The following is a 230,686-nucleotide window of genomic DNA, read 5'->3' as shown; positions in this document are numbered from 1 at the left end:
ACCACCACCGAGTACACGGGCAAACTCCTCGGCGTAGACGGGCAGCCGCTGAAAGTCGGTCAGGGGAACATCGCGCAGTCGGATCGGTTGATTCTGGCCGACAGTAGCAGCCCGCTGACCGCCTGTGCCACGGGCAGGCGTAACAATCTGCTCAACCAGACTGTCCCACGCGCCGCATTCAGGACACTTCCCCATCCAGCGACTCTGCTGAGCACCACATTGTTGACAAACGAAGACAGTACGTGTTTTCGCCATAGCTGCATTATACCACCGCATACGCAGGCAACGAATCGGTGCGAGGTGTTGCTGTTGAGAAGTATCATACAGTCAGATGAGGCTCAACAGTCTGAAGCAACATCTGAACTGGCGGGTTTGTATGCTAGACGGCGGGAAGAAACCGCGCGTTGCACCCGTGAACGACGGGTTAATTGCTACTCTCTCAAGCATTGAGCATGCACTTGACGATTATGCCGCGCGTTGCACCCGTGAACGACGGGTTAATTGCTACCTCAGCCGTCGGGCAGCGAGTACGGTGGGCGCGGAAGCAGAGCTGCCGCACTCCACACTACGCGACAAGCGGATTGGCAAACGGGGAAGGGAGCGATCCGGCGGGTGCAGGACAGAACCACACGTCGTTCTCGTGGTTAGCAGGATGCCCGATATGACATACGCCGGACAGCGAGCGCAGTGGGTGCGGAAGCATGGCTTCCGCACTCCACACTGCGTGACACGTGGATTAGTGAATGGAGAAGGGGCCGGTTTAGGACGTGATTATGCCGTGGATAGATGACAACACTGTTTCCATCGTTTCGGTCACACCAGAAGCAGGATATGACGTCTCAGAAGTGTTGTAAACGGCTATCAGCCGGTGTTATCGGTAAATATCACAATGGTACAGATTTATGAGATAAGTTCTCGCCTCTATCTCCCCGGTCAGCGGCTCAAGCAGGCTTTCGGGGTGCTCATCGTTGTGATGACGCTGTATAAACTCTTTCAAATTTTAGGATAAATGTCGTGACCGGGTTGTGACTGGCAACAATCAGATACAGGTTGCCACCACCACTCGCACGTGTTATCATGTAAATGGGCATATTGAAAAGGCAGCAATCTGACGAAATGTATAACAGTACCCCTGTCCTGTTACAGGATAGGGGTGTTTGTATCACGAACGAGCTTATCTCATGCGCGAATGGTTACTTTCGACGACCTACCAGTTTCTGATAAATATGCGGTTTGTTGCCTGGCGTGTCCTTCGTCCGCGTGCAATTGGTGTGCGGGTGATTGTACAGCAGGGTGATTCATTTTTGCTAGTGCGGCATCGCGGAGGAGCAGCGCCGTGGGGATTGCCCGGCGGTGCTATTGACCGGGGTGAGACGCCTGCCGATGCTGCCCGTCGTGAAGCGCTGGAAGAGAGTGGCTGCCCGGTCACCATCACGGCGCTGCATGGGGTCTTTCATTATCTGGCAGACGGTCTGAGCGATTATATTATTGTATTTACGGCAGCAGCCGAGGGGCCGCCGGTGCCGCCAACCGGCGATCTGGAGATTTGTGATGCGCGCTTCTTTCATCCCGATCAGTTGCCCGCAGGCGTGGAAGCCGGTAGTGCGCGGCGGATTGCCGAGGCGCGGCGTGGCGAACGTGGAATCTTTGCATCCTGGTAGTTGTTGTTGAGGTGGTTATGCCCTACACACCAATTCTGGCCACACTTGGTTATGTGCTATCGCCCGACCGGCAATCGGTCTTGATGGTTCATCGCAATGCCCGTCCCGGTGATCAACATTTAGGTAAGTATAACGGCCTGGGTGGTAAGCTCGAACGCGATGAAGAGATTGTTGCCGGTATCCAGCGCGAATTGTTTGAAGAAGCCGGCATTACTGCGCTCGAATTGACATTGCGAGGTACAGTAAGCTGGCCGGGGTTCGGCAAACATGGTGAAGACTGGTTTGCGTTTATCTTCTTAATCACTCGTTTCGCCGGCGAGCCGCCACCATCTAATGAAGAAGGCACTCTTGAATGGGTACCGCTCCAGCGTGTCATGCACCTTCCCCTGTGGCCGGGTGATCGATTTTTTCTCCCGCTGGTCTTCGATGACGATCCGCGTCCATTCCATGGCGTGATGCCTTATGCGAACGGTCAACCGGTGGCCTGGAACTTCTCCCGGATCGGTACGGGCTAACGCATCGTGGTATAATTGCTCTCATCCTATTGTGGTGCGCTGTTGTGCGACAGCGTCGTGGATTGCGGCAGAAACCTATGCTTGACATTAAACTCATTCGTGAACAACCCGATGAAGTAAAACGCCGGCTCGCTCGTTGTGGGGTTGATGGGGCAGTCGTCGATCAGGTGCTGGCTTTTGATGAACAACGCCGACGCCTGATTTATGAGGTGGAGACGCGCAAAGCTGAGCGTAATACCGTCTCGAAGCAGATTGGTGCGATGAAAGACCCGGCTGAGCGGCAGGCAAAGATAGATGCGATGCGCCAGTTGGGTGATGAAATCGCCGCGCTCGACCGGCAACTGGCCGAGGTGGAAGAGCAGCAGCGGGCAGTGATGCTCGAAATTCGCAATCTGCCCCATCCTGATGTTCCCGATGGGGTTGATGATCGCGACAATGTGGTGATCTATCAGGAGGGTGAAGAGCGGCAGTTGCCCTTCCCGGCCCGTCCGCACTGGGAATTGGGTGAAGCGTTAGGCATCATCGATTTTGAACGCGGGGTGAAGCTGGCCGGTTCCCGTTTCTACGTGATGCGTGGGGCAGGCGCCCGCCTTCAGCGCGCTGTTATTCAGTGGTTGATCGATCTGCACCTGGAACAGGGTTACCAGGAAGTGTACACACCCTTTGTGGTCAAAGAGTCGGTGTTGTGGGCATCAGGTCAGTTGCCGAAGTTCCGCGATAACCTCTACCGCGACGAAGAGTCGGGTTTATGGCTGGTGCCAACGGCAGAAGTTCCGTTGACCAGTCTCTACGCCGATGAAATCCTCGACGCGAGTCAGTTGCCGATCTATCACGTTGCCTATACGCCCTGTTTCCGCAAAGAGCAGCTTAGCGCCGGGCGTGATGTGCGTGGTATCAAGCGCGGCCATCAGTTCGACAAGGTTGAGATGTATATGTTCGTGACGCCTGATCAGAGCTATCAGGCGCTCGAAAAACTGCGCCGCGATGCTGAAGAGTGTGCCCGCCGGTTAGGATTGCCGTTCCGCACTAAACTGCTCTGTACCGGCGATCTCGGTTTTGGTTCAACCAAGACCTACGACATTGAAGTTTGGGCGCCGGGTGTGGGCGAATGGCTTGAAGTCAGTTCGTGCTCGAATGTGGAAGCATTTCAGGCCCGACGCGCCAATTTGCGCTACCGACCTGAACCGGGAGCAAAGCCTGAGTTTTTACACACGCTGAACGGTTCAGGATTGGGGTTACCGCGCACAATCATCGCGATTATGGAGAATTATCAGCAGGAAGACGGAAGTATCCTGATACCTGAGGTGTTACGGCCATATATGGGTGGTATGGAACGGATCGGGCCATAAGCTGCGATCCGCATCAAGCAGGAAACGACGCCTATGCCGGTTGTGATTCAGCTCACCAGCGCAATGCACGGTGGTACCAGTCCGAGTTGTGGTACCGGTGATCATAGCAGTTGTGGGCCAGATTGTGGGTGTGGTTGCCCATACACCGGGATGGTCGAACGAGGTCGGGTGGAGCCGGTAGCGCTGATCGAACAGCGCTACCCCGGCCAGTGGCTGGCATTGGTGATTCCTCCCGGCGAAGACGAAGAACATCCTGAGCAGGCGATGCTGGTTGCCTACAGCACCGATCCCGATGAGGTCTGGGATGCGGTGAGTCGAATTACCTTCAACCAGGTTGTCCACGTCTATTTTAATGGGTCGCTGGCCGATTATCTGGCCTGGGCTGAAGCTGAATGATCATGCTGACAGTAAGCGATTATCTGGCGCAACCGGTTGTTTCGCCTGACGTTAGTATTCGCTACGGAGATCACCCCGATCAGTTTGGCGATCTGTATTTGCCTGCACAGGTACACCCGGCGCCGGTCGTGATGATGATTCATGGCGGCTGCTGGCAGGCCGCTTACCCCCTCACCCCGCTTGGTGAGTGTTGTGCAGCGTTACGCGCACGCGGTTATGCCGTGTGGAATCTGGAGTACCGTCGGCTGGGGAATGGTGGCGGGTGGCCGTCCACGTTTCTTGACGTTGCTGCCGGTGCCGATCATCTGCGGGTATTGGCGGAACACTATCCGCTCGACCTGAATCGGGTCGTGGTTGTTGGCCATTCAGCCGGCGGACATCTGGCACTCTGGCTGGCTACGCGGCCAAAACTTCCTCCCACCAGCCCATTGTACATCCCCCATCCGTTACCGGTACACGGTGTGGTGGCACTGGCGGCAGTTGCCGATCTACGCCGGGGTGTCACCGCTACGGCCTGTGGCACTGCCTGTCTGGAACTGATCGACAACGAAGAATCACGCTGCGCTGAAGCATCACCTCACGCACGTCTACCACTCGACATACCACACTATCACCTCGTGGGTGGTGATGACCCGATTGTACCGGCCTCGTATGTGGCGGCTTTTGTTGACGCCGCCCGTCAGGCTGGCGATCTGGCACACCTGACTATCGTGCCCAAATGTGGCCACTTTGAACTCACGACACCCCATAGTCAGGCATGGCAAACCGTCGTGCAGACGATTGACAAGGCATGTTCCCTAAATCGGTCTTAAGGCGGATAGACGCCTGTATCTTGATTTGCTATACTTTTCACAGGTCGAGCGATGGAGCAACAGACATCGCCCGACATGTATCCTCCCAATCCTCACTGTTGCTCCCCATAATCCCCTTACGGCCACCAGAAAGTGGCCGTTGCCACATGTGTAATGGGTCGCGGCGGCAATGCCCCGCGACCCGCACCGCTTTTTATGCGGTATAATAAAAAAGTCATGCCGGTCGTTCCAAGGTGCGTTATACTAGATACAATAAGAGTACGGTAGAGGAGTGACGTGTGTTAACCTCGGATGAGTTAACGCCAACCAGCGACAGTTACGCTCAACGGGAGATGGAGATACTGCGCCGTGAACTGAGTGAAGCTCAGGCGCTGATCCGAACGTTGCGTCGTCAATTGGAGAAGGCGATAGCCGCGGCGCAAGAAGCCCAACGTGCTCATGCCAAGATGGTTGAGACGCTCACCGAGACGATGCGCGAAAACACTGTGCTCTGTCACGAGCGAGATATGTGGCGTGCCCGCGCCCAACGTCTCGAATCTTCGTTGCACGAAGAGATTCGACCAGGGGCGGCAATTGACATTAGTTCGCTGGTTGGTCAGATCAGTGAAGATGAAGCAAACGCCATTCGCAAAGCGATGGCACGCCTGCATCATCCAGATGTTGGTGGCGACCCGGAGCGGATGAAGGCGTGGAACGCAGCGCTCGACCGGCTGTTTCGACAGTAGAGGCTGCCATATCCGTTGCCCACACCTGATGAACGCACGGTATGCTGTTGAATATTCCTCGTTACTGCAAGGTACCTCCTCATTCGTTGCGGTGTAGTCATTAGCTTTGTAATATCAAGTCTTGTTCATCCCTGGCGGGCACCCGATATGGGGTGATCCGCGATTAACCATCCCCTCCGCGACGATCCATGGGGATGCACCTGCATCATACGGATGGGCGGGTTCGGTAGGGGCGGGTTCTCAACCCGCCCCTACGGATGTGGCATTATCCCATTCACGGTGCCATACACGGGATGCGGTGAAAGCGAGAGTACGGCCTGGTGCGTGCCGTGCAGATGTGAGACGCGCTGTGACGTTCGGTGCGTGTGGCGGTAGGGCGGGTTCCGCGCCTGCCCCTGCTGCCCGTCTTCTTTGTGACGAGACGATCCGTGGGGTGCACCTGCATCATACGGATGGGCGGGTTCGGTAGGGGCGGGTTCTCAACCCGCCCCTACGGATGTGGCATTATCCCATTCACGGTGCCATACGCGGGATGCGACGAAAGCGAGAGTACGGTCTGGTGCGTGCCGTGCAGATGTGAGATGCGCTGTGACGTTCGGTGCGTGTGGCGGTAGGGCGGGTTCCGCGCCTGCCCCTGCTGCCCGTCCTCTCCGTGACGAGACGATCCGTGGGATGCACCTGCATCATACGGATGGGCGGGTTCGGTAGGGGCGGGTTCTGAAACCGCCCCTACGGATGTTGCATTATCCCATTCACGGTGCCATACGCGGGATGCAACGAAAGCGAGAGTACGGCCTGGTGCGTGCCATACGGATTTACGATGTAGCGATGACCTTCTGGCTGAATTGATGTTATGATGAATCATAGCACGTATCCGTTATGCCCCTGGAATAACGCACCATGACTCTTGCGCACGAATCGGTCTGGATACTCGGTGATCAACTCAGCCCCCACCATCCCGGTCTGGTAGCCGGAAGGCGGGTCGTGATGATCGAGTCGCTGGCCCGTCTCAATCAGCGACCGTATCACCGCCGCAAACTTGTGCTCATCATCAGTGCAATGCGTCATTATGCCGGCGAGTTACGCGCCGCCGGGTATGAGGTTGATCTGCGCTCTGCGCCGGATTTTCTCAGCGGGTTGCGCGATCATGTTGCGACCTTCGGGGTGCGCCATTTGATCTGCATGGCTGCCGCCGAGTACGACACCCGCCAGTTTCAACAACGCCTGGAACACGATCTGGGCATTCCCGTCACCATGCTACCCAATACCCTCTTCCTGGTGGAACGCCACCCGCCGACCCGTTCACCGGCACTGATGGAGCCATTCTACCGGGCAATGCGTCGACAGACCGGTCTGTTGATCGAGCCAGATGGCGAACCGACCGGCGGTGTCTGGAATCTCGATCACGAAAACCGGCGGCGCTACGATGGTCGTCCGGTTCCAGCACCGGTACGTTTTCCGGCAGATACGATCACGCAGCAGGTGATTGCCGATCTGGCGCGCAGTTGTCCGAATGCCATCGGTTCAGCGGATGATTTTGATCTGCCGGTAACGCGAGCGCAGGCGCTGGTTGCACTTGACGATTTTATCGCGCATCGGCTCGCCGACTTTGGCCCGTTTGAAGATGCGATGAGTGCCGATCACGACCTGCTCTTCCACTCCCAGCTCTCGCCGCTGCTCAACATTGGCCTGCTCGATCCGCTGGAGACAGCAACTGCCGCTGTAGCGGCGTATCACGCGGGCAAAGCTCCGCTGGCGTCGGTCGAAGGTTTTGTACGGCAGATTATCGGCTGGCGTGAATACATCTACTACCGTTACTGGGAATTGATGCCCGATTTGTTGTCGGCTAATGCATGGCAGGCAGAACGACCGTTGCCGGGCTGGTACTGGCATGGCGAAACACGGATGCACTGTTTAAGCTGCGTAATCAAGAAGGTATTACGCAGCGGTTATTGCCATCATATCGAGCGGCTGATGGTGCTGTGCAACTTTGCGCTGCTGGCCGGAATCCGTCCCCAAGAGGTAAACGCCTGGTTTCTCGAATGCTACATTGATGCGTATGAGTGGGTTGTCACGCCCAACGTGATCGGCATGGGCTTGAATGCCGATGGCGGACGGACTGCGACCAAGCCTTACCTTGCCAGTGCAGCGTATATTGACAAGATGAGTGACTACTGTCGGGGATGTTTTTATGACCGTAAAGCGCGTATCGGGCCACGCGCATGCCCATTCAATACGCTGTACTGGCATTTTCTGATTGTGCATGAAGCCACACTTCGTGCCAATCCACGGCTGGGGCCGGCAGTACTCGGCCTGCGCCGGATCACTGAAGCGGAGCGCCAGGCGATTATGGCTCAAGCGGCGACCATTCTGGCGCAGATCGAAGCACTGTGAGGGGGCTGGCATCAGCTTAAAGGAGATACCTGTTGACAAGTGGCGAACTAATGACGGAACATACTTATGCCCAACAACTGCACCGCGCTGGCGTGCGTTGCCGGTGAGCTGAAGTTGTTAGCTTAATCCAAGTTGCCACCTTTATCAACACAGAGGCACAGAGGACACAGAGGATGGGCATAATCCGAGTGGCTACATCAAAGCGCGAAGTCGTGCGGCTATGGGAATTGGCTACTACCCACATGGTTCATACGTTTACGCCTCACGGTGTTGTGTGCAGCGTCGTGCTGTTCATTATAGCAGTCAGCTTACGTGGCCTGCTCACAGCGTAGGCGGCAACTTGGGTTAGCTCAACTGACCGAAGCGTAGACATCGGCTAAGGAAACACTGAATAATAACAGCACGATTTTTTGATAACACGATACATCATTTGCGAGGATGCAGTTGAACATTCCAACCTTTGAGAAGGCAGATAGTAGAATGGCTGTGAGGATTTAACAAAATGACAACAAACACTCAGCAGACACAAGCGGATTTGATAAAAGCTATTACTGACATCGCTACTACCCTACCGATGGCGCAGGTCATGCAACTGTACCAATTTGCGCTATTCCTGAAGATGCATCCACTACCTGAAGAGATGTTTTCAGAAATACTGGCAGATGAAGCTTTATGGGAGTCTCAGTTCGCATCGACTGACGATAGCAAGCTGGCTGAATTGATAGATGTGATTGAAACCGAAATCAATGAAGGAAGAACTCGGCCAATGTTCGATGAGCATGGCGAATTTCTGGAATATCAATGAAGTCGCAAACAACGACATTGTTTTGACCAAACCAGAACCTGTTTCAAAAAATATCTACATATGAAGGTATCTCATTCATTGCCGACCGATTCCATGAAGCACACCCGACATCTGCGTGACCAGCCGGGTCAACGGCGTACCATGCACCGGATCGTAAGCACGGCTGCTGCGGCAGCCATGCTGCCGTACTCCAAACGATGCAACACGCGGGTGATGGGCGCACAAGGCAACCAATTCAGCGCGTGATGGTACTGGAGATGGTTATTAGAGTGCGATAGCACAGCTTTTTATGAAAGAAGTTCTAACCCTTGCTCGCCGTTGCTTCAGGCGACTACATTCCACGGGAACACATTTGCAGGCGAAGTGTGGCAAAAATCTGCCCGGCAGCTTCCTGATGAGGCAGAAAGCGCATTAGATCAAACATTCTATCCGCCCCTGAACTGGCGCCAACACGGCTTCCACCCTCTCCATATGGACGGGCAGCGCTGGCTATGTACGCGCATGCTATAGCGAGTTGCTCTATTGGGGCCTGGATGGGGTCGGCTCCGATCATTATGAGTAACATCCGTCCGTAGAAGGTTAACATCGGGTTCGGCGGATGCTATATTGAGATTGTTGCACCAGGGCCAGGTGCGGATCGGCTGCCGCCGGGGGAGGAATGCCGACCGCAGGTCTTGAAGATGCAAACCAAACAGTGCTATAATCCAGGTAACAGTTATATCGTCATATTTAGTCAAAGGAGACAGCTATTAACGAGTTGCGCACCCACGACGGAAAACGCTTATACCCAACGGCTGTACCACGCCGACGCGCATTGCTGGTGGGGGCTGAAATTGCCAGCATGCGCAGTCCCTGGCCGGTCGAAGACTCGCTCGATGAGCTGGCGTTGCTCGCGCAGACGGCGGAGCTAGAGGTGGTCGGTCGTATTTTCCAACGTCTGCCCGAACCACAACCAAAGTTTTTCATCGGCCCCGGTAAGGTCAAAGAGGTGGCTGCGTTGCGCGAGCAGACGCAGGCCGACCTGATCGTGTTCGATGATGAACTCAGTCCGGCGCAGACCCGTAACCTCGAAGAAGAGCTTCAGACCCAGGTCATTGATCGCACGGGGTTGATTCTGGATATCTTTGCCCGCCATGCGCGTACTCACGAAGGGCGGCTTCAGGTTGAGCTGGCGCAGTACCAGTATCTGCTGCCGCGTCTGCGTCGTCAGTGGACGCACCTTGAACGTCAGGCCGGTACCGGTGGTACGGCGGCAGGTGGTGTGGTTGGTCTCCGTGGCCCTGGTGAGACGCAGCTTGAAATTGACCGCCGGTTGATCGAGCGGCGGATTGCGTGGTTGAAAGATCAGTTGGCCGATGTTCACCGCCACCGGGAATTGTACCGCCAGCGCCGGCGGCAAACCGGTATTCCGGTGATTGCCCTTGTTGGCTATACCAACGCCGGCAAGAGCACGCTGCTTAATGCAATGACCGGGGCTGACGTGCTGGCAGAGGATAAGCTGTTCGCCACGCTCGACCCAACCACCCGCCAGGTGCTGTTGCCCGGCAATATTGTGGCGTTGATGACCGATACGGTCGGTTTCATCCAGAAGCTCCCGCCGCAGCTCGTGGCTGCGTTTCGGGCTACGCTGGAGGAGATCGAGGAGGCGGATCTCCTGCTGCACGTGGTTGATGTCACGCATCGCAATGCCCAGGAACACGCCCAAACGGTTGAGCAGACGCTGCGGGAGTTGGGGGTGGATCACAAGCCGGTTTTGACCGTGCTCAATAAGATTGACTTGCTCGAAGGGGCGACGGCGGAGGATGTCGGGCAGATTGCGGCTGAGATGGGTTTGCCAACCGATATTGTCGCTGTTTCGGCCCAACGAGGGTGGGGGCTGCAAACGTTGGGTGAGCGCATTGTGGCGATGCTGGCCCAGCGTATGGTGCGGGTTGATGCCTATATTCCCTACCAGCGGAACGATCTGGTTGCGCTCTGGCGGCAGCGCGGCGTTATTGAGGTGGAGGAGTTTGAGGGTGATGGTGCCCATATCGTCGGGCGCTTGCCTCCGGCGCTCGCTCCCCAGTTTGCCCGCTTTGCCCGTAGCTCGTTGTGAGTGGAAAAACGGTCTGTACCCGCTCTGGGTAATGAAGCAGAATGCACGTCAATTGTGGGATGTGGTTCGACGATTGACGTGCGTTCTGCGTTATCGTGATGTGTACCGATTAGACAATCTGGCCGGTTATGCTGCGCTATCTCCGCCTGTTTGTTCTCTTTGTGCATAACAGTTTACAAATCGCGCTAGAGTATCGGGTCAACTTTTTGACCTCGCTCTTCCAAAGTGTGCTCTGGTTGTTGTGGGGTGTGCTGGGCACGCTGGTCTTTTTTCAATTTACCGGTACCCTCGGTGGCTGGACGCTGCCCCAGGCGCTGCTGGTGGTCGGCATGTTCCGCATTTTTGAGGGTTTGATTGACGGGATCATGCGGCCCAACATCACCCGGATCGTAGAACACATTCAAAAGGGAACGCTGGATTTTGTGCTGGTGAAGCCGGTTGATAGCCAGTTTATGGCGTCCCTGCGCCAGATCAATCTGATGGTGTTGCCTGATTTTCTGGTCGGCTTCGGTCTGATTATCTACGGTCTCTGGCTTGGTCAAATCTGGCCGACGCCATTCCAGCTCCTTGCCTTCCTCTTCTTGCTGGCCTGCGGTATGGTGATCGCGTATGCGATCTGGATGTTGCTGGTCACCACCGCCTTCTGGCTGGTACAGGTCGAGAATGTCACCGAGCTGCTCACTGCGATCTATGAAACCGGTCGTTTTCCGGTGACAGCGTACAGCCAGTGGTTGCGTCTGGTGCTGACCTTCGTGATTCCGATTGCCTTTTTGACCACCTTTCCGGCGGCAGCCTTAATCGGCTTACTCGATCCCTTCTATCTGTTACTGGCGCCGATTATCGCCGGTATCCTCTTGCTGGCGTCACGCGCTTTCTGGCGGGTTGGTCTGCGCTCGTATACCAGCGCTTCGTCGTAGCGCTGCTGCGTCACCGCTGAACAACCCGCCGCTACCAACCGCTTACCCTCAGTCTGCGACCGCCAGGCCCAGGGCTTCACGGGCTGCGCCGACGACGAACAGCGAGCCGGTGACACAAATCAGATCGTCCTGTTCCGCCAGCGCCTGCGCGGTCGCCAGCGCTTCAGCCACGACCGGCACAATCTGCATTGGTGCGTTGGTAAAGGGGGCAACCTCGGCGGCAATCCGGTCGAGATCCATCGCTTTGGGGTGGTTCGAGCGGGTGATAATCACGTGGGCTGCCTGCGGTGCCAGGGCAGCGGCGATAGCCGCAATGTCTTTATCGCGCGAGGTACCGAGCACGAGAATAAACTGCCGATGCGGTAGCTCGTCGCTAATGGCCTGCCACAATTTCTGCGCCGAGTCGCCGTTGTGGGCGCCGTCGATAAGGATACGGGGCGGGCCGGCAATCAACTCGAAACGTCCCGGCCACCAGGCTTCGGCGAGACCACGCCGGATGGCCTGGTCATCAATCGGCACTCCCTGATCACGCAACAGCAGGGCAGTCCCCATTGCCAGACGAGCATTTTCGCGCTGGAAGCCACCGCGCAAGCGCCCCGGTTGCGGTGGGGCCGGATAGGTGAGCGGTTGACCAGACGCCAGCCACGGTTCAACCGTGTGTTCAGCGGCCAGCCAGAGCGGGGCACCGACCGTCTGGGCTTCGGCGGCGAAGACAGCGGCTGCTTCCGGGTGTTGTGGTACGGTAATCGCCGGTCGGCCTGGCCGCATAATACCCGCTTTGTTGTAGGCAATGTCGTGCAGCGTTGGCCCCAGAATCGCCATGTGGTCGTAGCTGATCGACGAGATCACCGCGATGAGTGGAGTAATGGTCGCCGCAGCATCGAAACGACCCCCCAGACCGACCTCAACGACCGCCAGATCGACGTGAGCTGCTACAAAATGGCGCATCGCCATCACAAACCCAATGTCAAACGTACTGGGACGACCGTAGGTAGCGGTGTCAAAGGCGTCAACAATCGGTTGCACATCCCGCACAAGCTGAATCAGCGTCGCCTGAGAGATCGGTTCGCGATCAATCTGGATGCGTTCGCGATACGAGCTAAGGTGGGGCGATGTCCATAAACCCACCCGTAAACCGGCGGCGCGAGCCATAGCTTCAATCAAGGCGCAGGTACTCCCCTTCCCTTTGGTACCGGCAACGACAACCGCCGCCAGTTGTTGATGTGGATTCCCGGCAATGTCTAGTAATGCCCTGAGCCGGGCCAGCGATCGCGCCGCAATCGCCGGATCGGGTGACCCCTGACGAGTAGGATCGATAAAACTGTAGATGTAATCGAGAGCTTCCTGATAGGTTGTAATCTGCATATCCTGCTTTTCCTGCCCTGTGCTTGCCCGGAACCAGCCGGTAACCGCAACAATTTATTGATCCATCATACCATTGACCGGAAGGTGGTGGTGGTCTGAGATGGCATTGCTCGCGATCCGTCAGTGACATCAGCCGTAGGGTGCGCCGGGGCAAACCTTCGCCCTGTGCCAGGGAGCAGAGCACAACTGGCGCTGAATATTGCTCCTGCACGTGCAGGCACATCCAGAGAGGGGCGGAACGAGATTGACAAGCTGCGTCATATCGTCTATGCTGAACGACACGAACAGGTGAGCGGAGGAGAGCGATGACACTCAATCTGGCTGCGCTGAGTGAACAATTGCGGGCAATGGGGCAAAATGCCGCCCGTTCGGTTGCACAACGAGAGACGCGGATGGCACAGATTGCCACACGCTATCTGAACGAGGTGGGGTATGAGCAGCGTTGGGCGGATGCTGTGCGCCTCAGTGCAACCTCGGCGCACTGGTTGCTGGCCGAACCGGTTGAACCGCTCGATACCATCGGTCGGATAGAGACCCTTCCTACCGATTATGCGGTCGTGGCCACTGACGGCTCGCATATTGATGTGGATCGGCATGGCGAGGTCAGTTGCTACCTGATCAACATCGGCCAGGTCTACCTGCGCTACGGTGCGCACCCGGAAGCGTACCTGGAGTCGTCACCACGGCTCTATTTCAGCGAGGACGACCTGTACCTTCACGAGGATACTCGTCGTATCCCGGTAGAGGGGGCTGTGTTAAGCGTGCGTCGTGATGTCGAAGAGGGCGTGGCATTAGGCCGGTTTGCGGCAATGTACCTCAACGATACAACCATTCCCCGGCTGGCGCTCCAGGATGGCACATTAATCCGTTGGGCACTGGCAAATGCCGACGAGTTCATCCGTGATCATTTTTTAGGTCAGTACCTTAATTACCTGGAGCAGATGCGGAAGATCGGTATCCCGGTAGCATCGTATATCAGTCGCACCCGCTCGCCGGAGGTGATGGGACTAATGCGACTGATGTTCTGCCCGGATGTGAATGTGCCCGCGCAGCGCGGGGCAAATTGTGCGCAGTGTAGTGATGCGAAACAAGGCAAGACGCCATCGTGCATGATTTGCCAGGATGTAATCGATGCCGATCTCTTTGCCACCAGATTGCAAGAAGGTGAGCGCAGCCCGATCTTTCGCTCGTGGAGTCGGATCAGCATCGAAGGGTATGGCGATCATCAAATACATTTCTTCTTCCTGCGGATTGGGCGCGAGCTGGCGCGGATCGAAATACCGGCGTGGGTTGCCGGCCAACCAGATATGGTTGCACAGGTGCATGCTCTGGTGTACGATCAGGCAATGCGCGGTCAGGGCTATCCGGTCGTATTGCAACGTGCCCACGAACAGGCTGTCATTCGCAGTGCCGAGCGGCGGGTCTTCGAGCAGATGGTAGCCGGGGTTTTGCGCCAGGCTGAGGTACCAACCGGTGTTTCGGCAAAGCGTGAGCGTAAGCAGTTTATTCAGGGATAACCTATGCAATCAGAAGCACAGAATGGTCGGATCGGCGAGGTCATCGAGTCGTCAACCATCCATTTCGTGGCTGCGACGTATGAACTCCTCGCCTCGCCACCGTTTGGATCACTGGTACGGGCAACCACGACCGATCAGGGATTGCACGTCTACGGATTGATCTACGATATTCATACCGGCAGTCGCGAGCCGGGTGGTCGGGCAATCGTGCGCGGGCGAACGTACACCGGGCGTTATTTGTACGACGACGAGATTTATCGCGCCCATCCCGATCTGAGTGTCGTGTTGCAAACCGAATTTACGGCGTTGATTGTCGGCTATACCCTGCATGGGCGCTTGATCCAGCGCCTGCCACCACAACCGCCACCCGTCCACTACTCGGTGTATCCTTGTCCGAACGAGGAATTAGCGGCGTTTGGTGATCATCTGGACTTCTTGCGAACTGTGTTGCTGGCACCTGGCCTACCCGCCGACGAGTTGTTGACAGCGGCGGTACGGACGATTGCTCTGGCCCGACGTGATGGCCCGACCTACCTGGTGCGGGTCGGTCGTGAACTTGCCCGGTTGCTGAAAGATGACTATGATCGGTTGACAGCACTACTGCACCGTTTGCGTCCCTGATGTGATAAGACACTTCCTTAACAGAGTTGTGATCGCCTTGCAAGAGAATGAATGGAAAAAGCCATGCTCCTCCTCGATGCTGCCTTTCAGGTTGATGCCAATCCACTGCCCGGTGCTGCGGAGGTCGCAAAAGCTGCGGAAGCACTCGGTTTTGCCGCACTCTGGGCACCAGAAACAGCGCACAATCCGTTTCTGGCTCTGACCATCGCTGCCGAGCATACGCAACAGTTAACCATTGGCACGGCAGTGGCAATCGCATTCCCGCGTAGCCCAATGGTCACGGCGCAGATTGCGTGGGACCTGGCCGGGTTCAGTGGTGGGCGTTTTGTTCTCGGCCTGGGCACCCAGGTCAAAGCCCATATCGAACGCCGCTTCAGTAGCGTATGGGATTCGCCCGTCGGACGGCTGCGCGATTATATCGGTGCGCTACGCGCCATCTGGCACTGCTGGCAGACCGGGGGGAAGCTCGATTACCGTGGCCAGTACTACCAGCATACACTTATGACGCCGTTCTTCAGCCCTGGCCCTATCGCCCATCCCGACATCCCGATCTATATCGCCGGTGTGAATACCGGGCTGGCGCATCTGGCCGGTGAGGTGTGCGATGGCTTTCACGCCCATCCCCTGACCAGTGCCCGCTACCTGCGCGAGGTGTTGCGTCCGCAAATCGCCGCCGGCGCGACGGCTGCCGGTCGCGATCCCTCAGCCTGTGCGATAGCCGGCAGCGCACTCGTCATCACCGGGAACGACAAGACCGAACGCGAGCGGATGCGGGCAATGGTGCGGCAGCAGATTGCCTTCTACGCTTCAACCCCAACCTACCGGGCCGTTTTATCCTGTCATGGATGGGATGCGGTAGGTGAAGAATTATCGCGTCTGGCAGCCCAACAGCGCTGGGCCGAGATGACCGGTCTGATCGATGACACCATGGTAGCAACCTTTGCCGTCGAAGCCGATCCTGCCGATCTGCCGGCGGCCCTCAAGGAACGCTACGAAGGGCTGCTTGATCGAGTCGCTCTCTACATACCGTTTATTCCTGGGGAACGAGATGACTTCTGGCGTCATCTGACAACGTCACTGAATGGTCGGTAGGCGATGGCTGGTGTCTTCTCACAACTCGATCTGACCCCGACTCGGCTCGAACTGGCACGGCGCGCTCGGATGGCGCGTGGCGATCTGATCGATTTGACCAGCAGCAACCCGACGACGCAGGGATTGATCTTCCCTGCCGACATCCTCGCGAATGCAGCCACGCCCTACTGGTCAACCCGCCGCTACCATCCCGATCCACGGGGCGATCTGGCAGCGCGCACGGCCATCGTAACGTACTACGCCCGCCGCTCGCCGCCCCTGATCCTGACGCCCGACGATGTCTTTCTCACGGCCAGCACCAGCGAAGCCTACAGCCTGCTCTTCGCATTGCTGGCCGACCCCGGCGACAACCTGCTGGTGCCGAATGTCACCTATCCACTGTTCGAGTACCTCGCTGCCATGCGCAACCTCGAATTGCGTTCCTACCAGCTTGATGAAGAACGAAACTGGCGGATCAATGCCCGTTCGCTTCGTCGGCTGGCCGATGAGCGAACACGGGCGATTTTGATTGTGTCGCCCCACAATCCAACCGGTGCCATCATCGATGCGTCAATAGCGACGCTCGATCTCCTGGGTATTCCAGTTATTTGTGACGAGGTCTTTGCGCCGTTTACCTATGCTGCACCGACCACGCCACCCCTGGCGGCGCTCCATCCAGAGCTACCGGTCTTCACCCTCAACGGCATCTCGAAACTCTTTGCCCTACCCGACCTGAAATTGGGTTGGATCGCACTCAACCAGCCGGCTCGCCAGTTTGCCGCCCGGCTGGAACTGTTAAACGATACCCTGCTGGGCGCGAATGCGCTGAGTCAATATCTCTTGCCAACCCTGTTTGCTCAAGGCGAACCGTTCGTACAGGCGATGGTCGAACGGGTACGGGCAAACCTGACTCTGGCACTGCAACGGTTTGCCGATCATCCGCGCCTCCGTGCCCGACCGCCTGCCGGCGGCTACTATCTCTTCCCGGCCATTGACGGGTGGGAAGACGAAGAGGCACTGGTGCTCTTCCTGCTCGACCACGGGGTCTTTGTCCATCCCGGCTACTTCTACGGTGACGTGCCGGGTTGCCATGTCATGCTGTCGGCACTCTGCGAACCTGAACGCTTTGCGTTGGGGGTCGAACGGCTCTGTGCGGCGTTGGCGTAAACACTTTCTTTTACACTTGACGACGATTGATCGTAGAGAATCGCTCATTCTATCGGTCAGACTATTGCAGATGATCCTATCGTCGTGTATAATGCTTCCAATCGACTTGCCGGTACTGGCTTCAGAGACAGTAAAACAATGACCACTTTTTCGCAGCGCCGATCTGCCAGTCAACGGTCGTCAACCTCGTCCTCGCCGGTACAGCGTACCGGTGACAATGATCTGCTGCAACATTTGCTCTTGAACGATCTCCCTGCCCGGCGCGATCCGTTTCGTCCGCTGCGCCTGCGTTCGCGGGATGCATATCGCGAAGAAGCCTTACGCGGCTTCCTGTTGCGCAATTGGGTGGATCGCGCATTGCTCATCGCCGAAATCTTGCTCTTCGCCACAATGGTGATCGTCTTTGCCTACTGGTTCATCGACGGCTATGGCCGCGACTGGTGGCGAGCCTGGCAGGGCAAGAGCCAGCCGGCAGAGGTGATCATGCCACCGCCAGCCCCGGTTGCACCGCCGGCAGAGGAGATCACATCACCACCACCAGCCCCGGTTGCACCGCCGGCAGCCGCACCGCACCTGCCGGCACTACCCTTCACCGACCCTGGTCTGGCGGTTGAGCCGGCTGATTACCTTGCCCCGCAGACCAGTGTCAAACCGCTGCCGAAAACCGATCCGCGACCGCAGCGACTGCGTATTCCCAGCATCCAGCTTGACACGCCGGTGTACGAGGTCTTTGTCGTTGATGGCGCGTGGCAGGTCGCTGAATATGCCGCCGGCTATCATCACGGCACGGCCCTACCGGGCACGACGGGCAATACCGTGCTGGCCGGACATGCCGGCTTGCGTGGCGCTGTGTTTCGTGATCTGCCGGCACTGCGTCCTGGTGATGAGATATTGCTGGAGGCGGGCGGTTGGGTATACCGCTACCGAGTGCGCGAGATGCGTAACGTCTGGCCGACCCAGGTTGAAGTGATGGATCCGACACCGACCCCTGTTTTGACCCTGATAACCTGTACCAACTGGGACACGCAGCGCCTGGTCGTCATTGCCGATCTGGTCGATTCGCGTCCACTCAGTTGAGATTGAGGAGATCGTATGCCACCAAAGCCGTCACCTGCAACCAGACTCCCTCCCGGTCGTGGACGCGCACCGGCACCATGGACAATCTGGGAGATCATGGCGATTACGGTGAGTGTGTTGATGATCGTGGTGCCGCTCACACTGGAAGGGCTGAACTGGATCAGGCCACCGGTTGCTCCTGCTCAGGAACTAATGGCTGCGACCGAAACGCCAGTCAGCCTCGAACAACGACCACCGACATTTACTCCACTGGCGACGGCTACACCGGGTTCGCCGGTGCCGACCAATACACTCACACCGACCAATATCCCGACCGGGGTGACGGTCACCCCGACCGGGGAAACGGTCACCCCCACCGGGGTGACGGTCACCCCGACCAATACATCACTCCCAACACTTACCCCTTCGCCAACACCGGGTACGACCCGTGTAAACAAATTTGCTTCATTGAGCACTGTCAATATCGGGCAATCATTCAGCTACAGTCTGGCGGTTACAACGCAGAGTGATAGCCCGATTACGCTCACCTTACGCGATGTACTGGATGCAAATCTGGAACTAATAGAGGCGTCCGCTTTTGGGGGAACATGTTTTCCAGGCCAGACCGTACTCTGCACCCTGACGGTAAGTCGATTCAACCCGGCGTCGGTGACGTTACAGGTGCGGGTACGTGCATCGGCAACGGAAGGGTCAATTATTCCCAACCAGGCTGTGTTGGAACAGGGTAGCTTGCAGGTCGGGGTTTCCAATGTGGTGAATGTAACTGTTGCCGGGGGGACTGTCCCTACCAGTTCTCCAACTGAAACACCGACAGTAACGGCTACTAGTACTGCCACCAACACCCCAACTGCCACATCGGTGACGCCAACACCTGTCTCTACGACATCGACCCCAACGGCCACGAACACACCGGTCGTTCAGCCAACATCACCACCGCGTCCGACATCACCACCGCCACCGCCGCGTCCGACCGAACCACTACCGGCGCCAACATCACCGCCGACACCAACTGCACCACCGCCGCCGGTAGTCTTACCCACCGAGCCACCACCACCGGCACCGGTAGCAACAGTTGCGCCACGGCCAACGGCGACACCACGGCCACGTCCGCCGGCACCGCCAACGAACACGCCAACCCCGGCTGCTTCACCAACACCAACCGAGCCGCCGGCGCCGGCTGCGTTCGCTGAGAGTGATCTGCTCCTACGGCTCGCCAGCGATTGGGGAAGTGCTTACGCCGGGCAAGACATTGTGTTTACCATTGTGCTCGGTAACACCCACCCGGCGCAGACGGTGAGTGCCGTAAGCCTGCGCAGCGTCATGCCCTCGAATCTCCAGGTGCTGGGCGCAAACGCGAGCCGGGGCGCCGATCCGACGATCAACGGTCAGACGGTAACATACCTTGCGCCAGACTTAGCACCCGGTGAACGGGTTGAGGTGACCATCGCTACCCGCATTCGCTCAGATGTGGCTGCCGGTACCCTCCTCGTCGTACAGGCGCAGGCCAACCAACGCGACCTCAGCCGACCGGTCTTCTCGAACATCAGTACGGTGCTGGTGGTTGGTGGACAACAGGTAGCAACGGCAACCGCAACCGCAACCCGTGCACCGGCCACACTCACCGCGACGGTCGTTTCGCCGACAGCTGGCACAACCGCAACCTCTGCACCGGCCACGGCTACGGCAACCGCAACACCTGATATTGTGCTGGGTGGAGGTGCGCCGCCAGCCGTGACAACCACGCCGACCACAACACCGCCGGCGGCAGGGGGCGCAAGTGGCGGTCAGGCACCGCTGCCAAACACCAGCGCCGGCATTCCGTTCCTGGGTGTGCTGTTGCTCGGCGCAACCCTGCTAACCCGCACCATCCGACTGCACCGTGCTCGCGAGCGGCTTTGACAGCGGGGGAAGGTAGGGGGTAGAGTAAGGGCGCACGGCTGTGCGCCCTGTCTGTTGAACTGATCAGATGATCAGGATGAAATAATCATAATAACCAAGTAGCTCAAATACTTGCCTCCTACCCCTATCTACTCTGGTGGTCGGCGCTCTACCATAATCCGCACCTGCACGTCTCCGGCAAGGTATTGCAGGGTCGTGCTGACGATAGCGATGACCAGGCCGCCGAAGAATGCCGGCCAGAACCCATCAACCGTGAAGGCGATACCGAGCTGATCGGCCAGGGCTGAGGTCAGGCCAAGTAACAGGGCGTTAATCACCAGACCAAACAGACCGAGCGTGAGAATAACGAGCGGACAGGTCAGCAGGTAGAGCAGTGGACGCAGCAAGGCATTGAGTAGCCCAAACAGCAGAGCGACAATGCCAATCTGCCACCCCGGCCCGCTGAACTCGATCCCCGGCACGATCCAGACCGCGGCAAAGATGGCCAGCGAATAGATGAGCCAGCGCAAGAAGAGCCGGCTATAGTCAATGCGTGATGGTTGTGAGGATGGAGGTGATGAATTCACGACTTGCTCCTTCCATCTCTGTACAAATCGGTACGACTCGCTCATCTGCCGTGAGTATGATACTATACGGCGCGGCGTTACGTGTGGTGACAACCGCTATGATGATTGACGAACAGACAATGACAAAAGTTGACCAGTCCGCATTATTTGCCCGTGTCGAACAGAGTGCGCGGGCTGATGGTAAAGAGGCGTATTTTCGGCTGCACCGCTATCGGTTTGCCGCAATGTTGCAGGCGATGGGTCCGGCCAATGGTGCGCGTGTGCTTGAGGTAGGGGTCACACCCGGCCATTTCACCGAGCTGCTGGTGGGTGCCGGCTTTCAGGTCAGCGGTGCCGATCTCGACCCCTTTACCCGCAAAGCGCTCTGGGATCGGTTGGGGGTCGAGGTGCGCCAGGTGAACCTGGAACGGGAGCCGCTCCCTTACCCTGATACCAGCTTCGATTGGGTTGTTTTCTCGGAAGTCATCGAGCACATGGTCTATTCACCGCTGCCGATCTTGCGCGAGTTTTATCGCGTGCTCCGTCCCGGTGGTCGGGTGTTGATCACTACCCCGAACGAGCTGTATCTGAAAAGCCGGGCGCGGGCAATCCTGCGCATGCTGCTCTGGCAGAGTCTGAGTACTCGTGAGGAGTTTCGTCATCAGATGCTGTTAGAGGGTGAGGCGCGCTATACCACCCACAGCCGCACCTACACGATGGAAGAGTTGACCTGGCTGGTTGAGCAGGCCGGTTTTCGGATTGAGTCGCGCCGGTTCGAGGCGCCGTGGGAGCGGGTCGGTCTTGAAGCAGGCCGATTGCTGCGTGCCCCCCATCGCGTGCTGGCAAAAGCACTCTTCTTCGCCCTCACCGCAGCGATTCCGCCGACACGTTCGATGTTACTGGTAGTTGGCCGGCGTCCGCTGAATTGACGACAGGGCCGATCTCTGGCTATAATAGGGCTGACGGGCCGCTAGCTCAACGGCAGAGCAATCGGCTCATAACCGACAGGTTCTCGGTTCGAATCCGAGGCGGCCCACCAAAGGCGACCGATAGTGCGGTCGCCTGTTTTTTTACTCTCTACCCCCGCAGCACCGCGCCAGCCGGGCGCTGGCTGCTACCGTTCGTGCATACCGGGCCGCAACACAATCCCAGCCTATCACCAACTCATAACCCCTCTCCCCTACCTCCCACCTCCTCTCTCCTATTTCCTCTCTCCTCTACCCTATCTCCTATCTTCTATCTTCTATCTTCTATCCCCTATTTCCTCCGCTTGACATCCGTACCACTTCCTTCTATCATTCCTCTCAAACTGCAAAAGCGCATACGCGCTGCCAGGGGAGCCGGGTAAGCCCGGCTGAGAGTGCGGCCCGATTGATGCCGCTGACCCTTTGAACCTGATCTGGGTTATGCCAGCGGAGGGAAGGCGTATTGATGATACCCCGTCATTCCTCAGCGCTGGAATGGCGGTTTTTGTTTGTACGTGGTTTGGTTGGTTGTGAGATGGGAAAGGAGTTCAGCGATGGCGTCGGTAACGGTAAGTTTTGAAGTGTTGCCCGGCGGATTACCTGATAAGGCGACGACGTATGCTGCCGTGGATGCCGCGATTGCGGTCGTTGCCGCCAGCGGTCTGACCTACCGTGTCTGCCCGATGGAAACGACGATTGAAGGCGATTACGATGCAATTATGGCGGTGATCAAACAGGCGCAAGAGGCGGTGCTGGCAGCCGGCGCCAGTCGCGTCTTTACCCTCATCAAGGTGGATTACGACCCCAATGGATCATCAATCGCCGAAAAGCTGGCTAAGTATGAGTGACGATGTCTCGCAATCGATGCCTGCGACGCCGGTCACGGTAGCAGTGCGTCCTTCGTGGCGGGCCGGTCTGTTCGAGTATGGCCCGCCGACATTGCTCGTCATCAGCCTGCTGCTTCTGTGGGAGGGACTGGTCTGGTTTTTCGCGATCCCCGACTGGCTGCTGCCGCCACCCTCGCGGATCGTCCGCACGTTGTTCGCCAGTCTGCCGGTGCTGGCCGGTCACACGCTGGCGACGTTGACGGTGACCATCCCTGGCTTCGCGCTGGCACTGGTTGCCGGCTTTAGCCTGGGGATTGCCCTCGACGCCTCGCCCGTCCTGCGGCGAGCGATCTATCCGCTGCTCGTCACCTCGCAGACGGTACCGATTGTCGCGATTGCGCCGCTGCTGGTGGTCGGCTTCGGCTTTGGACTATTGCCGAAAGTGCTGGTCGTAGCGCTGATTACCTTCTTTCCGATTGTGGTCAATACGATTGATGGCCTGCAAAGTGCCGACCGTGATCAGCGCCGCCTGCTAGAGGCGATGGGAGCCAGCTACTGGCAACTACTCCGCCTCTTGCGATTACGGGCTGCGCTACCGGCCATCTTCACCGGGATCAAAGTCTCCATTACCTACAGCGTGATCGGGGCAGTCCTCGCCGAATGGATCGGCGCCAGTGCCGGATTGGGGGTCTACATCGCTCGCTCACTGCGTGCGTTTCGTACCGATCAGGTCTTCGTGGCTGCGCTGGTCACGTCACTGCTCACAATTGCCCTGTTTACGCTGGTTAGTCTCCTCGAACGTTGGATTGTCTTCTGGAAAGGAGAACGTTGATGCGCAGATGGTTACTCTTAGGTTTGATCGTCATCCTGACGGCCTGTGGTGCGGCGACGACACCGGCAGTTTCTGAGCCGCCGTTGACCACTGTGCGGGTTGGTTTGGACTGGACGCCGAACACGAACCATACCGGCCTGTACGTGGCGCAGGCGCAAGGTTATTACAGGGATCAGGGGTTGCAGGTCGAGATTCTCGGTGCGCAAGAGGGTGGTACAGTCGAGCAGCTTGTGGCCGCCGGTCGCCTCGATTTTGGCATCTCGTATCAGGAAGGCGTCACCCAGGCGCGGGTAGAAGGAGTGCCGATTGTCTCGATTGCCGCGATCATTCAGCACAACACCAGCGGATTCGCCAGCCGGGTGGAAGAGGGCATCACCAGTCCTCGCGATTTTATCGGCAAAAAATATGGTGCATTCGGCTCGCCAATTGAAGAGGCAGTGATTCGCGGTCTGCTCGAATGCGCAGGTGTGGGCGATCAGTTTGATCAGGTGCAATTCGTAGACATCGGTAGCTCCGACTTTTTTGTCGCAACCGAACGCGATGAAGTCGATTTTGTCTGGATTTTCAAGGGCTGGACCGGCATCGAAGCCGAGGTGCGCGGCGTACCGCTCAACATTGTGATGATGAACGACGTGCAGTGCATCCCCGACTACTACACCCCGGTGATCATCACCAGCGAAAAGATGATTGCCGAACAACCCGATCTGGTGCGTCGCTTCCTGGCTGCGACGAGTGCCGGTTATCGCTTTGCCATTGATCGACCCGCCGAAGCAGCCGAGATTCTGTTGCAGGCCGCGCCTGAGCTTGATGCCGAACTGGTGCGCCGCAGTCAGCAATATCTGGCTACCCAGTATCAGGCCGATGCTCCCCGCTGGGGTGAACAGAAGCTCGAAGTCTGGCGAGCGTATGCCCAATGGATGGCCGAGCGTAACCTGATTGCCCGCATGATCGAACCGGAAAAGGCGTTTACCAATGAGTTTCTGCCCTAGTTAGGTGACGAGGTGGTATGTGGTGCGGTAGTAGAGCTTCCGCACCACTGCCCTCTGTCCAGGTGTGACATTTTTTACAAGAGCTGGGCTGTCGTGCTACCCGACCATCGCATAGGCTTATGAATGGTTTGTCAATCACCAGAGACAGTATACCCTGCTCCCAGTATGCTGCCATCACGCGCTGGATTGGTTGCCTTACCCGTTCGTTATCCACGTGTCGTGGGGTTTGGAGTGCGGTAGCCATGCTCACGATCCGGCGCGGGTCACGCTGATTACTCTGTTGGTCGCGGGGACGACATACGTTCTTGTCACGATTATCTGGCTCATTGTATCAGACAGCATATGCCGGTCATACCGGCACCAGGTACACATATGGCAACGCTTGAGATACGGGCGATCCGCAAAACGTTTACAACCCCTACCGGCCCGGTCGTCGTGCTGGATGGCCTGAATATGCAGGTTGCGGCAGGAGAATTTGTGGCGGTAATTGGGCCAAGCGGCAGCGGCAAAACGACCCTCTTCAACATCATCGCGGGACTGGAAACCCCTGATGCCGGGGCAGTGGTGATTGATGGGAATGATGTTACCGGTTGCCGTGGTCAGGTTGCCTACATGCCACAGCGCGATGCCCTGCTACCCTGGCTGTCGGTGGTAGAGAATGCGGTCCTGGCGACCGTCGTGCAGGGCGGCGATGTTGCAGCCGCACGCCGGGAAGCGCGGGCGCTCCTGGCCGATTTCGGCTTACAAGGGTGGGGCGATGCCCGACCGGCAATGTTGTCTGGTGGCATGCGGCAACGGGCGGCATTTCTGCGTACAGTGCTCTGGCATCGGCCAGTCATGCTCCTCGATGAGCCATTTGGTGCTCTCGATGCGCTTACCCGTGCTCAATTACAGCAGTGGTTACTGTCATTGTGGGATCGCCTCGACCGTACCGTGCTTCTGGTGACGCATGACATTGATGAAGCGATCATTCTGGCAGATCGCATCTATGTGCTCACGCCCCGGCCAGCCCGGATTGCCCTCGAAGTCCGGGTCGAACTCCCCCGACCACGCTCGTATGCGTTGGTGACAGATCAAGCGTTTGCGCGATTGAAACGCCAGTTGCAGGCCGTTTTGATGGAGGGCGAACGCTATGCGTAGCACCGCATTCGAGCATCTCCGTCAGGATGCCTTCGCGGTTTAGCGGCAGAATGCCGTCAACCTGGCGTGCGACTGCTCTGCTGCCGCACGCCTGAACTCGCTGCCGCACCCTCACCGGTAGCGTTAGCCAATGCATCACCGTTCGTATGGCGTACAGCAGCCATACTGCCGCACGCCTGACCTCACTGCCGCACCCTCACCGGTAGCGTTAGCCAATGTATCACCGTTCGTATGGCGTACAGCAGCCCTGCTGCCGCGCTGCCCGACCTCACAACCTTTACGGTGCGCGGACGTTATCCTCGCCGGTGCCAGAAAGCCAGGCGCTCACAGGCAGCACCGGGCAATGACACACCCGACCATCTGGTATGGTCTGTAGCAATAACGAAGGGGCGACATATGTGTCACCCCTCCCTGTTCCTCTAGTGTCTGTTTGTACGTGGGTTCTACTCTTCTGGTGGCAAAGAAGTCGTAATATCGTACACCAGCACCTGCACCTCAAGCCCTTCATTCGTCAAGAGCGATAGCGTGAACTCGTTGGTTGCATTCTTAATCGCTTGCTCATCGGCAGCAGGGGCGTAAGCGCGGATGCTGGCCTCTTCTGCTGAAACCCGGGTGACGCGCGTGACTGCGCTGGGACTAACCTCGGCAATCCGGCGCTTGATCTCGGCAATTGCTTCATCGAGTGTCATTGGAAATCACCTCGCTAAATCACATTAAATTCGGATGCCAGATGACCACTGCGGAATCGGTCGATCCGCAATTCGTCGATGTTGATCGTATGTGCTCGACCGTCGATCACCTCTTCAGCGATGAGTAAGCCCGTAGCCGGTGCGTGCATAATGCCGTGACCGCTAAACCCACTGGCATCAATGTAACCGGCCAGATCGGGGTGACGACCGAGAATCGGGTTATGATCAGGCGTAATCTCGTACAACCCGGCCCAGCACTGCTGCTCGGCCAGCCCGGCTGTTTCGAGAATGGGGAAGCGGTGGATACCGGCCTCGATCACTGCCTCCAACCAGTCCCAGTCCACATTTGTGTTGGTACTGCTTGGCTCATTGGGGTTTGACCGCCCCATCAGAATGCTCTGCCCCTCGCGCCGCATATAGAAACCGCTGCCTACATCTATCGTCAGTGGAATTGGGGCACTGATCGCCGGGAAGGGTGTCGTCATATACACATTCCGTCGGTATGGTCGTACCGGCAGATCAAGACCTGCCAGGGCGGCGACTTCACCGGCCCACGGTCCAGCGCAGTTGATCACGAACTCACAACCCACCGTACCGGCTGGTGTTTCAACTGCCGTCACCCGACCACCCTGGATGTGAAAGCCGGTGACCGGTCTCCCCCGGTACAATCGCACGCCGTGGCGCTGCGCAGCACGCAGATAACCCAGGGCGATACCGTAAGGATCGCAGTATCCGTCATCGGGGCCAAACGTGGCACCGATCAGATCGTCAGTCCGCATCTGCGGGATGAAGCGGGCTGCTTCAGCGGGGGTTAAAACCTCGACCCGCACCCCCAACTCGCGCTGCATCGCCACGTTGCGCATGTATTGCGCCCAGGTCTGCTCGTCGTTGATCAAAAACAGGTAGCCAACTTGACGTAATTCGGCGTGACCACCAACTTCTTCCTCGAAATGGCGTAAACGCTCGATGCTATAGCGTGACAACAGCACATTGGTACGCGATGAAAATTGATGGCGCACTCCCGCCGCCGAGCGGGCCGTACTACCGCTGATTTCGGTCTCTTCACGCTCCAGGATGATCACGTCGCGCAGGCCACGTTCGGCCAGATGAAAAGCAATACTGGCGCCGATTACACCTGCACCAATAATAACCACTTGTGCCCGCTCAATCATACATCTCACCTCGCCTGATGTGCGCCGCCATTGGCGCGTCCTTTGTTTTTACGTTTTTCAATGCATCGTTCACGTGCTATACCTTACCCCGCTTTTCACGCCGCCGTGATGCAGAAGCAGCAGGTGGCAGTTGCGGCTCTTCACCGGGTGCCAGCTCGTCGGGTGGTAATTGCGACTCTTCGCCGGGTGCCGGCTCTGATACTGGTGGTGGGGTCGGTGGCGTTTGCAGGCGTCGCTTTTCACGCCAGGCCAATCGCTCACGCGCCTCAGCTTCAAACCCTCGCCCGGTCGGCTCGTAATAGATGCGTCCGGCCAGATTGGGCGGGAGATGCTCCTGATCCGAACGCCCCTCCGGCAGGTCGTGAGCGTATTCATACCCCTTACCGTAGCCTAACCGTTTCATCAACTGCGTTGGCGCGTTTCGTAAATGGAGCGGTACCGGTTCGTTCCGCGTCTCGGCAACGTCGCGTTGCACCGCACCATAAGCCCGGTAGAGCGCATTACTCTTCGGTGCCAGACAAAGATAAACCACGGCCTGCGCCAGCGCCAGTTCACCTTCCGGTTGACCGAGAAAGTGAACCGCTTGTTGGGCAGCGATTGTTTGCGGGAGTGCCTGCGGATCGGCCAGCCCAATGTCTTCGACGGCGATCCGCACCAGGCGTCGCGCAATATAGAGAGGGTCTTCACCGCCATCGAGCATCCGCCCCAACCAGTAGAGTGCGCCGTCGGGATCGCTATCGCGGACACTCTTGTGCAACGCCGAAATTGCATCGTAATGCAGTTCACCGTGCTTGTCGTAGCGCACAGCCCGGCTTTGCAGCGCATCACGAATATCATCGACGGTGATCAACCGGGTTTCGCCAATCGCCGGCGGTTTCGAGCGCGCCGCTGCTTCGAGGGCATTCAGCGCCGTCCGCGCATCACCGTTTGCCATATTGACCAGGTAGTCACGCGCATCACGAGCCAGCATAATTTTCAAATCCCCCAAACCGCGTTCCCGGTCGGTGAGTGCCCGGTCAATCAGAACCCCGATCTCTTCATCGGTAAGGGCTTCGAGTTTGAAGACCCTGGCCCGCGAGAGGAGCGCTGAATTGACCTCGAAGGATGGATTTTCAGTCGTTGCCCCGATCAAAATGATGGTGCCATCTTCGACGTAGGGCAAGATTGCGTCTTGCTGGCTCTTGTTAAAGCGATGAATCTCGTCGATAAAGACTACCGTGCGCTGCTGGAACATACCGAGCCGGTCTTGCGCCTCTTGCACCACTCGCCGCAAATCGTTTACTCCGGCACTAACTGCACTTATCGGCTCGAAGTGGGCTTTCGTGCTGTGCGCAATAATTTGCGCCAGCGTCGTCTTCCCGCTGCCGGGTGGCCCCCACAGAATCAGCGAAAAGAGCTGATCATTCGCAATCGCTCGCCGGAGCAGTTTGCCTTCACCGACAAGATGATGCTGTCCAACGAACTCTTCGAGTGTGCGCGGGCGCATACGGGCAGCCAGTGGCGCCTGTTGTTGCAGCGCCTGCTGTCGTTGGGCATCGAACAGAGTTGTTCCTCGTGGTTTAGGTGGCATAGCCAACGCTTCGGTAAGTCCCTGGTTGTACTATCCTTGATTGTAGCATATTCGGCGAACTGGCCGGTGCTGGTTTGAGCGAATATGTTAATACCAGTATATGCAAACCACATGGGTCATAGAAGGGGGGAGTAAAGAACTATTGTCTGGCGTAACTCTGTGTCGTATGCTATAGGTGTGTAGAGAAGGCAACACCCGTCGTTGGGGGGGCAACTGTAGCGAACCTCAAAAAACAACTGTACATTACCTCTGTTGTTCCCCGCTAGCCCTCTTCCGCCTTCCTCATAATCCCTCGGCGGCGGGTTGCCGAATACACGACACCGGTAGCCGGATGCGGTTACCGGTGTTGTTACTTCAGGTGTCATTTAACGAGAGTTCTACCCTATTATGGTGTGCAAGCGCTGGCATACCCTGGAGCGCGAACATCCTGCCGCACGACAACCTGCCCCCGCTGCCAGACCAGTCCCGCCGGGTCTTGTGGGCTGAAGCCCTACCTGAAGCGTGTAAGTCACGGTGGAGCTTGGCTAAAGCGAGCAGGCAACCGCTCCCGCCGACTCCTGAAACCCTCCCTCACGACCTGCACGCCTCTTCGGGGCTGAAGGCACCCCTTCCCGTCGCCTATGCATTACCCACAACTATTGTATGGTGTTAACCACGCACTTATCAGTGAGTATGATCGCCACATGTGCTGTTTTGGGCGACTGGCCCGGTGGCAGTGCGCGCTCCAGCCGTGCCAGCATGTGCTGGATGGGTTGTCTTACCCGCTCGTCGTGCACGTGTCGCACGGTTTGGAGTGTGGCAGCCACGCTGCCGCTCCAGTCGTGCTCACAATCAGGCGCGGGTCGTAGCGGTTTCTCTCGCCGGTACGTGACTCTGGTGAAAGGGAAGTATGAACGCAGGCTGGAAGTCAGCCCCACGGGGAATTGCACCGGTGCATTGCTAACAACGCAACAAAACACGGTGAAAGGGATGATCGATGACGATTGATGTTGCAGCGATGATGTACAGTATTGGTTGAGACTTGATATTATCCCCTACTCGAAGAGGACGTGCTTATACACAAATGTGGGGCGACCCGCGTCGCCCCATCACCTTATACTCTCGATACTCTCGGCGCGACATCGCGGCTGTGCGGTACACGCCAGCTCAGATGGTGTATGCCGGTTTGATGATGTCAGCTCCAGGAACCTGCTTCTACAGTGTTAACCCTCCTCACTGGCTGCAATCACCGCGTTGGCGATCTGATCACCTCGTCCGTTAGGCAGGTAGACATAACGTCCACCCAGCCAGGCCGCCAGTTGTTGTGCTTCACCACGCGACACAAAGCTGCGCTGGGTGTCGATCACAACCGCGCCAACACCGGCGGCACGCAGCCGACCGGCCAGTTGTTGCACTTCTTGCCGGGCCTGTTCGAGTCGCCGTGCTTTGTCCATCGTCGGATCGGCTTTGAGCGGGACGTTTGGCCGTCCATCGGTGATCAAGACGATAGTTGTGCGGAAGATGCCTCGTGAGCGGGCCTGTTCGCTAATCTGGTACGCAGCGAGGAGGGCTGCGGCCAGGGGGGTACCACCACCGGTTGGCAAGACATCGAGGGCGCGTTTGGCCAGCTCGACGCTTTGTGATGGGGGGAGTAGCAGGTCGGCGCGTTCGCCACGGAATGCCAGTAACGCTACCTGGTCGCGGTGAACGTAGGCCTGTTGCAAGAGCGCATTAACCGCTCCCTTGGCCTGGCGCATCCGGTGCAGCGCCATCGAACCGCTGGCATCAACCAGAAAGCAGAAGAGCGTTCCTGCCTTCGAGCGATATTTCTTGATATGCAAATCATCAGCACGCAGATGGATACGTCCGCGTCGGTGGGGATGGTATTCCGCTGCCCGAATCCGTTGCCATGGCGCGGCTGCCCGCAGCGTGGCAATGACATCGAGCCGTCCCTGAGCCGGTTTCCCCGGCACCGAGCGGATATGTCGCCCGCGCTGACCCGAAATTGTGCCGCGTGAGCCGCTCCGTCCGCGTCGCCGCACGGTAAACGGTGTTTCGAGAATGTCTGGCGGCACATCAGTCTCCATCGCTGCCAGAATCAGCTCTTCGATGGTCAGCTCGTCTTCAGGCGGCTGCGGTGGTTTTTCCTCTTCATCGTCGCGCTGCTCATCGTCACTATTCTCTGGTGATGGCGGAGGTGGCGCCGGTTCCGGTGGTGGCGGCGGCCCGGCCTCTTCCGGCGTCATTTCGGGGAGGCGGGTTGCGCGTGGCAGCATGACCAATCGTACTGCCAGTTCGAGATCGTCGTTATTCACCTCTTCCCGTCCGGCCAGTGCAGCGGCGGCGCGGGCTGCACGTACTGCAAACAGGTCGGCACGATGACCTTCAATACCGAGTGCCATCGCTGTCAGGCTCAACTGCTGGACCTGCTCATCACTGATGGTGACTGAAGGCAATAGCTCACGTGCAGCCAGGATGCCGGCCAATACCAGCGCTTCGTCATCTTCGTAATCGGTGCCGGGTTGCAAGTTACGACGCACCACTTCAGCTCTGGTCGTTACCGGCGCTTTCCCAATTGGCGCCACAATCAATCCCAGGCGGTCGAGTAAGTGGCGACGAGGTGGCCCTTCTGCCGGATCGTAAGTTACCAGCAACACGAAGCGGGCCGGTTCAACGACCGAAATTCCCTCCCGTTCGACCCGCACAACACCGCTATCGAGTGCGCTCAAAATATGGTTGATCGTGCTGTCATCGAGCAGATTCACACTATCCACATAGAGCATGCCGCCATTGGCGCGGGCCAGCAGACCGCTGCGATGGACACGCTCACCCGTCGCCAGGGTTGCTTCAATATCTATCCCCCCCAGCAGTCGATCTTCGCTCACGCCGACCGGCATCTCGACCAACTGCCAGGGGATGGTCGGATCAAATTCACGACCACCGGCCAGCATACGGGCAAAAGCCCGTACCAGTGCGCTTTTGCCGGTGCCGGCGCCGGCCCCAATCGCAACCCCGGCCAGTGATGGATCAACCGCCAGCAACAGCAGCGCCTGCCGGGCCGTATCCAGGCCAACAATTGCCGTGAATGGCAGAGGCGCTGCCGGTAATGCAATGGCTTTTTGCACCATATCAGGTTCCTTCAACAGCGACTGTGATGATAATGTTGTCAGGCTCACGTCGCGTTACGGTACCAACACCTCTTCAACGGCGCGCTCAATCCGTACTGCATCGTCCTGGGTTTCGAGCGGGTCTTTGCGCAACCGATGGCGCAATGCCAGTACTGCGATTCGGCGCACGTCCTGTACGGTGACCTCATTCCGGCCTTCGAGCGCGGCCAGGGCGGTTGCTGCTCTGGCCAGGGTGAGTTCACCGCGGTGACCATCAACCTCAAGTTTGACGCACAGTTCGGCAATCTTGTAGAGTACCGGATCGGGCAAGATTACCTCTGGTAAACGCCGTTGGGCTTGCTTGATTTTGCGTTGTAGTTTCTGGGTCTCTTTGGCCCATTTTTCGACAAACGCAAACGGATCGGCGTCGTATTCACGTCGTCGCTTGACAATCTCGACCCGCTCGCTCACATCGGTAATGGTGGTGATGCGGGCATGCAGACCGAACCGGTCGAGAAGCTGGGGCCGCAGATCACCCTCTTCAGGGTTTCCCGATCCCACCAGTACGAAGCGGGCCGGGTGGCGCACGCTGACACCCTCTCGTTCAACCACGTTGACACCTGATGCCGCTACGTCGAGTAACACGTCAACCAGATGGTCTTCGAGCAGATTCACTTCATCAATATAGAGAAAGCCGCGATTGGCGCGGGCCAGCAGGCCAGGGGCGAATGCCTGTACACCCTGAGTCAACGCTCGTTCGATGTCGAGAGTACCGCAGACGCGATCTTCGGTGGCACCGAGGGGCAGGTCTACCACCGGCACCGGAATATTTATCACCGCAGGCTTTTTCGTTTTACCGGATTGCTGTTCTAACGCCCGACACTGATCGCACAGCCCGGCCGTGCGGTCGGGCGCGCACGAATACGGACAGCCGGCAACCGCTTTGATCGGCGGCAACATAGCTGCCAGTGCCCGTACCGCGGTTGATTTGGCCGTCCCGCGATGCCCCATCACCATCACGCCGCCGATAGTTGGGTTGACCACACACAGCAAAAGAGCCAGCTTCAGTTCAGCCTGACCAACAATCGCCACAAACGGGTAGGGGGGTGTTGAGGCGTTTGTCGGTGGGGTATGACCATTCTTCGATACGTCGTCGGTTGCGATTGTTTGCACGTGTTCTTTGCTCATCTGACGTTACCTTTGTACGCAATAAAACGGCAGGCGTGGAGCCGCCTGCCTGCAACGAACCTGACCAGGCAGGACAGACAGAGCTATGCTGTGCTTCCTTCCTGGCGACGGTATTCCGTTATCCTGTGTGAAGCCGGTCTAACGCTGTGATTTAATCACGGAGCCGGCCGTCGGCTTGCGTCCGGTGCGAGTACGACGTGCGTAGGCAGTGATATTCGTCCACAAGAACGTCAGACCAAGACCCAGAACGGTCAAAATCAAACTGGCCCAACACAGGATTGCCGGCGTCAACGGACCAATCATTTGGGTGGCTTCTCCGAGTCCGCTTGGCATAGTGTTCACTCCTCTCGCGACTGTTGAGCTTTTGCAGCATACGACGGCATAATGACTTCACGCATTTTCTGCGGATCGATACGGAAGTTCTCTATTAATTCTACCACGTAGCGCAAATGTGATCGCGGGATGGAAACGAACATTTCACTCGGATCGAGCCGATTATGCATTCGTCCGCCGCCGTCACCAATGGCAAACACTGAATTTTTGGTGTGCCAGGGTGCAGCAAAAATTGAGGCACACGCACTGGCACCCAACTCACCGACCGGAAATGTCCCGATGCGCACACTGGCTGCACCGGCGATCTGCATTGCCCGTTGTGGATCAACCACACAGACCATCAGATCAACCGGTACTCCATCTGGTACGTCGTCAAGTGGTGCCGCCGCCAGTGCCTTGATCATCCCTGCCGGTAACGAGTAGCTTTGCTGTTTATTGCACGCCGCGGCTTCCGGTGTATAAAAGCCCTGCGCATCGGTCAGATAGATACCCTGGGTAATGTACGGCCCCGGATCAGGATTGAAACCGAGGTGGTACTGCCCTACCCAACAGTCGTGGTGGTTTGCATCAACATACACGCGCCGCCCCTGTTCGGCTTCGCGGACAATCGCACACGCCACCACATTGACCGGCTCGTATCCCGGTGGTGGCCCATCGTAACAATAGGTGATCGCGACCGGTCGCCGTTTGACCCGCATCCGTTCCACCAGGAGGCGATTGAGCAGTTTCAGATCGGGGATTTCGTCGTTTTCACTCATCAGCGCCTCCACCACGGGTTTTGTAAATCGGGGCTTTCCGCGTTCAGTGCCGCCGCAGTTTGGCCCCAGCGCCATATCCATCCCTCGATCCACCAGCGTATCCGTAACCTGAGCGGCGCGACCCGATACTCAGTGGTTTGTCTGGCAAGGCGTAGCCACATTGCCCACCTCCATCATCCAACCTGCGGTTACAATGCTGCGCCCGCTTACCGGTAGAACGGGCTGGCCGGTCGGCGCAGATCAACGTAGCGGAACGGCTCTCCTGAACGCTGCAAGGCCGCCAGGATGGCAATCTTGCTGTCCAGATCGTCGGTGTTACCTATGCACACCGTCGTATGCCCATCAATCGTTAGCGTCATGCCCTTCTTCGGATCGTGGTTGGCTTCGGTGACGTACATACCCAATTCTTTGAGCAACCGGGTGACAACCAGCCGGGTTGGGGCATCCATCTCTGGCTTCTCGCCGACCGCTCGCTCCATCAGGCCAAGCGTGATCACCGGTGCCGGCTGGCGTACCTGGTGGTCACCGAACAATTCTTCAGCGGTCGCTCCGGTCGGCGTAATATCTGGCTCTTCGGCTCCAAAGACGCTGAGAAATTCTTTGTATGGAAGAGGTTGTACCTCTTCCATCTTGACCGTCGGCAACGTGCGGTCGATGATCTGACGCGCCAGTCGGTCAAAGAGAGCATCAAAACGCGGCTCTTGCAAAGCTAACTGACAGGCATCGGCCAATTCGCGCACTTTGCGATCCAGGGGAATGCTGGCCAGTACCGGCAGATTGATCTTTTCGGCGAAGCGGGCCGCCACACCGCTACCGTCGTCGCGATTGACCACCAGCCCCAGCAGTTTGGTGCGCCCACCCATGCTGGCGAAGTATTTGGCCGCGCTGGCAATGTTGTTGGCAGCGTAGAGGCTTTGCCGGTCGTTCCCGCAGAGAATGATGACCTCTTCAGCCAGTGAACGTGAGAGGGGTGTTGCAAACCCACCACAGACCACATCGCCGAGAAAATCCATCACCACATAGTCAAGCGCCCATTGGCTGAGGCCGAACTTTTCGAGCATATCAAAGCCGAACGTGATTCCACGTCCACCACAGCCACGTCCTACTTCCGGCCCGCCAATCTCACAGCCATAGACAGTTGCCGCACCATTCATGATGGTGGTCTTAAAGATGACGTGATGGGCGGCCAGCTCCTCTTCGCGCCCGGCTTCTTTGAACTCGCGCCAGACATCACCGAGTGTTGGCAGACTGATACCGCCGAACAGGGCATTGCAACTATCGTGTTTGGGATCGCAACCGAGCTGAAGCACGCGATTTCCCAACAGGGCCAGCTTGCTTACCAGATTGGTGGTGAAGAATGATTTTCCCATGCCGCCTTTGCCGTAGACGGCGAGCATTCGTGCTGTTGAACCTGGTTGTTTCGTTTTTGGATGGGCGGGCATAAAGCCATCTCTCTTTCCAGGCTGATGCGCATTGCTCCTTGGCGAGTGAGTACTACGCTGCGTCGGTACCGTTTTGCGGCCACGTGACAACAACCTTCAAACAGGCCGGGTCTTCCAGGGCCAGGCGATAAGCAGCCTGAATGCGGTCGAGCGGGACGTGATGGGTTAACAGACCATCAACCTTCAAGTCGCCATTAGCCAGCAAATCGCGTACCCGCGGCAGATCACCATCAGGGCCGAATTCCCACTCGCGCGCAACCAGAATCTGCGCCTCACGCATAAATACCGGTGCGTAGGGAATGTTGATGTGGTCGTAGTAGCCCAATAACACGACTCGCCCGTGGTTAGCCAGGAGCGGTAATGCTCCCGACAAGGCACCCATCGAGCCGGTGGCCTCGATCAGCACATCAACCTTGGCTTCGCCGATAGCTTCGTCAAGCGACTCACGGGTAACATCGATAACCTGGTCGGCCTGACTGGCTTGCAAGCGTACTGCCACCCGGTCGGCGACGGCCACGTGCTGAGCACCGGCATATTTTGCCAGGCGGGCTGCCAGTTGACCGACAATGCCCTGCCCCAAAACCAGCACCCGATCACTGCGGCGAATCTGGCCGATTTTGATACCGTGCAGTGCTGTGGCGGCCAGAGCCAGCAACACCCCGGTGGCCGGGTCGAGCGAACCAAGCGGCACAACTCGTTCGTGTTCGGCGGTAATGTACTCACTCTGTCCACCCCAGGCCGCATTGACGCCGCGGAAGCAGCGGGCACCGCCGATATACACCCATTGACCGAGCAATTCTTTCGGTGCTTTACTACCAACCTGCACCACCTGCCCAACCGTCTCGTAGCCGGGCACAACCGGGAAGAGCAGTTGTGGTTGGGGCAGCCGGCCATCAAGCAACATCCGTTCGGTACCGGCGCTAATCGACGTAAAGGCAGTCTTGATCAGCACATCACCGGCTTTTGGTTCATTAACCTGCACCGTGCGAATCTCAATCGTGTTTCGCTTTGGAATAACTACTGCTCGTGACTTGATCGGCATACAGTCGATCCGCTTTCTAGTACGCCGCAGCGTAATCTTCACCCAGAGAACCGGTTGGTGTTATGATGGTTTGGCCATACCTGCTGATTGAGCCTGCAATTGCGCCTGTAATAAACGCCGTTCCTTTGCCGAACGGATGCCACGCCAGAGAAATTGACCGGCGTTGAAGAGGTATGTGACGTAGGCGAAGACCATCACCCACATGATCGTGCGGCTATCGAGGTGCAGCCACACGGCAACGAAATAGGCATTGTGGGTCAGAATAGCAATCAGATTACCCAAATCTTCCCAGAAGAACTCACGGGCCATGAAATACTTACCGTAGATGTCGTGTTCCCACAGCATACCGGTGATGGTCAAGGCCCAGATCAGCGCAATCTTGATCCACACGCTCACTGTCGCAACCCAATACCCTTCACCAGTTGCCAGATAGCGGATAACCAGGGCAAAGCTGATGATGAACACGATGAACTGGATTGGGGCCAGGATGAACTGGGCTTTTGTCCAGGGTGATCGGTTGCGGCGTTCCAGTTGTTCGGGTGTATACATCATCTTCCTCCACGTTGATCGTTTGCCGGTGCTGTGCTGACGCGACTCACGGTGAGCAGAAATCGATGTTCGACTTCTTGCCTCTCGTTGAGATCAGGCCATTGCTGCGCAGCCCAACCTTGCACACGCTCAATGGCTGTCTGCAACACCTCATCACTTAATGCCCATGTTTCTGCATCGCTGCGTGCGGCCATACCGGCAATCACCTCTGCCGGACTCAGCGTGCGGTGCCAGCGCGCCGCAACAATCCCTTCTTCCACCACCGGTGCTCCCAGCTTCGCCAGGTGCTGGCTTACTGCTGCACCTGCGCCCGGTGGGCGAGCACCAGGAAGCAAATCCATCACCGTCTGCCGTAATTGCCCGCGCAGCAAGCCAACGCATGATGCCGGATCACGCCAGTCAACACCCTGAATGATCACACCGCCTGGGCGAGTCACGCGCACCATCTCAGCCAGTCCGGCGCGCCAGTTCGGGAGCAGATGAAGCACGTGTACAGCCAGCACCGCATCAAAGGTTGCCGTGGCAAAGGGAAGGTATTGCGCATCGGCCTGCACGAGATGAAGTGGTGTGCCGGTCTCTTCGGCCCGTCGGTGGGCAACGTGCAACATACCTGCCGAGATGTCAATCCCGATGACAGTGGCACCGGCAGCGGCGACCGGCAGGGCAATACGCCCACTCCCGATCCCGATTTCAAGCACTCGTGCCCCACTGCCGGCCTGATCGACGATGGCCTGCCCAATCGCGGTCGATACCTCGGCGGGATGCGCACGTTGCGCATCGTACACATCGGCAATTTGATCAAATGTGATCGGTAACGGCATGCCGGGTCTCTTCTCTCCAGGCGCTGCAAGCTATGATGCCGCATCCATTGCCAGCGCAGTTGTAATCTCCTGCCGGGTCAGGCCCTTGAATTCCTGCACCGAAATACCGCGCAAAATGCCGATAGCCAGCACCATCAGCAGAGCTTCCAACCCGAACACCAGTCCATAACCAACCGATGGCGTGACCAGACCACCTTCGATCATCACCGTATGGCCAAGACCACTGATCACATTGGCAAACCCATTGCCGAGGCCTTGTGCCATACCCCACATCCCCATATACAGACCGGTCTGCCCTTCGACGGTCATCTCCATCATCATCGCTAGTGCGCCGACGTTGAAGAGACCGATGCCCAACCCCATAATGAGCAGTGCCGGGCTGATAATCTCGCGGTGCAGGGTAAGAGCCGAAATCATCAACATTGCCAGCCCACCGGCTACCCCCAGGCCACCGAGAGTAGCGATAGTCTTCTTCTGGATGGGGAAGATGCTGGAGAGAATACCAATGCCGAGCATACCGAGCAATGCACCGGCACCCCAGGCCTGCTGGAATGCAGCCGTGTCTTTTTGCGGCATGCCGAACACCTCAGCCCCGAACGGTTCGAGGATTGCATCTTGCAGGAAGATACCGAGAATTGCCAGCAGTACGAAGGCGAAAAAGCCACGCACCTGGGGATTCCGCTTCATCAGACCGGTCGCAACTCGCCACGTCTCCAGCGGCCCGGCTTCGCCCTTCTCAGGAGCCTGCTCCAGCAGCTTGCGATGCTCTTCCTTCGAGATCGGCTTCTCCAGCCCGATCACACCCAGCAACACGGTGACCGTCACGATAATTGGGGTCAGGTTATAAAGCTGCTGCATAGCCTCCGGTGAGTAGACCGGCATAATCACGCGCGAGATACCAGCCGAGACGATACCGCTGATAATCACCGTGGCCCAGATAAAGGCGACGACGGCCCCGCGCTCTTTCGGTGTGGTGACCTCGGCAATGAGCGCATTCGACGAGCTACCGTTCATTGCCATCAGCACACCGAACAAAAAGATGAGGGCGAAGGCTTCAATAGTTGCAATAATGGAACGCTCACCCAGGCCAACCGCAATACTTGGCAAGGCGAGGAAGATAAGGGCAGCGCCTACGTTCGACAGAATAACGTAAGGTGTGCGGCGTAAACCGAAGATCGGATAACGGTCGGTGAATCGCCCCCAGTACACCTGAAAGAACGAGATGAAGTGGTGCAGACCAATCAGGGTGGTAACAATCACTGCCATTGCGCCGAGGTCTGAAATTGACACCCGGTTGAAGTTGAACGTGAGCAGGGCAAACATCCATCCGGCGCCTACCCGCATCAGCGAGAGGCGAAAGGTCTTGACGGCGAAACGGAGCAGACCCATTGCGCACACCTTTCTAGTTCTTTGTCAAAGGCGAACCAACGTGTAGCACAGAGTTTGCACTACATTTTTTCAGGGCGTCTTACCCATTGCTTCTGGCAGACTCGGCGACCCTTCCTGGATATTTTGAGGCGTTCGGGATGTTTCGTTCAGCGTGAGTATAGCATATAGAACAGACATATGCAATATTTGCAAAATTTGTGCAATCGCTTGTCAACCTCAAAAATTTGCATATATGTCTTAAATAATGGTATAGAGTGGGTTGATTGTATTGATTTTCTCTTTATGATGCGGTGTCAGATGACTGAAACTTCAATTGACAATGTATGATTGTCAATTGCATAGTACATGGAAGTATTGCAATAAGTAATTGATGGCCGGCATGGTTATGAATTCTCTACCTGAAACGCCTGATTTTTGCACAGGGTGACAATACCTGTAGAGTTCCCCTGGGAGCGCACGCCTCCGGCGCGTACTGACCGAGATACCTGGGAGCGCACGCCTCCGGCGCGTACTGACCGAGATACCTGGGAGCGCACGCCTCCAGCGCGCACCGACCGAGATACCTGGGAACGCGCGCCTCCGGCGTGCACCGACCGAGATACCTGGGAGCGCACGCCTCCGGCGCACACCGACTGAATTCCCCTGGAAACGCGCACCTCCAGCGCGCACCGACCGAGATACCTGGGAGCGCACGCCTCCGGCGCGCACCGACTGAGATACCTGGGAGCGCACGCCTCCAGCGCGCACCGACTGAGATACCTGGGAGCGCACGCCTCCAGCGCGCACCGACTGAGATACCTGGGAGCGCACGCCTCCAGCGCGCACCGACTGAGATACCTGGGAGCGCGCGCCTCCGGCGCGTACTGACCGAGATACCTGGGAACGCGCGCCTCCGGCGTGCACCGACCGAGATACCTGGGAGCGCACGCCTCCGGCGCACACCGACTGAATTCCCCTGGAAACGCGCACCTCCAGCGCGCACCGACCGAGATACCTGGGAGCGCACGCCTCCGGCGCACACCGACCGAGATACCTGGGAACGCGCATCTCCAGTGCGCACCGACCGAGATACCTGGGAGCGCACGCCTCCGGCGCGCACCGACTGAGATACCTGGGAGCGCGCGCCTCCGGCGCGTACCGACTGAGATACCTGGGAGCGCACGCCTCCGGCGCACACCGACCGAGATACCTGGGAACGCGCGCCTCCAGCGCGCACCGCCCGAGATACCTGGGAACGCACGCCTCCGGCACGCATCAACCCTGTGATTGTTTTGAGCACGAATGGGCAGAACCAGCGTTTCCGCTCTGCACACTGCGGCAGCCACGCTGCCGCGCCAGCCGCGCTGCTGATCAGACGCGGGTTGTAGCGGTTTTCCTGCTGGTCACGGGGATGACGGTGTGCAGAGCACGTCTGTCAAGCTCAACTGAATGCGATTGATCGGTGGTGCGGATCGTCGAGCTGGCTTCCAGCCTGCCCCGACGTGGCCCAGGCGATGGACAAGCGTGGGCGGGAGTCTACCCCTGGAGCGAGCTATTCCATCACCAGGCTGAAGAACACTGGTGGGTGACATCAGCAGTGATGCACGGCAAAGACTGAAGATAAATTGCCTCTGTGCCCTCCGTGCCTCTGTGGTGATACTCCATCCAGGCTACCAGATACAAACCGTTTTCCCCACAAAAGAGAGACGCTGTGCTTCAGACCACATCAAATGGTAATGCTCTGGTTCGTGCTGCCGATATACTTCGTTACGGCTTTTCGGTCGCACTTCGGTGTTGCCGGGTCATGCACGTATTATTACTTGAGGTTGAACCTATGTTGCGCCAGAACATCGTTGCCGCTCGTCGCACGCTGCTTAGCCTGTTGCTGATCCTTACCGTGGTGTTGGCAGGGCTGCGCCCGGATGTCGCTTTGGCTAATGCCACGACTGATGTAACGCTCAGTACCAATTTTCCCGTTGTTAACAGCGGTGACTGGTCGGTCATCAATGTTGACTATAGCTGTTCGAGTGTGCTGAACACACCCTGTGAGAATGCCACGGTGACGGTGGTGTTGCCGCCAACCCTGGCCGGTGGTGTCGGTGACGTGCAGGCGCTGGGTGCCGGAACGTCGCCGTCGTACAACCCTGCCACCCGTACCGTCACCTGGACGTTCAATGCACCATTAGCCGCCGGTGACAGTGGTCGGCTGGAATTACGGGTGCGTTTCCCTGCCGGCAGCACGCCCGATGGTACTACGGCTACGCTCCGGGCCGAGATGCGCTCGACAACCGCGCCACCCGATCTCTCGAACCCGCTGACGATAACCGCCCGTGCTGAACCGAACGCGGTCGCCACCAAGACCTTTGTCTCCGGTGGTGCTCCTGATGTGCCAACAACCTATCAACTTCAGGTATGTATCCCCAATAACGGTTCTGGTGCATTGAACCTGACTAATGTCCAGATTACCGATACTCTGCCGACCGGCGTTACGTTTGTCAGTGCTTCCGATGGTGGTACCTTCAACGGTGCCACCAACACCGTTACCTGGCCGCCGACCAGTCTGACAGTGCCGGGTAGCCTGTGTGCAACGCGCACGGTGACGGTGATCTTTCCGTCTGCTACCTTCACCGTCGGCACGGAAGTGCGGAACGTGATGGATGTGACAGCCCAGGCCGGTTCGGTGACGATCACGCTTACCGATGACGATGTGCGCCGAATCCAACCGCCCACGCCCGGTTATGGTTTCACCAAGAATGGCCCTACCACGGCATTGGTTGGCGATACGGTGACCTACACCTTCAACACGATCAATACGGGTACTACGCCATTAAATGATGTCGTGGTGACCGATCCGGTACCACCAGAGTTGCAGGTGACCCGGATAACCGCTGCCGGTGGCAATATTGCCGGGGTACGGGTTGAGCTGGAGTACACTACGAATCTCAATCCTACCTTCACTGCTGTACCCGGAAGCCCATTCACGACCACAAGCTGTGTGAATATCGCGCCCAATACCGGTGGTGGCTGTACGACTCTGACGCTGGGGGCAGGTGAGCAGATTACGGCGATCCGCTGGCGCTACCTCGATCCATTGCCGTTTGGTTTTAGTGCAACTGGACATAACTTCAGTGCTGTGGTCACTGCCAGTCCGATCAACGGGGTGGTCGTTAATCAGGCTACCAGTACCTTTACCTACAATGGGTTTACAGCGACTCGTACCGATGAGGCACGCACGCGCATCATCGAACCGGGTGCTCGCGCCGAAGTCGCCAAGTCGGTGAGTCCGGCGGTGGCGTATGCGGGTGATACCGTCATCTATACGATTACGCTGGCGAATACCGCAGTTGGTAGTCCGGCTGCCGCTCTGATCAATCCGATGCTGGCCGATCTGCTGGTGCCGGCTCTGATCTATGTGCCGGGGAGTGCAACGGTCGTTTCTCGTCCGGCGGGTGCCCCCGATCCGGTACTCGAAGTGATCGAGGATTTTAATGGTACCGGTCGTACTTTGCTGCGCTGGCGCTGGGATAGCTACAGTCTGCCGCCGAATGCGTCGTTTACGTTAAGATTCGAGGCCCGGATCGATCCGGCAACTCAGGCCGGTACCATCAACAATACGGCATCGCTGGCCAGTTTTGCCAATCCTGCCGGTGAAATCTTTATTGATCGGTGCAGTCAGCAAAACCCCGATAGCAACGATTTTGATGGCGATGGCAATATTACCGAGCTGCTCTGTTCATCATCAATTACCAGCCTGAGCCTGGCGGCGGCTGCGAATGCCAGTTCGGCGAAGTGGGTGCTCGGTCAGCTCGATACTGAGTGGACGCGCGATCCCGATACCGGTTTGACCACACCCGGTGGCATGGCTGACTATCGACTCATTATCACCAATACCAATTCAGTGCCGTTGACCAATCTGGTGCTCATCGATATTCTGCCGTGGGTCGGTGATGTCGGTGTCGTCCGCTTCAACGATCCGCGTGATAGCCAGTGGCAACCCTATCTGGCCGGCCCGATTGTGGTGCCCGACGGCGCAACCGTCTATTACAGCACGACCAACAACCCCTGCCGTAATCCCGATCTCGGTCTCACCGATGCGAATGGTGATCCAATTGATGCACCGGGGTGTGTCGATCCTCAGTGGTCAACTGTGCTACCATCGGACATAACGACCGTGCGGTCGGTGCGGATTGATTTCGGCAGTCGTGTACTCTATCCGCAAGACTCAATTGTCATCACCTGGCCGATGCGCGCACCGCTGGGCGGTACGCCGGGCGAGATTGCCTGGAATACGTTCGGCTATCGCGCTTTTGACATCAATGGGAATCCGTTGCTGGCGGCTGAACCGCCACGGGTGGGTATTGAGCGAGGGCCGGTTATTCCGCCATCGTATGGGAACTACGTCTGGCTGGACGCGAATCTGAATGGTGTGCAGGACACCGGCGAGGTCGGGGTCAACGGGGCACGGATTGACTTCTACCAGGATTCCGACGGCGTTGCCGGGCCGAGCACTGGTGATCGCTGGGTAGGCTTTACCATCTCTGGCCCGGATAATGATGGAAACCCCGGTTATTATCTCTTCTCTGATCCCACAGACATTCCACCCGGTGATTACTATATTCGCGTCACTCCTCCGGCTGGATACAGCTTGACCACTCCTGATCAGGGTGGCGATGATAGCCGCGATTCAGATATTAACCTGACAACGCGCTATAGCGCAGTGACAACCCTTATCTCCGGTGAAAATGATGACACCTGGGATGTCGGTTTGATCAACGACACGGCAGTCGGGAATTATGTCTGGATTGATCGCAACGGCAACGGTGTGCAAGACGAGCCGTCTGGCGATGGTGTGAATGGGATTACGGTACGGCTCTACACAGCGAGTGGTACGTTGGTTGATACAACTGTCACGGCTGACGACCTGCTCGGTAATCCCGGCTACTATCTCTTCAGTGGCTTAAGCGCCGGCAATTATTACGTTGAGTTTGTATTGCCTGCCGGTCTGAACTTTACGACTGCCGATAGTGGCAGTAATGATCAACTCGACTCTGATGCGAATCCGACGACTGGACGTACAGATGTCTTTACCCTGGTGACCAATCAGTTCGACCGTAGCCGCGATGCCGGTTTGCTCGTGCCGGCGGGTACGCTCGCGTTGGGCAATCGGGTCTGGCATGACCGCGATAATGATGGTCGCTACGAGCCTTTGAACGGTGAAGCCGGCATCAACGGGGTTCGTCTGAGTCTCTTCCGTGATGTCAACAGCAATGGTCAGCCCGATGCCGGTGAGTATGTCGGTAGCTCAACCACGGCAACAGTTAGCGGTGAAGCCGGTTATTATCAGTTCACGAATCTGGTGGCCGGCGACTATATTGTGGTGATTGACGATGACAACTTTGCACCGGGTGGCGCTCTCTTCGGCATGCGTTCGAGCAGTGGGAATGATCCGGCCCCTGATCCCGATACCAATGTCGATCACGATGACAATGGTGCGCTGTTTGGTGCAACCGTTCGCTCACAGCCGATTACCCTCACGATCAACGGCGAGCCGACCGATGATGGCGATGGTACCAACGGTAACCAGACCCTCGATTTTGGTTTTGTGAATGGCGCTGCACTCGGTGATCGGGTCTGGTTTGATACGAATAGCAATGGTATCCAGGATGCCGGTGAACCAGGGGTTGCCGGTGTGACGGTTGAGCTACTCGATGGCAGTGGCAATCCTATTGATAGCGATCCGACAACATCCGGTGTGCAACCAACCATCACGGTGACCGATGGCGTCGGTCGGTACGGCTTCAGCGGGTTGGCTGCCGGTACCTATCAGGTGCGCTTCAGCAATCTGCCTGCCGGATACAGCTTCACGACTGCCGATCAGGGTGCGAATAATGATCTGGACAGTGACGTTAACAATGCCGGTTTGACGCCGGTCATTACGCTTGCTGCAAACCAGACCGATCTGAGCTGGGATGCCGGTCTGGTCGCGACACCGGCCAGTCTGGGTGATCGGGTCTGGAATGATCTTGATTACGACGGTATTCAGGACGCCGGCGAGCCGGGTGTGAGTGGGGTGCAGGTACAGCTCTATCGGCCCGGTTACGATAACGTGGCGGGTACTACCGACGATGAGCTGGTTGCTACCACAACGACTGACAGCAATGGCAATTATGGCTTCACCAATCTGCCGCCCGGTCGCTACTTTGTCGCGTTTGGGTCGCCACCAGCCGGTTTTGCCGTATCGCCTACCGATCAGGGCAGCGATGATACAGTTGACAGCGATGCCGATCTCACCACCCGTCGCACCGCTATCATTGAGCTGACGCCGGGTGAGAACGATCCCAACTGGGATATGGGGCTGTTTGTCTTCGCATCCATCGGTGATCGCGTCTGGAGTGATACCAATAACAATGGTATTCAGGACACCGGTGAGCCGGGTGTAGGTGGGGTGCAGGTTCGGCTCTACCGTCCGGGCAGCAGTGTACCGGTAGCCACCACCACCACGAATAGCAGTGGCTTCTACAGCTTTACCAATCTGATCCCTGCCGACTACTACGTGGAGTTCAGCCTGCCTGGCGGTTATCGGGCCAGTCCACAGAATCAGGGGAGCGATGATACGCTTGACAGCGATGCCGATCCCATTACACGCCAGACGGCAACTACGACCCTCGATCCAGGCGAGAATGATCCAACCTGGGACTTCGGTATTGTGCCGACGGCCAGTATCGGTGATCGGGTCTGGCTCGATCTGAATGCCAACGGTATTCAAGATGCGAGTGAAACAACCGGTGTTCCGGGGGTGCAGGTTGTGCTTTACGACAGCGCAGGCAACCCGCTCAATACCACGGTGACCGATGTTGATGGCTTCTACCGCTTTGAGAACTTGCTTGCTGGCGACTATTACCTGCGGTTTGTGGTACCGGCCAGCTTTATCATCAGCCCCCAGGATCAGGGCGGGAATGATAATGCCGACTCCGATGCCGATCCGACGACGTTCCTGACCGTAGCGACGACGTTGAGCGCCGGTGAGAACGATCTGCGCTGGGATCTCGGCCTCTATCAGTTGGCCAGTATCGGTGATCGGGTCTGGCACGATATAAATGGCAATGGCCGTCAGGATGGTGGCGAGCCGGGAGTAGCCAACGTGCCGGTAGAGTTGTACCAGCCGGGCAATGATGGACAGGCCGGCACAGCCGATGATGTGCTGGTTGCTTCAGCCACAACCGATGGCATCGGCGAATACCTCTTCAGTAATCTCCAACCCGGACGGTATTTCGTCGCCTTCGGTGCGGCTTCCGGTTACAGCCTGCTCAGCCCGCGCGATGCCGTGGTTGCCACCGACGAGACCGACAGCGATGTTGATGCCAACCGGCGCACGCCAATTGTCGAACTGCTCTCCAGCACATCCAACCGCACGCTGGATATGGGTGTGTTGAACCCGGCCAGCCTGGGTAATCGGGTCTGGTTTGATGCCGATGTTGACGGAGTGCAAGACCCAGGCGAGAGTGGTGTAAGCGGAGTGACCGTGCGGCTCTTTGCGCTCGACGGGACACTGGTTGCTACGCAGACGACCGATGCCAATGGCGAATATCTCTTCACCAATCTGTCACCCGGCGAATACTATGTCGTCTTCAGCAATCTACCGGCCAATCGATCATTTACCCGCGTCGATCAGGGTGGTGACGATACTGCTGATAGCGATGCCAATCCGCTCGATGGGCGCACAGGAATTGTGCGTTTGAATTCGGGCGATGCGAATCTCACCGTTGATGCCGGTATCTTCGAGACCATCACCGTCGGTGATCGCGTCTGGCTTGATCGTGATGCCGATGGGGTACAGGATATTGATGAAACCACCGGTATCCCTGGGGTGCGCGTCGAATTGCTGCGTGATAGCGATGGCACCGTACTCGATTACACCTTCACCGATAGCAATGGTCTCTACCAGTTCACCAATCTCTTCCCTGGGACGTACCGTATTCGCTTTAGCGAGATTCCAACCGGTTATCTGCGCAGTCCACAAGACCAGGGTAGCGATGATCAGCTCGATAGTGATGCCAACAGTAGTTTCGAGACGGCACCGTTCACGCCGGTTTCGGGTAACAATCCGCAATACGATTTAGGTCTGTATCAACCGGCTGAAATCGGCAATTTTGTCTGGGAAGATCGCAATGGGAACGGTCGCCAGGATGCCGGTGAGCCGGTACTGGCGAATGTGACCGTGACCCTAAACGGTACCACCGGTGCAGGTGACCCCGTCTCGTTGACGACACAAACCGATAGCAACGGCATTTATCTGTTCGCCAATCTCGTGCCCGGTACCTACACGGTGAGTGTCAGCGCACCGGCCGGGTATGTTTTTACTGCTGCCAATCAGGGTGATGATACAGGTGACTCTGATACCAACGCATCAGGCGTCATGGCTACAACCACGCTCGAATCGGGTGAGAGCGATCTGAGCTGGGATGCCGGTCTCTACCGTCCCGCCAGCATCGGCAACTTTGTCTGGCGCGATACCAACGGCAATGGCGTGCAGGATAGTGGTGAGAGTGGGATTGATGGTGTAACCGTAACTCTCACCGGTACGACCGGCAGTGGTAGCCCGGTGAGCCTGACGATCACGACAGGCGGCGGTGGTATCTACAGCTTCACCAATCTGGCACCGGGGAGCTATCAGATAACGGTTACTGCGCCAACCGGCGAACGGTTCACGTATCGCGATATTACGGCGACCGAGGTGGCCGGCGCAACGGACAACAACGATAGCGATGCCGATAACGCCGGCGCAATGATCGCCACTACCCTCGATTCGGGTGAAAGCGATCTGAGTTGGGATGCCGGCCTGGTGATTCCGGCCAGTTTGGGTGATTTCGTCTGGGAAGACCTGGATGGTGATGGCGTCCAGGAGACAGGTGAGCCAGGCTTTGCGAATGTCACCGTTGAGTTGATCGGTGCCGGACGTGACCGTACCTTCGGAACTGCCGACGATACACTGGCAACAACGACCACCAATGGGAGCAGTGGCTACGGCTTTACCGATCTGCAACCCGGTCTCTATCGTGTGCGCTTCACTCGCCCGAACGGATATGGCTTCACGGTTGGGGATGCCACGGCAGCAACCGACGCCACCGATTCGGACGTGCCGACAGGAACTGCGGCAACGGCTACGACAACAACCATTGATCTCGAATCTGGTGAGAATGATCCGACCTGGGACGCCGGTCTCTACCAGCTCCTCTCGTTGGGCAACCGGGTTTGGGAAGATACCGATAACAACGGTCAGATCAACGGCAGCGAGACCGGGATCAATGGCGTGACCGTGCGCCTCTACCGTGACCTCAATGGTGATGGTGATGTCAGTGATAGCGGTGAAACGACGCCGGTTGCTACTACGACAACCGCAAATGGTGGTTACTATCTCTTCAGCGGTCTGGTGCAGGGTAACTACCTGGTAGAAGTCGTTCTGCCGGCAGGCTATGTGTCGAGCACGGGTACGAACGGCAGTGCGACCGGGGCTTATGAACCGGCACCTGACGCCGATACCAACACTACCGACAGCGATGATAACGGTACCCGCAGCGGCGGTGTTGTGCGCAGCACCATTGTGCGGCTGGCCCCCAATAGTGAACCAACCGCCGAGAGCGATCCGTTGCCGGGCAGCATCACCGATCCGGCGCGTAACGAAAACAGCAATCTGACGGTTGACTTCGGCCTTTTCCGTCCGGCAAGCATCGGTAATCTGGTCTGGTTCGACCGCGATGCCGACGGTGTGCAGGATGGTGGTGATGAGACAGGCATCGGTGGCGTGACGGTACGGCTCTACGATGCCAGCAACACGCTCATTGCGACCACAACCACGGCTGCTGATGGCAGTTACGGATTTGATTATCTCATTCCTGGCAACTACTATCTCGTCTTTGACCTGCCGACCGACTATGTCCGTAGTCCGCAGGATCAAGGTGGCAATGATACCGCCGATAGCGATCCTGATCGCACCAGCGGTCAGACCATCGTGACAAACCTGGTCGCCGGCGAGAGTGATCTAAGCTGGGATGCTGGTTTGTACCAGCGAGTGAACCTGGGCAATCAGGTCTGGAACGACGTCAACAATAACGGTCTGCTCGATAGTGGCGAGAGTGGCATTGATGGGGTGGTTGTCGATCTCTACTACGACGCAGATCGAAACGGGATCATTGACGGTAGTGAAGAAACCCCAATTGCCACAACGACCTCTGCCGGTGGTGGCTTCTACAACTTCACCGATCTCGATCCGGGGAATTATCTGGTTGAGATTCCGGCCAGTAATTTCGCAGGTGGCACTGCGCTTGGGCCGAGTGGTAATCAGCCGGCCTTCCGTTCCAGCACCGGCACCAACGGCTCTGCGACCGGTCCTTACGAGGCAGCACCTGATCCTGACAACAACGTTGATAACGATGACAACGGTACCACCGATGGCAGTGGGGCTGTTCGCTCGGCCTTGATCACCCTGCGCTCACAAGATGAGCCAACAGGCGATGGCGATGGCAATAACGGCAATCTGACCGTTGACTTCGGCTTCTTCCGCCCGCTGACGCTGGGCAATCTGGTCTGGCACGATGTGAACAACAACGGCCAACGCGATAGCGGCGAGGCCGGGATTGATGGTGTAACCGTCCAGCTCTACCGTGATACGAATGCGAACGGTAGCTACGATGCCGGCACCGATACGCTGGTTGCGACCACCACGACCGGTGGTGGTGGAGACTATCGCTTCACCGACCTTGTCCCCGGCGATTATCTGGTGGTCATTCCGGCAAGCAATTTTGGTACCGGTGGCGCACTGCGCTTCTACCGCAGCAGTGATAATGGCAATGCGACCGATACTGCTAACGATCCCGATGGCGATATCGATAACGATGATAACGGGATCGGGCCAAATGTGGGTGTAGTGACCGGTGCGGCGACGGATCTGGTACGCAGCACCGCAGTCACCCTTGGTCTTGACGGTGAACCAACCGGTGAAGATGGCGATAGCAATACCAATTTGACCGTCGATTTCGGCTTCTACAGCCTGACCATCGGTAACCGGGTCTGGATCGATCTCAATAACAACGGTGTCTTTGATGCTGGAGATATCAATGGTGGCTATGCTAATGGTAGAACGGTAAACTTGCTCTACGATGCTAATAATGACGGTGTAATCAGTGGCAGTGAAACAACTGCGGTCGCCACCATCACAACCAGCAACGGTGGACGTTACCTGTTTGGTGGTCTGCGCGATGGTGGTAATTACGCCGTAGAAGTTGTCTCGGATGCAAGTAACGTCTCAAGTACTGGGGTCAATGGTAGTGCCAGTGGTCCCTACGAACCGGGACTTGATCCTGATAGCAGCACGGTGGATAACGATGATAACGGTACTGCGACCGGCAATAATGAGCGTAGTCCGGTCTTCACCGTGCGTGTCGGCTTAATGCCTACCGGCGAACCGGATGCAGTGATGCCGGCTGGAGTAACCAATCCGGCTGCTGATGCCAACAGCAATCTCACGATTGACTTCGGCCTGTTTGATGATGCCCGGATTGGCGATCAGGTCTGGCTCGATGTCAATGGGAATGGAATACGCGAAACGGGCGAAACAACCTATATTGCGGGTGTTACGATCACCATCTACAATGCCACAACCGGTCAGCCGCTTGACGGTGATCCAAACACGCCCGGCATCCAGCCTATTACGCGCACGTCGGTAGCAGCCGCGACCAGCTACCTCTTCGACCGTCTAATTGCTGGTACCTACTACCTGGCCTTTAGCGACATACCGGCGCAGTACGCAATCAGTCCGCTGGGTCAGGGTGGTGATAATACCGTCGACTCGGATGTTGATCCATCCTCGCTGCGAACTGCCAACATCGTGCTCACGAACAATAACGATTTGAGCTGGGATTTGGGATTGTACCCCCGCCTGACGTTGGGGAGTCTGGTCTGGTACGACAGCAACGATAACGGTCTGGTTGATGGAGGTGAGAGTGGGATCAGTGGTGTTCAGGTTGATCTCTACCGCGATAGCAACAATAACGGTCAACCTGATGCGGGTGAGTTTGTGGCATCAACCACAACTGATGCAACCGGTAACTACTCCTTTACCGGTTTAGAGCAGGGGAACTACATCGTCGTCATCCCGGATAGCAATTTTGCCATTGGACAACCGCTCTACCGCCATCGCTCGAGCACCGGCAGCAATGGTGCTGCGACCGGGCCGTATGAACCGGCTGGTGATCCGGACAACAACAGTGACAACGATGATAACGGTACCGACACCAGTAACGGTGTGGTCAGCGGGGTCATCTCGCTCAATCCGTCGGTCGAGCCAACCACTGATGGTGATGGTGCGAACGGCAATCTGACGCTCGATTTCGGTTTCTTCGAGCCACTCACGCTGGGCAATCTGGTCTGGCACGATGTGAACAACAACGGCCAACGCGATAGCGGCGAGGCCGGGATTGATGGTGTGCGCATCGAACTCTACCTGGACAGCAACGGCAATAACCAGGTTGATGCAGGTGAATTTGTTGCATTCACTACAACAGCGAGTGGCGGTCTCTACACCTTCAGCGATTTGATTGAGGGGAACTACATTGTGCGCATTCCGGCCAGCCAGTTTGGTGCTGGTCAGCCGCTGGCCGGTTTTGTGTCGAGCACCGGTACCAATGGATCGGCTACCGGCTCCTACGAACCGGCCCCCGATCCCGATAGCAACATCGACAACGATGACAACGGTACTACCAGTGGTAGCGGCAACGTTGACAGCGCACCGGTCACGCTCGCACGCAGTACTGAACCAACCACTGACGGCGATGGCGATAACGGCAATCTGACGGTTGATTTCGGCTTCTTCCGTCATGCCCGCCTTGGTGATCGGGTCTGGCACGATCAGGATGCCGATGGTATTCAGGATACCGGCGAATCGGGCATCGGTGGGGTAAGTGTGCAGTTGTTCAGTGCCGGCCCTGACAATGCTATTGGCGGTGGCGACGATGCACTGGTGGCGACAACCAGCACTGATGGGAGTGGGGTGTATGGCTTCAGCCATCTTCTGCCCGGCAATTACTACCTGATCTTCGCCCAACCCACCGGGTACAGCGATGTCAGTCCGCAAGATCAGGGCAGCGATAACGCTGCTGACAGCGATGTTGACCCGGTAACCCGCCAGACGCCGCTGATCACGCTCGCTGCGGGTGATAATGACCCGTCCTGGGATATGGGGGTCTTCAACCGCGTCAGCATCGGCAACTTCGTGTGGGAAGACACGGATGGGGATGGAGTGCAGGATAGTGGCGAGCCAGGTGTGGCGAATGTCACTGTGCTGTTGAATGGCACGACCGGCGCTGGTACGGTTGTGAACCTGACCACTACCACCGACAGCAATGGCTTCTACCGGTTTAACAACCTCGCACCGGGCACGTATACGGTGACAGTGCAATTGCCGACTGGGTATGCCTTTACTGCCGCCAACCAGGGTAGTGACGATGGACTCGACTCGGACGCCGATCCGACGACCGGTGCGATGAGCGCTACCGTGCTAACGTCGGGCGAAGTCGATCTGACCTGGGACGCCGGTCTCTACCGTCCGGCCAGTGTTGGTGATCGGGTCTGGCTCGACTCCAACGGCAACGGGTTGCAAGATACTGGCGAGTCGGGCATTCAGAGTGTTGCTGTCGCAATCTACAGTGTTGGACCGGATGGTGTTATCGGTGGTGGTGATGATGTCTTCGTCGCGGCGACATCCACTGACAGCAGTGGTAATTACAGCTTCAGCGGCTTAAGACCGGGGAGCTATTACCTGCTCTTCAACCTGCCGGCCGGTTACAACATCAGCCCACAGGATCAGGGCAGCGACAACACTATCGATAGCGATGTGAATCCGATCTCACGGCAGACGACGGTTATCACGCTCGCGTCGGGTGATAATGATCCGACCTGGGATATGGGTCTCTACCAGCCGGCCAGCGTTGGCAACGTCGTCTGGCACGATGTCAACGGCAATGGCGTGCAGGATACGGGTGAGAGCGGGATCGGCAACGTGACGGTCACGCTCTACCGGGCCGATGGCTCAATGGTCGGTTCGACCACGACGGCGGCAGACGGCTCGTACAGCTTCACCAACCTGCCGCCCGGTGAGTACTACCTGGTCTTCAGCAACCTGCCGTCTGGCTACGTCTTCACCGCTGCCGATCAGGGTGGTGATGACGCGGCGGACTCGGATGCCAGCCAAAGCACCGGTCAAACCGCCACCTTCACCCTGGTCAGCGGGCAGGTTGATGAACGCTGGGATGCCGGGGCGTATCAGCCGGCCAGCATCGGCAACTTCGTCTGGGAAGATACCGATGGCGACGGGGTACAGGATGGCACAGAGTCGGGTGTGGCGAACGTCACCGTGCGGTTGAACGGGACGACCGGCGCTGGTGCCGCTGTGACCCTGACCGCTATCACTGACAGCGATGGCTTCTACCGGTTTGACAACCTCGCACCGGGCACGTACACAGTGATGGTGCAGGCATCGGCTGGGTATGCTGTTACTGCCACCGACCAGGGTGGTGACGATGCCCGCGACTCGGACGCTGACCCGAATACTGGCGTTATGAGCGCCACGGAGCTGGAGTCGGGTGAGGTCGACCTGACCTGGGATGCCGGTCTTTACCGACCGGCCAGCATCGGTGACCGGGTCTGGCGCGATACCAACGGCAATGGTATCCAGGATAGCGGTGAGCCGGGTGTGGCGAACGTCACCGTGCAGTTGAGCGGTACGACCGGTGCTGGCGCGGTTGTGGCCCAAACCACCACGACCGATGGCGATGGTCTCTACCGCTTTACCAACCTCGCACCGGGCACGTACACGATTACGGTCACCGCACCGGCAGGCGATGGCTTTACTGCTGCTGATCAGGGTGGTGATGACAGCCGCGACTCTGATGCAAATAGCAGTGGCGTGATGTCGGCCACGACGCTTGTCTCCGGCGAGGAGGACGTAAGCTGGGACGCCGGCCTCTTCGGTGCAGCCAGCATCGGCAACTTCGTGTGGGAAGACATCAACGGGAACGGCGTGCAGGATGCGGGTGAGCCAGGTATTGAAGGCGTCGAGGTGCAACTGACGGGTACCACCGGTATCGGGACGGTGGTGAACCTGACCACGACTACTGACAGCGATGGCTTCTACCGGTTTGACAACCTTGCACCGGGCACGTACACAGTGGCGGTGCAGTCGCCGGGTGGGTATGTCTTCACTACTGACAACCAGGGCAGTGACGATGCCCGCGACTCCGACGCCAATCCAGCTACCGGTGAGATGAGCGCCACAGTGCTAGAGTCGGGCGAAGTTGACCTGATCTGGGACGCCGGTCTCTACCGGCCAGCCAGCATCGGCAACTTCGTGTGGGAAGACACGGATGGCGACGGCGTGCAGGATACGGGTGAGAGCGGGATCGGCAACGTGACGGTCACGCTCTACCGGGCCGATGGCTCGCCGGTCGGTTCGACCACGACGGCGGCAGACGGCTCGTACAGCTTCACCAACCTGCCGCCCGGTGAGTACTACCTGGTCTTCAGCAACCTGCCGTCCGGCTACGTCTTCACCGCTGCCGATCAGGGTGGGGATGACGCGGCGGACTCGGATGCCAGCCAAAGCACCGGTCAAACCACCACCTTCACCCTGGTCAGCGGGCAGGTTGATGAGCGCTGGGATGCGGGGGTGTATCAGTTAACCAGCGTGGGTGATCTCGTCTGGCTTGATCGCAACGGCAACGGCGTGCAGGATGTGGGTGAGAGCGGAATTGAGAACGTGACGGTTACGCTCTACCGGGCCGATGGCTCAACGGTCGGTTCGACCACGACGGCGGCAGACGGCTCGTACAGCTTCACCAACTTGCCGCCCGGTGAGTATCGCTTGCGCTTCACGGACATTCCGTCTGGGTTGACATTCAGTCCGGCAGATAGCAGCGGTGATGACACCACTGATAGCGATGTGACCGCAACCAACGGTGAGACAGATGTCTTCGCCCTGCTCAGTGGTCAGTCCGATACAAACCGTGATGCCGGTGTTTACCCGCTGCTCAGTCTGGGCAATCTGGTTTGGGAAGATACCAACAACAATGGGGTTGTTGATAGTGGCGAGAGCGGTGTTGGTGGTGTGCAAGTCCGCCTCTACCGCGATAGTAACAGCAACGGGACGTGGGATGCATCTGATCAAGAGGTGGCATCCACCGTCACCGATGGCAATGGGGTGTATCGCTTCACCAATCTGCCCCAGGGTGACTACATTGTCGTGTTACCGGGCCGGCAATTTGAGGCCGACTCGCCGTGGTTCAACTATCGCAGCAGTACCGGCGCACGTTCGCTGAGCGGTGGGCCGTATGAGCCGGGCGTAGCGGCGAACGGTGATCTCGATAATGACGACAATGGCACGCGGCAGAGCGATGTTGACTCCAGCTTCAACATCGTGAGTAGCCTGATCACGCTCCGACCTGATGGCGAACCAGATACGGCGGTTGATGGTGATGACCGCAACAGCAACCTGACGGTCGATTTCGGTATCTTCCGTCCGGCAACGGTTGGCGATCTGGTCTGGAATGATTTGAACGGGAACGGCATCTATGAGAGCACCGAACCGGGCGTTGCCAACGTTCTGGTCACGCTCTACGACGTCGGGGATGATGGTATTGCCGGTACGTCCGACGATGTAATGGTCGCAACCCAGCGTACAGACGACGACGGCTTCTACCTGTTCGAGAATGTGCCGCCGGGTGATTACTACCTGGTCTTCAGTGATCTGTCAGGTGGTGCTCGCTTCACCTATCCGGATCGAGGTGGTGATGATGCATCAGACTCGGATGCTGATCCAGGAAATGGGGCTACCACCACCTTCACCCTGCAGAGCGGCAGCGAGAACCTGGACTGGGATACCGGTCTCATACTGCCGGCCAGCATCGGGAATCTGGTATGGGAAGATCGTAACGGTAACGGGGTGCAGGATGGTGGCGAATCAGGGATCGCAGGCGTCACCGTGCGGCTGACCGGTACGGATAGCGATGGCAATAGCGTAGATGTGTCGGTCGTAACGGATATTGATGGTGTGTACCGGTTCGAGAACTTGCTGCCGGGGAACTATACGATCACGGTAGCTCCACCCGCCGGTTACGTCTTCACTGCCGCCGATCAGGGCAGCAACGACGCGCTCGACTCGGATGCTGACCCGAACACCGGTGCGATGAACGCTACGGTGCTGGAGTCGGGCGAAGTCGATCTGAGCTGGGACGCCGGTCTCTATCGTCCGGCCAGCATCGGCAACTTCGTCTGGGAAGACACCGATGGCGACGGGGTACAGGACGGCACAGAGTCGGGAGTGGCGAATGTTACCGTGTTGTTGAACGGCACGACCGGCGCTGGTACAGTGGTGAACCTGACCGCTACTACCGACAGCAATGGCTTCTACCGGTTTGACGATCTCGCGCCGGGCACGTACACGGTGACGGTGCAGGTGCCGGCTGGGTATGTCGTCACTGTTGCCAACCAGGGTAGCAACAACGCACTCGACTCTGATGCTGACCCGGATACCGGTGCGATGAACGCCACTGTGCTGGAGTCAGGTGAGGTTGACCTGACCTGGGACGCCGGTATCTTCCTGCCGGCTACGTTGGGTAATCGGGTCTGGCATGACATCAATGCGAATGGGATTGCCGATTCGGGAGAGACCGGCGTAAGTGGCATTACGGTCAGTCTCTACCGGGCTGATGGTACGCTAGTGCAGACGGTCGTGACTGACAGCAATGGTGCGTATCTATTCACCAATCTGCCGCCGGGTGACTACTACCTGACGTTCAGTTTGCCGAACGGATGGGTGTTTAGCCCGTCGGGCCAGGGTGGTGATAGCGGTCGCGACAGTGATGTCGATCCAGATACCCAGCGCACGCAGGTCTTCACGCTCGGTTATGGGCAGACCGATCTGAGCTGGTGGGCTGGCATTCACCAGCCGGCACCGCCAACGGCAATCACGCTCCTCAGCTTCACCGCTGAGCGTCAGGCGAATGGCGTATTACTGCGTTGGGTCACGGGTAGCGAGCGTGATACGCTTGGTTTCCTGCTGCTGCGGAGCAGCACCGGAAATCGCGCTGATGCAACACCCATTCTGAGCACACCAATCCCGGCCCAGGGCAGTGCTGGTAGTGGGGCGAGCTATCAGTGGTTTGATCGCACAGCACAGCCCAACGTGAGCTACCACTACTGGCTGGTCGAAGTAGAAGTCGACGGTGACCGCCACGAGTTTATGCTGAGCAGTCCGGCAGTGCAGTTTACCTATCGGGTACTGGTGCCAATTATTCAGCGCTAGCCGGTAGCCTTGCCGGCATTGTTCGTTGGAACCAAATGCCTTGCCGCACAATGGCGTGGGGCGAGGCATTTGGTTTTTGGGTGTCAGGCGAGGAAATGTCTGCGGAGTACGTATAGTGCAAATCTGATACCATCCAATGCGTAGTACACGATCCAGGGCATATTCCTTTCGCCATCCCCTCGTTTGTTGTATCCCGCGTATGGCAATGTGAGCGGGCATATGCACCGTCCGTAGGGGCGGGTTCAAAACCCGCCCCTACGGAACCCGCCCATCTGTATTGTGGCAGAGATCTCCACGGATTGCGTCTTTTCATTACCAATATGTTGCCAGGTAGTCAGTATGATGCATCGGTCATGTCATAGGCCAGCAGGGATCAACCTGACCGCACCCGGTAGGGGCGCACGGCCGTGCGCCCCTACCAATGCCGGTACGGGATGCTACCGTTATCCACAGGATGACAATCGTAGCCGACTGGCAGCCGGTGATACCTGATCAGGGTGCAGCAGCGCCCATGACGGGGATGAGCGCCTGCCTGGAAAGCGTCTGGTCCTGCCCTACCTGGCAAGCCATCCCCGTCTGTCACCACTGTGTCATTCTGACTACCCTCGTTGATCCTTGTAGTAATGGGCGTATAACTGGATAGCTTCGGCATCACGATAGGGCTGGTGCCATGCGGTGGTGCCAGGGGGAGCGCACGCTGGGATAGTCCCTGATGAAGAGCGCAGCGGGTGACTACAGGATTGTGGGTAATGAAAGGCCCCCGCTGAGATCGGGAACCGGCGGTACCGGGCAGCAATGCCCAGATTCGTCAGATTTGCCGGTATGACCGTTCAGCGCAATATATGGGCACGTACCCAACGTTTACATCGAAACATAGCCTGTGGGCTGGGGTGCAGAGGAAGATCATCCGGCGGCTTAACCAATGTCTGGTGGTTGCAAGATGTGCTTCTCCTGCCACGGAAGGCAAGCGTTTTTCAGGCAATTTTTTGACTATCAAGCAAAAAGTCATGACAAAACAGGTTCAATATGTTATAATAGGCAAAACAAATTGAAATCTATCCTTATTAGCAATGGCCCGACGGGTGACGACAGGCTACTGCGTTTGTTGCAACTCATAGCGGAATCGACAAAACGGTTATTTATCAAATGGAACAGCCAGTGCACCCTGGCTTTCCTAATCATCCCTACAGGAGGCGCGCCATGTATATCCGGTGGGTGGTGCGCAAGCATAAGAACGCCGAAATTGCCAATACCAACTTTTACGATGCCTACCTTGTTGAGAGTTACCGTGATGAACGTGGGCAACCACGGCAACGTACTGTGGCCTATCTTGGCAACATTCGTCAGATCAACAATGAATTTCCAACCATTGAGCGTGAACTCTTTCTGTTGCGTGCTGATCGGATTCTTGACACACTACCTGAATTAACGGAAAGTGATCGTCAGGAAATTCGCGAAGCGCTGCGACGTAAAATACCGCCGCTCAATCGGGATGAGGTGATTCGGGCGTTTACAGCCAATCTTACCTGGTATCGCCAGTGGTGGGAACAAAATGGATGTCCGCTGACTGATGATGAGCTGCTCAGTATTATTCGGGCTACTCGCGGTGGAATGGAAGCGGTCTAAACATCTGTCTGAACAATCGTAGCCAGGCGAGTGAGGTTCTGCAGATAGGCTCTGGTGTAGTTTATCCTGACAACAGTGTGCAGCGCAGCGTGGTATGCTCTTCCTGGTCTGGTGCTACTCCGCTGTCTGATAGGATGCCCCAATTGTTGCGAACCTATCCGTAATCTCGTTGCCAAAGTGAACAATTTTGTCACATCATTCGTAATAGCTCCATGGTAGGATATTATCATGGAGCAAAATACCATCTTGATCGTTGATGACGATGAGCTGATGCGTTCATTGCTCATCGAAATAATAACCCCCTTCAATCTCCGCCTGATCACTGCGCAGCGCGGTGATCAGGCGCTGCAACTTGCACAGCAGCATCTGCCCGATCTTATCCTGCTTGATGTTATGCTGCCGGATATGAATGGCTTCGAGGTGTGCCAGCGCTTACGTGACGATCCGGCAACAGCTCAGATACCGATTGTCATGATTACCGCGCTGAATGATCGTGAAGCGAAAATTCATGGCTTCGAGGCCGGTGCTGATGAATTTATCACCAAGCCGTTCGATCCGGGAGAGTTACAGGCCCGGATTAACACGGTCTTACGCCTCAATCGCTATCGGCGTCTGCTGCAGGAGCAGGCCAAAGTGAACGTCGAACGGGCGCGTTTCGAGTGGGTGATCGAGACATCCGATAACGCTTATGTCATTATTGATCACGATGATCAGATCCGTTACGCCAACCGCCGTGCACGCACGTATCTTGGTCTAACCGCCAATGAACAGCCGGTCAGGCCATTCCGTGAACTGGTTACGCAGCGCTACCGTCTGGTTCCCCCTGAAGCATGGGAGCAATGGCCGATAGGGGCGCCTGAACTACTCTATCTCGTGCATCCTGAAACATCACGCAGCCCGGAACAGTGGCTTCAGGTTGAAGCTGCGCGTATTCATCCCTCTGATGATCAAATTGTGGTCACTTTGTGCGATGTTACACAGCAGATTACGTTACAACGCGATATGTGGACGTTCCACACGGCAATTTCACATAAATTGCGCACCCCGCTCGTTAGCTATTTGGGTGGACTAAACCTTTTGTACGACAATATTGAGCATATGGATCGTACCATGGCGCGTAATATTGCGGCGATTGCGCTTAGTGCTGCTAAACGCTTACAGCAGGTGATTGATGATATTTTTCTGTACGTTCGCAGTCCGGGTGATATACATTATGATAACTGTACCGTGTTTGATTTACCGGCCATGGTGAGCACGCTCAATCAGGAACTTGAGATTCCAGCGATTAGTTTGAGTATCGATCCGGTGCTGGATGCACGTCGGCTGCGTATATCGCGGCGCAGCCTGGAGATGGTGCTGCGTGAGCTATGCGAAAATGCACGGAAGTTTCATCCCCAACAGCGGCCAATGGTGACTATTCGGGTTGATGCCGATCTGGCGCAAAATCAGGTGCGCCTGGTAGTGTGTGACGATGGTGTGCATTTACCCCCGGCTCACTTACAAAAAATCAGGCAGCCGTATTATCAGGCTGAGCGTAACTTTACCGGCCAGGTTGAGGGTATGGGTTTGGGGCTGGCACAGGTGGCACGCATTATTCTGGCGGTTGGTGGGAGCTACCAGATGCGGAATCGTTCGGATCGCCCTGGGATTTGTGTCGAATTGCGCATTCCTTTTGTCGAGGAAGACTCTTCTGATCGGGTTATCGGTTAGCAGGTTCAGGTTAGATTAGCCTGGATGCACATACGAACATCGGCAGAGGCTTCTTCGTCAACGGCTGGAACCGCTCATTGTTGGTGGCTGTAACCCGGCACTGGTAATACGCTTGCAGGTAAGCTGCTACATGTACTTGCCGGCTCTACGTGCTCCCTTATAGCAGTCGTATCGGTTGACGCCGGTGTGCTCTTCTGCTACTCTGTGTAGCCGGTAATTGATTAAGTCGAGGAGACGCCTTGTGCGGATTGCTATTACCGGAGCTAATGGGCAGTTAGGACGGGCACTGATCGCTACATTGGCCGATCAGCATACGCTGGTGCCGCTAGGGCACGATCAGTTGGAGTTGACCGATCCGGTAACTGTTGAGCAGATTGCGGCGACTGATGCTGATGTGGTAATTCACGCCGCAGCGTATACCAATGTCGATGGATGTGCACGTGATCCGGGATTAGCGTATCGGGTGAATGGCCTGGGCACGCGCTATGTGGCACTCGGTTGTCGGCGAATCGATGCGGCGCTGGTCTACATCAGTACCAACGAGGTGTTTGCCGGTGATGCCCGCCGGCCCTACTTTGAAGACGATCCCCCTCGTGCGATTAATCCGTATGGGCAGAGTAAACTGGCCGGTGAACAGGCGGTTCGTTCGCTTGTCGCCCGGCATTTCATTGTGCGGGTAGCCTGGCTGTTTGGCGGTGAACGTAATTTTGTTCGTACTGTCTTACGGCTGGCAGCCAATCCGCCCGCTCATGGTTTACGTATGGTAGCCGACGAGATCGGTAGTCCGACCTACACCTTTGATGTTGCGGCGGGGCTGGCCCGGTTGATCACAACCGACTACTACGGCACCTATCATTTTGTGAACGATGGTATCTGCTCGCGGTATGAATTTGCGGCGGAGATTCTTCGTCGTGTTGGGTTGAATATTCCGCTCCAGCCGATCCGTCTGTGTGATTTTCAGCGTGACAGTACGCCACCTCCATACACGCCCCTGGCTAATCTTGCTGGTGCCAGCCTGGGCATCACCTTTCGTCCATGGCAGGATGCACTCGCCGACTATTTGGGACGCCTGCCAAATGAAGTGTTGCCGACATGATTGACGTTGTTGTGCCTAATTACAACGGTAGTGCACTGTTGCCGACCTGTCTTGACTCGTTACGTGCCCAGACCCGGCGTGATTTTACGGTGACGGTGGTTGATGATGCGAGTACCGATGATTCGGTCGCGCTGATAACTACCCGTTACCCGGAGGTGCGCGTGCTGCGTTTGCCGCAGAATCGTGGGTTTGCCGCAGCAGTCAATGCAGCATTCGCGGCAACGCGAGAGCCGTTTTTCGTGTTGCTCAACAATGATACGGAAGCCGATCCAAACTGGCTGGCAGCGTTGATTGGTGCGCTCGAACGCTGGCCGCAGTTTGCCTTTGCTGCCGCTAAATTGCGACTGTTTGATCGCCGCAATATCATCCATTCAGCCGGGGATTTCTACCGTCCAAACGGTGAACCGGGTAATCGTGGAGTATGGGAAGAGGATCGCGGCCAGTATGACGCATTCCATGAGGTGTTTGGGCCGTGTGCCGGTGCAGCCGCCTACCGACGTTGTGCGCTGGAGCAACTGGCAGAAGATGGTCGCGTGTTTGATGAAGCCCTGGTTATGTATTGTGAAGATGTTGATTTGAACTTACGGGCACGGCGCAAAGGGCTGCGCACAATCTTTGTCCCGACTGCGGTGGTGTATCATCGCCTGAGTGCCAGTGGCGGTGGTGTGCTGGCCAGTTATTACTGTGGGCGTAATTTTCCACTGGTATGGGTCAAGAATATGCCGCCGGTTGTACAGCGGCGGTACTGGCCGGCGCTCCTGGTGTCGCAATTGCGTTTTGCGCTTCACAGTCTGCGTCACTTCCGCGAACCTGCAGCACGGGCGCGTCTCCGCGGTCAACTGGCCGGTCTACGCGCATTGCCGCACTTTTGGTCGCGTCGTGCATTCACGCCAGAAGAGGAAGCAGCCCTTGTCGCTGCATTTGAACTTTCGCAACCACCAGCACAGAGATTCGTATGACGACGAACAATGAGCCATTCCTATCCATTGTGATTCCTGCCTACAATGAAGAGCGGCGCTTGCCGGCCACTCTGGCAGCTATCAAGGCGTTTCTGGTCAACGAACCGTACACTGCCGAAGTGATTGTGGTTGACGACGGCAGTGAGGATCGCACGGCAGAGGTAGCAGAAGCAGCCGGTGCCACGGTGTTGCGCTGTGAGCATCGTGGCAAGGGATTTGCGGTACGCACCGGTGCTCTGGCAGCGCGGGGTGACATTATCCTGCTCTGTGATGCTGATCTGGCAACCCCAATCGAAGAATGGCCGCGCTTGCGAGCGGCAATTGAACGTGGCTATCCCATTGCCATCGGTTCGCGTGAGGGGATAGGGGCATCGCGTGAGGGCGAACCCTGGTATCGTCACGTGATGGGCCGGGTCTTCAACTGGATTATTCGGCTGGTAGCACTGCGGGGGATTAACGATACCCAGTGTGGTTTTAAAGCATTACGGCGAGCGGTTGCCCGTGATCTCTTTCAGCGTGTGCGCATTTATGGCGATGATGCGCCGATAGTGCGTGGGGCAGCAGTGACTGCCTACGATGTTGAACTGCTCTTTTTAGCTCAGCGTCGAGGCTATGCCATTTGCGAAATTCCGGTGAAATGGCGTTATGGCACCGAGACAAAAGTGAATCCGCTCCGTGACTCTTGGCGGAATCTGCGGGATGTGCTGCGGGTGCGGATCAACGATTTGTGTGGAAAGTATGATGTGACATCGACCCCAATTGAGGAGGTTGCTCCACGATGAAACCTGCGCAACGTGCATATTTGCGTCGGCTGGCCCATCCGTTGCCGGTCACGGTGATGATTGGCAAGAATGGCTTGACGGAGGGTATCCTGGCCAAGATTGAGCAAGAGTTGAATGCCCATGAATTGATCAAGGTGCGGTTTCTTGATCATAAGGACATGAAACAATCGCTAACCGAGACGATTGTTAGCGAAACCGGGGCTGATCTGGTAGCGATCATCGGCCATACAGCGATCCTGTTCCGTCAGCATGCCGATCCGACGCAGAGGAAGATACAGGTATGAACGTCAAAGCCTTGCAACGCGGTTTCTGGCTCTCTTTTTGGTCGGTTGTGATATATATGATCGTGCGCGGGGCATTGATTCCGGCCCGGCTCCGCCATCCACGGATCACCAGCCTTAGTGGTATTGAGCCAATGTATGCAATGTTGAGCTGGGGGTATGGGCCTGGTAGCCGACCGGTCAATGTGATTTTTGATGTGCAATTCGCCGGGGGGGCGCAGGGCAGCGTTACCGTCGATGGCGAGGCGCTGGAAGCCGAGGTGCCACTGATTGGTAAGGCTCAGCCCGGTGAATCCTACACCATCACGGCAACGCTGGTATACCGCCAGTTGGGGCGAGCGTTTACCCGCCAGATGCAGGTGTCGGCTCAGATTGAGTAGCCTGTTGCTCTAACTCGGCGATGCGGGCGCGAACTTCGGCGGCCAGGCGCTGAAGTTCGCGATTGACGACATATTGCCACTCGGCAGCCTCGTGATCTTCAAGTGCTCCACCACCGTATTTCAATTCCATCGCCAGATGCCAGCCGCGCCGCTCGGCAAATTTCTCTAGTTCGGTGCAGCGGCTGGGTGGCCAGCGCCGGCGAATGAACTGGCGAAACGCACGTTCCATACGCCCCGAACCGTCTGGATTGAGTGATGGGAGCGGGAAAAACGGCTCCTGATCGCGTGGATCGGGTGCAGCGGCTTTGCTGAAGTAGATAGTACGCTGAGTGATTGAGTAGCGCCATTCACCATCGCCATGGTAATTGCCGGGATTGTTGGCGATAGCGCCGGTTAGCATGCGATCGGTGATCGTCATAGTTGCACCTGCTCTCCCAAAAACCGATCTTACGACAGTATACCGTTTTGTACAGCATAGCACAGAGCGGCTTGAGATACAAATGGTTTTGACCAACGGTTATATCACATCTGGTCTCATCGCGGTCATGGGACGCTTGATTACGTCGGCAGTGCATCTGATCGTGGATGCGCACAACCGGTGTTCCTCCTGCACACACCCTGGTATCACAAACCGGCGTGGATACCATTCCCCGTTATAGTTGTGCGGGCCGCATGGTTTGGCGTGCAGAAGCCACGCTTCTGCATCAGCCGTACTCACGATCAGGTGTGTTGTGCAGCGGTACCCCTGGCAGTCCGTGGGTGCTGAGTGCGTGTAAATCCCATGTTGCCGCACGCTATGCAGTACCTGACTGTATGGCTGTGGGAAGTGAACAGTGCGTTTTGTGTTGAGTTTTCCTGGATAGCAGCGGAGATAGTTGCGAATCATCACCAAATCGGGTGTATACTTATAAAAGGAAAAGGTTTTGAAAATGATTGAGACGCATTATGTCCATTGATCCACGCGAGTATCGCTCTACGATAGGACTGTTCGCTACTGGGGTTACCGTCATTACTGCAAGCGATGGTGATCATATCCGTGGGATGACTGCGAACTCCCTCACGTCAGTATCGCTCGATCCGCTGTTGCTGCTGGTGTGTGTTGATCGGAAAGCTCGGATGGCTCCGGTCATTAGTGCTGCCAGTCATTTCGCCGTCAATATTCTGCGGGCTGACCAGGAAGCGATTGCCCGTCATTTTGCCGGTCGGCCACAGCCGGATATTGAGGTGGCATTAGAGGAGCTGGCCGGCGCACCGGTCTTGTCTGCTAGCCTCGCGACGCTGGTCTGTTCCCGTGAGCGAATTTTGGATGGTGGCGATCATCTCATCGTGCTGGGTCGGGTGATTGCCCTCCGGCGAGCAGCAGAAGGCGATCCCTTGCTCTATTTTGCCGGCGCATACCGTCAGTTGGCTGAGATGTCAACCACGCTAGCATAAACAGTTGCACCATGCTACGATACATGCTGGTAGGGTTTGTTGTTTCTCACGCTACCAGGATGGATACGCATGGCTCAGTGGTCGCGCAGGGCGCTCATCAGTTTTGGGGTAGTATATGCCGTCTTGATTTGGGTGGGTGCTCAACCACTGCTGGCTAATCGTGGCATTCCTTTGTTATGGGTAGCCGGCGGATTTGCGGCAGGGGGGGTCTTGCTGGCCGGCAAGCGCCTCTTGCCGATTATTTTCATTGGAGCATTCATTGCCTACACGGTGGTTTTCCGGCAACTAGGGCTGTCGTCCGAGCGCCTGCTTGCTGCGGCCCTCGTCTTTGGTCTGAGCGCGATCATCCAGGCCTGGCTGGTGAATTGGCTGGTGCGTCGCTTCGGGAGAACCTTACCCCCTTCCTCTATCCGCTATACGCTGGTGGTGTGTGGTTTACTGGCACTGGCTGTATTACCGGCACCGTTTCTAGCTGTGATGGTGCTGGTGGTTGTGCAGCAACCCCTGGTAAGCAGTCCGCCAATAGTTGCTCTGCAATGGTGGCTCAATCTGGTCGCCGGAGTCTGGCTCGTCACGCCGTGGATGGTGCTCGGCGAGTACTACCGGCAACGACGGCCAATGCGTGAACCATGGTTGTGGCCGGTGAGTAGTCTTTTACTGGCGCTCATGCTGTTCAGTCTGCAACTCATCTGGCGTGATGCCAACCGTCAGTTTACGACACAACTGCAAGCAGATGTCAACGAGGTGGTGAGTCTGATTAATGATCGGCTGACGATCTATGAGCAGGCGCTGCTAAGTCAGAGTGCGCTGTTTCTTGCTTCACAACGGGTTGATCAGCATGAATTTAGCGTCTTTAGTCGTACCCAACTGGCGCGTTTGCCGGCATTACGGGCGGTTAGTTGGATACCACGGATTCCATTGCAGCAACGAACAGCGTTTGAACATGCAATGCAGGAGACCGGACTGCCTGATTTCAGGATTCGCGAACCCGATGCAACTGCCAGACCAGCCGATACCCGTGATGAATACTATCCAATCACCTACCTGGAACCGTTTGCCCGTCGGCGGGCTGTGCTAGGGCTTGATCTGGCAGCCGATCCGGTGCGGCGAGCAGCTATCGAACAGGCGCGTGATAGTGGTCAGGTGGTGATAACAGCACCGTTGCAATCGTATCTGGCCAGTGATCCGGCCCCTGCGGTCTTGTTGTTTGCACCGGTGTACAGTGGCAGCCTGCCACCACAATCGGTGGAAGAACGACGACAACGCATTCGCGGGATGGTTGCCTTCTTGATTGTACCGGGGGAGGTGATCGAGCAGGCGTTAAGACCGGTGACAACACCTGATCTCGAATTTGTCCTGGTTGATGCAACAGAGGAGTCACTACGGCCATTAGCCGTCTTTACCGGTGGCAGAGCTGTTCCTTCACCCTACATTTCCGATCTGGATATCGTCATCCGTGATGCAGTGGCAATATCTGATATTCCCCGCTACGGTAGGGTCTGGTCAATCGCCTTCTGTCTGGGAACAAACTACCTACCGTTCTGGTGGTCGGCGGATGCCATCAGCCGAACGGTACTGGCTATTGCCAGTGTTGCTATCTTCTTTCTGTTTGTAGCGATTCGGCAGCGCCACGAAGCGCGGCAGCGTCGTTTGACCCGTACCTATGCGTTGCTGAGTGCGATCAATCAGATGATTATTCGTGAACGTGATCCACAACGCATCTTTCAAGAGGTGTGTCAGGTCGGGATTGGCGAGGGTGGCTTTCGGTTGGTGTGGATTGGTCGTCATAACCTGGTAACAAGCCGATTCGAGACCATCGCTATACATAGTGCGAAGGAACTCGATCAGTCACTTGTACACCTGCTCACCGGCGAGCAGTTGGCAATGACACTTTCACCGGTATGTCAGGGTGATCGGGTCGTTATCAATGACCTCGCTACCGATCCGCGTTGTGCAGCGTGGCGTTCGCAGGCTGTAGCGTATGGTCTACGGGCAATGGCCGGTTTCCCGCTGGTAGTGCCTGATGAGCCGCCTGCGGTGTTGTGTTTCTATGCCGGTCAACCCGCGGCTTTTGACCATGATGAAATACAGTTGCTGGACGAGCTGGTGCGTGACATCATCTTTGGCCTGCTGGTGAGTCAACAAGAGGCACAACTGCGCACCAGTGAGCAGCGTAATCATCTGATCGTGAGTGCTTTGCCTGATCTGGTATTGCGGTTACGGCCTGATGGGCAGGTCGTTGATGTGGTGGCTGCCGAGTCGATGGTATTGCCGATGGCCCCGACAGCGATGATTAACAGCACACTCGAACAGCTCTTTCCAGCCGCAATTGCAACGCAGTATCGGCAGGCGCTAAGCGCTGCGTTCGCCTCTGGCGAACTCCAGACATTGGCGTATCAGTTGATCGTTGAAGCCAAAGAATATTTCTTCGAGGCGCGCATCAAAGCTGCTTTGCCGGCAGAGGAAGCGATTGCAATTGTGCGTGATGTAACGGCGTGGCGCAACGCTGAACTGGCCTTGCAGGTAGAGCGCGATCTCCTGGCGCAGCGGGTTGCTGAACGTACCGCTGAGTTGCACCGGGCCAATGCGGAACTTCTCCGGGCTGCCCGCACCAAAGATGAATTTCTCGCCAACATGAGCCACGAGCTGCGCACACCACTCAATTCAATCCTGGCTTTGAGCGAGAGTCTGCTGGAAGAATTGTATGGCCCGTTGCGCGACCAGCAACAGAAGGCAATCCGGGCCATTGAGGCGAGTGGACGGCATCTGCTGGCGCTGATTAATGATGTCCTTGATCTGGCGAAGATTGAAGCCAACCGGATTGAACTGGTGAAAGAGGTAGTCGCCGCCAGCGATGTCTGTGAAGCAAGTATGGCCCTCGTCAAAGAGCAGGCGACAAAGAAACAGATTCACCTTTCTATTCAGCTTGACGATCCCCATGCCCGGTTCGTTGCCGATCCACGTCGCCTGAAGCAGATTCTGGTCAATTTGCTGAGTAATGCCGTGAAATTTACGCCGGCAGGTGGTGCGGTGAGCTTGCAGGTGACAACAGATACTACGCAGGGAACGATTGCGTTCACGGTGAGCGATACCGGTATTGGGATTGCGGAAGAGGATTTGTCGCGTCTGTTTCAGCCGTTTGTCCAGCTTGATAGCGGTTTGAGTCGGCAGCATGAAGGTACTGGGTTGGGGTTAGTGCTGGTGCGTCGCCTTGTCGAACTGCACGGTGGCAAGGTGGAAGTTGAGAGTATGCCCGGTGTGGGTAGCAGGTTTACGGTCACGCTGCCGTACCAGCCCGTGACGCACATCGCAGCATCCTCGTCTGCTGATGAACTTCCTCCGGTGCAATTAGCCCTGATCATCGAAGACTCGGCAACGACTGCCGATCAACTGGCCCGTTATCTCGAAGAATTGCAGATTCAACCTGTTATATGCTCGTATGGCAAAGGTGCGGTTGAGCAGGTACAGGCGTTACGTCCCGATCTGATTTTGCTCGATGTGCAGATGCCAGATCGTTCAGGATGGGAGATACTGGCCGACCTGCGCCGCGACCCCGATCTGCGACAGGTTCCGGTGATCATTGTGTCGGTAGTTGATGAACCAGAGCGTGGATTGGCTGCTGGAGCCGCAGCGTATCTGGTGAAGCCAATCAATCGACTTATGCTTCGGCGTGCGCTAAGTCAGATTACTGTCACAAAAACGACATCCTCAACCGCTCCGCGGCGCCCGCTCAGCCGACGAATATTACTGGCGGAAGATAATGAGGTCAATCGGGTCACCCTTAGCGATTACCTGGTTGCCCAGGGGTACGAGGTAAGAGTGGCGTGTCAAGGGAAAGAAGCATTGCAGATTGCTGCTGAGTGGCGCCCTGATCTGATCATCATGGATATTCAAATGCCGGGACTCGATGGCCTGGAAGTGATACAACGGCTGCGTGCCGACGCGGCATTTGCTGCTACGCCTATCATTGCGGTGACGGCACTGGCGATGCCGGGTGATCGTGAACGGTGCCTGTCGGCTGGAGCAAATGACTATTTTGCGAAGCCGATCCGTCTGCGTCAATTGGTCGAACGGATTGAGCAGTTTCTGGCGTCTTCACAACATGCCATATAATTCCGTTCATGTTGGTACGCACGGTGTGCTACAATCTGACATCATACAGAGATCGGTGCTGTGCGCCAATCGCTGCCCCATGTCTCCACTGCCGTAGATCATGACCGATCTCATTACCGGAAACCCACACCACACGGCGCAAGGAGCGCACTATGCTGGCTCGAATCGCTCTCAGTCTGTTGTTAGGTTTTATTTGTGGCACAACTGGACTGGTTTTCATGCCTGATTTGGCCCGTGTCATTGGGCCACTGGTCTGTACTGGTAACCTGGAACCTGACCGGAGTGAAGGTGTTCTGCATTTTCGTTGTCGAACAATTAATGGCGACGAACAACGCATTAAACTTGGTCAGATGCTTCCCTACGCGATTATCAGCACGTCGCTGCTGTTGATTCCACCAGTGCATTCGGCAATTCGTCGTTTTGAGCGGCGACGAGCGGTCATTCAACAGGCGATAGAACGCGATCTGGCTACGGCCTTGCCCGCACGGGCCGAGGTATTGCGTGTCGCCATTGTTGGATCATACAAGCGTGCGATTCTGGTGCGAGCAGTAGAGGTTGAACTCACGCTGTGGGTCTATCCTCCGGCCAATCGTCCTTACGAGGCCAGGGTTATCTGGCTGGTGGAAGAGACCGGTTTATCGCATCTACGTCGCGGAACGATGCTGAATACACGCATCAATCCACTCCGTCCGCAGCGGGTCTATCCAGCGGAAAGTTGGGCCAGTTATATCTGGAGTGAACCGGTTCCGACTGTGTAAACGTTCAGCGCCAGGGTTTGCACATTACGGACGTGCGGATGGGCACAGACGTGACAGATGTTCACAGATGGCTTACGGTGATCCGTGTTCATCGGTCTAATAGTACATCCTGCTCTAATGTGCATTGTTCGGGTGCGATCCTCGTGCTGAAGCGTTAGCAGGTATGCCACCGGCGAGGCGCTGGTGGATCATTATCGGCGTAGCAGTAGGGGCGACGCATGCGTCGCCCCTACCGGTGGTATATCGTTCAGGTGAAGGATCATGGTGATAGCTGGCTGGCGTGTCCTGAATGCCAGGTTATCAGGTTGACATAATCGGTGAATGCTTGCTTCGCTTAATCACCATCAATTCGAGCCGTACCGGTAGCAAAGCAACCTTATTCGTACGTCCAGCACTCACACCCGTGTTCTGCACGAAGCGACTGCTCTTACTTACTCTCCTGATGAACCAGTCGCCTTTCAGGTTGCCAGTTATCGAGAATAATCCAGAGCACAAGTGCAACGAGTAGCCAGTGCAACTGATCGCGGATCAGCGCAATGATACTGACTAATTCGCGGGCAAATGGCATCGTCTCGTAGAAGGTTTGCAGTAGCCGGGCCGGCAATGCCTCAAGTTGCGCAATGAATTGCGCAAACCCCCATTGGAACCAGACGAGCTGATAGAGGTACGATGCACTAGGTATCGAGACCAGGATCAGCAGTGACATCAAAGCTATCGCAACATAAAGGCGCCAACGGGGAAGGGGAGAGATTTCTGCCGTGGCCATCGGAACTGCACCAGGCACCAGGTGCAGTAAGCGATTGGTCAGTTCGGGCGGAGCCTCCCAACGTAATTCGTGGCGAAGCGCCGCATCGAGCAGATCATCTGGAGGTGGTGTAGGCAATTGCGTGCTCATAGATTACCTCCTTCCCCATCCCGGCAACAGACGTAGGGGGGTGATTTGTACCACGTGATCGTCCGTTGCCGAACGTTTGGGTTGATTAACGGCGCGGGTTGCCGGTGGTTCGTTGGTTTGCAAGAGTTGGGCCAGTCGTTCTTTGCCGCGCCGGATATGGCTTTTGACCGTATTGAGCGGAAGGTCAAGTATCTCGGCGATGTCGGTGTACTTCAAGTCTTCAAAATAGTACAACGTCAACACAAGGCGGTAGTGTGGTTCAAGCTGTTCAAGCGCACGCCGGACTTCGAGACGTAACTGATTCAGATCGAGCGATTGGGCCGGATCGACCCAACGGTCGTTATCGGCGACAGTATGAAGTGCGTCAAGCTCCTCATCGTCGGTTGCGGGAGGAACGATGGGTGCCTGACGACCTCGTCGGCGCAGCTCATCGCGACAGAGATTGATAACCAGCCGGTACAACCAGGTGGTGAAACGGCTTTCGCCGCTATACTGGGGGAGTGCCCGAAACAGGCGAATAAACGCTTCCTGGGTCAAATCAGCCGCATCATCAGCGTTTTTGAGCACGCTCATCGCGATGCTATAGACATAATGTTGCTGACCGATGATTAATTCGGTCAGGGCCTGCTGATCGCCCTGTTGAGCGCGTACAATCGTCTCACGAGATGGTTCAGCCACTGTTTGTACTCCCGATGTCGTAATCCGACATCTCTTAGACGCTGCGTTCTCATCGCAGCAAACTGGCTGATAGTATTGACGATTCTGCGAATGCAAAAGTTGCATGTTGCGTACCGGGTATTTTAACAATCCAAGTTGCTATCTTACGTCACTACAGCGGTGCTGGTCGTTGAGTGCTACGGGGGATGGGTGGAACACGGATGGACGCGGGTTTGGCGGATGCACGCGGATAGCACCCAAGGTGTCACCGTATAGCAGGTAGTCTTTCGTGGCCTGCTCACAGCGTAGGTGGCAACTTGGATTATTTTAATACCAATGATAATGGGCGTGTAGGGGCGGGTTCACAACCCGCCCCTGCACAACCCGCCCCTACAGACGGGGCATTCGCTCGTTCACGTTGCCATACGCGGCTCGTGTGCATATAACAAGAAAAAGGGGCACTGGCAGCGTGCCCCAATGATCTGCACACGAAGTTAGAGGACAGCGATTACTACGGCACCGGATCGTAACCACCACGAGCAAAGGGGTGACAACGGGCAATTCGCTTTACCGTCATCCAGCCACCGCGTAACGCACCGTATTTCTTGATCGCCTCATAACCGTAGTGCGAGCAAGTTGGTGTATAGATACAGCTCGGCGGCGTCCAGGGCGAGATCGCGACCTGATAGAAACGGATCAATTTTAGCAATAGCCAGCGCAGCATTGCGCTACTCCAACGGGTCTTTGCCGATTGCAAAGGCGCACGACGAGCAATTACCCTGTCCCATACACGACAACTGCTCAACTGCAAACCGTCGGCCACCACTGACCCAGGCGGTAGCCTCTTCGAGGATACCGCGGGCGATATAAAACACCGGGCCGGGTTCGGGACGGGTAATACAGTTAGAGCAGCGGGTAATGTGATACACGAACCGTCCGCGCTCTTCTTCCACGTGGCTCGACTGGTCGGAGAAACGATCAAACGTTTGGGCAGTGGCGTTCAGCACGATCTTGAGCTTCATGGTGATCGGCATCAGTTTCAATGCCAGGTCAGCCATGCCAAGCAACGGCCCGAACTCCTTCAGACCAAGCGAGAAGGCAACCCGCCCGGCGCGCAACTCAAGACCGCGCGCTCCACGCGGCCCATACATCGTGCCGAGTGCCACCGAGTATTTCGAGATTGCCTCGAAGGGGAACTCACGCTTCAGGTCATTCGGCGGGTAGGCGTCGATGTACTGTTGCAGATCGGCAAGCCGGAGCAAGGCCTTCACGCCGTTCTGACCCATGACTTCCTCCAGCGACAGGAAGCAGAGTCGGCCGATCTTGTTAGGATAGTACAGGCCGCGGAAGGCTTCTACTGACGTCATGGGTTCTCTGGCTCCTTCTCACAGCTACGAAGAGAACAACTCTTTACGACAACACACATACTATAACAGAAAATAGCAATTAGCGCACAGTTTCCCAAACCAGATGCGCCAGTTCGGGCAAGATGAGGCGGTCGATACCAAGCTGAACGGCGTTGGGCGAACCTGGCAGGCAAAAGATTAATGTTCCGCCAAAAACACCGGCTGTCGCTCGTGACAGCATTGCCGCCGGCCCAATCTCGGCGAATGAGAGCATGCGAAAAAGTTCGCCGAAACCCGGTAATCGTTTTTCGAGCAAGGCATCAATCGCTTCAAAGGTGCTGTCCCGGCGGGAGATACCGGTGCCGCCATTCGTGATGATGACTTTACATCCTTCGGCGGCAAAACGACGCACCATTTCCACAATTTGCGCCGGCTCATCTCGCACCACGGCATATTGTACCACATTGTGGCCGGCTTGCGTCAACGCAGTGCAGATATATCGCCCGCTATCGTCGGTCGCTTCACTGCGACTGTCGCTGATGGTCAGTACGGCACAGGGAATAGCCGTCGTCTGTGTTTCCGCCAGGCGGCGGTGTTCCTGGTGGCTCATACAACGATATCCTTACCATTGTTTCACCTGCTGTATCCTACCACATTTTGGGGCAATGTGTCCAATGGTATGTTGATGTGTGTCGCGATACCGGTGGTATATTGTTTTTTTTGATTTGACATAATATTTCCTGGTGAGGCCCTCTCTTGGGCTGGTAGGCTATGCTCAGGAATACGGCGCGACTTTCTGCGCCGTTACGTTGCAACCCTCTTGAAAGATATTCTGGATATATGATATATTCATTTTAGTTATCACTCTGCCCTCAATCTCTCTCCGCGGCGTGGCGCATCTTCCCCGCATTGCTCTCCGCAAATGCTGCGAGAGCTTTCTAGTGTTTCTTGCAAACAGGAGGTGCCAATGAATGAGACCACGACGGTCGGTGTTGGTCACGACGATGTGATGGCCGTGCTGCAACGGTGTTATGACCCATGCTGCAAGGAACGGCAGGTGAGTGTGGTTGATATGGGGCTGGTCGAGCGGGTGAATGTTGATGGGCAACGTGTGGCGATTGACATTATTCTCACCACCGGCTGGTGCCCCTTCGCCCTGCACCTGTTGCAGATGATGGAAGAGGAGGTTAAGACGCTGCCGGGTATCGAACAGGTTCAGGTGAATATCACGTGGGATACGCCATGGTCGCCAGAACGGATGTCGGCACAGGCGCGTGAACGGTTGCGTTTGCCACTCGAACAACTTCTGCCGTTACGCGAGGCACGGTTGCGCAGGACGCAGAAGGAGGAGGCACCATGATTGATGATGCATTTGTGTTCGATGGGGTGTGTCACGTTTTCAATTTTGATAAGTCGAATGCGTTTGGGAAGCCGGGTGAGATGTTTATCGAGCATCTCTATGCGTTCCATCAAGTCTTGAATGCCCCCGGTGAGAAGACGTTGAGCCGCGAAGAGTATATGCGCGAGTGGCATGTTGATGAAATTGCGCGCATGATCTTCGATGAAAGCCCCACCGATATGATTATCGCCCAGCCTCTACCGCTGACCGATCTGTTTAAGGATGGGTTGTCGAGCTGGGAGCGGTGTGCTGAGATGGCCCGGCGCTATCCTGACCGGGCTGTCTTTTGGGGATCGGTTAATCCGCTAGAGGGTAAAAAGGCGCTTGATCTGATGGAAATTCAGGTCAAAGAGTACGGTGCGCGCGGCTTTAAGCTCTACAATGTTCGCTACGATTATGGTCAGCCGTTCCCCTGGCGGATGGATGACCCACGGGTGGCATTCCCCATTTTCGAGAAGGCGCTGGAGCTGGGTGTGAATATTATCGGTGTCCACAAGGGTGTGCCGCTTGGCCCGCAGCCGGTTGAGCACACGCAGGCGTGGGATATGGATGGTGCAGCGGCCAATTTCCCGGAGATTAACTTTATCATTTTCCACGTCGGTCTGCCGTTTATCGATGAGATTTGCTGGCAACTGGTGCGCTATCCGAACCTCTATGCCTCAATTGCCGCGACGGTGAATTTCGTTGTGCGCTCGCCACGGGTCTTCGCCGAGACGATGGCTAAGTTGCTGTTCTGGTGTGGTGAGGACAAGATTATTTACGGCGGTGAGACGCCAATCTGGCATCCCCGTGGTGCGCTGAAGGCGTTCTGGGAGTTTGAGCTGCCGGAAGATATTGTGCAGGGCTATGGCTGTGGTCAGTTGACGAAGGAGGCGAAGAAGAAGATTCTGGGTCTGAATCTGGCCCGGTTGCACGGGTTTGATGTCGAGGAGAAGAAGCGGAGTTTGGGAATCGCTGCCTGACAGGGGGAGTCTATTCAGGTAACCTCTCGTGCGTGCAATTGTGGCTGATAAGCAGCTTCGCGTTATGAGACGTGCGGAACGTAGCTTCCGCACGTCGCTTTTGTTACTGACAGCAGGGGTGATGTGTCAGTTCGTATACTCGCACGCTCAGGAAGGTGGGCAGATCACCTCCACTCCAGCCGCCCCGCTGGGTTCGGGAGCAAGGTGAACGGGCGCAACATAGAGCACGCCCGTCACCATTCGTTAACGAGCGCTACGCTACAGCTCGGCGAGTAACCACTCCAGGGCCAGCAGGTAACCGCGCCAGCCCAGACCTGTGATCTGACCACGGGCAATCGGGGCTACCACTGAGGTATGGCGAAATGCTTCCCGCTGGTAGACGTTGGAGAGATGAACTTCAATAATCGGCGCAGATACCATCGCCAGTGCATCACGCAGGGAAAGGCCGTAGTGGGTGAGTGCGCCGGGATTAATAATGATCCCACTTGCCGTCCAGCCGTGGGTTTGCACGGCGTCGACCAGCACTCCCTCGTGGTTCGACTGAATGCAGATAACCTCTACTCCCGCAGCTTTCCCGCGCTGTTCAAGTGCCTCGTTGATTTCAGCCAGTGTGGTGGCGCCGTAGATGTGTGGTTCGCGCCGGCCCAACATGTTGAGGTTGGGGCCATGTAAGACGAGAATGGTCTTGGTCATAGTGTTCACAATTCGCTCGTTGTCGCTGCTTAACGACTGATGATCGGAATGAATACCGGCTCGCCGAAGATTGCCTGGCGGGTGAGATAGATCATCGAGAGCCGAATGCTACTGCGTTGGTCTGGATCACGGCGTGATGTGGCCGTTAGGGTGACGTCGTGTCTGAGAGCAAATGGCTGAATTGGCGGTAGATCAACGGTCACCACAATCCCAACATCGATTGCACCACCGTTTAGGGTGACGCTGGTCGGTACGACGCTGGCCCTGAACTTGCTGTCGAGACCGCTGACGGTCAGATCGAAGGTGTCGGTCGCATTACCCAGATTTTCGAGCACGATACCGCTAAATATTACCCGGTTGGAACCATCTGGGATGCCCTGCAAGCGGTCACTGCTGAGCGCAACACCGGTAACCAATCCGACACGCACGCTGTCGAAGATGCTGTCGGTAATGCTCGAATCGCTGCGCGATGTTGCCGTTACCCGGATGCTGCTGAGCACCGTATCGGCGGCCAGTCCCGCCGGTAGGGTGAGGAGGACGGCAATCTCGCGACTCTCGCCTGGCCCCAGATCGACTTGATTTGGTGTGGCAATCGCACTGTGACCATCACCCTGGAGAGCGGTGATGGTGTAGGAATCGGCAGTGAAGCCGAGATTGCGTACCGTATGGGTAATCACGGTTGTCGTGTTGGGAAGGGCAATGACGGTTCGTGCCGGGGTAATCTCGACATCGCGCAGGGCACCGACTTGAACGACGTTTTCGGCACTGGCAAGGAGTGTGCTGTCACCGGTTGCCCGTGCCTCAACCGTGATCGTGTTGCTGGTTCCGGCAGCGGCACCGGTTGGAATGGTGACGGTGACTGTCACGATGGTGCTGCTTCCCGGTGACAGGATTGGGCTGGTAGCCGGATTGACACTCAAAGCCGACCAGCCTGCATCCCCACTCCGAACGCTGAGGTCGTAGGTAATTGTGGTTGAGCCACTGTTGCGCAGGGTGTGGGTGAAGATGGCTGTTGCTCCTGGTAAGCTGTTGATGGTCGTCCCCGGTGAGAGTTCGGCACCGTTCACAGCATTAACGGTGATGCTGTCAAGCACCTCGGCGCTTACCGCCGGGTTACCTTGTGACGTGGCACGGATCGTCGCCGTAACTGTCGTACCGGCGCTGATGCCGGTTGGCACGGTGATCTGTACCGTGACAGTCAGGCTGGCATTACGGGCCAGAGTTGTGGTTGTGGTTGGCACCACCGTGGCAGTCCAACCTGTCGGTAATCCGCTCAGATTGAGCGTAAACGCATCAGGTGCGTTACCGGTGTTGGTCAGGGTATGGCTGAAGGTGATCACGGCCCCCGGATCGGCACTAGCGTTCAGCGGTGTGGGATCGAAACGTAGATTACGGATCGTCGCAACGGTCACTGTTGCATTCACACTAGCGGTGCTATCCGGTGCGGGCGGTATTTGACCACCGTTACGGGCAATTGCCTGTATAGTTACTGTCGCCGCACCGCCATCGGCTGTGGCCGGGACAGCTACCTCTACCACATACGTGCAGGTCGTAGTGTCGGCGGGCACCGGCGATGGGCAGGTACTGCTGTTGCTGATCAGATTCCATCCAGATGGCAGTGTTTGCGTAAAGTCAAACGGTGCTGCGGCGTTACCACCATTGCGCACGGTAACCGTTATGGTTGCTGTGCCGCCGGGCAAGACAGGATCGGGCGTTACCAGCGGTGTGCCGACAAAGACCGGTGTGCCACCCCCGATGACCTGAACGGTTCCACTCGCGGTTTGGTTGGCAGGTGGGTTACTGCCACCGGTGACGCCGGCCTGGACGGTGAAATTGTACGTTCCGACCGGCTCGCTGGCGCTGGCAGTTACGGTGACTGTGATCGGGCGTGATTGACCGGCAGCCAGCGTAAAGGCCGTTGCCGGTGTGGCACTGAACGAGAGGCTGGATGCAGGTGTTGTGCCGGTCGGGGGTGTGATGATGAACGTATCGGTGATATTACCGGTATTGGTCAAAATGTAGCTAAAGTTCACCGTTGCTGCCGGGGTGAGCTGTTGGCTGGTAGGCGGCTGTGCGGTAAAGCTGAAGCTACGTGCAACCGGTACTCGTACCGTGTCGGTTGTTGCCGGATCACTCTGTTCGGTGAAGGTTTGACTTCCCTGCTGGCTGATTGCCCGTACCCGGAACGAGAAGGGATAGTCGCCGGCGAGTAGTGTTGTGCTCGCCGGGGTGTTGGCGACAATGGTCAGGGTGGCTGTTGCTCCAGGGCTGAGCGTTGAGCTGGACAGGGTGGCGGATTGGATATTCCAGCCGGTTGGTGGGGTGCCGCTGAAGACAGGTAAGCCACTGCTGCCATCGGGGCGAATGACGCTGAAGGTACCGACAAGCTGGCCGGTATTGGTGATGGTATGGACAAAGGTGACTGTGTTGCCCGTTCGTTCGACGATCTGACCGGGAGAGACTTCGGGGCGGGCTGGAATGATTGTGATCGCCTGCGCTGTGGTGGTCAGTGTGATTGGGTTCGAGACAGTTTGATCACTGCGGGCCGTAACCGTGGTCGTATCCGTATCGCCGGCAGTTGCGGTAAAGGGGACTGCCACGCTGATGATGAGCTGCGTGTTGCCATTGGGTGGCAGTTCAACCAGCGTCGGTCCACTGGTCCAGCCACGGGTGCTATCGAGTGTCAGTGTGTAGGTGCGGGTGACGAAAGAGGTATGGCTGAGCGTCAGCGTGTACGTCGAGGTACTGCCAATACTGACCGCACGACTGCTCCCGCCGGTAACGGTGAGTGTTGCCGTTGGCGTGCTACAGGCATCGGTTGCGTTAACATCAAGCGCATTTGAGAAGGGTGAGCTGTTGCCCGTCGTTGGATTATGGACGGTAGCGGTGATATAGCCGAGACAGCCGGTGACATTGACGCTGAACGCACCACCAACACCGGTCGTTGTGCTGGTAAGAAAGACTGGCCCCTCGCGGTTGCGGTCGCTGACGCTGGCGCTGGTGGTGAAGATTTCGACCACACAACCGGCACCGCAGCCGGTCGTACCGGTAACAGTAGGCGAGCCAGGGGTTACCGCATTAAATGATGGTGCGGCGAGATCACCATTTGCACCACTACCAAGCCCAATGCCATCCTGAGCATTATCCTGGGTCGTGTTTTGCGAGATCAGAACCCCGGTTACATTATCGGCGACGAAGATACCGTGACCGAAGCCAAGCCGACCGTTACGCACCAGCCGATTGCCGAACAATTGATTATTACTGCTCCTGACCACAATACCGTGGGCAGCGTTGAATGCAGAGGTGTTATTCTGGCCGGTAAAGGCGATCAGATTGAACTCAATGCGGTTGTTTGTTCCGCTATTGAGTTGAATACCGTCCCGACGGGTTGTCGTACCACTACCTGGAGTATCGCTACTTGAAGCGCGTACTCCAATCCGATTACCGCTAATGAGATTATTGCTGGCATTCATGCGCACATTGATACCGCGATCCACCCCGCCGATCAGATTATTGCGGACGGTGTTGTTGTTGGCGTTTGTGATCCGCAAGCCTTCGCTATCGGCGACAATGGTGCTTCCCACCAGGATACCATTACCGTCAGCCCGTACACCAAGATAATTCCCCTGTACTGTATTGCCATTTGCACTACAGCCACTGGCACAAGGCTCGATCAACACCGCAGCACCTGAACCGGTGACAGCAAAATTGCCGGCGGCAATGACATTGCGGTCAGACAGGTTCGCTCCACCAATGACTGAACTACTCCCGTTCTCGATCCAGACGCCGGCATCTCCCGTGCCGTAGCCAACGGTAGGGCTGTTGATTGTAGTGGTTGTGGTTTGTGTACCGGTGGGGTCAACCCCGATATAATTGCCACGCACGACAGTGTTGCCAGAACGAATCCGAATGCCATTGGTGCGAGCGCCGGCAATCACGTTTCCCGGCCCAATGATTGTTGAGACGGCGTTGCGACCGACAAAGATACCTTCACCACCACTCGTCTGGTTGATCGTACCGTTACCAACCGGAAAAGGGTTGCCGCTAGCGTTCAGGGCAACGCCGATGTAGTTGCCGGCGATAGTCGTGGGGCCGCTCGCGAATGTCGTGTCAGCAATAACGATCCCACCATTCGTGTTACCGCCGATATAGTTGCGTCCGGCAATGGGGTTGAGTGGATCACCAATCTCGGTATTGATTGCGCCGTAAGTTCCACCGCCACTTACCAGGATGCCGATGCGGTTGGCGATTACAGTGCCGGTGGGATTGACACCGATCCAGTTGCCGGTGATACGTGTGCCGCGTGGAATGGATGGCGAGCCGCTGCTAGTAGAGTCGCTGAACAAAACAATACCGGCGGCATTTGCACCGGTATAGCCACCGATCAGATTACCACTGATCAGCGTGTTGTAGGCATAGTTCTCAATCGAGATACCACCAAGATTTCCTGGATCGGAAGTAGTATCCTGATCGGCATCGCCGCTGACTGTGGTGCCGATATAGTTGCCAACGATCTGGTTCCCGTTAAGCGGGGTTGTGTTGAGATTATTGCTCACACCAATATCGGCGACAGTGTTCCCGCTGATTACGTTACGGTCGGTCGGATTGCCGGTGCCGATGCGGTTATTACTGGCACCACCATCAATCAAAATACCATACCCGGTGTTTGGTTCAGGCGAACCGTTCAGGTGCCCAATCCAGGTATTGACAATCAGGTTATTCTGCGCATTGTTACGCAGGTAGATACCGGAACCACCGCCGGTAAAACCAATCCCTCGACTAAAGCGGATGATGACCAGTCCACGGATAACATTATCGTTCGAGGCAATAACGATGCCGTGGGCCGGAATAACGTTATTGCTTGCATCCCGCAACTGCTCACCGCTCACGATGATCGTATGGTTATCACCCGCATCAATCGTGGTACCGCCTTCGCTGAGGGGAGGCAAGCCGCTATTCTGCACATAAATCGTGCCGCTCACACTAAAGGTGATTGTGTCAGGCACACCGTTGCTGTTCGCAGTCAGAATTGCCTCACGTAGCGTGCAGCCGTCGGGTGCAGTTGTGCAGGCGCCATCATTCGTATCGGCAAGGGAATTGACAACCAGTGACGCTGCGCTGGCCGGTTGCGCAAATGGCAACAGGCTCACCAGGATGAGAAAGAGCAAGGCAAGGCGAAAACGGCGGTGCATAGCGCCACTCCTAGTTCATGACCAGCGGTACCCAGATGGCCGGCACCAGAACACCTGATGAATCGCGAACGACCGCAACATCCTGCACTTCTGCACCACTCAGTGGCTCAGTTGTGTCGGGAATCGAAACCCAGATGCGCAGGGTTTCACGACTGCCCGGCAAGATCAGTTCGCTAATCTGCACTCTGACCCGCAGCACGATCTGATTGATCTTGCCGCTATCGGCGATGTTATCGAGAGTCACCCGATTGCCGCTGATGGTGACACCGCTGGTTGCCGACTCGAACGCGATCAGGGTACTGCCACGGCTGGCGGCAAAATTGAGCTGGAAGGTGGCGCGGCCATTGCTTGTATTGCGCAAGGTGTGCAGGAAGACAACCTCGCGCCCGGCACGGACATCTTGCTCGTAGCTGCTGCGCAGTTCAGCAGCATAGCGTAAGCCAACAGTAGTGGTATCGGTCATCGTGATCGCCTGGGAGCCGAATCCGCGCGGCGTGGCGGTAATAACGGTTGTCGCACGTACCGGATTACCGCTGGGGGTTGTCGTCTGAGCACCCGTAGGCACAGTAATGCGCACGGCAATCTCGGTACTGGCTCCCGGTGCCAGGGTGACCGATGGGGTGAGTACCGTCGTGTTGTAGGTGTCGAGACCAACCAGATCGGCAGTCGTCGCGCTAATATCAATCGGTACGGTGACGTTGCCGTTATTGGTGATTTGGTGGCGATAGATGTAGGAGTCTGAAGGGAGAACGGTGGCAGCACCGGTAAGTGGGCTGGCAGCCAAAACCGGTAATGCCTGTACTTCCGTCCTGAGCGTTTGTGTGATTGCGCTCATTGCCGGTGCAGTGAGTGAGAGCGTCGTGGTGTCGGTAATTGGTACCTGGATCGAGGGATGGGTACCGGTGGGCAGAGTCAGGGTTATAGTGATCTGGCGAGTGCCACCGGGTGGTAATGAAAAGCGCTCAGCCGGGTCGGTAGCAACAGTCCAGCCGCTCAGGGTGCCAGAGGTACTCAGTCGAATGCGATTGATCTGAAGCGTACCGTGATTCTCAAGTTGCAGCCGATAACTGATGCTGCTGCCGGGTGCTGCGCTTTGCTGCACCGGATCGAGCGGGATCAGGCGTAAATCGACCGTTGGTGTAAAGATGTGAAATGGTGAGGTATTGCCAAACTGATCGGTTGCGGCAAAGATTAGTTGACGATAGGTGGCCGGCGCGTCAAGCATTTGGGCATTGAAGACCCCACTCGCGCTGACCTGATTAATGTCGGCGCGGGTGTTGCCGTTGACCACCACCTGAAGCTGTTGCCATCCCTGACCGTCGGCGCTGGGCAGGTCGGGATTGGGGCTATAGACCTGGATCGTGCAGCCGGCGCAGGCCGAAACAGGGACAAGGTCTTCTTCTCGTTCGGCGGTGCTGGTGAAGACACGACCGGTGATGATGCCATCCTGGGAAACTTGAATATCAAAAGGTGGATCAATGCTGTGGTTGGGCCGATTGAGACTCTGGTCTGGATCGGCGCCTGTGCCACTGTACAGGGTTGTATTGGCGAGATGGATGCCACCTGCGCTGTTGGCCGCCATCTGATTTTGGGTGATACCCACTCGTTGGGCGGTATCGGTCACCAACACCGCATAGCCGGTATTGGCGCGAATGCGGTTGCCGGTAATCCGCACATTCCGACTATTGCCACCAACCTGCACCCCATCGCCACCGTTCTCTTCAATTGCGTTCGCGTTGTCAATGATCACGGCGCTTGAGTCGGTCAGGCGAACACCGTCGTCCGTATTCAGCCGCAGCAGATTGCCGCTGAGGGTTGCAGTTGTTACGTTCGTTAAGGCAATACCAACCCCTGCCGGGCGGGCAAGCGGTGTGGTACCGCCACCCGGATCATTGATCCAGCCGATCTGGTTTTGGGTAAGCGTCGCCGATTGGACATTGGTCAGCTCAATGCCGGCGGCGCTACCATTGCCGCCGATCACATTGCCGGCAACGCTGATCTGCGCAGCATCGGTGATGCGGATGGCCGGGCCGGCATGGGCGGCAGCGACGCTGTAGGCGTCACCGGTCGTATCACGGCGCAGACCAAGAATGTTGGCGCGCACGGTAATGCTCACACTGCTACTACCACTGATGTCGATGCCGGGGCCGTTTGCTGCCGCAATGACATTGCCGGTGGTGTTACCGATGGTCACATTCGTGCTATTCGTCACCGAAATACCGGCGGTGACACTCCCGGCAACACTCCGCCCGTCGGCGTGGAGACCGATGAGATTGCCATCGAGCGAGACATTACTGGCGTTCGCGATCTGGAGATCGTAAGCGGTGTTTGCGGCTACGGTAGAAGCGGTCATCGTGACATTGGTGGCACCGTTGATCGCCACGCCGCCATTGTTGGCAGCCAGAATACCGCCGGGCAGCGCACCGACAAAGGCGTTGGTAATAGTGACGTCACTTATTCCCGGCCCTATCCAGATACCCGGCCCACCATTCCAGCCGATACGCAGGGTAGTCGCACTGCTACCAATTGTCGTGGTACCGGCACTCTCAGTGAGATAGATGCCGCCCTGTGTGTTTGGTCGAGCATTGATACCGCTCCGACTCAAGCCAACAACAACGTAGCCATCAATCGTGGTGTTGGATGGTGCCGCACCACCGTTGGCGTGGATTCTAATGCCGGCCCCGCTATTGCCACCGATCACCAGGGGTTGGGTCTGGTTCGTACTACCGATGCGGGTGGCCTGAGCACCATCTTCAATCCGCACGCCGTCGCCGTTGTTGCCGAGACCGGTTTCGGCTTCCAGATTCACCCCGATCAAATTACTGGCAATGGTTGTCGTCAGGGTTCGGGAGCCGCTAATCAACACCCCACTCAGGCCATTACCACCGATAATATTACGTTCAGAGTTCTCTGTACCACCGATAAGATTGCGTTCGGCGCGTCCGTTGGGGTCAATCGTTGTATCGCTCAGAATCTGGACACCGAAGCCACCGTTTGGACGAACGACAGTGGCAGTGGTAAAGAGGACACCGATCCGGTTACCCTGGATACGGTTGTCTGAGGCATTGCTAATGACAATCCCGTTTACCGTATTACCGGCAATCGTGTTTGGTTGATTGGCCGCGCCGATCTGATTATTACCGGCAGCACTACCGCTAATCACAATCCCATTGCGGTTACGCAAGGTGTCTGGTGGCACAGAACCGTCGAGTGTTAACCCGATGCTGCAATTACGCACCGTATTGCCGCTACTGCTGATGTAGATACCACTGCCGCGGTTACGTGCCGGCATCGTTACTGGCCCCGTAAATAACCAGACCCTCAATGATGGCACCACCACCACTGAGTACCAGGCCGGCATCATTATTGTTTGCATTGATGGCAACCTGTGGAGCGCCATTAAGAAGATCGGCACTGATGGTCACATTCGCTCTGGTGATTGGTGGTAAGCGCTGGCCGGTTGTGATTGTGATAATGTAGGGCGCTGATGCGACTGAACCTTCCGTAACAAGATCAAAGTTGATCGTAATGCGATTGCTGCCGGCAACGGCGTTGGCTTTCGCGATAGCCTGGCGGAGGCTGCAATTTGCGTTTGGCAGTGCATCTGTACAGTGCGTGTTGAGATCGGCTACTGGATTATCAGCCAATGTATCAACGAAAAACTGATCGATCCCTGCCTGACTAAAACTACGCTGAGGCCAGATCAGCGTGCCGGCAACGAATAACAGGCCAACAACGAACCACCAGATTCTGCGCGCAGACATGCGATCTCCTTGCGCCGACGTTACGGCGCGCAGCAGGAAGGTGCCGCAGCACCCTTTGAACAGCTTCTCAACCAGTTGTCATTGATTGTAGCATGCCTGTATGTCGGTCAAAATGGGGGGTGAGACAGGAATTTAGTACTGTTTTTCTCACAGGCGAGGAAGAATGCCTATTGTACGCAGATACGCAATCGAGGTGGCATACTGCTGATCTTCGTAGAGACTGATCTGCTCTTCACCGGCACCACGCTCCCACGGAGTACGCCAGTCGTCATCGCGCAGGCGCATTGTCTGCGCGAAGAGTCGTAACACCGGCAAGACTTCTCGCACATCGCACGGTGGATACCCCTGCCACCAGTCATCGTCGAGAATGCGCACATGACGGGCGCTATGGCTGACCAGTTCGATCTGGCAGGCAACATCAGGGGCATAGTGCTCGATTAAATGAAAGAGACGACGAATATCGAGATCACCTTCACCCAGTGCGCAGCGTACCAATCGCCAGCCCTGCGTCGTCGGGTAGGTCTCGTAGTCGGCGAGATGGACATTGCGGATCAGCGGTCCCAGGCGTTCAAGGGCTGCATACGGCGTTTCACCCACTACCAGACAATTCACAGCATCAAAGCAGACCCCAATGTGCGGGCTATCTACCGCTGCGCATATAGCGGCCAGATCGGCGCTGGTCGCGTCCTGGTGATTTTCAACGGCCAATATAATATTGTGTTCGGCAGCCAGATCGATAACTGCCCGTAACCGATCTGTCACATCGGCCAGATGGGCAGGCCAGTCGGTGGTAAAGGGTCGTCGGTACCCTTCCAGCACCGGGCTGATCAGCACGCGCAAGACGTGAGCGCCGATCATGGCTGCCGCCGGAATATGGGCACGCAGCGTATCAACATCAACAATATCGCTATCGGCGACCGGGGTCAGACCGCATAGCGTGAGCCGTTCGCGCAGAGCGCTGAGTCGACCTGGCGACAGATCGGGAAGCAGACTGAGAGGAAATTCAACGCTCTGCAGACCGGCACGGCTGGCCAGGGCCATCACACCCTCAATATCGAGCGGATGGCTAACCGCACGGGGCGTGCCGCGCCCGATCAAACCACAACGATAGCTAAAACTCAAAGCGGAAAGACCGATCAACACGGCCAAACCTCATCTCACTTCAAGGTCTTCTATCATACCACATGTGTTGCTGACCGTGAGTTACGCAGTCTGATTCTCGGCAGTCTGTCGGGCAGTGCTTTCCGGAGCCTGCTGTTCGGCGATAGAAGCGATCACAATCCCGACGAGCAACAGGGCAATTCCGACAAACTGTAAGAAGGCAACGGTCTCACCGAAGAGAAGAAACGCGAGTAGCGACGATCCGATTGGCTCACCGAGAATGGCGACGGCGACATACGTGGCCGATAAACCGCTGAGCGCATAGTTAAAAGCAGTGTGCCCAAGGAGTTGTGGGCCGAGTGCCAGACCGAGTACAAAGAGATATGCCTGCGGGGGAAAGCCGAGAAACTGCTGTCCACTGATCAATGTCCAGATCACCAACACGACGGCAGCACTGGTGTATACCAGCCAGATGTAGGCCATCGTCGAAAGGCGGCGACGGAGATCGCGCCCAATCAACAGATAACCGCTGGCCGTCATCGCACCGATCAACGCGAGTGTATTGCCGAGCAAGGGATTGCTCTGCGTCGAACTGCTGCTATCGCTAATGCCGATCACAATGGTGCCAATCAGGGTGAGGGCAATCCCAACCAGGATTGTCCAGGGCAACCGTTCGCGAAACAAAAAGAGTGAGGCCAGCCCAACCCAGAGTGGATTGGTTGAGACGAGTGCCGCACTGCTTGCTACCGACGTATATTCGAGTGAGCTAATCCAACTGGCGAAGTGGATCGCCAGAAAGACACCTGCTGCTGCGCCAAAGATCACATCGCGGCGCGATAGGTGGCGAATTTCCTGACTAGAACGGTGCAACGCCAGTGGCGTCAGAATCAGGGCGGCCAATCCCAATCGTCCGGCAGCGATGCTCAGCGACGACATGCCGGTGCCCTGAGCGTAACGAATCAGGATTGATGCCGTTGACGCGATCAGAACCCCGGCGAAGAGCACGGTGTACAGCCACAAGCGGTGTCGATTCATACAGTTACTTTCGTCCAGCGCACCAGAGGAGCGGCTACCCACGTAGGTGGCGGCGATTGATAGAGTTGGGTGGCATCACTGGCCACCAGATCGAGAATCTCACCCTGGAGAGGGCCGCGTAAAAAGCGGAAGACCTGACCGGCATCGCGGGCATCACTCTTGGCGCGCACGCAGTGTTGATTGTACCCCCAATAATCGCCGTTCGCCAGGAGTTGCATGCCCTCTTCAATCGTTTGGCGTGCCAGTTCCAGACCACCTTCGGCGGGAGCGAATGACTGTTCAGGTGGGTCGCCGTAGCCAATACCGTGGTGGAATGGATCGGCGGTAGAGACAATCACTGCATCCTGAGCCAGTTCGATCAACTCTTCAATGCCGGGCAGTAATTCTGGATGCCCACCGGCCAGGTAGGGATAACGTTCGATCACCTGCGGGCCACGAATCCCGCGCCGACGGGTTTCCAGTTCCCAGAAGAAACGAAAGCTGTAGAGCGCGTGATCGAGTTGCCATTCATTTCCGCGTTGAAGCCCTGGCCCCTGGATACCCCAATAACGCTCGGCAGAAGGAGAGCCACCGGCAGCCACGCGCCGGCGAGCCTGCTCCATCTCGTCATTCCAGGCGTGCAGCACGCTGATAACCAGCACTCGATCTGCGCCGCTATCGAGGCAGGCGTGAACGGCAGCAGCAATCTGGTGACCGCAATCGGCGACCCCGGCATGGGGAAAGACAATCACGCCACCGGCAGCCAGGGTGGGGGCGAGATTCCACTGGCGAGCGCGTTCCAGCAACTCGTAGCCACCGCGCTCGCCAAGGGCTTCGTGTTCAGCGCGGTAGAGATCGTGGATGGCCCGGTTCAATTCATCTCTACGCATACCTTATCCGAACTGTTCAACAAAGCGTTGGTCGCCGCTATAGAACCAGCGAATATCGTCGATACCGTATTTGAGCATCGCTACTCGTTCGGGGCCAAACCCACCCGCGAAACCACTGAACTCTGCCGGATCATACCCGCCGTTGCGCAGCACGTTTGGATGTACCATCCCGCACCCGCCAATTTCGAGCCAGCCGGCATATTTGCAAATCCGACAGCCCTTCCCACCGCAGAGGAAGCAGGTCACATCCATCTCGGCACTGGGTTCGGTGAAGGGGAAGAAACTGGGGCGCAGGCGAACCCGGGTGCCTGGACCAAACATGCGTTCGGCGAAAAAGCTGAGCGTGCCCTTCAAATCAGCCATCGTGACATTCCGCCCAACCGCGAGAAACTCGAACTGGTGGAACATCATCTCGCTGCGTACCGTTACCTGTTCGTTGCGGTAGACCTTGCCGGGGATGAGTACGCGCAGCGGATTGGGCGCATTGCGGCGCATAGCATGGATCTGACCGGGTGAGGTGTGGGTGCGCAAGAGTACGGAAGGTGCGCCAGCCGGCATCTCGACATAAAACGTGTCCTGCATATCGCGGGCCGGATGGTCATCGGGGAAGTTTAGCAAACTGAAATTGAATGCGTCGTACTCAACTTCAGGGCTTTCCCAAACCTGAAACCCCATCTCGGCAAAGATATGCTGAACCTGGCGCAGAATCTGGTTGGTCAGATGGACATAACCGACGGCAGGGCGACGACCGGGCATTGTAACGTCGATGCGCTCGGCGGCCAGCTCAGCAGCAACGGCCTGTGCTTCCAGGCGCTCTTTCGCAGCGCTGAACGCTGCTTCGAGTTGCTCGCGCAAGGCATTGACCCGCTGACCGACCAGTGGGCGTTCGGAGGCCGGCAATGCACCAAGCCCCCGGCTGAGACGCGACAGACGACCCTGTTTGCCGATAAAGCGGCTCTTCCATTCGGTGAGTGCAGACAAGTCGGCAACAGTCTCAAGCGCGGTCAGGGCTTCTTGTTCGAGAGTTGTCAATTCATCGAGCAGTGTGGTCATGTGACACCATAGATTATTAGCGGCAAGTGGTATCTCTCTGCTATTATAATCCGAGTTCGGGTTAGTGTAACAAACAATGGTGGGCTACACCAGCAGGTGTCCCGGTACCACGTTTATTCTGAGTCTAATGAGCAACCGTCTGTTGCCGGAGCGCTTCAAACAGGATGATGCTGCCGGCCACCCCTGCGTTGAGCGACTCGATAGAACCGCTCATCGGGATGGTAATCGTCTGATGCGCCAGCGCACGTGCAGGTTCGCTCAAGCCATGGGCTTCGTTGCCAACAATGAGCGCCGCCGGTTGACGCCAATCGACGGCATAGTAGGGCTGTTGACCGGCGCTGTCGGCAGCATACACAGTGTATGACTGCAACTCAGCACGTATCGTCTCCCAGGGCGAGACCCGCAATGGTACTAAAAAATGGGCTCCCATTGCGGCGCGGGCCACCTTGGGATTGAAGGGATCGACGGTACCGGGGGCACACATCACAAGCCCGACTCCAGCCGCGGCTGCGGAACGGAGCAGCGTCCCAACATTGCCAGGGTCTTGAATGGCATCCAGGACCAGCCGAAGACCAGGGCGGGGCGGTAATTCTGGCCAGGTCACTGCGGCAACAACGCCTTGTGGTTGTTCAGTATCGGCGGCGGCGACAATAACAGCGGGAGTGGCCGGAAAGCAATGAGGCAGGTGACGGAGGCGATTGAGCAGTGCAGTGCCGGCGGTCGTCGTTGCCAGTTGGTCGGGAGCGTAGAGCACAAGGCGCACCTCAGCACCGGCAGTAAGGGCATCGGTAACGAGGCGCACACCTTCAATAACGAAGCTACGCTCGCGTCGCCGGTGGCGGGCCGATTCGGCGAGCGAGCGCAGCCATTTAACGTGGTGATTTGCAGGGCTGGAAATCAACGCCACAGCAGATCAGGGGATCGTTATGCAGTAACCGCAGCCTGTGCCTGCTCGACAATGCGGGCAAACGCCTGCGGATCGCGAACTGCCAGATCGGCGAGCATCTTGCGGTCGATCTCAATATTTGCCTGCTTCAAGCTATTGATCAGGCGGCTATAGGTCGTACCGTGCAGTCGGGCAGCCGCGTTGATGCGCATAATCCACAGCCGGCGAAAATCGCGCTTGCGGCGGCGGCGGTCGCGATACGCATCGGCGAGTGCGTGCATCACCGCCTCATGGGCAACCTTATAGTGACGGCTACGAGCGCCGCGGTACCCTTTTGCCTGCTCTAACAACTTCTTGTGGCGCTTGCGCACCATAATGCCACGCTTTACACGAGCCATGATCATTCTCCTCTCGCGGATCGGTCAGGAGGTGGCGTACCGAACCCTGAACTTCATCCGCACTACACATGTTCACCTTTAAATACCCGGTGCCATACAGTGCACCAGTTATATGACATCAACTTCACATCGAACGGACTGATCAACCCTACTCCAGGCCGTAGGGCAGAGCGGTTTGCAGCATACGGCGGTTGGTGGGAGAAATCGGCTGATCTTTACCCCAGGCTCGCTGCGAGCGGCTAGGGCGGTTGCGCTTATTCCCACGGACACCACGCTGTTGCAGAAACTTACCTGACGCAGTAACTTTGAAGCGCTTTTTCGCGCCCTTGTGCGTCTTCATTTTCATCTTAGGCATCGACAATCTCCTCTAGTGCCACTGAACAGCGGCTAGCCGTCCGGCATCGTATCACTTAGCGTCGTCTCCGGCGATTTCGCTCGTCGTCCTCGTCATCATCATCGTCATCTTCAAAATCGTCGTCTTCGTCGTCGTAATCTGCAACGAAGGTGTCGTCGTCGTCCTCATCTTCTTCGACGACATCGCCATCATCAATCAGCTCTTCCTCTTCTTCATCTGCCGGTTCTGCCGTAGCAGGAGTAGATGCCGCACTTGTCGCTGGCTTTGCTGACTCGGCGGTTGTTGTGCGCTGAGCTGCTGCCTTTTGGGCCTGTTGTGCTGCCTTCAACACCTTGGCGGTTGGGGCAAGCAGCATTGACAAAACCCGTCCTTCCATGAGCGGTTTCTGCTCGATGACAGCAATATCGCTCAATTGCTCGGCGATTTGATCGAGCATTTGACGCCCGATTTCGGGATGAGCCATTTCGCGACCACGGAAGCGCAGATTAAACTTAACCTTATCGCCCGCCAGTAAGAAACGTCGTGCTTGATTTGCCTTCACTGCGACGTCGTGGTCATCAGTTTTCGGCATCAGTCGAATCTGCTTCAGTTCCGACTGTTTCTGATTACGGCGTGCTTCACGCTCTTTTTTGCTCTGCTCGTAGCGGAATTTGCCATAATCGAGCAGACGGCATACCGGTGGAACCGCATTAGGCGCAACTTCGACGAGATCAAACCCTCGTTCTTCAGCCATTGCCAGCGCCTCACGCAGGGGAACAATGCCAACCTGGGTGCCGTTCTCGTCGATGAGACGCACTTCACGGGCGCGAATGCGATTGTTGATGCGAAACCGGTCTCTAATGGCACGACTCCTTCGTCTTGCAACAGGTGACAGTCGTGGCAAAGATGAAGACGACCTGTTGTCACCCTTACGGCTAACTGCAACAATAAGATGACACCGCTCTACAGCGATGTCTGGTCAATTGGGCATTATACCAGTCAGTGGAATGATCGTCAAACATGGAGCAGCCTGCTCACGGTGGATGTTCCACGACCAATCATCAAACGCAGGTGTGCAATCGTGCCAGTGCACGTGCAGGTTCCGGGCTGCGTGCATGGTGGTTATGTCTGACGGTCATTCGTTGAGCGGGGTGCGATTGGAAAACCCTGGCGAATTATTCACAACTCGCTTGACAAAATCTCTTCTGCATACTATTGTAATAGCAGATTGCAATCGATTGCAAAATCTGATTACGCATGAGCAAAAAATCTGTTCAAACACTTGAAGATATTGCACGGCTGGCCAACGTCTCGCGTTCGACCGTTTCACGGGCTTTGAACAATAGCCCTCTAATTAGCAAGCAGACCAGAGAGCGGATTCAGGCTATTGCTCGTGAGCATAATTTCTGTCTTAATGTCTCAGGGCGCAATCTCAGATTACGTAGTAGCCGTACCATTGCCTTTGTTGCTCCAATGTGTTTCCCACCCGTAGCTTCAGCCGAACATCTATTTGGGCTGGAGATGCTGGGTGCTATCTGGAGCGGTCTCCACGAGCTAAATTATGATTGTCTGATTGTACACAGTGCCTCACAAGATACTGATTGGGTGCATCGTTATCTGCATAGCGGTCGTGTTGATGGTTTCATTCTCATGGAATCAAGTTTCAAGCAAACCCAAATTGAGGCGCTGGTGCAGATGAAGGTGCCATTCATTGTTTGGGGTATGCCGGTGTCACCCTTTAACTACTGCTCGGTGACGGGTGATAATGTTGCGGGAGGGCGACTGGCAACCGAATACCTGATTCGTACCGGTCGGCAACGGATCGCCTTCCTTGGTGGGTTGAAAGGTACTTTAACGGTTGAGAACCGTTTCAAAGGCTACGAGCAGGCATTGCAGCTCGCCGGACGAGCATTAGACCCCGCGTTGATCGTATACGGTGATTACACGTATGCATCGGGAGCTGCTGGCATGCAACGTCTCCTTGAACGCGCTCCTGATCTGGATGCGGTCTTTGTCAATAGCGACCTGATGGCGATTGCAGCCATCAATGTGATTCAGGAGAGCGGGAGAAGTGTTCCAGCGGATATTGCCGTTGTCGGATACGATGATCTGTCGATTGCCGGTTATGCGACTCTCCCGTTGACCACAATACGGCAGAATATTCCTCTGGCTGGCAAACTTCTCGCTCAGAACTTGATTCAGCATATCGAAACGGGGCTGGTTACGAATGTGACGGTTCCGGTAGAGCTAGTGATTCGGAAGTCAGCGTAAGATTATTTTTGTCCGTTGTGCAATCGATTGCATAACATTCGTATGGCGCGACCCTCCCTTGCGTTCGACAGAAAGGTTGTTCACGATTTATGCCGACGAACAAGACACGAGTCTCAGGCATAGGCCTCATTGTGCTGGCATTTGTTGCCTTCATTGCCCTCGGTCTGCCCGATGGCCTGCTCGGTGTTGGCTGGCCATCGATTCGCGACAGTTTTGCCGTTCCACTTGATGCAATTGGGATGCTGCTGACGACGGTCATTGCCGGCTATATGATTTCGAGTTTCTTCAGTGGGTTCCTCCTCTCGCGGTTGGGGGTAGGTCGGATGTTGGCGGCAAGTTGTTTGCTGACCGGGATGGCGCTGATCGGTTATACCGTCGTTCCCCACTGGTGGATGATGGTAGCGCTGGGGGTTTTTGCCGGGTTGGGTGCGGGGGCGATTGACGCCGGTTTGAACACGTATGTGGCAGCGCATTTTGGTGAAACGCTGATGCAGTGGCTCCATGCCAGTTGGGGTGTCGGGGTTACGATTGGTCCCATCCTGATGACGCTTGGGCTGACGACGCTGAACACGTGGCACTTTGGTTACCAGATTGTCGGTATTTTTCAGATCGCGCTGGCGATCTGTTTTGTCCTCACGTTAGCGATGTGGGCCAGCCATGCGCGCAATGTGCCATCAGGTGACGAGCCTGCCAAACGACTGACCGATTACCAGACACCGATGATCGAAACGCTACGCCAGCCGCAGGTATGGCTGAGTGTCATGCTGTTTTTTCTGTATGTGGGCGCAGAGTCCTCTCTGGGAATCTGGACTTATACGCTGTTGACCGAGTCGCGGGGTGTGGATCAGGCATTGGCAGGCTTTTTTGCAGGTAGCTACTGGTTTACCTTCACTATCGGGCGGATCGCGGCGGGGATGATTACGATCCGAACAGGAGCTACCAGACTGGTGTTCACGGGGCTGTCAGGCGCGCTGCTAGGTGCAGTTTTGCTGATCTGGAATCCCTCGCAATTGATGAATGTGGTAGCGGTGGCTTTAATTGGCCTGGCGATTGCCCCGATCTTCCCGGCACTGATGTCTGACACCAGCATGCGCGTGGGCGATCACCATGCCGCCAATACGATAGGGATGCAGATGACTGCAACAGGATTTGGTACCGCAGTGATCCCCGGCCTGATGGGTGTACTGGCGCAGCGCGTCTCGCTGGAGATAATTCCGCTCTGTCTGCTGGTGGTATATGCCAGCCTATTCGGATTGTATCTTCTTGTCGTGCGGCTACGAAGGGTGTCGGTTACGGTTGTGGCAGCGAAGACCGGGCCAACCCAGGCTATCAAATAAGGCTGTTTACGCTGAAGCATGCCTGATCACTGTTTAAAGCTCTCCAGATTGGACGACCGTGTGGTATGCACGTGCCGTTTATAGCAGAAAGGAAATGAAAGTATGACCACCAATGACGCTCTCGTCCAACGTGCCAATGATCTCCTTGCAGCGATGACCCTGGAAGAGAAGGCCGGGCAGATCAGTCAGTACTTTTACTTTAGAGGATTGACGGCGCAAAACGAACTGGTCGAAGCTCAGGTGCGCGCCGGGCAGGTCGGTAGTCTCTTGTTTGTCGCTGATCCACGCGAGACGAATCGGTTGCAACGCATCGCCGTTGAGGAAAGTCGCCTTGGTATTCCGCTGTTGTTTGGCTTCGATGTGATTCATGGCCTGCGGACGATCTTTCCCGTTCCGCTGGGCATGGCTGCATCCTGGGACCCGCAGCTTTATGAGCGTGTCCAGGCGATAGCGGCGCGTGAAGCGCGAGCGGTGGGTATCCACTGGACGTTTGCTCCGATGGTGGATATTGCCCGTGATCCCCGTTGGGGGCGGATTGTTGAGGGTGCCGGCGAAGACCCATACCTTGGTGCGCAGATGGCCGCGGCGCAGGTGCGTGGTTTTCAGGGTGAGGCAATCGGCGCGCCTGAGCACGTTGTCGCCGGCCCGAAGCACTACGTCGGTTACGGCGCAGCGCTTGGTGGTCGTGATTATGACGAGGTGAACATCTCGGAGAGCGAGTTGCGCAATGTGTACCTGCCGCCATTTGCCGCGGCAGTGGCCGCAGGAGCAGGCAATGTCATGACTTCCTATGTTGGCATCGACGGAGTGCCCGGTGCTGCCGACCGCTACCTGCTTACCGATGTACTGCGTGGCGAACTTGGTTTTAAGGGCTTTGTGGTAAGTGATGCAGCAGCGGTGATGGACCTGGTTACCCATGGCTTTGCCCGTGATGCGCAGGATGCTGCGGTACGCGCCCTGCGGGCCGGTCTCGATATGGAGATGTGGCTCGGTATGCGCTTTGTGCCGGGCACCAATCCGATTCCGACGGTGGGAGCCTTCAGCACGCTTGCCGAGGCTGTGCGCAGCGGAGTGATTGAGGAGAGTCTGCTCGATGAAGCAGTTCGCCGGGTACTGCTCGTGAAGTTGCGTCTGGGTCTGTTCGAGCAGCCGTATGTGAATGAGGGTGCAGCGGGCGCTATCCTGAACGATCCTGCACACCGCGAGATGGCACGGATTGCAGCGGAACGGGCGGCGGTATTGTTGCGAAACGAGGGTAACATTCTACCGCTTGATCGCTCTGCTGTGCGCCAGGTGGCAGTGATCGGCCCGCTGGCAGACGACCGGGCGGCCACGCTGGGGCCGTGGGTCTTTGCACCCGATCTCAATGCCACGGTCACCGTTCTGGAAGGACTACGGCGCACTGCCGGCGAAGGTGTGCGGGTCGAGTACGCGCCTGGAGTGCCCATGCCGACACGTGCGATCCCCTCGCCGTTCGCGTCACTGTCGCAGGCACTCGGTATGCCGGCGTCGTCTGAGACATCTTTTGACGAGGAGGCGGAGTTTGCCCGTGCAGTTGCACTGGCCCGCGCATCGGATGTAGCGGTACTGGTGCTTGGTGAGGCAGCCGATATGAATGGTGAGGCTGCCTCACGTTCGACCCTTGATCTGCCGGGTCGTCAGCTTGAATTGTTAGAGGCGGTTGCCGCAACGGGTACGCCGGTCGTCGTTGTATTGTTGAGTGGGCGACCGCTCGATCTGCGTCGCGTGTTGCCATGCTCGGCGGCCATCCTGGTCGCGTGGCACCCCGGTAGCGAAGGTGGGAATGCAGTGGCCCGATTGTTGTGGGGTGATGCCACACCCGGCGGCAAGCTGCCATTTAGCTGGCCGCGCAGTGTTGGACAGGTACCCATCATCTACTCACGACTGAACTCGCACCAGCCTGCTACCAGCCACCAGCGCTACTGGGAAGAAGAGAGCACTCCGCTCTATCCCTTTGGCTTCGGTCTGACCTACGGTCAGGTCGAGTATCGCAATTTGACGTTGAGTGCAACGCAGATCGGCCTGGAGGACACGATTGAGGCCACTGTCGAGGTTCACAATACATCGGCGAGGGAAGTCGAGGAGGTCGCCCAGCTCTACCTGCACCAGCGCTACGGGCGTGCTGCCCGTCCGGTGCGCGAGCTGAAGGGATTTGAGCGGGTAACGCTCAAGCCGGGAGAGCGGCGAACGTTGCGCTTTGCGATACCCCCTTCGGCACGCCGCTACTGGAGCAAGGCCGACAGTGCCTACGTGCTTGACGAGTCGGATTTTGACGTTTGGGTAGGCGGTGATTCGACAGCAGCGCTACACGCCGAATTCTCGGTGCGGAGCAGCACTGTCTAAATGTTTTCGAGTACATGCGAAAAGGCGACGCTGCACCCGTTCCGTAGTGAACGTCTTACCGGCAGCCGATTCAACCAGGCTGCCGGTAAATTAAAGAACCAGTAACGATGAAGAGCAAGACCAAGAACACTAAAACCCGCGCGCAGATTGAAGCCATGGTTGCCAGGGCATTTGGTGGGATGGCGCTGGCCGATGACGAAGGTGCAGTTTATGAGCTGAAGGATGGCTGGTTCAATGCGGTGTACAGCATCCGGCTCGCCAATGGGCAGGAAGTTATCCTCAAGATCGCCCCACCACCTGATGCAGAAGTGATGTCGTATGAGAAGAACATCATGGCAACCGAGGTTGCCACCATGCGTCTGGTTCGACAAAACCCGGCTATTCCCGTGCCCAACATTTACTTCTGCGATGATACGCATGAGGTGTGTGATGCGGACTACTTCTTTATGGAGAAACTTGCCGGGGATACGCTTGCGCATATGCGAGCGCGCTTGCCTGCCGCGACCCTGGCAACGCTCGAATACCAGATTGGTACCATTATCCGCGAGATCAACAGTTTTCGCGGTACCTATTTTGGGTATGAAGGGAATCCCGATCTGCGCGCCAGTACCTGGAAAGAGGCATTCATCAGGATTATGGATGCGGTGCTGGAAGACGCCGCTCGCAAACGGGTAACGTTTGACTACAGCTACGATGAAATCCGCGACGTGGTTTGGAAACACGCTGCTGCGCTAGAGGAGGTTACTATACCGTGCCTGGTGCACTGGGATGCCTGGGATGCCAATTTCTTTGTTCAGCAAGGTCGAATTGTCGGAATCATTGACTTTGAACGGGTATTATGGGCCGATCCACTAATGGAAGCTCAATTTCGGCCATTTTTTGGTGATGGAATTACTAACAGCATGCGCGGCTACGGCAAGACATCATTCACCTTTGCCGAAAAACAACGCTGTTACCTGTACTCATTGCATCTTGCTTTAGTGATGCATACCGAGTGTTATTACCGCAATTACGATACTGATGAAATCTTCAATTTCTCCAAAGGTTTTATTGCGAGAAGTATGGCGTGGTTGCGGGCTAACTACGTGTATGGATGAACCGACATGTCCGAGTCAAGGCAGGTGACTTTTCTGTACGTTACATGCAGGGTTCGGTCATTCTTTATACACGGTTCACGCATATATCAAAGTAACTTCTGAACCCTATCTCTGTGACCGTAGAGAGATCTCTACTCAGGCTTTGTTCATCATTCTTGCCACGTTCTTGATATATATCCACGACCTGTGTCATACTAAGGTCACAATGGAACAACATCTGATACCCCCTGGTTGGTGCGAATTATCCCCAAGGTAATGTTTGTTCGATCCGCAAAAGTAGATCAAAGCGAAGGAGTAAACAGCTTATGAAAGTAAAAAACAAAGTCTTCGTCGTCACAGGAGGGGCGAGCGGTTTAGGTCGCGAGCTGGTTTTACGGCTGCTCGATATGGGGGCGAATGTTGCTGCCGTGGATATCAATGGTGCGGCGCTTGACGAACTGGTCGGGCAGGCAGGTCAGGCCAGGAGCAAACTTTCTACCCATGTGGTGAATATTGCTGATCTGGCGGCTGTTCAGGCGCTTCCCGAAAAAGTTCTGTCTGTCCATGGAGCAGTTGATGGTCTGATCAACAATGCGGGCATCATTCAGCCTTTTGTCAAAGTAAACGACCTGGAGGATGCGGCAATTGATCGGGTATTGAAGGTTAACTTCTATGGCACACTTTACATGACAAAATCGTTCTTGCCGTACCTGATCAAACGACCAGTAGCGCACATTGTCAATATTTCCAGTATGGGGGCGCTGGTGCCGGTGCCTGGACAAACAATGTACGGTGCCTCAAAAGCTGCCGTTAAGCTCTTCACCGAAGGTTTGAGGAGTGAGCTGCTTAACACCAATGTTCGGGTGACGATTGTATTTCCGGGTGCGATGGCTACCGATATTGTCAAAAATTCTAACGTGGCTCAGTCTTCACTGCCTATGCAGGCAGCGCAGGCACAACGTTCGAGTCGCATGAAGGCACTTTCGCCAAAGGAAGCTGCACGCATCATCATAGACGGTATTGAAGGGGATCGCTATCGCATTCTTGTCGGTTCAGATGCGCGAATGATGGACTGGCTCAGCCGACTGAATCCCCGCTGGGCAGCCGAATTGATCTACAGGCAGATGCAACATCTGTTGTCTCGGTAATGTTCAATACAGGAGAACGCATATGGATCGATCTGATTACCAGACGGACGTTCTCATTGTCGGGAGCGGAGCCGGTGCGCTGGTGGCAGCACTGGTGGCGAAGGAGGCCGGACTCGAGACACTGGTGATCGAAAAAACTGATCTGGTAGGTGGTTCAAGCGCTATGTCGGGTGGCGGATTGTGGATTCCCAACAATCCGGTGTCGCGCGAGGCCGGGGTAGAAGATTCGTTTGAGATGGCGTGGCGTTATTTAGAAGAGGTGGTACCGGCTGCCGGTCCCGCTGCCTCACCCGATCGGCGGCGAGCTTTTTTAGAGTACGGGCCACAGATGGTTGAGTTTCTGCGTCGCCTTGGCTTTCGGTGGCATGCCGCCATCGGGTATCCAGATTACTACCCTGAACGTCCTGGTGGCTCGAAACGCGGGCGCGCCATCGAGGGAAGCATCTTCGACGGCCGTCAATTAGGGCCATGGCTGAAACGGCTCCGTCCTTTCCCGGGTGCGCCACCAATACCGATACATACAAATGAGGTTGCTTCTTTTTTGGTTTCGTTGCGTACAGTGCGCGGATTCCTCATGGCCATGCGTGTCTTTGGGCGGTTCTTTCAACGAGCGCTGGGTAAGGTGCCGATGGGTCTGGGGGCGTCGCTCGTAGGCCAACTGCTCTGGTTATGTCTGCAACGGAATATCCCGATCTGGCTCGAAAGCTCTCTCGAAGAATTGGTCGTTGATCATGGACGGGTTGCCGGCGCTGTTGTGCGCCGTGAAGGGCGCACTCTGCGTGTGGCAGCTCGTAGAGGGGTGTTGCTGGCAGCGGGTGGTTTTGAGCATCACGGCGAGATGCGTGAACGCTATCTTCCCAAGCCCACGAGTACCGACTGGGCTGTAGGTGCATCGGGCAATACAGGCGATGCCATTCGTGCCGCCCAGGCTCTCGGTGCGGCGGTAGCCTTAATGGATAAGGCCTGGGGTGGGCCTGTGGTGATACTCCCGCAAGGTCAGGTGTCGTTTCTGGTCGGCGAGCGCTCGTTGCCGTTCTCCATCATTGTTGATAGCAAGGGCGAGCGTTTCATGAACGAGTCGGCTTCATATGTCGATTGCTGGCGTTGGCAATATGAGCGGCACAGGCAGACGCCGGCCATTCCGGCCTGGCTGATCATGGAAAGCCGTCATCGCCGCTACTATCCGTTTGGGTTATTGCCGCCGGGCATTACGCCGCAATCGGCCACCAGCTCCCAATTCCTGGTGCGCGCGCAAACATTGCGAGAGCTGGCGATGCGTATTGGTATCGATCCCGATGGGTTAGAACGCACAGTAGTGCGGTTTAATCGAATGGCACAGCAGGGTAAGGATGAAGATTTCCACCGTGGTGAGAGTGCTTACGACCGTTTCTACAGCGATCCGCGCGTAAAGCCCAACCCCAATCTCGGCCCGCTAGAACGTCCACCTTTCTATGCGACGGCTATCTATCCCGGCGAACTGGGGACACTGGGTGGTCTGTTGACAGATGAGTGGGGACAGGTGCTGCACGAAAATGGCGAGCCTATTCCCGGTCTGTACGCCACAGGCAACACCTCGGCCTCAGTGTTCGGAGGCACTTATCCAGGCCCCGGTTCCACGTTAGGCCCGGCGTGTACCTTTGCCTACATAGCCATGCAGCATATCGTGCAAAATATGCAACTTGTCGAGCGGGTGTAATATCACATTGGCGCATCATTACCTATCACCGGATATGCGGTGAACCGTGACTATCCATCTCATCCGCAATGATCCGTAGGGATCACCTGCATGATAGGGTAGGTGGGTTCCGTAGGGGCGGGTTCTGAACCCGCCCCTACGGGTGGTGCGTGTACCTGTTCACATTGCTATACGAGGGGGCGGCGAGGGAGTATGTCTTGAGTCACACGCCATGTATTGTATTTTTTTGAGATAACTTCACGTGGAGCAGGGGACAAACGTTTGTGCCGTAAAGTGCCCGCTGCCGATGGGCTGCATCCGCCCTGCTGAGGTACGGAATACTTGAGGGGGCAATACTCGCCGTCGTCGCAGGTGAGGAAGGGCGGTAGACCGTGCGTCCCTGCCGGTTACGCCACCGCCGGGTGTTGGTCATAGCAGGCTTATCAGCGATAATCGCTGTGACAACACAGGATTGCGTGTTGCAAACGGTATCTGTAAGGAGACTTCTGCAAGAATATTCCATGGTGTAGGTGCAGGGTTGCCTGTCACGTTGATTGGTGTAGATCTTACACGGTGTCTATTTTGAGAGACTCAAGAGTGATAACAAGCCTTGCACAAGCCATCCTTCCATGATATGATACTTCGTAACTAATAAGCCAGGGGAGCCTGGGAGAACCGGGCTGAGAGGGTGTCTAGGCGTATCGCCACCGACACCGACCCTTTGAACCTGATCTGGGTTATGCCAGCGGAGGGAGGAGCAGGGTGCAGGTGTATTGCACCGTCTGCATTGCGGAATAACCGTCCTGCCGCGGCAGGGCGGTTTTTTGCTACCTGCCCAATGATGTTCCGCCGTCTGCTGGCGCAAGGAGGCCATGATGACTCTGAACGAGCGGATCGCGGAGTTGCGCGAACGGGTGCGCCAGCAGCGCCCCCTCATTCACCACATTACCAATTTTGTGGTGATGAATGATACGGCCAATGTAACGCTGCACATCGGTGGGTTGCCGGTTATGGCGCATGATCGAGCCGAGGTGGCCGAGATGGTGACCGCTGCAGGTGCGCTGGTGTTGAATGTGGGCACGTTGTCGCCTGATTGGATTGAAGCGATGTTGATTGCCGGTCGGCGGGCAAACGAGCTGGGGATTCCTATCGTGCTCGATCCGGTGGGTGCTGGTGCGACAAGCCTGCGCACGGCGAGTAATCGGCGGTTGCTTGAAGAGCTTCAGATTGCGGTGGTGCGGGGTAATTCCGGCGAGATCGGTGCGCTGGCCGGGATGGGTGGCGTGGTCAAAGGGGTCGAGACGGTGGTTGAGGTCGATGATCCGACCGCAGCCGCGAAGGCGCTGGCCCAACAGTACCGTACTGTGGTTGCTGTTACCGGTCGGCAAGATGTCGTGACCGATGGGAAGCGGGTGTTTCTGGTCGATAATGGTCATGAATGGCTGAAGACGCTCACCGGCACTGGCTGTTCGGCAACCACGGTTATCGCTGCATTTGCTGCAGTTGAGCGCGAGTATCCCTTTGCCGCAGCGGCTGCGCTGGCCTGTTTTGGTCTGGCCGCCGAACTGGCCGCGCCGGCAGCACGTGGGCCGGCAAGCTTTAAGGTGGCCTTTTACGATGCTATCTACCATCTTTCGGCTGATCAGATTCGTGCCGGGGCACGGGTAACTGCTGTTGCAGGGTAGTTTCCCTGATAAGGAAAGGATCTGCCTGTGAGTATCGCCCATATTGTTGACTGGCGGCTGTATGTCGTCACTGATGCCGGGCTGTCGCGAGGCCGTTCACATCGCGCAGTGATTGAAGCGGCGATAGTTGGTGGCGCCACAGTTGTGCAGTATCGGGAGAAGCATGCCTCAACCCGGCAGATGATTGAAGAAGCGCTGGAATTGCGTGATCTGACCCGACGGGCTGGGGTGCCACTGATCGTCAATGATCGGGTAGATGTGGCACTGGCGGTAGATGCTGATGGTGTTCACGTCGGTCAGGATGATATGCCGGTGGCACTGGCGCGACGATTGATCGGCAACAAACTGTTGGGAGTGTCGGCCCACAATCTCAGTGAAGCACTTCAGGCGGTGCGTGATGGGGCAGATTATCTCGGCGTTGGGCCGATCTTCGCCACAACAACCAAACCAGATGCCGCAGCGCCGATAGGCCTGGATGGTTTACGCGCCATCCGGCAACACGTATCGATCCCAATTGTGGCAATTGGCGGTATTAATCAGGCAAATGCTGCTGATGTGATGCGGGCAGGTGCTGATGGAATTGCTGTTGTGTCAGCAGTAGTCGCAGCAGATGATGTCACTGCCGCTGCTCGTCAATTGCGTGCGCTGGTGTCAGTTACTCAGGAGAAGGCGCTATGACGTTACCGCGTTGTCTGACGATTGCCGGTTCTGATTCTGGTGGTGGGGCCGGTATTCAGGCCGATTTAAAAGCATTTGCGGCCCTGGGTGCGTATGGTATGAGCGTACTGACCGCCGTGACGGCTCAGAATACGGTGGGGGTGCAAGGGGTGGTGGAATTGCCGGCAGCGTTTGTCGGTCAACAGATCGACTCGGTCGTTACCGACATCGGCGTCGATGCGGTGAAGACCGGGATGCTGGCAAATGCCGACATTATTGCGGTGGTTGCTGAGAAGGCACGAGCCTATCAGTGGCCTTACCTGGTGGTTGATCCGGTGATGGTAGCCAAGAGTGGACATCCATTGTTGCACCCTGAGGCGCAGCAGGCTTTGATCACGCTGTTGTTGCCACTGGCTACCATCGTGACCCCGAATCTCCCGGAAGCACGGGCACTAACCGGGCTTAACATTACAACTATTGCTGAGATGGAACAGGCGGCACAGATGATCCATGCCATGGGGCCGCGCTGGGTACTGGTGAAAGGTGGACATCTCGAAGGTGATAGTGTTGATGTGCTCTTCGACGGGGCGCAGTATCAGTACTTTACGGCGCCACGGATAGAGACACGACACACTCACGGAACCGGTTGTACTTTCGCCTCGGCGATTGCTGCCGGTTTAGCAAAGGGTCTGTCGGTACCTGATGCAGTTGCACAGGCGAAAGAATACATTACCACCGCTCTCCGTCATGCACCAGGTTTAGGTCAAGGGCATGGCCCGGTACACCATTTTGCCGCGTGGTATGGGGTTGCTGAATAGCAAACTGATACCGAAAGCAAAAGAAATTGAGGGAAGTGTATGCAACCAGAGAGCATCACTTCCCTCAATGAGCGTCAATTCACGCAGAGAAAACAACGTTACTTCTTCTCGACAGTGTTGTTGACAACTCCCATCAACACTTTACCCAGTTCGGCCTGAGCCTCAATCACCCGCTGCATCGCCTCTTGCCAGCTCTGCATCACCTTCTGCATTTGCGTCGTATCCCAACCACGGGCAATCGTGGTCGGATCCGACTTCTTGAGCATCTCGAACCAGCCCTCAATGAAGCGGGTCTGGCTTTCGGTGAAATTGCGGGTCAACTCCAGAACCTGCCGGCTCCATTCCACAACCGAGGTCGGCGATGCTGGATTGAGACCGGGGATTGTGGGGACACCAGGGATAGGAGGCAGATTCGGCATGTTAACGCTGTTCGCGGCGACGGCCTCTGCCCACATGCGGGTCAGCTCGACCTGTGCTTCCAGCGTTTGCTTGACTGTCCCCCGCCAGCTATCGACCGTCTTCTGCCATGCTTCTGGATTCTGCGGGGCTGCCATGTATTGCATTGATGCCATCCAGCTATCCCAGACCTTCTGTTGCGTGCCGGTCCACATCTTGATCATGTCATTCGCCTGCTTCGACCAATCCATTGGTTCCTCCATTCAGCGCTATGCGCTGTCTATCCGTTTTTGATGCCCCACGTTGTGTGGTTCTGTTGTCAGGGTAGAAGAACAGGTTACAGTGGAGTTACTAATCTGTTTCATTGCAACCATTTGACAGACGGAGTGTGAATCTCTACCATACTGAAAAGATCAATCACTGCTGAGTCATACATAGTGCCGATCATGACGATTGCAGGCTGCCAACAGTGATTGCCGGCAACATGAACCGTTCAAAACCAGCAACCAGGGAGGTCGATGATGACCACAATGACAATTGGCACGCTACCGACGTTTGTGCATATTCGTGAAGTAGGGCCGCGTGATGGTTTGCAGAATGAGCCAACGATTCTGACGACGGCGCAGAAGATAACGTTGATTGAGTTGTTGGCAGCGACCGGGTTGCGTGCGATTGAAGTAGGGGCATTTGTGCGTCCGCAACAAGTGCCGCAGATGGCCGATACGGAAGCTGTCTTTGCCGGTATCAAGCGCCAGCCTGGGGTAGTGTACAGTGCAATTGCGCCGAATGTTATCGGAGCGCGGCGGGCAATTGCCGCCGGTGCAGATGTTGTGCAGGTGTTTCTCAGCGCCAGCGAGAGCCATAATCGCAGTAATGTGAATATGAGTATCGAGCAATCACTGGTGCAGGTGGCCGAGATGGCGACGCTGGTGCATGCAGCCGGGAAGCCATTTGATGCGGTGCTGTCGGTGGCCTTCGGCTGCCCGTTTGAAGGGGATGTGCCGATTGAGCGGGTGTTGGATCTGTGTCAGCGCTTGCTCGATTTGGGTGCCGAGCAGTTGACGCTGGGTGATACCACCGGCATGGCTCACCCGCTGTTGGTGCAAGAGGTTGTCAGGGCGTTTCGCGCACGTTTTCCGCGCCAGCCCTTGCGTTTGCATTTGCACAGTGCGCGGGGGGCGGGTCTGGCAAACCTGCTGGCAGCGTTGCAATTGGGTGTCGATCTGTTTGACTCTAGCATTGGTGGTATTGGTGGTTGTCCGTTTGCGCCCGGCGCTCCTGGAAATCTCTGCACCGAAGATGTCACGCATTTGCTGCACGAGATGGGGATTGCGACCGGGTTGAATCTGCCGGCACTCATGGCGACGGCGCGTGAACTTGAACGCATGTTAGGGCACGAAGTGCCGGGACAGACGATTAAAGCCGGTATTTGTAAGCATCTGCGGGACCGCGGCGAGGGTTGAATATGGCAGGTACACATTATGGATCCGCGTGATCGGGTGGTGATTATTACCGGTGCCTCAAGTGGGATTGGGGCGGCGACGGCTCGTTGTTTTGCGGCTGCCGGTGCGCGCCTGGTGCTGGCTGCCCGTTCGCAGGAAGCTTTAACGCAGGTGGCAGCCGATTTGCCGCAGGCGTTGGCAGTACCAACCGATGTGTCCGATCCAGAGGCGTGTATGCGGCTGGTGGAGCGGGCAGTAGCCACTTACGGGCAGGTTGACATCTTGATTAATAACGCCGGGATCGGTCTGACCGGTCCGGTAACCAGGCTGGCACGTGCCGATCTGGAGCGGGTGTTAGCCGTCGATCTGCTTGGCCCAATCTGGTTGACTCAGGCAGTCGTACCGATCATGCGGGCTGGCGGTCGTGGTCAGATCATTAACGTCTCGTCGGTTTTGGCAGTTCAGCCCCTACCCTTTTTAGGTGGGTATGCGGCGGCAAAGGCTGCGCTCGAACAGATCAGCAATGCCTTGCGGATTGAGTTGCACGGGAGTGGGATTGCCGTTACCGTCGTGCGTCCGGGTACGACGCGCACAGATTTCAATCAGCGACGGCTGGGGCGTGGACGCGAGCGCCGACGAATTGCACCGCCGGGTGTGCCACCAGAGGTTGTGGCCCGCACTATCTTGCGGGCAGCGCGCACCGAGCCGCGCCTGGCCTATGTGAGCTGGAGTGATCGGTTGGCCCTCTGGATCGGACGACTGTTTCCCGGTTTGATTGATGCTATCCTGGCGCGCGCGTTTGTCTGGGAAGAGCAGGCTTACCACTAGGTGGGAACGGTTTGAAGAGGGGCAAGTGAGGATGGTAGCGCTATCATTCGTCGTTAGACGTGTATCTCTGGATGTTTGGATCAACACGCTGTAAAATAAGTCATCACACATACCTGTAAATAACAAGCACAGCATATATTGGAATAGGGAGGAACCACCTTGTCCAAATCTCAGGCCCTTTTGCGTCAACCAGCTCTTGATCCCGATGGGCGGCTGCTGGCATTTATCGCCGCCGGTGATGTCTGGCTTGTCTCGATTGAAGGCGGGGTTGCTGAACGCCTTACAGCCCATCCAGCCAGTCATTACGGACCGCGGTTTAGCCCGGATGGACAGCGTATCCTCTTCAGCGCCGGTCGTGATGGGTCTGGTGATTTGTATGTTCTCGACCTGGCGGGCGGCCCACCGCGCCAGATCACGTTTCAAGACGAACAATGCACCCCAGAAGACTGGGCAAACGATGGGGATGCTGTCTTCTTCACCACTGCTATTGAACAGATGGGTTCGGCAATCTATCGGGTGAAGACGAGTGGTGGTACGCCGGCGCCGATCTATCTTGAACCGTATGAACAGCTTGGTCAGGTGGCAGTGTCGCCCGACGGCACAAGGCTGGCCTTTGTCAACATACGCGAGCGTTGGTGGCGACGTGGACCCCATCCCTTCTCCTCGAATGAGATATGGTTAGGACCAACCGATCCCGACTACCGGGCATTGTGCCAGATTGCCGGCCCTTTCGGGCAACGTCTCGTGTACGCAGGCAAACTGGGTTGGCCGTTGTGGGCACCGGATGGTCAGGGTCTGTATATCGTTTGCGATAGCGATGGCAACGAGAACCTGTGGTACCTGCCACTTGGTGAGGGTGAAGCGCGGCAAATAACCCATTTTCGTGATGGACGCTTGCTCTTCCCGGCGATTGCCCGGCGTAACAACGTGATTGTCTGCGAACGTGGTGATGGCCAGTTGTGGCGGATCGATCCGATCAGTGGCGAGAGTGTGCCTGTTCCGATCCGGGTGCGGATAGATAGCAAACGCACACCGGTACGGGTTGAACGCTGGACGAGTGGGTTTAGCGAAGTTCGCCTCAGTCCTGATGGAAAGAAACTGGCGATTGTGGCCCGTGGTGATGTCTTTGCCGATTTTGCCGACAAAGAGACTGACCGTGATCTGCGCCAGGGGCCGGCGTTTCGGGTTACCAATACGCCGGCCCGCGAGTGGAGTATCGCGTGGGCACCTGACTCGCAGCGTTTAATCTATCTCTCCGACCGCTACGGAGAAGTTGAACTATTTGCATACGATTTCAGCAGCGGACAGGAGCAACAACTTACCCGTGATGGTCGGCCCAAGATGTTACCGCGGATTGCACCTGATGGGAAATCAATCGCCTACATCCGCGACCAGCGGATCATCGAGGTGATCGAGGTGACAGATCCGTCACCACGTGAAGTGTGCCAGGCCCGGTTTGCAGTTGCCGCCGATCTTTGCTGGTCGCCCGACTCGCGCTATCTGGCGTTCATCGCCCAGGATGATCGTCTCTTCAGCAACGTCTACATCGTGCCGGCAGCCGGTGGTGAGCCGCGCCAGATTACCTTTCTCAGCAACCTCGATGGCGGCAATTTGTGCTGGTCACCGGATGGGAGCTTTATCATCTTCACTACCGAACAGTACCGGTTAGAAGCGCAGATTGCGCGTGTCGATTTGCGTCCGTCGCAGCCAGTGTTTCGCGAAACAGCGTTTGAACGATTATTTGAAAAAAAGGAGGAAAAACCAACCGAACCCGGCGATCAATCCGCCAAAGAACCAAGAGTGTCTCAACCGCTGACCGAGCCGATTATCTACGAGGGCATTGAACGGCGCTTACGATTGCTGACGCCGCCGCAGATGAACGCGATGGCCGGTCCAATCAGCCCTGATGGCAAAGACCTGCTCTTTCTGGCTTCGGTAGCCGGTAAGGTTGATGTCTGGACAATGCCGCTCGATGAGCCGCGGGCGAATCAACCACCACGGCAATTGACCGCCAGCGACACGCGCAAAGGATTTCTGCAATTTGCTCCGGACGGACGTAGCTTCTACTACCTTGAAGATGGGCAGGTTGTGGTACGCCGCTTTCCCGGTGGGAACGAGCCGAACCGGCTCTCACTGCGGGCTGAGGTTGAAGTAGATTTTCATCGTGAAAAGGAGCAAATCTTCATCGAAGCCTGGCGTGAGCTACGTGATAGCTTCTACGATCCGACCTTTCGTGGGCAGGACTGGCAGGCCGTGCGTGATCGCTACGCATCACTGGTAGGCGCAGTCCAAACTACCGGTGAGCTACATACGCTGATCAATTTGATGGTTGGTGAACTGCGGGCTTCGCATCTGGGCAGTTCCTTTTACAACAGTGAGAGCGAGGATGGCTTCATCGGCATTATCTTTGCCGCCGAACCACTGCTCCGCGAAGGTCGGCTGATCGTCGAACGTAACCTGCCTGATGGCCCGGCGGCGCTGACTGCCGATCCACCGCGTCCCGGCGAAGAGCTGGTCGCAATTGATGGAACGCGGCTCAACGGAACGCTCTCACTGCATAAGCTGCTCTTGCGCAGTGTTGGCCGGCGGGTGCGGCTGGTATTGCGGGCGAATGATGGTACCGAACGCGAAATTGTCGTTCGGCCCATCAATGCCAGTGCGTATGAACAGTTGCGTTACCGTGATTGGGTGTTCAACAATGAACAATATGTTCACACCCACAGTCAAGGCAGGCTTGGGTATGTGCACATTGCCGAGATGAGCTATGCTGCCTATCAACAATTTCTGGTTGATCTCGATGCGGAAACCCACAGCAAAGCCGGTGTCATTATTGATGTACGCTACAATCGCGGCGGCCATACAGCGACATTTATTCTCGATGTCCTGATGCGGCGTTCGGCGCTGCGCAGTGGGTTTCGTGATCTTGGCACGACTGATGCCAGTCATCTGGCGGGTAATCGCGTGCTCGACCGGCCTACAGTGTTGGTAACGAATGAACGCTCGGCAAGCAATACCGAGATGTTGAGTGAAAGCTACCGGCGATTGCGGCTGGGGAAGGTCGTCGGGCGACCAACTGCTGGAGCAGTGATATGGACATACCAGATACCATTGCTCGATGGTTCATGGTTGCGGTTACCGCGGTTGTATGTAGTGACGCCAGAGGGCGAAGATTTGGAGGGACGAGGCAGGCCGGTTGATGTAGAGGCGGTGCGTCCGTTGGGAGAGTGGGCGTATGGGCGGGACAGTCAATTGGATGCCGCAATTGCCACCCTCCTCAAAACCGTTCGTCGGCGGCGAAAGAATGATGTGCCGAACCCGGTGGCAAGCCCAGATACAACATACGAGTAGAAGCTGTCTCAGGTTGCAAAGTCGTGCGACGGCGAGGTGATTGAGCGTTGTGCTCAACGGATAACCCGACCGGATTGATGGAGTTCATTTAGCCTGGTTCTGGTGGAAACCACATACAGGCCACGCATAAGCGGGAGGCAGAGATTGGTGTATGTCATAAGCGTCCGGCATAGAACGCAGAGATACTAAAGCCGAACTTCCGCAATCTAAACAACGTAGTACATGCATCTAAGCGTGGAAATAATTTCGCAAGCGCTTCCCGGCAATTTCGTCGGCAAAGCATACACTATCAGGCGCCAACAACAGTATAATAGGAGCAGGCAATGTGGAACGATTTGACCGACCAGCCAGTCAGATGCATCATGATCGCCAGCGCTGCAACGGGTCGGTTGCGCCATAGGAGCTCTTGTGCAGAAAAGTGAGGTTGAAGATGTCGGCCCTCGCACCCCTCCGCTTCTCAGTCTGTCTCGATATGATCTTCACCGATCGCCCGTTTGAGCAGCGACTCGAACACATTGCCGATCTCGGCTTCCGCGCCTATGAATTCTGGACGCGGAAGGGCAAGGACATGAACATCACCATTGCTCTGCAAACCGCCTTACGCCTGCATTGTGTGGCTATTTTCGGCAGCGAAGCAGCCCCCAATGATCCCGATCAGCGAGCACGCTTTCGTGATGAAGTGACGCGCAGTGCCGCGCTGGCAGTTGATCTGGCCTGTGATAACCTCATCGTTCACGGTGGGATTACCCGGACAGACCTCGATTATGCCACGCAACGCGCCCATCTGGTTGATGCGCTGCATGAGGCTGCCGAGACTGCGGCTGATGCCGGTCTTAATCTACTCCTCGAACCGCGCAACCCGGTCGATCATCCGGGTAGTTTTCTCTGGTCATCTGACGAAGGCTTTGCCATCGTGCGCGAGCTTGGTCAACCGCACGTCAAACTGTTGTTTGATTGTTACCATCAACAGATCAGCGAAGGAAACCTGACCCGTCGCATCCTGGCCAATCTCGATCTTATCGGCCACATCCACGTCGCCGACGTCCCCGGTCGCCATGAGCCGGGCACCGGTGAAATCAATTACGAGCACATCTTTGGCGTTTTGCGTGAACATGGGTATAGTGGCTATGTCGGTCTTGAATATACCCCGCGAATCGATGCGGCGGCCAGTCTGCGGGTGGTGCGGATGATGAGTCAGTGAGCGTGAAGGGTGACATATTGTCACTACTGTGGTTCACTCAGAATGCTATAATAAAGCTAGCCAACGTTCCGACACTGCATCGTAATCACTTTCTGGAGGCTTCATGAACAACGTCTGCCGCATCGGTGTCTTTTACGATGGTTCATACTTTACGTATGCGCAATTCTATTTTTACAGCGAGAAAAAAGTTGGCTGGTTGTCATTTGTTCCCTTTCATCGTCTAATCGAACAATTTGTCAGTAGCAAAGAGCAGCGCTACGCCGCCCACCGGGTTGTCTACGCAAGCTGGCACCAGGGTCTGTTCCATTCAGCGCAAACCAGTGAAAAACAGTTTCAGATTGAGCGTAATCGGCACATTGATTTGGTACATGCCGGCATTGAGCCGAAATATGTGCCAATGCCCCCGAATGGTCAAGAGAAAGGGGTAGATGTATCGCTCGCGATTGATGCCATGGAACGGGCCATGGAAGGCAAGATTGATGTTGCTGTTTTGGTTACCGGTGATGGTGATTTGACGCCGCTGGTTCGGGCACTGATGAAACATGGGGTGCGGGTGGGTCTTCTGTACTTTGAGTATGAATCTTCGCAGCGCACCAGCCATGTGAACAGGCGATTGCTAGACGCCTGTAACTATGCACTGAATGTGAACCAGCTCGAACATACGCCCCAGGCTGCTGCCATCTTCAAAGGGCTATTTCGGCAGCCACAGGGGGTGGTCGCCAGGAATTGATGGTCACGCGAGTCACGCACGAACCAGGGGGCAGGTCTCACGCCTGCCCTTTCTTGTTCAGTGATGTGTTTTTGCGTGGAACGGTCCTGACTCTCTCCCGGTGGCGTGTGTGAACGCTGCGCCGGCGGTTGGCAATGGTTACGGTGTCTGCAATGACTCAGCCAGGTTGCTTTGCGGAGTAGAACCTGTTTCAAAAAAACATCACACCCGGCATCCCCGTGACCAGCCGGGTCAACGGAATACCACGTGCTGGATCGTGAGCACGGCTGGCGCGGCAGCCACGCTGCCGCACTCCACACGCTGCGCCACGCGCATAACACGCAGATAAGGTACCCAATCCAACAAGTGATGGCACTCCACACCCGGCATCCCCGTGACCAGCCGGGTCAACGGAATACCACGCGCTGGATCGTGAGCACGGCTGGCGCGGCAGCCACGCTGCCGCACTCCACACGCTGCGCCACGCGCATAACACGCAGATAAGGCATCCAATCCAACGAGTGATGGTGTTGGCGATGGTTGTCAGCCCTCTCCGCTTTTATACCGGCAGACTGGAAGCAGGATATACTGTTGTTGGTGATTAGCAAGCGTTGATGACCTGTGCAATGGCCGGGTATTACGACAGTACAGCTTTTATGGAATAAATTCGAGCTTCGTAGAAGATTGCAGATAGGATGGGTTCAAGACCTGTTCTGCTACATTACAGAGCTTTCCATTATCACATACTGTTTGATAAGCTCAAAGAGGAGTTCTGGAGCATCGCTGACGACACCTATTGACAACAGTTATGATTCATGATATTGTGTAGTTATTAAATTGACACGTGTAAGTTAACTCGTGTAAATAATGAATCTGCCTCCCTTCCAGCCTTAATAGTTAGGAGGCGTATGTATGAAACGTCCCACGCAAATGGATGTTGCCAGGCGCGCAGGGGTCTCGCGAGCAACAGTTTCTCACGTAATCAATGGTCTGTCTGGGGGACGGGTTCCTATTTCTCCAGAGACTCGGGAACGTGTCTGGCAAGCAATTAAAGAATTAGGATATGAACCTGATGCCGGAGCCAGAGCGTTACGATTGGGTAAGTCAAGGACCATCGGACTAATTATGCCAGATTTGTATAATCCTCATTTTTGGGAAAATGCTGAAGGTGTAGAGCAGGAAGCACGTGCAAATGGATATCGGTTGCTTCTTTGCAGTATGAACCTAAACATTCAATATGGTGAAGATGCATTCAAGGATTTAGTTGGCCGGCGAATTGATGCATTGATCTTAATGGGTTCATTTGTTTACGAGTCAGAAGAAGCCAGGAATACATTAATCCGTAGCTTAGAGCGAGGTTTACCCATTGTGGAAATAAGTGATAGAGTTACCAAAGATTACCTGGCAGATTGTGTATTGTCTGATTATCGTGCAGTAGCAGCAGCAGCGATGCAACATCTCATAATGCTAGGACACCGACGAATAGGTCTTATCTACGGTGTAGCTAATTCGAGCTTAGCAGAAGATCGTCTGATACCCTACAAGAAAAGTCTTCAGGCTGTTGGGATACCAATTGATGAGCAGCTTATCGTACATTGTGGTCCAACTATTGAGGAAGGATATCGGGCAGCCATTCACCTTTTACAGAAACCGAATCGGCCAACAGCGATTGTAGCAATAAACGATTTATTGGCCATAGCAGTTTTGCGTGCGGCTGGTGATATGGGGCTACGAGTTCCTGCTGATGTATCGTTGATAGGTTTCGATGATATTGCAATTGCTAATTATCTCATTCCTCGCCTGACAACTGCGGCAAAAGATGCAGTGCAACTCGGTCGTGAAGCGGTGAAATTGGCTTTGGCAAGGTTGCGTGATCCAAAACGACCAAGACAAGTTATCGAGGTGCCAGCTCGACTTATTTTGCGTGAGTCGACCGCACCACCATCGTGTTGATACACGTGTAAAGAGTGTATACAGGTGTTAGGAGATGCCGATGATCTTGGCGGATGGCGGCATCTCCTACAGTCGGACATACCGATCGATGCCCAGGTCGGGTATTACGATCATGTAGTCCTTTTTTATCTTACCCGGCCCGGGCACATTTAGCAAGCTTGGTAGGAGGTGAGTGAAAAGAGGAAAACTATCACAAATCGTAGTGGCTGCTGACAGTTGTTACCTGTAACCGATGTACGTGAAGGAGACACTATATGATGCCCGGGAAATTAGTTGTTCCGTCACTGTTAGTCTTGATCTGTTGCGTTATTATCTCCTGCAGTGCGCCTGCCGCGCAGCCTCAACCCGTTGTTACGCCAGCACAATCAACTACCACTGAAAGTCAGCTTCCGGTAGTCATTCACTATCTTACCGTGCAACAAGAGACGGAAGGTTGGCCACTTATTATTGGTACCCTAACCCGAGAGTATCAGGCCAACCATCCTAATGTTGAATGGAAATATGAAAACTATCCGCAGACTGACCTGGTTCAGCGTATCCAGCTTTTAGCGGGTAGTGATAGCCTTCCTTTCATGTTTAATTACGAATCCGGTGCGCCACTTCGTGATCTGGCAGCAAGTGGTAAAGTGCTTGAACTCGAGCAAACATTTAAGGAGCTTGGTATCTACGACCGGCTGAATCCTGGTGCAGTAAGCCTGTTAAAGAACCTTGTTGGTGGTAGTGGCCTCTACGCCTTGCCTCTGGAGTTGAATATCGAGGGCTTCTGGTACAACAAGCAAATTTTTGCGGAGCACAATCTTGCGGTTCCAACAACGTGGGACGAACTACTGGCAGTTGCTGACAAACTCCATCAAGCTGGTATCCAGCCATTTGCTGTGTCTGGTTTACAGAAATGGCCCCTTACCCGTCTCATTAATGGCTACGTGATGCGCGTATACGGTTACGATGTTATGAGTCGTGTAGTCAATGGTGAGTTAAAGGTAACGGATGCTGGCTTTATTGCTGCTGCCCAGATTGTGCAGGATATGGCCATGAAGGGCTATTTTGGTCAAGGTGTCAACACACTGGATTATGCTCCGGCGCAAGATCTATTTCTGCAAGGCCGGGCTGCTATGTATTATATGGGAAGCTGGGCACTACGCGATTTCAATAATCCAGAGTTGAATAAAATCGGTATCGACAATATCGGTTTTTTCAATATTCCGCTCGTCGAAGGCGGAGTAGGCACTCTCAACGATTATTCGATCAATGCAGGTTTAACAACTTCTTTCTCTCAGAAAGAGTTTAGCCGTAATCCGCAAGGGTATGGTGAATGGATGAAGGCCGTTTTCAGTGCCTACGGAGATCGGGCAATGAGCGAACTTGGTATGATCACAGGCTTTACTGTCAGCCAGATTCCAGATAATGTTTCGCCATTAACCAGGTTAACCGTAGCAGAAATTGATAATGTAAAGAACGGTGCACCATGGTTTGAAGCATATTTCAATGCCCGTACCCAAGCGGTAGCTACTGATAATGTGCAATTACTCGTTACAGGTGATATGAGCCCAGAAGAATATATGGCTGAGCTACAGAAAGCTATTGATGAACAATTGCCATAAACCCTAGAGCAGCCAGGTGTACCACTTGGAATAGCCAGGGATTGGTTAAAGGTTGTTGGCGATGGTGTAGGTTTCTGGTAGTCAACCATGATACTGCCTGCACCATCCCAATTCCAAGACAACTCAAAAAGTGAAGGAGCAAGGGTGTGAATCAGACATTACGTGATCGAAAAGCACTTTTAGTTTTTGTCGGCCCTGCCTTGACACTCTACGTAATGATTGTTATTGTTCCGATTATTTGGACGGTAGGATATTCCTTGTTTGAAGGCTCTCCTATTACCGGTTTTCAATTTGTTGGCTTGGGTAATTATGGAAAATTATGGCAAGATCAGGATTTTATCAATGCATTTTTGTTTAGTGCCAGATATGCATTAGTTGTAACTGCTGGCCAGGTTGGTTTTGGGTTGCTGTTAGCGCTCTTATATCTATTTTTCTTAAAAAGATCCTCCGCTTTTATTCGAACACTGGTATTTTTTCCGGTCGTCTTGCCAACGGTTGCTGTTGCTCAAATCTTTGTCAAGCTATTCGAGATTACTCCACAGTATGGTCTGGTTAATGCCATATTTGCTGCGATTGGTCAGGAGTCCTGGGTACAACCCTGGCTAGGGCGCTCAGATAGTGCTTTTTGGGTGGCAGCGCTTATGAATATCTGGACGGCGATGGGTTTCTATGCTGTAATTTTATATGCTGGCTTACTTGATATTCCAAATGAAATTATCGAGTCGGCTCGACTTGATGGGGCTAATGGGTTTAATCTTGTTGTTTTCGTTATTCAACCCTTACTGACCCCTGTTCTGGTCACATCGATAATTTTTAGTCTTAATGGAACACTAAAAGTATTTGATCAACTGTTGGCATTAACTAACGGTGGTCCCGGGAAGACAACAACACCTCTTACTCTTTACATGTATCGAGTGGCCTTTAATTACAATGATTATGGATACGGGAGTACAATCGCAATAATTTTGATGATTGAATGTTTAATCGTATCGCTACTTGCCTTTCGTTTTGCTCGTAGAGATGTATCATAGAAGAGGATTTTATGCGCATGCTAATGACCTCAACGATGTTGACTTTACGGAAGCAATCTGTTTGGAAACTGCTTATTTGGACTTTAGTTGTTATATTAGTCCTGATCGAGCTTTATCCATTAACCTGGCTCTTGCTTTCATCGTTCAAGGCTCCTGCCGAGTTTAGTTTAAACCCAATCTATGCTTTACCAGAAGGGTTTTATTGGCAGAACTATATTAGGGCCTGGACGGAAGGTCGCATGGGTGTCTATTTTCGAAATAGCCTAATGGTTACAATACCATCACTATTTTTAATACTTTGTCTGGGTTCTATGGCGGCATTTGGAATAGAAATTTTAAAATGGAGATTTAACAATGTAGTATTAGTAATCTTTCTACTCGGGATAATGATTCCGGTTCAGATGATCTTATTGCCGCTGTTCGCCATATATAATCAACTTCAGTTACTGAATACCTTTACTGGCTTGATACTTGTCTACACCGCCTTTGGCCTTCCCTTAACGATTTTTTTGCTCGTTAGTTTTGCGAAGTCACTACCGCATGAGGTTCTGGAAGCTGCTTTGATCGATGGTGCTAATATCTATCAAATATTTCTCTACATTGCCCTACCAATGATGGCCAATGCGATTATAACTGTAGGATTAGTGCAATTCTTCTTTATCTGGAATGATTTATTGATTTCACTAACTTTTATTAGCGATAGTGAATTGAGAACAGTTCAAACCGGACTGTTAAGCTTTGTTGGCCGTTTTGGCCAACGTGAATGGGGACCAACATTTGCATCTATTACAACAAGTGTTATTCCTATACTCTTCTTGTATCTAATTTTGAATAATGCGATTATGAAGGGACTTACTTCTGGAGCAGTTAAGGGTTAGATTGTTTTGCTTGAATGGAGCTATAACCATGTCATATGAACAGTTGTCTACTTCTCAGTCTCAAGTTAGCAGACTCATTGTGCGTGTTGAACACTATCAGTCCACACTTGGTATTGGCAATCCTTGTCCTCGCCTGTCCTGGATCATTGAAACAAATGCTACAAACTGGCTCCAGACTGCGTATGAGATTGAATGCTACACCAAAGACGGCCGGGTCAGAGGTCGAACCGGCTGGATACACTCCCCGGAATCCGTTCTGGTACCCTGGCCGTTTGAACCGCTTACTTCGCGTGAGCAGGTATTAGTACGGGTTCGTGTGCGCGACAACAAAGGCGACATTTCACCCTGGAGCGAGATGCTGCCGATAGAAGCTGGTTTACTGAAAGTGGGTGATTGGAGTGCACGATTTATTACACCTGATTGGGATGACGATATCTTAAAACCCCAGCCTTGTCCAATGCTACGGCATGAATTTCGTGTTGATAACGATGTAATTCAGGCACGCCTGTATATTACATCGTTAGGGGTATATGAAGCTCAAATCAATGGTGTTGTTGTAGGTGATCAGGTTTTAGCTCCTGGTTGGACAGTCTATGATCGACGATTACGCTATCAGACATTTGATGTCACGATGCACTTGCGCGAAGGAATCAATGCGATTGGCGTGATTTTAGGTGATGGGTGGTTTCGTGGGCGGCTTGGGTTTGGCGGGGGAAGACGTAATATCTACGGTAATCGACTTGCAGTGCTGGCTCAGCTTGAGATCACGTATCGTGATGGATCAACTCAACAGGTTTGCACCGATCAAACCTGGCGATCTACAACTGGGCCGATTCTGGCGAGCGATATTTATGATGGCGAAATATACGATGCACGTCTTGAATTGCCCAATTGGTCAAAACCTGGTTTTGCAGATCATCAATGGTCAGGCGTGCGTCTTCTTGAGTGGGATTTTAGTACGCTGGTAGCTCCTATCAGTCCACCAATACGCAGGATTGAAATGGTACTACCAGTTGCCATCTTTTCTTCTCCCTCTGGACGTACCATTGTTGATTTTGGTCAAAATCTGGTTGGGCGAGTTCGTCTTACTGTAAGCGGTCCGCCTGGACAAATGATTACCGTGCGTCATGCTGAAGTGTTGGAAGGTGGTGAATTAAGCACGCGCCCTCTCCGCTTTGCTGCTGCCACTGATCGGTATATTTTGCGTGGAGATGGTACCGAGGTTTGGGAACCACGCTTTACGTTTCATGGATTTCGTTATGCTGAAATTGATGGTTGGCCCGGTGAACTACGTACAACAGATATTGTTGCGGTTGTAATCCATTCCGATATGGAGCGAATCGGCTGGTTTACATGCTCTGATCAACTGCTCAATCGGTTTCATGAGAACGTCGTCTGGAGCATGCGCGGAAATTTTCTTGATGTACCAACCGATTGCCCTCAACGTGATGAACGCCTGGGATGGACGGGTGATATTCAGGTTTTTGCCCCTACAGCCGTATTTCTTTATGATGTTGCAGGATTGTTGCAATCGTGGTTGATTGATCTGGCTATTGAGCAGGAAAAATTGGGGGGGGCAGTGCCGCATGTCGTGCCAAATGTGTTAGGCCCCTCTGCTGCCGGTGCTGCGGCCTGGGGAGATGCAGCTACAGTAGTGCCATGGGTGCTGTTTCAACGCTACGGGGACAAAAGGGTCTTGGAAACTCAGTATAAGAGCATGCGATCATGGGTTGATTACATTGCTACCAAAGCTGGCCATACATATTTGTGGGATCGTGGCTTTCAGTTTGGCGACTGGCTGGACCCAACTGCACCACCAGATAAACCAGGGCAAGCACGTACTGATAAAGCGATAGTTGCGAGTGCCTATTTCATTTTTTCGGCGACATTAGTTGCCAAAGCCGCACACGTGCTGGGTTATGATGCTGATGCTGATTTTTACGCAGATCTTGCGCATAAAGCACGCTTTGCATTTGCTAAAGAGTATATTACCCCGGCCGGTCGTCTTATGTGTGATACAGAAACTGCGTATGCACTGGCACTGGTTTTCGATCTCTTCCCAACGGATACACAACGTCGTTATGCAGGTGAGCGATTGGCAGCATTGGTGCGTGATAGCGGCTATCATATCCGTACCGGCTTTGTGGGTACCCCTTTAATCTGCGATGCGTTGTGCAGTGTAGGGCACTGTCGAGTCGCCTATCGGCTATTAATGCAACGTGAATGTCCTTCATGGCTTTATCCGGTAACGATGGGGGCAACAACCATTTGGGAACGATGGGACTCAATGTTACCTGATGGTTCGATTAATCCAGGTGAGATGACATCATTCAATCATTATGCACTAGGAGCGGTAGCCGATTGGATGCATCGTACCATTGGAGGATTGATCCCCGTCGAACCTGGCTATCGCCGTATTGAATTTCGCCCTCAACCTGGTGGCGAAATTGTGTATGCACGGGTGTCGCATCGCACACCCTATGGATTGGCTGAGTGTTTCTGGCGTATTGAAGAGGGTGTGTTTTACCTGCGCGTGGTAGTGCCACCGAATACAACTGCACAGGTTTTCCTTCCTGGACGTGATGATCAACCTCTTGATGTGGGTTCTGGTATCTGGCAATGGTCGATTCCTTGTCAGGATACAGCGACTCGTGGTTCGTACACAGTGGATGACTTGGTCGACGAGATTATAGACGATGAGGTAGCTCGTGAAGCTGTCAATCAGGTTTTGTCTCAAGTAGATGCCTGGCGTCTTTTTGGTAATTTACTGCTCAATGAGCGTAGCGCGTCATTGCGGGAAGCTATACAGGCACTTCCAAATAGCGAGATAGTCATTGAGCGGTTGAATGCACTTCTGACCCGTATTCCTAAAAAGGATGGCATATAAGGTCGGAAGAGGGCCGTTATGTTGGAGTCTTGTTGTCGAAGCTATGCTGGTAATCAATCTTTAGTATAGGGTGAGGTTGATTCTAGATCCTGCTATGTGTCGATTTGGATTTTGTTAATTCTTTTACTAACCTGAAAGGGGTGAACCGTGCAGCAATTCGCATTCCCAACGGGTTTTTTGTGGGGAGCGGCCACTTCTGCCCATCAAGTAGAGGGTAACAATATCAATAGTGATAGTTGGGTGTTAGAACATTTGCCTGATACTATATATGCTGAACCGTCGGGTGATGCATGTGATTATTATCATCGTTATCCAGAAGATATTGCACTATTGGCTCAGTTGGGTTTTAATGCGTATCGTTTTTCTATCGAATGGGCACGCATAGAGCCGGAAGAGGGTGAATTTTCTTTCGCTTCTCTTGAACATTATCGTCGTATGCTGGCAACTTGCCATGAGCATGGCTTGAAACCGGTTGTCACCTTGCATCATTTTACGTCACCGCGCTGGCTGATCCGTGCTGGTGGGTGGTTAGATCCAAAAACCCCTGATCGTTTTGTTCGCTATTGTGAGCGCGTTGTGCATTATCTCGGTGATTTGATTGCTGGTGCCTGTACATTCAATGAACCTAACTTGCCAGTCTTGTTGAGCAAAATAATGCCGGCTTCGCCTTTAGCAAGTCCTTTCTGGCGTGCTGCGGCTGCAGAGTTTGCAGTTACACCGGATCGTTTAGGGATATTCCAGTTTGTAAGTCAGCCGCGTATGCGAGAGATTATCTTCGCTGCCCACCGTCGTGCGTTTGAAGTTCTTCATGACGGACCGGGAAGTTTTCCAGTTGGTATGACACTGGCATTGGTTGATATCCATGCCGGACCTGATGGTGAGCGTATGGCAGCAGAGTTCCGTCGTGAGCTTGCAGAGGTATACCTGGAGCAATTACGCGAGGATGATTTTGTAGGTGTGCAAACCTATTCACGGCTTGTTGTGGGCCCTGCAGGGATTATTCCGCCTGGTGATGATGTGGAAAAAACGCAAACGGGTGAGGAGTACTACCCTGAAGCAATTGGTGGTACGATTCGTCATGCGGCAGCAGTCGCCGGTATTCCTGTTGTTGTTACCGAAAATGGTCTCGCAACTACGGACGATACTCGGAGAGTTGAGTATTTTCGACGAGCCTTGCGCAGTGTTGCTGAATGCTTGATCGACGGTATTGATGTACGAGGTTATTTTGCCTGGTCAGCATTGGATAATTTTGAATGGATTAGTGGTTATAAACCTAAACTTGGGATCATCGCTGTAGATCGAACGACACAAGCTCGTACCCCAAAACCAAGTGCATATTGGCTTGGTAATGTAGCACGTTTCAATTACTGTGTTTTTGATTGATCTAACCTATAATGACTGCTACAATTTTATCCTACAACAACCGGCTATCGAGTAAATGCCCCATCCGTACCTGCTTTGCCAGCAGGTAGGCAGCACTGTAGTTGTTCGCCGGCATTTGGAGCGGTACGCGCTCGGTTACAGCAATGCCGTGCTGTTCAATGCCGGTGATTTTGGCAGGGTTGTTCGTTAGCAGGCGCACGCTTTTGATCCCAAGATCGGTCAGGATGGCAGCGGCCACGCGGTAATCGCGCATGTCGTCGGGGAGACCGAGGGCGCGATTGGCGTCAACGGTATCCAGTCCTTGTTGCTGGAGGGCATAAGCGCGAATTTTGTTTACCAATCCGATTCCCCGCCCCTCTTGGCGTAAGTACAGGAGCACGCCGCGTCCCGCCTGTTGAATAGCCGTGAGCGCCGCTGCCAGTTGTTCACCACAATCGCAACGGTGTGAACCGAAAATGTCGCCGGTCAAACATTCGGAATGGAGACGAGTCAGAACCGGTTCCGGTGTGTGTAGCTGGCCGCAGGTCAACGCTATCTGTTCTTTCTGCTCTGCGTCGAGATAGACCACAATCTGAAAGTGACCGAAGCGGGTTGGTAAGTCAGCCATAGCAGCACGGGTGATGGGAAAGAACGTTGTCATATCTAAGCCTCTGAGTCTTCAACTGGATGCAATGAACCGGTGGTAACCGGCGTTGGTTGCACGAAGGTTAGTACCGTTATCAGCCATGCACCGAGCAGCATCAAGCTCCCAATCAGATAGGGAGCATCGGGGCCGATCTGGTCGAAGATGAAACCGAAGCTCAATGGGCCGATCACCAGTGCGATGCTGATCAGGGTCTGCATACCGCCGAGAATGGCTCCCTGGCGACGATCACCGGCCCGGAGCGAGATCAGGCTCGTCAGGGCGGGAACTGCTAATCCCATGCCGGTTGCAAACATGGCAGCAATGGGAAAGAGTCGCCAGCTTTCATTGTGCACCAGCCCCACGAGGGCAAAGCCGAGAGCCATCAAGCCCAGTCCGCCACCGGCAAGGTGCCTCTCACCGAGCAACGGTTGCAGTATCCTGAGCAGGACGCCCTGGGTAACCACGGCGCACAGACCAACGAATACGAAGAGGACGGCATTTTGTTCCGGTCCCCAGCCAAAGCGGGTCATGGTGAAGTAGGCAACGTTGTTCTGTAACCCGGCGAAGGCGATGTTGAGGATGACAACTGCGCCAAGGAGCGGACGTATCTGCGGCAGGGTCAGAACGGTCACGGCTGCTGCAAAGGGGTTTGTCAGCCGCACCGGTTGGATGCGTCGCCGATTGGGTGGCAGGGTTTCGGGCAGGGCGATGGTTGCCCAGAGTGCATTAAGGAAGGCAATCGTCGCCGCTACCGCAGGTGGTAGCGCTAATCCATACTGACTCAGCAACCCGCGATGGCCGAACCGCCGATTAGTCCCAGGCCGAAGGCTGCCCCCAGCAACCCAAATCCTTGTGCGCGTCGCTCTGCGGTGGTGGTATCGGCGATATAGGCCTGCGCTACCGGCATGCTCGATCCGGCTGCGCCACCCAGCGCGATAGCCAGGATGACCAGCGGCAGTGAGCCGGCCAGCGCCAGACCGAGGTAGGCTACCGCTGAACCAAACAGGCAGATCAGTAAGACAGATCGGCGTCCGATGCGGTCAGAGAGGGTGCCCAGGAGTGGTGCTGCCAGTAATTGCATCGCTGCATACAACGAGCCAAGCAAACCGATCACTGTGGCGTCGCTCACCCAGGTTTTGACGATAAAAGGCAACAACGGCATGATCAGGCCGTACCCTAGCATATCGACCAGCACAGAACCGGCGACGATGACATGGTGCCGACTCACGGTGTTCTCCTTTGCGCGGCGCGAGCCTGGTAGATAGATTGCCGGGCAGTGTGAAGGACGGTTGCACGCATCTGATGGTCGGCCCTGCAGGGAGCGCTGAATTGAATGCGCACCGGTGTGGTCGCCAGATGGGGCCATAACACCTGAAGAATGGCTGCCAGCCAGCGCCGGTCTTCTGGATTACGATGCAGCAAGGTCAGCGGGTGATGCAGAGCTGCCTCGGCAAGAACATTACTGACAATTGCAGTCACGACCGGTACGCCACCGGCGATCCGGCCAAAGAGATCAAGACTGGACGACCAGTCTTCCAGGCTGGCACTGGCAGTGTCATCGTGAGCCGGATCGGGTTCAATCCGTCCGGCAGGAAACGTCAAAACAGCACCACCCTGCTGCAAATGACGTAAAGCAGTTCGCAGGGCATTCATCCGGTGTTGAGGGGTAGTACCGATGGGGATGATTGCTGCTGCGGTATTGGGAAGTGTACGCAACAGCGGGCGGGCGATGGCGATGATTTTGAGATCATTCCGGTTGAGCGCAGTGATGAGTGCCGCAGCGTCGAGGAGGCCAGGATGGTTGGCAACGATGAGTAATGGCCCCTGGGCGGGTGGTTGTGGGCCTACGATGTCCAGGCCAGGTGCAAAAAGTGAGCAGATCCAGGCGCAACCAGCCGGTAATCCAGCCTGCCCAACCAGTGCATCGAATGTCAGTAACTGGCGAGCAAAGCGTAGGGCCGGTGGGCGGGCCAGCACGGTAGACAGCCCATACAACCACGGTGGTTTGCTGATACCAAAACCACGCAACATGTCGGCAGTGTTGAGCCAGGTCAGGTCGGCCAGCGCAGACGATAAAGACTCGCCAGAGGCAGTGTATTGTTCAACACGGACAACATCTGTCCGCTGAGTTGTCGATGACACCATATTGAGCAAAGATGATCCTATCAGATGGTCGGTTGTAGCGCACCGGTCATCAGGCAACAATGCCACACGGCACCGTATAGTATTTCCACTCGTATAGGTATCATACCACTATATTAAGCCAAAATCGCGTTACAATGAATATACACACTTTTTGCTAAAGGAGAACAGGTATGGCGACAGTCATCGTGAACGATGTCGAAATGACGGCCCGTCCCGGTGAACGCATTCTCGACATTGCACGTCGCAACAGTGCGCACATCGGGTTCGTCTGTGATGGCACCGGTTTTTGTCAGACCTGCAAGGTGCGGGTGCTGGCAGGGGCTGAGTTTCTCAGCCCACCGAATGATCGGGAGAAGAACTGGCTGCCAGATGCACGTCTCCAGGAAGGATGGCGTCTCGGTTGCCAGGCGTCAGTACGCGGCAAAGGGCCGATTGCGGTGATTACCAACGCCGAGGAATTGCGGCTCCAGGCGTTTGCTGCTATCAACCCACCTGCCGGCTCCAGCGTGGCAACGAATGTCAGTTCGCTGATCACCAATCTGACGCAGCAGAGTATCGATCAACTGGTCGGCTACCCGTGGAATATGTTGAACGCGATTGCGACAATTGGATTGGGACGGATCATTAATCCCTGGCAATCGATGGAGCGTTTCAGTCAGTGGTTGACCGATATTGGGAAAGTCGTAGAGCAGACCCTCAATTCGCCGGCACCAGCCCCGCCGAGTGACCCGCTGGCACGGGTGCGGGCAGCCGCTGCTGAGGTACGGCGGGCGAGTGAATAATTGATCTGGGTGGCGTTGTTGCAAGTTAACAGTGCCACCCACGTTGTTGGCTACTGACATCGGTTATCGTGATGTAGCAAGAGTCATGGTATGCTACTTATCAGCACAACAACCTGATAAGGAGTTACCATGCAGCAAACACAGAGCGAACCAAAAACAGCATTAGTCGTTGTTGCCCATCCTGACGACGCCGAATTTGGTTGTGGTGGCACGCTGGCAGCGTGGGCGGCGGAGGGCTGGGAAATTACCCTGGTGGTTTGTACCGATGGCAGTGGTGGTGGCCCCGATGATGCCACCGATGTTGGTCCGGCGGCCCGACGACGGATCAGCGAGATACGCAAGGCTGAGCAGCAGGCGGCGGCGAAGATTCTCGGCCTGAAAGAGGTGATCTTTCTCGATTACCCCGACGGTATGCTGCAACCGACGCTTGAGTTGCGGCGTGATATTGTGCGTCAGATCAGGCGTATCCGGGCGCAGCGCGTCGTCTGTCAGTCGCCAGACCGGGTGTGGACACCACAATATTCAATTCCGCGCTTTCATCCCGATCATCTGGCAGCCGCTAACGCGACTCTGGCGGCGGTCTATCCAGCAGCGCAGAACGGCTGGGATTTTCCCGAATTACTGGCCGAAGGCTATCCACCGAGCAAGGTGCGTGAAGTCTATATTACCGGCGCACCGGTGTTAAACTTTGCGGTAGACATCAGCGCTACCATCGAGCAGAAACTGGCTGCGTTGCGCTGCCATGTCTCGCAGTTGGGCACCGATCAGACCGAACTGGCCGGGCGGGTACGGCAGTGGGCTGCCGAGCGGGGACAAGAGTTTGGTCTCCCACTGGCCGAAGCGTTTCATCGAGTCGAGAATTAAGCGCATGCATTTGACGCTAACGCCAGACTCGGCTATACTACTTCTGGCGGGCCGGTAGCTCAGAGGTAGAGCACCTGACTTTTAATCAGAGGGTCGTGGGTTCGATCCCCACCCGGCTCACCAGTAAAGCCTGATGTCGTCACGACATCAGGCTTTTGTGTTGATTGCAAGGTTAGCGATGCGCCGGCCTCACCTCCCCACCTGCTGCCGCTTTTGATCAATCCGTTGTTCGGCGGCGAGACGTTCCAGGTCGTATTCATTGTGATCAACAAAGCGCATTCCAGCCGCCAGGAAGGGATGGACGGCGCTGATCTCGCGAAACATGAGCTGTGCGATCTGGCGGTAGCTGGGGTGGCCTTGCCGGGCGCTGCGGAGTTCAATCAGGTGGTAGGCTTCACGCAGGTTGAGTTTGATCCGCCAGCGCACCCGAAAGGCAAGCGGTACTGCATACTGCGCTTCGTTGGGGAGCGTGGCCTCAAGCGCCGTGACCAGGTCGGCAGCCTGTTCGAGCGCCGTTCGGTACCGGTCGGCAACCCCGATCTCCTCCAGTTCTGGTGGCGTGACGTAGCCATGACGCACGGTGAAGCGCTGGCGTTCCTGGGTGAGGACGCGGTGCCGTTGCAGATCGCGATACGCCCCGATGTCGGCCAGGATGTCGAAGGTGTAGTACGGCTCCTCGAATGCCCGACCGGGACGATGGAAGCGGTTGGCCCGATCACCGACAGCGGCGTTGATCAGGGCATGGCGTTCTGCTTCCGGCATAGCTGCGACCAGCTCTTCGATAGCAGGCAATGGCAGATCGAGGTGGGGATAGAGGATGGCTGCGGCGAGTTTCCATTCGGCACGCGGATCGTAATCAACCAGCGTGACGGTCACCGGCGTGGTGGAATCGGCTTCGACCGGTATCTGATGGGCCAGCGCTGCCACCTGCTCCCGCGTCGTCGCAAGATAGTCGGCATACGCCTGCCCACGGTCAGAGCGGGCACGCTTGACAAACGATGGAATGACCTGATCCAGTTCGGCCTGAATCATCTTGCTCAGCGCCTGCGCTTCGGCAAATGGTGAGGCAGCCAGCTTGATGATCAGATACTCAAAAGCCCGGCCATTGCCGAATAAGCCGACATTGGTTTGGGTTGCCATCGGCAAGAGTCCGCGCAACAGATCAAGCGCTTTGGCCTGAATAGTATTGCGATACGCACGCGGGGTTGTTGCCTCGTCACGCGGGTACTGTTGTTGGAGCCACGCCTGAACAGGTTCCAGCAATTCACTGTAGGTCGTGAAGAGATGATCCATCACCGCGACATAGCGGTCGGCCAATGGCGATGCCATGATGGCCGGTTCGCGCAGGTAGGGATAACCGTCCGGTCCTTTGCGATCAAAGCGAACGTAGCGGGTTGATTTCTCAAGCGGTGAGATACCGAGCCGGCTATCTTCGAGCAGTTTGGCGGCAATGTTGCTCACCCCCTCACACGCCAGATGTGCCCCGCCAAGTTCAGCCACCGAGTCGTCACCGTACCCGATGAGCACCCGGTCGTAGAACGCCTCTGCCTGACGGGTAGCGATCAGTTGTGCTGCTGGATTGTGATCCTGGGCTGATACCATGGCGGAAAAGCCAGACTCTGGTTCGTTGATAAACTCGTCGAGCAAGAGCCGCCGCAGACTTTTGCTACTGCGACTGTAGCGGGCAAAGAGGGCACCTTTCACTACTTCCGGTAGGTTGCGCAGACAGAAGATGGGGCGATCTACATTGGTTACAAATGGCTGAAGCAGCTCGATTTCCTGCTCTGTAAACGTTTCGGGCTGTTGGGTCTCCATGCGTTTTCCTCTGACACGCGGCGTGTCTATATCGTTATGCCGGTGATTACTTGCCGGTCATACAACATTGAACGAAGGTCAACGCCGGCATTGTACCATTTTCACCAGAGGCTGTTGACCTCAGGGCATTTCCGCAGGGAGCAGATCAGGTGGCGGCATTGACTGCACCTACTCTTACCAATGGCAGATAGGCGCAGATGGCGTTCATGCTGCAACTGTTATAGCAGTCGCTGCCGGGCATGGTTGCAACTGCTACAGGTAGGGGAAACTGTTCATAATCCTGGTTATTGGTATGTGTTACCATAGTAACAGGTGTGGAGATTGTTCACGAGGAAGAGCATGACAATTGTTTACCTGATCCGTCACGGTGAAACCGATTGGAATATGCAGGGACGCTGGCAGGGACACGCTGATGTTCCGCTCAATGAGATTGGTTATCAGCAGGCACGCTTGCTGGCGCGGCGGCTGGCCAATGAAGGTGTGACGTTTAGCGCTATTTACAGCAGTGATCTCGCCAGAGCGTATCAGACGGCGTGGGAGATAGGCGCAGCCTTGCGCGTACCGGTGCAGCTCTTGCCGGCATTGCGCGAAATTGATGTTGGGGCCTGGAGCGGGTTAACGACGGCAGAGGTGCGTGCCCGCTTTGCTGATGATTGGGAGCAGATGATCCGGGGCCACGACATCCCACGCGGTGGTGGAGAAACGGTGGCCGCCGTCCGGCAGCGGGTCGTTACAGCCGTTGAGGCAATGGTGGCGCAGCATCGTGGGCAGACACTGGCATTTGTGACGCACGGGGGTTGTATTCGGGTCTTGCTTGCCCATGCCGAAAATTTTGATGGTGTCGGCTTTGGTCACTACGATCATATTGGCAATACTTCCATCACCATCCTGGAAATCGGCTATAAGCACTGGCGGGTGAAGACGGTTAATGATATGCGCCATTTAGAGGCAGAACACAAGACTGAACTGGTTTCGGCACCACCCGACGATGCTGAGTTACCCGATACAGCGCAATGAACGCGACACCCTCATGGCGTGAGCCGTATCTGGTGGTGACACCAGAAGGTGTGCAGGTCGTCTACACGGCTGCCGGATTGGCCAGCCGTAGTCTGGCAGCGGTTGTGGATTATGTCATCATCATAACGTTGCTGGCGACCAGTCTGGTTATGATTGCTGCAAATGAGGGTACGAGTAGCGCTAACCAGGATGTGATCCTGGCCCTGCTGGCGATTCTGGCGTTTGTTGTGAATTGGGGATACTTTGTCTTCTTTGAATGGATCTGGAATGGTCAGACACCGGGGAAGCGGTTACTACGGCTGCGCGTCTTGCGTGAGGGTGGGCGTCCGGTTGATATTGGTGCCATCGTAGTGCGGAATTTGATGCGGGCAATTGATTTTCTGCCTCTGCTCTATGGGATTGGTCTGGTAACGATGTTTGTTGATCGCTACCATCGGCGGTTAGGTGATCTAACCGCCGGCACGGTCGTTGTTCACGAAGCGATGCCATTGACGCTTGAGCGGGTGATGCAGCCGGTTGTTGTCCAATTGCCACCGCGAGCGCCCGATGCCCCACCTACCCCACTTGTCCCGAATGTTGAACGACTGACTGCTGCCGACCTGGCGCTGTTGCTTGAATTTTTACAACGGCGCGATGAGTTACAGACCGAGGCGCGAAGCGATCTGGCTGCTCATCTGGCGGCTGTTCTCCGGCAGCGGCTGGCTTTGCCATCGGGTTCTGGCGATCCAGAACGTTTTATTGAACATGTGCTGCGCGAGTACCACGTCGCTCAAGCCGTGATCTCACGCCAGGACGGATGATCAGGAGTCCAGATTTCAAGATTGGGCAGACGCCGAAACCACATCTCCTGGCGGCGGATGAAGGCATGGGTGTCGAAGCGTAGCCGCTCGATACAGGTCGGTAGATCGGCTTCACCGGTAAAATATGGTCGAAACTGAATATAACCGAGACTCGACATTGCCGGAAGCGACCAGTCGTAGCCACGGGCCAGCAGACCGGCAACTTCCTCGACCAGACCGGCAGCGATCATACGTTCAATCCGCGCATCGGCACGGGCATACAATTCGGCGCGTGGCCGATGGAGCCAGATGGTGCGTGGGCGAAAAGGAGGCTCTTTTCGCTCTTGCAGACGCGAAATCGGTTCACCGCTGACAAGGTACACTTCCAGCGCTCGTACCACACGCCGAACATTCGTAGGGGGAATGCGTGATGCTGCCACCGGATCGACGGCGGCCAGACGTGCGTGGAGCACTGCCGGACCTTCACGAGCGGCAATGAGTTCAAGTTCGGCACGCAGGTCAGGTTGTGGCGCCACACGTGGTACCTGCCAGCCTTCCAGGAAGGCTGCCAGGTATTGACCGGTACCGCCAACCAGAAGTGGGATGCGCCCCCGGCCACGAATGTCGGCGATTGCTGCCGTGGCCAGATCGCAAAACTCGGCCAGTGAAAACGGTTGATCGGGATCACGAATGTCGATCAGGTGGTGCGGCGCCTGGGCCTGCTCTTCAGGCGATGGCTTGGCAGTACCGATGTCCATCCAGCGATAGATTTGCCGTGAGTCGGCAGACACAATCTCGCCGTTGATACGTCTGGCCCAGGCGACAGCCAGCTCTGTCTTACCGACAGCGGTCGGTCCGACAATGGCAATAAGCTCTTCCAAGCGTGTTCCTCATCTGACGTAATAATGTGTATTTCACCTCACCATCATATCATACAGGTATAACGCACTGCGTTATTTATGTTCACGTCCGTTTCATTCTCATGCTACAATACCTGTGTAGCACCGTATCGGTGTGATTGCAATGGAACGCACTTGCTGGTGCCGGGTTTTTTGGAATATTTCGCCTGCCATGCTCTGTCGAACATCCGCTATTAAAGAGAGATGTTAGAGGACATAATGAACGATCAACCGGTATGTCAGGACATCCCGACAACCATTACTACCCGTGATGGGCGCACATTGCGAGTGCGAAGCCTTGCTGCCAGCGATGCAGTGCTCCTCGAGCGTATGTTTTATCGCCTCTCCCCTGAGACGATCTACCGCCGCTTCTTCATTGCCGCCGAGCATGCTTCTCCAGAACTGGTGCACAAATCAGCAAAGCGGCTGGCAGCGATCAATCCGCGCCGCGAAGCAGCACTGGTTGCGCTTGCTGATGAGCAAGGGTCAGAAGAGGCAATTGCCGTGGCCCGTTTTGCCCGTCTACCGCACAACCCGAAGGTTGCAGAAGCATCCATTCTGGTGCGTGACGATTATCAGGGAACAGGGGTTGGGCGTAAGCTGTTAGCATTACTTTTGGCCGAAGCACGGGCCGCCGGGCTTGAACGCCTGATCTTTTTAACCCATGCCGATAATACCCCTATGATCCGGTTGGCGATGGGATTAGGTTTGCCCTTTCAGGGTCGGCATGCTGATGGTTTGTACGAAATCCATGTGCTGCTAGAGCCGCAAAGTACCACAAAGTTTGAGTTTGTCAGGAATGAATAGGGGAGTGCTATGGCTGTCAAACCTGGCTGGAGTCTATTACCGATGGCGCTGGCTGGCGCTTTCAGTTTGTTGGGAGGTATCACGGCTTACTACGTTAGCCTTCGCGTCAGTCCGTCGCCGCGTCGAACCTACCTTGATAGCTATACCTTTACCCCGTGGGAGCTTGAGGTTCCTTACGAAACCGTTGAATTTCGCAGTAGTGATGGCTTGCGTCTGGTTGGCTGGTGGTTGCCGCGTCCAGAGACAAACGCCGTGATTGTCGGTAGTCATGGCCATGCTGGACGCAAAGATGAGTTACTCGGTATTGGTAGCTATTGCTGGCGGGCCGGTTATAATGTCTTACTGTTCGACTATCGAGGGCGCGGTGAGTCTGATCCCTGGCCGCAAACGCTCGTTAGTCGTGAAGTTGATGATCTGCTGGCCGCGCTACAGTATGTGCGGCAGCGAATGCCAGAAGCAGCAATTGGCGTTATCGGCTATTCCATGGGCGCTGCTGTCGGGATTCTGGCGACAGCACGCGATCAATCGGTGAGAGCGCTGGTTGCCGACAGTTCGTTTACTACCGGTGATGAGGTGGTTGCCGATGCGGTCGAAAAGGTGCTGCGCGTTCCGCTCCGCCCGCTGGTACATCTGGCCGACATCATTGTTGCCTGGCGCCATGGCTATCGTTTCAGTCAGGCCCGCCCAATTGACGCGATTGGTCAGATCGCCCCTCGTCCTGTCTTCCTGATCCACGGTGTTGATGATTCACTTGTCCCCGTCTGCCATGTTCGTCAGTTGTATGCAGCAGCTCGTGAACCGCGGTTGGTGTGGGAAATACCCGGAGCTGAACACTGTGGCGGTTATTTTGTTGATCGGGTTGGCTATTGTCGGCGCGTGGTTGAGTTCTTCGACCAGTATCTGCGCAGTGTTGAGGCGTAGTTCCCATGCGGTTTGATATTTTGACCCTCTTTCCGGCCATGTTTCAGGGGCCGTTGACAGAGAGTATTCTCAAGCGTGCCCAACAGGCCGGGCGAATTGAGATTCACTTGCACGATATTCGACAATGGACGACGGATCGTCATCGGACGGCTGACGATACGCCATACGGTGGCGGCGCCGGCATGGTAATGAAGGCGGAGCCGCTGGCGGCGGCGATTCGGGCAGTGCGGGCTGCTGATGAGCGACCTGGGGTGACCATTTTGCTAACCCCTGACGGTGAACTGCTAACGCAACAGATTGTGCGCGAACTGGCTACCTTGCCGCGGTTGCTCCTGGTGTGTGGACACTATGAAGGGATCGATGAACGAGTACGCGAGACGCTGATTGACCGCGAGCTGAGTATTGGTGATTATGTGCTTACCGGTGGTGAGCTGGCGGCAATGGTGGTGGTTGATGCTGTGGCCCGGCTGGTGCCCGGTGTGATCGATAGCGAGTCGATTGTCGAGGAGAGTCACAGCGATTTTTTGCTCGAATATCCGCACTATACGCGCCCGGCAGTGTGGGAGGGACGGGCAGTGCCACCCGTGCTTCTGTCTGGTCACCACGGTGAAATTGCCCGCTGGCGACGGGCCGAACGGTTACGGCGCACGCTGGTCCGTCGTCCGGATCTGCTGGCGCGGGCGGCGGCTGCCGGTGTGCTGACCAAAGCCGATCTGGCACTGCTGGCCGAGTTGGGCTGGCGTCCTGAAACCTCCAACGGCGCGTAGCCCCGGACGTGCCACGACCGTCTGCACGATGTCGGGTATGTTGCTTCTCCGCAACAGGGTTCAGTGCATAGGGAAGGGCAGGCCGAACGCCTGCCCTTTCTGTTTGCCCGGTAAATTGCCGTTGTATAGTCTCGCTTATGCCGATTACCGACCCTCTCTGTAGATCACGATGGCAGCGTTTCGGTGCGGTATTCGCGCCAGAGGCGTCGTAATTCATTGGCCGGATCACGCCAGAAGCGCTCCGGATCAATCGGGAATCCTGGCAATCTCGCCGTTGCGGGCAGCTGGCGAATCGCCTCGCGGAGTGCTTCCCATCCTGCCTTTTCCCGACCGTCTGCCGTCCACAGTCCCCAGGTGCGTGCTATCCAACTACGGTCGAATGGGGGGATGTTCCACTGTGACTCAGGTGGATCAACCATCCCGGCCAGCCAGACCGCGGCTGCCCCAGCGCGCGCCAGGGTTGTGAGAGATTCTTGCAACGCACTTGCCGCAGCCTCTTCGTCAGCAAGGAACGTGTGGGCCGGTTGAGCAAACACCTGATCGGCCTGCCAGCCAGACAGGTTCGCGCGCGGTGCCGTCGGCCAGCCCAGATCGGCAACTACGACCTGCGCAGCCGCCGTATCGTTCACTTCCTCGGCGAGGAGACCAGCGACAATAGCGTGCAGGAAGCAGGCAGCTTCGCCGCGAGCCGGCGGCCCGTCGCCAAGAGGTGGCCACGGCCCGACACTGACCACAACCGCACCACCGGCCATCGCAATATCGTAAGGCCGCAGGCTCACCCTGCTACTGAGGGCTGTGGCATCGATATGCCCAAATAACCGCTCAGCGCCGTAAGAGCGGGCCTGTTCGGCCAGATCGGCCCACCACGCCGCCATATCGCGATGGTCGGTCGGTGGACGTACACGCTCGAAACCGGCAGCCAGCAGCCAACCACTGATCGCCGGATGGTCGGCAAAATTGCCGATCACCTCGCGCAACAAGTAGCGCTGGGCAGCCCGCATGTCTGGATCGGTGTAGAGATCGCGCACCGGTTCCTGACGGTAAAAGGAATTATCAAGGATCGTGAGGGTGGGAGCGCTCAACAAAGCACTTACCGCCTGCGTTGAGAGGGCCTGTGTCGGTATCCCCAATGCCCAATCGGGTAAATGCAGGGTCGGCCCCAGAGTGGCGCTCATGAGTGAGACGACAACCTGTATATGATTCGCCTGTGCCAGATCAAGCCCGCGTTGGAAGCCATTGAGGGCTGCAACCGAGATGCGCTGCGTTCCTGGCTGTACCTCGGCCCAGCGCAAGTCGAAGCGAACCTGCCGTAACCCAACGTCGTGCGCACGCTGTAAGAATTCACGCAATGCGCCATGATCGTAGCTTGACCAGCTCGCAGGCAGTGCCTGTGGTTGAGCCGGCATAGGTGGCCAAATCGTTATTCCGATGTCCATAGGCATTCACGATACTTCCATCATACAGGCCATAATTGTCACGTGTAACAGGATTATCTGCTATGATGATGCGCATTGTCTACCCTGCCCATCTGGTAAGGGCAGGTACGGATGAGTATATAGTATAACAATGTCGCACCAGATTGAAATCGTCGTACCGGCCGGGCTGGAAGAACTGGCGCGTGCGGAAGCACTGCGCATAACCGGCTTACGTCTTGAACCGCTGACCGAACGTGGTGTCATTAGAGCGACGATGCATGGTTCGTTGCAGGCACTGTTCGATCTGCGATCTGTCATATCAGTCTTCGTTGTTCGTCGGTTTGCAATACCCCGTCCGCGGGCACTACTCGGTGATGAGCATTTTCGGGCGGTGGTCGCGATGCTTGAGATGGTGCGTCGCCTGCATCCGGCAGGGACATTTCAGACCCTCTTTCTCAGCGCGGCTGGCGCCGATAGCAGTGTTCTGCAACGATTTAAGCAGATGATCGGCGAACGGCTTGGTCTGGCGATTGGCACGGAAGACGGCGACATGCTGATCCGATTACGGCCGAGCCGGGATCGGAGTGGTTGGGATGTGCTGGTCCGTCTCACGCCACGCCCTTTAGCGACGCGCTCGTGGCGGGTGTGTAATCGCGAAGGGGCGCTGAATGGGCCGGTTGCACACGCAATGGCAGTGCTGAGTAAGCCACATGCCGGAGATCGAGTGCTGAATGTCGGATGCGGTTCGGGGACGCTACTGATCGAGCGCTTACTCATCACAACGGCAGCACAGGCAATTGGCTGTGACACCGATCCTACGGCACTGGCCTGCGCCTGGCGTAATCTAGGGGCTGCGGGTTTGAGTAAGCGGGTAGAACTGTACGATTGGGATGCCTGTCAGTTGCCGCTTCCTTCGGCGAGTATTGACGTAGTGCTCGCCGATCTGCCGTTTGGTCATCTGGTTGGCTCGCACACCACCAATCTCACCCTCTACCCGGCACTGCTGGCCGAAGCGGCGCGGGTGACTCGTCCGGGCGGAAGAGCCGTGCTGATCAGCCACGAAGTGCGGTTGATGGAACGTTCGCTGGCTACGCTCCCGCAGTGGCGTGTTGATCAACAACTGCGCGTCGATTTGGGTGGGCTTTACCCGCGCATCTTCGTGTTACGGCGTACCGGGTAATATCGAATCTGGTTTAATAGTTGTTATGACCTGCTATCTACTGTCACCCTGACACCGTGGTTGTAAGCGCTCCACCCCTGTACGCGAACGCTATTCCTCTGGGAGCGCTGGAAACTCGCGCTTCCAGCGCACTCACTGGGAGTGCACACCTCCGGCGCACACAAGGGGAGCTGGGAGTGCGCGCCTTCGGCGCACTTACTACCCGGCCCAGCACGCGCTGCTGACCCGCCCTGAACAGTTTAACTCGCTTTCAGCAAATTGGGCTACTGTAAAACATTCTCCCGCCCCCAGTGGGGGCGGGTTGGGGTGGGGGAGTGTCGCAGATCACCGCTGGAAGCAGCGCACGCACAACACCCTCGCCATGGATCACTCTGACGCTGTACCTGAGTGTGAATGCACTAAATCAATCAGTATGCTCTGCTAAGGTCGAAAGCTGGGCTTTTATCCCTTCATAATGCTATAGTACACCGCGAGCACGTCAACGATGGATGTCCGCTGGTTGGCGGATGCATATCGCCACTCAGTGCACTACCCTGCGTTCCCCCCACCAGACTCAATCTGTGCTGCACGCACCAGTTCCAGGCGTTGGCGGAGAAGGTTCAGTTGTGCGTTAAGGGTATCGGCTTCGCGTCGTTCAAGTTCCATGATGCGCAAGAGATGCGCTTTCTGTTCCAGCTCAAGCCGGTCGGTTGTGCGTGATAGTCGTTGTTCAAGCTCACGCAGCCAGCTATCGATGCGCTCAAGCCAGGCGGTCATTTGTCGCAGGTATTGTTCGTCGGTCTCCTGCAGAGTACTCATCCGCTCATCGGCCATCTGCCGCAGCTCTTCCAGGCGCTCCTGGTTCATCAGGAAGCGTTCTGTCGAAATTCGTTCGATCCGTTTCATCTCGGCCATCAAATCAGGTATTTTTGCTGAAAGCTCTTTGATTTGGGCCGGCAGCATCTCGGTGAAGAGATCGATGTGTTGGCGAATCTCTTCCAGGCGGTCAATGCGTGATCGTTGTTCTTCCACAACCGGCTGCAGGTCGGCAACAAACTGTTGTGCCTCAACGGCCATACGGCGCATGGATTGCTTCTCGACTTGCAAATCATCACCGAAGCGGCGAACTTCCTGCATCACGGCAGCATCGGCTTCGCGTAAACGTTCGAGTTGTAACGTCAATTGCCGCTGACGCTCGTCAAGCTCTTTGACCTGTGAAGAGAGGGTGGCAATCTGGCGCTCAACCTGTTCAATCCGGCTCAACCAGCCGGCCAGAAAGTCGCGGTCCTGTTTGCGTGCTTCGGCAACCTGTTGAATTTGCGCTTGCATATCGCGAATGGGCCGCAGGCCATCTTCAATCTTGACCAGCGCGGTTGCCACTTCGCGGCGCAGGGCGACAACATCACGGCGCACAATTTCATTGGCCTGGGCAACCTCACCGGTGTGGCGGTCGAAGAGACTCTGAATCTGGGCGATGGTGCCCTCATTTTTACGTATTTGTTCCATCGCCCACTGATACTTGTTGGTCTGATCCTTCAGCAAGCGCCGTAATTCGTCAATCTGGCCTTGCAGGTAAACGAGTTGCGATTGTTCTTGCGCTCGCAGACGCTCTTCTTCATAGCGCGCCGTCAGGTCTGAATTTGACATAACAACTCCTGGTTGTGTGGTATTGCAGGTAAACAGCTTGCCATCGCTCTGGCATGCCCACCCGGTAGCTATACATTAGTCATGTGGGCAACGGCCATCGCTTCAGCCAGTTTTACTGCACCAACGTACAATGCCTTGCCGATAATCGCTCCTTCAACGCCGAGCTGGGCAAGCTGGCGCACGTGGTCGATACTGGCAATCCCGCCGCTGGCGATGATCGCCGGGCCGTGCGGTGTGATCAATTCGCTTAAGGCTGCAAAGTTCGGCCCACTGAGTGCGCCATCACGACTGATGTCGGTGTAGATGATGCGTCGGGCACCGAGGTTTGCCATCTGTTCAGCCAGCACGGTTGCTTTGACCGAAGAGGTTACTGTCCAGCCATCGGTAGCTACCAGGCCGTTGCGGGCATCGATCCCGATCACGATCTGCTCGCCGAAGCGGTCGAGTAGGCGGGCAACCAGGTCTGTTTCGGCAATAGCCGCCGTACCGATGATAACGCGCTCGACGCCGAGGGCTAATGCCGACTCAACATCCTGCTCTCGGCGCAAACCACCGCCTAACTGCACTGGAATCTGCACCGCCTGTGTGATAGCAAGAATGGCGTCGACATTCTGCGGGTGTCCGGCACGGGCACCGTCGAGATCGACCAGGTGCAGTCTGGTGGCGCCTTGCGCTTCCCAGCTTCGGGCCACCGCAACCGGATCGTCGGCGTAGACCGTCATTTGGGCAAAATCGCCTTGATACAAGCGGACGCAGCGACCATCTTTTATATCAATTGCCGGAATAATCTCCATTGTCACACTCCTTTTGGCTGGACGGCCTCGCTCCAGCGCACGAAATTGGCCAGCAGGCGCAAGCCATAGTCGCCACTCTTTTCGGGATGGAACTGTACTGCCGCCAAGTGGTCGCGAATAATGACGCTCGGAAAGGGGATGCCGTAGTCGGTGCGGGCCGCGATGATCGCCTCATCAGCTACCGCACAGTAATACGAATGCACGAAATAGACATCGGCTCCATCAGGAATATCGGCAAAGAGTGGATGGTTGCGGAATGTCGGGCTGATCTGAAGCTGATTCCAGCCGATCTGCGGTATCTTGCCGGCGTGTTCGGGAAGACGGCGTACTGTGCCGGGGATGATGTCGAGACACGAGTGGAGACCAAACTCTTCACTTTCACTCAGCAAGACCTGCATCCCGACGCAAATACCCAGAAACGGTGTACTGGCAGCGATAACTGCCGGTAAGACCTCTGCAATCCCCAGGTGGCGCAGACTGGCCATGGTATCAGCGGTCGCGCCAACACCGGGCAGAACGACCGCTTGCGCAGAACGGATCACCTCTGGGTTATCGGTTACGGTGAGTGTAGCGCCGACCCGTTGTAGTGCCCGTACCACATTGGGCAGGTTGCCGGCACCGTAGTTAATCACTGCTATCATGCTTCTCCCTGATATGTTGTCTGCATCAGCAGAGGATGGTAGGTGTAGAGACTGGTGATGATGTGTTCGATGGCCGGTTCGGGTGCATTCATCTTGCCCATGGGGTCAGAACCGGCCGGCATCCCCAACAGCAGGCGGAGCGTCGTCACTACACCCGCCGCCAGCGCCGGCAGGCTATACCCGCCTTCCAGTACGAAGCCGATCCGACCGTCACACAACTCGTCAGCCCAATCGCACAGGTGCTGCACGATGCGGGCAAAGCCCTGGATCGAGAGCGCCATCGGCCCAATCGGATCACTCCAGTGGGCATCAAAGCCGGCTGACACCAGAATGATCTCCGGTTGAAAACGGCGGAGCACTGGCCCGATGACGCGCTGAAATACCTGTTCGTAGCCGTGATCGCCGGTTCCATAGGGCAACGGTACGTTGAGGGTGGTGCCGCCGGCTGTGCGCGGATCACCCATTTCGTGAAGACTGCCGGTGCCTGGGTAGAGCGGCGCGGCATGGATCGAGCAAAAGAGAACTCGCCCATCACGGTAGAAGATGTCCTGAGTGCCATTACCGTGATGAACATCGAAATCCACAATCGCGATGCGCCGGAGATGGTGGCGATCCAGCAACACTCGTGCAGCGACTGCAATATTATTGAAGAGGCAGAAACCCATCGAGCGTATATCGGTCGCATGGTGGCCCGGTGGCCGCACCAGCGCAAACGCATTGTGGCAGCGTCCGCTTACCAGGGCTTCAGCCATACAAATCGTTGCGCCTGCTGCCAGCAGCGCAACATCCCACGACTCGGCAGTGACGTAGGTGTCGCTATCGATCTGTCCACCGCCATAACTGGCTAACTGACGCACGCGATGAAGCATGCTGGAGCTATGGACAGCAAGCAATTCAGCTTCAGTGGCCGGACGAATGGGTAACTGAAGCAAACGCGGCCACAACCCATCGACCTCAATTGCCCGTCGGATGGCGTGCAACCGCTCGGCCTGCTCAACGTGCCCGTGCCATGTGTGAAGATCAAACCGCTGATCGGTCACAATTGCAGTGGTCATATCTGTGCCTGTACCGCCCTGGAGCGCAGCCGGATACTCTCGCTACGACAATTGCATTCATTGTACCACGAGGCCGGCGGATGGCGGGAAGCGTGTGTCGCCGTGGTATAATTCACTAGCAAATCTGTGCGGATTGGAGACAGTCTATGGCGTATCCGCTATTGGTGTTAGTTGATGGTCACGCTTTGGCGTATCGGGCGTTTTTTGCGTTGCGCGAGAGTGGGTTACGTTCGTCCCGTGGTGAGCCGACGTATGCCGTCTTTGGTTTTGCGCAAATTCTACTGACTGCACTGGCCGAGTATCGTCCCGATTACGCCGCCGTTGCTTTCGATGTTGGGCGTACCTTTCGTGACGATCTCTACGCCGAATACAAAGCCGGGCGTGCCGAGACACCAGAAGAGTTTTATCCCCAATTTGAACGGATTAAGCAACTGGTACAGGCGCTCAATATCCCAATCTACACCGCCGAAGGGTACGAGGCCGATGATGTGATTGGGACGCTGGCCCGTCAGGCGACGGAGCGCGGTGTTGATACCATCATTCTCACCGGCGATTCTGATGTGTTGCAACTGGTGAATGATCACGTGCGGGTGGCATTAGCCAATCCCTACGGCGGCAAGACAAGTGTCACGCTCTACGATCTGGAGCAGGTGCGTAAGCGGTACGATGGCCTTGAGCCAGATCAACTGGCCGATCTGCGCGGTCTGAAGGGCGACACCTCAGATAATATCCCCGGTGTGCGCGGGATTGGCGAGAAGGGGGCGATTGCCTTACTCAAGCAGTTTCGTTCACTCGACGCATTGCTTGAGCAGATTGATGCTGCGCCGAAGCGTTACCAGACATTACTCCGCGAGCAGGCCGAGGCAGCGCGGTTCTCGCGCCAATTGGCGACGATTGTCACCGATGTGCCGGTACAGCTCGATCTGGAAGCTGCCCGCATCGGCGTCTACGACCGTTCGGCAGTGATGGCCCTCTTTCAAGAGTTGGAGTTTGGCGTTAGCTCAAACCTGATCAAGAAGCTACCTTCGGTCGTTCAGGCACCGACACTGGCCGAACTGCCTGCCGATCTGCCCGCTGCACCACTCACGACTGCACCAACGCAGCTTTCGCTCTTTGCCGGCGAGTCGGAACCCGCTCAGCCGACAGCCGAACCGCCACCGGTTACAATTGTGCGAGATGCTACGGCGCTGGCCGATCTGGTATCGCGTCTCCGCAATGCGCCGGCTTTTGCGTTCGACACCGAATGTACCAGTCTGCAACCGGTTGCCAGCGATCTGGTTGGGATTTCAATTGCTATCGCGCCCGATACCGTCTGCTACATTCCGGTCGGCCATCAATCCGAGACGCAGGTGCCATGTGGAGAGGTTGTCACTGCGCTGGCCCCGTTTTTTGCCAATCCTCAGCAGCCAAAGTTTGCCCATAATGCCAAGTTTGATATGGAGGTTCTGGCCGGGGCCGGGATCAAGGTGTCCGGACTGGCATTCGATACGATGATTGCAGCGGCCATGCTGGGCAAGCGGCAGGGTTTGAAAGACCTGGCATTCTACGAGTTGAAACTCCCAGAGCCGCCTACTACGATTGAAGACCTGATCGGGCGGGGCAATAAGCAGATTAGCTTTGCTGAGGTGCCGGTTGAGCAGGCGGCTCCGTATGCGGCGGCCGATGCCCTCTACACGTTGCGGCTCACCGAGCGCTTGCAGCGTCAGTTAGAGGCTGAACCTGCGCTGCACGATCTGTATTACCGGGTTGAATTACCGCTGATCGAGGTGTTGACCGACATGGAACTAACTGGCATCCGTCTCGATCAGGAGTATTTGCGCGAGTTGGGCAGGCATTTTGCGCAACGGATTGCCGATCTGGTCGAGCGGATTTATCAACAGGCCGGTGGCCCGTTCAATATCAATTCCGGCCAACAGTTGAATGATGTGCTGTTTGGACGATTGGGAATTGATCCCCGTGCACACGGTCTGAGCAAGCTCAAGAGTGGTGGCTACTCGATTACGGCGGAGGTTCTGGAAGAGCTGAGCCAGCTCTATCCGATTGCTGCCGATATTCTGACCTACCGTCAATTGACGAAGCTCAAGAGCACCTATATCGATGCACTGCCTGATCTGGTCAATCCACGGACCGGACGCATTCATACCTCGTACAATCAGCTTGGTGCGGCCACCGGGCGGTTGTCGTCGAATAATCCCAACCTGCAAAACATACCGGTACGCACTGAGGAAGGGCGCGAGATTCGGCGTGCCTTTGTCGCTGAACCCGGTTGGCGCTTTGTGGCTGCCGACTACTCGCAGATCGAGCTGCGGGTGCTGGCCCATATGAGTGGTGATGAGAACCTGATCGCAGCATTTCAGCAGGGGCTTGACATTCACGCGGCCACGGCCAGCCGACTGTTTGGGGTTGAACCGACAGCAGTCGATAAGAATCAACGGCGCGTCGCGAAGACGGTGGTGTTCGGCGTGATCTATGGGATCAGTGCGTTTGGTCTGGCCCAGCGGTTGGGGATCGAACGTGATCTGGCCCGCCAACTGATCGATAATCTGTTTGCTCAGTTCCCCGGTATTCGCCGCTACATTGATCAAACGCTCGAATTTGGACGGCAGCATGGGTATGTACAAACCCTTTTTGGTCGTCGTCGGGTGATGGAAGACCTGCGCGCCAGTGGTGCACGACGTGCTGCTGCCGAACGAGAAGCGATTAATGCACCCATTCAGGGCACTGCTGCCGATCTGATGAAAATGGCGATGGTCAATGTGCATCGTGCACTGCGTGAGCAGGGGTTGCGCACACGCCTGTTGCTACAGGTACACGACGAATTAATCGCCGAGGCTCCAGAAGATGAGGTTGAGCCAGCCGCACGGCTCTTGCGTGACGTAATGAGCAGTGTGTACCGTGATTTGGTCGTACCACTAAGCGTTAATCTCGAAGTTGGCCCGAATTGGGATGAGATGAGTCCACTGGCGATGGGCTAGGTGAGAGGTAGATCAGACCCTTGATAGCGGAGGTTGCGATTGCGGTTAGTGCCGGGAAGATTGCGCGAAATAAGCCAATCCTACCCGGTCGGCAATGCCGATAGTCGAGACGTGTCCAGCCCGACTTGCGGTGCGGCGAACTGGTAGGCTGTAAAGGCTGCCCCAGCGTATTCGGCATAGGTTGATCTGCAAAGATGTGAAGTTGGAACCAAAATCAGGACGACGGTAGCCGCAACTGCTAGATAGCGGAAGATCATCGACTGCTCAACAGACGATGGTGCGGTTTGAGAGGCTGGCTTTGCATCTCTCCGTAGTTCTCCACAAGTAGGGGTATGATAGCCGGCGTTCAGGGTCAGCACATCCGGCAAACTCCCCGCGACTCCAGGAAGTGCTTTCTTTTTGCGTCTCCATTTCCTCAGAAGGCTTCACCTCCGCGGGCAAGATGAAACATCTATCAGATGCTCACGGCAACGTTCAGTCGCCGTGCAAAGAAAAGCGTCATTTATTTAGTGTGGGTTAGTGGTCTGGTTCAGTCCGTCATCTCCTGTTGTTGTTCCGTACCGAATATTCTGTAATACAAGTCCACGCTATAACTGGTCTTCAGTGGATCGGCTTCCTTGAGCCTAAAGGTACGCTCTCCGTCCGGCAATCGCTCGGCGCGCAGGAAAAGAATGTTATCTCCGTTGAAAGAACGGGTAAACTCATACAAATGGGTAACGAAGTATACCTTGATACCCTTCTCGATCAGAGTGCTGACAATTTGTCTGGCAATCTCCGAGCCTTCACGTTCGTTGGTGGCGGAAAAGGACTCGTTCAGCAAAAGTAATGCGTTTGGAGTGAGGTAGTCAACGATCACACTCATGCGCGCAAGCTCTTCTTCAAACTTGCCCCTTTCCATCGTCTTGTCCTCTTCGCGCTTGAAGTGCGTGAACAGGCCGGTCGTCAGATTAGCCAGGAACGATTCGGCTGGGACAAACATTCCACACTGCATCATCAACTGAGCCACGCCAACACTGCGCAGGAAGACAGTTTTGCCGCCGCGGTTTGGACCGGTAACGATAATCAGCGATTTTCCATCAGCAGAGATATCATTTCCCACCACAGATGATCCAAGCGTTAACGCCAGGGTGACATCATACAATTCTGCACACGAGAGTCGGCGCTCGTGAGCCGGCACAGGCTGCGGAAAGGTCACAGGCTTGCCCAGAGCGGTTAGTTGTTCGTAAAGGTTCAGGCAGCCGATATAGAAAGCCAATTCCCATTGCAGCACTCTGAAGAAACTTTCTATATGCTCGGCGGCCTGACCAACGGCGTTTGCTGCACGGGCAAGTCCCCGATCACGTAGTTCCTCTAGTATGCGCGCTCCTGCCTCATCACGAGGGTGCAGGGTATAGGAATAGGTTGGTGAGTGCGAGGTAAGCATGCGTTGAAGCCAATGTTGGTCTGCGTCGTTCGGGTAACAGAGAACGTAGTTGCTGCCTTCATTGCCTTTGCCTGGTTGCGCACTAAGGAGAGTACCTCTGGAAAAACGAAGTTGCTGAACGTGTTTTTCCACAAGGTTTAGATAGTCGTCGTCCAGTTCCCGCTGAATCATGGTGAAAAAGCGGCGGAAACCCTGCGACTCGAAGGTGTTCACATGCTGATCGGCGATCAGTCGCAACTGACGCAGCAAGTCCAGTGAGGCTGCCAGCAACTCGCGAGCGCTGCTCAGGATTGAGGTAGGGGTGGAATGACGCAACGAAATCCACAACCACCGTTTGTGTTTACGTTCGAGGAATGTCAACGGAATGAGGTACATTTGTCTGACCACGTCGGGGTATTTCAGGCAATCTTTCAGAATCTCCTGTCGGTAGAGGATTGAAGCGCTTTCATCCAGGGGTGATAGCACAACCTGTCGAACGACCTGAAACAAGAACGTGTCGCCGCGAGCCATAGCCTTAAACAAGATGTTCAATGACAAGTCTTGCGTCAGGTCATCTACATTAGGCAGCAACGGCGTCGACGGGTCAAAGTCTTGATCGGGGTGCAGTAAAAAAACCTTCATCATCGTATTCGCTCCTGAAGTTGTTCACGGCTCAGCCCATGTTTACGAGCCAATGAAAGAGCATAGGCCAACCCATCGGCGGGTTTGCGAATGATCTGGAATGTGCGTCTGACGGGATCATTGGGGTCTACCGATGCCACCATGCTGACCATTTTCTCGCTCAACGAAGCCAGTTCGTCGAGGAACGTCACCCAAACACCCAAAACATCCAGATCCGTCAGCCGGGCCATAATTTCCTTACTTAGAAAAAGTGCATCCTGAACAGTGGTGGAGGAGAAAATTTCGTTCAGGATGAAGATGCTGTCAGGGGTAGCCTGGATGAGTGCTCTGTGCATACGGACCAGATCATCTTCCAGTTTTCCCCGTAGATTTTGACTATCCTCTATGCGCTCGAAATGGGTAAAGATGCGGTCGGCCAGGAACAGACCTGCTTCCCGGCCCGGAACAGGGCAGCCGAGGCTAGCGAGATAATGTAACTGCCCAAACATCCGAGCAAATGTCGTCTTCCCTCCCTGATTGGGTCCGGTGACGACGAGAATGCGTTCCGGGCCTGTCAGGAAGAAATCGTTCAGCGTGATAGTCTTCTGTTCGTAACGCCAGGCATGAGCCAGGGCCAGATCGAAGCCATCGCGTACATAGACTGCTTTACTCGTTGCGCTGACGTGAGGATAACAAAAGGGTAGCCCCTGACGTTTGAGGTCGGCGATATATTCCAGATAAGCCACGTAAAACTGAATCTCGCGGTCGAACGTGCGAATGGTCTCGTCGAGAAACTGGTTATGCTCCGTACAGAAGCGGTCTAGCTCCTCGAAGGGTTCGGGATATAACCTGGCGACGAACTCGAGGATCTTGGCCTCAATGTGACTCATTCCAGCTCTTTCTGGAAGGTGTACCAGATAATCCTGGGCATCACGTTGTTTGAACTTGCTGAAGACATGTTCCACTTCCGAGCTGTAATCTACCTCGCCCTCGTAGCGCTTTACGCTGAACTTGCCACTCTCGATAATCACGCTATACTTGATGGCAGCCAGGGCGTTTTTGACGTGTTGACTATCGGTAGCCAGGGAACGGAATGCCGGTGACTGAATGCAGGTTGTCAGATGTTCTCGGAAAGTCGAAAGGCCATTCGACCTCAAGGGAAGATCGACGAGATGGCGAGCCAGAGTTGTTACGGTGTCACAATAGACCAGGGCTGCTTCCAGGAGCCACCCCTTTCTGTGATCGGCAAAGTTAAGTTGCTCCATCATCGCCAGATAACGTCGCACCACCCTCATACCTTCCGCAAACTGCTTGATAGCTTCCAGGATAGGAGCTTTTTCCAGGTCCTGAAACACCTCTTGCCGGTAGCGGACGGCTTGAGCATCGCGTAAGGGAGTCCAGAAAAAGGGTTGTAAGTTGTACTCCTGTCCGGGTTTTGTGATGGCTTCTACCACCTGATCCAGGTTTAGATCGGGAAAGAAATCAGGCTGGCTGGTTGCTTCTGTTTGGAGACCGTCGTGGTAGTGAAGAATACTGAGCGAAACCATGATCATGCCTCTTATCGATTCAAAAATAAAAGCCTCTACAGAGAAAACGTTTCCCTGTAGAGGCTATCAGCCGTAATGGCAGTTGAGGGTGAGCCTCATCACCCAATCGATTGTCTAATCTCATTTTATCAGCTACTCAGCCGGTGTCAAATCTGTTTTCTTAACCTGACAGACCAGATCTACGTTTCTTTTAGTATCTCAAAGCCACGCGTGAATCTCGATACGTTTGACGTAAGTATTGAACCGTGCTCCTTCTCAACATGAACCCGTCCAGATTTGTTATCATCAGCACAACGCAACGAAGAGCCATCACCATTGATGGCGTGGAGGCAGTATGGTAAAACAACAACCAACCTTTTCGGTCGTCGCACCGGTGTACAACGAAGAACAACTGATTGCTGAGTTTTGCCGCCGGGTGATTGCCGCGCTTGAGCCACTCGGCGAGCCGTTTGAGCTGGTACTGGTGAATGATGGCTGTCGTGATCGTTCACCAGAAATTATGCGGGAACTGCATCAGCGCGATCCGCGCATTAAGGTGATTAACTTTTCGCGTAACTTTGGTCATCAAATCGCCATTACTGCCGGTACCGATTATGCCACCGGGAAGGCAGTGATTGTGATCGACTCTGACCTGCAAGACCCGCCAGAGGTGATCCCTGAGCTGATTGCGCGTTGGCGGGAAGGATATCAGGTTGTCTACGGTGTACGTGAAGAGCGCGAAGGTGAGACGTGGTTTAAGAAGACGACCGCAGCGATCTTTTACCGGCTCATCGTGCGTATCACCAACGTCAATATTCCGGTTGATACCGGCGATTTTCGTTTGATGGATCGCAAAGTCGTTGATGCACTCAAGCGGATGCGTGAACACCACCGTTTCATGCGAGGTCTATCGGCGTGGATCGGTTTTCGGCAAACCGGTGTGCCCTACCGCCGTCATGCCCGTGCTGCCGGAACGACAAAGTACCCTCTGCGCAAGATGCTGCGCTTCGCGCTTGATGGGATTACCAGTTTCTCGTATTTGCCGCTCCAGTTGGCAACCTATCTCGGTTTTATTGTGGCTGCCATCAGTATGATCTTCTTGCTGGTGGTCTTTGTGATGCGGCTTGCCGATCCGTCTGCCCCGGAACCGGCGTTCTACGGTCAGGCCAGCACGCTGGCCAGTGTCCTCTTTCTTGGTGCTGTGCAGTTGATTTCACTGGGCATTATTGGCGAGTATGTGGGCCGTATCTACGATGAGGTAAAGGGACGGCCCCTCTACATTGTGGCCGAAGCGCTGGGGGTGGAAGAAGAACCTGCAACTTCTCCGGCTTCAGTGCGTACAACCCATATGGAACAGTCAACATCTGTTAAGTAGTCAGGAGGAGTGGTATGTCGCAGCGCGCCCCAGTTAGAGGATCGATGACGTCACGGCTATCGCTGGTCGGTGGATTCATCCTGTTGCTGATCATTGTCGGCATTGGTCTCAGCACGATGAAGTATGTGCAGGTGGATGAAGGACAGGCGGCCATCGAATTGGTGCAGGGGCGTATTGTCGCTGTCCATGGCCCAGGCCCGATTTTCCGTCCCTTCGCACCGTTTACCGAGATCGAACTGGTCAATATTCGCCGTCAGTCACGTCAGATTTCACAGAATGTGGCGAGTAGCGATAAGCAGTTGTACGACATCGATATTCAGGTTGATTTTCGCCGTCTGCCCACCGAGCAGGCATTGCGCGCAGCTTATGCGGAAATTGGCGTCAGCGATGCCCAGCTCAACGATTTTCTCGATGGCTTTATCAACGATGCCCTCAAGAGTGCCAGTACGCAGTTTACCCTCGATGAGGCTCTTTCTGACCGGGGAGCGTTTGCCGAGCGCATCCGACGTTTCTTGACGACACCTCCCGGCGATGGTCAGCGCGCACCGGTTGACCAGCTCTACATTACGATTGAGGCGGTGAAGGTGCTCGATATTAAGGTTGGCGAGACGTATGCCCAGTTGCTGGCCGAGAAGGCGAATCTCGAAGTGCAGATCGAGACCGAGCAGAAGCGACGGCAGCAGATCGAGGCGCAACAGGCCAATAACCTGTTCCAGGCTGAACAGGAGGCATTGGTTGCGTTGACCCGTGAACGCGGTATTACGGCTGCCGCGCTTGAGGCAGCGAATCGCGAAGCACAGGTGCGGGCTATCGAAGGCCGCTACTGGCGCGAAAATCCAGAGCTGTTTGAGCTGCGTAAGCGCGAGTTGCTGGTGCAGATGATGGCGAACGGCAATATCTGGTTTGTGGATCCAAATACCAACCTGACACTGTTGCTGAATAATCAGGCTGGGGAAGGTCAGGCTCTGGTAATCCCGCAACCCGGTGCCGGCCAATCGGTAACTCCGCCTGCGCCAACCGAGCCATCGGTCAGTCCGTAGCGGTCATTGCGGACGCGGGTGGCAGTCTTCGCGCACCACATGACTGCCACCCTGATCCCAGCGTGTCTCGCGGTTCATTGTACGGTGAGGAACGCCCGATTCCAGTGTCGTTCAAGAGCGGACAGAACGTGGGAGCGTATGCAAGAGATAGGGCTTGGGTACGCTCTGAACACCCTCACCACCGGCCCCTCTCCCTGCGCAGCGCTGGCGAGGCGAGCACAGAGCGCCGCGCGGGGATCGTCCTGATGCGGCAGAAATTGTGGTAGACATATTTTCTGTTCGTCCCCGCAGGGTGACGCCAGAGAGTTGAGGAACGATAACTCCCGCCCCCAGCGGAAGCGGGTTGGGGTGGGGGCGATACGAGCGAGACCGGTAGAGGGATTGGCGATGCCATGAACACTCTCACCCCCGGTGCAGCGCTGGTAAGGCGAGCACAGAGCGCCGCGCAGGGAGCGTCCTGATGTGGCAGAAATTGTGGTAGACATATTTTCTGTTCGTCCCCGCAGGGTGACGCCAGAGAGTTGAGGAACGATAACTCCCGCCTCCAGCGGAAGCGGGTTGGGGTGGGGGGCGATACGAGCGAGACCGGTAGAGGAATTAGAACCTATTTCAAAAAAACATCTCCTATTACCGACCGACTCCATGATCGTGACGAGCACACACAGCTTCCTTGTTTCCAGCCGGGTCAACGATGTGTCACGCGCCAGATCGTAAGCACGGCTGGCGCGGCAGCATGGCTGCCGCACTCCAAACGCTGCGCCACACGCATGACAGGCGAGTAAGGCACCCAATCCAACGAGTGATGGCACTGGCGATGATCGTCAGCGCTCCTCGCTTCCATACTGGCAGACTGGGAGCAGGATAGGCTATCGTTGGTCATTGGCAAGCGTTCACAAGCCTGGGCAATGGTCGACCGTACAGCTTTTATGAAATAAGTTCTAGTGTTGCTTGCATGATATTGGCAAAGTGATTGATAATAACTGTGCATTATTACTGCAAGTACATTGCAAAAAGCGTGCAATCACAGTATACTTATAATGGTAAGGTCGCGGCGACGGTGCCGCTCTGGTCATTGTCGCCGCGGCGCTCCTGACGCGCCCGGCGAATGTATGTGAGAGGTGTTCGATGGAAGGATACGTTCGTCAGCGCATCGAGGTTTTAACGGCACGGTTGAATAGCCTGCGCCCCGGTCTTGAACGGGCCCGGCAGTCGGTGGCGCGTCTGGAGAATGAAGCAGTTCCGGCTGGAGCGACTGCTCTGGCTCGTGCGGCCCAGTTGTCGGCAGCGCGCGCTATGGCGACAACCCTTGCCGAGCGTGAACGCCATTTGCTCATTGCTATTCAGGCGTTGCAGGCTGAGCTGGCCGATCAGACGTTGACCGGTCACGAGCAGGAATAACAAACAGGCTTCGGTTGTTGAGGGCGCACAACGGTGCGCCCTTTTCTGTGTCTCTTGCCCGGTAATGGCTACAGCTATGAGTTCAGATACAGCTTCGCTCTGCTGTCCTCCGCCTTACGGATGTAAACCGGCAAATGTCAAGGCTGTCGTCTCCGCAAAGCCGCACATCAGGTTCATACATTGCACGGCACTGCCGGCAGCACCCTTCATCAGGTTGTCGATAGCACAGATACTCACAATCCGCCCGGTCGCCGGTTCATACGCGAAGCCGATGTCGGCGTAGTTGGTGCCGGCCAGAATCTTTGGTTCTGGATAGCGGTAAATGCCCTGCCGCTCTTTGACGATACGAATGAACGGCTGTTCGCGGGCAAATGTCCGGTAGGCCTGCCAGAGTTCCTTCTCGCTCAGTTCGCGACTGGCGAAAGCGTGAACTGTTGCCAGTGCGCCACGCACTAGCTCAATGGCAGTAATTGAGAGATGCACATTGCGCAGGCCGGTCACTTGCTCGACTTCGGCGAGGTGGCGATGTCCCACCGGCGCAAAGGAGCGTACCGCACCAGACCGTTCGGGGTGGTGACTGGCTTCGTTAACGGTGGCCCCACCTTCCGATGAGCCGACTTTCACGTCGGCAATGATCGGGCGACTGCGGTCGATCAGGTTCGCTTCAACCAGTGGCAACAGGGCAAGGTTGGTGGCTGTGGCGTTGCAGCCAACCCCACTGGCGTAGCGAGCACCGGTCAGCGCCGCCCGATTAACTTCGGGCAGCCCATACACGAAGCGTTCGAGCCATGCCGGAGCCGGGTGAGCGCTCCCGTACCATTGCTGGTACACTGCCGGATCGCGCAGGCGAAAATCGGCTGAACAGTCGATGATCCGTTCGGCCAGGCTGGCGTAGCGTTCAATAGCCTGAGCTGCTTCGCCGTGTGGGAGGGCCAGGAAGAGCACATCACACGGCTGCAGGGTGTCAGGGTGGACGAATTGCAGGTTGGTGCGTCCGCGCAGGTTGGGATGTACCTGGTAGAGATACCGTCCTGCATTGCGGGCACTGGTAGCCTGTATGATTGATACGTGGGGATGATCGAGCAGGAGGCGGAGGAGTTCTCCGCCGACATAACCGCTTGCCCCCACAATGCTGACTCGTAAGCTCATACAACACCTTGCGTACAACGGCCAACTCTGCTGGGTGGTAGTCCTGCAAACAGGTTGTAATCCGTCGGAGTCTGGCCGTCAGCAGACATTCGCTCTTCGTCTGTGCTGAAATCTATCCTGTGTGGTACGCTAGCCGCGCCCGCGCCCAACCTCTAGCACATAGTCGATAATCCGGGCCGGAATATCAACGCCGGTGGTGTCGATACTATTGCGGAACTCCATGGTGTAGTTGACTTCATTAACCAGCAGCTCACCTTCGGGCGTTTCCAGCAAGTCAATCGCCACTACCCCACCGCCGACGGCGTGGGCAGCACGCACGCTGATGTCGGCCAGTTCTGGGGTAACCGGGCAGTTGGTGGCAACGCCACCGCGTGCAGTGTTGGTGATCCAGTGCGGGCTGGTGCGGTAAATTGCGGCGATACACTCATCGCCGATCACAAAGCTGCGAATGTCGCGCCCCGGTTTGTGAATGTACTGCTGAATGTAAAAAATGGAGTGTTGATAGTTGCCCAGAACATCACGATGTTCGAGAATGGCTTCGGCAGCATCGCGATCATTGATCTTGCTCACCATCCGCCCCCACGAGCCGATCACCGGCTTGAGCACAACCGGATAGCCGAGTTGCTCCATGGCTTCGAGGGCACTTTCCGGGGTGAATGCCAGCAGGCAGCGTGGTGTGGGGACGCCGGCATGAATAAGGGCCTGCGTGGTCAGGAATTTGTCGCCACAGGTGAGCGCTACGTGATAGGTGTTGACCGTAGGCACGCCGGCATCGTTGAAGATTTTGAGCATGTAGAGGGCCCGGCTATGCTGGATGCAGCGCTCAAGTACAACATCGAAGGGATAGGTTGTGGTATGCAGATCAAAAATCTGCTCGCGGTCGTCAACTTTGACATAATCGAGACCACGGCGCTCCAGCTCCTGGAAGAGCAGTTTTTCTTCAGCGCGAATCCGCGAACAAAGAACAGCAATGCGCATAATGGTTTCTCCCTGGCAGTGAGCGGAGTCGTGGACGACGACTCCGCACTGAACAACTATTCCTATTCGCCCCAATCCTCTTCGACTTCAGGCGCCAGCGCGAGGGTGGGCGGATCAAGATTCACGACTTCCAGCTCTGCGCCACAATCGGGGCAGGCGACGATCTCATTGGCCATGGTTCCGGCGGGTAAGGCGATGGTTGCGCCACATTCAGGGCATTCAGCTTGCATGGGTTTACTCCTTCTGATGTAGTGATCATCACGGACGATCTGGCTATTCGCCCCAATCCTCTTCGACCTCTGGCGCCAGCGCAAGTGTGGGTGGGTTGAGACTGACGACTTCCAGCTCAGCACCACAGTCGGGACAGGCGACAATTTCGCTCTCCAGCGTGCTGGCAGGTAAGGTAATCTGGGCAACACATTCAGGGCATTCGGCGTGCATGGCTGATTCTCCTTTCACATCTGAGCAGATAACTGGTTAAGAATCTCATCGGCGACTTCGCGGGTGGTTGCCTGACCACCGACATCGGGTGTACGAATGCCGGCAGCCGCCACAGCCGTGATGGCAGAACGGAGGCGTTCCGCCGCATGCGGACGCCCGATCCAGTCGAGCAGCATTACGACACAATTGAGTGCTGCGGTTGGATTAGCGATTCCCCGTCCGGCAATGTCGGGCGCTGCACCATGCACTGGTTCAAACAACGCCCGGCCATGGCCGAGATTACTGCTGGCGGCAACGCCCAATCCACCGCCGTGAATGCAGGCAATGTCCGACAAAATATCGCCGAACATGTTGGTGGTTACGATCACGTCAAATCGTTGCGGTTGCGCAGCGAGTTGCATGGCCGCAACATCAACCAGCCGTTCCTCGAAGGTCAGTTCGGGATAATCGGCGGCGACTTCGAGCGCTACCGTGCGGAAAAGACCGTCGCTGACCCGCAAGACATTGGCTTTGTGGACGATAGTCACTTTGCCGGGATGGCCGTAAGCCTGGCGCGTGCGAGCCAGTTCGCAGGCGGTACGCACGATCCGGGCCGAGGCGGCCCGGGTAATGACACGTTCGGCAATGGCGGTCGCGCCATCATCTTCTAACCGTTCCCGCCCGATGTACAGGTCTTCGGTGTTTTCACGCACAACCACCAGGTCAACCTCATTGCCCACGGTTGGTCGAATATTGGCGTAAAGGTCGAGGGTGCGCCGCAACTCGACAATCGGACTGCGATAACCGGGAACCGGATGGCTTGGTGACGCGACCGCACCAAAGAGGATCGCCGTCGCCTCACGCGCCAGAGCCAGGGTTGTTTCAGGAAGTGCCGTACCGGTGCGCTGAAAGACAGCCCATCCCGCTTCTGCCTCTTTGATGGTCAGATCGGGTGCCAGCACACGCAGGGCCGCAGTTGCCACGGCTATGACTTCCGGGCCGATCCCATCGCCGGGAATAACACAGATCTGCATCAGGCCACCTCACCGGGAAAACGTCCGTAGGTACGGTAAAAGGGCACAATCCCTCCCGCCGCCCAGACTTCTCGCAAGAAGAGCGGTGGCGGTGGCAGATGAATCACGCGCCCATCGGCGGTTGTGATACGGCCCTGTTCCAGATCAAGTTCAACCTCATCACCATCGGCTAGCTCGCCGGTAAGATCGGCGGTAAAGCATGGAATGCCAAGATTGAGCGCATTCCGAAAGAAGATGCGGGCAAAGAGGGGAGCAATAATCGCGCCGATACCCACCATTCGCAGCGCCAGCGGGGCGTATTCACGCGAACTGCCGCAACCAAAGTTCTTGCCGGCTACGATGATGTCGCCCGGTCGCACATTGGCCGCAAAATCTGGCCGATGCTCGATAAACGGATAGCGCCGTAATTCACTCTCGTCTTTCAGCATGTAGGGTGCGTAGCGACCGGGTACGATCTGGTCGGTATTGATATCGGGGCCGAAGAGCCACACGCGAGCCATAGCGATACCTCTCTTTCTTCACTTAGTTACGGGAAGCGATAGCCGGTTGTCCATCCATCACCGTGCGCGGATCAGTTAGATAGCCGGTAAGTGCTGTGGCTGCGGCAACCGCCGGCGATGCCAGATAGATTTGCGCTTCAGGGCTACCCATCCGACCACGGAAGTTGCGGTTGCCGGTAAACAGACAGACCTCGCCTGGGGCAAGGACTCCCATGTGACGACCGATGCAGGCACCGCATCCCGGTGTGCCGATGGTGGCACCGGCAGCCAGGAGCGTCGCGAGTGTGCCATCGGCAGCAGCACGCTGCAGGGCCTGCGCACTTGCTGGTACCACAATCATGCGCACACCCGGCGCGAGTCGGCGTCCGGCCAGAATCTGGGCGGCAACTGCCATATCTTCATAATGACCGTTGGTGCAGGTGCCGAGGTACACGACATCAACTGCGACCCGACCCAGATCGCTGAGGTTGGCGACGTTGTCAACGTAATGGGGAGCTGAGACTTGTGGTTCAAGCTGGTCGAGATCGATCTCAACCACTTCCTGATAGCCGGCATCAGCGGTGACTGTGGGCAAGAGCGGGCCGGTGACATTGAGACCGGTCGGCGGCACAATGCCGGCTTTTGCTCCCATTTCAATTGAAAGTGTCGCCAGCGTCATACGCTCCATCACACTCAGGAATTCGACACCGTGCCATTCAATTGCGGCGTAAGTTGCGCCATCGGCACGCAGCAAACGGGCCGCACGCAGCGCCAGGTCTTTGGGGCCAACGCCAAATCCAAACCTACCGCGTGCCCGGACAACAATTGTTTCAGGTACGCGCAGCCATGTCTTGCCGGTGGCCAGCGCCAGGGCAATATCGGTACTGCCCATTCCGGTACCAAACGCACCCACGCAGCCATAGGCCGTGCTGTGGCTATCACTCCCCAGAATGAGCATCCCCGGCTGGGCCAGCCCTTCCTCGACCAGCACCGGGTGCGAGATGCCACGCCCAACATCAAACAGATGAGGAATGCCCTGAGCACGTACCCAGCGCCGCACCTCTTGCTGCTTCTCGGCGGTCTGGACACTGGCGGCGGGGGCGACGTGATCGATCACGACGGCGACCCGTTGCGGATCCCAGACCCGTTCTGCACCTAACTCTTGATGCAAGATGCGAATAATACCGGGGGCCAGACTATCGTGCACCATCACCAGATCAACGTTTGCCGTCACCACATCACCGGCGCGCACCGTCCGCCCGGCGACACGGCTCAAAATTTGCTCGCTCATCGTTGGCATAGCCGTATCCTCCCCTTACTCTGCGTAGCTATAGAGAATCTCGTCAATCATTGCGCCATCAAGATCGTGTTCGTCACCGAGTGCCTTGATCCGGGCAGCGGCAGCACGGGCCTGGGCTTCGCTGAGCGTAATGCCCAGTTCACGCGCACGTTCGGCGACAGCGTGCCATCCAACCAGCCGATGGGCAATCGCGATAGTGCGCTGCCGACCGAACAGATTGGGATCAAGCACTTCATAGCTGCGCGGGTCGCTCAACACCGCTTTGGTATGCATCCCAGCCTTGTGGTGGAACGCGGTCGGACTGGTAATACACTGGTTGAACGGAATCTCAATGCCGAGCATCGTTGCAACCGTCTCATCAATTTTGGGCAGCAGATCGAGGCGATAGCGTTGCACGCGGGATGGATCAATGCTGGCGATGCGCGCAATCATACCACTCAAACTGGCGATCCCATTCCGTTCACCGATGCCGAGTACCGTCACATCAAGATGCGTTGCACCGGCCTCATAGGCCGAGAAGGTATTGGCAATTGCGCAGCCGCTATCATTGTGGCCGTGAAATTCGATGTCGCACTGTACTTCGTTACGTACTGCCCGCACCACGTCGTAGACCTGGCGTGGGGTGGCGATGCCCACCGTATCAGCCAGACCGACCCGTTGCACACCCATTGTTTCAACGGCGCGGTAAATACGGATCAGATCGGCGAGGTCGGTACGAAAGCTATCTTCGCACGAAAAGCGTACTTCAATGTCGTGGTCACGGAGATAGCAGATCACACGTTTGGCCTCAGCCAGGATTTCGCTCAGGCTGCGACCGTGGCTTACCGTGCGTAACGGTTCGGACGTGGCAAAGAGCAGATTTGCACCCTGCGCGCCGTGTTCAACAGCGAGCCGAGCATCGGCCATATGGCAGCGGATATGGGTGAGGATGCGGGCACGTAAACCGCGACGGGCGATAGTTGCAAGATCACGCGCACTTTGTGGTGAGGCAGCAGGGGAGGTGAGTTCGATATACTCTACGCCAAAGGCGTCGAGCATTTCAGCAATGGCAATTCGTTGAGCAGTTGTAAAGCGAGCGCTGGCGAATTGTTCGCCTTCGCGCAATGTCGTATCAACAAAAAACAAGCGCTCAGGCAGTGACATAGATCAGCACCTCTCTCACTTGACAGGAGCCAAAGAGTTCTGGCCGGCAATAGCGTGGCGTGTAGGCGATTGGGCTGACGCTAGCAATGTGTTTCATACTTCCCTCCGTACAAACAATTGACCCGGCGCACCGTAGGTCTGGTGAGCCGGGTCTTGTCTCTTACGCACAGCAGACAAGCAGAGCTAACCAGACCTCTCGTCCGGCTTCTTCGCTTGCTTGTTCTGCTTGGCGAAAAGATTCACGTTTCTCATAGTGCCACGAATATATCTCTTACAATGCCACGAATATATCAGGAGTCGCTAATTGTGTCAAGTGAATAGTCCTGGTGGAGAAGCTATGTCGTAAATCCACGCCGGAAATAATGCGCGGTGATCTATGACTGGCCCTTCCATCGGCAAAGTCCGGGGGTATTACCGGTACGATCCGAACGGACAGGGAGATACCGTCAGCAGTGGCACCATCTATAACTACGCGGGATGCGGCGAACGAGGGGGGCGAAAGGGGACGTGGTGGATCGCGGGCCGGGCATTGGCAGGTAGGGGCGGGTTCAAAACCCGCCCCTACAGACGTTGCGCGTTCCCGATCACCTTGCCATCGCGGATGGGGTGGTCGTTCTCAATTGCGCTGCCAGACGGGGATGCCGGGTGTGGCACGATATGCACGAGGGGATGAATAGGGGACGTGGTGGATCGCATGCCGGGCATTGGCAGGTAGGGGCGGGTTCAAAACCTGCCCCTACAGACGTTGCGTGTTCCCGATCACCTTGCCATCGCGGATGGAGTGGTCGTTCTCAATTGCGCTGCCAGACGGGGATGCCGGGTGTGGCACGATATGCACGAGGGGATGAATAGGGGACGTGGTGGATCGCGGGCCGGGCATTGGCAGGTAGGGGCGGGTTCAAAACCTGCCCCTACAGACGTTGCGTGTTCCCGTTCACCTTGCCATTGCGGATGGGGTGGTCGTTCTCAATTGCGCTGCCAGACGGGGATGCCAGGTGTGGCACGATATGCACGAGGGGATGAATAGGGGACGTGGTGGATCGCGTGTCGGGCATTGGCAGGTAGGGGCGGGTTCAAAACCTGCCCCTACAGACGTTGCGTGTTCCCGATCACCTTGCCATTGCGGATGGGGTGGTCGTTCTCAATTGCGCTGCCAGACGGGGAGGCCGGGTGTGGCGCGGTATGCACGAGAGGTGTGACGAAGGGATACCCGGTAGCCCCACTCCTCTCACGCTGTTATCCCTCTACTCGATGACGCTTATAACGAATTGGTATGGAAAGTTGTCACTTTGTCACCCATAATTTAGAAGGATTTACGTTGACAAATTTTTTATATTAGCGTATGCTTACGCTCAGCGTTCGCAGATAAAGAGCACTGCAATCGCTTACTCGCCGGTTTGCAGACGTGCCTGTGCATCTGCTGGAATGATCGCCTGAAGATATGTGTTTCGGCTCAACCCCGCCGTCAAACCCGGCCCTGATCAGGGGGAGGAACTATGAACCCGGCAACCGTTCGTCATGTACTTGAGCAGATCAGCATCCCGGACGATAGTACTATTAGCCGCACCATCTATCAGGACGATCAGATCAAAGCGGTCTTATTTGGTTTCGCTGCTGGTCAGGAGCTTTCCGAACATACGGCGGCCACACCGGCAATCATGCACTTCGTGCAGGGTGAAGCACGGGTGACGCTTGGTCAAGAGGTTGTCGAAGCAAAACCCGGTACCTGGGTGCATATGCCGGCTCATCTGCCTCACAGCATTCAGGCGCATACGCCGGTGATCATGCTCTTGCTGCTGTTACGTGGTACACGGTAGGACGCGCGTCATGCAGGTTTACACGCTGTTGAGATAGGTATATGCAGCAGCATAACTCTGCCGCAACAACAAAGCCAGCGCCGGTACGCCTGCGCCCAATTGCCCTACCGATTGAACACGGTGGCTGGAGCATGGTGGGTGCACCCATCGCGTTAGGGTTATGGCTGGCACCATCACCAGCCGGGTTCTGGTTGAGTCTGGCAGCATTAGGTGCCTTTCTGGGTCGGCAGCCACTGAAGCTGGCGATTAGCGATTATCGCCGAGGGAAGCGCTATCCACGCACCGTTTGGGCCGAGCGGTTTGTGCTGGGTTATGGCGCCATCACCTTGATCGCTGTTGGCATGGCCTGGTGGTATGCGGCGTTCTCCTTCTGGCCGCCGATCATACTGGCTGTCCCCTTCGCAGTGGTTCAGTTGTTCTTCGATCTCCGGAAACAAAGCCGGGCGCTGCTTGCCGAACTGGCAGGTGCTATTGCCATCAGTGCGCTGGCAGCCGTGATTGTGATGGCAGCCGGCTGGACATTGTGGTCGGCGCTTGGGCTGTGGTTGTTACTTTCGTTGCAGGCAGTCACCGCTATCGTCTACGTCAGAATTCGCCTGCGACTGGCGCGCAACGAACCTGCCCATCGCGCACCGGCCTTGATCTTGCACCTGGCGGCGCTTGTGACCGTGGCCGGTTTGCTAAGCATCGGTTGGGTAAGCTGGCCGGTACTGTTGGTGTTTGCCTTGCTGTTTATGCGTTGCTGGATTGGTCTATCGCCGCGTAGTCTTGCCACGCCAACGCCACTGGTTGGGGTGCAAGAGGTGATAGTCGCTTTGCTGGTGGTGGTGGGAATCAGGTTTGGATTGTCATAACAATACGTTGCGCCTGTTCTGGCTGTCCTCTCTGTGGTGCAGAGACACCGGTCGCTGTTCCCCGTTTGGATGCAGGTAGAGTGCCCCAATGCCGAAAGTCGCCTGGTGATGGTAGAGACAGGCAATCTTAATTTAAGAAGTATTTGGTTGACTAAATTGGATTATTAGTGTATACTAATAAAGTCAATAAGGTTCTAGTAATTGGGGAGGAGATACATGCTCTTCACACGAAGGAAAAAGGCCGGAATAACACTTGTTGGGTTCATTCTTCTCGTAGTATCGCTGGTGGCCTGTACGAATCAGAGTGCATCACAGACTGCCCCTCAGACTATTCGGGAAACCGTAGTCGTCACTCAGGAAGTTCCTGTTCGGGAAACGGTAGTTGTGCGCGAGACAGTGGAAGTTCCGGTTGAGGAACCGATTGTCTACGTCTACTCTGCCCGTCACTACGGCCAGATGGAAACGGCGTTTGCCGAATTTACAAAAGAGACGGGCATTGAGGTGCGGTTTACCTTTGGCAGCGATGCCGAATTGCGTGAGCGGTTGAAAGCTGAGGGGCGCTTCACACCGGCTGATGTGCTGTTCACGGTCGATGCCGCCAATCTCTGGCTGGCAGCGCAGGAAGGTTTGCTGCGTCCGATCAATTCGGATGTGTTGGAGAGCAATATTCCCGACTATTTGCAGGATCCGAGCAATCAGTGGTATGCTCTCTCCCTGCGGGTGCGCACCATCGCGTACCATCCAGATCGGGTCAATCCTGAAGAGATCGCCACCTACGAGTCGCTGGCCGATCCAAAGTGGGCAGGCCGCATCTGCTGGCGCCCGTCAACCAAGTCGTACACCCAGTCGCTGGTGAGCAGCCTGATTGTCCACCACGGCTACGACAAGGCCAAAGAGATTGTGACTGGCTGGGCACAGAATGCCAAAGAGTATATTGACAGCGACACGCGAATTTTGCAGACCATTGCCGAGGGAGGATGCGACATCAGTGTTGTCAATCACTACTACCTGGCTCGCTTGCTCAGTGAAGACGCCAATTACCCGGTTAAGCTCCTCTGGGCCAATCAGGCCGAGCAGGGTGTGCATGTGAACGCTAGTGGCGCCGGTGTGACGACATACGCCCGCCATCCAGAGAATGCCATTCGCTTGCTTGAGTGGCTGAGCACCGAGCGCGGTCAGCGTCTGTTCGCCGACAGCAATTTCGAGTATCCGGCAAACCCCAATGTAGCACCGCATGAGCTGATCCAGCAGTGGGGTGACTTCAAGCGCGATACACTGCAGATTAGCGAGATTGGCAGTCTGCAAGCTGATGCGATCAAGCTGATGAACGAAGCCGGGTATCAATAAACCGGGTTGTACCCGATAATTATAGAGGAGTCAACGGGCGATGCGCAGTATGATCGTCCCGTTGACTCGCCGGTATTGGAACGTCATGCTGATTAAACGTCAACAACTTGCCGGAAACTGGTCACTCCCGGATCGCTGGAGTATCATTGCCTTCCTGATCGCCGGGCTGGCGCTGTTGCCTATCGCGATCATTTTGCGCATGCTGGTGCAGCCTGCCCCCGATGTGTGGCAGCATCTCTGGGCCACCCGGCTGGCCGAGTTCCTTTCCAACACGGTTGTGCTGTTGATCAGAGTTGGTCTCGGCACAACGCTGCTGGGTACGGCGCTGGCCTGGCTGGTGACGGCGTATCGTTTTCCTGGTCAGCGGCTGTTCGATTGGGCATTGATGCTGCCTATGGCGGTGCCTTCGTATGTGCTGGCTTTTGTCTTCATGGCGACGTTCGATTACGCCGGTCCGGTGCAAAAAGCATTGCGCGCCTGGTTTGGGAGCAGTGCCTGGTTTCCGTCGATCCGCTCTGGCGGCGGAGCGATATTCGTCATGACGCTGACCCTGTACCCATATGTCTATCTATTGGCACGTGCTGCATTCCACGAACATGGCCGGGGCACGTTCGAGGTTGCCCGCACACTTGGCGTGACCCGTCTTCAGGCATTCTTGCGGGTTGTGCTGCCGATGGCGCGCCCCTCCCTGGTTGCCGGCCTTTCCCTGGTGTTGATGGAAGTCTTGACCGATGTCGGTACGGTACGCTTTTTGAATTTTCCCACTCTGAGTGATGGTATCTTTCGGATCTGGCACGGCATGATGGATCGCGATGCAGCGCTGCAATCAGCCGCAGTGCTCCTGCTGTTTGCCTTCGGCGCGTTGCTGATTGAACGCTATACGCGAGGACGTGCCCGCTATGTGCAAGAGGGTTCGCGTGGACACGGCCTTGCCCAGGTGCCCTTAACCGGTTGGCGTGCTCTGGCCGCCACCCTGGTATGTAGCTTTGTATTGGCCACGGCCTTTCTGCTCCCGGTGTCGCAATTGATCCAGTGGAGTGTGCATGAGTTGTGGCACCGGATGCCTGAAGGCTTGCTGGCGATCTACTGGCGCCATGTGCGGGCAACCCTGATCCTGGCCGGTGCCGGTGCGGTTATTTCCGTCCTGGCGGCAGTGTTGCTGGCTTATGGCACACACCTGAGCCGTTCGCCGGTGACCCGTCTGGCTGCACGGGGAGCAACTCTCGGCTACGCCATTCCGGGCGCTGTGATCGGGTTGGGTGTTCTCTTGCCGCTGTCCTGGCTGGATCATACCCTGAACGATGTGACCTACCAGTGGTGGGGTGTGTTGCCAGGGTTAATCTTCACCGGTTCCATCACCGGTCTGATCTATGCGTATGTGGTGCGGTTCATGGCGGTAGCTCACTCAAGCGTTGAAGCCAGTCTGGAAAAGATCTCACCCGGCATTGAAGCCGCAGCCCGTACCCTGGGCGCCAGACCAATTCGTGTCTTATGGCATGTGCATCTACCGCTGATTCGCGCAGGTATGTTGACCGGCGCTGCCCTGGTCTTTGTCGATGTGATGAAGGAACTTCCCATCACCTTGTTGCTCCGGCCTTTTGGCTACGAAACACTGGCGCTCTGGATCTGGCAGAACGTGGCTGAGTCGTTGTGGAGTGAAGCAGCTTTACCGGCGTTGACCATTGTGGTCGCTGATTTGCTGGTGGTAGGTATTCTTATTCGGTCGGCAACCCTGAGAGGCAGACATTCCATCGAGAGAACATAGCATTGGTTAGAGGAGACGTCTGATGAATTTCAGCGCAGAACCGGCACTTCAACTGCAAAACGTTACCCGACGGTACGGCAAGGTTGTCGCTGTGAATAACGTATCTCTGGCGGCAGCGCAGGGAGAATGCCTGGTGATCGTTGGGCCTAGCGGTTGTGGCAAGACAACCCTGCTCCGTTTAATTGCCGGTCTGGATGTCCAGGATGAAGGCAGCATCAAGATCCAAAACCGTATCGTCAGTGGCAAGGGGGTCTTTGTGCCGCCAGAGAAACGGCGGGTAGGGCTGGTGTTTCAAGATTATGCCCTCTTTCCGCATATGACGATAGCCAGAAATGTGGCGTTCGGTCTCCATGGCCGGTCAAAAGCTGATGTGCAACGGCGTGTGTACGAGATGCTCGAGATGGTACATCTGGCCCATATGGCAGACCGCTACCCACACGAGCTGTCCGGTGGCGAGCGACAGCGCGTAGCCCTGGCGCGTGCCCTGGCCCCGCAGCCTGATATTTTGTTGCTCGATGAGCCTTTTTCCAGTCTGGATGCCGGTTTGCGAACCGCAATGCGCGAGCAGCTTCAGAGTCTTCTGAAAGAGATCAATATCACGACCTTCTTTGTCACGCATGATCAGGAAGAAGCACTGCTCCTTGGTAACCGGGTGGCGGTTGTGAATCAGGGGCGTATCGAACAAATAGGCACGCCTGAGCAGGTGTTCCACCAACCCGCAACTCACTTTGTAGCTGAGTTTTTTGGCTATACGGTGTTCATTTCAGGGCGGGCCACCGCTGATGGTCTGGAAACCGAGCTTGGCTTTTTGCCACAACGTCTCTCGTTGGATTCAGGAGCGGAAGTGAATATCCTGGTTCGTCCTGACGATCTGACCGTATATCCTGATGAGACCGGTCAGGCGTACATTGCTCGCACCGGTTTTCAAGGGATGCACTGCATGTATCAGATTGCGTTGCCGTCAGGCCGCACCATTTACAGTCTGATGCCCCATACCCGTATCTATGCACCCGGCACCCGTGTGCGTGTCGAGCTGCACCCTGGTCACGATCTGGTGTGTTTCCGGAATGGTCGTGCGGTTACTGATGTTGGCAGGGGGGAGGGTGTGGAGGAGATAGAAAATAGGAGATAGGAGATAGAAGATAGAAGATAGAAGATAGAAGATAGAAGATAGAAGATAGAAGATAGAAAGAGAAGGTAGTTTGTTGTTTGGTGTGCGGAAGCCAGACATTTAACTCATTCCCTTCCTGTGGGTTGCGCCAGAGCACCGGTCATTGACGATGCGCACTATTGTTACGTTATCGTGCTGTGGTGACCGGTATGGTCTGTGCTACTTCTCCTTACCCTTAAGCCCACCACTCATAGCTCAACACTACGGTCATGGGCATCCGGTCTGCGACCCTACCGATACGTTCACTGCACTGCTTGCTCTCACCAACATCGCCGCTGCTATTGTGTGTGTCCTCGCTGTCTGAACCGATTCCCGGAACGTGTCCTGGGCTAAATCGATAACATCAAAATATGGTTGTAAAGAAGTCACTGTGCGCTATCCTAATGATCACCATGAGGTAATACCTGAGTGCGGAGTCAGTGTTTCCGCTATGTACGCTGTGACATTACGTGCCGGATTGGCTACCGTTCACGCTCAGGATACCCGCTTTGGGCAGTTTGGAGTGTAGAAGCGTAGCTTCCGTACCTACCTCACTAAATTCCAGGCGCTTGTCGCAGCAGTCTTCCACAAGCCGTGATTGATAATTTACCGGTCAATGCTTTTGACAGAAATGCGGTTTCGGCAGAAATATACTCTATGAAACTGTTGTTTTCTTGCGATACTTCCGTTTATGAAGCCAGGAACGGATGATAAGATCGTAAGCATCTATAACCAGGACATCATCATCTTCTGTTTCAAAAAGACATAGATTGTTCTCAGTCTTTGTTCTAATTAAAATCATCGATGAGCATTGCTTTGCTCTACTCGCAGCTTTCAACTTTTGCCTGGCAGTTGCAATATCTTCATCATCTTTTTGAATTCGTACAGGTATGGGCTGCTCATCTATAAACAAAAATCCATCTATGCCGCTGTTCCTTTCGACAGGAACGGCATCAAGTGCTTTTAACAGGTTTCGTTCATAGTTAGACTTCATCCGAAACCCTTCCTCGCCGACGACGAGCAACTGTGACTCGCTTTTGATAGGCTGGCGTAATCGTTCTTCCGACAGGCTAACCGCTTCTCGCGATATATCAATGCCAATATATGTTCGTCCGAGTAACTTTGCAGCAACGAGTGTTGTTCCACTACCGCAGAAAGGGTCTAGTACGCTGTCCCCACTGTCGGTTGCGATTTTGATGATTCGCTCTAACAACAAAACAGGCTTCTGCGTAGGATAGCCAACTCTTTCCTTTGCTTTTGGGTTTAGGAACGGGATATACCAGACATCAGAAAGCGGAACTCCTTTTTTCTCCTTACCTGCGACAATGTTACCGTGTTGATCGCGACGATATACCGACTTTCCTTTTTCATTGCGCGCTCTTGCCTGTAAAATCTGATCAATGTTTGTGGTTGGTGAATAGTCAGTAAAAAGAACATTAAACTTAAAGTTCTCCGTCTTACTGTAAAAATATATTGTCTGATGAGCCGGGAGAAGACCTTTTTTTGAGTTTGACCATCGCCGATATGTCCAGATAATCTCACTTTGAAAGTGTTCTGGGCCAAATATCTGATCAAGAAGTACACGAAGATGATGGGAGGCTGACCGATCACAGTGAACAAAGATGCTACCAGTATCCTTAAGCACACGTTTGCACTGTATCAAAACCTCTCTCATAAAGGCAAGATATGTTTCGATAGATTCCCAGGTGTCTTCAAATGAATACGATGCATTACCATCGCGATTGACAAGAGCATGGGTTTTTTGTGTAAAAAATGGCGGATCCATATACACAAGATCAATGCTGCTGTCATTTATACTTTGTAAAACAATTCTACAATCTCCACAAAGCACTGTCATATCCACTCCTTTCATTGCAAATCTTTTGCAATATTGACCAGAATCACCTTTAAATCAATGCCTGTTCTGGTTCTTACATATTCCCACGCATCATCTCCAGTATAACATGCTCCTCCGATACCCTGATAGACGGTTTTTATGGTCTCTTGTATCCTTTTGGCCTGCTCTCGATTAGGGTAGAAGAACATAACTCTAACTGGATAAAAACCGTGATCTTTAATAACCTTTATCCGTGCATGTTCTTTGATAATATGATCGCCATCAGTGGTAGCATCACGCCATTTGATCTCTATTGCCTCCCTATCTATCAGGCAATCTATGTGAAATTGCCGTGGACGCTGACCAGATGTGTTCTCTACTTGCGCACGTCTCGCATGAGGGAAGCGTTCTTTGAAGCAGAGAAAGGTAGCTTCTTCCAGAAATGCGCCGGCATATTTGTAAAGAAATCGTCCTTTGTTTTGATACAGATCAATTAATCTTCCTTCATCATCTTGTATTCCTAGAACTTTATATATCAGATAGTGTGATTGATCGTCGCTTTCTAATTCTTTGGTGCGAGTTTCGATCTTGTGTTGTAGCTCTTGAGCATACTTTGATGCTAATGAACGAATTTTGTCTGTAACACTTTCCATATATCTGTACCCTTAGATTGTGTCTGTGAGGTCCGCATTCGCATTATTATAGAGCAAATGAGCATCGGCCAGGCAGTATGGGTGTCTGCACTGGCCTTTGTTTCCTCAATAAGCGTCACCTCATTAATCACTGACAAGCTAGATGATTCATGATGTACATGCACGTCGTCCTGTATCCAACGAGATACTGTATCTAACAAAGTGGCCGTTGCGACACGTGTCTGACATTGAGCACAACTTCTGCAGAAGCCATGCGTTCGCACTCCAAACCGCTCGACACGTGTATCCCTGAGCGTGAACCACAGCCAATCCGGTATATCATACACCGCTTGCACAGTAGAAACGCTGGTACTGCACATCCATACTCAAGTGGATCACCCGTCTGGATGTTGGACAGTGTACAACAATAACTCCTATAACACCAGATTTGATATTAGGCCGGACTGCTGATTTTGTCTGGGGATTGATTGCAGCTGCTTTCGTCTGAACAGACGAAAGCCTTGGTTACATTCAGATTGTCGCAAGCACTTCTAATCTCCCTTACAGTGATACGTGATCAACTCCATTATCCCAAACCACGGTCAATACGACCAGACTGCCCGGTAGGCGCACTAGACGACCTACGTACCACCGCACAGCTTTTCAACGCAGCTCGACCCTTTGTTGTGATAGTAACAGAGTTGCAGGTAGCGGCAAGCGATCATTCTTGCGCGTGGCGTAGGAATTGCCGCAGATTTAAGAAAGTATTTGGTTGACAAAAGTTTTTTATTAGCATATACTAACCTCAACAATTCGATGAGTGAATCCATCCTCTTAGTGCTGTATGATGTCTGTCGGTCCTGGTCACAATCACCCTCTTGCAATGTCGAGAGGAAAGCGTGTTCGCTGTTCTCGCACACTTCTGGTGAGATGAAGGAGTATATATGATCGCCGTCGTGTACGGAAGTTCAACCGACAATACCAAAGGTGCCGCCAGCCTGATCGCTGACATGTTGCGCGCTAAAACGACGGTACCGGTCGATCTGATCGATGTCGCTACCGTGAAGCGTGATTTGCGTCCGCTTTTGCGGTATTGGGTCTGGATTATCGGTTGTCCGACCTGGAATATCGGTGAATTGCAAGACGATTGGTATGATGCGTTTCCTCTGCTTGACCAGCTTGATCTGCAGGGAACCATTGTCGCTCTGTTCGGATTCGGAGATCAGCAGGGCTATCCCGATACCTTCCAGGATGCACTCGGTATTCTTGGCCGAAAAGTTCGCGAACGCGGGGCAATGATCATCGGGCGCTGGCCAATCGATGGTTATGATTTCTTTCATTCACTTGGAGTCGAGGATGGTATGTTTTTTGGATTGGCTCTTGACTATGAAAATGAGGATGAAAAGACGATAGCTCGTCTTCAGGCATGGGTTGATCAGTTACTATCCGAACTGGCTGCGCATCCCGAAGGGATCGTTCGCAGGGATGTATCGGGAACTCACCTTATTCATCCATGAGGCGTTTAGAAGCTATGCGTTTCCACCTGCGAGCTGACAACTGTACGTTCGTCGTTTATCTTCCTGTCATTCACCGTAGTAAGGAAGGTTTCATGCCGAGACTTGATAAATCGGTGCCGACGACTGCCGATCCGCTACGCTGGCTCAGTCGCGATTGGTTGCTGGTAGGGAACATCGGCCTGCTCAGTGGTCTGCTCCTCTCCGGTTTGTTCTGGCTGGTACTGCTGCCACTCGTTCATCTGTGGTTGGGTGTTATAGGCTTACTTCCACTCGTGATTGGCATGGCATTAATCTGGTTTCCGGGTGCACTGGCTGCGGTTGCGGTCGGCAAGCCGGGAGCTGCACTGGCGGTACAGGTTCCCCAGGCCATCGTGCTGTTGCTGCTGACTCCTATCGACGGCGAAGTATTGCTTGTCTGTACGTTCTTTGCGCTCGTCGCCGAGCCGGTTATTGCCCTCTGTACACGTTATCGACGGTTAACTCCAGCCCGACTCGGCTGGTGCGGTTTGTTCGTCGGTGTTGGGATGGTGATTCTGTTTGGATGGTTGTTCCCCTTTGTCTTTACCTCACTACCCCTTAGCGCGATGATTGGGTGCAGTGCGGTTGGTCTGACCTGTCTGTTGGGGATATGCGCGGGTTGGATTGGCCAACGATGGCTCAAAGCATAGATCGAGGAACGTACCGATGCATCGGATGGTATTATTTGCCATCCTTGTACTCTTACTATTGTCCGCCTGCACAAGCAGTACCTCAACTGCACAATCATTGGAAGTAGTCTCAACGACTGACTCATACCGTCTCATTCGTCATGTGTTCGGCGAAACGCAGGTGCCCCTCAATCCGTCACGGGTGCTCGCGTTGGGGGAAGAGGGTCTCTTGATTGATCTTATTGATAGCGGGATGCGGCCGGTGGCGGCAAGCGTGAATCTACCAGATCGCGTCCCATTACTTTCGGCTGAAGAATTGGCTGGAATAGAGCTTTTCCCGTCGGCTGGTGATATTTCACTTGAGACCCTCAGCACATATCAGCCCGATTTCATTATCGGTACCGAATTTTTCATCGACCAGATCGGCTATCGGCAGCTAAGTCAGATTGCGCCAACAGTGGCGTTGAGTGGGGCAACTCCGTTGACGCAATATATCGAAACGCTTACCGTCTTTGGGCGCGCCGAAGAGGCTCTGCGTGAAGTTGATGCCTTGCGCGCCGAAATTCAGCGTGTGGCAATAGCGCGTGGAACTGCAACGCAACGGGTTTCGTTGGTAACAGTTTATCCTGGTATGAATGTAGCGCTCTGGTTCGATGGTCCCTCGCCGATTCCATTGTTAGTTCGCGCATTGGGACTACAGATTCGCCCCGATCCGACCACAACTACCGATCTGAATATTCGGAATGGACGGGCATTTATTAGTCTGGAGCAACTATCCATGGCTGATGGCGATATGATCTTCCTTCTGCAAACCGCAGACGTTGAAGGTGAGGCAAGTGCGGTTGCAGAAATGATGGATCATCCGCTTTGGCAACAACTACCGGCAGTGCAGGCCCAACGGGTGGTTGAGCTGGATCGGATCGGTTTTCCGGGTTTGCGCGGCCAACGAGTATTACTGACGATGTTGGAAGAGATTCTCGCCTCTGGCACGTAAGGAGAAGTCATGTGTCGTAAACTTACGATCCTGGCGCGCGACAGCGCCACTCGCATTGTTGCGCAATGTGAACATGGGACAATTCATCTCTATTGGACGCGAGCAGCGCTCTTTTTACATCCAGCCGAGCTGATGCCCTTGCTCGCGCTCGTTCAATGCTGGAAGCCAGAGTTCGATGAGGCACGAAGCGAACCCTTTTTGATCATCCGGCAACCCGATGGCTCATTGCATCTCTGGTATCACGAGATTGGTGTGTGTCTGAGTCAAAGCGATCTGTACGATCTGGCTGCTCTGCTCTGGCATGCCGCAGCCCGCTTGAAACTACTCAGCCCTGATTCATCGCCACCACCGAGGCATCCACTCGAACCGAGTCGACCGGTGACGTGTGTGCTCCCGCGTCCCGAATGGCGGAATTGATGTCGGTAGGAGGCGAAAGGTTTGGCTGGTGACAAATGCTCTATTATTCTGGATGGTGGTTGTAATCTAAAACATGGCCAGGAACAAAGCATTACTATATATCTGCTCACGTGGTCAGTTGTGAGTCTACCGTGTTATTATGGAGAGCGGAAATTCTGCTTCCGCTCTCATTGTTCACATAAACAGGTCAGCTGTCCTGTCTGTCAATTTTTGAGATGTGTTCTAGCCATGGAACATTGTCCTACCACTTCGGTCCTTAGGATCGGGTGGCAAGCCTAAGTAGCGTTGGCGTAAATCATCCCACAATTCCAGTCGTGACCAGTCTGGTTCCCGACGAAATTTCATCTCGTCGGTAAGAAAGGGATTGGGTAGAAAGATATAAATCTGGTTTTCACCTTTGCCGTTAAATAACCGTATGCCCCAGCTACCAACCGTTCCATCCGGGTTGAGCCTGCGGTAAAACTCAGCCCTCCCTGTACGACGATGCCGGGCAAGTTCGGGATCAACTGGCCGTGTCTTACTCCCCTTATGTTCGCCAATGCATAGATGGAAATGCCAGACCCCGAAGTCAACTGTCAGGTACCCATCGAGCATACCGATGCGCTGAGGTGGCTGGGTTACTTTAATCTCAAACACCGCGCCCTGAATCAGTGGTCCAAAATGGATTTTATCCCAATGATCACGAAAAAGTTCTGTCATCAGTGCGGTGAGAGCTGCCTCATCTGGTTGCAGCGGAAAGATTTCCAGGGTTCCATTACCCGGTTCTTCAACGATGAAAGATTGGTTCGTGGTCGTCATCGCTTGTCTCCTGTGACTGATAAGGGTAGGGCATCCCGCGTAAAAACGTAACCAGATCACGCAGAGAATGGAAGTTTTTCACCGTCTGCCGGTTTAATTGCATAAGCCAGAGAGGGTTTTGCTCATTGCCGTGAATAGTGATATGCAGTGCTGCTGTATCATCTGCCTGGTTGCATTGATAACCGGCTCGCTCCAGTGCATGCATTGTCCATTTGTAGATCAGACCATCACCGAGCAGTACGGCGTGGCGTGATGGCGGTTCGTGCAGCCGAAACTGGCCATGAAAGCGGTCAAATACAAGATTGTTACCGGCGAAAGCCTTCTCAAACGCTCCACTCAGCACGAGATCCTCTGGCGCACCGGCCTGTATCTTGCCGTCAGGTGTCATCAACCAGAGCAGATCAGCAGTTCGTATGGCAAGATCAAGATCGTGGATAGAAAGGATGACAGCTTGCCTCATTTCATGGGCCAATCGGCGGAGTAAACGCATCATCTCGATCCGGCGCGGGAGATCGAGAAAGGCCATTGGTTCATCGAGCACCATCACATGCGGTTCCTGAGCTAAGGCACGCGCTACCATTACTCGCTGTCGCTCACCATCACTCAATTCGTGAACGAAGCGACCGGCCAGTTGTTCTGCCTGTACGGCGCTGAGTGCCCTCTGGATAACCTCTTCATCATGTGGTGTCAGTTTCCCGATCCAGTTCGTATACGGATAACGTCCTAGTGCAACCAGATGGTACACCGAGAGCTGACCCACTTCAATTCGTTCGGTGAGTACGACACTGACACGGCGAGCAATATCTCGTGGTTTGAGAGTAGCGATGTCAATACCATCGAGCAGGACCCGTCCGGCTAGCGGTGCTTGCATACCGATCAGTGTGCGCAAGAGGGTTGACTTACCAATACCGTTTGGTCCTAACAGGCAGACGACGTCACCTTCATTGAGGGTCAGGTTGAGTTGATCTGCAACCACTCGTGCCTCTCCACGCCGATTGGCATAGCCAATACGGAGATGTTCGGTAACCAGAATGGAGCGGCTCATAACCCAAAAACTCCTCGATACCGTTGCAGAACGACCCACATAACGATGGGTGCACCGAAGAGTGCGTTGATGGCATTGAGCGGTAAGACGATACTATAGCCTGGCACCTGGGCGATCAAATCACCAAGCAGGGCGATTGTTGCTCCAATCCACATACAGGCAGGGAGCAGAATACGATGATCGGCGGTGCGGAATAGTGCTCGACAGAGATGAGGAATGGCAATGCCGAGAAATGCAATTGGGCCACAGAATGCGGTGATTGTACCAGCGAGGACAGAACTGCTCAGGACAATACCACATCTCGCCAGTTGAATATCCATACCCATACTGCGTGCGTATGCCTCGCCTAGCAGCAGGGCGTTAAGTACTTTTGTCAGGAGTAATGCCAGTATTAACCCTATTCCGATGGTCGGTGCCAGTACCTGCATCTGGCTCCATGTTACCCCACCAAAGTTGCCAAAGCTCCAGGCGATGTAGGCCTGAATACGCTCAGCGATACTGAAGTACAGCAGGAGACTGACCACAGCACTGGTTACATAGCCTATCATCAGACCCAGGATAAGTAAGGTGATGCTACTCCGCACTCGTTGAGCGAGGGTGAGAATAATCATCATAACCATACCGGCGCCGAGACTGGCGGCAACTACCAGGCTCACGTTACCGAGTAGGCCGGCAACTGCGAGGAGTGCTGTGTTTGCCGCACCAACACTCAGTACAACGATGGCTACTCCCAGACTGGCACCTGAACTAATGCCGAGAACGAACGGATCGGCCAGAGGGTTGCGAAACAGGGTCTGCATCTGCAAGCCGCTAACACCAAGCGCAGCACCGGCCAGCGCGGCGGTCAGTGCTTTGGGAAGACGAAAATCATAAATGATTGTGACCCAGGATTTCCGTTCGGCCTCCTGGTACAAGAGAATACTCAACACCTGTTCGGGTGGGATAGATACCGATCCTAAACTAAGACTCAGCAAAAAGATGCATAGCGTCACGCCAACCATTGCCAGTAGAACCAACGGTTGCAAGCCTGGCCGTGGCCATCGTGTAGATTGTATCGCTGCTGAGAGTGTTTTTGTCATGCTCATCTCTCTATTCTTACTCACTGCTCATGCAACTGGTGGAAGATATGCTCAACTACCGGTCTGTTTTGCACCAGATGCTCACGCACGATGCGTTCGAGAACGGTTTTATCAACGTGATGGTACCAAATGCCTTCCGGGTAGATCACAACGATGGGGCCAGCGGAGCAGACTCCCAAACAGGGTGTCGTGCCCCGCTTTACCCGGCACGGATTGTGATAATTCCCCAAAGGCCCTAATAGTTGCGCCAATTGTGCATATAGTTGTGGAGCCGTGCCTTCTGGATCACAATAGCGTCCAGTACAGATAAAGATGTGGCGCACATATGGGTTCATTTGGGGTTTCGACATCGTTCACCTCTACGGTGTCAGTTGCTGATAGAAGAAGAGTTCGTGATCCGGCAAGAGTTCTGGGTGGAAAATCTTGATCAAATCTGCCAGGATCAGATGTGGATTCGTTACACCGGTCTCCCAATAATCGTTGCCACCATTCTCGTTTAATCGTTTATTGTTGTTGAAGACCGCGCCATTCTGGAAGGCAGCAAACTGTGTAAATCGTTCATCCATTTGTTGCAGTTCGCTCAGGCTCTTGGCACTACCGGGGTTCAGCCAGAAGGATGCATTCTGAGCACGCTCGAAGACCTCTTCAAAGCTTAATTGCTGACTTCCACTCGAAGTGTCATCAGCCCAGAGGTAGTTTGCCCCGGCATCGGCCAGCAGTTGCGCAACATAACTCTTTCCACCGGGCATATACCACGTGCCGCGGAATGGGGCATTCGCAAAGACGGTGGGTTTTTCAGCTACGGCACGGGCTTTAGCTGCGATGTCGCGGTAGCGTTGGGCAATGGCGGTATACAGTTCGTTTGCTTTCGCTTCCTGGTTGAAAAATGCAGCGGTGAACTTGATCCATTCAGCGCGCCCAAGTGGTGAGCCTTCCATGTATTCACTGTTTAAAACAACATTCAGACCGGCTTCCAGGAGTTTGGGGTGAGCGTCGTACTCGGGATTGCCAACCCCATATGTCATAATCAGATCTGGTTCGAGATCGAGTGCCTGTTCAACATTGACCTGACCGCCACTGCCAATTTCTACCAGTTCTCCAGCGTCGATCTTCTTGCGCACTGCTTCGTTGTTGATGTACAGAAAACTATCGACACCTATCAGCTTATCGAGCACACCTAGCCCGTCGAGGTGTGGAAGTTGCGTTGTAGACATTGCAATCACGCGCTGCACTGGAATTTCAATGATCAGTGCATTGTCGCTAGCTGGTGGTGGTGGAGTACCGCATTGCACCAGTATGTATTGGAACTGGGTGTCGGCGTTTCGCCATGGGTTGAGAACCGTAATCACTTTGTAGTGGTTGAAGTACTCGATTGTCCAACCGGTTGCATCGCTGAGCGTAACCTTTTCTGGAAAATAGTCAATCTCCGGATCAAACTCGCTTACACACTCATCGGTCAGATTTGCGGTCGGTGGTTCAAGCACTGCTACTGTTGGGGCGACTGTTGGTACAACGGTCGGTATAGCGGTTGCAGTAGGGGCTGTCATTGCTGCTGTCGAGTTCGTTGGGACAGCGGTTAAGGTGGGGGAACTGGTTTGCTGATTGCCACATGCAACGAGCAGATGGATAAGGACAAGTGCCAGGATGCGGAATAGGAAACGACGCATGACTCTCCTCCATAACAAGACAACAATTGTCTCTAAGAGAACACAAAGACATGCCGACAGCAGGTAATACTGTTGGCTACGACACGCGACAGACGGCTTTGATGGATGGTCAGATTATGTTGTTGGTGTGTAATGTGGGATCCCGGGCAAGCCAGGTGAGCAGTTGTCACTACTCATAAAATAACTCCAGTCTCTTCCGAGAGCTGGAGTAACACATCTTGCCCGCATAAGTATAAGTAAAGCGGGGTACATGTTCTCCTCCTTAGCTCGAGAAGGGCCGAACATCATCACATCGCGGCAGGCGTCCTGGCTTCCGGCTTTCTAACCGGTTACAGTTGCGGCACAGCGCTGGACTTGCACCAGCTTCCACCTTTACGCCCTGGCATCCGGGCCAACGGGTCACCGCGACGATATGAACTTGTCGAACACGCCTCACATCATAGCAGACAAGAGGCGATAATGCAAGGTGGTGTTGAGGATAACGCAAATGTGATTGAATGCGGAAGCAAGATATTGAGGCACTATGACAAAAGCCCCCTTTCGCCTGTAGCGAAAGGGGGCAATTAACAGCTTATTCTGACCTGATCAACACTGCTAAACCCTGTTCACTTCATTATCGTTTTCTCTTAATCCCTTAGCTACGCACGCTCCTACTCACCACCCGTTGTTCCCGTCGGTTGTTCGCTGTTCGGGGGTGTTGGTTGAGCGGTTGGTGTTTCACCGAGCATACCATCGGTTGGAATGCTCAACATTGTCAGCAAGCCGTTGTCACCACTCACCAGACGGGGGAGGATGCCGTCCCAACGTTCGATGAAGCGCAATTGGAGCAGTTGCGGGCTAACGACTTCACCGAGCAACCGCAGCGACTCGGCTTCGGCGCGGGCAATTTCCAGGCGCGCTTTGGCTTCGGCTTCGGCGCGCGCTACCTGCTGCTGCGCCTCGATCCGTGCCCGCTCAAGTTCGCGTGCGGCGCGCAGGGCATCTTGTTCGGCGACCTGCTTGGCTTCGATGGCACGGGCAAATTCAGGGCTGAAATTGAAGTCGGTGATTGAAACACTCTCGACAATCACACCGCGTGGGGTCAGCCGTTCACTCAAGATGTTCAGGATCAAGTCCGACACTTCGGGTCGGCGAGTGATCAGCTCTTCGGCAGTGAAGCGAGCAGTTGCAGCCTTGAGCGCCTCCTGAATGGCTGGATCAACAACCCGGCGCTCGTAATCTACACCGATCTCGCGCACCAGTCGATCAACCTGCGAGGCGTCAGGACGATAGTTGATGACAACCTGGGTAGTTACGGTCTGAAGGTCACGCGAGGCAGCACTTGAGTTCGACTCGTAGCGTTGAGTACGAACTTCAACCACTGTGACCGAGGTGATGAAAGGAGTGCGGAAATGCAGTCCTTCGTCAAGCACGCCGGTAATCTCGCCGAACGTCTTCAACACACCGCGGGTACCGGCTTCAATGGTGGTTACTGAGTTGCTGACAACAAAGATGGCAATCATGATCAGCAGCACAATCCCGACCGCTGCTGACATTGACCATCCGCGCATGGTTGAGGTAGGAAATGGTTGACGATTCTGATTCATCGTTTTGCTCCTTCTATATATCACCTGACATTGATTACAAAACCGTTGATTGACAGGCTAAATATCTCTATAATGGCAGTATACCTGATTCGGATGGTACATGAGTGGGGATGAATTCCACATCTTCGCCCTGTCAATCAGCTCTCTAACACATTATTAGCACCTCGTTGACCGGTGACTAACATCGATCCATCATAATACTGAAGCAGAAGTGATAGGGACGGTTCTACGTCCGCATTGAGGTGAGGCTATGACCGAGCTTGGACGCTGGTTGATCGGTGCTGGTGTCATTTTGGTTGTGATCGGGCTGGTCGTGCTGGCTGCCGGTCGTTTGCCCTGGTTGGGTCGCCTTCCCGGTGACATCCTGATCGAGCGTGATAATCTGACGATTTTCATCCCGCTTGGCACGATGCTGGTGGTGAGTCTGATATTGACTGTCATCGCCAATCTGATTGCCCGCTGGTGGCGATGATAGTCGGAAAGGAAGCGCTTATGATTGATCGGGAAGCAGTGCAGCAGATACGGGCTGATCTGGGAGCATTGCAGCCGCCGGTCCTGTCGTTGTACGTCGAGGTTGATCCAACCCGGCCCGAAAATGAGCGGCGCGCCTGGGTGTTGCGCGCACGTAATGCAGTGAAAGCCCTGGCAGTGCCGGCTGAGGTTGAACAAGTGGTACTTGCAGCTCTTGAGGCGGAGATTGCTCCGGAGGCGCGCACGCTGGCCCTGTTCGCTGCCGCGCCTGCGACCGAGCGCAAGAGCGCAACCGTCGCGGTGACGAAGGTGCCACTCCATATCACGCTGCCTTTAATCGACATAACAAACGGAAAAGTAGAGGCGCGTTGGGGCGAACCGTACATTGCGCCTCTGATTTACGCGCTCGATCAATACGAGCGTACCGCGGTGGTCTGGTTGCGCGGTGAAGGCTGGCGTTTCTTCGAGGTCTTTCTGGGTGAGATTGTTGAGCATACCGACGTGTTCCGGAGCGTTGAAGCCGATCTCTGGCAGCAGGTCACCGAGTTTGACCCCCGCCGACTGCGGGATGATCTACGGGCACAGGCGATGGGCAATCGTGATCGGTTTGCCCGGCGCATGGAGAACATTGCAGCGCGCTATCTGCAACGGCTGGCCGAACTCACCGAACGCGCACTTGATCATTTCCGCATTCGCCGACTGGTTCTGCTCGGTCGCGAAGAGGCAACCAAACAGTTTGCCGATCTGTTACCGCGTTCCGTTCGGCAGATGGTTATTGCGCATGTAGCCGATTTACCGCATCCCGATGCGTCACCAGCCCATGTGCTGGCAAAGGTGCTGCCGGCGCTAGAGCAGGTCGAGCAGAGCCACGAACAGGCATTGCTGGAACAGGTAACGCGCCAGCCCGGTGTATGGGGGATTGATCCAACGCTCAATGCGTTGCAAGAGGGCAGGTTGAGCGTGCTGATTGCGCCATGGCAGCTCGATGCTCAGGTCTGGATGGCGTCTAATGGGTTGCTGGCCGGGAGTCGTGAACAGATTGCGACCCTGGTTCCCGATGGCGAAGCACAGCCGGTTGCATTGCGTGATGTCCTGGTTGATGCATGTGCCGCGTTTGCGACGCGGCTGGAATTTGTGTCCGGCCCTGCCCAGGATCACCTGTCACGCGATTTCGGCGGTCTGGCCGGATTGTTGCGCTGGTAAGTTGCCGGCTCACTCTCCCGGTGTGGTGTAGTGGGCATTATTGCTGCCCGCTACACCTGATTGCCGGTGTTACCCTATCATCACAACATCATCGCACGGTGATGAGAAGACTATGGAATTCAAAGATTACTATGCCATCTTAGGACTTAGCCCGGATGCCGATGAGCAGGCCATCAAACAAGCCTATCGCAAACTGGCCCGTCAATATCATCCTGACGTTAATCCGGGCGATAAGAAGGCCGAAGAGCGGTTCAAAGAGATAAATGAGGCGTATCAGGCGCTGAGCGACCCCGAACGGCGGCGCAAGTACGATGAATTGCGTTCGTATTATCAGCGCTGGCAACGCAGCGGCGGTCGCGGCGATTTCAATTGGAGCCAGTGGCAGGCTGCACCTGGCCAACAGGTCTATACCTACAATGTCTCGCCGGAAGACCTTGAGGACCTGTTTGGTGCCGACAGCCCGTTCTCTGATTTCTTCAGTTCAATTTTCGGTCAGCCCCAGTTCCGGCGTGCGAGTCGGGCGGCCCGTGGACGCGATCTTGAGGCGCCGGTAACCGTTTCGCTCGAAGAGGCCTTCTCAGGCACAACCCGCTCGCTGCAGGTCGGTGACCGCCGGATCGAAGCCCGCATCCCGCGTGGTGTGCGCACAGGTACCCGCGTGCGGTTGAGTGGTCAGGGGGCACCCGGTATTGGCGGCGGGCCGGACGGCGATCTCTATCTGGTCGTTGAGGTGGCGCCGCATCCGCAATTCGAGCGTGACGGTGACGATCTGACGACGACCATTGCGGTCGATGCCTTCACTGCGGCGGTAGGTGGCGAAGTGCGGGTGCCAACGATTGACGGTTCGGTGACGCTGAAGATACCGCCCCGCACGCAGGCAGATCGTGTGTTCCGTCTGCGTGGCAAAGGGATGCCGCGCCTGGAGAATCCCGCCGAGCGCGGTGATCTCTTTGCCCGCGTGAAGCTGGTGTTGCCGGAGCCGTTGAGTGACGCGGAGCTGGCTACGTTGCGTGAACTGGTGCGAAAACGCCAGCGCTAGGGAGAGATGCACCACAGAGGCACCGAGAGTACAGAGAGTGATAGCGGATAATCAGGTGGCAACTGAGGTTATACATATCCTCTGTGTCTCTGTGGTGAGAAATGCACCACATTAGAACTACATCATTGCGAGGTGATTATGGAGCGTCAATCTGGACGCGGTCGCTGGATCGTTCTTTTTATCGAGCTGGCCCTGCTTGTCGTAATTGCCGGCGCTTTTGTCTGGACAGCATTCACCGGCAATCGTCCGGCGACCATTGTCGTTGCCCCGTCTCCCACGCCGGTTGTATTGCCGGCGCCGACGGTCGTGCCGCTCACCGCTACCGATCTGGAAGCGCAGATCGCTGCCGTCTACCGCGAAGCTGGTGTCAGTGTGGTGAATATTACCAGTCGCTCAATCAGTTACGATTTCTTCTTCAACCCGGTACCACGGCAGGGTAGTGGTTCGGGCTTTTTCTACGATGACCAGGGACATATCGTTACCAACTATCACGTGATCGCCGATGCTGACGAACTACAGGTGACGCTGGCCGATGGTCAGACGGTGCCGGCCCGGATTGTTGGCAGCGATCCGTCGAACGATCTGGCCGTGATCAAGGTTGATCTGCCGACAGCGACAATTCGTCCGCTGCCAATTGGCGACTCAACCCAGGTCTATGTTGGTCAATTTGTGCTGGCTATCGGTAATCCGTTCGGATTGGAGCGTACCCTGACCTTTGGTATCGTCAGTGCTTTGGGCCGAGTGATTGAGAGTCCCAACCAGCGCTTTATCGGCGAAGTGATTCAATCCGATGTCGCGATCAACCCCGGTAACTCCGGTGGCCCGCTGCTCGATCTCTCCGGTCGGGTGATCGGTGTTAACTCGGCGATTCTCAGTCCGAGCGGGGCAAATGCCGGGATCGGTTTTGCCATCTCGTCTCGGACTGTCCAGCGGGTTGTTCCCGTCCTGATCCGTGAGGGACGCTATCCGCATCCGTCACTGGGTGTGCGTGTGATCGAGTTAACCCCACAGCGGGCCAGTCTGTTCGAGCGAGCCGGTATGCAGTTGCCGGTAACGCAGGGGTTGCTGATCGCAGAGTTGATCACGAACGGGCCGGCGGCCCAGGCTGGATTACGCGGCCCTGATCGCCTCGTGCGGGTAGGTAATTTAAACCTGCCGGTCGGCGGCGATGTCATCGTTGCCGTCAATGATCGGCCCATCACGACCAGTCAAGACCTGCTCGTCTATCTTGAGACCGAGACACAGGTAGGCGAAACGGTGCAGGTCAAGATCATTCGTGATGGTCGTGAGCAGGTGGTGCCGGTAACGCTGGCTGAATTGCAATTCTAAGCTAAGGAGACACCGCCTATGCTTGTGCGACGGATGAGTTTAGAGGAGCTGGCTGTAGCAGTTGGTCTGCCGGTACCGGTCTTGCAATACCTGACCGACATGGGGTACATTCATCCCGTTCCCGAATTACCGGCAGCCGAGTTTGCTGAGTTACGCCTGATCCGCCGCCTGATCAATGATCTGGAAGTGCCTTCAGAGGCGGTTGACATCATTTTGCACATGCGCCGACGAATGCTGGAGATGCAGCGTGAAATTGCCCGGTTACGGGCAGAACTGGCTTATCGGCGTGCGTTTGAACACAGTCGCAACTGGATCGATGCTGAGTGGTACGAGTAGCGTCCTCAAGCGAACACCGTGACGTCTGGTGGGGCAAAGTGCCGGCTCGTGAGGGAGTGTTGCAGTGTGGGGGTTAGGCTGGTCATATAGCATATTAGATCACAAACAGGAGGTGCGTTATGCCCATCTATTCAATAGATTTTCGGCCTTTTGATTATCTGACCGCCGAATTATCGGCGCTCTGGTGGTTTTACCTGTCGCAGGGACTTGCCCTGATCGCGCTCGGTGTGGCGGTGATTATCTGGCCGGAGCTGCTGGCCTTCCTCGCCGCAGCTTTTTTCATCGCGATTGGGATTGTCTTGCTGGTGTTGGGTTGGCGGGTACGACAGGTCAAACGTCGTTATGAACTGTTCAAGCGCTCGTTTATCATCGAGGCGTAATAGAAAAGGACGTGAGCAATGAGTGATTCTTCGTACATTCGTATTCTGCGTACCCGACTGCCTTACGTCCAGTTCGATACGCGACCCTGGACGCCACCGCTCAACGTGTTCGAGACCGACCGGGAGATGATTCTGGTCATTGAGCTGGCCGGGGTTGATCCGGCGACCTTACAGATCGAAGCCTATCCCGAACTGGTCAGGATCGCCGGTGCCCGGCAGCTCACGCTGCCGACCGGTCTGCGTCGTCTGCACCGGATGGAGATTGCGGCCGGTGTGTTTCAAATTGAGGTGCCATTTGAACGATTGATCGATCCCGAACAGACCAGTGCTCGCTCGGTGCATGGGTTGCTTGAGATTCGCCTGCCCTTTGCCGGACGTACACTACGCCAGGTCGTTATTCCAGTGCTGGAGGGAGAACAATCGTGAATGATCCAAACCCAATGCAACGTCCGCCTATGCCGGAGATACCGGATGTCTTGCCGGTATTGCCGATTAACAACGCGATCCTGTTCCCCGGCATGTTTTTGCCGCTGGTGGTGAGTGGTGAAGCCTGGGTACGGCTGGTTGACGAGGCAGCACTCTCTACCAAGATCATCGGCGTCTTCCGCCGCATTCAGTCCGGCGCCGAGTTTGAGCCGGAGATGCTGGCCCAGACCGGCACGGCAGCCTTAATTGTGCGGATGATGCGCCTGCCCCAGGGTGGCGTGCAACTGTTGTTGCAAGGGCAGGCCCGGATCAAGGTGCAGCGGTGGGTGACCGTCAAGCCATATCCCCAGGCGCACGTTACGGTCGCTCTCGATCCAGTTGATGTTTCGATGGAGACCACCGGCCTGGCGCGAGCGGTACTGGCAGGTTTCCAGCAGATCGTTGAGCAAAGTCCGAATTTGCCCGATGAACTGGCGATTGCCGCCGCGAACGCTCCCCATCCGGGCATGCTGGCCGATCTGATCGCGGCCAACCTGAATCTGAATCTCGACGATCAGCAAAAGGTTCTCGACACGTTTGATGTGCATGAGCGGCTGCAACTGGTGTTGCGTCTGCTTGAGCGTGAGCGCGAAATCCTGTTAATTGGCCGCAAAGCCCAGGAAGAGGTCTCGAAGAACCAGCGCGAATACGTGTTACGGCAACAGCTCGAGGCAATCAAGCGCGAGCTAGGCGAAACCGATGATCATGCCGCTGAAATTGCCGAGTTGCGGCGGCGCATCGAAGAGGCCAATCTACCGGCTGAAGCCCGTCAGGAAGCAGAGCGCGAGCTGTTGCGCCTTGAACGGATGCCCCCTGGCGCAGCCGAATACACCGTTGCCCGCACCTACCTCGACTGGCTGCTCGATCTGCCGTGGCACACCAGCACCGAGGACAATCTCGATATTACCCAGGCCCGCCAGGTACTTGATGAAGACCACTACGATCTCGAACGCATCAAAGAGCGGATTATCGAGTATCTGGCGGTACGCAAATTACGCCGGGAAGAAGGTGCTGACAACGAGGCGCGTGGTCCGATCCTCTGCTTCGTCGGTCCGCCCGGCGTGGGCAAGACGAGTCTGGGCGCGTCAATTGCCCGGGCGTTAGGGCGTAAGTTTGTCCGGGTTGCCCTCGGTGGTGTACGCGATGAGGCCGAAATTCGTGGTCATCGTCGCACTTACATCGGTGCCCTGCCCGGTCGGATTATCCAGGGGCTGAGTCGGGCCAAGAGTAACAATCCGGTGCTGCTGCTCGATGAGGTGGATAAGCTCAGCATCGGCTTTCAGGGCGATCCGGCAGCGGCACTACTCGAAGTGCTCGATCCTGAACAGAATGTCGCGTTCGTTGATCGTTACCTGGATGTACCGTTTGATCTGAGTAAAGTACTCTTTGTTTGTACGGCCAACCGGGCTGATACCATCCCGCCGGCGTTGCTCGACCGGATGGAACTGCTGGAACTTGCCGGTTACACCGAACAAGAAAAGCTGGAAATAGCCCGTCGCTATCTCATCCCGCGCCAGCGCCGTGAACAGGGCATGACAAATCGCGGGCCAGAGTTGACCACAGCCGCCTTGCAGCGTCTCATTCGCGAATACACGCATGAAGCCGGCGTTCGTGATCTGGAACGGCGGATTGGGGCGATCTATCGCAAGATGGCGACCCGTCTGGCCTCGGAACAGACGCTACCCGATCAGGTTGATGCGGCTGATCTCGACGACCTGCTAGGGCCGCCGCGCTTCCGCAGCGAGACCATCCTCGGCGACAATGAAGTGGGGGTGGTTACCGGGCTGGCCTGGACACCGACCGGCGGTGACGTGCTCTTCGTTGAGGTGAGTGTCATTCCGGGCAATGGTCAGCTCATCCTGACCGGTCAATTGGGTGATGTGATGAAAGAATCGGCGCGGGCCGCCCTGACCTACGCCCGTTCGCGCGCATCCGCTCTGGGTATCGATCCAGAGGTCTTCCAGAAGAGTGACATTCACATTCACGTGCCGGCCGGTGCTGTGCCGAAAGATGGCCCATCGGCAGGCATCACCATCGCCAGTGCGCTCATCTCGGCGCTGACCAGACGCGAAGTTGACAAACGGATCGCGATGACCGGTGAAGTAACCCTCCGTGGCAAGGTATTGCCTATCGGCGGTGTCAAAGAAAAACTACTTGCCGCGCAGCGGGCCGGTGTGCGCAAAGTTCTGCTCCCTACCGAAAACGAGATCGACCTTCGCGACGTACCTGCCGAAACGAAGGAGCAGTTGGAGATTGTGCTGGTCAAGCATATGGACGAGGTACTGCACGAACTGGGTCTGGAAATTGCCCCGCAACCGGTGAGTGAGTAATCGAGCGACACGCTAGTGGATTGGCGTCGGCGTAGGGGCGACGCATGCGTCGCCCCTACACCTGTCATCGAATTTGATATGATGTCCAGCCTGAAGCCCGTGTTACCGGGGAACGACTCTGTATTACCGGCCACGTCATACCATCCGGCAAACGGCTGTATCTCCTGTGTGAGCAATCTGCCAGGTCAGATGCAGTCACGATAATCGCTTAAGATGTGGCTTACCCGATACACGATAGGGGGAGCAGCCAGTTCCTATGGGCGTGCTACGTCACGCCTCATGGTAGCAACCCAGGTTATGCCCATTCTCTGTGTCCTCCGTGTCTCTGTGGTGACAAAGGTAGCAACTTGAGTTGAAAGATAGGTTCTGCGCATGCGTGTTCGTCTCCTGGTGCTAATAATGTTGCTCTCGCTGACAGCCTGTACCGCAGCGACACCAGTGCCGTCGCCTACAGCCATTCCTCGCCTACCCACAGTCACACCCGAACCATTGTCGCAAAGCACACCGACTCCACGCATCATTCGCCTGAGCGAATCTCCTTTACCCGTCTTCACCCCAACACCAATCCCAACGCCGGTTATCTCTGCGGACGGCATCACCACCGCCAGTATGGCGCAGCTTGGCATCAGTGCCGAACCGTATGCGATCCTGGGCGATCCCAACGCACCGGTGACCATCATCGAATTTACTGATTTTGGCTGTACCTTCTGCCGTCGCCACCACGTGCTCACCTTCCCTGCCTTGCGGGAAGAATTCATTTCCAGCGGCCAGGTCTTCTACGTGGTCAGACAGCTCCCGGTCACCAGCCCGCATGGTGATCAGGCGGCGTTGGCTGCGCTATGTGCCGGCGAACAGGGCAAATACTGGGAGATGCACGACCAGCTCTTCGCCGCCGGCGATGCCTGGTACAGCGATGCTACCACTGCCCGCAGGCGGATCATCGCGCTAGCGACCGATCTCGGTCTGGATAGCGCCGTGTTGCAACGCTGTATGGAACATCCGGCGACCCAGGCGACGCTGGCCCGCCACGTGAGCGAAGCGCATGCCTTACGGGTGTTCGGTACGCCGACCTTTTTCATCAACAATCAGCTCTTTGCCGGTGCCCAACCGATTGCACGCTGGCGTGATGTGTTGGAGGGAGGAGGGAGGAGATAGGAGATAGAAGATAGAAGGTAGAAAGTAGAAGATAGGATAGATAGAGGAGAAAGGGGAGAGGGGAGTGAGGGCATCTCCCTCAACATATCTACCTGATACTCTCTCCTCACTCCTAATGCCTATTTCCTATCCCCTAATGCCTATCTCCTAATACCTAATGCCTATCTCCTATCCCCTAATGCCTATCTCCTATTTTCTATTTCCTATTTTCTATCTCCTCAGTTACACTTATCATGCAAACAGGTAAAGATAATCTGAACGCAAAGCGTATTCTGTATGTCACAAACCCCACCTGCTGAACCAACCCTCCGCCTCTTCATCGCGCTCGAACTGCCGCAGCCAGTGCGCGATGAGCTGAAGCGCATTCAACAACGTTTACAAGGCCACAGCCGGGCCGCACGCTGGACAGACCCAACCGGGATGCACCTGACCCTACACTTTCTCGGCGAAACGCCGGAGCGCCTGGTTGAACCGTTGCTGACCGGTTTGCGGTCGGTATCGGCACCTGCCCTCTCGCTCACCCTCGACCGCCTGGGCTGTTTTCCGGCCAACGGCGCCCTGCGCGTGGTCTGGGTTGGCCTGCGCGGCGATCTGGCAGCGCTTGCCACCCTGCACCGGTCACTCGCTACGGTCATCCAATCGCTCGGCTTACCGACCGAAACGCGGCCTTTTGTACCCCACATTACCCTGGCTCGTGCGCGACCCAACGCCACAGCCGCCGATCTGCGCGCCCTGCGCACCGCATTGGACACCGTTGCTCCGCAATCGTTGACCTGGCAGAGCGATTCGCCGCGCCTCTTCCGCAGCCAGTTGACCCCACGTGGCGCGGTGTATACGGTGTTGGGATAACGATTCCGGACACGTCCGCTATACCGGCGGTATAGGATGCGTAGCGGCTTGTGGCCGGTGGTCGCCACATGGGAGATGGTTGCTACCGGTCACGCTGGTGTCTCCCGATAAACGCATATCTGATGCGATCATCAGGCGTATCGAGAGACACCACCGGCAGCGTGTGCTGCGCATCGTACTGCGGCATGGTACAGCGCACGCCACGTTCGCGCTTACGGACTATCACGCATAATCAACGGTGTCCAGACCTGATACGTCACCTCGACACCACCCCAGAACCCACCACGCAACGTATAGCTGCCGCCACTCAGCACACCCGCATCGCTCTGCCCGACCGTACCGCCCAGCGCGTAACTCCCGCCGGTGCTGACCGTATACCCGCCACCATCCACCGTCCACCAGTTCAGGTTGTAAGGGCCGCCGGAAGAGGCCAGGGCAAGCGCAGATAGCAGCAGAAGAAGCGGAATCAGGCCAGGAACGAGGAGTCTACGGATACCTCGCATTGTCCACCTCCTACTGAAGCACAACCAGCATCCGAATAACACCTGTGCCATCATCCAGCCCTTCCAGCGCCTTACCGATGACCGTTCCTTGCGGTGGGTTGGTGCCGGCGCGCATCGCGTGACCAGGTGTCGCCGAGGCAACCAGCAGATCGCCAGGCTGGATAGGACCGTTCTCCGTACTCACCTTAACCGGTACGACCCCCACCACTGCCAGCGGGATATGGCCTTCCAGGTTGCCGTCTACCGGCTGACCACCGATAAAGCCCGGTCGGGTTGAGTAGACCCCAACGACAGTAGCCTGGTAGGGTTGCGTACTGCGGGCTAGCCTGCCATCTGCACCGATGACAAGCACATCCCCCGGTTCCAGACCGGAAACAGCGGGCAGCATCTCGGCAAAATCGGCGGCAGGCGTGCTAAAGCCTACATCGGATTGCACCTGACCGGTCGATGTCACCCGGAACAATGTATTGGTTTCTGCATTGTTCACGGCAGTGATAAAGTCGCCGGTACCCGTACTACTCCCCTGCAAGTACAGGACATTCCCACTTTGTGCATTGTAGAAATGGGCGGTATGGAAACCACTATTGTTGGTGAAGTAGGCTGCCATTCCCTGACCGGTGTCGGTATTATTCACCCGTAACGCAGCTTTATTGCGGCCATTGCCATTCCCCTCAGCATAGAGGGCGATCCCATCGCTGGTGTTTTCAAAATACCCACCGTAGCCATTGCTGCTGTTACTCTTGCCTCGGACGCCGTAGTTAATGCCGCTGGTGTCGGTGGCAACGCCATACACGCCGGTACCAGAAGGACTGATGCTCCCACCATACACACCGTAGGTAGTTCCGGTATTGGCAACGGCAAGGCCATACACACCTCTACCGGAGGTGCTGGTGGTTTCGCCAAAAACACCTGTGCTTATACCAGTCTCGGTCGTGGTACGACCATACACGCCAATGCCGGACACACTCGTTCCGTAGACGCCCCATCCACCACCGTCATGTGATCCCCACACCCCGATCCCGGTTCCTCCAGTACCTTTATTCAACCCACGCACTGCGGTAGAGGTGGCCCCAGGAAGGGAGGAAAATGGCACCTCTCCCAGAATAGCCACCGCGTCATTACTGGTAGACCTTGTGACGCCGTGAATACCGGGTGCCGAACCTGACGACGCCTGGTGAATACCGTAGACACCTGTACCGTTCGGGCTGTTGCTCCTGCCATAGACGCCGTAGGTTACGCCACTGGTGGCAGCAGCGTAGCCCATAACACCCGCAGCGTCGGAACTAGTACTGTCGGTCTGCACGAAGACACCGTAACCGAACCCACCTGCGGCTGTATTTTGTACCAACAAGCTGGCATCCACAACCGATCCAATCACCTGCGCCCCTGGCCGTAGCCCCAATGCATACGGCGCTGCTGTCAGGGCGTGCCGTGGGGAAAGGGTAGTATAGCCGCTATCGCCGCTACACTGCACGGCGATCTGCAACCAGCGCACATCGCCGGTAAACACGCCGGTGCCAAAATCCAGCGTGACCGTGAACAGGCCGTTGCTGACGGTCACGCCGGTCTGGGTGAGGGTGCTCCCGACCTGTGCGCCACCGCTGACCGCATCCCACAGACTAAACTGGAAACTACAGGTGCCGTTGTATGGACTACCATTCTTCTGAAGCTGGCCCTGGTAGGTGAAGGCCGTGCCGAGGGGTGCTGCTTGAACAGAGCCGATCATCAGGATAACGCTTACGAGAAGCACACCTGCAATCCCGATGAGCCGATGACGAGTCGGTTGCCGTCCTGCGAAGAAATGTCCACTATGGTTGCTCATACGTCTCTCTTTCTGCGCTGTTGGGTAAGGAAGATTGCGTACAGGAACAGCAACCGAACACCCTGATAACGGTTGCACCATCTCCTGCCTGCCTTCTTCGTGCCGACAACAATGCGAACGTTCCGGTGCTGACCAGCGGGTCTGGCGAAGAATGTGGTTCGTCATCACCTCCCATTGCGACGTGCTTCCATACCCATTGTTCGTATCGGGTGCTCCGACCGGCATCGTGTGCAAATCACGTCGAACGGTGTGGGTGCGATCATAGTCGCTGTGGCAGCGTGCTTGACACGCTCAGCAATCCATTCGGTTTTGGTGATTTATATTCACAGTGCAGCAGGAGAACACTTTTCCCGATAGTATAATGAACAGCCTGCCACAAGCAATAGAGAAATGAATAGTCAGGCGGGGTGATCAATCTCCGTGTCTTACCCATGCGCCTCTATCCCGGCATTGCGTATGCTGGCTTGCGTACAAGTGGCACCGGGTATGCAGGTACTGTCGCGATAGTTACCGATCCGGTGCGGCGCATACGGTGCTGCGGCAGGTTTGTGAAGGCGGATGCCATTCTGTAGCGGTAGTTCCCGCCCCCCCAGCGGGCTATGCATTACCCATAACTATTTTGTCAACCTCTTCACGCATCAGCAGCGCCTATCGTATCGTGCACGTTCCTGGGCACTATCGCGTTGTAACGCTGTAGCGTGAGTCGCACGTCACGAATGGGAAACGTATGGTCGCGGTGGTGGCGGAGGGAGACGGTGTATCAGACGGTGGGGCATGCTTCCAGCCTGCCGGCGGAGCCAGCCCCTGACGGCGGTGGCGATGATGCCGGCACGCGGGCTGGAAGCCCGCGCCACAGGGAGCGCTTGCAGCCCGGTCTAACGCAGCGTGACCTGTGGGTAATGCATAGCAGCGGGGGCGGGTGAGTGTGGGGGCGTGTCTGTATCCCCTGGGAGTGCGCGCCTCCGGCGCGCTCGCCACCGACACCAGCCCGGCATGCCCTGGGAGCGCGCCTCCGGCGCGCTCGTCATCTGAACCAGCTTGTGAAAGCGGAAGTCATCCTGTACCGATAGTTCCCGCCCCCAGCGGGGGCGGGGTAGGGTGGGGGCGTGTCTGTGTTCCCTGGGAGCGCACGCCTCCGGCGCGCTTACCACCTGACCCACCACGTGCTAGCGGGAGTCATCCCGTACTGGCGATTCCCGTCCCCAGTCGGTCCTATGCATTACCCATAAGTCACGTGGTAGGCAGTGGGGTGCCGCATGTAACATGTGGTGGCTCCCCGTGACGCAGGCGGAAAGCCCGCGTTGCAGTCATTCCCGCTACCCCGTCAGGTGCTCACCGTAGCCGCTGGTGCACAGGGTGGACACCTGTCCCATGGTCGGGCATGACGGCCCCTCCGCCTCACCCAACCCGCCGATCTGGTCGTGCGGGCTGACGCTCTGCCTCACAACCTGCAAGCCCCTGCGGGGCTACCCCGCAGCACGCCCGGTCCCCACTCCCCGCCGTCAGGCAGCTCCGAAGGGGCTTCTATGAATTGAGGTAGAGTTGTAACCCGCCGACTCGCCGGCCATCACCCCCGCTCCCGCACGCGAGCTATGCAGTATCCGAGGTATGGGTTATGCATAGCCCGCGTTGTGCGGGAGAGGGGCCGGGGGTGAGAGCCATCAGATCATCCTCAGACCAGAAGCTGCGTGTCAGCGTATGCCTACGGTGCCTTCACTACCAGCGGTAGGTAGACGAAAGACGATCTGACCAGATAGCTTTCACCTGTGGTGAAGGGCAGGCTGCTCAGGGAGTTACCACTCGGGTCGGTAATGGTAGCTGTTGCAGGAACATCCAGCCGTAGCGTCCCGCTGCCGGTACCGGTATTGACCGTGACAGTGTAGGAACTGCCGGAGCCACTCACACCGGTGATGCCGACGCCACTCAGGCTGTCAGTGGTCGTCAGACTGAAATCACCGCTATCCACGCCGGTCACGGCTTCACTGAACGTGACCGTGAAATTCACGCTGGCGGCACCGGTCGGATTGGGGCCGGCACGGGTGATGGCGGTGACGGTCGGCGCTCCCTTATCCACCGTGTAACTCTCACCGGTGAAGTTGCCGTTGCCGGCCCCCAACCCAGCCAGCGGATTACCGGCCACGTCCACAATCGAGTCGTTGTCCACCAGGGTCAGCCCCAGTGTTCCGCTGCCGGTGCCGGTATTGACCGTGACGGTGTAGGAACTGCCGGCGCCGCTCACACCGGTGATGCCGGCACCGCTCACACCGCCGGTCGGGTTCAGGCTAAAGTCGTTGCTATCCACGCCGGTCACGGCTTCACTGAACGTGACCGTAAAGCTCACACTGGCGGCGTTGGTCGGGTTGGGGTCGGCGCGGGTGATAGAAGTGACCGTGGGAGGAGTTACATCCAATTCGTAAGAACCAATATCGCAGGTCGCACTACTGTCGCCATTGCCGTCCTGCGGACGGGTGACGCCGTTCTGCGATTGGTTGTTGACCGGTGCAGCGGCGCAGATGGCGTTGCTCCCCTTGTCAATGGCCGGGCTATCGGTGTTGAGCGGGAAATAGGCAGGCGTGCCGGCGAGTGTGCCCAGGTTCGGATCCTGCCCGATGATGTTGCCGTTCACGCCATTAGTCAGGTTGCAGGCATTAGTACCTGTGTTCTCGATCAGATTGTGGTCGGCAGATGCGACCGATCCCCGGCAATCGCCACCGAAGCTATTGGCGATGATGGTATTGTTCAACGTCAACGTGCCGGTGGAGCCAATGCCGCCGCCGTTAGGAGCTCCGTTGTTCGAGAACGTGCTGTTCGTGATAGCCAGCGTGCCGACGGTGTCGTTGTAGATTCCGCCGCCGCTGCTGGATACTGTGTTGCCTTCGAATGTGCTGTTGGTGACGGTCAGTGCGTTCGCATTGTAAATGCCGCCGCCGTTGGTTGCTATGTTGTTCGAAAACGTGCTGTTGGCGATAGTCAACGCGCCCTGGTTGTAGATGCCACCGCCGTCGAAGGCACCTGTCTGGTTGGTCGAGAAGGTGCTGTTGGTAATGGTCAGTGTGCCCGAATTGTACATTCCGCCGCCGCTGTTACTTGCTATATTGTTCGAGAGCGTGCTGTTCGTGATAGTCAGCGTGCCGTTGGTGTCGTTGTAGATGCCCGCACCATAGTCTGCCATGTTGTTCGAGAGCGTGTTGTTCGTGATAGTCAGCGTGCCGTTGGTGTCGTTGGAGATTCCGCCGCCGCTAATGGTTGCTGCGTTGTTCGAGAACGAACTATTTGTGATAGTCAGCGTGCCTGCATTGTAAATGCCACCGCCGCTGGTGGTTGCTGCGTTGTTCGAGAATGTACTATTCGTAATGGTCAGCGTTCCCGTGTTGTCGATACCCGCGCCGAAGCCTGCTGCGTTGTTCGAGAGCACGCTGTTGGTGACGGTCAGCGTGCCGCTGTTTTGAATGCCGCCGCCGAAGCCAAGGGAATACCCATTGGTAATGGTCAACCTTTGCAGCGTCAGGTTCGCGTCGGAGTTGATAAGCAACACCTGATCGCTGCCACCGCCACTGATGGCAATGTTCCCGCCGCCGTCAATCGTTAGCGCTCCCGCTCCGCCAGCAATGAAGGGCAAGACGGCAGCAAGCGTAATTGTCCCGCTCACGCTAAAGGTAATGGTGTCGTCAGCAGCGCTGTTAGGGCCGCAGTCGCCGTTGCCGGCATTGTTCGCCGATGCGATGGCTTCCCGCAGGGTGCAGAATCCATCCCCCGCCGTGGGCATTGCAGTGTCTCCCAGACTGTTCACGACAAAGCCCGCTGCATACATCGAGCGGACGGGCAGTCCTCCGACTATCAGCGCCATCACGATCAGAAGAGCGAGCATTCGGGGAAATCGGGTGATCGTCATACAGCCTCCTGAGTTGTACCTGTTACGATTGCGTACCTGAACGACGTGCGGCTCTGTGCGTTTTTGCCGCAAGATAAGGCCGGCCAATTCGAGGACATCCCCTGCGCCGCGCAACGGTCAGCGCGACGAACATCGTGAGGCGCCGATAGCGTATCTGGTAGCCTGCGATCAATCGTCTGTTGTCAGCCTTTCCAGGTTGAGATGGGCAGACGACTGCTGCCGCCCATCGCGGCTGCGGCCTTTTCGCCTAACTCCCGAAACTGGGCTGAGAGCGAATTCAGGCGGTCGACCCATTCCGGACTCGGTGTCTGGCCTGCGATGGCCTGGAAGTAGACCTGGACAATACACGCCATGGCAAAGGGGTCAATTAGCGCTGCTTTCAGCGCATACGCGGTGATGATGGCGATGATCAGCGTCCAGAACCCACCCAAACCCGGCATCACGCTCACAAGTGCGGCAACCGGTGCAATCACGATCAGGAAAATCACAAAGGACAATATCCAGGCAAAGATGGTGAGGAAGACCGCATTTTTGAGCAGCAGCCGGTAGTTTTGGGCGTACAGGATCACGCCGTCACGAGCGCTGGCCCAGCTATTCGCTTGATCGGTGCGGATGATGTAGGCGAGAATGGCCTCGTCTACATACGTCAGCGAGAATCTGATCACGGCTGTCACAAACTCCATGGCGTTGGTTAGTCCTGGGATGGGCAGAAAACTGCTGATAGTCAGCAGCGTGCTGTTCACGGTGCGGATGATACCTTTGATGAGCTGATCGAGGCCAAAGAGCAGTGAGGCTTCGGCGAAACGCGCTTTCACGATCTGAGAGGCATACGCGATCTGCCCCGTTCCTTCCGGTATGGGTTGGTCATCCATCAGGCGTACCAGTACTGCAATATGCCCCGCTTTGACAATGTACATCAGATACTCACGGGCAAAGTACAACGCGCCCGACACGAACCCAAAGCCGAACAATCCGCCCCAAAATGCACTGCCACCTGCGGTCTCGGCATCGCCAAGGACGCTGCCGATCAGGTATCCGATACCGGCGCCACCACCGGTTGCCACGATGTAGGCGAGGGTAATCCCAAAGTAGATGGCGAAACGGAAGCCGATAAACGGCGTGGTGCGGATGAGCAAACTGAAAGCCTTGCCGATGCTGAAGTCCCACATGGTCTTTGCTCCTCTCGTTGAATGCATCTCAGGGGATGGAATAGGAAAGCAGCACGATCTCGGTTACGCCGGTATCGCTGGAGTCCCGCGATTTGACCAGACCCACCCCTGACGCATACCAGGCAGAACCAGTTGTAGTCGTACTCAACGCTGTAGCACCTGCGAACGAGATGTCAAACCTGGTTGTGCAGTCAACTCGCAAGGCTTCGAGGTTGCCGACGGGCACGCTCACCCGTTCCACTCCGATGGCTTTGCACGACAACTGCATCGTGTTGCGCAATGCTACGGTTGTGCCGCCAATATCAGATTGACCGCCATAGACAATGGTCTGCGTCCATTCAGCGCCTGGCTGAGGATCGGCGGGGAATGAGATGCCGGTATTGGACTCCACCGTAAACGTGAAGTTCATCTGGTCCGAGAGAGCGACGCTGGGGTTGGAACCGGCTGACAGACCGATGAGATTGCCTTGCTGACATTGCCAGCTTCCCTGGCGGGTAGCGCCGCTGCTGAACACATCCTGATCGTCGAAGCCGTCTTCGCGAACCTGGGTGATTGTCCGCACGAACGTATCGCTGCTCGCGCCGCTGATCTGGTATTGCCAGGTAGCGCCCTGAACTACGGGGTAGTAGGGGTTCTGGCACTGACCGGCGGCAGCCACAGGCGGAACAGGTGCAGTGGGGTTCTCTGCCACCGGTGAGGGTTGAACGGTCGGAGTGGGGTTCTCTACCACCGGTGAGGGTTGAACGGTCGGAGAGGGGTTCGCTGCCACCGGCGACGGTTGAACGGTCGGAGTGGGGTTCTCCGCCACCGGCGACGGTTGAACGGTCGGAGTGGGGTTCACCGCCACCGGTGACGGTTCAACCGTCGAACTGCCGCCTGACGAGCAGGCGGACAAAGCCAGGATCACTGCAATCAGGACGAAACGAGTGATGGGCATTGTATATCTCCCTTGCACAAGCGATCATAAGGATGACGGTAGATCAATGCCTGGTGGTTTGCTCATCGACAGTAACCACCTCATCGCCTGTTCGTCAGAACGAGTGTCTATTACTGCAATGAAATCATGTGTCTCTGCGCGTATGTGGTAACTATCTGTTCATACCTTGCGGGTAATCAATGCGCTGCCTGTCGGTTCGCCAGTTATACGTATGCCTGTGCAATGCGCAGTAAGTAGTTAATGACTCACAGGGGACCGGGATCGTCGCAGCAGCAGACCCAGCACGCCCAATATCCCGCCCAGCTTCAACAAGATGAGGAGCCAGTTGAGCAGGGCAAAAATCCCCAGCACCACAAACAGTCCACCAAAGCCAATAAACACGGTAGATGGCAGCCAGGTGAAGGGCGAGTCGATCACCGCAAATTCAGGGTTCTCCGGATCGTAGAGTACGGTCACTTCCTGGCCGCGACGATAGGCGGGAGGATTACTGCTTGTCGGGTCTTGAAACCGCACAACCTGCCCCGTACTGGTGGTGAATTCCACCACGGCCTTATAGCCGGTGCTGCCCCTGGAACTCCGCACCTCGTCCAGATCGACAACCACCCCACTAGCCGAGAGGTGTGATGAGGGTACCATCCAGTCGCGAGCGAAGAGACCGACCCCGACGAAGATTGCTCCGAAGATGATCATGATGAATCCACCCGTCAGATGGCTAAACAATTTTGTGATCATGTGTGCCCTCCAGTCGTTGATGTACTACAAAGTTGCCATTGCCATCATCGTCCCGCAGCTTGCCCCCTCCTGAACGGCTGGGAGATAGCTGTATTGCGATACCTCTCAGCATACACAAGAAGCGTCTACAAAACGTCTACATGCATACCGTGCTGGCCCGACTCATGACTGTTTCAGTACCAGGGGCAGATGAACCCGCTGCACTTGAAGCTCATACGCGCCGATGTCACACGTTCCGTCTTGGGGACGGGTAACGCCGCGCTGGTCGGTAGCCGGACAGTCGCTGTTGGTACCGGCATTAACCGCAGGTGAGGTCAGGGCAAGCGCCCGTGTTGGGGTGAAGCCGCCGTTGTTCTGCAACGGGCCGAGTTGTGGATCAACATTGTTCAGATCACCACTGGCCGTCAGTAAACTGGCGCAACTATTATCGTTACTCAGGTTGTAACCCTGTGATGTTGGTGGTGTAGAGATAAAGCAGTTCCCGCCGGGTGTGTTGTAGGCGAGGAGAGTGTTTTTGAGCGTTGCCGGCGCGTCGAAGAGAATCCCACGGCTCGTGTTGTGACTGATCGTGCTGTTGAGCACGCTGAGCGAGCCGGCAAAGTGTCCGATTCCGCCGGTATTATTGCTGGCGAAGTTATTGCTCACCGTGACATTGATCAGCGTCAGGGCGCCGTAGTTCTCGATTGCCCCTCTGGCGACTGCGGTGTTGCTGATGATGCTACTGGCGGTGATGGTCAGCGGCCGATTGCTGAAGACACCACCGCCTCTTTGAGCAGCATTGTTGCGCACGATAACGTTCTCCAGGTATCCGCTACCGGTACCGGGACCACAGCCAATGCAAAAGCCGCCGCCAACATCACTGCTGCTCGTACCGGTCGTGGCATTGTTTTCGATGATCACGTTGTAGAGTTCGAGGCGGCCCCAGCTTAGCAATCCAGCACCACCTTCTCGAGTCGCAGCAGGCAGGCGACCATTCCGCACGGTGAGGTCTCGCAGCACCAGAAGGTCATCCTGAAATCTTACAGGTGCCCTGGCTACAAGATGGAAGACCCGATCAAGCTGATTGCCGTCCACAACCGTGGTTGAAGCACCATTGCCTTGAATGATGAGCGTGCGGGTCACTGCCGAAGCTGTTGCGAAGATGTCCAGATCACCGGTGGTATTGTTATCTTCACCTGCGCCAGCGATGTTCAATGTGTAGACGCCCGCCGGCAGGGTGATGGTGTCGTTGCCACTACCGGTCGGACAGGCGTCAACTGGACTTTGCGTATTCACCGCCTGGATCGCCTCGCGCAAAGAACAGTCACCATCACTATTCAGTTCATCATCGGTGGTAGTGACGACGATTGAGCCGGCACTCAGCGTTGGCCGGGCGTTGTGAAGCAGGAGCCATCCACCAACCACACCGGCCACGATCATCAACATAATCCAGCCCCAGGAACGGCTTTCGATGAAGCTTCCCCACCTATCCTGAGCGTAACGTCTACCTTTCAAGATGGAGCGAGAAAAGGCATGTGAGCCAGAGGTATAAACGAGCTTGCCCACCAGACCACGTAGCGTGGGTAACGATAGTACGGTGTTATGTCGTTCCATACTCGCCTCTTGTGTAGTTACACATCGTTCGTGGTTGTCTCCAGCATACACAAGAGGCGTCTACAAAACGTCTACATGCATACTGCGCTTGCCAGGCTCATGACTGTTTCAGCACCAGGGGCAGATGAATCCGCTGCACCTGAAGCTCATGCGCACCGATGTCACACGTTCCGTCTTGTAGATGGGTGATGCCATGCTGGTTGGCAATCGGGCAGGTGTAGCCTCTCTCGAAGTCGACCTCGCAGGGTGGATGAGCAGGTTGTGTTGCGGAATATGTACCAGTTTGTTAGTTAATTCGGGCTTCAAAGCGACTTGAACAACCAATACAATGCATGGTAATCGCTCAAACAGAGGAGGTTCCTATGCGCACACGTTGGTTATGGGTAGGCTTGCTCAGTAGCCTGCTGGTAATTGTTGAATGGTTGTCGCTGCCTGATGCCCTTGCCCAGTCACCGGTGGCGCGGGCTGTTCTCTTCTTCTCACCCACCTGTCCTCATTGCCACGTGGTGTTAGATGAGGTCTTGCCACCCCTGCAAGCTCGCTACGGTGATCAGTTGCACATTCTGACCATCGATGTCACAACTCCCGACGGCATGGCACTGTACGAAGCGGCCATCACCACCTTTGCCGTTCCGCGTGAACGCTTCGGGGTGCCGGCACTCTTTTTCGAGCAGGTACATCTGGTCGGTAGCACGGAAATTCCTGCGCAGTTGCCAGGCTTGATCGAACAAGCTCTGACCACGGGTGGGAGCCGGTGGCCGCCCATTCCCGGTCTGGAACCGTATATCACCCGCCTTGAAGCAGGTACGCCATCACTGCCATCTGCCTCTGCCTCTACCTCCCCATTCAGTCGCGATCCGGCCAACACGCTGGCGTTACTCGTCCTAACCGGCATGGTGATCGTTATCTTCATAACTATTCGTCGCCTGCGCTGGCCGTTTGATCGGTCATTGCCGGCATCCAGCAATCGCCTCATACCGGTGTTTGCGGTTGTTGGTCTGGTGTTGGCCGGTTATCTGGCCGTGGTTGAATTGAGTCAGCAGAGCGCTGTGTGCGGCCCAATCGGCGATTGTAATCTGGTACACCAGAGTCCTTATGCCCGTATCGCGGGGATTCCGGTCGGATTGGTAGGCGTAGCCGGCTACCTGGCTATTCTTGGGGCCTGGATGATCAACTATGTTCGTGATTGGCGGGTAGCCCGCCAGTTGTTGGTTGGATTCGTTCTGGTCGGCACACTCGTTTCGCTCTACCTGACCTTCCTCGAACCATTTGTGATTGGGGCGACCTGTCTCTGGTGTCTGCTCTCGGCAATCACGATGACCACCCTGCTCTGGTTGGTCGCGTTGCCGGTTGATCGTCCGGTCATGCGAGGGCGGCGGTCACTTTCGGCGGCAAAACGGTAGCACTTAGCTGTACTATCGTGCTAACAACTGTCGCATAGGCGTATGGACGCTTGCTAATTGCCAACGACATCATATCCTACTCCCAGTCTGCTGGGATGGCAGCGAGGCGGGCTGACGTCCATCGGCGGTGCCATCACGCGCTGGATGGGTTGCCTTACCCGCTCGTTGTGCGTGTGGCGCGGCGTTTGGAGTGCGGCAGCCATGCTGCCGCACCAGCCGTGCTTCGTGCCGGGCGCGAGTCACGCTGTTGACCCTGCTGACCACGGAGATGCTGTGTGCTCGTCACTAGCATATCTGTTGGTAACGAATGAGAGAGTCTCTAGTCAATGTTTTTGAAACAGGTTCTACTCCCCGTCTGCTGGGATGGTGGCGAGGTAGGCTGACGACCATCGTCGGTGCTATCACGTGCTGGATGGGTTGCCTTACCCGCTCGTCATGCGCTTCGTGCCGGGCGCGAGTCACGCTGTTGACCCGGCTGACCACGGGGTGCGGTGTGCGCTCGTCACGAGCATACCTGTTGGTAACGAATGAGAGAGCCTCTAGTCAATGTTTTTTTGAAACAGGTTCTACTTCCAGTCTGCTGGTATGGCAGCGAGGTGGGCTGACGACCATCGGCGGTGCCATCACGCGCTGGATGGATTGCCTTACCCGCTCGTTGTGCGCGTGGCGCGGCGTTTGGAGTGCGGCAGCCATGCTGCCGCACCAGCCGTGCTTCGTGCCGGGCGCGAGTCACGCTGTTGACCCTGCTGACCACGGAGATGCTGTGTGCTCATCACAAGCATATCTGTTGGTAACGAGTGAGGTACCTCTTGTAAATGTTTTTTGAAATAGGTTCCAGTACGGGCGAGCCAGTATCTCCTTTCCCCATTTAATTGGTTGGACGGTGTAACCTCTTCCCAATTCATTGCATCTTATAGACAAAAGGTCGCAAAAGACTTGACAAAAGGAGGAGGTTACAAACTCATGCGTCATGTGGTTGCTCGTCTGACGGGGTTGCGCTCGCTGGGTGAACGCTACACACCAACCTATTGGTTGGCGGCACTCGGTAACGGTGGTACAGCCGTGACCTTTTTCATCTGGTTGAACTTATTGGTTCCCCCGCAATCAAAAACGTGCCGGCATCACCGGTAAGCACTGCGCGCACATCGATATTATTCTCGCGCACTACCACTTGCACATCCAACGCCTCATAGACCTTCATTTGCTCTTCCGGCGTTGCCTCAATCTGCAATGCCGCTTTGAGTGCGCGAGCCATCGCAAGCAGCGCGTCACGATTGGCATGGTGGCTGTTTAATGCGGCAAGCTGGGCATCGATTCGGTCAAGCTCGCGCTGAGCGCTTTGACGTTGCAGTTCGTATTGTTTCTTGGTGGCGGCGACCTCATCCAATGTGCATACACCAGCGGTATACAATTCAATGAGCCGCGCCGTGCGCGTTCCTGCCTCGGCAATCTGGCGTGCATAGGCAGCTCGCTCATGTTCCAGCGCCTCACGCTGGCCGGCTTCATTGGCGCGGGCCGCCTCGATTGCTCGCACTAGTCGCGTCTCATCCAACACCGTTTCTATTACCCATTGCCATACCAACGCTTCCAGCCGCTCGGCCCGGTACGATGTGCCATGGTTGCACGATGCAATCAGCGCGCCTTTGGCGGCGTGACACATGTAATAGTGATACGTCTTGCCGGATGCACGTGTGCCCGCGCCATTGCCTGACATGCGATTGCCGCATATCCCGCACCGTATCCGCCCGCGCAACGAATACACGCGCTTAGCATTGCGCTTGGCCATTGCCTGATTGCGCGTCAATTGCTCTTGCACCGCTTCCCATGTCTCGGCGTCTACAATTGCTGGAACTGGCACAAAGAGATTATGCGCTGCCGAGTAGTATTGCCCTTTGTACACCGGATTGCGCAACATGCCGGCAACGGTGGTATGATCCCATTCAGGCCGAGGAGGGCGGCCAGCTCGCCCGCGTGGTGTGACGCCCATATCAGTAAGCAGCTTCGCAATGCGTTGGGTAGGCACGCCTTCCAATGCCCAAGCAAAGATGCGGCGGACAATTGCCGCTTCCGCTTCGTTGATGTGTAAGTGACGATCATGCTTGGTTCCATGCCAGTGATACCCATAGGCAGGGTGATTACCGAGGCCAAGCGGCTTGCCGGATAGCAATCGAGCGCGCCGGCCTTGCTTCGTGCGTTCAATAATGCGCAACCGCTCATGCTCGGCAAAGGAACCGATCATGTTTTGAATGAGTTTATCTTCTGGCGTATCGCGCGCCTGTCCAAGCGTGGTAAAGTGCAACGCAATACGCGCGTTCTGAAACTCATCGCGCAGGTACAAAAAGTGCGCAAGATTACGTGATAAGCGATCTTGGTGATACACAATCACCGCTTGCACCAACTGTTGCGATACCAGATCACGCACTTGCTGCAAGCCGGGCCGATCTAACCGCGCACCGCTCATCGTATCGATGCACTCGGCTACTACCTGCAACCCGTTGCGCTCGGCATATTCCCGGCAGGCCGCAAGCTGGGCCGGAATGCTAAAGTTATCCCCCTGCTCTTCCGTGCTTACCCGCGCATAGATGACCGCGTGCATATTCCCCTCCATGCCAGAGTGTGATTACTTTCCTAGGATTGTACCACAAGGTTGTTAAATTGCAATCAACAATGTAGGTAAAATCATCTCATTGCCATTATTGCAACAACGTGCTATACTGCTAACCAACAACGTTGGTTGTTGTACAATAAGGGGGTGAAAGTCGTGAATAGCCATCTACGCATCCTCATCGCGCAAAAAGAATTGCGCGAACGTCGCCGGCTCAGCGTGCGGGTGATCGCGGAAGAATCGGGCGCGTCTCGGAGTGCTATCGAGCGCCTGATGAATAACACCATCCGCGAGGTGCCGCTCGATGATCTGGCGCGCCTCTGTGTCTGGCTGGATTGCCAGCCGGGTGACATTTTGCGCCTTGAACCGCTGCCCGAAGAGCCGGCGCGGTAGGCGCGTTTTTCGTTCCCTTATCCCGTTACTCAAAACCTCAAAACCTCGGCGTAGCGCATTGCAACGCGCTAAACCGGCGTACTCAAAACCCTACTCAAAACCGGTTTTGAGAATCTCAAAACCTACTCATAACCTCGGAGGTGAACCATGCGGATGATCTCGGAAGAGGCGCGCCGGCTGGCGCTGGCTATCTGGGCCGAGCAAGCGGCCAGCGGCATTGGGCCGGCGATGGTAGAGGCCGAGCGGCTGGCCGAGTGGCTGGCCAATCGCACCTACCCGCTCACGCTCTTGGAACGGGCCGCCAATGGCGATGTGACGGCGTTACTGGCTGTGAGAATCGAGGCCGGCTTGCCGGCCATCGTGTAACGGGGGATTGCATGCGGAGATACCAACCATCACGGCGCGCGGCCCGGAGTGCAGGCCAAACCGCGCGCCGCATTGCCGGGCTGGGCGCAGCCAACAACCGGCACGCTCATGATAGCGTGACAGACAAAATCAGCAAAATAGGTGTGACAGGTGTGACAGCATCCGCGCCGAGCGCATTAGGACGGCTTAAACGGCTGTCACACCTACCGATGGCGGTAGGTGTGACAAGGTGTGACAGGTGTGACAGCGGAGGTGCGCGATGAGCAATCTGACGATAAACCGGATCGGCCCGGAAGCGCAGGCCGATAGCGCATGGCACGATGAGGATGTAGAGGCGGCGCGCTTTGCGGCGTTGGATGTGCGCCCGGCACCGGCCCGCTGGCGCGGGCGCGACGCCCTCGGCGTTGCACTGGCCGGGCTGGTCGCGTTGGGCGGCTGGTTAGCGCTGGTGATCGTGTTTTGGGTGGCGGCCCGCATTACCGAGAGCGCCTACCCGCCCGCGCCGGGTTGGGTGCTCTTTTGGCAGGTGTTGTTGGGCATCACGGCGAGCGCGCCGGCTTGGTTGGGCATACTGGCCGCCAGCGTCTGGGTGTATGAACGGCGCATCTATGCGCGCCGAGCGAATGTCATCCGCGACAAGCTTATGAACCCGGTGCCGGCGCACTTGATCAACCAATTGACCTTGCCGAGCTACTACGCCCTCTTTGAGCGCGCGGCGGCCCTTGAGCGTGAGGTAGCGCCGTATCGCGCCTACCGGGGTGTTGAAAGCCTCAGCCTCAGCGCCTCGGCAGCGAAGCCGAGCGGCGAAGAGGCGCGCAAGGCGCTAGAAAGCGTTGTAACGCCAGCGATTGAGCGGCTTGATGACTGGGTGACGGATGTGGCGGCGCGGGAAGCGCACATCTTGGTATCCGGCAAGACGGCCAGCGGCAAAACAACAACGGGAGCGGCACTCTTGGCGCGCCGGATTGACGCCGGCGATGCCATCTGCGTGATCGATCCGCATCACGAACCCGGCAAATGGTGGGGGATTGATGCGATCGGGGCGGGCCGCGATTATGCGGCCATCGGCGCGGCGCTGGACGCGCTCGATGCCGAGATGACCGAACGCTATCGCCGGCTGGCTGATGGTGAGCCGCCCGGCCAGCGGCTCACGGTGCTGATCGATGAAGCACCGGCCATCGCTGCCGCGCTGGAACGGCGCTGGAAGGCGTTAGCAACCCGGCTCGGCAGTGAGGCGCGCAAGGTAGGCATCGCGCTCATCATCCTGAGCCAAAGCCCGTTAGTGGAAGACCTGATGATGAACTCGGTGATGCGCCGGAACTACACCATCATCGGACTGGACATGGCCAGCATCCGCGTCATGCTGCGCGATGCCCGCAATGCCCGCGACATCCTAGCGACGCTGGAAGGCCGGCCCTATCCGGCGCTGCGTGAGGTAGACGGCGAGTTTCGCATCTGCGACCGCACCGGCATTCATCAGGTGCGCCCGCAGCGATCGCCGAACGTCTGGCGTCTGCCAGTCTGCGATGAGGCCGCCAGCGGGCCGGCACAGACAGACAGACGCGCAGACGCCGAGACGATTGAGCGACTGAAGGCGTTCATCCGGGCCGGCATCACGCGCGATGAGGCCCGCGCCCAAGGCGTCGCGTTTGACAATAGCGATTGGACGCGGGCGCGGCGTGAGGTAGAGGCCGAAACGGAACTGCTCAATGGGCTACTGGTTGCAAGCCCGCGTGACGGCTTGCGTGCCACTACGGAGGTGCAAGGATGAAGCGGCATATCGGCTTAGCCATTCACGGCGGTTTGGCGCTGGTGATTGTTGGATGGTCGCTCTGGGGGGCTTACACGTTTTGGCAATTCGTGTTTCTCACGCCTTGGGCGGCGGTAGGGGCCTTGTTGCTCATCGAAGCCTTTGCGCTGGCCGGCTTCGCCTTGCATGTGCTCGGCATTCCCACACCGGTTGCCGCCGCTCGGCACCTCTTGCCGGTCGCCAGCGCCGCGCCCGCCCTGCACAGCATTCACGCGCTGGCCAAGGGCGTAGGCGACCTTGAGGCTTGGGCGCTGGCCGGCATCGTGACGCTGGTGCTGATGCTGGCATCCTATGCCGTCTGGCGCGGGTTGGAAGCGTTGCTGCTTGACCGCGCCTTGCTGGTGCAAGCGGAAGTGGAAGCGCGCGCCAAGCACGCGGAAGTAGCGGTACAGCGCATTGCTGCCGAGGCCGCCGCGATGGTGCGCATTATCACGGCGATGCGCAACGCGGTGCAAGCGCATGAACGCGCCGCCTTGCCGCCAGCGGCTGATCTGGTGCTGGCCCGCGTTGCCAGCTATCCCGAACCGCAACCGGCAGCGCCGGATAGCAGCCCCTCGGCAACGGCGCGCACCAGTGACGCCGCGCCGCGCTACCAGTGCCCGCACTGTGGCGCGCCGCTGGCGAACCTCGGCCAATATGGGGCCGCGCGCAAGCACGGCTACTGCCGGCAGTGCCGGCCCGGAACGGAGGCCCGCAATGGATGAGACGCTGATCAGCATGTGCGCCGAGTATGTGGCGCTGGTTGACGCGATGCGCACGGGCTGCTATGCTGCCGGCGCATTGCACCAGCTTGACCGCGACCGGCAAATCTTGCACACCCAACTACTGGCCGCTACCGGCCTCAGCCGGCATGACGATATGTACCGCTATGCGCGCAACCTCTTGCACGTTGCGCGCGCCACTCGGAGGTAGGAACCATGACGCCGCCGGAATTGCCCGCTACCGGCCCTGAGCAGCCCGGAGACGCGCCCGCCGCGCCAGCCCGCGCACTGGTGCGGGCGCATCGGCTTATCGGCTATGTGGTAGGTCACATCACGCTTGACGGCGTAGACCACGCTATCATCCACACCCAACCGCACCGCTATGAGGTTGCGCCGGCGCATCTGGTGCAACCGGCAGATGCGGATGCGGCCCTCATGGATATTCGGCTGGCGCTGGCCGATGCGGTAGCGCTGGCGCGCTGGCGCGGCATTGAACCGGCAACGGTGCTGGCCGCGCTCACCGCGATTATCGCCCAAGCCGAATAGCAGTATCATGACGAAAACGCGCGCGGCGCTGGCCTCACACACCAGCGCCGCGCTGAGGAACGAAACGGAGATGCGTTCCATGACTAATGATACCACACCAATGAGCAACGTTGACCAGCGGCGAATCCGGGCTGCGCTGAGGATCATCGTCTTGGCCTCACTGTACGCAGAGAGAGTAGCTCGCGAGCATATCCCTGATTCGGACGCGCTCGACGAGTTGCAGGGTTACATTGCTCTCATCCGCGATGCCGCCGCAATCGCGGGAGCTGAGTTGGATGGCTTTGAATCACAATTGATTGCTGAAACGGTCACACACCTTAACGCGCATGAGGTAGTGCGACTATTTGCCGAACACCACGCAGCATTCTTTGCGAAGGTGGCGATTGCAGTAGCAAACGCCGCGGCTGACCGTGCCCTTTGCGATATTCGCCCCGGACGAAAACCCGGCCCGGCTATTGAAGAGGAAAAGTTGCAAGCAGCCCTTGACTACTATGAGCGTAATGCTGGCTGTATAACCCTTGAGGAAGCAGCAACGCGACATTGTATCGCCCCCCGGACGCTCAGCCGTTATCGTAGCCAACGGCGCAAACAAGCCAACAATCAGTAACACGGGTTTTGGCGCTCATTTCTGGCGTTAATTCTGGCGTTTCGCACGAGCGCTTTTTTGCTACCCTGCAACTAGACGGTTGCAGGGTTTTTGTTTGAGGAGGGCGCGATGCGCAAGGTGAAACTGATTGTGCCAGAGCCAGAGTATCAAGCACTGTTCAAGCTCGCCATCCGTGAATTACGCACGCCAAATGATCAAATCGTCTGGCTGATTCGCCGAGAAGCCGAGCGTCAAGGGTTGTTGCACCAATATGAGGATCGCCATGACCAAACAGAAGCGCCAGTCACCGAACCCGCCGCCGCCCGCTCGCCGCGACCGTGAGCGTGAGCAGTGGGCTTTGTTGGGCCGCGTGCTGCTCGGCATGCTGGCCCGCCGGCAGGCTGGTCAAGGGCAAGAGATGGCGACTGAACCGGAACGGAACGCACCGGAAGCGTGATGAGGGGCGCGCTGCCGGTTGGAAGTAGGAATGGGTGGAGAGGCAAGAGGTGAAGGGAGGCAGGCGATGGCAATGGATCAGTTTGTCTTGAAATACACCAACGCCGCGTTGCCAAGACGCGGCGTTGGACAAAGGAACAAATATGAAGAAACATACCTCTACTTCATCGTATCACAACGGATCGCCGGCGTCAACGCCGCCAGATCACCTGATTGCCGAGGCGCTGCGGGCGCTGGCCGGGCCGGATGACGCCGCTGCACAGCAAGCCGCGCAGACGGATTGCGGCCCGTGGAATCACGTTCGGGATGCCCTCGCAACGGCCCGCGCCAGTGGCGGCCAGCCAGCCGCGCAACGGGCGCTGGCGGCCCTGCAACACCAGTACCCTGACCTCACCACGCTACTGGCCAGCGCGCAAGCCCTTGATCTCGATGATGACGATGAACCTGCCAGCGATGCACCGTCGCCGTTGCCGCTCGGCGGGCTGCCGGGCTGGGTGCGGGAGATGGTGCGCCATACCGCCGAGGCGGTGCAAGTGCCGGTTGACCTTGCTCATGCGCTGGCCCTCGGCGCGTTATCCGTCGCCACCGCCGGCGCGATGCGCGTGCAGCTTACCTCGGATTGGAACGAAGAAACGTGCCTCTATGTGATGCCGGCGCTGCCGTCTGGCGAACGCAAAAGCGCCGCCTTCGCCCTGCTCATTGGGCCGATTGAACAGTGGGAAGATGACGAACGCAACCGGCGCGCCCCTGAGTACACCACCAGCCAAGCGCGCAAGCGCGTGCTTGATAAAGAGATTGAGCGGTTGACGGCTGAGGCCGCCAAAGAGCAAGATGCCAGCCGGAAGAAACAACTAGAATGGGCGCTGGCAACGGCGATCACCGAGTATGAGCGCGTTGCGCTGGCCGCGCCATTTCGCCGGCTCTTGCAAAACGCAACACCGGAAGCGTTGACCTCGGCGCTGGTTGCGCACCAGCGCATCGCGGTAGTATCGCCGGAACCTGACAGTATGCAGGTGCTGATCGGCGCGGGCCGTGACGGGCCGCCGATGCTGGAAGCCATCTTAAAGGGCTACAACGGTGAACGGCTGATCATTGACCGGCAGACGCGCCAATCACAACGGGTTGCAGCGCCGGCGCTCACGATGGTGCTGGCCGCCCAACCGCATGCCGTGCGTGACCTGATCCGCAACCGCGCCTTGATTGAACGCGGCGTTTTAGCCCGCTACCTCATCCTCTTGCCGCCGTCGCGTCTCGGCGCTCGCGCCATTGCGCCGCCGGTCATTCCTGAACTGGTGAAAGCGACCTATGCCACGCATCTGCGCTGGCTGCTTGATACGTGCCAGCCGCCAGCGCCAGAGCAGCGCCATACCGTCACGCTCAGCGCCGAGGCGTTGCATGCGGTGCATGCGATGCAAGCGATGATTGAGCCGCGCTTACATGAGCAACGGGGCGATCTGGCCGGTCATCCGCTCTTGCGCGCTTGGGCTGGCAAGCTGACCGGTCACGTGGTGCGCATTGCCGCCAATCTGCACGCCGCTCATTGCGCGGCGCGCAAGGTGTTGCCATGGGCCGAGCCGATCAGCGGCGAGGTGATGCGGGCCGCCGTCGCCTACTGCGAGCCGCTGATCGCGCACATGCGGGCCGTGTTGGGTGATGCGGTGATGAGCGATGCGGATCGCGTTGCCCGCCGGGTACGCGCTATCATTGCGAGATACGCCGCTCACGGCCAGATCACCGAGCGGATGATCTATCAGGCAATGCGCACGGAAAGCCGTGAGATGATTGAACGCGCCCTGCAAACGCTGCTCAAAGACGGCGACCTTGAAGGGCCGCTCAAGGTGACAGGCCGCAAAGGGGGCCGCCCATCCAAGGTGTATCGCGTGCTGATCGCGCCTAACGCCACCAGCGCCGCCACTACCACGCCGCCCGGTGCATCGTATGCCGCACCGGAACCCGCACCGGAACCCGCACCGGAACCCGCACCGGAACCCGCACCGGAACCCGCACCGGAACCCGCACCGGAACCCGCACCGGAACCGGAACCCGTACCGCCCGCTGCGCCGCCATCGGCAGCGACGAACGCCGCTGCGCCGGCCAGCAAGCGCGTCATCTCAATGCCACCAACGCCGCCGGCGTGGTATGACGTGGTGAAGCCGCTCACACAGCGATTGCCGGCAACGCTCAGCGCCGAAATGGGCGCGCCCGCCGGCCAGCCGCTCGGCATTCTGATCCGGCGCAATGACCGGCCCGCTAGCAGCCCGGATGCGACGCTGTATATCGCGCCGTTTGATCTGCCGGAAGGGGTGAGCCGCGCCGAGGCCATCGCCGCCGGGGTGCAACACGTGCTAGCCGAGCTAAGGCGCCGCTGGCCGGATGCGCATCCGGCCAGCGCCGAGGGTGCCGAGGGTGCCGAGGGTGATGAGGGTGATGAGGGTGATAACGATCTGCCGCCCCTACCCGCCGGCGTCAAGCCGAGTGCTTGGCGCGCAGTCAATTGGCGCTATGTCATGCACTTGGCAACCAAGCGCCCTGCCGATTGGGAACGCGGCGTTCGCACGCACGCCGTCTTAAAGGGCATCCCGCCAGAGGCGCTGCTTGCCGCCGCGCAAGCGCGGGCTGGGTTGTGAGAGGTTTTGAGTATCTCAAAACCGGTTTTGAGGAGGGTTTTGAGGAAGCCGATTGAACGCATTCCAACGCGCTAAACCGAGGTTTTGAGGTTTTGAGTAACGGAAGTGAGCCGCTATGACACTCACCACCGCCCCTACCATCGATCTACCGGCCCTCATCGAGCGGCTCGGCGTGCGCTTGCACCGTTATGGGCGTTCCTATCGGTGCGCGTGCCCGTTGCACGCCGGCGATAATGAGCTAGCCTTCAGCATCTATCAGAGCCGTTCCGGGCAATGGCGCTGGCATTGCTTTAGCGGCGATTGCGGCGATGGCGATGCCATCGCGTTTGTGCGCCGCTACTATGGCGTTGGCTATCGTGAGGCCTGTCAGATGCTCGGCGTGACGCCGGCCAGCGCACCGAGCGGGCCGCGATCGCCACAGCCGCCGCCCGTGGAACCGCCCTCGGCACAGTGGCAACACACCGTTGGGCGGTTGGTGGATCAGGCCGTGCAGGCGCTCTGGTCGCCGGCTGGCCAAGCGGCTCGCGCCTATCTCTACCAACGCGGGTTGACGGATGCCCTGATCCGGCGCGCCGGCCTCGGCTACCATCCGGCAGCAACCCGCATCCGGGCCGAGACGCTCGGCCTTGACGGTGATAACCCGTACTATCCCGCCGGCATTGTCATTCCGTATTGGGTAGAGGGCGACCTCTGGCGCGTGCAGGTGCGCCGCCTATCCAACACCGAGCCGCGCTATCTCTCGCTGGCCGGCTCATCCGGCGCACCGCCCTACCTCATCGCGCCGATCACCTCGGCCAAGCCGTTGGTGTTAGCCGAGGGGCCGGTTGACGTGCTGGCCATCATGCAGGCCGCCGGCGATCTGGTGACAGCGATTGGCACCGGGGCGACGGGGTGCCGAGCGGTGCGCTGGATCGCTCGCTGCGCCGTTGCGCCGCTGGTGCTGGCCGCCCATGATGCGGATGAGGCCGGTGACGCGGCGGCGGCCTACTGGTGCGACGCTTTGCAACCGCGCTGCACGCGCTGGCGGCCTACGCTGCACGATCCCGCCGAGATGCTGCAACTTGGCGGGTTAGCGTTGGTGCGACAGTGGATTGAGCAAGGGCTGGCCAGCGCCGAGGGCGACGGCTACAATAGGCGGTAGGCACAATGATGCGTCAACCCTGACAACACTCGGAGGTACCTATGGCACATCGAGAGACAAGCCGTGATGAGGTGATCGCGGCGTTGCACGCGAATCGCGGATTAATCGCACTGGCTGCGCGTGATCTGGGCGTGAGCCGGCAGGCGCTCTATGCGCGCATCAAGCGCGACCCTGAGCTACTGGCCTGCATTGAGCATGAGCGGGAAGCCATCGTTGATCTGGCCGAGCAGAAACTGTTTGAGGCGCTCGATAAGGGCGAACGCTGGGCGGTGATGTTAGTGCTGACACGGTTAGGCCGGCATCGCGGCTGGGCCGATGCGCCGGCCAGCGGGGGGCCGGAAGGGCGCGTTGCCAAGGCGCTTGAGCAAGCAAGCCTCGATGATCTGATGCTGTCGCTCACCACCCTGAACGGCCAGCGCCGATAGAGGACGCCAAAACGCTTGACAGCCATGCTAGTTTTTGCTTGCCTGTTTGTGGCAATTCTCTGTCATTCGCACGCGACTGCATGGCGATGCGGTGCGCCAAAAAGCTAACCGCCGCCGAGACAGTCATTAGCAGGTGAGGTGTAAAGCAAAACCCGCGCCGAATAGCGCGGGTTTGTTGCGTCATGTTGCGGATTTTGTGGAACGGTTAGGCCGCGTAGCGCAAGGTGGCGGTGAGGGTAAGGGCAATCGTTTTTGAATTGTAAGGCGTTGATTTTTCTCGTTCCGCATCCAAACACGCCGATTGTGACGTTCGACAGTATTGCTGCTTTATGGGCTAAGACTGATGTGACCGGTCAAATGCTCTTGCTGATTGCCCTGGCCGGTGTGGCCATCTTTGCCATCCGTCATCTCCAGTCACTCATCTGGAATCTGAGCGAATTTAGCCGGTTCCGCCGCAGCAGTGCTTATCTCCAGCTTCGTGAAACGAACGGTGCGGTGATGTTGATGGCACTGCCCTTGACCCTGGCGATGACGATTAATGTGGCATTTGTGAGCGGTGCAGTCTTCGTGCCCGGTTTGTGGAACGTGGTCGAATATCTGTTCCCCTTCGCAATGACAGCGTTTCTCCTCGTTGGTGTGCTGGCACTGCGCACGTTTGCAGATATTTTCGGGCGGGCACTGGCGAACGGTCATTTCGATTGCACGCGCAACAATAACCTGACGCAGTTGTTGGCTGCGTTTGCCTTCGCGATGGTCGGGGTAGGAATGGCTGCACCGGCAGCGATGAGCACGGTCAAACTGACGATTGGTCTATCGATGTTGGGGACAATTTTCTTCATTACTGCGGCAGTCGTCATCGCTTTGATCCTGCTGGTGTTGGGAGCACGGGCGATGTTGACGAATGGGTTGGCCGTGGAGGCTGGCCCCAGCCTCTGGATGCCGATCCCGTTGTTGACGCTGATCGGTATCGCTATGCTGCGTATCAGCCATGGTCTGCACAGTGGCTTTGAACTGCATATCGAAGCCCCGCACCGGTTACTGATCACTGCGGTGTTCTTCAGTCTCCAACTGCTGGCAGGTTTGTTGGGGCTATCGGTGCTGCGACGGGTAGGTTATTTCCGAACGTATCTGAACGGGCCGGCGCGCAGTCCTGGTGCGTATGGCCTGATCTGTCCGGCAGTGGGACTGTTCGTGTTCGGCATGTTTTTCCTGCACGTCGGTCTGGTGCAAAACGGTCTGATCGAGAAGTTCTCGCCGGTCTATTTCGTTGCCCTGGCGGCGCTGGCAGTGGTACAGGTGCTTGGGATCATCACGATGTTCCGGCTTGATCGCCGGTTGCTCGCGCAGCCGGCGCGATCACCGGCTGAAGCCGAGAGGGTGGCCTGAGAGCCATAACCAAAAGGGGGCGGAACCATCCGCCCCCTTCGTCATTCGTTCGTCACTTACAACTCTACACTAAACGCAGCCTGAATACCTGGAATCGTCGCTATCTGCTCCATCACCTGCGGTGGTGCCGGTTCGTCGAGCGTTAAGACCATCACCGCCCGCTCGCGGGGCGCACGCCGCCCCACGTACATCCCCGAAATGTTTACATCGGCTGCGCCGAGTAGTTGCCCGACTTTACCGATCATGCCCGGCTGGTCGTGGTGGTAGGTGATCAAGAGTGATCCCTGCGGGACAAAATCGACAAAATAGCCGTCCATCTGCACGATATGTGGTTCGCCACGCAACACAGTACCGCTGAATGTGCGAGTGCGTTCCGCTGTTTGCACGTGTAGGGTGATCAGACCGGCGTAGTTTTCCGCTTCCGGCGAGACTCGTTCGGTCATGCGCACGCCACGCTCGCGGGCGATAATCGGTGCATTCACTGGGGTAATCCGCTCTGAGCTGCTGGCGGCCAGTAAGCCCTGCAAGACGGCGAGGCGCACCGGTTGGGTGTCCATGTCAGCCAGTTCACCACCCAATTCGAGATCGTAGCTGCGCACCGGCTCCTGCACCAGTTGCATGACCAGTGTGCCGAGTAAGCGGCCCAGATTGAGGTACGGTTGCAGCACGTTCCATGCCTCTGGTGCCACGAAGGGCGCATTCACTGCATAGCGTGGTGTGCCACCGTTCAGCGCAGTTACCACGCCTTCCGCCATCTCAGTCCCGGCGCTCAATTGCGCTTCGGTGGTTGATGCACCAATATGGGGCACAGTGATGATCTTCGGGTGACCAAGCAGCGGGCTATCCGCCGGTAGCGGTTCCTGGTTGTATACATCGAGCGCCGCGCCACCCAGATGACCACTGTTCAACGCCTCAACCAGCGCGACTTCATCAACGATCCCCCCGCGACTGGCATTGATCAGGTAAGCGCCCCGCTTCATCTGCATAATCCGCTGCTGATCGAACAGATTGCGTGTGCTTTCGATCAATGGGACGTGGAGTGAGATCACATCGCTCCGTTGCACCAGTTCGTCGAGGGTAACCAGCGAAACCCCCAGTTGTTCGGCGCGGTCAAACGAGACAACCGGATCATACGCCAGCACCTCCATCTCTAACGACCGTGCCCGTCGTGCCACCTCCGAGCCAATTCGCCCCAGCCCGACCAGGCCGAGCGTCTTGCCGCGAACTTCCCAACCGACGAAATCGTTCCGCGCCCAGCGTCCGCTCTGCAACGATGCATGAGCCTGGGGGATGCGACGGGCCAGACTGATCAACAGGCCAATCGTCAGTTCGGCAACCGCAACGTTGTTTGAGGCCGGAGCATTGACCACGATGATCCCGCGTCGGGTGGCCGCTTCAACGTCGATATTGTCAACCCCGGTGCCGGCGCGCCCGATCACGCGCAATCGTTCGCCGGCAGCAATCACTTCAGCGGTGACCTTCGTCGCCGAACGGACAACCAGGGCATCGTATTCACCAATGATCGAGATCAGCGTCGGTTTGTCGAGATCAAGCCGAACATCCACTGTCCCGGCCTGACGCAACACCGCAAGTCCTTCGGCAGCGATCTTTTCAGTAACAAGAATCCGGTTCATAGACTCCTCTCAAACGTATGGCTCGCTAGCACTGGCAAGACGTTGTTCGACCTGCTCGCAGATGGCATGCAGAAAGAGGGTGTGAACTTCCTGAATACGCGCAGTATTCTGGCTCGGCACGATCAGAGCGTGATCGGCCAGATTACGGGCCATACCACCATCTTTGCCGAGCAGGGCAATGTTAATCATACCTCTGGCACGGGCTGTACTCAGCGCGTTAATAATGTTGGGCGAATTGCCACTTGTACTGAACACAATTAACACATCACCAGGTTTGCCCAACGCCGTCAGTTGACGGGCAAAGACCTCATCGTAGCCAAAGTCGTTGGCAATACAGGTCATTGCACCGACATCGGCGTTCAGGCAGATTGCCGGCAATGGTCGGCGGTTATGGCGGTATCGTCCGATTAACTCTTCGGCCAGATGCATAGCATCTGCCGCACTTCCTCCGTTTCCCGCAGTGTATAACGTGTGTCCACTCAGTATTGCATCGGCCACCAGCTCTGTGATCCGGTCGATGGCCGGTGCCAGGGTCGTGCATGCCTGTAAAACCGTAATGGCTTCATCAAGTTGCTGTTGGAATGACATAATCTCTCCGTAGGTGATAATCTCGCGCCTATTATACGCGCTGTCGTTACATAGCACGTCGGCTGTGGGCGAGAGTGACTGGACGCTCTTTCATCAATCTACGTAGACACGCTCCAGCCTGAAAATTATCTACACACAGAGAAGAGATGTGTGTGTCGCGTAGTGTGGATGACAGCGCCCCGCTGCCGCGCCCGCCGCCCTGCCCGCCCCCAAGCGGCGGAGTGCGCCAACCAACCGGCAATCCTCGACGTACCGTGCCGCACCGAAGCGCGGTAGAACGGTGCCATCCACGCTGCCGCGCCTGCCGCCCTGCCCGCCCCCAGGCGGCGGAGTGCGCCAACCAACCGGCAATCCTCGACCGACCGTGCCGCACCGAAGCCCGATAGAACGGTGCCATTCACGTGTTGTGGCGTGCGGCAGCCACACTGCCGCGCCCACCGCCCTGCCCACCCTCAGCAGTGGGGTGTGCCAACCCACCGGTAATCCTCGACGTGCCGTACTGCACCGAAGCGTGGTAGAACGGTGCCATTCACGTGTCGCGTAGTGTGGAGTGCGGCAGCCACACTGCCGCGCCCACCGCCCTGCCCACCCTCAGCAGTGGGGTGTGCCAACCCACCGGTAATCCTCGACGTGCCGTACTGCACCGAAGCGTGGTAGAACGGTGCCATTCACGTGTCGCCAATATAGAGTGCAGCAGCCACGCAGCCGCGCCTGCCGCACTGCATGCCTCCAGCCGAGGCGATGCGCCGGCCCACCGGCCACTAAGAGTGCAATGTGTCACAACTGCATCAAAACCCTTCTGGAGATGATCTGGTAGCAGCGTTCGTGGTGTGTGTTTACCAGACAGACTGCTACCCACGGCGCGTAACAACTTACCGCAAGGGGGTGAAAAGTGACCAAGAGTACCATTACCCGGTTACCGCGTCATATTCGCTCGCCTTCAATGCCAGCCCTGCCGCAACACTGGTGAACACATCGATCTCCTGCAACTTCCCGGCGCCGAATTTCTCGCTCAGCATACGCACGAAACGCGGGACACGTGAGCTACCACCGGTGCGGAGAACGACATCAATCTGTTCTGGGCGCAGGCCGGCAGTTTTCAGAGCGCGATCAATACACGCCTCAACCGCCCGCACATCAGGGCCGATCAGCCGCTCGAAGTCCCAGCGCGGAATCTCATCGCGTACCTTGATCTCACCCATATCAAGTTCAAACGTTGCTCGATCCGCCTGCGACAACGCTACTTTGGTGCGCTCAACCGCTTCGTACATCGGCAACCCATAGTTTTTGCGTACCAGAGTACGTAATGCCTGCAACTCGCGTGGCCGGTCGCTAATCGCCACCGCTTCATCAATAATCGCCAGATATTTAAGGTTGGGTGAGATCGATGATCGTTTGCCATTCACTGAGGTGTTCCAACACGTGATTGGGAAACGGCAATCGTCGTGCTCCCAGCGTAGCGCCCTCGCCGAAATGACGTAACAGCCGCCCCATCACAATTCGGCGGTCGAGCAAATCACCACCGACCGGCACACCATCGGTTGCCAGGAACGAAGGCCGGCCCCGTTCATCAAGCTCCATAATCGTGATGTCAAGGGTACCACCACCAAAATCGAACACCAGCACGCGCTGGGCCCGTTGGTTTGTGCGCGCATACGAGAGTGCTGCTGCGGTCGGTTCTTCCAGAAAACTGAAGGATTGCAAGCCGGCCAGCCGACATGCAGCCTGCATGCGCTCAAAAGCCAGCGCATCACTGGCCGGATCGCTGGCGTAATGCACCGGTCGGCCAATTACCAGATGACTGATCGGAGCGCCAAGCTGTTGCTCGATCCGCTCGATGATCATGCGTAAGACCAGTGCAATCAACTCTTCCAGCGTATAGTAGACGCCAAACACATTTGTCTTCTGGAAGCTACGATCACGGAGATGACTCTTCAACGACTGAAACAGTCGTCCTGGGCATTGGCGTCAACCTTTACGTACAATGCCTGCATCACCGTACCGCTTTCGGCAAAGGTCAGTTCGGCATCGCCGATGTACCGCCAGACGTATTCAATCTCGCGCCCAACATTCCCTTCGGTGAAGCGATTGATCGCCTCACGCCCGATGAACGGTACGCCTTCGCGGGTGATGAAAAGCGTCGAGCGGAGAATTGCCGGTTGTGTATTCACCGGATCGAGATCGATCAAACGCAAACGCTGACCGTCATATACCGCTGCGCTTGAGTTAGTCGTGCCGAAGTCAAGCCCGACGCGCATTGTTGTACCTCCCTGATCGTGATGACTGAAACTTCAGACTAACCGGCAACATCGATTTTGTCAATCAGTCTTTCGATGGAAAGTAGACAGGCGATGCTGGCCGATAAGTCCGCCAGGTGGTCGATCAAGTTCGCCTACCTTATCTGGCGTTCAGTGAATAGCAGCGGTTTCCAGATGTGCTGCGGGAGAGGTGTTGTTAGTAGTATTGGAATCGTCATAAAATCCTGCCCTGCGATGCTTCCTTGTCTGCGATTCTATCTTCACCTTGCATCACACCGACCTGGTAAAGACAGGTCTGGCGCGTAAGTTGCTATCGACATCCCTGGTACGTTGACCGTTCAGCACTGGTTGGGAGCCACGGGGCATCTTCATCTATGCCCCGGCTACATGTGATGCATCCTGCTATAATGAAGAAGCCCGACTGATACAGCGAGGAAGTTGTGCACCATCAGTCCTGGTTCTATCGTCTACTACTGCTTGGCGCATTGATGCTGACTGCCTGTTCCGTGCTTCCGTCTACTGCGCCGGTAAGGACATCCGAGCGCGTAGTCCTGCGTCTGTGGCACGCCTGGCCGGCAGCCGATAGCCGTGTCTTACAATCGCTGGTGGATCAGTTTAACCAGACCCATCCTGAATCGCAGATTGTGATCCAATCCCGTCCGGCAGTGTCACTCCCCTCCGATGTGGCAACCACTATCAGCGAAGGTGGCGGTCCGCACCTGGTCATTGTGCAGAGTCACATGCTCGGTATGCTCGTCCAGGCCGGCGTGTTGCGTTCGCTCGACGATATGCTCTCAAACAGTGAGGTAAATAGTCTGCTACCCGCTGCGGTTGGGGCTGCTCAGGTCTCCGTCTCTGGTCAGCCCGTTCTGTTTGGGGTGCCAATTACGTTTGACACCCTCGCCCTCTACTACAACCGGGCCAACGTGTTGCAACCACCGTCCAGTACCGAAGAAATGCTCCTCACCGCCCGTGCACTCACGAACCGTAATCAGACACCACCAGTCTGGGGATTGGCCTACAATCTGTCACTGGATCGAACCATTGGCTATCTCTACGCCTTCGGCGGCAGGGTATTTGATGAAAATGGCGCTGTTGTCCTGGGAAGCAGTGGTCGCGCCGGTACCGAACGCTGGTTAACCTGGTTAAGCCAGCTTTACCGCGATGAACAGTTGCTGGCGACGCTCGACGGTGTGCTGGTTGATCGAGCATTACAGGCCCGCGAAGCCATCATGACTATCGATTGGGCACACGCTCAGGCTGAGTACCGGGCAATCTGGAATGATCAACTTGGGGTAACACCGCTGCCGGTCTTGAGTGCCGAAGATCGAGTTCCTCAACCGTATGTACAGGCTGATGTGATCGCACTCAATGCTCGCCTTGATAATCAGGCTGAGCAAGCGGCTGCCCAGGCCTTCATTCGCTTTATGATCGATGTCAATAGCCAGCGGGCACTGCTGGCGGCTGGCCGCCAGCCTACCCAACTTGCACTCCAGCTCAGTGATAACGACCTTGCCGATAGCGTCCAACTGGCCGCCGCCCGTGCCTTTCGCCTTCAAGCGCAGAACGGTCTGCCAATGCCCGCTGATCGCGTTGCGCACGAGATCGTCTGGACAACCCTGGTCGAGATGCAGCTCAATGCTGTGCGCGGCTTACTGACACCTGAACAGGCTGTGACACTGGCCGATGAATTCCTGCGTAGTCGATTGGCTTCACCCTGAGATGGCGTGCGTCCAAAAGCGCTAATACGGCCCAATCCACGGAAGCTATCGCATCATCGAAAAGGTAGACACGGAGTAATGACGCGCCGGATGGGAAACCGTTGCTGATGCTCAATCGCGCTCAATCCAGGCTGCATGTCGTACCGATCACCTGTTGGCTTCGAGACGATGTCTGTTCTCGCCTTGATTATCCGACCTGTCAATGATGATGAATGAGATGACGGCTGGAAAACGCTTGCCTGTTATGATGTTTCATGGTATCCTACTGCCATGAATCGGGGTTGTCAGGCACGTATAAAGCGAGAATAGGGTGCCGCGTTCTCAGTGCTCTACATCTGACCGGGTTTGCTGCCGGGAAAACCGCCGTATGTAGAGGACGGTACCGGAACCTCGTACTGAAAATGTACATATGGCGGCCTGATAATCACCAAACCTGACAACAATCCTGTAAGAAGTCGGTAAACCTAGTTGCCGTGCGTGAGAAGATGTAGTAGAATAAGCGACGTGTAGGCCGTCGTGATGTTAGTTCTGCACTTATTAGCTAATTGTTCAGGCCCACACGGTTTCGTTCCTGTCCCGAACTGGCTGACGGCCTCTAAGGAGGATATGAATGGCAAGCAGAACCGAAGAGATGGTGCGGCATCTAAAGGCCCTATCGATGAACACGCCCGACATTGAGGCCTCCGCCGTGGTAAGCGTCGACGGCCTCATCATGGCTTCGGCGCTGCCGGCAGATGTCGAAGAAGATCGTGTCTCGGCGATGAGCGCGGCAATGCTCTCGCTGGGTGAGCGAATCGCAAGCGAGCTGCGGCGCGGGCAACTCGATCAGGTCTTTGTGCGTGGGGAAGATGGCTACGTTATCCTGATGGCAATTGGTGAGGAAGCAGTGTTGACTGCGCTGGCGCAGAGCCGGGCCAAGCTGGGTCTGGTCTTCCTTGATATGCGGCGCACGGCGAACGAGCTGGTCAATCTCGTCTAGCCATTGCTCGCTCAGCCAGCCCGGGAAGATGCTCATGCAGCCCGCTTACTGGCGGGCTGTTTGTGTCTTGTTAGCCGCTACGACTGCTCGTCGTAGATGACAGGCCGGGTATGAGCGGTGGTCAGGCACCACTTGATGATGGACGCGGGGTAAGGTGCAGAAGTGATGCTTCTGTACGCTTACCCTTATGCCGTCTTCTTGTATCTCTCGCTGTAATAGCACGCTATCCACCGTCACTCTCACGCTGCCCCTCGAACACTCCATCGTGGTGCGTAAGCGCCAGTATCGCCCTGGGAGTTCGTGGTATCGCCCTGGGAGTATATTGCCATCCTGAACTAACTCGCAACAGCGGAAATCATCCTGCACCGCCAATCCCCGCCCCCGGGCCTATGCATTACCCATAACTCGAAAACTGCATTGCCCGCGTGCCGGAGCGGGTCGGGGGCGTGATGATGGGCGTGCTCCCCAGCCGGGAGCTGGGAGCGCGCGCCTCCGGCGCACATGGTGCCGGTACCATTACTGGAGGGAGGAGCCAGGCGCAAGCTCCCGCCCCTGGCGGCATTCACGGACGGCCAGGACAGATGATCAATCACAACCTCTACCCTATCAGGAAGCCCTGGATCACACGTCTGCCCTCCTTTCTCCCGCCCTCTATGCATTACCCACAACTGGTATCAACCACGTGCGTATCAGCGGGTATAACCGCTATGGGTGCTGTTGTGGGCGACTGGCCCGATGGCAGCGCGCAGCTCCAGCCGTGCCGGCACGTGCTGGATGGATTGCCTGACCCGCTCGTTATGCGCGTGTCGGGCGGTGTGGAGTGCGGCAGCCATGCTGCCGCGCCAGCCGTGCTCACGATCCGGCGCGTAGCATACCGTTCCCCATCCTGGTCACGGAGGTGCTGGATGTGCTCGTGCCGATCATCGAGTTGGTCCGGCATGCATGCGATCGCTGCGGGTAGACGTTATGTTGCACCAGGTTCGTGCCTGCGCACCAGCGGCCACGGCCAGCCCCTGCCGGCGGTGGCGAGGATGCCTCCACGCAGGCTGGAAGCCCGCGCCACGGGGAGCGCTTGCAGTCTGCTTGACGCAGCGCGACATGTGGGTAATGCATAGCCCAGCGGGGGCGGGCCAGGGTGGGGGCGTGTTTCAATCACATCCGAGAGCAAAGAAAGCCTGACACACTCCTCATCACCCCGCACGCCGTACTGCGCGTGAATGTTTTGAACCGGTGTTCATGTATCTGTCATTTTAAATCTAGTGGAATGGCGTTCATAACCCGTGATCTGACGATCACCCCGGCGCCGAACCTGAGTGGCGTTTCCGCTGCGCACGCGGTGGGATCACGTTTCGGAGAGGATACGTTTTCCAGACCGGATTGCTCGTGGCGCACCCTGGAGTGCAGCAGCCACGCTGCCGCACCGTCCGTGCTCCGTGTCAGGCACATGTCACGCTGCGTACCCTGCTGGTCACGGGGATGCTGTGTTGGCTTGTCACGAGATCATAGAGTCGGTCAGAAACGAACGAGATAACTTCTCGCCAGGATTTGACATAAGGTAACTTGCTAGCGATGTATGTACCGGCACAGTACCCGACAACAGTGAGTGAGATCATATCTTATTGCCCCCAGGCTCGTTGCCTGATGGCATATGTGCACAACCGGCACCAGCGTTTCCGCATTTCCCGCAACACGTGCATCTCCAGTTGCCTTGCACGTTGCCCACAACAACGGGAGGAGCATCAAGCTGATACTCCTCCCGTTGTGCTCCAGAGATCTACCGTCCTCAATCGTTTGTAAAGAGATTGCCGAGATTGATCCCACCGCTACCGCTGGAACTGCTCGTTGTCGGCATGTATTGAGCCAGTTTCTTCGCCAGATTCATCGCCGGCATGGTCTGGAGCCAGACCCGACCCGGCCCGCGTAGTGTCGTGAGGAATAGGCCTTCGCCACCGAAGAGAATGTTCTTGAACCCGCGCACCATCTCGACATCGAAGTTGATCGTTGGCTCATACATCGCCACGTGACCGGTATCTACTTTGAGCATCTGGTTGGCTTCGAGCGTGTATTCAACGACCTCGCCATCCAGTTCTACGAACGCCAGCCCTGGCCCGGTCAGCTTTTGCATGATAAAACCTTCACCACCGAAGAACCCTGCACCGAGCTTACGCCGGAAGTGGATATCGAGGGATACACTCCGTTCGGCGCACATGAATGAGTCTTTCTGGCAAATCATCGTCTGGCCCGGTGCCAGATTCAGTGGCACAATTTTGCCCGGCAGCTCTGCCGAAAAACCGATGATGCCCGGCCCGCCCTGCGGCGTAAAGTTGACCATAAAGATCGACTCACCAGAGAACATGCGCTTAAATGCACCACCCAGGCCGCCTTCCATATTTGTCTGCATCTGCACGTTGGCACTCATCCAGCTCATGCCGCCGCGCTCTGAGAAGATCGTTTGTCCGGCGGGAACTTCAAGCACAACGGCCTGCATGGTCGTACCAATGATTTTGTAACGCAAGCCGCTTGCGCCGACACCGGTACCGACAATGGTTGGTTCAGGGAGATCGAGGCGTTCACCGGGGCGATTATCGTACACATCAGCCATACTGACCGACTCACCTGACGGCGGAATAAATGAAGATGGTGCTGCGGCTGCTGGTGTCAGGCGAGCGCCACAATTCGTACAAAAGCGAGCGTTTGGAGCTACCGGAGCGCCGCACTGTGGACAATTCATAACCGAGACCTCCTGTTACCAGATGTATCATACCAGGCGCAATACTGTACGTATATCAGTGAACCAAAGTTGCATCAGCCTAACTCTTACTAAGGGTCTGTAAAAACTCGGCATTCGATTTGGTTTTCGCCATCCGGGTCAGCATCAGTTCGGTACCTTCATTCTCACCGAGCATGCTCACCATTCGCCGCAACGTCCATACCTGGCGTAACGTGTCAGGGCTGAGCAGGAGATCCTCGCGGCGCGTACCGGAGCGCTGAATATCAATCGCCGGGAAGATGCGTTTTTCGGCCAGTTTCCGGTCAAGGTGGAGTTCCATGTTGCCGGTGCCCTTGAACTCTTCGTAGATCACATCGTCCATGCGTGAGCCGGTATCGATTAGACAGGTGGCGATAATCGTTAGCGAGCCACCATTTTCAATGTTACGGGCAGCACCGAAAAAGCGTTTTGGCGGATACAGGGCAACCGGGTCGATACCACCAGACAGGGTACGTCCACTCGGGGGCATGGCAACGTTGTACGCCCTGGCCAGTCGGGTGATCGAGTCCATCAAAATGACCACATCATGTCCAATTTCTACCAGGCGTTTCGCCCGCTCCAGCGTCATCTCGGCCACTTTGGTGTGATTTTCGACCGGCTCATCAAACGTCGAAGAGATCACCTCGCCGCGCACAGAACGGCGCATATCGGTGACTTCTTCCGGGCGCTCACCAATCAACAAGACCATCAGAATAATGTCAGGATAGTTGGTCGTGATGCCGTTGGCAATTGCCTTCAACAGCATCGTCTTTCCCGCTTTGGGAGGAGAAACGATTAAGCCTCGCTGACCACGACCGATTGGGGCAATCAAATCGACCAGACGGGTATGCAAGAGATTTGGTTCAGTTTCTAACTTAATCTGTTCGTTGGGAAAAATGGGTGTCAGTTGATCAAAAAATGGTCGTTTGCGGGCAGTTTCCGGATCCTGATCATTAATCTTTTCAACCCGCAATAATGAATAATAGCGCTCACTCTCTTTCGGCGGACGAATTTGCCCCCAAATCCGATCTCCACTGCGTAGGGCAAAGCGACGAATCTGCGATTGTGAGACATAGACATCTTCTGGACTTGGCAGCATCCGATTACCTCGTAAGAAACCGAAACCTTCTGCCATAATGTCCAGGATGCCATCACTGTATATCGTGCTGAACTCAATGGAAGTTCGGTCAACGGTTGTTGTTTCTATCGGATTGAGATCTGGTAACGCTGGAGGCTCGGTAACTGTTATCGTCTGCGTTTGCGTTGCCGTTTGCGCTTGAATTAGTTTATCGATCAGCTCGCGTTTTTTCAATGAGCTGATCCCTGAAATGTCAAGTTTACGCGCCATTTCGCGTAAATCGGCGAGAGTTTTTGTTTCAAGCTCAGCAACTGTCATCACGATACATGCTCCTTGAAGTCAATGAGATAGAAAGTAGACACTGTATCTGGCAGTGAATGGTTTTCATCTGTCGTGTAGGTATCTCAGGGGCGACAGATGAAAAATAGCAGAGCAACATGTTTTTGCACGATGTGATGAAACCCGCAAGTTGTGCTCAAATGCGCAGATATTTGTCTGGTAGTGCCAGAACGGCTATGCAACACAGGGGAGTTCTCTTCGATAGCGCTGACAGTACCATTCTATCAGGACGCTACACTTGTATTGTGTTCGGGATTTAGCGATAGTATAACACAAATGTCAAGATCAAGGCAAGTAGCGCTGTAACTATCTGATGTGTTCTGAAGCTGCCTCTGCCATGATCTATATCTATCGGCCCAAAATCGATGCCAGGCTGGCAATGACTTGTATCAATCCAGATCAGAACGTATCTTGTGGATCTGTGCCATCTTTCAGCACAACCGAAAAGAAAAGAAGGGAGCAGCGGTATCGTCCATTCACGGATCAGGCACGTGCCGAAGGAGTCATCGTTCACGCTCACTAGTGTATAAGTTGCGTTGTTGGGGTGCGGAAGACCGGCTTCCACACCCGTTATTCTCTCCACCGGTCGCGTGTTGCATCAGTCACTCTGCCGATCCCGGATCTGGCTTGTCAATGCAGAGTTTGGAGTGCGGCAGCCACGCTGCCGCACCAGCCGTGCTTGCGGCCATGCGCGTGTCACACCGTTCACCCTGCTGGTCACGGGGATGCTGTGTGCTCTCGCATGTTGTCTGTCAGATGAGCTACCTTCTAAAACTGGATCAGCGAGAAGACCGGTCGTTCACGCAGCCGTTCACGACCATTGAGAAATGTCAGCTCAATCACAAATGCCAGCTCGGCAACCTGTCCACCTGCCATTTCAATTAGATCACAGGCTGCGGCAATCGTGCCGCCGGTCGCCAGCAGATCATCAATCACCAGCACACGTGCACCGGGCTGGAAGGCGTCGCGGTGAATCTCTAGCCGGTTTGTGCCATATTCAAGCTGATACTCGATCTGATACGTGGCAGCCGGTAGTTTACCCGGTTTGCGAATCGGCACCAACCCTACCCCCAGCCGGTAGGCCAGTGGCGCACTAAAGATGAACCCCCGTGACTCGATCCCGACTACCGCATCAATCTGCTGATTCTGGTAGCGTTCGTGCAGACGATCAATAACCTCACTGAATGCCTGACCGTTGCCGATCAACGTGGTAATATCTTTAAACTGAATACCGGGTATTGGAAAGTCGGGAATGTTCCGGATCAGACTGGCCAGATCTTGCCGCGTCATACGCCCTCCATTGTTACGCAAATAGTCAGTACACTCGCTATTATAGAGAATCTGCTCTTGCCTGTGTACGGTAGTATGTGTATTCGATCACAAGTCAAGTGGTAGCGTGCGTCTCTGTCCATACGTATCATACACGTCTTCGATATGCGAAGTGTGATTTGTCTGCTCCTTAAAAGCAAGCATCCTTTAGCTTTCACATGATGCTGATCCGCTATCGTATCGAGAACTTATTTCATAAAAGGTTGTGCTATCGTGCCGCACCATCACACAGGCGCCTGAACGCTTGCCAATCACCAACGGCAGTATATCTTGCTCCCGGCACACCGGCATGAAAGCGAGGAGGCTGACGACCATCGCCAATACCATCAACTCGCGATGCGCGTGTCGCAGCCTGGCTGCCGCACCAGCCGTGCTCACGACCCGGCGCGTGGCACGCTGTTGATCCTGCTGGTCACTGGAATGCTGTGAGTGCTCGTCACGATCATTAATTAATGAGGTAACTTCGAGTGCTGTTGCCTGGCGTAGTACAATGTACAGGTAACCGACCGTTCTGTTGTGGATACACCAATGAATGCCATCGAATGTTATCAGCTTAGTCGTCGCTTTCAAACCATAACCGCCGTCGATAACCTTGACCTGGTGGTTCCCGCAGGAACGATCTTTGGGTTTCTTGGCCCCAACGGTGCTGGCAAAACGACCACGGTTCGGATGCTCTGTGCGCTGATCGCCCCCTCATCTGGCAGTGCGCGGGTGGCCGGTTTTGATGTTCAGACCGAGGCTGATTCGGTACGGGCCAATACCGGGATTCTGACTGAGACCCCTGCCCTTTACGACACTCTGAGTGCGCTTGAGAATCTGACTTTTTTTGCTCGCCTGTATGGTCTTTCGGCGACCCAGGCATCAGAACGGGCTGCACACTATTTGCGCCTTTTTGAGTTGTGGGAACGGCGTAATGATCCGGTCGGTGGCTTTTCCAAGGGCATGCGTCAGAAACTGGCCATTGCCCGCGCTTTGTTACACGATCCGGCAGTCCTCTTTCTCGATGAGCCGACCTCTGGTCTCGATCCGGCAGCCTCCCGTTCAGTTCGTGACGTGATCAAGAGTCTGCGGGCCAGTGGGCGCACGATCTTTCTCACTACCCATAACCTGGCCGAAGCCGACGAGTTGTGTGATCTCATCGGGGTGTTTCGTACTCGTCTCATCTCCCTTGACACCCCGGCAAATCTGCGTACACGCCTGTTTGGGCGGAGTGTACGGGTGGTACTGGCCGGCCCGGCTGCACCACTGGCTCCACTGGTACAACAGTTGTCGTTTGTTATGAACGTAACAGTCGATGATGAACGCACGTTGCTGGTACAATTGACCGACCCTGAAAAGGATAATCCTGTCCTGGTGCGGGCGTTGGTTGCTGCCGGAGCTGATGTTTGCTACATCGAGCCATTTACCCCTTCTCTCGAAGCCGTGTATCTGGAGTTGATCCAGGAGCCGGTCGCTGGGTAAAGTGTATCTGGTGGTTGCAGGTTCATGCGACACAACTGTTTCGATTGACAACACGAGAGGATGTGAAGCTTATATCATACATACCTGCTGGATTGGCAATCATTCACGTGCAGCGATGTATGTGTCGCATGGTTTGAGGTGCAGAAGTCGTGCTTGCTCATCTGGCCGTGCCCGCTGTCGGTTGCGTGTCGCACGATGACCGTACTGGTTACGGGTACGACGTGCGTTATCGTCACGATCTTTGGTCCTGTTAATTCAATTCTCATATACCCTTCTCCAGAGAGATGATTATGCTGCGTTGGGAACCGATCAAGGTGATTATTGCCAAAGAGTGGCTGGAGCTGCGGCGGTCGCGAGGATTGCTCTTAAGTATGCTGTTGCCCCCCATCTTTCTGCCACTGTTTGCCCTTGGTCTCATCTTTGTGATGGGGCTGGTAAGCGATCCGGATACCGCCGACATTCCGGCGGCGGCTGTTGATCCGGCGCTGGCCAATCTGGGGTTAGAGGCGCTGGCTCAGGTTATCTTCGGGCGGCAGTTTTCGACCCTGTTTCTTTTGTTGCCGATGATCATTCCGAATGTCCTTGCCTCCTACAGTATCGTTGGCGAAAAGAATCGACGCACCCTCGAACCATTGCTGGCAGCACCAATCAAGGTAAGTGAGCTGTTACTCGGTAAGGTGTTAGCCGCAATTATTCCAGGGATTGTGCTGACCTGGGGATGTGCCATCGTTTTTGCTGTGGGCTTAGCGATTGTTGTCGTCGATCCGCAGGTGCCTGCTCTCGTGCTGCAACCAGGATGGGTAGCAACACTTCTCTTATCCAGTCCACTCTTAGCCATCATTTCAGTTGCACTTACGGTAATGATTTCATCACGGGTAAACGATCCACGTAGTGCCCAACAAATTGCTGGAGTGCTGATTGTGCCGGTGATGCTGCTTTTCTTTGGTCAGATGCTGGGACTTTTTGTGCTGAATGTTGTGGTGGCACTGATCTTCGCCCTGGTATTGGCGCTGATCGCAGCAGGTCTGATCTGGCTGGCAACCAACGTCTTTCAACGGGAAGAGATTCTGACCCGCTGGCGCTAACGCTCTTGCGCAAACGAGTATAATTGTCTCAAAACAAACGAGATTGTGATGACGTGTGCCTGCGCGGATGTGCTCTGCACGGTGCTGATATTCAGATAGGGAAACCGATGATTGCTCACTGCCATTCCACGTTGATCGCCACCCCACGCCAGGAGCCAACCCGAAAAACCCTACCCGGCCAGTAGTCCTGCGTGGATTATTCGGGTAGGCTCTCAAGGAGCGGTCTATGAAGGATGCGACGGTCAGATCTATGTATGAGGTGCTTACGTCACAACCACCCGATCTGGTTGGTGTACTGCGCGAGACGATCCCATCCATCGGGATGTTGATCGATGCGCTTGAGCAGCAGTCTGACCCGACGCTGCGGCTGAGCCTGTTGCGGCAGATTGGTGCCGAGTGGTATGCCTGCGGTGGAATGGCTGAAGTGTTAACCGAGTTGGGTCTGCATCTTGCGGCCCGGCTACCAATGGCGCAGGGCATTGTCGTTAGTGAATTACTGCTGGCGTTTGGTGCGGCCCAGGAAGAGCAGCGCACACGCGAATGGGAGGCTCGTTTAGTTGCACGGGCAACGCAGCTTGATGGTCTGCACCGGATTATTTCGGCGGCCAATTCTACGCTTGATCTTGATACTTCACTTCAGACGGTAGTCGAAACTGTTGCGCAGGTGATGAATGTTGAAGCCTGCTCGATCTACCTCTACGATAAGCATCGCGATGATCTGGTACTGCGGGCAACCCACGGTTTGAACCGGGCTGCCATTGGTCAGGTGGTGGCCCGGCTTGGCGAAGGAGTTACCGGTTGGGCGGCCCAACTGGGTTATCCGGTGGCAGTGAGTGATGTCTACAAAGACCCGCGCTATCATCGCGAACCCCAGCTCGGTGAAGAGATGTTTCGCTCGATGCTGGCCGTGCCGATTGTGCTCTTCTCGGCGGAACGGTTTCAGTTCAGCGCCGACAAATTGCAGGGTGTGATTAATGTGCAGACAATCGCACCACGCGAGTTCACGCAAGAGGAGATTTCTTTCGTTGAGACGGCTGCCGGTGAGCTGGCCTTCTTCATCGCGAATGCCCAGCTCTATCAGCAGACCGATGAGCGGTTGCACCAGAAATTGCGTGAATTGACCACCCTGCAACAGGTGTCAAAACTGATTGCCGAGCAGATCGGCCTCCATGATGTGCTCAATCTGATCGTCGAGAAGGCTGTTCACCTCTCAAAAGTGGATCGGGCTGCTATCTTTCAGATGGGGGAAGATGGTCAGCTCAAGCTGGTTGCCAGTTATGGTGGTGAAGGCGATGGCGTGCGCGACCTGGTTATTCAGACGGTACGCGATGGTCGCCCTCTGGCAGTTATGAATGCTTACCAGGATGCCCGGTTTCCGCAGTTGCCGGCAGTGGCACGGGCAGAGAATTTTCATTCCCTCTTTTGCATGCCGTTGCGTGCGCGTGGTCGCACCATCGGCGGTATTTGTCTCTACCGTCGTGAACCGCATCTGTTCGATTATGAACAGGTACGGCTGCTCAATACCTTTGCCGACGAAGCGGCCATCGCGATTGAAAACGCACGCCTCTATGAAGAGAGTTTGCGTGCTTTGCGGATCAAGTCGGCTTTGTTGCAAGAGATGCATCACCGCGTGCGCAACAATCTGCAAACCATTGCGGCATTACTGTCAATGCAACTGCGACGGCTCGATCCGGCCAGCCCCGGTGCGAAGGCGTTACGCGAGAGTGCAGCGCGTATTCAGGCCATTGCTGCTATTCATAACCTGCTCTCGCGCGACGATATTGGGGTGACGACCGTTGGCGCAGTGGCGCGCCAGGTCATCGAGAGTGTGCAAAGTACCCTCTTCGAGAGCGATATTCGGGTTGATTTTGCTATTCTCGGTGATGAGGTACGGATCGGTTCACGTGATGCAACCGTGCTGGCACTGGTGATTAATGAGCTGGTTGATAATGCCTTGACCCACGGCCTGGCCGTTGAAGGTGGACGGATTGAGGTTGAAGCTGTGCTTGAACACGGTCAGGTGCTGGTCGAGCTGCGCGATGATGGCCCTCGTCATCCGCCACCGCCGTCACGCCACAGTAGCGGATTGGGATTGCAAATTATTGAAACACTGGTCAATAGCGACCTGAATGGCTCGTTTTCGTTAATTCGCGATGAAGAAGCCGGTTGGATGCGGGCCCGTATTCGCTTTCCACAGCGCATCATTGATGAAGATCGCATTGAAGTCTAAGCATACTGCATGACATTTCTGGAGGGATTGTGGACATCACACTTTGGGCATGGATTGGCTTCCATGCAATCGTTTTTCTGGTTTTGGCCCTTGACCTGGGAGTTTTCCATCGGCGTTCGCATAAAGTCTCGATCCGTGAAGCCGGTTTGTGGACACTGGTCTGGGTAACACTATCGCTGATATTCAATGGCATTATCTGGCTGTGGCGTGGCCCGGAAGATGGTTTGAATTTTTTGACCGGTTATCTGGTTGAATATTCGTTGAGTGTTGATAATATCTTCGTCTTTATACTGCTGTTCAGCTATTTTCGCGTGCCGGCCCAGTATCAACATCGGGTACTCTTCTGGGGTATTCTCGGCGCATTGATCATGCGCGGGACGATGATTCTGTTAGGCTCAGCACTGATCGAGCAATTTGAGTGGATTCTCTACCTGTTTGGTGCCTTCCTCCTGGTGACAGGGGTACGCCTGATCTTCCACGATGATGAGCCTGAAGTAGACCCGCAACGGAATCTACTGGTACGACTGGCTCGTCGGTTGTTGCCGATCACGCCGGATATGCGCGGTGATCGGTTTTTTGTGCGCGAAGCGGATCGCTTTAGTGCAACACCCCTCTTCCTGGTGTTGCTCATTGTTGAGAGTACCGATTTGCTGTTTGCAGTCGACTCCATTCCGGCCATTTTTGGCATCACCCACGATCCATTTATCGTCTATACCTCGAATATCTGCGCTATTCTCGGCTTGCGTTCGTTGTATTTTCTGCTGGCAGGGGTAATGGAATCGTTCTACTACCTGCGCTTCGGTCTTGCCATTATTCTGTCGTTTATCGGTGTCAAGATGCTCACTCCTCTGGTCACCGGCTGGTTCCTCGGCGGTCATAGCGTTCATATTCCGACGACCATCTCATTGGGGGTGATTGTCGTCACATTGCTGGCATCTGTGGTGGCATCACTGATTCGGTCGCGTCGTCTGGCTAGCGCAACCGATTAATCTGGAAGGAGCGACACTATGCCCGATTTTCCCACCGAAGGCTCGCCACCGTTTATCAATCGGATGCTGACGATTGCCGAATGGCGCGAATACGTTGCCAGTTACGATTTTGGTAAGCTGACACCAACTCGTCTGGTGCTACACCATACCTACCGACCCGATGAAACCTCATGGCGTGGCCTGACCACCATGCGCGGGATACAGAAGTTCTACGCCGGTAAAGGCTGGACGGCTGGCCCTCACATTTTTGCTGCTCCTGATGGTATCTGGCTGGCGACCCCGATGTCGCAGATCGGCATTCACGCTGGTGCCGGCAATGGCTCACTCGCCAAAGGCTGGTATTCCATCGGCCTGGAAATGGTCGGTTATTTCGACAAGGTCTTGCCATCCGGGAAGGTTTGGGAGCATTCGCTGGCGGTCATGGGGGAGTTGTCGCGCCGATTGAAGATTCCACCGCGACAGTTGATCTCGTTTCACCGCGACTACACCAATCAAAAGAGCTGTCCCGGCTGGGCAGTAACCAAAGAGTGGGTATGGTCGCAGGTTGAAGCCTATCTGAATAACTCGACACCCCCGACCATACCACCCGGCCAAATCGGTACACCCACACCTGATGATGAACGCTTGATCGAAGCCCTCCTCGAAGAGGGGTACAAACATAAGACCAATGGCCAGGGCTACAATGCCGATTGGGCGTTTCACGCCTATGCGCTCGAACACCAGCTTGGTATGCCAATGGGGCCGAGCGCACGGCTAACTGTGGCCGGCAAGGAGTATAACTATCAGCCCTTTGCTCGCGATACGCTCTATTGCGAGGTGCCGAATTGGGGTGATGTCAAGACCCTGAGTGAGCTACTGGGCGGCAGTATTCCACCGAGCGGTCTGGGGCGTGCCTTGCTTGATGCTACCTATCAGGCCGGTGGTTCACCGTTTCGACCAGACTGGGCCTTTCATCAATACGCCGTTGCCCGCCGTCTGGGGCCGCCGGTCGGCAAGAGCGCACAGAT

185 protein-coding genes, 2 tRNA genes and 4 riboswitches (2 of these 191 running past the window's edge) are annotated in these 230,686 nt (G+C 56.2%); of the genes, 107 read left to right on the top strand and 80 right to left on the bottom strand.

Annotated elements, in window-relative coordinates:
• A protein-coding gene (gene radA / locus CAUR_RS02280) for a DNA repair protein RadA (RefSeq protein WP_164927834.1) crosses the window boundary here: on the bottom strand, positions 1-255 show its beginning. Its footprint begins 1,149 nt before the window's first position; only the first 255 of its 1,404 coding nucleotides appear in the window; its start codon is at positions 253-255; its stop codon lies off the left edge, out of view.
• 926 nt (positions 256-1,181) lie between these two features.
• Here radA and CAUR_RS02275 point away from each other — a divergent pair.
• The 10 genes from CAUR_RS02275 (at position 1,182) to CAUR_RS02230 (ending at position 11,669) form a co-directional block, all read left to right on the top strand.
• On the top strand, positions 1,182-1,661 hold the full coding sequence (locus CAUR_RS02275; RefSeq protein WP_242605029.1) for an NUDIX domain-containing protein: 480 nt from the start codon (positions 1,182-1,184) through the stop codon (positions 1,659-1,661).
• Positions 1,662-1,678: 17 nt separating this feature from the next.
• Complete coding sequence (locus CAUR_RS02270; protein WP_012256351.1) at positions 1,679-2,176, top strand: NUDIX hydrolase; 498 nt, start codon at positions 1,679-1,681, stop codon at positions 2,174-2,176.
• A gap of 77 nt (positions 2,177-2,253) precedes the next feature.
• Entirely contained in the window at positions 2,254-3,525 is a 1,272-nt protein-coding gene (gene serS, locus CAUR_RS02265) for a serine--tRNA ligase (protein WP_012256350.1), read from the top strand.
• A 33-nt stretch (positions 3,526-3,558) separates the two neighbouring features.
• Positions 3,559-3,921, top strand: a complete 363-nt coding sequence (locus tag CAUR_RS02260; protein ID WP_012256349.1) for a hypothetical protein — start codon at positions 3,559-3,561, stop codon at positions 3,919-3,921.
• Between the two features lie 2 nt (positions 3,922-3,923).
• Positions 3,924-4,733: an alpha/beta hydrolase family protein gene (locus CAUR_RS02255; protein ID WP_164927833.1), complete on the top strand. Its 810-nt coding sequence runs from the start codon at positions 3,924-3,926 to the stop codon at positions 4,731-4,733.
• Positions 4,734-5,011: 278 nt separating this feature from the next.
• On the top strand, positions 5,012-5,458 hold the full coding sequence (locus CAUR_RS02250) for a hypothetical protein (RefSeq protein WP_012256347.1): 447 nt from the start codon (positions 5,012-5,014) through the stop codon (positions 5,456-5,458).
• Positions 5,459-6,358: 900 nt separating this feature from the next.
• On the top strand, positions 6,359-7,852 hold the full coding sequence (locus tag CAUR_RS02245; RefSeq protein ID WP_012256346.1) for a cryptochrome/photolyase family protein: 1,494 nt from the start codon (positions 6,359-6,361) through the stop codon (positions 7,850-7,852).
• 502 nt (positions 7,853-8,354) lie between these two features.
• Positions 8,355-8,657: a hypothetical protein gene (locus tag CAUR_RS02240; RefSeq protein ID WP_012256345.1), complete on the top strand. Its 303-nt coding sequence runs from the start codon at positions 8,355-8,357 to the stop codon at positions 8,655-8,657.
• 757 nt (positions 8,658-9,414) lie between these two features.
• A complete protein-coding gene (hflX, locus tag CAUR_RS02235) occupies positions 9,415-10,752 on the top strand; it encodes a GTPase HflX (RefSeq protein WP_012256344.1) in 1,338 nt (445 codons plus the stop codon).
• A 128-nt stretch (positions 10,753-10,880) separates the two neighbouring features.
• On the top strand, positions 10,881-11,669 hold the full coding sequence (locus tag CAUR_RS02230; RefSeq protein ID WP_012256343.1) for an ABC transporter permease: 789 nt from the start codon (positions 10,881-10,883) through the stop codon (positions 11,667-11,669).
• A gap of 48 nt (positions 11,670-11,717) precedes the next feature.
• Here CAUR_RS02230 and CAUR_RS02225 read toward each other — a convergent pair whose 3' ends face one another.
• The gene (locus CAUR_RS02225; RefSeq protein ID WP_012256342.1) at positions 11,718-13,034 is read right to left on the bottom strand and encodes a bifunctional folylpolyglutamate synthase/dihydrofolate synthase; all 1,317 of its coding nucleotides are present in this window, start codon (positions 13,032-13,034) and stop codon (positions 11,718-11,720) included.
• A gap of 305 nt (positions 13,035-13,339) precedes the next feature.
• On the opposite strand from CAUR_RS02225, the gene CAUR_RS02220 reads away from it, so the two are divergent.
• The 6 genes from CAUR_RS02220 to CAUR_RS02195 all read left to right on the top strand — a co-directional run bounded on the left by CAUR_RS02220 (position 13,340) and on the right by CAUR_RS02195 (position 20,386).
• Complete coding sequence (locus CAUR_RS02220) at positions 13,340-14,551, top strand: DNA double-strand break repair nuclease NurA (protein ID WP_012256341.1); 1,212 nt, start codon at positions 13,340-13,342, stop codon at positions 14,549-14,551.
• Between the two features lie 3 nt (positions 14,552-14,554).
• On the top strand, positions 14,555-15,172 hold the full coding sequence (locus CAUR_RS02215) for an HAS-barrel domain-containing protein (RefSeq protein WP_012256340.1): 618 nt from the start codon (positions 14,555-14,557) through the stop codon (positions 15,170-15,172).
• A gap of 51 nt (positions 15,173-15,223) precedes the next feature.
• On the top strand, positions 15,224-16,264 hold the full coding sequence (locus tag CAUR_RS02210) for an LLM class F420-dependent oxidoreductase (RefSeq protein ID WP_012256339.1): 1,041 nt from the start codon (positions 15,224-15,226) through the stop codon (positions 16,262-16,264).
• Positions 16,265-16,267: 3 nt separating this feature from the next.
• Complete coding sequence (locus CAUR_RS02205) at positions 16,268-17,410, top strand: pyridoxal phosphate-dependent aminotransferase (RefSeq protein WP_012256338.1); 1,143 nt, start codon at positions 16,268-16,270, stop codon at positions 17,408-17,410.
• Positions 17,411-17,548: 138 nt separating this feature from the next.
• On the top strand, positions 17,549-18,487 hold the full coding sequence (locus CAUR_RS02200) for a sortase (RefSeq protein ID WP_012256337.1): 939 nt from the start codon (positions 17,549-17,551) through the stop codon (positions 18,485-18,487).
• Positions 18,488-18,502: 15 nt separating this feature from the next.
• Positions 18,503-20,386 (top strand): hypothetical protein, encoded by a 1,884-nt coding sequence (locus CAUR_RS02195; protein ID WP_012256336.1) that lies wholly within the window; start codon positions 18,503-18,505, stop codon positions 20,384-20,386.
• Positions 20,387-20,514: 128 nt separating this feature from the next.
• Here the strand turns inward: CAUR_RS02195 and CAUR_RS02190 are convergent, their stop codons facing one another.
• Entirely contained in the window at positions 20,515-20,952 is a 438-nt protein-coding gene (locus tag CAUR_RS02190) for a phage holin family protein (protein WP_012256335.1), read from the bottom strand.
• On the opposite strand from CAUR_RS02190, the gene CAUR_RS02185 reads away from it, so the two are divergent.
• The 6 genes from CAUR_RS02185 (at position 20,943) to CAUR_RS02160 (ending at position 25,684) form a co-directional block, all read left to right on the top strand.
• On the top strand, positions 20,943-21,860 hold the full coding sequence (locus CAUR_RS02185; protein WP_242605028.1) for a class I SAM-dependent methyltransferase: 918 nt from the start codon (positions 20,943-20,945) through the stop codon (positions 21,858-21,860). The two genes, CAUR_RS02190 and CAUR_RS02185, sit on opposite strands and share 10 nt — an antisense overlap.
• 35 nt (positions 21,861-21,895) lie before the next feature.
• Positions 21,896-21,970 (top strand) — tRNA-Ile (locus CAUR_RS02180).
• Between the two features lie 284 nt (positions 21,971-22,254).
• Positions 22,255-22,370: riboswitch (TPP riboswitch) on the top strand.
• Between the two features lie 80 nt (positions 22,371-22,450).
• Entirely contained in the window at positions 22,451-22,744 is a 294-nt protein-coding gene (locus CAUR_RS02175) for a thiamine-binding protein (protein ID WP_012256333.1), read from the top strand.
• A complete protein-coding gene (locus CAUR_RS02170; RefSeq protein ID WP_012256332.1) occupies positions 22,737-23,555 on the top strand; it encodes an ABC transporter permease in 819 nt (272 codons plus the stop codon). The genes CAUR_RS02175 and CAUR_RS02170 overlap by 8 nt, the downstream gene beginning before the upstream one ends.
• Entirely contained in the window at positions 23,555-24,544 is a 990-nt protein-coding gene (locus CAUR_RS02165) for an ABC transporter substrate-binding protein (protein ID WP_012256331.1), read from the top strand. The genes CAUR_RS02170 and CAUR_RS02165 overlap by 1 nt, the downstream gene beginning before the upstream one ends.
• Before the next feature lie 372 nt (positions 24,545-24,916).
• Positions 24,917-25,684, top strand: coding sequence for an ABC transporter ATP-binding protein (locus tag CAUR_RS02160; protein WP_012256330.1), 768 nt, complete (start codon positions 24,917-24,919; stop codon positions 25,682-25,684).
• A 443-nt stretch (positions 25,685-26,127) separates the two neighbouring features.
• On the opposite strand, the gene CAUR_RS02155 is transcribed toward CAUR_RS02160, so the two are convergent.
• The 12 genes from CAUR_RS02155 to CAUR_RS02100 all read right to left on the bottom strand — a co-directional run bounded on the left by CAUR_RS02155 (position 26,128) and on the right by CAUR_RS02100 (position 39,723).
• Positions 26,128-26,373: a hypothetical protein gene (locus CAUR_RS02155; protein ID WP_012256329.1), complete on the bottom strand. Its 246-nt coding sequence runs from the start codon at positions 26,371-26,373 to the stop codon at positions 26,128-26,130.
• A gap of 14 nt (positions 26,374-26,387) precedes the next feature.
• Complete coding sequence (locus CAUR_RS02150; protein WP_012256328.1) at positions 26,388-27,545, bottom strand: NAD(P)/FAD-dependent oxidoreductase; 1,158 nt, start codon at positions 27,543-27,545, stop codon at positions 26,388-26,390.
• Between the two features lie 76 nt (positions 27,546-27,621).
• Positions 27,622-29,115, bottom strand: a complete 1,494-nt coding sequence (locus CAUR_RS02145; protein WP_012256327.1) for a replication-associated recombination protein A — start codon at positions 29,113-29,115, stop codon at positions 27,622-27,624.
• A 1,202-nt stretch (positions 29,116-30,317) separates the two neighbouring features.
• Positions 30,318-32,222 (bottom strand): magnesium chelatase ATPase subunit D, encoded by a 1,905-nt coding sequence (gene bchD / locus CAUR_RS02140; protein ID WP_012256326.1) that lies wholly within the window; start codon positions 32,220-32,222, stop codon positions 30,318-30,320.
• A gap of 54 nt (positions 32,223-32,276) precedes the next feature.
• A complete protein-coding gene (bchI, locus tag CAUR_RS02135; RefSeq protein WP_012256325.1) occupies positions 32,277-33,389 on the bottom strand; it encodes a magnesium chelatase ATPase subunit I in 1,113 nt (370 codons plus the stop codon).
• A gap of 138 nt (positions 33,390-33,527) precedes the next feature.
• Positions 33,528-33,722 carry a hypothetical protein gene (locus CAUR_RS02130; protein WP_012660441.1) on the bottom strand — a complete coding sequence of 65 codons (195 nt, stop codon included), beginning with the start codon at positions 33,720-33,722 and terminating at the stop codon, positions 33,528-33,530.
• 5 nt (positions 33,723-33,727) lie between these two features.
• Positions 33,728-34,480, bottom strand: coding sequence for a DUF169 domain-containing protein (locus CAUR_RS02125; RefSeq protein WP_012660440.1), 753 nt, complete (start codon positions 34,478-34,480; stop codon positions 33,728-33,730).
• Positions 34,481-34,686: 206 nt separating this feature from the next.
• Entirely contained in the window at positions 34,687-35,922 is a 1,236-nt protein-coding gene (locus CAUR_RS02120) for a chlorophyllide a reductase iron protein subunit X (RefSeq protein WP_012660438.1), read from the bottom strand.
• Between the two features lie 52 nt (positions 35,923-35,974).
• A complete protein-coding gene (locus tag CAUR_RS02115; RefSeq protein WP_012256322.1) occupies positions 35,975-36,964 on the bottom strand; it encodes a zinc-binding dehydrogenase in 990 nt (329 codons plus the stop codon).
• 60 nt (positions 36,965-37,024) lie between these two features.
• On the bottom strand, positions 37,025-37,516 hold the full coding sequence (gene bchF, locus CAUR_RS02110) for a 2-vinyl bacteriochlorophyllide hydratase (protein WP_242605027.1): 492 nt from the start codon (positions 37,514-37,516) through the stop codon (positions 37,025-37,027).
• The gene (locus CAUR_RS02105) at positions 37,513-38,334 is read right to left on the bottom strand and encodes a class I SAM-dependent methyltransferase (protein WP_012256320.1); all 822 of its coding nucleotides are present in this window, start codon (positions 38,332-38,334) and stop codon (positions 37,513-37,515) included. The genes bchF and CAUR_RS02105 overlap by 4 nt, the downstream gene beginning before the upstream one ends.
• 30 nt (positions 38,335-38,364) lie before the next feature.
• The gene (locus tag CAUR_RS02100; RefSeq protein ID WP_012256319.1) at positions 38,365-39,723 is read right to left on the bottom strand and encodes a BCD family MFS transporter; all 1,359 of its coding nucleotides are present in this window, start codon (positions 39,721-39,723) and stop codon (positions 38,365-38,367) included.
• A 1,690-nt stretch (positions 39,724-41,413) separates the two neighbouring features.
• Here CAUR_RS02100 and CAUR_RS21700 point away from each other — a divergent pair.
• The 8 genes from CAUR_RS21700 (at position 41,414) to CAUR_RS02060 (ending at position 64,888) form a co-directional block, all read left to right on the top strand.
• Positions 41,414-58,054: an SdrD B-like domain-containing protein gene (locus CAUR_RS21700; RefSeq protein ID WP_278043625.1), complete on the top strand. Its 16,641-nt coding sequence runs from the start codon at positions 41,414-41,416 to the stop codon at positions 58,052-58,054.
• Positions 58,055-59,254: 1,200 nt separating this feature from the next.
• On the top strand, positions 59,255-59,680 hold the full coding sequence (locus CAUR_RS02090; RefSeq protein WP_012256317.1) for a hypothetical protein: 426 nt from the start codon (positions 59,255-59,257) through the stop codon (positions 59,678-59,680).
• A gap of 228 nt (positions 59,681-59,908) precedes the next feature.
• Positions 59,909-61,390, top strand: coding sequence for a response regulator (locus CAUR_RS02085; RefSeq protein ID WP_012256316.1), 1,482 nt, complete (start codon positions 59,909-59,911; stop codon positions 61,388-61,390).
• Between the two features lie 241 nt (positions 61,391-61,631).
• On the top strand, positions 61,632-62,486 hold the full coding sequence (gene rfbD, locus CAUR_RS02080; RefSeq protein WP_012256315.1) for a dTDP-4-dehydrorhamnose reductase: 855 nt from the start codon (positions 61,632-61,634) through the stop codon (positions 62,484-62,486).
• The gene (locus tag CAUR_RS02075; RefSeq protein ID WP_012256314.1) at positions 62,483-63,445 is read left to right on the top strand and encodes a glycosyltransferase family 2 protein; all 963 of its coding nucleotides are present in this window, start codon (positions 62,483-62,485) and stop codon (positions 63,443-63,445) included. Before rfbD ends, CAUR_RS02075 begins: the two co-directional genes overlap by 4 nt.
• Positions 63,442-64,227: a dolichyl-phosphate beta-glucosyltransferase gene (locus CAUR_RS02070; RefSeq protein WP_012256313.1), complete on the top strand. Its 786-nt coding sequence runs from the start codon at positions 63,442-63,444 to the stop codon at positions 64,225-64,227. The genes CAUR_RS02075 and CAUR_RS02070 overlap by 4 nt, the downstream gene beginning before the upstream one ends.
• Positions 64,224-64,511: a YhbY family RNA-binding protein gene (locus tag CAUR_RS02065; RefSeq protein ID WP_012256312.1), complete on the top strand. Its 288-nt coding sequence runs from the start codon at positions 64,224-64,226 to the stop codon at positions 64,509-64,511. Before CAUR_RS02070 ends, CAUR_RS02065 begins: the two co-directional genes overlap by 4 nt.
• Positions 64,508-64,888, top strand: coding sequence for a hypothetical protein (locus CAUR_RS02060; protein ID WP_012256311.1), 381 nt, complete (start codon positions 64,508-64,510; stop codon positions 64,886-64,888). The genes CAUR_RS02065 and CAUR_RS02060 overlap by 4 nt, the downstream gene beginning before the upstream one ends.
• Here CAUR_RS02060 and CAUR_RS02055 read toward each other — a convergent pair.
• Positions 64,851-65,306 (bottom strand): hypothetical protein, encoded by a 456-nt coding sequence (locus CAUR_RS02055; protein ID WP_012256310.1) that lies wholly within the window; start codon positions 65,304-65,306, stop codon positions 64,851-64,853. The two genes, CAUR_RS02060 and CAUR_RS02055, sit on opposite strands and share 38 nt — an antisense overlap.
• A gap of 527 nt (positions 65,307-65,833) precedes the next feature.
• On the opposite strand from CAUR_RS02055, the gene CAUR_RS02050 reads away from it, so the two are divergent.
• The 3 genes from CAUR_RS02050 (at position 65,834) to CAUR_RS02040 (ending at position 71,193) form a co-directional block, all read left to right on the top strand.
• Positions 65,834-66,322: a flavin reductase family protein gene (locus CAUR_RS02050; RefSeq protein WP_012256309.1), complete on the top strand. Its 489-nt coding sequence runs from the start codon at positions 65,834-65,836 to the stop codon at positions 66,320-66,322.
• Positions 66,323-66,391: 69 nt separating this feature from the next.
• Positions 66,392-70,435, top strand: a complete 4,044-nt coding sequence (locus tag CAUR_RS02045) for a response regulator (protein WP_012256308.1) — start codon at positions 66,392-66,394, stop codon at positions 70,433-70,435.
• Positions 70,436-70,587: 152 nt separating this feature from the next.
• A complete protein-coding gene (locus CAUR_RS02040; protein WP_012256307.1) occupies positions 70,588-71,193 on the top strand; it encodes a hypothetical protein in 606 nt (201 codons plus the stop codon).
• A 427-nt stretch (positions 71,194-71,620) separates the two neighbouring features.
• Here the strand turns inward: CAUR_RS02040 and CAUR_RS02035 are convergent, their stop codons facing one another.
• The 5 genes from CAUR_RS02035 to CAUR_RS02015 all read right to left on the bottom strand — a co-directional run bounded on the left by CAUR_RS02035 (position 71,621) and on the right by CAUR_RS02015 (position 74,701).
• The gene (locus tag CAUR_RS02035) at positions 71,621-72,088 is read right to left on the bottom strand and encodes an anti-sigma factor (protein ID WP_012256306.1); all 468 of its coding nucleotides are present in this window, start codon (positions 72,086-72,088) and stop codon (positions 71,621-71,623) included.
• A gap of 3 nt (positions 72,089-72,091) precedes the next feature.
• Positions 72,092-72,766: an RNA polymerase sigma factor gene (locus CAUR_RS02030; RefSeq protein ID WP_012256305.1), complete on the bottom strand. Its 675-nt coding sequence runs from the start codon at positions 72,764-72,766 to the stop codon at positions 72,092-72,094.
• Positions 72,767-73,256: 490 nt separating this feature from the next.
• Positions 73,257-73,469 carry a membrane protein insertion efficiency factor YidD gene (gene yidD / locus CAUR_RS02025; RefSeq protein ID WP_012256304.1) on the bottom strand — a complete coding sequence of 71 codons (213 nt, stop codon included), beginning with the start codon at positions 73,467-73,469 and terminating at the stop codon, positions 73,257-73,259.
• Between the two features lie 4 nt (positions 73,470-73,473).
• Complete coding sequence (locus CAUR_RS02020) at positions 73,474-74,112, bottom strand: 4-vinyl reductase (RefSeq protein WP_012256303.1); 639 nt, start codon at positions 74,110-74,112, stop codon at positions 73,474-73,476.
• A 79-nt stretch (positions 74,113-74,191) separates the two neighbouring features.
• Entirely contained in the window at positions 74,192-74,701 is a 510-nt protein-coding gene (locus CAUR_RS02015; RefSeq protein ID WP_012256302.1) for a MogA/MoaB family molybdenum cofactor biosynthesis protein, read from the bottom strand.
• 357 nt (positions 74,702-75,058) lie between these two features.
• Here CAUR_RS02015 and CAUR_RS02010 point away from each other — a divergent pair, with 357 nt between their 5' ends.
• A complete protein-coding gene (locus CAUR_RS02010) occupies positions 75,059-75,451 on the top strand; it encodes a metal-sulfur cluster assembly factor (RefSeq protein ID WP_012660436.1) in 393 nt (130 codons plus the stop codon).
• Positions 75,448-76,452, top strand: a complete 1,005-nt coding sequence (locus tag CAUR_RS02005) for an amidohydrolase family protein (RefSeq protein ID WP_012256300.1) — start codon at positions 75,448-75,450, stop codon at positions 76,450-76,452. Before CAUR_RS02010 ends, CAUR_RS02005 begins: the two co-directional genes overlap by 4 nt.
• Positions 76,453-76,710: 258 nt before the next feature.
• Here the strand turns inward: CAUR_RS02005 and aroQ are convergent, their stop codons facing one another.
• The 12 genes from aroQ to infC form a co-directional block, all read right to left on the bottom strand.
• Positions 76,711-77,145 (bottom strand): type II 3-dehydroquinate dehydratase, encoded by a 435-nt coding sequence (aroQ, locus tag CAUR_RS02000; RefSeq protein WP_012256299.1) that lies wholly within the window; start codon positions 77,143-77,145, stop codon positions 76,711-76,713.
• Between the two features lie 29 nt (positions 77,146-77,174).
• On the bottom strand, positions 77,175-82,337 hold the full coding sequence (locus CAUR_RS01995; protein WP_012256298.1) for an NEW3 domain-containing protein: 5,163 nt from the start codon (positions 82,335-82,337) through the stop codon (positions 77,175-77,177).
• 10 nt (positions 82,338-82,347) lie between these two features.
• Positions 82,348-85,629 carry a right-handed parallel beta-helix repeat-containing protein gene (locus CAUR_RS01990; protein WP_012256297.1) on the bottom strand — a complete coding sequence of 1,094 codons (3,282 nt, stop codon included), beginning with the start codon at positions 85,627-85,629 and terminating at the stop codon, positions 82,348-82,350.
• Positions 85,616-86,101, bottom strand: a complete 486-nt coding sequence (locus tag CAUR_RS21385) for a hypothetical protein (RefSeq protein ID WP_012256296.1) — start codon at positions 86,099-86,101, stop codon at positions 85,616-85,618. The genes CAUR_RS01990 and CAUR_RS21385 overlap by 14 nt, the downstream gene beginning before the upstream one ends.
• A gap of 147 nt (positions 86,102-86,248) precedes the next feature.
• Entirely contained in the window at positions 86,249-87,244 is a 996-nt protein-coding gene (locus CAUR_RS01985) for a sugar phosphate isomerase/epimerase family protein (RefSeq protein ID WP_012256295.1), read from the bottom strand.
• Positions 87,245-87,304: 60 nt separating this feature from the next.
• Complete coding sequence (locus tag CAUR_RS01980) at positions 87,305-88,237, bottom strand: DMT family transporter (protein ID WP_012256294.1); 933 nt, start codon at positions 88,235-88,237, stop codon at positions 87,305-87,307.
• Positions 88,234-89,106: a hypothetical protein gene (locus CAUR_RS01975; protein ID WP_012256293.1), complete on the bottom strand. Its 873-nt coding sequence runs from the start codon at positions 89,104-89,106 to the stop codon at positions 88,234-88,236. Before CAUR_RS01975 ends, CAUR_RS01980 begins: the two co-directional genes overlap by 4 nt.
• 3 nt (positions 89,107-89,109) lie before the next feature.
• Positions 89,110-90,159, bottom strand: coding sequence for a phenylalanine--tRNA ligase subunit alpha (gene pheS / locus CAUR_RS01970; RefSeq protein ID WP_012256292.1), 1,050 nt, complete (start codon positions 90,157-90,159; stop codon positions 89,110-89,112).
• Between the two features lie 124 nt (positions 90,160-90,283).
• The gene (locus tag CAUR_RS01965) at positions 90,284-91,066 is read right to left on the bottom strand and encodes a TrmH family RNA methyltransferase (RefSeq protein ID WP_012256291.1); all 783 of its coding nucleotides are present in this window, start codon (positions 91,064-91,066) and stop codon (positions 90,284-90,286) included.
• 17 nt (positions 91,067-91,083) lie between these two features.
• Entirely contained in the window at positions 91,084-91,443 is a 360-nt protein-coding gene (rplT, locus tag CAUR_RS01960; protein WP_012256290.1) for a 50S ribosomal protein L20, read from the bottom strand.
• 148 nt (positions 91,444-91,591) lie between these two features.
• Positions 91,592-91,798: a large ribosomal subunit protein bL35 gene (locus tag CAUR_RS01955; protein ID WP_012256289.1), complete on the bottom strand. Its 207-nt coding sequence runs from the start codon at positions 91,796-91,798 to the stop codon at positions 91,592-91,594.
• 55 nt (positions 91,799-91,853) lie between these two features.
• Positions 91,854-92,681, bottom strand: coding sequence for a translation initiation factor IF-3 (gene infC, locus CAUR_RS01950; RefSeq protein ID WP_012256288.1), 828 nt, complete (start codon positions 92,679-92,681; stop codon positions 91,854-91,856).
• Positions 92,682-93,034: 353 nt separating this feature from the next.
• On the opposite strand from infC, the gene CAUR_RS01945 reads away from it, so the two are divergent.
• The 9 genes from CAUR_RS01945 to thiD all read left to right on the top strand — a co-directional run bounded on the left by CAUR_RS01945 (position 93,035) and on the right by thiD (position 104,808).
• Positions 93,035-94,048, top strand: coding sequence for a LacI family DNA-binding transcriptional regulator (locus CAUR_RS01945; RefSeq protein ID WP_012256287.1), 1,014 nt, complete (start codon positions 93,035-93,037; stop codon positions 94,046-94,048).
• Positions 94,049-94,137: 89 nt separating this feature from the next.
• A complete protein-coding gene (locus tag CAUR_RS01940) occupies positions 94,138-95,385 on the top strand; it encodes an MFS transporter (RefSeq protein ID WP_012256286.1) in 1,248 nt (415 codons plus the stop codon).
• 102 nt (positions 95,386-95,487) lie between these two features.
• A complete protein-coding gene (locus CAUR_RS01935) occupies positions 95,488-97,749 on the top strand; it encodes a glycoside hydrolase family 3 N-terminal domain-containing protein (RefSeq protein ID WP_012256285.1) in 2,262 nt (753 codons plus the stop codon).
• Positions 97,750-97,856: 107 nt separating this feature from the next.
• On the top strand, positions 97,857-98,846 hold the full coding sequence (locus CAUR_RS01930; RefSeq protein ID WP_012256284.1) for an aminoglycoside phosphotransferase family protein: 990 nt from the start codon (positions 97,857-97,859) through the stop codon (positions 98,844-98,846).
• Between the two features lie 305 nt (positions 98,847-99,151).
• The gene (locus CAUR_RS01925) at positions 99,152-99,973 is read left to right on the top strand and encodes an SDR family NAD(P)-dependent oxidoreductase (RefSeq protein WP_012256283.1); all 822 of its coding nucleotides are present in this window, start codon (positions 99,152-99,154) and stop codon (positions 99,971-99,973) included.
• 22 nt (positions 99,974-99,995) lie between these two features.
• A complete protein-coding gene (locus CAUR_RS01920; protein ID WP_012256282.1) occupies positions 99,996-101,669 on the top strand; it encodes an FAD-binding protein in 1,674 nt (557 codons plus the stop codon).
• 627 nt (positions 101,670-102,296) lie between these two features.
• A riboswitch (TPP riboswitch) is annotated at positions 102,297-102,419 on the top strand.
• Positions 102,420-102,523: 104 nt separating this feature from the next.
• Positions 102,524-103,333: a hydroxyethylthiazole kinase gene (thiM, locus tag CAUR_RS01915; RefSeq protein ID WP_012256281.1), complete on the top strand. Its 810-nt coding sequence runs from the start codon at positions 102,524-102,526 to the stop codon at positions 103,331-103,333.
• Between the two features lie 27 nt (positions 103,334-103,360).
• Positions 103,361-104,011, top strand: a complete 651-nt coding sequence (gene thiE / locus CAUR_RS01910) for a thiamine phosphate synthase (protein ID WP_012256280.1) — start codon at positions 103,361-103,363, stop codon at positions 104,009-104,011.
• Positions 104,008-104,808 (top strand): bifunctional hydroxymethylpyrimidine kinase/phosphomethylpyrimidine kinase, encoded by an 801-nt coding sequence (thiD, locus tag CAUR_RS01905; RefSeq protein WP_012256279.1) that lies wholly within the window; start codon positions 104,008-104,010, stop codon positions 104,806-104,808. The genes thiE and thiD overlap by 4 nt, the downstream gene beginning before the upstream one ends.
• A gap of 98 nt (positions 104,809-104,906) precedes the next feature.
• On the opposite strand, the gene CAUR_RS01900 is transcribed toward thiD, so the two are convergent.
• On the bottom strand, positions 104,907-105,455 hold the full coding sequence (locus tag CAUR_RS01900; protein ID WP_012256278.1) for a hypothetical protein: 549 nt from the start codon (positions 105,453-105,455) through the stop codon (positions 104,907-104,909).
• A gap of 267 nt (positions 105,456-105,722) precedes the next feature.
• On the opposite strand from CAUR_RS01900, the gene CAUR_RS01895 reads away from it, so the two are divergent.
• The 11 genes from CAUR_RS01895 (at position 105,723) to CAUR_RS01845 (ending at position 122,465) form a co-directional block, all read left to right on the top strand.
• The gene (locus tag CAUR_RS01895) at positions 105,723-106,667 is read left to right on the top strand and encodes a hydroxymethylglutaryl-CoA lyase (protein ID WP_242605026.1); all 945 of its coding nucleotides are present in this window, start codon (positions 105,723-105,725) and stop codon (positions 106,665-106,667) included.
• A gap of 18 nt (positions 106,668-106,685) precedes the next feature.
• Entirely contained in the window at positions 106,686-107,474 is a 789-nt protein-coding gene (locus tag CAUR_RS01890; RefSeq protein WP_012256276.1) for an SDR family oxidoreductase, read from the top strand.
• A 159-nt stretch (positions 107,475-107,633) separates the two neighbouring features.
• Entirely contained in the window at positions 107,634-110,822 is a 3,189-nt protein-coding gene (locus CAUR_RS01885; RefSeq protein ID WP_012256275.1) for a S41 family peptidase, read from the top strand.
• A gap of 430 nt (positions 110,823-111,252) precedes the next feature.
• Positions 111,253-112,023, top strand: a complete 771-nt coding sequence (locus CAUR_RS01880) for a hydroxypyruvate isomerase family protein (protein WP_012256274.1) — start codon at positions 111,253-111,255, stop codon at positions 112,021-112,023.
• 103 nt (positions 112,024-112,126) lie between these two features.
• Positions 112,127-112,753, top strand: coding sequence for an NYN domain-containing protein (locus CAUR_RS01875; protein WP_012256273.1), 627 nt, complete (start codon positions 112,127-112,129; stop codon positions 112,751-112,753).
• Positions 112,754-113,644: 891 nt separating this feature from the next.
• On the top strand, positions 113,645-114,685 hold the full coding sequence (locus tag CAUR_RS01870) for a LacI family DNA-binding transcriptional regulator (RefSeq protein WP_012256271.1): 1,041 nt from the start codon (positions 113,645-113,647) through the stop codon (positions 114,683-114,685).
• Between the two features lie 254 nt (positions 114,686-114,939).
• On the top strand, positions 114,940-116,286 hold the full coding sequence (locus CAUR_RS01865; protein WP_012256270.1) for an extracellular solute-binding protein: 1,347 nt from the start codon (positions 114,940-114,942) through the stop codon (positions 116,284-116,286).
• A 146-nt stretch (positions 116,287-116,432) separates the two neighbouring features.
• Positions 116,433-117,317 carry a carbohydrate ABC transporter permease gene (locus CAUR_RS01860; protein WP_012256269.1) on the top strand — a complete coding sequence of 295 codons (885 nt, stop codon included), beginning with the start codon at positions 116,433-116,435 and terminating at the stop codon, positions 117,315-117,317.
• Positions 117,318-117,328: 11 nt separating this feature from the next.
• Positions 117,329-118,195 carry a carbohydrate ABC transporter permease gene (locus CAUR_RS01855; RefSeq protein WP_012256268.1) on the top strand — a complete coding sequence of 289 codons (867 nt, stop codon included), beginning with the start codon at positions 117,329-117,331 and terminating at the stop codon, positions 118,193-118,195.
• A 28-nt stretch (positions 118,196-118,223) separates the two neighbouring features.
• Positions 118,224-121,082: a glycoside hydrolase family 78 protein gene (locus CAUR_RS01850; protein ID WP_012256267.1), complete on the top strand. Its 2,859-nt coding sequence runs from the start codon at positions 118,224-118,226 to the stop codon at positions 121,080-121,082.
• A 147-nt stretch (positions 121,083-121,229) separates the two neighbouring features.
• Positions 121,230-122,465, top strand: coding sequence for a glycoside hydrolase family 1 protein (locus CAUR_RS01845; protein WP_012256266.1), 1,236 nt, complete (start codon positions 121,230-121,232; stop codon positions 122,463-122,465).
• A gap of 31 nt (positions 122,466-122,496) precedes the next feature.
• Here the strand turns inward: CAUR_RS01845 and ribA are convergent, their stop codons facing one another.
• From ribA to CAUR_RS01830, 4 genes are read right to left on the bottom strand one after another with little or no spacing between them, the layout of a single operon-like run.
• On the bottom strand, positions 122,497-123,105 hold the full coding sequence (ribA, locus tag CAUR_RS01840) for a GTP cyclohydrolase II (protein ID WP_012256265.1): 609 nt from the start codon (positions 123,103-123,105) through the stop codon (positions 122,497-122,499).
• 2 nt (positions 123,106-123,107) lie between these two features.
• A complete protein-coding gene (locus CAUR_RS21380) occupies positions 123,108-123,878 on the bottom strand; it encodes an MFS transporter (RefSeq protein WP_242605025.1) in 771 nt (256 codons plus the stop codon).
• Positions 123,872-124,318: an MFS transporter gene (locus CAUR_RS21375; protein ID WP_242605024.1), complete on the bottom strand. Its 447-nt coding sequence runs from the start codon at positions 124,316-124,318 to the stop codon at positions 123,872-123,874. The genes CAUR_RS21380 and CAUR_RS21375 overlap by 7 nt, the downstream gene beginning before the upstream one ends.
• Positions 124,315-125,235, bottom strand: a complete 921-nt coding sequence (locus CAUR_RS01830) for a 1-acyl-sn-glycerol-3-phosphate acyltransferase (protein ID WP_012256264.1) — start codon at positions 125,233-125,235, stop codon at positions 124,315-124,317. The genes CAUR_RS21375 and CAUR_RS01830 overlap by 4 nt, the downstream gene beginning before the upstream one ends.
• A gap of 170 nt (positions 125,236-125,405) precedes the next feature.
• Between CAUR_RS01830 and CAUR_RS01825 the strand changes: the two genes are divergently transcribed.
• From CAUR_RS01825 to CAUR_RS01815, 3 genes are all read left to right on the top strand, one after another.
• Positions 125,406-126,017 carry a 2Fe-2S iron-sulfur cluster-binding protein gene (locus CAUR_RS01825; protein ID WP_012256263.1) on the top strand — a complete coding sequence of 204 codons (612 nt, stop codon included), beginning with the start codon at positions 125,406-125,408 and terminating at the stop codon, positions 126,015-126,017.
• Positions 126,018-126,146: 129 nt separating this feature from the next.
• Positions 126,147-126,881, top strand: coding sequence for a PIG-L deacetylase family protein (locus tag CAUR_RS01820; protein WP_012256262.1), 735 nt, complete (start codon positions 126,147-126,149; stop codon positions 126,879-126,881).
• Between the two features lie 48 nt (positions 126,882-126,929).
• Positions 126,930-127,004: transfer RNA gene (locus CAUR_RS01815), tRNA-Lys, on the top strand.
• Positions 127,005-127,070: 66 nt separating this feature from the next.
• On the opposite strand, the gene CAUR_RS01810 is transcribed toward CAUR_RS01815, so the two are convergent.
• Positions 127,071-128,696 carry an FAD-dependent thymidylate synthase gene (locus CAUR_RS01810; RefSeq protein WP_012256261.1) on the bottom strand — a complete coding sequence of 542 codons (1,626 nt, stop codon included), beginning with the start codon at positions 128,694-128,696 and terminating at the stop codon, positions 127,071-127,073.
• A gap of 339 nt (positions 128,697-129,035) precedes the next feature.
• Between CAUR_RS01810 and CAUR_RS01805 the strand changes: the two genes are divergently transcribed.
• Positions 129,036-129,713 carry a histidine phosphatase family protein gene (locus CAUR_RS01805; protein ID WP_012256260.1) on the top strand — a complete coding sequence of 226 codons (678 nt, stop codon included), beginning with the start codon at positions 129,036-129,038 and terminating at the stop codon, positions 129,711-129,713.
• Complete coding sequence (locus CAUR_RS01800; RefSeq protein ID WP_012256259.1) at positions 129,710-130,513, top strand: RDD family protein; 804 nt, start codon at positions 129,710-129,712, stop codon at positions 130,511-130,513. Before CAUR_RS01805 ends, CAUR_RS01800 begins: the two co-directional genes overlap by 4 nt.
• Here the strand turns inward: CAUR_RS01800 and miaA are convergent.
• On the bottom strand, positions 130,483-131,373 hold the full coding sequence (gene miaA, locus CAUR_RS01795) for a tRNA (adenosine(37)-N6)-dimethylallyltransferase MiaA (RefSeq protein WP_012256258.1): 891 nt from the start codon (positions 131,371-131,373) through the stop codon (positions 130,483-130,485). The two genes, CAUR_RS01800 and miaA, sit on opposite strands and share 31 nt — an antisense overlap.
• Positions 131,374-131,610: 237 nt before the next feature.
• Between miaA and CAUR_RS01790 the strand changes: the two genes are divergently transcribed.
• The 3 genes from CAUR_RS01790 to trmD are packed head-to-tail and all read left to right on the top strand — an operon-like array spanning position 131,611 to position 133,886.
• Positions 131,611-132,198 (top strand): GNAT family N-acetyltransferase, encoded by a 588-nt coding sequence (locus CAUR_RS01790; RefSeq protein ID WP_012256257.1) that lies wholly within the window; start codon positions 131,611-131,613, stop codon positions 132,196-132,198.
• Between the two features lie 9 nt (positions 132,199-132,207).
• The gene (locus CAUR_RS01785; protein ID WP_012256256.1) at positions 132,208-133,119 is read left to right on the top strand and encodes an alpha/beta hydrolase; all 912 of its coding nucleotides are present in this window, start codon (positions 132,208-132,210) and stop codon (positions 133,117-133,119) included.
• Between the two features lie 5 nt (positions 133,120-133,124).
• Positions 133,125-133,886: a tRNA (guanosine(37)-N1)-methyltransferase TrmD gene (trmD, locus tag CAUR_RS01780; protein WP_012256255.1), complete on the top strand. Its 762-nt coding sequence runs from the start codon at positions 133,125-133,127 to the stop codon at positions 133,884-133,886.
• Positions 133,887-134,050: 164 nt separating this feature from the next.
• Here the strand turns inward: trmD and CAUR_RS01775 are convergent, their stop codons facing one another.
• Entirely contained in the window at positions 134,051-135,292 is a 1,242-nt protein-coding gene (locus CAUR_RS01775) for a glycoside hydrolase 5 family protein (RefSeq protein WP_242605023.1), read from the bottom strand.
• A gap of 160 nt (positions 135,293-135,452) precedes the next feature.
• Here CAUR_RS01775 and CAUR_RS01770 point away from each other — a divergent pair, with 160 nt between their 5' ends.
• A complete protein-coding gene (locus tag CAUR_RS01770; RefSeq protein WP_012256253.1) occupies positions 135,453-136,481 on the top strand; it encodes a methyltransferase domain-containing protein in 1,029 nt (342 codons plus the stop codon).
• 528 nt (positions 136,482-137,009) lie between these two features.
• Here the strand turns inward: CAUR_RS01770 and CAUR_RS01765 are convergent.
• The 4 genes from CAUR_RS01765 to CAUR_RS01750 form a co-directional block, all read right to left on the bottom strand.
• Positions 137,010-138,107 carry a coiled-coil domain-containing protein gene (locus CAUR_RS01765; protein ID WP_012256252.1) on the bottom strand — a complete coding sequence of 366 codons (1,098 nt, stop codon included), beginning with the start codon at positions 138,105-138,107 and terminating at the stop codon, positions 137,010-137,012.
• 68 nt (positions 138,108-138,175) lie between these two features.
• The gene (hisA, locus tag CAUR_RS01760; protein WP_012256251.1) at positions 138,176-138,901 is read right to left on the bottom strand and encodes a 1-(5-phosphoribosyl)-5-[(5-phosphoribosylamino)methylideneamino]imidazole-4-carboxamide isomerase; all 726 of its coding nucleotides are present in this window, start codon (positions 138,899-138,901) and stop codon (positions 138,176-138,178) included.
• Between the two features lie 2 nt (positions 138,902-138,903).
• Entirely contained in the window at positions 138,904-139,542 is a 639-nt protein-coding gene (gene hisH / locus CAUR_RS01755; protein ID WP_012256250.1) for an imidazole glycerol phosphate synthase subunit HisH, read from the bottom strand.
• The gene (locus tag CAUR_RS01750) at positions 139,539-140,597 is read right to left on the bottom strand and encodes a histone deacetylase family protein (protein WP_012256249.1); all 1,059 of its coding nucleotides are present in this window, start codon (positions 140,595-140,597) and stop codon (positions 139,539-139,541) included. Before CAUR_RS01750 ends, hisH begins: the two co-directional genes overlap by 4 nt.
• 146 nt (positions 140,598-140,743) lie before the next feature.
• Here CAUR_RS01750 and polA point away from each other — a divergent pair, with 146 nt between their 5' ends.
• A complete protein-coding gene (gene polA, locus CAUR_RS01745) occupies positions 140,744-143,572 on the top strand; it encodes a DNA polymerase I (protein WP_012256248.1) in 2,829 nt (942 codons plus the stop codon).
• Between the two features lie 529 nt (positions 143,573-144,101).
• Here polA and CAUR_RS01740 read toward each other — a convergent pair.
• Together CAUR_RS01740 and CAUR_RS01735 are read right to left on the bottom strand one after the other, a co-directional pair.
• Positions 144,102-145,619 (bottom strand): MutS-related protein, encoded by a 1,518-nt coding sequence (locus CAUR_RS01740; protein WP_012256247.1) that lies wholly within the window; start codon positions 145,617-145,619, stop codon positions 144,102-144,104.
• Positions 145,616-147,148, bottom strand: a complete 1,533-nt coding sequence (locus tag CAUR_RS01735) for a MutS-related protein (RefSeq protein ID WP_242605022.1) — start codon at positions 147,146-147,148, stop codon at positions 145,616-145,618. The genes CAUR_RS01740 and CAUR_RS01735 overlap by 4 nt, the downstream gene beginning before the upstream one ends.
• 44 nt (positions 147,149-147,192) lie before the next feature.
• A riboswitch (Fluoride riboswitch) is annotated at positions 147,193-147,254 on the bottom strand.
• Positions 147,255-147,476: 222 nt separating this feature from the next.
• Between CAUR_RS01735 and CAUR_RS01730 the strand changes: the two genes are divergently transcribed.
• The 3 genes from CAUR_RS01730 to CAUR_RS01720 all read left to right on the top strand — a co-directional run bounded on the left by CAUR_RS01730 (position 147,477) and on the right by CAUR_RS01720 (position 150,934).
• Positions 147,477-148,496 carry a glycosyltransferase family 2 protein gene (locus CAUR_RS01730; RefSeq protein WP_012256245.1) on the top strand — a complete coding sequence of 340 codons (1,020 nt, stop codon included), beginning with the start codon at positions 147,477-147,479 and terminating at the stop codon, positions 148,494-148,496.
• A 14-nt stretch (positions 148,497-148,510) separates the two neighbouring features.
• The gene (locus CAUR_RS01725; RefSeq protein ID WP_012256244.1) at positions 148,511-149,536 is read left to right on the top strand and encodes an SPFH domain-containing protein; all 1,026 of its coding nucleotides are present in this window, start codon (positions 148,511-148,513) and stop codon (positions 149,534-149,536) included.
• 1,125 nt (positions 149,537-150,661) lie between these two features.
• Positions 150,662-150,934 (top strand): hypothetical protein, encoded by a 273-nt coding sequence (locus tag CAUR_RS01720; RefSeq protein WP_012256243.1) that lies wholly within the window; start codon positions 150,662-150,664, stop codon positions 150,932-150,934.
• Positions 150,935-151,048: 114 nt separating this feature from the next.
• Here CAUR_RS01720 and argC read toward each other — a convergent pair whose 3' ends face one another.
• From argC to lysS, 8 genes are all read right to left on the bottom strand, one after another.
• Complete coding sequence (gene argC / locus CAUR_RS01715; RefSeq protein WP_012256242.1) at positions 151,049-152,083, bottom strand: N-acetyl-gamma-glutamyl-phosphate reductase; 1,035 nt, start codon at positions 152,081-152,083, stop codon at positions 151,049-151,051.
• Between the two features lie 129 nt (positions 152,084-152,212).
• Entirely contained in the window at positions 152,213-153,061 is an 849-nt protein-coding gene (lysX, locus tag CAUR_RS01710) for a lysine biosynthesis protein LysX (protein ID WP_012256241.1), read from the bottom strand.
• 62 nt (positions 153,062-153,123) lie between these two features.
• Entirely contained in the window at positions 153,124-153,291 is a 168-nt protein-coding gene (lysW, locus tag CAUR_RS01705) for a lysine biosynthesis protein LysW (RefSeq protein ID WP_012256240.1), read from the bottom strand.
• 43 nt (positions 153,292-153,334) lie between these two features.
• Positions 153,335-153,502 carry a lysine biosynthesis protein LysW gene (lysW, locus tag CAUR_RS01700; protein WP_012256239.1) on the bottom strand — a complete coding sequence of 56 codons (168 nt, stop codon included), beginning with the start codon at positions 153,500-153,502 and terminating at the stop codon, positions 153,335-153,337.
• A gap of 14 nt (positions 153,503-153,516) precedes the next feature.
• Positions 153,517-154,515, bottom strand: a complete 999-nt coding sequence (locus CAUR_RS01695) for an isocitrate/isopropylmalate dehydrogenase family protein (protein ID WP_012256238.1) — start codon at positions 154,513-154,515, stop codon at positions 153,517-153,519.
• Complete coding sequence (locus tag CAUR_RS01690) at positions 154,515-155,015, bottom strand: LeuD/DmdB family oxidoreductase small subunit (protein ID WP_012256237.1); 501 nt, start codon at positions 155,013-155,015, stop codon at positions 154,515-154,517. The genes CAUR_RS01695 and CAUR_RS01690 overlap by 1 nt, the downstream gene beginning before the upstream one ends.
• A 22-nt stretch (positions 155,016-155,037) precedes the next feature.
• Positions 155,038-156,294, bottom strand: a complete 1,257-nt coding sequence (locus CAUR_RS01685) for a 3-isopropylmalate dehydratase large subunit (protein WP_012256236.1) — start codon at positions 156,292-156,294, stop codon at positions 155,038-155,040.
• A 15-nt stretch (positions 156,295-156,309) separates the two neighbouring features.
• Positions 156,310-157,437 (bottom strand): homocitrate synthase, encoded by a 1,128-nt coding sequence (gene lysS, locus CAUR_RS01680; protein WP_012256235.1) that lies wholly within the window; start codon positions 157,435-157,437, stop codon positions 156,310-156,312.
• Positions 157,438-158,933: 1,496 nt separating this feature from the next.
• Here lysS and CAUR_RS01675 point away from each other — a divergent pair.
• From CAUR_RS01675 to CAUR_RS01655, 5 genes are all read left to right on the top strand, one after another.
• Positions 158,934-159,254 (top strand): cupin domain-containing protein, encoded by a 321-nt coding sequence (locus CAUR_RS01675; protein WP_012256234.1) that lies wholly within the window; start codon positions 158,934-158,936, stop codon positions 159,252-159,254.
• Positions 159,255-159,295: 41 nt separating this feature from the next.
• Complete coding sequence (locus tag CAUR_RS01670) at positions 159,296-160,108, top strand: YwiC-like family protein (RefSeq protein WP_012256233.1); 813 nt, start codon at positions 159,296-159,298, stop codon at positions 160,106-160,108.
• A 216-nt stretch (positions 160,109-160,324) separates the two neighbouring features.
• Positions 160,325-161,455: a Fe(3+) ABC transporter substrate-binding protein gene (locus CAUR_RS01665; protein ID WP_012256232.1), complete on the top strand. Its 1,131-nt coding sequence runs from the start codon at positions 160,325-160,327 to the stop codon at positions 161,453-161,455.
• 40 nt (positions 161,456-161,495) lie between these two features.
• The gene (locus tag CAUR_RS01660) at positions 161,496-163,220 is read left to right on the top strand and encodes an ABC transporter permease (protein ID WP_012256231.1); all 1,725 of its coding nucleotides are present in this window, start codon (positions 161,496-161,498) and stop codon (positions 163,218-163,220) included.
• A gap of 22 nt (positions 163,221-163,242) precedes the next feature.
• On the top strand, positions 163,243-164,352 hold the full coding sequence (locus CAUR_RS01655; protein ID WP_012256230.1) for an ABC transporter ATP-binding protein: 1,110 nt from the start codon (positions 163,243-163,245) through the stop codon (positions 164,350-164,352).
• A gap of 673 nt (positions 164,353-165,025) precedes the next feature.
• On the opposite strand, the gene CAUR_RS01650 is transcribed toward CAUR_RS01655, so the two are convergent.
• On the bottom strand, positions 165,026-166,228 hold the full coding sequence (locus CAUR_RS01650) for a DNA-methyltransferase (protein WP_012256229.1): 1,203 nt from the start codon (positions 166,226-166,228) through the stop codon (positions 165,026-165,028).
• A gap of 11 nt (positions 166,229-166,239) precedes the next feature.
• Positions 166,240-166,860 (bottom strand): ApaLI family restriction endonuclease, encoded by a 621-nt coding sequence (locus CAUR_RS01645; RefSeq protein WP_012256228.1) that lies wholly within the window; start codon positions 166,858-166,860, stop codon positions 166,240-166,242.
• A gap of 923 nt (positions 166,861-167,783) precedes the next feature.
• Here CAUR_RS01645 and CAUR_RS01640 point away from each other — a divergent pair.
• From CAUR_RS01640 to CAUR_RS01625, 4 genes are all read left to right on the top strand, one after another.
• On the top strand, positions 167,784-168,356 hold the full coding sequence (locus CAUR_RS01640; RefSeq protein ID WP_012256227.1) for a flavodoxin: 573 nt from the start codon (positions 167,784-167,786) through the stop codon (positions 168,354-168,356).
• Positions 168,357-168,448: 92 nt separating this feature from the next.
• Positions 168,449-169,024, top strand: a complete 576-nt coding sequence (locus CAUR_RS01635) for an ABC transporter permease (RefSeq protein WP_012256226.1) — start codon at positions 168,449-168,451, stop codon at positions 169,022-169,024.
• Between the two features lie 16 nt (positions 169,025-169,040).
• Positions 169,041-169,997: an ABC transporter substrate-binding protein gene (locus CAUR_RS01630; protein ID WP_012256225.1), complete on the top strand. Its 957-nt coding sequence runs from the start codon at positions 169,041-169,043 to the stop codon at positions 169,995-169,997.
• A gap of 9 nt (positions 169,998-170,006) precedes the next feature.
• Entirely contained in the window at positions 170,007-170,414 is a 408-nt protein-coding gene (locus tag CAUR_RS01625) for a hypothetical protein (protein WP_012256224.1), read from the top strand.
• 222 nt (positions 170,415-170,636) lie between these two features.
• On the opposite strand, the gene CAUR_RS01620 is transcribed toward CAUR_RS01625, so the two are convergent.
• From CAUR_RS01620 to CAUR_RS01595, 5 genes are all read right to left on the bottom strand, one after another.
• Complete coding sequence (locus CAUR_RS01620; protein ID WP_012256223.1) at positions 170,637-171,212, bottom strand: DUF7676 family protein; 576 nt, start codon at positions 171,210-171,212, stop codon at positions 170,637-170,639.
• Positions 171,181-172,257 carry an ABC transporter ATP-binding protein gene (locus CAUR_RS01615; RefSeq protein WP_012256222.1) on the bottom strand — a complete coding sequence of 359 codons (1,077 nt, stop codon included), beginning with the start codon at positions 172,255-172,257 and terminating at the stop codon, positions 171,181-171,183. Before CAUR_RS01615 ends, CAUR_RS01620 begins: the two co-directional genes overlap by 32 nt.
• A complete protein-coding gene (locus CAUR_RS01610) occupies positions 172,254-173,336 on the bottom strand; it encodes an iron ABC transporter permease (protein ID WP_012660424.1) in 1,083 nt (360 codons plus the stop codon). Before CAUR_RS01610 ends, CAUR_RS01615 begins: the two co-directional genes overlap by 4 nt.
• A 359-nt stretch (positions 173,337-173,695) precedes the next feature.
• On the bottom strand, positions 173,696-175,003 hold the full coding sequence (locus tag CAUR_RS01600; RefSeq protein ID WP_012256219.1) for an ABC transporter substrate-binding protein: 1,308 nt from the start codon (positions 175,001-175,003) through the stop codon (positions 173,696-173,698).
• Positions 175,004-175,282: 279 nt separating this feature from the next.
• A riboswitch (cobalamin riboswitch) is annotated at positions 175,283-175,425 on the bottom strand.
• Between the two features lie 228 nt (positions 175,426-175,653).
• Positions 175,654-176,589 carry a prohibitin family protein gene (locus CAUR_RS01595; protein WP_012256218.1) on the bottom strand — a complete coding sequence of 312 codons (936 nt, stop codon included), beginning with the start codon at positions 176,587-176,589 and terminating at the stop codon, positions 175,654-175,656.
• 250 nt (positions 176,590-176,839) lie between these two features.
• On the opposite strand from CAUR_RS01595, the gene CAUR_RS01590 reads away from it, so the two are divergent.
• The 10 genes from CAUR_RS01590 to thpR all read left to right on the top strand — a co-directional run bounded on the left by CAUR_RS01590 (position 176,840) and on the right by thpR (position 186,146).
• Entirely contained in the window at positions 176,840-177,061 is a 222-nt protein-coding gene (locus tag CAUR_RS01590; protein WP_012256217.1) for a DUF2905 domain-containing protein, read from the top strand.
• Positions 177,062-177,081: 20 nt separating this feature from the next.
• Positions 177,082-178,263 carry a VLRF1 family aeRF1-type release factor gene (locus tag CAUR_RS01585; RefSeq protein WP_012256216.1) on the top strand — a complete coding sequence of 394 codons (1,182 nt, stop codon included), beginning with the start codon at positions 177,082-177,084 and terminating at the stop codon, positions 178,261-178,263.
• Between the two features lie 112 nt (positions 178,264-178,375).
• Positions 178,376-179,302: a DnaJ C-terminal domain-containing protein gene (locus CAUR_RS01580; protein WP_012256215.1), complete on the top strand. Its 927-nt coding sequence runs from the start codon at positions 178,376-178,378 to the stop codon at positions 179,300-179,302.
• Positions 179,303-179,440: 138 nt separating this feature from the next.
• Complete coding sequence (locus tag CAUR_RS01575) at positions 179,441-180,631, top strand: S1C family serine protease (protein WP_012256214.1); 1,191 nt, start codon at positions 179,441-179,443, stop codon at positions 180,629-180,631.
• 18 nt (positions 180,632-180,649) lie between these two features.
• Positions 180,650-180,967 carry a chaperone modulator CbpM gene (locus tag CAUR_RS01570; protein WP_012256213.1) on the top strand — a complete coding sequence of 106 codons (318 nt, stop codon included), beginning with the start codon at positions 180,650-180,652 and terminating at the stop codon, positions 180,965-180,967.
• A gap of 119 nt (positions 180,968-181,086) precedes the next feature.
• Positions 181,087-181,347 carry a hypothetical protein gene (locus CAUR_RS01565; protein WP_012256212.1) on the top strand — a complete coding sequence of 87 codons (261 nt, stop codon included), beginning with the start codon at positions 181,087-181,089 and terminating at the stop codon, positions 181,345-181,347.
• Positions 181,348-181,365: 18 nt separating this feature from the next.
• Positions 181,366-181,773: an Hsp20/alpha crystallin family protein gene (locus CAUR_RS01560; RefSeq protein WP_012256211.1), complete on the top strand. Its 408-nt coding sequence runs from the start codon at positions 181,366-181,368 to the stop codon at positions 181,771-181,773.
• The gene (gene lon, locus CAUR_RS01555) at positions 181,770-184,142 is read left to right on the top strand and encodes an endopeptidase La (RefSeq protein ID WP_012256210.1); all 2,373 of its coding nucleotides are present in this window, start codon (positions 181,770-181,772) and stop codon (positions 184,140-184,142) included. The genes CAUR_RS01560 and lon overlap by 4 nt, the downstream gene beginning before the upstream one ends.
• A gap of 372 nt (positions 184,143-184,514) precedes the next feature.
• Positions 184,515-185,297 carry a thioredoxin domain-containing protein gene (locus CAUR_RS01550; protein WP_012256209.1) on the top strand — a complete coding sequence of 261 codons (783 nt, stop codon included), beginning with the start codon at positions 184,515-184,517 and terminating at the stop codon, positions 185,295-185,297.
• Between the two features lie 276 nt (positions 185,298-185,573).
• Entirely contained in the window at positions 185,574-186,146 is a 573-nt protein-coding gene (gene thpR / locus CAUR_RS01545) for an RNA 2',3'-cyclic phosphodiesterase (protein WP_012256208.1), read from the top strand.
• A 212-nt stretch (positions 186,147-186,358) separates the two neighbouring features.
• Here thpR and CAUR_RS01540 read toward each other — a convergent pair whose 3' ends face one another.
• The 7 genes from CAUR_RS01540 to CAUR_RS01510 form a co-directional block, all read right to left on the bottom strand.
• Positions 186,359-186,649, bottom strand: a complete 291-nt coding sequence (locus tag CAUR_RS01540; protein WP_012256207.1) for a hypothetical protein — start codon at positions 186,647-186,649, stop codon at positions 186,359-186,361.
• A gap of 10 nt (positions 186,650-186,659) precedes the next feature.
• A complete protein-coding gene (locus tag CAUR_RS01535) occupies positions 186,660-188,471 on the bottom strand; it encodes an autotransporter outer membrane beta-barrel domain-containing protein (RefSeq protein ID WP_162015840.1) in 1,812 nt (603 codons plus the stop codon).
• A gap of 1,702 nt (positions 188,472-190,173) precedes the next feature.
• On the bottom strand, positions 190,174-192,363 hold the full coding sequence (locus CAUR_RS01530; RefSeq protein WP_012256205.1) for a beta strand repeat-containing protein: 2,190 nt from the start codon (positions 192,361-192,363) through the stop codon (positions 190,174-190,176).
• A 182-nt stretch (positions 192,364-192,545) separates the two neighbouring features.
• The gene (locus tag CAUR_RS01525; protein ID WP_012256204.1) at positions 192,546-193,532 is read right to left on the bottom strand and encodes a hypothetical protein; all 987 of its coding nucleotides are present in this window, start codon (positions 193,530-193,532) and stop codon (positions 192,546-192,548) included.
• A 28-nt stretch (positions 193,533-193,560) separates the two neighbouring features.
• Positions 193,561-194,469 carry a hypothetical protein gene (locus CAUR_RS01520; RefSeq protein WP_012256203.1) on the bottom strand — a complete coding sequence of 303 codons (909 nt, stop codon included), beginning with the start codon at positions 194,467-194,469 and terminating at the stop codon, positions 193,561-193,563.
• Positions 194,470-194,706: 237 nt separating this feature from the next.
• On the bottom strand, positions 194,707-195,201 hold the full coding sequence (locus tag CAUR_RS01515) for a DUF3592 domain-containing protein (protein ID WP_012256202.1): 495 nt from the start codon (positions 195,199-195,201) through the stop codon (positions 194,707-194,709).
• 162 nt (positions 195,202-195,363) lie between these two features.
• On the bottom strand, positions 195,364-196,794 hold the full coding sequence (locus CAUR_RS01510) for a CSLREA domain-containing protein (RefSeq protein WP_012256201.1): 1,431 nt from the start codon (positions 196,792-196,794) through the stop codon (positions 195,364-195,366).
• A 362-nt stretch (positions 196,795-197,156) separates the two neighbouring features.
• Here CAUR_RS01510 and CAUR_RS01505 point away from each other — a divergent pair, with 362 nt between their 5' ends.
• Positions 197,157-198,197, top strand: a complete 1,041-nt coding sequence (locus CAUR_RS01505) for a vitamin K epoxide reductase family protein (protein WP_012256200.1) — start codon at positions 197,157-197,159, stop codon at positions 198,195-198,197.
• 53 nt (positions 198,198-198,250) lie between these two features.
• Here the strand turns inward: CAUR_RS01505 and CAUR_RS01500 are convergent, their stop codons facing one another.
• Positions 198,251-198,400, bottom strand: coding sequence for a hypothetical protein (locus tag CAUR_RS01500; RefSeq protein WP_162015838.1), 150 nt, complete (start codon positions 198,398-198,400; stop codon positions 198,251-198,253).
• Between the two features lie 869 nt (positions 198,401-199,269).
• The gene (locus tag CAUR_RS01495; protein WP_012256199.1) at positions 199,270-200,793 is read right to left on the bottom strand and encodes a recombinase family protein; all 1,524 of its coding nucleotides are present in this window, start codon (positions 200,791-200,793) and stop codon (positions 199,270-199,272) included.
• 165 nt (positions 200,794-200,958) lie between these two features.
• Here CAUR_RS01495 and CAUR_RS01490 point away from each other — a divergent pair, with 165 nt between their 5' ends.
• The 12 genes from CAUR_RS01490 to CAUR_RS01435 all read left to right on the top strand — a co-directional run bounded on the left by CAUR_RS01490 (position 200,959) and on the right by CAUR_RS01435 (position 211,239).
• The gene (locus CAUR_RS01490; RefSeq protein WP_012256198.1) at positions 200,959-201,195 is read left to right on the top strand and encodes a helix-turn-helix domain-containing protein; all 237 of its coding nucleotides are present in this window, start codon (positions 200,959-200,961) and stop codon (positions 201,193-201,195) included.
• Positions 201,196-201,342: 147 nt separating this feature from the next.
• Positions 201,343-201,561, top strand: coding sequence for a hypothetical protein (locus CAUR_RS01485; protein ID WP_012660420.1), 219 nt, complete (start codon positions 201,343-201,345; stop codon positions 201,559-201,561).
• A gap of 259 nt (positions 201,562-201,820) precedes the next feature.
• On the top strand, positions 201,821-203,332 hold the full coding sequence (locus tag CAUR_RS01480) for a P-loop NTPase family protein (RefSeq protein ID WP_012256196.1): 1,512 nt from the start codon (positions 201,821-201,823) through the stop codon (positions 203,330-203,332).
• Positions 203,329-204,075: a hypothetical protein gene (locus CAUR_RS01475; protein ID WP_012256195.1), complete on the top strand. Its 747-nt coding sequence runs from the start codon at positions 203,329-203,331 to the stop codon at positions 204,073-204,075. Before CAUR_RS01480 ends, CAUR_RS01475 begins: the two co-directional genes overlap by 4 nt.
• The gene (locus CAUR_RS01470) at positions 204,068-204,283 is read left to right on the top strand and encodes a hypothetical protein (protein ID WP_012660419.1); all 216 of its coding nucleotides are present in this window, start codon (positions 204,068-204,070) and stop codon (positions 204,281-204,283) included. The genes CAUR_RS01475 and CAUR_RS01470 overlap by 8 nt, the downstream gene beginning before the upstream one ends.
• Before the next feature lie 5 nt (positions 204,284-204,288).
• The gene (locus CAUR_RS01465; RefSeq protein ID WP_012256194.1) at positions 204,289-204,618 is read left to right on the top strand and encodes a hypothetical protein; all 330 of its coding nucleotides are present in this window, start codon (positions 204,289-204,291) and stop codon (positions 204,616-204,618) included.
• Positions 204,619-204,697: 79 nt separating this feature from the next.
• Positions 204,698-205,225 (top strand): hypothetical protein, encoded by a 528-nt coding sequence (locus CAUR_RS01460; protein WP_012256193.1) that lies wholly within the window; start codon positions 204,698-204,700, stop codon positions 205,223-205,225.
• 108 nt (positions 205,226-205,333) lie between these two features.
• Positions 205,334-205,546: a hypothetical protein gene (locus tag CAUR_RS01455; protein ID WP_012660418.1), complete on the top strand. Its 213-nt coding sequence runs from the start codon at positions 205,334-205,336 to the stop codon at positions 205,544-205,546.
• Between the two features lie 257 nt (positions 205,547-205,803).
• Positions 205,804-208,287: a YfjI family protein gene (locus CAUR_RS01450; protein WP_012256192.1), complete on the top strand. Its 2,484-nt coding sequence runs from the start codon at positions 205,804-205,806 to the stop codon at positions 208,285-208,287.
• A 115-nt stretch (positions 208,288-208,402) separates the two neighbouring features.
• The gene (locus CAUR_RS01445; protein ID WP_012256191.1) at positions 208,403-209,428 is read left to right on the top strand and encodes a CHC2 zinc finger domain-containing protein; all 1,026 of its coding nucleotides are present in this window, start codon (positions 208,403-208,405) and stop codon (positions 209,426-209,428) included.
• 41 nt (positions 209,429-209,469) lie between these two features.
• A complete protein-coding gene (locus tag CAUR_RS01440; protein WP_012256190.1) occupies positions 209,470-209,853 on the top strand; it encodes a helix-turn-helix domain-containing protein in 384 nt (127 codons plus the stop codon).
• 252 nt (positions 209,854-210,105) lie between these two features.
• Positions 210,106-211,239, top strand: a complete 1,134-nt coding sequence (locus CAUR_RS01435) for a TsoY family (seleno)protein (protein ID WP_012256189.1) — start codon at positions 210,106-210,108, stop codon at positions 211,237-211,239.
• A 56-nt stretch (positions 211,240-211,295) separates the two neighbouring features.
• Here the strand turns inward: CAUR_RS01435 and serA are convergent, their stop codons facing one another.
• The 5 genes from serA to CAUR_RS21360 form a co-directional block, all read right to left on the bottom strand.
• Entirely contained in the window at positions 211,296-212,873 is a 1,578-nt protein-coding gene (gene serA / locus CAUR_RS01430; RefSeq protein ID WP_012256188.1) for a phosphoglycerate dehydrogenase, read from the bottom strand.
• 9 nt (positions 212,874-212,882) lie between these two features.
• Complete coding sequence (locus CAUR_RS01425; protein ID WP_012256187.1) at positions 212,883-213,461, bottom strand: D-sedoheptulose-7-phosphate isomerase; 579 nt, start codon at positions 213,459-213,461, stop codon at positions 212,883-212,885.
• A 908-nt stretch (positions 213,462-214,369) separates the two neighbouring features.
• Positions 214,370-214,867 carry an Hsp70 family protein gene (locus CAUR_RS21370; RefSeq protein WP_242605020.1) on the bottom strand — a complete coding sequence of 166 codons (498 nt, stop codon included), beginning with the start codon at positions 214,865-214,867 and terminating at the stop codon, positions 214,370-214,372.
• Positions 214,830-215,399: an Hsp70 family protein gene (locus CAUR_RS21365; protein ID WP_242605019.1), complete on the bottom strand. Its 570-nt coding sequence runs from the start codon at positions 215,397-215,399 to the stop codon at positions 214,830-214,832. Before CAUR_RS21365 ends, CAUR_RS21370 begins: the two co-directional genes overlap by 38 nt.
• Entirely contained in the window at positions 215,396-215,719 is a 324-nt protein-coding gene (locus tag CAUR_RS21360) for a hypothetical protein (RefSeq protein ID WP_242605018.1), read from the bottom strand. Before CAUR_RS21360 ends, CAUR_RS21365 begins: the two co-directional genes overlap by 4 nt.
• A 440-nt stretch (positions 215,720-216,159) precedes the next feature.
• On the opposite strand from CAUR_RS21360, the gene CAUR_RS01415 reads away from it, so the two are divergent.
• Together CAUR_RS01415 and CAUR_RS01410 are read left to right on the top strand one after the other, a co-directional pair.
• Positions 216,160-217,440 (top strand): sugar ABC transporter substrate-binding protein, encoded by a 1,281-nt coding sequence (locus CAUR_RS01415; protein WP_012660415.1) that lies wholly within the window; start codon positions 216,160-216,162, stop codon positions 217,438-217,440.
• A gap of 610 nt (positions 217,441-218,050) precedes the next feature.
• Entirely contained in the window at positions 218,051-218,419 is a 369-nt protein-coding gene (locus CAUR_RS01410; RefSeq protein ID WP_012256185.1) for a roadblock/LC7 domain-containing protein, read from the top strand.
• A 689-nt stretch (positions 218,420-219,108) separates the two neighbouring features.
• On the opposite strand, the gene CAUR_RS21130 is transcribed toward CAUR_RS01410, so the two are convergent.
• From CAUR_RS21130 to CAUR_RS01390, 4 genes are all read right to left on the bottom strand, one after another.
• Positions 219,109-219,252, bottom strand: coding sequence for a hypothetical protein (locus tag CAUR_RS21130; RefSeq protein WP_157866360.1), 144 nt, complete (start codon positions 219,250-219,252; stop codon positions 219,109-219,111).
• A gap of 950 nt (positions 219,253-220,202) precedes the next feature.
• Positions 220,203-221,150, bottom strand: coding sequence for a TIGR00266 family protein (locus tag CAUR_RS01400; RefSeq protein WP_012256184.1), 948 nt, complete (start codon positions 221,148-221,150; stop codon positions 220,203-220,205).
• 79 nt (positions 221,151-221,229) lie between these two features.
• Complete coding sequence (gene rho / locus CAUR_RS01395; protein WP_012256183.1) at positions 221,230-222,564, bottom strand: transcription termination factor Rho; 1,335 nt, start codon at positions 222,562-222,564, stop codon at positions 221,230-221,232.
• Between the two features lie 789 nt (positions 222,565-223,353).
• Positions 223,354-223,875 (bottom strand): adenine phosphoribosyltransferase, encoded by a 522-nt coding sequence (locus CAUR_RS01390; RefSeq protein WP_012256182.1) that lies wholly within the window; start codon positions 223,873-223,875, stop codon positions 223,354-223,356.
• A gap of 567 nt (positions 223,876-224,442) precedes the next feature.
• Between CAUR_RS01390 and CAUR_RS01385 the strand changes: the two genes are divergently transcribed.
• From CAUR_RS01385 to CAUR_RS01365, 5 genes are all read left to right on the top strand, one after another.
• Positions 224,443-225,375: an ABC transporter ATP-binding protein gene (locus tag CAUR_RS01385; RefSeq protein WP_012256181.1), complete on the top strand. Its 933-nt coding sequence runs from the start codon at positions 224,443-224,445 to the stop codon at positions 225,373-225,375.
• Positions 225,376-225,665: 290 nt separating this feature from the next.
• The gene (locus CAUR_RS01380) at positions 225,666-226,460 is read left to right on the top strand and encodes an ABC transporter permease subunit (protein ID WP_012660412.1); all 795 of its coding nucleotides are present in this window, start codon (positions 225,666-225,668) and stop codon (positions 226,458-226,460) included.
• 226 nt (positions 226,461-226,686) lie between these two features.
• Entirely contained in the window at positions 226,687-228,690 is a 2,004-nt protein-coding gene (locus tag CAUR_RS01375; RefSeq protein WP_012256179.1) for a GAF domain-containing protein, read from the top strand.
• Positions 228,691-228,719: 29 nt separating this feature from the next.
• Complete coding sequence (locus CAUR_RS01370) at positions 228,720-229,679, top strand: TerC family protein (RefSeq protein WP_012256178.1); 960 nt, start codon at positions 228,720-228,722, stop codon at positions 229,677-229,679.
• Between the two features lie 18 nt (positions 229,680-229,697).
• On the top strand, positions 229,698-230,686 hold the 5' portion of the coding sequence (locus tag CAUR_RS01365; protein ID WP_012256177.1) for a peptidoglycan recognition protein family protein. Its footprint extends 931 nt past the window's final position; the window shows 989 of its 1,920 coding nt (coding positions 1-989); its start codon is at positions 229,698-229,700; the stop codon falls past the right edge of the window.

It is taken from the genome of Chloroflexus aurantiacus J-10-fl (assembly GCF_000018865.1).
In the GTDB taxonomy this organism is placed as follows: domain Bacteria; phylum Chloroflexota; class Chloroflexia; order Chloroflexales; family Chloroflexaceae; genus Chloroflexus; species Chloroflexus aurantiacus.
Note: the sequence above shows the minus strand (reverse complement) of the source record. Positions and strands in the feature narration are given on the sequence as shown.

Excerpts from the sequence above, each read along its gene's own strand:
- CAUR_RS02155 (WP_012256329.1), bottom strand. The coding sequence starts at position 26,373 with ATGACACTCGATGAAGCAATTGCCGAGATCAAGCGCCGGATTGCCGAG.
- rho (WP_012256183.1), bottom strand. The coding sequence starts at position 222,564 with ATGACAGTTGCTGAGCTTGAAACAAAAACTCTCGCCGATTTACGCGAA.
- CAUR_RS02010 (WP_012660436.1), top strand. The coding sequence starts at position 75,059 with ATGAATGAGACCACGACGGTCGGTGTTGGTCACGACGATGTGATGGCC.
- CAUR_RS01670 (WP_012256233.1), top strand. The coding sequence starts at position 159,296 with ATGCAGCAGCATAACTCTGCCGCAACAACAAAGCCAGCGCCGGTACGC.
- thpR (WP_012256208.1), top strand. The coding sequence starts at position 185,574 with ATGTCACAAACCCCACCTGCTGAACCAACCCTCCGCCTCTTCATCGCG.
- CAUR_RS02200 (WP_012256337.1), top strand. The coding sequence starts at position 17,549 with ATGACCACTTTTTCGCAGCGCCGATCTGCCAGTCAACGGTCGTCAACC.
- CAUR_RS21360 (WP_242605018.1), bottom strand. The coding sequence starts at position 215,719 with ATGCGCGTCGGGCTTGACTTCGGCACGACTAACTCAAGCGCAGCGGTA.
- CAUR_RS01520 (WP_012256203.1), bottom strand. The coding sequence starts at position 194,469 with ATGCCCATCACTCGTTTCGTCCTGATTGCAGTGATCCTGGCTTTGTCC.
- bchI (WP_012256325.1), bottom strand. The coding sequence starts at position 33,389 with ATGAGCAAAGAACACGTGCAAACAATCGCAACCGACGACGTATCGAAG.
- CAUR_RS02225 (WP_012256342.1), bottom strand. The coding sequence starts at position 13,034 with ATGCAGATTACAACCTATCAGGAAGCTCTCGATTACATCTACAGTTTT.
- CAUR_RS01455 (WP_012660418.1), top strand. The coding sequence starts at position 205,334 with ATGCGCAAGGTGAAACTGATTGTGCCAGAGCCAGAGTATCAAGCACTG.
- CAUR_RS01750 (WP_012256249.1), bottom strand. The coding sequence starts at position 140,597 with ATGACCACTGCAATTGTGACCGATCAGCGGTTTGATCTTCACACATGG.
- CAUR_RS01485 (WP_012660420.1), top strand. The coding sequence starts at position 201,343 with ATGCGGATGATCTCGGAAGAGGCGCGCCGGCTGGCGCTGGCTATCTGG.
- CAUR_RS02205 (WP_012256338.1), top strand. The coding sequence starts at position 16,268 with ATGGCTGGTGTCTTCTCACAACTCGATCTGACCCCGACTCGGCTCGAA.
- CAUR_RS01675 (WP_012256234.1), top strand. The coding sequence starts at position 158,934 with ATGAACCCGGCAACCGTTCGTCATGTACTTGAGCAGATCAGCATCCCG.
- CAUR_RS01925 (WP_012256283.1), top strand. The coding sequence starts at position 99,152 with ATGAAAGTAAAAAACAAAGTCTTCGTCGTCACAGGAGGGGCGAGCGGT.
- CAUR_RS02160 (WP_012256330.1), top strand. The coding sequence starts at position 24,917 with ATGGCAACGCTTGAGATACGGGCGATCCGCAAAACGTTTACAACCCCT.
- CAUR_RS01665 (WP_012256232.1), top strand. The coding sequence starts at position 160,325 with ATGCTCTTCACACGAAGGAAAAAGGCCGGAATAACACTTGTTGGGTTC.
- CAUR_RS01580 (WP_012256215.1), top strand. The coding sequence starts at position 178,376 with ATGGAATTCAAAGATTACTATGCCATCTTAGGACTTAGCCCGGATGCC.
- CAUR_RS01800 (WP_012256259.1), top strand. The coding sequence starts at position 129,710 with ATGAACGCGACACCCTCATGGCGTGAGCCGTATCTGGTGGTGACACCA.
- CAUR_RS01630 (WP_012256225.1), top strand. The coding sequence starts at position 169,041 with ATGCATCGGATGGTATTATTTGCCATCCTTGTACTCTTACTATTGTCC.
- CAUR_RS01940 (WP_012256286.1), top strand. The coding sequence starts at position 94,138 with ATGCCGACGAACAAGACACGAGTCTCAGGCATAGGCCTCATTGTGCTG.
- CAUR_RS02050 (WP_012256309.1), top strand. The coding sequence starts at position 65,834 with ATGTCCATTGATCCACGCGAGTATCGCTCTACGATAGGACTGTTCGCT.
- hisA (WP_012256251.1), bottom strand. The coding sequence starts at position 138,901 with ATGGAGATTATTCCGGCAATTGATATAAAAGATGGTCGCTGCGTCCGC.
- CAUR_RS02145 (WP_012256327.1), bottom strand. The coding sequence starts at position 29,115 with ATGCCACCTAAACCACGAGGAACAACTCTGTTCGATGCCCAACGACAG.
- CAUR_RS01785 (WP_012256256.1), top strand. The coding sequence starts at position 132,208 with ATGGCTGTCAAACCTGGCTGGAGTCTATTACCGATGGCGCTGGCTGGC.
- CAUR_RS01460 (WP_012256193.1), top strand. The coding sequence starts at position 204,698 with ATGACTAATGATACCACACCAATGAGCAACGTTGACCAGCGGCGAATC.
- CAUR_RS01775 (WP_242605023.1), bottom strand. The coding sequence starts at position 135,292 with ATGCCGGCTCAACCACAGGCACTGCCTGCGAGCTGGTCAAGCTACGAT.
- CAUR_RS02035 (WP_012256306.1), bottom strand. The coding sequence starts at position 72,088 with ATGAGCACGCAATTGCCTACACCACCTCCAGATGATCTGCTCGATGCG.
- CAUR_RS02165 (WP_012256331.1), top strand. The coding sequence starts at position 23,555 with ATGCGCAGATGGTTACTCTTAGGTTTGATCGTCATCCTGACGGCCTGT.
- CAUR_RS01620 (WP_012256223.1), bottom strand. The coding sequence starts at position 171,212 with ATGACGACCACGAACCAATCTTTCATCGTTGAAGAACCGGGTAATGGA.
- CAUR_RS01980 (WP_012256294.1), bottom strand. The coding sequence starts at position 88,237 with ATGAATCGACACCGCTTGTGGCTGTACACCGTGCTCTTCGCCGGGGTT.
- thiM (WP_012256281.1), top strand. The coding sequence starts at position 102,524 with ATGACTCTGAACGAGCGGATCGCGGAGTTGCGCGAACGGGTGCGCCAG.
- CAUR_RS01510 (WP_012256201.1), bottom strand. The coding sequence starts at position 196,794 with ATGGAACGACATAACACCGTACTATCGTTACCCACGCTACGTGGTCTG.
- CAUR_RS01585 (WP_012256216.1), top strand. The coding sequence starts at position 177,082 with ATGATTGATCGGGAAGCAGTGCAGCAGATACGGGCTGATCTGGGAGCA.
- CAUR_RS01830 (WP_012256264.1), bottom strand. The coding sequence starts at position 125,235 with ATGGTGTCATCGACAACTCAGCGGACAGATGTTGTCCGTGTTGAACAA.
- CAUR_RS01935 (WP_012256285.1), top strand. The coding sequence starts at position 95,488 with ATGACCACCAATGACGCTCTCGTCCAACGTGCCAATGATCTCCTTGCA.
- trmD (WP_012256255.1), top strand. The coding sequence starts at position 133,125 with ATGCGGTTTGATATTTTGACCCTCTTTCCGGCCATGTTTCAGGGGCCG.
- yidD (WP_012256304.1), bottom strand. The coding sequence starts at position 73,469 with ATGCTGCGCTGGCTATTGCTAAAATTGATCCGTTTCTATCAGGTCGCG.
- CAUR_RS01525 (WP_012256204.1), bottom strand. The coding sequence starts at position 193,532 with ATGTGGGACTTCAGCATCGGCAAGGCTTTCAGTTTGCTCATCCGCACC.
- CAUR_RS01375 (WP_012256179.1), top strand. The coding sequence starts at position 226,687 with ATGAAGGATGCGACGGTCAGATCTATGTATGAGGTGCTTACGTCACAA.
- CAUR_RS01890 (WP_012256276.1), top strand. The coding sequence starts at position 106,686 with ATGGATCCGCGTGATCGGGTGGTGATTATTACCGGTGCCTCAAGTGGG.
- bchF (WP_242605027.1), bottom strand. The coding sequence starts at position 37,516 with ATGATGTATACACCCGAACAACTGGAACGCCGCAACCGATCACCCTGG.
- pheS (WP_012256292.1), bottom strand. The coding sequence starts at position 90,159 with ATGACCACACTGCTCGATGAATTGACAACTCTCGAACAAGAAGCCCTG.
- thiD (WP_012256279.1), top strand. The coding sequence starts at position 104,008 with ATGACGTTACCGCGTTGTCTGACGATTGCCGGTTCTGATTCTGGTGGT.
- CAUR_RS01825 (WP_012256263.1), top strand. The coding sequence starts at position 125,406 with ATGGCGACAGTCATCGTGAACGATGTCGAAATGACGGCCCGTCCCGGT.
- CAUR_RS01450 (WP_012256192.1), top strand. The coding sequence starts at position 205,804 with ATGAAGAAACATACCTCTACTTCATCGTATCACAACGGATCGCCGGCG.
- CAUR_RS02245 (WP_012256346.1), top strand. The coding sequence starts at position 6,359 with ATGACTCTTGCGCACGAATCGGTCTGGATACTCGGTGATCAACTCAGC.
- CAUR_RS01975 (WP_012256293.1), bottom strand. The coding sequence starts at position 89,106 with ATGCGTAGAGATGAATTGAACCGGGCCATCCACGATCTCTACCGCGCT.
- CAUR_RS01410 (WP_012256185.1), top strand. The coding sequence starts at position 218,051 with ATGGCAAGCAGAACCGAAGAGATGGTGCGGCATCTAAAGGCCCTATCG.
- CAUR_RS02220 (WP_012256341.1), top strand. The coding sequence starts at position 13,340 with ATGACACTCAATCTGGCTGCGCTGAGTGAACAATTGCGGGCAATGGGG.
- CAUR_RS01920 (WP_012256282.1), top strand. The coding sequence starts at position 99,996 with ATGGATCGATCTGATTACCAGACGGACGTTCTCATTGTCGGGAGCGGA.
- lysW (WP_012256239.1), bottom strand. The coding sequence starts at position 153,502 with ATGCACGCCGAATGCCCTGAATGTGTTGCCCAGATTACCTTACCTGCC.
- CAUR_RS02185 (WP_242605028.1), top strand. The coding sequence starts at position 20,943 with ATGAATTCACGACTTGCTCCTTCCATCTCTGTACAAATCGGTACGACT.
- CAUR_RS01855 (WP_012256268.1), top strand. The coding sequence starts at position 117,329 with ATGCGCATGCTAATGACCTCAACGATGTTGACTTTACGGAAGCAATCT.
- CAUR_RS01730 (WP_012256245.1), top strand. The coding sequence starts at position 147,477 with ATGGTAAAACAACAACCAACCTTTTCGGTCGTCGCACCGGTGTACAAC.
- CAUR_RS01895 (WP_242605026.1), top strand. The coding sequence starts at position 105,723 with ATGATGACCACAATGACAATTGGCACGCTACCGACGTTTGTGCATATT.
- CAUR_RS01740 (WP_012256247.1), bottom strand. The coding sequence starts at position 145,619 with ATGATGAAGGTTTTTTTACTGCACCCCGATCAAGACTTTGACCCGTCG.
- CAUR_RS01550 (WP_012256209.1), top strand. The coding sequence starts at position 184,515 with ATGCGTGTTCGTCTCCTGGTGCTAATAATGTTGCTCTCGCTGACAGCC.
- CAUR_RS01625 (WP_012256224.1), top strand. The coding sequence starts at position 170,007 with ATGTGTCGTAAACTTACGATCCTGGCGCGCGACAGCGCCACTCGCATT.
- hisH (WP_012256250.1), bottom strand. The coding sequence starts at position 139,542 with ATGATAGCAGTGATTAACTACGGTGCCGGCAACCTGCCCAATGTGGTA.
- ribA (WP_012256265.1), bottom strand. The coding sequence starts at position 123,105 with ATGACAACGTTCTTTCCCATCACCCGTGCTGCTATGGCTGACTTACCA.
- CAUR_RS01850 (WP_012256267.1), top strand. The coding sequence starts at position 118,224 with ATGTCATATGAACAGTTGTCTACTTCTCAGTCTCAAGTTAGCAGACTC.
- CAUR_RS02130 (WP_012660441.1), bottom strand. The coding sequence starts at position 33,722 with ATGCCAAGCGGACTCGGAGAAGCCACCCAAATGATTGGTCCGTTGACG.
- CAUR_RS01390 (WP_012256182.1), bottom strand. The coding sequence starts at position 223,875 with ATGACGCGGCAAGATCTGGCCAGTCTGATCCGGAACATTCCCGACTTT.
- CAUR_RS02060 (WP_012256311.1), top strand. The coding sequence starts at position 64,508 with ATGAACGTCAAAGCCTTGCAACGCGGTTTCTGGCTCTCTTTTTGGTCG.
- CAUR_RS01475 (WP_012256195.1), top strand. The coding sequence starts at position 203,329 with ATGAAGCGGCATATCGGCTTAGCCATTCACGGCGGTTTGGCGCTGGTG.
- CAUR_RS02090 (WP_012256317.1), top strand. The coding sequence starts at position 59,255 with ATGTATATCCGGTGGGTGGTGCGCAAGCATAAGAACGCCGAAATTGCC.
- CAUR_RS02100 (WP_012256319.1), bottom strand. The coding sequence starts at position 39,723 with ATGGGTCTGCTCCGTTTCGCCGTCAAGACCTTTCGCCTCTCGCTGATG.
- CAUR_RS02230 (WP_012256343.1), top strand. The coding sequence starts at position 10,881 with ATGCTGCGCTATCTCCGCCTGTTTGTTCTCTTTGTGCATAACAGTTTA.
- CAUR_RS01425 (WP_012256187.1), bottom strand. The coding sequence starts at position 213,461 with ATGTCATTCCAACAGCAACTTGATGAAGCCATTACGGTTTTACAGGCA.
- CAUR_RS01590 (WP_012256217.1), top strand. The coding sequence starts at position 176,840 with ATGACCGAGCTTGGACGCTGGTTGATCGGTGCTGGTGTCATTTTGGTT.
- CAUR_RS01380 (WP_012660412.1), top strand. The coding sequence starts at position 225,666 with ATGCTGCGTTGGGAACCGATCAAGGTGATTATTGCCAAAGAGTGGCTG.
- CAUR_RS02240 (WP_012256345.1), top strand. The coding sequence starts at position 8,355 with ATGACAACAAACACTCAGCAGACACAAGCGGATTTGATAAAAGCTATT.
- CAUR_RS02210 (WP_012256339.1), top strand. The coding sequence starts at position 15,224 with ATGGAAAAAGCCATGCTCCTCCTCGATGCTGCCTTTCAGGTTGATGCC.
- argC (WP_012256242.1), bottom strand. The coding sequence starts at position 152,083 with ATGAGCTTACGAGTCAGCATTGTGGGGGCAAGCGGTTATGTCGGCGGA.
- CAUR_RS02150 (WP_012256328.1), bottom strand. The coding sequence starts at position 27,545 with ATGATTGAGCGGGCACAAGTGGTTATTATTGGTGCAGGTGTAATCGGC.
- CAUR_RS01610 (WP_012660424.1), bottom strand. The coding sequence starts at position 173,336 with ATGACAAAAACACTCTCAGCAGCGATACAATCTACACGATGGCCACGG.
- CAUR_RS01635 (WP_012256226.1), top strand. The coding sequence starts at position 168,449 with ATGCCGAGACTTGATAAATCGGTGCCGACGACTGCCGATCCGCTACGC.
- CAUR_RS01765 (WP_012256252.1), bottom strand. The coding sequence starts at position 138,107 with ATGTCAAATTCAGACCTGACGGCGCGCTATGAAGAAGAGCGTCTGCGA.
- CAUR_RS01805 (WP_012256260.1), top strand. The coding sequence starts at position 129,036 with ATGACAATTGTTTACCTGATCCGTCACGGTGAAACCGATTGGAATATG.
- CAUR_RS01560 (WP_012256211.1), top strand. The coding sequence starts at position 181,366 with ATGAGTGATTCTTCGTACATTCGTATTCTGCGTACCCGACTGCCTTAC.
- CAUR_RS02260 (WP_012256349.1), top strand. The coding sequence starts at position 3,559 with ATGCCGGTTGTGATTCAGCTCACCAGCGCAATGCACGGTGGTACCAGT.
- CAUR_RS02040 (WP_012256307.1), top strand. The coding sequence starts at position 70,588 with ATGCTGGCTCGAATCGCTCTCAGTCTGTTGTTAGGTTTTATTTGTGGC.
- CAUR_RS01725 (WP_012256244.1), top strand. The coding sequence starts at position 148,511 with ATGTCGCAGCGCGCCCCAGTTAGAGGATCGATGACGTCACGGCTATCG.
- CAUR_RS02115 (WP_012256322.1), bottom strand. The coding sequence starts at position 36,964 with ATGCCGATCAAGTCACGAGCAGTAGTTATTCCAAAGCGAAACACGATT.
- lysW (WP_012256240.1), bottom strand. The coding sequence starts at position 153,291 with ATGCAAGCTGAATGCCCTGAATGTGGCGCAACCATCGCCTTACCCGCC.
- CAUR_RS01685 (WP_012256236.1), bottom strand. The coding sequence starts at position 156,294 with ATGCCAACGATGAGCGAGCAAATTTTGAGCCGTGTCGCCGGGCGGACG.
- CAUR_RS01735 (WP_242605022.1), bottom strand. The coding sequence starts at position 147,148 with ATGATCATGGTTTCGCTCAGTATTCTTCACTACCACGACGGTCTCCAA.
- CAUR_RS02070 (WP_012256313.1), top strand. The coding sequence starts at position 63,442 with ATGACGACGAACAATGAGCCATTCCTATCCATTGTGATTCCTGCCTAC.
- CAUR_RS02085 (WP_012256316.1), top strand. The coding sequence starts at position 59,909 with ATGGAGCAAAATACCATCTTGATCGTTGATGACGATGAGCTGATGCGT.
- CAUR_RS01465 (WP_012256194.1), top strand. The coding sequence starts at position 204,289 with ATGACGCCGCCGGAATTGCCCGCTACCGGCCCTGAGCAGCCCGGAGAC.
- CAUR_RS02215 (WP_012256340.1), top strand. The coding sequence starts at position 14,555 with ATGCAATCAGAAGCACAGAATGGTCGGATCGGCGAGGTCATCGAGTCG.
- lysX (WP_012256241.1), bottom strand. The coding sequence starts at position 153,061 with ATGCGCATTGCTGTTCTTTGTTCGCGGATTCGCGCTGAAGAAAAACTG.
- CAUR_RS02175 (WP_012256333.1), top strand. The coding sequence starts at position 22,451 with ATGGCGTCGGTAACGGTAAGTTTTGAAGTGTTGCCCGGCGGATTACCT.
- CAUR_RS01995 (WP_012256298.1), bottom strand. The coding sequence starts at position 82,337 with ATGCACCGCCGTTTTCGCCTTGCCTTGCTCTTTCTCATCCTGGTGAGC.
- CAUR_RS01600 (WP_012256219.1), bottom strand. The coding sequence starts at position 175,003 with ATGCGTCGTTTCCTATTCCGCATCCTGGCACTTGTCCTTATCCATCTG.
- lysS (WP_012256235.1), bottom strand. The coding sequence starts at position 157,437 with ATGTCACTGCCTGAGCGCTTGTTTTTTGTTGATACGACATTGCGCGAA.
- CAUR_RS01720 (WP_012256243.1), top strand. The coding sequence starts at position 150,662 with ATGGAAGGATACGTTCGTCAGCGCATCGAGGTTTTAACGGCACGGTTG.
- CAUR_RS01505 (WP_012256200.1), top strand. The coding sequence starts at position 197,157 with ATGCGCACACGTTGGTTATGGGTAGGCTTGCTCAGTAGCCTGCTGGTA.
- CAUR_RS01645 (WP_012256228.1), bottom strand. The coding sequence starts at position 166,860 with ATGGAAAGTGTTACAGACAAAATTCGTTCATTAGCATCAAAGTATGCT.
- CAUR_RS01595 (WP_012256218.1), bottom strand. The coding sequence starts at position 176,589 with ATGAATCAGAATCGTCAACCATTTCCTACCTCAACCATGCGCGGATGG.
- CAUR_RS02020 (WP_012256303.1), bottom strand. The coding sequence starts at position 74,112 with ATGACGTCAGTAGAAGCCTTCCGCGGCCTGTACTATCCTAACAAGATC.
- CAUR_RS01810 (WP_012256261.1), bottom strand. The coding sequence starts at position 128,696 with ATGGAGACCCAACAGCCCGAAACGTTTACAGAGCAGGAAATCGAGCTG.
- CAUR_RS01865 (WP_012256270.1), top strand. The coding sequence starts at position 114,940 with ATGATGCCCGGGAAATTAGTTGTTCCGTCACTGTTAGTCTTGATCTGT.
- CAUR_RS01530 (WP_012256205.1), bottom strand. The coding sequence starts at position 192,363 with ATGACGATCACCCGATTTCCCCGAATGCTCGCTCTTCTGATCGTGATG.
- CAUR_RS02170 (WP_012256332.1), top strand. The coding sequence starts at position 22,737 with ATGAGTGACGATGTCTCGCAATCGATGCCTGCGACGCCGGTCACGGTA.
- CAUR_RS01770 (WP_012256253.1), top strand. The coding sequence starts at position 135,453 with ATGTCGCACCAGATTGAAATCGTCGTACCGGCCGGGCTGGAAGAACTG.
- CAUR_RS02270 (WP_012256351.1), top strand. The coding sequence starts at position 1,679 with ATGCCCTACACACCAATTCTGGCCACACTTGGTTATGTGCTATCGCCC.
- CAUR_RS01875 (WP_012256273.1), top strand. The coding sequence starts at position 112,127 with ATGAACAACGTCTGCCGCATCGGTGTCTTTTACGATGGTTCATACTTT.
- CAUR_RS01470 (WP_012660419.1), top strand. The coding sequence starts at position 204,068 with ATGGATGAGACGCTGATCAGCATGTGCGCCGAGTATGTGGCGCTGGTT.
- CAUR_RS01500 (WP_162015838.1), bottom strand. The coding sequence starts at position 198,400 with ATGGCTGCCGCACTCCAAACGCCGCGCCACACGCACAACGAGCGGGTA.
- CAUR_RS01445 (WP_012256191.1), top strand. The coding sequence starts at position 208,403 with ATGACACTCACCACCGCCCCTACCATCGATCTACCGGCCCTCATCGAG.
- CAUR_RS01440 (WP_012256190.1), top strand. The coding sequence starts at position 209,470 with ATGGCACATCGAGAGACAAGCCGTGATGAGGTGATCGCGGCGTTGCAC.
- CAUR_RS02195 (WP_012256336.1), top strand. The coding sequence starts at position 18,503 with ATGCCACCAAAGCCGTCACCTGCAACCAGACTCCCTCCCGGTCGTGGA.
- polA (WP_012256248.1), top strand. The coding sequence starts at position 140,744 with ATGGCGTATCCGCTATTGGTGTTAGTTGATGGTCACGCTTTGGCGTAT.
- CAUR_RS01540 (WP_012256207.1), bottom strand. The coding sequence starts at position 186,649 with ATGCGAGGTATCCGTAGACTCCTCGTTCCTGGCCTGATTCCGCTTCTT.
- CAUR_RS01495 (WP_012256199.1), bottom strand. The coding sequence starts at position 200,793 with ATGCACGCGGTCATCTATGCGCGGGTAAGCACGGAAGAGCAGGGGGAT.
- serS (WP_012256350.1), top strand. The coding sequence starts at position 2,254 with ATGCTTGACATTAAACTCATTCGTGAACAACCCGATGAAGTAAAACGC.
- CAUR_RS01480 (WP_012256196.1), top strand. The coding sequence starts at position 201,821 with ATGAGCAATCTGACGATAAACCGGATCGGCCCGGAAGCGCAGGCCGAT.
- CAUR_RS01990 (WP_012256297.1), bottom strand. The coding sequence starts at position 85,629 with ATGCCGGCACGTAACCGCGGCAGTGGTATCTACATCAGCAGTAGCGGC.
- CAUR_RS02255 (WP_164927833.1), top strand. The coding sequence starts at position 3,924 with ATGCTGACAGTAAGCGATTATCTGGCGCAACCGGTTGTTTCGCCTGAC.
- CAUR_RS21130 (WP_157866360.1), bottom strand. The coding sequence starts at position 219,252 with ATGGCTGCCGCACTCCACACCGCCCGACACGCGCATAACGAGCGGGTC.
- CAUR_RS01575 (WP_012256214.1), top strand. The coding sequence starts at position 179,441 with ATGGAGCGTCAATCTGGACGCGGTCGCTGGATCGTTCTTTTTATCGAG.
- CAUR_RS01535 (WP_162015840.1), bottom strand. The coding sequence starts at position 188,471 with ATGAGCAACCATAGTGGACATTTCTTCGCAGGACGGCAACCGACTCGT.
- CAUR_RS01565 (WP_012256212.1), top strand. The coding sequence starts at position 181,087 with ATGCCCATCTATTCAATAGATTTTCGGCCTTTTGATTATCTGACCGCC.
- CAUR_RS01515 (WP_012256202.1), bottom strand. The coding sequence starts at position 195,201 with ATGATCACAAAATTGTTTAGCCATCTGACGGGTGGATTCATCATGATC.
- CAUR_RS02105 (WP_012256320.1), bottom strand. The coding sequence starts at position 38,334 with ATGCCGTTACCGATCACATTTGATCAAATTGCCGATGTGTACGATGCG.
- CAUR_RS01400 (WP_012256184.1), bottom strand. The coding sequence starts at position 221,150 with ATGAATTGTCCACAGTGCGGCGCTCCGGTAGCTCCAAACGCTCGCTTT.
- CAUR_RS02075 (WP_012256314.1), top strand. The coding sequence starts at position 62,483 with ATGATTGACGTTGTTGTGCCTAATTACAACGGTAGTGCACTGTTGCCG.
- CAUR_RS02275 (WP_242605029.1), top strand. The coding sequence starts at position 1,182 with ATGCGCGAATGGTTACTTTCGACGACCTACCAGTTTCTGATAAATATG.
- CAUR_RS01930 (WP_012256284.1), top strand. The coding sequence starts at position 97,857 with ATGAAGAGCAAGACCAAGAACACTAAAACCCGCGCGCAGATTGAAGCC.
- rplT (WP_012256290.1), bottom strand. The coding sequence starts at position 91,443 with ATGGCTCGTGTAAAGCGTGGCATTATGGTGCGCAAGCGCCACAAGAAG.
- CAUR_RS01690 (WP_012256237.1), bottom strand. The coding sequence starts at position 155,015 with ATGGCTCGCGTGTGGCTCTTCGGCCCCGATATCAATACCGACCAGATC.
- CAUR_RS01790 (WP_012256257.1), top strand. The coding sequence starts at position 131,611 with ATGAACGATCAACCGGTATGTCAGGACATCCCGACAACCATTACTACC.
- aroQ (WP_012256299.1), bottom strand. The coding sequence starts at position 77,145 with ATGACCAAGACCATTCTCGTCTTACATGGCCCCAACCTCAACATGTTG.
- CAUR_RS02015 (WP_012256302.1), bottom strand. The coding sequence starts at position 74,701 with ATGAGCCACCAGGAACACCGCCGCCTGGCGGAAACACAGACGACGGCT.
- CAUR_RS02125 (WP_012660440.1), bottom strand. The coding sequence starts at position 34,480 with ATGAGTGAAAACGACGAAATCCCCGATCTGAAACTGCTCAATCGCCTC.
- serA (WP_012256188.1), bottom strand. The coding sequence starts at position 212,873 with ATGAACCGGATTCTTGTTACTGAAAAGATCGCTGCCGAAGGACTTGCG.
- CAUR_RS01660 (WP_012256231.1), top strand. The coding sequence starts at position 161,496 with ATGCGCAGTATGATCGTCCCGTTGACTCGCCGGTATTGGAACGTCATG.
- CAUR_RS02045 (WP_012256308.1), top strand. The coding sequence starts at position 66,392 with ATGGCTCAGTGGTCGCGCAGGGCGCTCATCAGTTTTGGGGTAGTATAT.
- CAUR_RS01880 (WP_012256274.1), top strand. The coding sequence starts at position 111,253 with ATGTCGGCCCTCGCACCCCTCCGCTTCTCAGTCTGTCTCGATATGATC.
- CAUR_RS01870 (WP_012256271.1), top strand. The coding sequence starts at position 113,645 with ATGAAACGTCCCACGCAAATGGATGTTGCCAGGCGCGCAGGGGTCTCG.
- bchD (WP_012256326.1), bottom strand. The coding sequence starts at position 32,222 with ATGGTGCAAAAAGCCATTGCATTACCGGCAGCGCCTCTGCCATTCACG.
- CAUR_RS01820 (WP_012256262.1), top strand. The coding sequence starts at position 126,147 with ATGCAGCAAACACAGAGCGAACCAAAAACAGCATTAGTCGTTGTTGCC.
- CAUR_RS01570 (WP_012256213.1), top strand. The coding sequence starts at position 180,650 with ATGCTTGTGCGACGGATGAGTTTAGAGGAGCTGGCTGTAGCAGTTGGT.
- CAUR_RS01615 (WP_012256222.1), bottom strand. The coding sequence starts at position 172,257 with ATGAGCCGCTCCATTCTGGTTACCGAACATCTCCGTATTGGCTATGCC.
- CAUR_RS01650 (WP_012256229.1), bottom strand. The coding sequence starts at position 166,228 with ATGACAGTGCTTTGTGGAGATTGTAGAATTGTTTTACAAAGTATAAAT.
- CAUR_RS21385 (WP_012256296.1), bottom strand. The coding sequence starts at position 86,101 with ATGTCTGCGCGCAGAATCTGGTGGTTCGTTGTTGGCCTGTTATTCGTT.
- CAUR_RS02055 (WP_012256310.1), bottom strand. The coding sequence starts at position 65,306 with ATGACGATCACCGATCGCATGCTAACCGGCGCTATCGCCAACAATCCC.
- CAUR_RS01900 (WP_012256278.1), bottom strand. The coding sequence starts at position 105,455 with ATGGATTGGTCGAAGCAGGCGAATGACATGATCAAGATGTGGACCGGC.
- CAUR_RS01655 (WP_012256230.1), top strand. The coding sequence starts at position 163,243 with ATGAATTTCAGCGCAGAACCGGCACTTCAACTGCAAAACGTTACCCGA.
- CAUR_RS01945 (WP_012256287.1), top strand. The coding sequence starts at position 93,035 with ATGAGCAAAAAATCTGTTCAAACACTTGAAGATATTGCACGGCTGGCC.
- CAUR_RS01640 (WP_012256227.1), top strand. The coding sequence starts at position 167,784 with ATGATCGCCGTCGTGTACGGAAGTTCAACCGACAATACCAAAGGTGCC.
- CAUR_RS02120 (WP_012660438.1), bottom strand. The coding sequence starts at position 35,922 with ATGCCCGCCCATCCAAAAACGAAACAACCAGGTTCAACAGCACGAATG.
- CAUR_RS02005 (WP_012256300.1), top strand. The coding sequence starts at position 75,448 with ATGATTGATGATGCATTTGTGTTCGATGGGGTGTGTCACGTTTTCAAT.
- CAUR_RS02065 (WP_012256312.1), top strand. The coding sequence starts at position 64,224 with ATGAAACCTGCGCAACGTGCATATTTGCGTCGGCTGGCCCATCCGTTG.
- CAUR_RS01385 (WP_012256181.1), top strand. The coding sequence starts at position 224,443 with ATGAATGCCATCGAATGTTATCAGCTTAGTCGTCGCTTTCAAACCATA.
- CAUR_RS01695 (WP_012256238.1), bottom strand. The coding sequence starts at position 154,515 with ATGCAGATCTGTGTTATTCCCGGCGATGGGATCGGCCCGGAAGTCATA.
- CAUR_RS01955 (WP_012256289.1), bottom strand. The coding sequence starts at position 91,798 with ATGCCTAAGATGAAAATGAAGACGCACAAGGGCGCGAAAAAGCGCTTC.